The organism is Brevibacterium sp. NPDC056726 (genome assembly GCF_042790515.1).
GTDB lineage: Bacteria > Actinomycetota > Actinomycetes > Actinomycetales > Brevibacteriaceae > Brevibacterium > Brevibacterium sanguinis.
Genome location: NZ_JBHTYZ010000007.1, coordinates 1 through 225,113 on the forward strand (window position 1 = coordinate 1; position 225,113 = coordinate 225,113).

At 68.9% G+C, this 225,113-nt stretch carries 213 protein-coding genes and 5 tRNA genes (1 of these 218 running past the window's edge); 79 read left to right on the forward strand and 139 right to left on the reverse strand.

Going from position 1 to position 225,113, the window contains the following annotated elements:
* Positions 1-530 precede the first annotated feature (530 nt).
* Together ACFQ91_RS14930 and ACFQ91_RS14935 are read right to left on the reverse strand one after the other, a co-directional pair.
* On the reverse strand, positions 531-1,340 hold the full coding sequence (locus tag ACFQ91_RS14930; protein ID WP_344258279.1) for a TSUP family transporter: 810 nt from the start codon (positions 1,338-1,340) through the stop codon (positions 531-533).
* Positions 1,341-1,350: 10 nt separating this feature from the next.
* Positions 1,351-3,261 carry a proline--tRNA ligase gene (locus ACFQ91_RS14935; protein ID WP_344258276.1) on the reverse strand — a complete coding sequence of 637 codons (1,911 nt, stop codon included), beginning with the start codon at positions 3,259-3,261 and terminating at the stop codon, positions 1,351-1,353.
* 307 nt (positions 3,262-3,568) lie between these two features.
* Between ACFQ91_RS14935 and ACFQ91_RS14940 the strand changes: the two genes are divergently transcribed.
* Positions 3,569-4,414 carry an NUDIX domain-containing protein gene (locus tag ACFQ91_RS14940; RefSeq protein WP_344258274.1) on the forward strand — a complete coding sequence of 282 codons (846 nt, stop codon included), beginning with the start codon at positions 3,569-3,571 and terminating at the stop codon, positions 4,412-4,414.
* Complete coding sequence (locus ACFQ91_RS14945; RefSeq protein WP_198499135.1) at positions 4,404-4,796, forward strand: RNA-binding S4 domain-containing protein; 393 nt, start codon at positions 4,404-4,406, stop codon at positions 4,794-4,796. Before ACFQ91_RS14940 ends, ACFQ91_RS14945 begins: the two co-directional genes overlap by 11 nt.
* A 14-nt stretch (positions 4,797-4,810) precedes the next feature.
* On the opposite strand, the gene ACFQ91_RS14950 is transcribed toward ACFQ91_RS14945, so the two are convergent.
* Positions 4,811-5,689: a DUF4081 domain-containing GNAT family N-acetyltransferase gene (locus ACFQ91_RS14950; protein ID WP_249121045.1), complete on the reverse strand. Its 879-nt coding sequence runs from the start codon at positions 5,687-5,689 to the stop codon at positions 4,811-4,813.
* Positions 5,690-5,699: 10 nt separating this feature from the next.
* Positions 5,700-6,848: a flavodoxin-dependent (E)-4-hydroxy-3-methylbut-2-enyl-diphosphate synthase gene (ispG, locus tag ACFQ91_RS14955; protein WP_198499137.1), complete on the reverse strand. Its 1,149-nt coding sequence runs from the start codon at positions 6,846-6,848 to the stop codon at positions 5,700-5,702.
* A gap of 312 nt (positions 6,849-7,160) precedes the next feature.
* On the opposite strand from ispG, the gene ACFQ91_RS14960 reads away from it, so the two are divergent.
* On the forward strand, positions 7,161-8,567 hold the full coding sequence (locus tag ACFQ91_RS14960) for an APC family permease (protein WP_376871959.1): 1,407 nt from the start codon (positions 7,161-7,163) through the stop codon (positions 8,565-8,567).
* Positions 8,564-10,012, forward strand: coding sequence for a serine hydrolase domain-containing protein (locus tag ACFQ91_RS14965; RefSeq protein ID WP_376917356.1), 1,449 nt, complete (start codon positions 8,564-8,566; stop codon positions 10,010-10,012). Before ACFQ91_RS14960 ends, ACFQ91_RS14965 begins: the two co-directional genes overlap by 4 nt.
* A gap of 37 nt (positions 10,013-10,049) precedes the next feature.
* Here the strand turns inward: ACFQ91_RS14965 and ACFQ91_RS14970 are convergent, their stop codons facing one another.
* Both ACFQ91_RS14970 and dxr read right to left on the reverse strand, forming a co-directional pair.
* Positions 10,050-11,594, reverse strand: a complete 1,545-nt coding sequence (locus tag ACFQ91_RS14970; RefSeq protein WP_376871953.1) for a M50 family metallopeptidase — start codon at positions 11,592-11,594, stop codon at positions 10,050-10,052.
* A gap of 1 nt (position 11,595) precedes the next feature.
* Positions 11,596-12,885 carry a 1-deoxy-D-xylulose-5-phosphate reductoisomerase gene (gene dxr / locus ACFQ91_RS14975; protein ID WP_376871950.1) on the reverse strand — a complete coding sequence of 430 codons (1,290 nt, stop codon included), beginning with the start codon at positions 12,883-12,885 and terminating at the stop codon, positions 11,596-11,598.
* Positions 12,886-12,981: 96 nt separating this feature from the next.
* Here dxr and ACFQ91_RS14980 point away from each other — a divergent pair, with 96 nt between their 5' ends.
* Complete coding sequence (locus tag ACFQ91_RS14980; protein WP_376904108.1) at positions 12,982-14,181, forward strand: acyl-CoA dehydrogenase family protein; 1,200 nt, start codon at positions 12,982-12,984, stop codon at positions 14,179-14,181.
* A gap of 254 nt (positions 14,182-14,435) precedes the next feature.
* Here ACFQ91_RS14980 and ACFQ91_RS14985 read toward each other — a convergent pair whose 3' ends face one another.
* The 8 genes from ACFQ91_RS14985 to rpsB all read right to left on the reverse strand — a co-directional run bounded on the left by ACFQ91_RS14985 (position 14,436) and on the right by rpsB (position 21,646).
* Positions 14,436-15,119, reverse strand: a complete 684-nt coding sequence (locus ACFQ91_RS14985) for a hypothetical protein (protein ID WP_376871944.1) — start codon at positions 15,117-15,119, stop codon at positions 14,436-14,438.
* On the reverse strand, positions 15,112-15,672 hold the full coding sequence (locus tag ACFQ91_RS14990) for a DivIVA domain-containing protein (RefSeq protein ID WP_376871941.1): 561 nt from the start codon (positions 15,670-15,672) through the stop codon (positions 15,112-15,114). The genes ACFQ91_RS14985 and ACFQ91_RS14990 overlap by 8 nt, the downstream gene beginning before the upstream one ends.
* Before the next feature lie 105 nt (positions 15,673-15,777).
* The gene (rlmN, locus tag ACFQ91_RS14995) at positions 15,778-17,016 is read right to left on the reverse strand and encodes a 23S rRNA (adenine(2503)-C(2))-methyltransferase RlmN (protein WP_376871966.1); all 1,239 of its coding nucleotides are present in this window, start codon (positions 17,014-17,016) and stop codon (positions 15,778-15,780) included.
* 175 nt (positions 17,017-17,191) lie between these two features.
* Positions 17,192-18,178: a phosphatidate cytidylyltransferase gene (locus ACFQ91_RS15000; RefSeq protein ID WP_376871938.1), complete on the reverse strand. Its 987-nt coding sequence runs from the start codon at positions 18,176-18,178 to the stop codon at positions 17,192-17,194.
* The gene (frr, locus tag ACFQ91_RS15005) at positions 18,178-18,735 is read right to left on the reverse strand and encodes a ribosome recycling factor (protein WP_137826030.1); all 558 of its coding nucleotides are present in this window, start codon (positions 18,733-18,735) and stop codon (positions 18,178-18,180) included. The genes ACFQ91_RS15000 and frr overlap by 1 nt, the downstream gene beginning before the upstream one ends.
* A 167-nt stretch (positions 18,736-18,902) precedes the next feature.
* On the reverse strand, positions 18,903-19,655 hold the full coding sequence (pyrH, locus tag ACFQ91_RS15010; RefSeq protein WP_137826029.1) for a UMP kinase: 753 nt from the start codon (positions 19,653-19,655) through the stop codon (positions 18,903-18,905).
* A gap of 164 nt (positions 19,656-19,819) precedes the next feature.
* On the reverse strand, positions 19,820-20,647 hold the full coding sequence (tsf, locus tag ACFQ91_RS15015) for a translation elongation factor Ts (RefSeq protein ID WP_137826028.1): 828 nt from the start codon (positions 20,645-20,647) through the stop codon (positions 19,820-19,822).
* A 33-nt stretch (positions 20,648-20,680) separates the two neighbouring features.
* Positions 20,681-21,646, reverse strand: a complete 966-nt coding sequence (gene rpsB / locus ACFQ91_RS15020; RefSeq protein WP_344251703.1) for a 30S ribosomal protein S2 — start codon at positions 21,644-21,646, stop codon at positions 20,681-20,683.
* 656 nt (positions 21,647-22,302) lie between these two features.
* On the opposite strand from rpsB, the gene ACFQ91_RS15025 reads away from it, so the two are divergent.
* A complete protein-coding gene (locus tag ACFQ91_RS15025; protein ID WP_344251702.1) occupies positions 22,303-23,325 on the forward strand; it encodes a peptidoglycan DD-metalloendopeptidase family protein in 1,023 nt (340 codons plus the stop codon).
* Between the two features lie 12 nt (positions 23,326-23,337).
* Here the strand turns inward: ACFQ91_RS15025 and ACFQ91_RS15030 are convergent, their stop codons facing one another.
* The 18 genes from ACFQ91_RS15030 to smc form a co-directional block, all read right to left on the reverse strand.
* A complete protein-coding gene (locus ACFQ91_RS15030) occupies positions 23,338-24,273 on the reverse strand; it encodes a tyrosine recombinase XerC (protein ID WP_344251701.1) in 936 nt (311 codons plus the stop codon).
* 74 nt (positions 24,274-24,347) lie between these two features.
* Entirely contained in the window at positions 24,348-25,592 is a 1,245-nt protein-coding gene (dprA, locus tag ACFQ91_RS15035) for a DNA-processing protein DprA (protein WP_344251700.1), read from the reverse strand.
* Positions 25,589-27,253: a YifB family Mg chelatase-like AAA ATPase gene (locus tag ACFQ91_RS15040; protein ID WP_344251699.1), complete on the reverse strand. Its 1,665-nt coding sequence runs from the start codon at positions 27,251-27,253 to the stop codon at positions 25,589-25,591. The genes dprA and ACFQ91_RS15040 overlap by 4 nt, the downstream gene beginning before the upstream one ends.
* Entirely contained in the window at positions 27,250-27,636 is a 387-nt protein-coding gene (locus ACFQ91_RS15045; protein ID WP_198499147.1) for a YraN family protein, read from the reverse strand. The genes ACFQ91_RS15040 and ACFQ91_RS15045 overlap by 4 nt, the downstream gene beginning before the upstream one ends.
* A gap of 192 nt (positions 27,637-27,828) precedes the next feature.
* Positions 27,829-28,146: a DUF2469 domain-containing protein gene (locus ACFQ91_RS15050; protein ID WP_137826023.1), complete on the reverse strand. Its 318-nt coding sequence runs from the start codon at positions 28,144-28,146 to the stop codon at positions 27,829-27,831.
* A gap of 30 nt (positions 28,147-28,176) precedes the next feature.
* Positions 28,177-28,944, reverse strand: a complete 768-nt coding sequence (locus ACFQ91_RS15055; RefSeq protein ID WP_344251697.1) for a ribonuclease HII — start codon at positions 28,942-28,944, stop codon at positions 28,177-28,179.
* The gene (gene lepB / locus ACFQ91_RS15060) at positions 28,944-29,645 is read right to left on the reverse strand and encodes a signal peptidase I (RefSeq protein WP_344251696.1); all 702 of its coding nucleotides are present in this window, start codon (positions 29,643-29,645) and stop codon (positions 28,944-28,946) included. The genes ACFQ91_RS15055 and lepB (ACFQ91_RS15060) overlap by 1 nt, the downstream gene beginning before the upstream one ends.
* Positions 29,646-29,699: 54 nt before the next feature.
* Positions 29,700-30,266 (reverse strand): signal peptidase I, encoded by a 567-nt coding sequence (gene lepB, locus ACFQ91_RS15065; protein ID WP_376904111.1) that lies wholly within the window; start codon positions 30,264-30,266, stop codon positions 29,700-29,702.
* 85 nt (positions 30,267-30,351) lie between these two features.
* The gene (gene rplS / locus ACFQ91_RS15070) at positions 30,352-30,693 is read right to left on the reverse strand and encodes a 50S ribosomal protein L19 (RefSeq protein WP_137825202.1); all 342 of its coding nucleotides are present in this window, start codon (positions 30,691-30,693) and stop codon (positions 30,352-30,354) included.
* A gap of 172 nt (positions 30,694-30,865) precedes the next feature.
* The gene (trmD, locus tag ACFQ91_RS15075) at positions 30,866-31,669 is read right to left on the reverse strand and encodes a tRNA (guanosine(37)-N1)-methyltransferase TrmD (RefSeq protein ID WP_344251694.1); all 804 of its coding nucleotides are present in this window, start codon (positions 31,667-31,669) and stop codon (positions 30,866-30,868) included.
* 8 nt (positions 31,670-31,677) lie between these two features.
* Entirely contained in the window at positions 31,678-32,178 is a 501-nt protein-coding gene (gene rimM / locus ACFQ91_RS15080) for a ribosome maturation factor RimM (RefSeq protein ID WP_344251693.1), read from the reverse strand.
* A 139-nt stretch (positions 32,179-32,317) separates the two neighbouring features.
* Complete coding sequence (locus tag ACFQ91_RS15085; RefSeq protein ID WP_009378338.1) at positions 32,318-32,548, reverse strand: RNA-binding protein; 231 nt, start codon at positions 32,546-32,548, stop codon at positions 32,318-32,320.
* Between the two features lies 1 nt (position 32,549).
* Entirely contained in the window at positions 32,550-33,014 is a 465-nt protein-coding gene (gene rpsP, locus ACFQ91_RS15090) for a 30S ribosomal protein S16 (protein ID WP_198499153.1), read from the reverse strand.
* A gap of 155 nt (positions 33,015-33,169) precedes the next feature.
* Positions 33,170-34,774: a signal recognition particle protein gene (gene ffh, locus ACFQ91_RS15095; protein ID WP_198499154.1), complete on the reverse strand. Its 1,605-nt coding sequence runs from the start codon at positions 34,772-34,774 to the stop codon at positions 33,170-33,172.
* A gap of 207 nt (positions 34,775-34,981) precedes the next feature.
* Positions 34,982-36,202 carry an ammonium transporter gene (locus ACFQ91_RS15100; protein ID WP_376871918.1) on the reverse strand — a complete coding sequence of 407 codons (1,221 nt, stop codon included), beginning with the start codon at positions 36,200-36,202 and terminating at the stop codon, positions 34,982-34,984.
* 228 nt (positions 36,203-36,430) lie between these two features.
* Positions 36,431-37,573 (reverse strand): signal recognition particle-docking protein FtsY, encoded by a 1,143-nt coding sequence (ftsY, locus tag ACFQ91_RS15105; protein ID WP_376904113.1) that lies wholly within the window; start codon positions 37,571-37,573, stop codon positions 36,431-36,433.
* Positions 37,574-37,669: 96 nt separating this feature from the next.
* Positions 37,670-38,071: a hypothetical protein gene (locus ACFQ91_RS15110; protein WP_198499157.1), complete on the reverse strand. Its 402-nt coding sequence runs from the start codon at positions 38,069-38,071 to the stop codon at positions 37,670-37,672.
* A gap of 165 nt (positions 38,072-38,236) precedes the next feature.
* On the reverse strand, positions 38,237-41,800 hold the full coding sequence (gene smc, locus ACFQ91_RS15115) for a chromosome segregation protein SMC (RefSeq protein ID WP_376904115.1): 3,564 nt from the start codon (positions 41,798-41,800) through the stop codon (positions 38,237-38,239).
* Positions 41,801-42,060: 260 nt separating this feature from the next.
* Here smc and ACFQ91_RS15120 point away from each other — a divergent pair, with 260 nt between their 5' ends.
* A complete protein-coding gene (locus ACFQ91_RS15120; protein ID WP_344251686.1) occupies positions 42,061-44,022 on the forward strand; it encodes a BCCT family transporter in 1,962 nt (653 codons plus the stop codon).
* Between the two features lie 66 nt (positions 44,023-44,088).
* Positions 44,089-45,141, forward strand: a complete 1,053-nt coding sequence (locus ACFQ91_RS15125; protein ID WP_344251685.1) for a DUF6892 domain-containing protein — start codon at positions 44,089-44,091, stop codon at positions 45,139-45,141.
* A gap of 12 nt (positions 45,142-45,153) precedes the next feature.
* Here ACFQ91_RS15125 and mutM read toward each other — a convergent pair whose 3' ends face one another.
* From mutM to ACFQ91_RS15145, 4 genes are read right to left on the reverse strand one after another with little or no spacing between them, the layout of a single operon-like run.
* A complete protein-coding gene (gene mutM, locus ACFQ91_RS15130; RefSeq protein ID WP_344251684.1) occupies positions 45,154-46,074 on the reverse strand; it encodes a bifunctional DNA-formamidopyrimidine glycosylase/DNA-(apurinic or apyrimidinic site) lyase in 921 nt (306 codons plus the stop codon).
* 15 nt (positions 46,075-46,089) lie between these two features.
* Complete coding sequence (rnc, locus tag ACFQ91_RS15135; RefSeq protein WP_344251683.1) at positions 46,090-46,794, reverse strand: ribonuclease III; 705 nt, start codon at positions 46,792-46,794, stop codon at positions 46,090-46,092.
* A gap of 3 nt (positions 46,795-46,797) precedes the next feature.
* Complete coding sequence (gene rpmF, locus ACFQ91_RS15140) at positions 46,798-47,001, reverse strand: 50S ribosomal protein L32 (protein WP_063249041.1); 204 nt, start codon at positions 46,999-47,001, stop codon at positions 46,798-46,800.
* Positions 47,002-47,003: 2 nt separating this feature from the next.
* Complete coding sequence (locus tag ACFQ91_RS15145; protein ID WP_198499164.1) at positions 47,004-47,522, reverse strand: DUF177 domain-containing protein; 519 nt, start codon at positions 47,520-47,522, stop codon at positions 47,004-47,006.
* A 190-nt stretch (positions 47,523-47,712) separates the two neighbouring features.
* On the opposite strand from ACFQ91_RS15145, the gene ACFQ91_RS15150 reads away from it, so the two are divergent.
* Positions 47,713-48,201, forward strand: coding sequence for a hypothetical protein (locus ACFQ91_RS15150; RefSeq protein WP_344251682.1), 489 nt, complete (start codon positions 47,713-47,715; stop codon positions 48,199-48,201).
* A gap of 18 nt (positions 48,202-48,219) precedes the next feature.
* Here the strand turns inward: ACFQ91_RS15150 and ACFQ91_RS15155 are convergent, their stop codons facing one another.
* From ACFQ91_RS15155 to ACFQ91_RS15170, 4 genes are read right to left on the reverse strand one after another with little or no spacing between them, the layout of a single operon-like run.
* On the reverse strand, positions 48,220-49,407 hold the full coding sequence (locus ACFQ91_RS15155) for an MFS transporter (RefSeq protein WP_344251681.1): 1,188 nt from the start codon (positions 49,405-49,407) through the stop codon (positions 48,220-48,222).
* A gap of 3 nt (positions 49,408-49,410) precedes the next feature.
* On the reverse strand, positions 49,411-49,899 hold the full coding sequence (gene coaD / locus ACFQ91_RS15160) for a pantetheine-phosphate adenylyltransferase (protein WP_198499167.1): 489 nt from the start codon (positions 49,897-49,899) through the stop codon (positions 49,411-49,413).
* A gap of 36 nt (positions 49,900-49,935) precedes the next feature.
* Entirely contained in the window at positions 49,936-50,397 is a 462-nt protein-coding gene (locus ACFQ91_RS15165) for a hypothetical protein (RefSeq protein WP_344251680.1), read from the reverse strand.
* Complete coding sequence (locus ACFQ91_RS15170) at positions 50,394-51,152, reverse strand: GntR family transcriptional regulator (RefSeq protein ID WP_344251679.1); 759 nt, start codon at positions 51,150-51,152, stop codon at positions 50,394-50,396. The genes ACFQ91_RS15165 and ACFQ91_RS15170 overlap by 4 nt, the downstream gene beginning before the upstream one ends.
* A 102-nt stretch (positions 51,153-51,254) precedes the next feature.
* Here ACFQ91_RS15170 and ACFQ91_RS15175 point away from each other — a divergent pair, with 102 nt between their 5' ends.
* From ACFQ91_RS15175 to ehuA, 4 genes are read left to right on the forward strand one after another with little or no spacing between them, the layout of a single operon-like run.
* Positions 51,255-52,136 carry a transporter substrate-binding domain-containing protein gene (locus ACFQ91_RS15175; RefSeq protein WP_344251678.1) on the forward strand — a complete coding sequence of 294 codons (882 nt, stop codon included), beginning with the start codon at positions 51,255-51,257 and terminating at the stop codon, positions 52,134-52,136.
* A gap of 15 nt (positions 52,137-52,151) precedes the next feature.
* Positions 52,152-52,943: an ectoine/hydroxyectoine ABC transporter permease subunit EhuC gene (gene ehuC, locus ACFQ91_RS15180; protein WP_344251677.1), complete on the forward strand. Its 792-nt coding sequence runs from the start codon at positions 52,152-52,154 to the stop codon at positions 52,941-52,943.
* Positions 52,940-53,599, forward strand: a complete 660-nt coding sequence (gene ehuD / locus ACFQ91_RS15185) for an ectoine/hydroxyectoine ABC transporter permease subunit EhuD (protein ID WP_198499172.1) — start codon at positions 52,940-52,942, stop codon at positions 53,597-53,599. The genes ehuC and ehuD overlap by 4 nt, the downstream gene beginning before the upstream one ends.
* A complete protein-coding gene (gene ehuA, locus ACFQ91_RS15190) occupies positions 53,586-54,398 on the forward strand; it encodes an ectoine/hydroxyectoine ABC transporter ATP-binding protein EhuA (RefSeq protein WP_198499173.1) in 813 nt (270 codons plus the stop codon). Before ehuD ends, ehuA begins: the two co-directional genes overlap by 14 nt.
* 86 nt (positions 54,399-54,484) lie before the next feature.
* Here the strand turns inward: ehuA and rsmD are convergent, their stop codons facing one another.
* From rsmD to thiL, 4 genes are all read right to left on the reverse strand, one after another.
* A complete protein-coding gene (gene rsmD / locus ACFQ91_RS15195; RefSeq protein WP_198499174.1) occupies positions 54,485-55,069 on the reverse strand; it encodes a 16S rRNA (guanine(966)-N(2))-methyltransferase RsmD in 585 nt (194 codons plus the stop codon).
* 72 nt (positions 55,070-55,141) lie between these two features.
* Complete coding sequence (locus tag ACFQ91_RS15200) at positions 55,142-57,289, reverse strand: ATP-dependent DNA helicase RecG (RefSeq protein ID WP_198499175.1); 2,148 nt, start codon at positions 57,287-57,289, stop codon at positions 55,142-55,144.
* Positions 57,286-58,917 carry a DAK2 domain-containing protein gene (locus ACFQ91_RS15205; protein ID WP_198499176.1) on the reverse strand — a complete coding sequence of 544 codons (1,632 nt, stop codon included), beginning with the start codon at positions 58,915-58,917 and terminating at the stop codon, positions 57,286-57,288. Before ACFQ91_RS15205 ends, ACFQ91_RS15200 begins: the two co-directional genes overlap by 4 nt.
* Before the next feature lie 6 nt (positions 58,918-58,923).
* Positions 58,924-59,976, reverse strand: coding sequence for a thiamine-phosphate kinase (thiL, locus tag ACFQ91_RS15210; RefSeq protein ID WP_198499177.1), 1,053 nt, complete (start codon positions 59,974-59,976; stop codon positions 58,924-58,926).
* 34 nt (positions 59,977-60,010) lie between these two features.
* Here thiL and ACFQ91_RS15215 point away from each other — a divergent pair, with 34 nt between their 5' ends.
* Positions 60,011-60,604, forward strand: coding sequence for a DUF3515 domain-containing protein (locus ACFQ91_RS15215; RefSeq protein WP_198499178.1), 594 nt, complete (start codon positions 60,011-60,013; stop codon positions 60,602-60,604).
* Positions 60,605-60,648: 44 nt separating this feature from the next.
* Here ACFQ91_RS15215 and ACFQ91_RS15220 read toward each other — a convergent pair whose 3' ends face one another.
* From ACFQ91_RS15220 to leuC, 7 genes are all read right to left on the reverse strand, one after another.
* Complete coding sequence (locus tag ACFQ91_RS15220; protein ID WP_198499179.1) at positions 60,649-61,770, reverse strand: D-alanine--D-alanine ligase family protein; 1,122 nt, start codon at positions 61,768-61,770, stop codon at positions 60,649-60,651.
* 72 nt (positions 61,771-61,842) lie between these two features.
* On the reverse strand, positions 61,843-62,376 hold the full coding sequence (locus ACFQ91_RS15225; RefSeq protein ID WP_198499180.1) for a YbhB/YbcL family Raf kinase inhibitor-like protein: 534 nt from the start codon (positions 62,374-62,376) through the stop codon (positions 61,843-61,845).
* A 46-nt stretch (positions 62,377-62,422) separates the two neighbouring features.
* Positions 62,423-63,436, reverse strand: a complete 1,014-nt coding sequence (locus tag ACFQ91_RS15230; protein WP_198499181.1) for an NAD(P)H-dependent glycerol-3-phosphate dehydrogenase — start codon at positions 63,434-63,436, stop codon at positions 62,423-62,425.
* On the reverse strand, positions 63,433-64,194 hold the full coding sequence (locus ACFQ91_RS15235; RefSeq protein WP_198499182.1) for a 1-acyl-sn-glycerol-3-phosphate acyltransferase: 762 nt from the start codon (positions 64,192-64,194) through the stop codon (positions 63,433-63,435). The genes ACFQ91_RS15230 and ACFQ91_RS15235 overlap by 4 nt, the downstream gene beginning before the upstream one ends.
* Complete coding sequence (gene murA / locus ACFQ91_RS15240) at positions 64,191-65,507, reverse strand: UDP-N-acetylglucosamine 1-carboxyvinyltransferase (RefSeq protein ID WP_198499183.1); 1,317 nt, start codon at positions 65,505-65,507, stop codon at positions 64,191-64,193. The genes ACFQ91_RS15235 and murA overlap by 4 nt, the downstream gene beginning before the upstream one ends.
* A gap of 110 nt (positions 65,508-65,617) precedes the next feature.
* Positions 65,618-66,217 carry a 3-isopropylmalate dehydratase small subunit gene (gene leuD / locus ACFQ91_RS15245; RefSeq protein WP_198499184.1) on the reverse strand — a complete coding sequence of 200 codons (600 nt, stop codon included), beginning with the start codon at positions 66,215-66,217 and terminating at the stop codon, positions 65,618-65,620.
* 9 nt (positions 66,218-66,226) lie between these two features.
* A complete protein-coding gene (gene leuC, locus ACFQ91_RS15250; protein ID WP_198499185.1) occupies positions 66,227-67,708 on the reverse strand; it encodes a 3-isopropylmalate dehydratase large subunit in 1,482 nt (493 codons plus the stop codon).
* Positions 67,709-67,896: 188 nt separating this feature from the next.
* Between leuC and ACFQ91_RS15255 the strand changes: the two genes are divergently transcribed.
* From ACFQ91_RS15255 to ACFQ91_RS15265, 3 genes are all read left to right on the forward strand, one after another.
* A complete protein-coding gene (locus ACFQ91_RS15255) occupies positions 67,897-68,613 on the forward strand; it encodes an IclR family transcriptional regulator (RefSeq protein WP_009378215.1) in 717 nt (238 codons plus the stop codon).
* A gap of 7 nt (positions 68,614-68,620) precedes the next feature.
* On the forward strand, positions 68,621-69,424 hold the full coding sequence (locus ACFQ91_RS15260) for a hypothetical protein (protein WP_198499186.1): 804 nt from the start codon (positions 68,621-68,623) through the stop codon (positions 69,422-69,424).
* Between the two features lie 152 nt (positions 69,425-69,576).
* Entirely contained in the window at positions 69,577-70,602 is a 1,026-nt protein-coding gene (locus ACFQ91_RS15265; protein ID WP_198499187.1) for a DUF4282 domain-containing protein, read from the forward strand.
* Between the two features lie 68 nt (positions 70,603-70,670).
* Here ACFQ91_RS15265 and ACFQ91_RS15270 read toward each other — a convergent pair.
* The 5 genes from ACFQ91_RS15270 to ACFQ91_RS15290 form a co-directional block, all read right to left on the reverse strand.
* Positions 70,671-70,743 (reverse strand) — tRNA-Glu (locus ACFQ91_RS15270).
* 41 nt (positions 70,744-70,784) lie between these two features.
* Positions 70,785-70,856 (reverse strand) — tRNA-Gln (locus ACFQ91_RS15275).
* Between the two features lie 125 nt (positions 70,857-70,981).
* Complete coding sequence (locus tag ACFQ91_RS15280) at positions 70,982-72,244, reverse strand: alpha/beta fold hydrolase (protein WP_198499188.1); 1,263 nt, start codon at positions 72,242-72,244, stop codon at positions 70,982-70,984.
* 41 nt (positions 72,245-72,285) lie between these two features.
* Positions 72,286-73,752: a glutamate--tRNA ligase gene (gltX, locus tag ACFQ91_RS15285; protein WP_198499189.1), complete on the reverse strand. Its 1,467-nt coding sequence runs from the start codon at positions 73,750-73,752 to the stop codon at positions 72,286-72,288.
* A gap of 69 nt (positions 73,753-73,821) precedes the next feature.
* Complete coding sequence (locus ACFQ91_RS15290; protein ID WP_198499190.1) at positions 73,822-74,628, reverse strand: fumarylacetoacetate hydrolase family protein; 807 nt, start codon at positions 74,626-74,628, stop codon at positions 73,822-73,824.
* Positions 74,629-74,678: 50 nt separating this feature from the next.
* Between ACFQ91_RS15290 and ACFQ91_RS15295 the strand changes: the two genes are divergently transcribed.
* From ACFQ91_RS15295 to ACFQ91_RS15310, 4 genes are read left to right on the forward strand one after another with little or no spacing between them, the layout of a single operon-like run.
* The gene (locus ACFQ91_RS15295; protein WP_198499191.1) at positions 74,679-75,731 is read left to right on the forward strand and encodes an FAD-dependent monooxygenase; all 1,053 of its coding nucleotides are present in this window, start codon (positions 74,679-74,681) and stop codon (positions 75,729-75,731) included.
* Between the two features lie 50 nt (positions 75,732-75,781).
* Positions 75,782-78,508, forward strand: coding sequence for an ATP-dependent helicase HrpB (hrpB, locus tag ACFQ91_RS15300; protein ID WP_211978992.1), 2,727 nt, complete (start codon positions 75,782-75,784; stop codon positions 78,506-78,508).
* Positions 78,509-78,552: 44 nt separating this feature from the next.
* Positions 78,553-79,446: a 3-methyladenine DNA glycosylase gene (locus ACFQ91_RS15305; protein ID WP_376872146.1), complete on the forward strand. Its 894-nt coding sequence runs from the start codon at positions 78,553-78,555 to the stop codon at positions 79,444-79,446.
* 5 nt (positions 79,447-79,451) lie between these two features.
* Entirely contained in the window at positions 79,452-80,516 is a 1,065-nt protein-coding gene (locus ACFQ91_RS15310; protein WP_198499193.1) for a zinc-binding dehydrogenase, read from the forward strand.
* Between the two features lie 31 nt (positions 80,517-80,547).
* Here the strand turns inward: ACFQ91_RS15310 and ACFQ91_RS15315 are convergent, their stop codons facing one another.
* The 11 genes from ACFQ91_RS15315 to ACFQ91_RS15365 all read right to left on the reverse strand — a co-directional run bounded on the left by ACFQ91_RS15315 (position 80,548) and on the right by ACFQ91_RS15365 (position 93,361).
* A complete protein-coding gene (locus ACFQ91_RS15315) occupies positions 80,548-81,126 on the reverse strand; it encodes a hypothetical protein (RefSeq protein ID WP_198499194.1) in 579 nt (192 codons plus the stop codon).
* Positions 81,127-81,164: 38 nt separating this feature from the next.
* A complete protein-coding gene (gene thyX, locus ACFQ91_RS15320) occupies positions 81,165-81,950 on the reverse strand; it encodes an FAD-dependent thymidylate synthase (RefSeq protein WP_198499195.1) in 786 nt (261 codons plus the stop codon).
* Between the two features lie 47 nt (positions 81,951-81,997).
* A complete protein-coding gene (locus tag ACFQ91_RS15325; RefSeq protein WP_198499196.1) occupies positions 81,998-82,432 on the reverse strand; it encodes a hypothetical protein in 435 nt (144 codons plus the stop codon).
* Positions 82,429-83,169, reverse strand: a complete 741-nt coding sequence (locus ACFQ91_RS15330) for a peptidase E (protein WP_198499197.1) — start codon at positions 83,167-83,169, stop codon at positions 82,429-82,431. Before ACFQ91_RS15330 ends, ACFQ91_RS15325 begins: the two co-directional genes overlap by 4 nt.
* Positions 83,148-84,227, reverse strand: a complete 1,080-nt coding sequence (locus tag ACFQ91_RS15335; RefSeq protein WP_198499198.1) for a biotin/lipoate A/B protein ligase family protein — start codon at positions 84,225-84,227, stop codon at positions 83,148-83,150. The genes ACFQ91_RS15330 and ACFQ91_RS15335 overlap by 22 nt, the downstream gene beginning before the upstream one ends.
* 49 nt (positions 84,228-84,276) lie before the next feature.
* Positions 84,277-86,517 (reverse strand): prolyl oligopeptidase family protein, encoded by a 2,241-nt coding sequence (locus ACFQ91_RS15340; protein ID WP_198499199.1) that lies wholly within the window; start codon positions 86,515-86,517, stop codon positions 84,277-84,279.
* Between the two features lie 80 nt (positions 86,518-86,597).
* The gene (locus tag ACFQ91_RS15345) at positions 86,598-87,242 is read right to left on the reverse strand and encodes a GNAT family N-acetyltransferase (protein ID WP_198499200.1); all 645 of its coding nucleotides are present in this window, start codon (positions 87,240-87,242) and stop codon (positions 86,598-86,600) included.
* Between the two features lie 181 nt (positions 87,243-87,423).
* On the reverse strand, positions 87,424-89,040 hold the full coding sequence (locus ACFQ91_RS15350) for an HNH endonuclease signature motif containing protein (RefSeq protein WP_198499201.1): 1,617 nt from the start codon (positions 89,038-89,040) through the stop codon (positions 87,424-87,426).
* A gap of 209 nt (positions 89,041-89,249) precedes the next feature.
* Positions 89,250-90,836 carry an MFS transporter gene (locus ACFQ91_RS15355; protein ID WP_198499202.1) on the reverse strand — a complete coding sequence of 529 codons (1,587 nt, stop codon included), beginning with the start codon at positions 90,834-90,836 and terminating at the stop codon, positions 89,250-89,252.
* A 193-nt stretch (positions 90,837-91,029) separates the two neighbouring features.
* Positions 91,030-92,121 (reverse strand): branched-chain amino acid aminotransferase, encoded by a 1,092-nt coding sequence (locus ACFQ91_RS15360; RefSeq protein ID WP_198499203.1) that lies wholly within the window; start codon positions 92,119-92,121, stop codon positions 91,030-91,032.
* Positions 92,122-92,320: 199 nt separating this feature from the next.
* Positions 92,321-93,361 (reverse strand): 3-isopropylmalate dehydrogenase, encoded by a 1,041-nt coding sequence (locus tag ACFQ91_RS15365; RefSeq protein ID WP_198499204.1) that lies wholly within the window; start codon positions 93,359-93,361, stop codon positions 92,321-92,323.
* A 233-nt stretch (positions 93,362-93,594) separates the two neighbouring features.
* On the opposite strand from ACFQ91_RS15365, the gene ACFQ91_RS15370 reads away from it, so the two are divergent.
* Positions 93,595-94,446: a CoA ester lyase gene (locus tag ACFQ91_RS15370; RefSeq protein WP_198499205.1), complete on the forward strand. Its 852-nt coding sequence runs from the start codon at positions 93,595-93,597 to the stop codon at positions 94,444-94,446.
* A 116-nt stretch (positions 94,447-94,562) separates the two neighbouring features.
* Positions 94,563-95,186 (forward strand): phosphatase PAP2 family protein, encoded by a 624-nt coding sequence (locus tag ACFQ91_RS15375; protein ID WP_198499206.1) that lies wholly within the window; start codon positions 94,563-94,565, stop codon positions 95,184-95,186.
* 10 nt (positions 95,187-95,196) lie between these two features.
* Here ACFQ91_RS15375 and ACFQ91_RS15380 read toward each other — a convergent pair whose 3' ends face one another.
* Complete coding sequence (locus ACFQ91_RS15380; RefSeq protein ID WP_198499207.1) at positions 95,197-95,799, reverse strand: TetR/AcrR family transcriptional regulator; 603 nt, start codon at positions 95,797-95,799, stop codon at positions 95,197-95,199.
* 62 nt (positions 95,800-95,861) lie between these two features.
* On the opposite strand from ACFQ91_RS15380, the gene ACFQ91_RS15385 reads away from it, so the two are divergent.
* Positions 95,862-96,320: a nuclear transport factor 2 family protein gene (locus tag ACFQ91_RS15385; protein WP_198499208.1), complete on the forward strand. Its 459-nt coding sequence runs from the start codon at positions 95,862-95,864 to the stop codon at positions 96,318-96,320.
* Between the two features lie 14 nt (positions 96,321-96,334).
* Here the strand turns inward: ACFQ91_RS15385 and ACFQ91_RS15390 are convergent, their stop codons facing one another.
* The 3 genes from ACFQ91_RS15390 to ACFQ91_RS15400 all read right to left on the reverse strand — a co-directional run bounded on the left by ACFQ91_RS15390 (position 96,335) and on the right by ACFQ91_RS15400 (position 100,142).
* Positions 96,335-96,940 carry a DUF805 domain-containing protein gene (locus tag ACFQ91_RS15390; protein WP_198499209.1) on the reverse strand — a complete coding sequence of 202 codons (606 nt, stop codon included), beginning with the start codon at positions 96,938-96,940 and terminating at the stop codon, positions 96,335-96,337.
* A gap of 178 nt (positions 96,941-97,118) precedes the next feature.
* Positions 97,119-98,711, reverse strand: coding sequence for a phosphoglycerate dehydrogenase (gene serA, locus ACFQ91_RS15395; protein ID WP_376917359.1), 1,593 nt, complete (start codon positions 98,709-98,711; stop codon positions 97,119-97,121).
* A 138-nt stretch (positions 98,712-98,849) separates the two neighbouring features.
* Complete coding sequence (locus ACFQ91_RS15400; RefSeq protein ID WP_198499211.1) at positions 98,850-100,142, reverse strand: GNAT family N-acetyltransferase; 1,293 nt, start codon at positions 100,140-100,142, stop codon at positions 98,850-98,852.
* A 207-nt stretch (positions 100,143-100,349) separates the two neighbouring features.
* Here ACFQ91_RS15400 and ACFQ91_RS15405 point away from each other — a divergent pair, with 207 nt between their 5' ends.
* The 4 genes from ACFQ91_RS15405 to ACFQ91_RS15420 all read left to right on the forward strand — a co-directional run bounded on the left by ACFQ91_RS15405 (position 100,350) and on the right by ACFQ91_RS15420 (position 105,813).
* On the forward strand, positions 100,350-101,354 hold the full coding sequence (locus ACFQ91_RS15405; RefSeq protein ID WP_198499212.1) for an ABC transporter permease: 1,005 nt from the start codon (positions 100,350-100,352) through the stop codon (positions 101,352-101,354).
* Entirely contained in the window at positions 101,351-102,349 is a 999-nt protein-coding gene (locus ACFQ91_RS15410) for an ABC transporter permease (protein WP_198499213.1), read from the forward strand. Before ACFQ91_RS15405 ends, ACFQ91_RS15410 begins: the two co-directional genes overlap by 4 nt.
* A gap of 67 nt (positions 102,350-102,416) precedes the next feature.
* The gene (locus ACFQ91_RS15415; RefSeq protein ID WP_198499214.1) at positions 102,417-104,087 is read left to right on the forward strand and encodes an ABC transporter substrate-binding protein; all 1,671 of its coding nucleotides are present in this window, start codon (positions 102,417-102,419) and stop codon (positions 104,085-104,087) included.
* A gap of 4 nt (positions 104,088-104,091) precedes the next feature.
* On the forward strand, positions 104,092-105,813 hold the full coding sequence (locus ACFQ91_RS15420; RefSeq protein WP_198499215.1) for an ABC transporter ATP-binding protein: 1,722 nt from the start codon (positions 104,092-104,094) through the stop codon (positions 105,811-105,813).
* A gap of 66 nt (positions 105,814-105,879) precedes the next feature.
* Here the strand turns inward: ACFQ91_RS15420 and ilvC are convergent, their stop codons facing one another.
* The 3 genes from ilvC to ACFQ91_RS15435 all read right to left on the reverse strand — a co-directional run bounded on the left by ilvC (position 105,880) and on the right by ACFQ91_RS15435 (position 109,480).
* Positions 105,880-106,911 carry a ketol-acid reductoisomerase gene (ilvC, locus tag ACFQ91_RS15425; protein ID WP_137826545.1) on the reverse strand — a complete coding sequence of 344 codons (1,032 nt, stop codon included), beginning with the start codon at positions 106,909-106,911 and terminating at the stop codon, positions 105,880-105,882.
* 122 nt (positions 106,912-107,033) lie between these two features.
* Positions 107,034-107,546: an acetolactate synthase small subunit gene (gene ilvN, locus ACFQ91_RS15430; protein WP_137826546.1), complete on the reverse strand. Its 513-nt coding sequence runs from the start codon at positions 107,544-107,546 to the stop codon at positions 107,034-107,036.
* Complete coding sequence (locus ACFQ91_RS15435) at positions 107,543-109,480, reverse strand: acetolactate synthase large subunit (protein WP_198499216.1); 1,938 nt, start codon at positions 109,478-109,480, stop codon at positions 107,543-107,545. Before ACFQ91_RS15435 ends, ilvN begins: the two co-directional genes overlap by 4 nt.
* 341 nt (positions 109,481-109,821) lie before the next feature.
* Between ACFQ91_RS15435 and ACFQ91_RS15440 the strand changes: the two genes are divergently transcribed.
* Together ACFQ91_RS15440 and ACFQ91_RS15445 are read left to right on the forward strand one after the other, a co-directional pair.
* Positions 109,822-111,633 (forward strand): ABC transporter ATP-binding protein, encoded by a 1,812-nt coding sequence (locus ACFQ91_RS15440; protein ID WP_198501002.1) that lies wholly within the window; start codon positions 109,822-109,824, stop codon positions 111,631-111,633.
* Positions 111,630-113,501, forward strand: coding sequence for an ABC transporter ATP-binding protein (locus ACFQ91_RS15445; protein ID WP_198499217.1), 1,872 nt, complete (start codon positions 111,630-111,632; stop codon positions 113,499-113,501). The genes ACFQ91_RS15440 and ACFQ91_RS15445 overlap by 4 nt, the downstream gene beginning before the upstream one ends.
* A gap of 185 nt (positions 113,502-113,686) precedes the next feature.
* Here the strand turns inward: ACFQ91_RS15445 and ACFQ91_RS15450 are convergent, their stop codons facing one another.
* Positions 113,687-114,493, reverse strand: coding sequence for a hypothetical protein (locus ACFQ91_RS15450; RefSeq protein ID WP_198499218.1), 807 nt, complete (start codon positions 114,491-114,493; stop codon positions 113,687-113,689).
* Positions 114,494-114,948: 455 nt separating this feature from the next.
* Positions 114,949-115,539 (reverse strand): protein-L-isoaspartate O-methyltransferase, encoded by a 591-nt coding sequence (locus ACFQ91_RS15455; protein WP_376872561.1) that lies wholly within the window; start codon positions 115,537-115,539, stop codon positions 114,949-114,951.
* Positions 115,540-115,601: 62 nt separating this feature from the next.
* Here ACFQ91_RS15455 and ACFQ91_RS15460 point away from each other — a divergent pair, with 62 nt between their 5' ends.
* Both ACFQ91_RS15460 and ACFQ91_RS15465 read left to right on the forward strand, forming a co-directional pair.
* Positions 115,602-116,120 (forward strand): adenine phosphoribosyltransferase, encoded by a 519-nt coding sequence (locus ACFQ91_RS15460; protein WP_376872564.1) that lies wholly within the window; start codon positions 115,602-115,604, stop codon positions 116,118-116,120.
* Positions 116,121-116,365: 245 nt separating this feature from the next.
* Positions 116,366-117,187: an aldo/keto reductase gene (locus tag ACFQ91_RS15465; protein WP_376904118.1), complete on the forward strand. Its 822-nt coding sequence runs from the start codon at positions 116,366-116,368 to the stop codon at positions 117,185-117,187.
* Between the two features lie 137 nt (positions 117,188-117,324).
* Here ACFQ91_RS15465 and ACFQ91_RS15470 read toward each other — a convergent pair whose 3' ends face one another.
* From ACFQ91_RS15470 to ACFQ91_RS15505, 8 genes are all read right to left on the reverse strand, one after another.
* Complete coding sequence (locus tag ACFQ91_RS15470) at positions 117,325-117,867, reverse strand: MerR family transcriptional regulator (RefSeq protein WP_376871466.1); 543 nt, start codon at positions 117,865-117,867, stop codon at positions 117,325-117,327.
* A gap of 2 nt (positions 117,868-117,869) precedes the next feature.
* Positions 117,870-118,805 (reverse strand): SDR family NAD(P)-dependent oxidoreductase, encoded by a 936-nt coding sequence (locus ACFQ91_RS15475; protein ID WP_198499225.1) that lies wholly within the window; start codon positions 118,803-118,805, stop codon positions 117,870-117,872.
* A 92-nt stretch (positions 118,806-118,897) separates the two neighbouring features.
* Entirely contained in the window at positions 118,898-119,839 is a 942-nt protein-coding gene (locus tag ACFQ91_RS15480; protein WP_198499226.1) for a D-2-hydroxyacid dehydrogenase family protein, read from the reverse strand.
* Positions 119,839-121,551, reverse strand: a complete 1,713-nt coding sequence (gene ilvD, locus ACFQ91_RS15485; RefSeq protein WP_198499227.1) for a dihydroxy-acid dehydratase — start codon at positions 121,549-121,551, stop codon at positions 119,839-119,841. The genes ACFQ91_RS15480 and ilvD overlap by 1 nt, the downstream gene beginning before the upstream one ends.
* A gap of 99 nt (positions 121,552-121,650) precedes the next feature.
* Positions 121,651-122,598 carry a 2-hydroxyacid dehydrogenase gene (locus ACFQ91_RS15490; protein WP_198499228.1) on the reverse strand — a complete coding sequence of 316 codons (948 nt, stop codon included), beginning with the start codon at positions 122,596-122,598 and terminating at the stop codon, positions 121,651-121,653.
* A gap of 136 nt (positions 122,599-122,734) precedes the next feature.
* Positions 122,735-123,214 (reverse strand): MarR family winged helix-turn-helix transcriptional regulator, encoded by a 480-nt coding sequence (locus ACFQ91_RS15495; protein ID WP_198499229.1) that lies wholly within the window; start codon positions 123,212-123,214, stop codon positions 122,735-122,737.
* Between the two features lie 2 nt (positions 123,215-123,216).
* On the reverse strand, positions 123,217-123,924 hold the full coding sequence (locus ACFQ91_RS15500) for a CE1759 family FMN reductase (protein WP_198499230.1): 708 nt from the start codon (positions 123,922-123,924) through the stop codon (positions 123,217-123,219).
* Complete coding sequence (locus ACFQ91_RS15505; RefSeq protein ID WP_198499231.1) at positions 123,921-125,150, reverse strand: LLM class flavin-dependent oxidoreductase; 1,230 nt, start codon at positions 125,148-125,150, stop codon at positions 123,921-123,923. The genes ACFQ91_RS15500 and ACFQ91_RS15505 overlap by 4 nt, the downstream gene beginning before the upstream one ends.
* Before the next feature lie 320 nt (positions 125,151-125,470).
* On the opposite strand from ACFQ91_RS15505, the gene ACFQ91_RS15510 reads away from it, so the two are divergent.
* Complete coding sequence (locus ACFQ91_RS15510; protein WP_198499232.1) at positions 125,471-126,826, forward strand: MFS transporter; 1,356 nt, start codon at positions 125,471-125,473, stop codon at positions 126,824-126,826.
* A 7-nt stretch (positions 126,827-126,833) separates the two neighbouring features.
* On the opposite strand, the gene epsC is transcribed toward ACFQ91_RS15510, so the two are convergent.
* Positions 126,834-127,499: a serine O-acetyltransferase EpsC gene (gene epsC, locus ACFQ91_RS15515; protein ID WP_198499233.1), complete on the reverse strand. Its 666-nt coding sequence runs from the start codon at positions 127,497-127,499 to the stop codon at positions 126,834-126,836.
* Between the two features lie 101 nt (positions 127,500-127,600).
* Complete coding sequence (cysK, locus tag ACFQ91_RS15520) at positions 127,601-128,530, reverse strand: cysteine synthase A (protein ID WP_198499234.1); 930 nt, start codon at positions 128,528-128,530, stop codon at positions 127,601-127,603.
* Between the two features lie 423 nt (positions 128,531-128,953).
* Between cysK and def the strand changes: the two genes are divergently transcribed.
* The gene (gene def, locus ACFQ91_RS15525) at positions 128,954-129,526 is read left to right on the forward strand and encodes a peptide deformylase (RefSeq protein WP_198499235.1); all 573 of its coding nucleotides are present in this window, start codon (positions 128,954-128,956) and stop codon (positions 129,524-129,526) included.
* 41 nt (positions 129,527-129,567) lie between these two features.
* Here def and ACFQ91_RS15530 read toward each other — a convergent pair whose 3' ends face one another.
* From ACFQ91_RS15530 to ACFQ91_RS15580, 11 genes are all read right to left on the reverse strand, one after another.
* Positions 129,568-130,626 carry a hypothetical protein gene (locus ACFQ91_RS15530; protein ID WP_232623643.1) on the reverse strand — a complete coding sequence of 353 codons (1,059 nt, stop codon included), beginning with the start codon at positions 130,624-130,626 and terminating at the stop codon, positions 129,568-129,570.
* Positions 130,627-130,785: 159 nt separating this feature from the next.
* Positions 130,786-132,267, reverse strand: a complete 1,482-nt coding sequence (gatB, locus tag ACFQ91_RS15535) for an Asp-tRNA(Asn)/Glu-tRNA(Gln) amidotransferase subunit GatB (protein ID WP_198499236.1) — start codon at positions 132,265-132,267, stop codon at positions 130,786-130,788.
* Positions 132,264-133,763 (reverse strand): Asp-tRNA(Asn)/Glu-tRNA(Gln) amidotransferase subunit GatA, encoded by a 1,500-nt coding sequence (gatA, locus tag ACFQ91_RS15540; RefSeq protein ID WP_198501004.1) that lies wholly within the window; start codon positions 133,761-133,763, stop codon positions 132,264-132,266. The genes gatB and gatA overlap by 4 nt, the downstream gene beginning before the upstream one ends.
* Positions 133,763-134,068 (reverse strand): Asp-tRNA(Asn)/Glu-tRNA(Gln) amidotransferase subunit GatC, encoded by a 306-nt coding sequence (gene gatC, locus ACFQ91_RS15545; protein WP_137826078.1) that lies wholly within the window; start codon positions 134,066-134,068, stop codon positions 133,763-133,765. The genes gatA and gatC overlap by 1 nt, the downstream gene beginning before the upstream one ends.
* Before the next feature lie 106 nt (positions 134,069-134,174).
* Complete coding sequence (locus tag ACFQ91_RS15550; RefSeq protein WP_198499237.1) at positions 134,175-136,508, reverse strand: molybdopterin-dependent oxidoreductase; 2,334 nt, start codon at positions 136,506-136,508, stop codon at positions 134,175-134,177.
* A gap of 13 nt (positions 136,509-136,521) precedes the next feature.
* On the reverse strand, positions 136,522-136,995 hold the full coding sequence (locus ACFQ91_RS15555) for a hypothetical protein (protein WP_198499238.1): 474 nt from the start codon (positions 136,993-136,995) through the stop codon (positions 136,522-136,524).
* Between the two features lie 62 nt (positions 136,996-137,057).
* Complete coding sequence (gene ligA, locus ACFQ91_RS15560; RefSeq protein ID WP_198499239.1) at positions 137,058-139,220, reverse strand: NAD-dependent DNA ligase LigA; 2,163 nt, start codon at positions 139,218-139,220, stop codon at positions 137,058-137,060.
* Positions 139,221-139,253: 33 nt separating this feature from the next.
* Positions 139,254-140,393, reverse strand: a complete 1,140-nt coding sequence (locus tag ACFQ91_RS15565; protein ID WP_198499240.1) for a hypothetical protein — start codon at positions 140,391-140,393, stop codon at positions 139,254-139,256.
* On the reverse strand, positions 140,350-142,359 hold the full coding sequence (locus ACFQ91_RS15570; protein ID WP_198499241.1) for a prolyl oligopeptidase family serine peptidase: 2,010 nt from the start codon (positions 142,357-142,359) through the stop codon (positions 140,350-140,352). Before ACFQ91_RS15570 ends, ACFQ91_RS15565 begins: the two co-directional genes overlap by 44 nt.
* Before the next feature lie 43 nt (positions 142,360-142,402).
* Entirely contained in the window at positions 142,403-143,578 is a 1,176-nt protein-coding gene (mnmA, locus tag ACFQ91_RS15575) for a tRNA 2-thiouridine(34) synthase MnmA (RefSeq protein WP_198499242.1), read from the reverse strand.
* Positions 143,575-144,804: a cysteine desulfurase family protein gene (locus tag ACFQ91_RS15580; RefSeq protein WP_198499243.1), complete on the reverse strand. Its 1,230-nt coding sequence runs from the start codon at positions 144,802-144,804 to the stop codon at positions 143,575-143,577. Before ACFQ91_RS15580 ends, mnmA begins: the two co-directional genes overlap by 4 nt.
* A gap of 116 nt (positions 144,805-144,920) precedes the next feature.
* Here ACFQ91_RS15580 and ACFQ91_RS15585 point away from each other — a divergent pair, with 116 nt between their 5' ends.
* Both ACFQ91_RS15585 and ACFQ91_RS15590 read left to right on the forward strand, forming a co-directional pair.
* Positions 144,921-145,271 (forward strand): hypothetical protein, encoded by a 351-nt coding sequence (locus ACFQ91_RS15585; RefSeq protein WP_137826071.1) that lies wholly within the window; start codon positions 144,921-144,923, stop codon positions 145,269-145,271.
* Positions 145,268-145,720 (forward strand): hypothetical protein, encoded by a 453-nt coding sequence (locus ACFQ91_RS15590; protein WP_198501005.1) that lies wholly within the window; start codon positions 145,268-145,270, stop codon positions 145,718-145,720. Before ACFQ91_RS15585 ends, ACFQ91_RS15590 begins: the two co-directional genes overlap by 4 nt.
* 5 nt (positions 145,721-145,725) lie before the next feature.
* Here ACFQ91_RS15590 and ACFQ91_RS15595 read toward each other — a convergent pair whose 3' ends face one another.
* Genes ACFQ91_RS15595 through ACFQ91_RS15605 form a run of 3 tightly spaced genes read right to left on the reverse strand, consistent with a single transcriptional unit; the run spans position 145,726 to position 150,057 of the window.
* The gene (locus ACFQ91_RS15595) at positions 145,726-147,450 is read right to left on the reverse strand and encodes a hypothetical protein (protein ID WP_232623644.1); all 1,725 of its coding nucleotides are present in this window, start codon (positions 147,448-147,450) and stop codon (positions 145,726-145,728) included.
* Between the two features lie 47 nt (positions 147,451-147,497).
* A complete protein-coding gene (locus ACFQ91_RS15600) occupies positions 147,498-148,442 on the reverse strand; it encodes a tetratricopeptide repeat protein (protein ID WP_232623645.1) in 945 nt (314 codons plus the stop codon).
* A 22-nt stretch (positions 148,443-148,464) separates the two neighbouring features.
* Positions 148,465-150,057: a hypothetical protein gene (locus tag ACFQ91_RS15605; protein WP_198501008.1), complete on the reverse strand. Its 1,593-nt coding sequence runs from the start codon at positions 150,055-150,057 to the stop codon at positions 148,465-148,467.
* Positions 150,058-150,293: 236 nt separating this feature from the next.
* Between ACFQ91_RS15605 and orn the strand changes: the two genes are divergently transcribed.
* Positions 150,294-150,920 carry an oligoribonuclease gene (orn, locus tag ACFQ91_RS15610; protein WP_232623916.1) on the forward strand — a complete coding sequence of 209 codons (627 nt, stop codon included), beginning with the start codon at positions 150,294-150,296 and terminating at the stop codon, positions 150,918-150,920.
* Here orn and ACFQ91_RS15615 read toward each other — a convergent pair.
* Positions 150,917-151,837 (reverse strand): hypothetical protein, encoded by a 921-nt coding sequence (locus tag ACFQ91_RS15615; RefSeq protein WP_198499244.1) that lies wholly within the window; start codon positions 151,835-151,837, stop codon positions 150,917-150,919. The genes orn and ACFQ91_RS15615 overlap by 4 nt on opposite strands.
* Before the next feature lie 116 nt (positions 151,838-151,953).
* Between ACFQ91_RS15615 and ACFQ91_RS15620 the strand changes: the two genes are divergently transcribed.
* The gene (locus ACFQ91_RS15620; RefSeq protein ID WP_198499245.1) at positions 151,954-152,670 is read left to right on the forward strand and encodes a DUF2993 domain-containing protein; all 717 of its coding nucleotides are present in this window, start codon (positions 151,954-151,956) and stop codon (positions 152,668-152,670) included.
* A gap of 1 nt (position 152,671) precedes the next feature.
* Here ACFQ91_RS15620 and ACFQ91_RS15625 read toward each other — a convergent pair whose 3' ends face one another.
* Both ACFQ91_RS15625 and ACFQ91_RS15630 read right to left on the reverse strand, forming a co-directional pair.
* Positions 152,672-152,944: a hypothetical protein gene (locus tag ACFQ91_RS15625; RefSeq protein ID WP_198499246.1), complete on the reverse strand. Its 273-nt coding sequence runs from the start codon at positions 152,942-152,944 to the stop codon at positions 152,672-152,674.
* A gap of 8 nt (positions 152,945-152,952) precedes the next feature.
* Complete coding sequence (locus tag ACFQ91_RS15630) at positions 152,953-154,164, reverse strand: MFS transporter (RefSeq protein ID WP_198499247.1); 1,212 nt, start codon at positions 154,162-154,164, stop codon at positions 152,953-152,955.
* 109 nt (positions 154,165-154,273) lie between these two features.
* Here ACFQ91_RS15630 and ACFQ91_RS15635 point away from each other — a divergent pair, with 109 nt between their 5' ends.
* The 5 genes from ACFQ91_RS15635 (at position 154,274) to ACFQ91_RS15655 (ending at position 159,050) form a co-directional block, all read left to right on the forward strand.
* Positions 154,274-155,533, forward strand: coding sequence for a sensor histidine kinase (locus tag ACFQ91_RS15635; protein WP_198499248.1), 1,260 nt, complete (start codon positions 154,274-154,276; stop codon positions 155,531-155,533).
* A complete protein-coding gene (locus ACFQ91_RS15640) occupies positions 155,530-156,192 on the forward strand; it encodes a response regulator (protein ID WP_376871490.1) in 663 nt (220 codons plus the stop codon). The genes ACFQ91_RS15635 and ACFQ91_RS15640 overlap by 4 nt, the downstream gene beginning before the upstream one ends.
* Positions 156,193-156,293: 101 nt before the next feature.
* On the forward strand, positions 156,294-156,656 hold the full coding sequence (locus ACFQ91_RS15645; RefSeq protein WP_198499250.1) for an antitoxin: 363 nt from the start codon (positions 156,294-156,296) through the stop codon (positions 156,654-156,656).
* A gap of 154 nt (positions 156,657-156,810) precedes the next feature.
* Entirely contained in the window at positions 156,811-158,145 is a 1,335-nt protein-coding gene (locus ACFQ91_RS15650) for a glutaminase (RefSeq protein ID WP_376871493.1), read from the forward strand.
* A gap of 92 nt (positions 158,146-158,237) precedes the next feature.
* Positions 158,238-159,050 carry a siderophore-interacting protein gene (locus ACFQ91_RS15655; RefSeq protein ID WP_376871496.1) on the forward strand — a complete coding sequence of 271 codons (813 nt, stop codon included), beginning with the start codon at positions 158,238-158,240 and terminating at the stop codon, positions 159,048-159,050.
* 38 nt (positions 159,051-159,088) lie between these two features.
* Here ACFQ91_RS15655 and ACFQ91_RS15660 read toward each other — a convergent pair whose 3' ends face one another.
* From ACFQ91_RS15660 to ACFQ91_RS15680, 5 genes are all read right to left on the reverse strand, one after another.
* Positions 159,089-159,532, reverse strand: coding sequence for a MarR family winged helix-turn-helix transcriptional regulator (locus ACFQ91_RS15660; RefSeq protein WP_376871499.1), 444 nt, complete (start codon positions 159,530-159,532; stop codon positions 159,089-159,091).
* The gene (locus ACFQ91_RS15665) at positions 159,522-159,923 is read right to left on the reverse strand and encodes a transporter suffix domain-containing protein (RefSeq protein ID WP_211978964.1); all 402 of its coding nucleotides are present in this window, start codon (positions 159,921-159,923) and stop codon (positions 159,522-159,524) included. Before ACFQ91_RS15665 ends, ACFQ91_RS15660 begins: the two co-directional genes overlap by 11 nt.
* A gap of 42 nt (positions 159,924-159,965) precedes the next feature.
* A complete protein-coding gene (locus ACFQ91_RS15670; protein ID WP_198499253.1) occupies positions 159,966-162,134 on the reverse strand; it encodes a choice-of-anchor I family protein in 2,169 nt (722 codons plus the stop codon).
* A gap of 220 nt (positions 162,135-162,354) precedes the next feature.
* Positions 162,355-163,263, reverse strand: coding sequence for a dihydrodipicolinate synthase family protein (locus tag ACFQ91_RS15675; protein ID WP_198499254.1), 909 nt, complete (start codon positions 163,261-163,263; stop codon positions 162,355-162,357).
* Positions 163,260-164,144, reverse strand: a complete 885-nt coding sequence (locus ACFQ91_RS15680) for a ribokinase (protein WP_198499255.1) — start codon at positions 164,142-164,144, stop codon at positions 163,260-163,262. Before ACFQ91_RS15680 ends, ACFQ91_RS15675 begins: the two co-directional genes overlap by 4 nt.
* 135 nt (positions 164,145-164,279) lie before the next feature.
* On the opposite strand from ACFQ91_RS15680, the gene ACFQ91_RS15685 reads away from it, so the two are divergent.
* Complete coding sequence (locus ACFQ91_RS15685; protein WP_198499256.1) at positions 164,280-164,951, forward strand: DUF1345 domain-containing protein; 672 nt, start codon at positions 164,280-164,282, stop codon at positions 164,949-164,951.
* Positions 164,952-164,963: 12 nt separating this feature from the next.
* On the opposite strand, the gene ACFQ91_RS15690 is transcribed toward ACFQ91_RS15685, so the two are convergent.
* From ACFQ91_RS15690 to ACFQ91_RS15700, 3 genes are all read right to left on the reverse strand, one after another.
* Complete coding sequence (locus ACFQ91_RS15690) at positions 164,964-165,377, reverse strand: VOC family protein (protein WP_198499257.1); 414 nt, start codon at positions 165,375-165,377, stop codon at positions 164,964-164,966.
* Between the two features lie 41 nt (positions 165,378-165,418).
* Complete coding sequence (locus tag ACFQ91_RS15695) at positions 165,419-166,057, reverse strand: hypothetical protein (protein WP_198499258.1); 639 nt, start codon at positions 166,055-166,057, stop codon at positions 165,419-165,421.
* A 264-nt stretch (positions 166,058-166,321) separates the two neighbouring features.
* Positions 166,322-166,394, reverse strand: a tRNA-His gene (locus ACFQ91_RS15700).
* A 225-nt stretch (positions 166,395-166,619) separates the two neighbouring features.
* On the opposite strand from ACFQ91_RS15700, the gene ACFQ91_RS15705 reads away from it, so the two are divergent.
* The 5 genes from ACFQ91_RS15705 (at position 166,620) to ACFQ91_RS15725 (ending at position 171,115) form a co-directional block, all read left to right on the forward strand.
* Positions 166,620-168,428 (forward strand): hypothetical protein, encoded by a 1,809-nt coding sequence (locus tag ACFQ91_RS15705; protein WP_198499259.1) that lies wholly within the window; start codon positions 166,620-166,622, stop codon positions 168,426-168,428.
* Positions 168,429-168,537: 109 nt separating this feature from the next.
* The gene (locus ACFQ91_RS15710) at positions 168,538-170,154 is read left to right on the forward strand and encodes a hypothetical protein (RefSeq protein WP_198499260.1); all 1,617 of its coding nucleotides are present in this window, start codon (positions 168,538-168,540) and stop codon (positions 170,152-170,154) included.
* A gap of 185 nt (positions 170,155-170,339) precedes the next feature.
* A complete protein-coding gene (locus ACFQ91_RS15715; protein WP_137826388.1) occupies positions 170,340-170,627 on the forward strand; it encodes a DUF3618 domain-containing protein in 288 nt (95 codons plus the stop codon).
* Positions 170,620-170,940 (forward strand): co-chaperone GroES, encoded by a 321-nt coding sequence (locus ACFQ91_RS15720; RefSeq protein WP_140954658.1) that lies wholly within the window; start codon positions 170,620-170,622, stop codon positions 170,938-170,940. Before ACFQ91_RS15715 ends, ACFQ91_RS15720 begins: the two co-directional genes overlap by 8 nt.
* 102 nt (positions 170,941-171,042) lie before the next feature.
* Positions 171,043-171,115 (forward strand) — tRNA-Lys (locus ACFQ91_RS15725).
* Between the two features lie 533 nt (positions 171,116-171,648).
* On the opposite strand, the gene ACFQ91_RS15730 is transcribed toward ACFQ91_RS15725, so the two are convergent.
* From ACFQ91_RS15730 to ACFQ91_RS15760, 7 genes are all read right to left on the reverse strand, one after another.
* Positions 171,649-172,335, reverse strand: a complete 687-nt coding sequence (locus tag ACFQ91_RS15730) for a hypothetical protein (RefSeq protein ID WP_198499261.1) — start codon at positions 172,333-172,335, stop codon at positions 171,649-171,651.
* A 56-nt stretch (positions 172,336-172,391) separates the two neighbouring features.
* Positions 172,392-172,850 (reverse strand): hypothetical protein, encoded by a 459-nt coding sequence (locus ACFQ91_RS15735; protein ID WP_198499262.1) that lies wholly within the window; start codon positions 172,848-172,850, stop codon positions 172,392-172,394.
* Positions 172,851-173,067: 217 nt separating this feature from the next.
* Positions 173,068-173,760, reverse strand: coding sequence for a FadR/GntR family transcriptional regulator (locus ACFQ91_RS15740; protein WP_198499263.1), 693 nt, complete (start codon positions 173,758-173,760; stop codon positions 173,068-173,070).
* 112 nt (positions 173,761-173,872) lie between these two features.
* A complete protein-coding gene (locus ACFQ91_RS15745; protein WP_198499264.1) occupies positions 173,873-174,694 on the reverse strand; it encodes a fumarylacetoacetate hydrolase family protein in 822 nt (273 codons plus the stop codon).
* A gap of 88 nt (positions 174,695-174,782) precedes the next feature.
* The gene (locus ACFQ91_RS15750; RefSeq protein WP_198499265.1) at positions 174,783-175,322 is read right to left on the reverse strand and encodes a DoxX family protein; all 540 of its coding nucleotides are present in this window, start codon (positions 175,320-175,322) and stop codon (positions 174,783-174,785) included.
* A gap of 22 nt (positions 175,323-175,344) precedes the next feature.
* Positions 175,345-176,259 carry a hypothetical protein gene (locus ACFQ91_RS15755; RefSeq protein WP_198499266.1) on the reverse strand — a complete coding sequence of 305 codons (915 nt, stop codon included), beginning with the start codon at positions 176,257-176,259 and terminating at the stop codon, positions 175,345-175,347.
* 424 nt (positions 176,260-176,683) lie between these two features.
* Positions 176,684-177,322: a GntR family transcriptional regulator gene (locus tag ACFQ91_RS15760; RefSeq protein ID WP_198499267.1), complete on the reverse strand. Its 639-nt coding sequence runs from the start codon at positions 177,320-177,322 to the stop codon at positions 176,684-176,686.
* Between the two features lie 375 nt (positions 177,323-177,697).
* Between ACFQ91_RS15760 and ACFQ91_RS15765 the strand changes: the two genes are divergently transcribed.
* The 7 genes from ACFQ91_RS15765 to ACFQ91_RS15795 all read left to right on the forward strand — a co-directional run bounded on the left by ACFQ91_RS15765 (position 177,698) and on the right by ACFQ91_RS15795 (position 184,650).
* Positions 177,698-178,870: an NRAMP family divalent metal transporter gene (locus ACFQ91_RS15765; RefSeq protein WP_376871323.1), complete on the forward strand. Its 1,173-nt coding sequence runs from the start codon at positions 177,698-177,700 to the stop codon at positions 178,868-178,870.
* Between the two features lies 1 nt (position 178,871).
* Positions 178,872-179,642, forward strand: a complete 771-nt coding sequence (locus ACFQ91_RS15770; RefSeq protein ID WP_198499269.1) for a LamB/YcsF family protein — start codon at positions 178,872-178,874, stop codon at positions 179,640-179,642.
* Positions 179,639-180,475: a putative hydro-lyase gene (locus tag ACFQ91_RS15775; protein WP_198499270.1), complete on the forward strand. Its 837-nt coding sequence runs from the start codon at positions 179,639-179,641 to the stop codon at positions 180,473-180,475. The genes ACFQ91_RS15770 and ACFQ91_RS15775 overlap by 4 nt, the downstream gene beginning before the upstream one ends.
* Positions 180,472-182,142, forward strand: coding sequence for an urea amidolyase family protein (locus ACFQ91_RS15780; protein ID WP_198499271.1), 1,671 nt, complete (start codon positions 180,472-180,474; stop codon positions 182,140-182,142). Before ACFQ91_RS15775 ends, ACFQ91_RS15780 begins: the two co-directional genes overlap by 4 nt.
* Before the next feature lie 3 nt (positions 182,143-182,145).
* The gene (locus ACFQ91_RS15785; protein WP_198499272.1) at positions 182,146-183,900 is read left to right on the forward strand and encodes a biotin carboxylase N-terminal domain-containing protein; all 1,755 of its coding nucleotides are present in this window, start codon (positions 182,146-182,148) and stop codon (positions 183,898-183,900) included.
* Between the two features lie 142 nt (positions 183,901-184,042).
* The gene (bcp, locus tag ACFQ91_RS15790) at positions 184,043-184,519 is read left to right on the forward strand and encodes a thioredoxin-dependent thiol peroxidase (protein WP_198499273.1); all 477 of its coding nucleotides are present in this window, start codon (positions 184,043-184,045) and stop codon (positions 184,517-184,519) included.
* A 49-nt stretch (positions 184,520-184,568) separates the two neighbouring features.
* Positions 184,569-184,650 (forward strand) — tRNA-Leu (locus ACFQ91_RS15795).
* A 70-nt stretch (positions 184,651-184,720) separates the two neighbouring features.
* Here the strand turns inward: ACFQ91_RS15795 and ACFQ91_RS15800 are convergent.
* A complete protein-coding gene (locus tag ACFQ91_RS15800; protein ID WP_198499274.1) occupies positions 184,721-185,419 on the reverse strand; it encodes a YafY family protein in 699 nt (232 codons plus the stop codon).
* A gap of 49 nt (positions 185,420-185,468) precedes the next feature.
* Here ACFQ91_RS15800 and ACFQ91_RS15805 point away from each other — a divergent pair, with 49 nt between their 5' ends.
* From ACFQ91_RS15805 to ACFQ91_RS15825, 5 genes are all read left to right on the forward strand, one after another.
* Positions 185,469-186,170, forward strand: coding sequence for an alpha/beta fold hydrolase (locus ACFQ91_RS15805; protein WP_198499275.1), 702 nt, complete (start codon positions 185,469-185,471; stop codon positions 186,168-186,170).
* 196 nt (positions 186,171-186,366) lie between these two features.
* The gene (locus ACFQ91_RS15810; protein ID WP_198499276.1) at positions 186,367-186,702 is read left to right on the forward strand and encodes a helix-turn-helix transcriptional regulator; all 336 of its coding nucleotides are present in this window, start codon (positions 186,367-186,369) and stop codon (positions 186,700-186,702) included.
* Positions 186,695-187,129, forward strand: a complete 435-nt coding sequence (locus ACFQ91_RS15815) for an SRPBCC domain-containing protein (protein ID WP_198499277.1) — start codon at positions 186,695-186,697, stop codon at positions 187,127-187,129. The genes ACFQ91_RS15810 and ACFQ91_RS15815 overlap by 8 nt, the downstream gene beginning before the upstream one ends.
* An 87-nt stretch (positions 187,130-187,216) precedes the next feature.
* On the forward strand, positions 187,217-187,573 hold the full coding sequence (locus tag ACFQ91_RS15820; RefSeq protein WP_198499278.1) for a nuclear transport factor 2 family protein: 357 nt from the start codon (positions 187,217-187,219) through the stop codon (positions 187,571-187,573).
* Positions 187,574-187,589: 16 nt separating this feature from the next.
* Positions 187,590-187,967, forward strand: a complete 378-nt coding sequence (locus tag ACFQ91_RS15825; protein WP_232623647.1) for a TfoX/Sxy family protein — start codon at positions 187,590-187,592, stop codon at positions 187,965-187,967.
* On the opposite strand, the gene ACFQ91_RS15830 is transcribed toward ACFQ91_RS15825, so the two are convergent.
* Positions 187,948-188,937 carry an SRPBCC domain-containing protein gene (locus ACFQ91_RS15830; protein WP_198499279.1) on the reverse strand — a complete coding sequence of 330 codons (990 nt, stop codon included), beginning with the start codon at positions 188,935-188,937 and terminating at the stop codon, positions 187,948-187,950. The two genes, ACFQ91_RS15825 and ACFQ91_RS15830, sit on opposite strands and share 20 nt — an antisense overlap.
* Positions 188,934-189,179: a hypothetical protein gene (locus ACFQ91_RS15835; RefSeq protein ID WP_009379447.1), complete on the reverse strand. Its 246-nt coding sequence runs from the start codon at positions 189,177-189,179 to the stop codon at positions 188,934-188,936. Before ACFQ91_RS15835 ends, ACFQ91_RS15830 begins: the two co-directional genes overlap by 4 nt.
* A 97-nt stretch (positions 189,180-189,276) precedes the next feature.
* On the opposite strand from ACFQ91_RS15835, the gene ACFQ91_RS15840 reads away from it, so the two are divergent.
* Both ACFQ91_RS15840 and ACFQ91_RS15845 read left to right on the forward strand, forming a co-directional pair.
* The gene (locus tag ACFQ91_RS15840) at positions 189,277-189,741 is read left to right on the forward strand and encodes a GNAT family N-acetyltransferase (RefSeq protein WP_198499280.1); all 465 of its coding nucleotides are present in this window, start codon (positions 189,277-189,279) and stop codon (positions 189,739-189,741) included.
* A complete protein-coding gene (locus tag ACFQ91_RS15845) occupies positions 189,738-190,052 on the forward strand; it encodes a hypothetical protein (RefSeq protein ID WP_198499281.1) in 315 nt (104 codons plus the stop codon). The genes ACFQ91_RS15840 and ACFQ91_RS15845 overlap by 4 nt, the downstream gene beginning before the upstream one ends.
* Before the next feature lie 7 nt (positions 190,053-190,059).
* On the opposite strand, the gene ACFQ91_RS15850 is transcribed toward ACFQ91_RS15845, so the two are convergent.
* Positions 190,060-190,515: an ASCH domain-containing protein gene (locus ACFQ91_RS15850; RefSeq protein WP_198499282.1), complete on the reverse strand. Its 456-nt coding sequence runs from the start codon at positions 190,513-190,515 to the stop codon at positions 190,060-190,062.
* Positions 190,516-190,546: 31 nt separating this feature from the next.
* On the opposite strand from ACFQ91_RS15850, the gene ACFQ91_RS15855 reads away from it, so the two are divergent.
* Entirely contained in the window at positions 190,547-191,251 is a 705-nt protein-coding gene (locus ACFQ91_RS15855) for a hypothetical protein (protein ID WP_198499283.1), read from the forward strand.
* Between the two features lie 106 nt (positions 191,252-191,357).
* On the opposite strand, the gene ACFQ91_RS15860 is transcribed toward ACFQ91_RS15855, so the two are convergent.
* Complete coding sequence (locus tag ACFQ91_RS15860) at positions 191,358-192,014, reverse strand: TetR/AcrR family transcriptional regulator (RefSeq protein WP_198501011.1); 657 nt, start codon at positions 192,012-192,014, stop codon at positions 191,358-191,360.
* A 106-nt stretch (positions 192,015-192,120) separates the two neighbouring features.
* On the opposite strand from ACFQ91_RS15860, the gene ACFQ91_RS15865 reads away from it, so the two are divergent.
* Both ACFQ91_RS15865 and ACFQ91_RS15870 read left to right on the forward strand, forming a co-directional pair.
* Entirely contained in the window at positions 192,121-193,794 is a 1,674-nt protein-coding gene (locus tag ACFQ91_RS15865; RefSeq protein WP_198499284.1) for an amidohydrolase, read from the forward strand.
* 51 nt (positions 193,795-193,845) lie between these two features.
* On the forward strand, positions 193,846-195,234 hold the full coding sequence (locus ACFQ91_RS15870; protein WP_232623918.1) for an APC family permease: 1,389 nt from the start codon (positions 193,846-193,848) through the stop codon (positions 195,232-195,234).
* Positions 195,235-195,303: 69 nt separating this feature from the next.
* Here ACFQ91_RS15870 and ACFQ91_RS15875 read toward each other — a convergent pair whose 3' ends face one another.
* Together ACFQ91_RS15875 and ACFQ91_RS15880 are read right to left on the reverse strand one after the other, a co-directional pair.
* Positions 195,304-195,888, reverse strand: coding sequence for a hypothetical protein (locus ACFQ91_RS15875; protein ID WP_198499285.1), 585 nt, complete (start codon positions 195,886-195,888; stop codon positions 195,304-195,306).
* 70 nt (positions 195,889-195,958) lie between these two features.
* Complete coding sequence (locus ACFQ91_RS15880; RefSeq protein ID WP_198499286.1) at positions 195,959-197,212, reverse strand: class I SAM-dependent methyltransferase; 1,254 nt, start codon at positions 197,210-197,212, stop codon at positions 195,959-195,961.
* Positions 197,213-197,323: 111 nt separating this feature from the next.
* On the opposite strand from ACFQ91_RS15880, the gene ACFQ91_RS15885 reads away from it, so the two are divergent.
* Positions 197,324-197,722, forward strand: a complete 399-nt coding sequence (locus ACFQ91_RS15885) for a universal stress protein (protein WP_198499287.1) — start codon at positions 197,324-197,326, stop codon at positions 197,720-197,722.
* A gap of 73 nt (positions 197,723-197,795) precedes the next feature.
* Here ACFQ91_RS15885 and ACFQ91_RS15890 read toward each other — a convergent pair whose 3' ends face one another.
* Together ACFQ91_RS15890 and ACFQ91_RS15895 are read right to left on the reverse strand one after the other, a co-directional pair.
* The gene (locus ACFQ91_RS15890) at positions 197,796-198,623 is read right to left on the reverse strand and encodes a 5'-nucleotidase, lipoprotein e(P4) family (RefSeq protein ID WP_198499288.1); all 828 of its coding nucleotides are present in this window, start codon (positions 198,621-198,623) and stop codon (positions 197,796-197,798) included.
* 194 nt (positions 198,624-198,817) lie between these two features.
* Complete coding sequence (locus ACFQ91_RS15895) at positions 198,818-199,789, reverse strand: GlxA family transcriptional regulator (protein ID WP_198499289.1); 972 nt, start codon at positions 199,787-199,789, stop codon at positions 198,818-198,820.
* An 81-nt stretch (positions 199,790-199,870) separates the two neighbouring features.
* Here ACFQ91_RS15895 and ACFQ91_RS15900 point away from each other — a divergent pair, with 81 nt between their 5' ends.
* Positions 199,871-201,190, forward strand: a complete 1,320-nt coding sequence (locus ACFQ91_RS15900; protein WP_198499290.1) for an APC family permease — start codon at positions 199,871-199,873, stop codon at positions 201,188-201,190.
* Here ACFQ91_RS15900 and ACFQ91_RS15905 read toward each other — a convergent pair.
* From ACFQ91_RS15905 to sucC, 4 genes are all read right to left on the reverse strand, one after another.
* The gene (locus tag ACFQ91_RS15905) at positions 201,170-202,336 is read right to left on the reverse strand and encodes a threonine aldolase family protein (RefSeq protein ID WP_376871300.1); all 1,167 of its coding nucleotides are present in this window, start codon (positions 202,334-202,336) and stop codon (positions 201,170-201,172) included. The two genes, ACFQ91_RS15900 and ACFQ91_RS15905, sit on opposite strands and share 21 nt — an antisense overlap.
* 94 nt (positions 202,337-202,430) lie before the next feature.
* Complete coding sequence (locus ACFQ91_RS15910; protein WP_198499291.1) at positions 202,431-203,786, reverse strand: collagen binding domain-containing protein; 1,356 nt, start codon at positions 203,784-203,786, stop codon at positions 202,431-202,433.
* A gap of 601 nt (positions 203,787-204,387) precedes the next feature.
* On the reverse strand, positions 204,388-205,290 hold the full coding sequence (sucD, locus tag ACFQ91_RS15915) for a succinate--CoA ligase subunit alpha (RefSeq protein WP_198499292.1): 903 nt from the start codon (positions 205,288-205,290) through the stop codon (positions 204,388-204,390).
* 19 nt (positions 205,291-205,309) lie between these two features.
* Entirely contained in the window at positions 205,310-206,479 is a 1,170-nt protein-coding gene (sucC, locus tag ACFQ91_RS15920) for an ADP-forming succinate--CoA ligase subunit beta (protein ID WP_198499293.1), read from the reverse strand.
* A 214-nt stretch (positions 206,480-206,693) separates the two neighbouring features.
* Here sucC and ACFQ91_RS15925 point away from each other — a divergent pair, with 214 nt between their 5' ends.
* The 3 genes from ACFQ91_RS15925 (at position 206,694) to ACFQ91_RS15935 (ending at position 208,793) form a co-directional block, all read left to right on the forward strand.
* A complete protein-coding gene (locus ACFQ91_RS15925; protein WP_137827097.1) occupies positions 206,694-207,188 on the forward strand; it encodes a MarR family winged helix-turn-helix transcriptional regulator in 495 nt (164 codons plus the stop codon).
* 5 nt (positions 207,189-207,193) lie between these two features.
* A complete protein-coding gene (locus ACFQ91_RS15930; RefSeq protein WP_198499294.1) occupies positions 207,194-207,907 on the forward strand; it encodes a GNAT family N-acetyltransferase in 714 nt (237 codons plus the stop codon).
* A gap of 175 nt (positions 207,908-208,082) precedes the next feature.
* Entirely contained in the window at positions 208,083-208,793 is a 711-nt protein-coding gene (locus tag ACFQ91_RS15935) for a hypothetical protein (protein WP_198499295.1), read from the forward strand.
* A gap of 7 nt (positions 208,794-208,800) precedes the next feature.
* Here ACFQ91_RS15935 and ACFQ91_RS15940 read toward each other — a convergent pair whose 3' ends face one another.
* From ACFQ91_RS15940 to ACFQ91_RS15960, 5 genes are all read right to left on the reverse strand, one after another.
* A complete protein-coding gene (locus ACFQ91_RS15940; protein WP_376871309.1) occupies positions 208,801-209,238 on the reverse strand; it encodes a hypothetical protein in 438 nt (145 codons plus the stop codon).
* Positions 209,235-210,341 (reverse strand): adenosine deaminase, encoded by a 1,107-nt coding sequence (locus tag ACFQ91_RS15945; RefSeq protein ID WP_376871312.1) that lies wholly within the window; start codon positions 210,339-210,341, stop codon positions 209,235-209,237. The genes ACFQ91_RS15940 and ACFQ91_RS15945 overlap by 4 nt, the downstream gene beginning before the upstream one ends.
* A 41-nt stretch (positions 210,342-210,382) precedes the next feature.
* Positions 210,383-211,528 (reverse strand): BMP family ABC transporter substrate-binding protein, encoded by a 1,146-nt coding sequence (locus ACFQ91_RS15950; RefSeq protein ID WP_198499297.1) that lies wholly within the window; start codon positions 211,526-211,528, stop codon positions 210,383-210,385.
* Positions 211,529-211,638: 110 nt separating this feature from the next.
* On the reverse strand, positions 211,639-212,817 hold the full coding sequence (locus tag ACFQ91_RS15955) for an amidohydrolase (RefSeq protein WP_198501015.1): 1,179 nt from the start codon (positions 212,815-212,817) through the stop codon (positions 211,639-211,641).
* A 738-nt stretch (positions 212,818-213,555) separates the two neighbouring features.
* On the reverse strand, positions 213,556-214,194 hold the full coding sequence (locus ACFQ91_RS15960) for a winged helix-turn-helix transcriptional regulator (protein ID WP_198499298.1): 639 nt from the start codon (positions 214,192-214,194) through the stop codon (positions 213,556-213,558).
* A 371-nt stretch (positions 214,195-214,565) separates the two neighbouring features.
* Here ACFQ91_RS15960 and ACFQ91_RS15965 point away from each other — a divergent pair, with 371 nt between their 5' ends.
* On the forward strand, positions 214,566-215,774 hold the full coding sequence (locus ACFQ91_RS15965; protein WP_198499299.1) for a globin domain-containing protein: 1,209 nt from the start codon (positions 214,566-214,568) through the stop codon (positions 215,772-215,774).
* A 267-nt stretch (positions 215,775-216,041) separates the two neighbouring features.
* On the opposite strand, the gene ACFQ91_RS15970 is transcribed toward ACFQ91_RS15965, so the two are convergent.
* Entirely contained in the window at positions 216,042-217,151 is a 1,110-nt protein-coding gene (locus ACFQ91_RS15970) for a mannose-1-phosphate guanylyltransferase (protein WP_198499300.1), read from the reverse strand.
* 338 nt (positions 217,152-217,489) lie between these two features.
* Here ACFQ91_RS15970 and sdhC point away from each other — a divergent pair, with 338 nt between their 5' ends.
* The 7 genes from sdhC to ACFQ91_RS16005 all read left to right on the forward strand — a co-directional run bounded on the left by sdhC (position 217,490) and on the right by ACFQ91_RS16005 (position 224,279).
* Positions 217,490-217,867 carry a succinate dehydrogenase, cytochrome b556 subunit gene (gene sdhC, locus ACFQ91_RS15975; RefSeq protein WP_137826173.1) on the forward strand — a complete coding sequence of 126 codons (378 nt, stop codon included), beginning with the start codon at positions 217,490-217,492 and terminating at the stop codon, positions 217,865-217,867.
* 1 nt (position 217,868) lies between these two features.
* Positions 217,869-218,318, forward strand: coding sequence for a succinate dehydrogenase hydrophobic membrane anchor subunit (locus ACFQ91_RS15980; protein WP_198499301.1), 450 nt, complete (start codon positions 217,869-217,871; stop codon positions 218,316-218,318).
* Between the two features lie 9 nt (positions 218,319-218,327).
* The gene (sdhA, locus tag ACFQ91_RS15985) at positions 218,328-220,088 is read left to right on the forward strand and encodes a succinate dehydrogenase flavoprotein subunit (RefSeq protein ID WP_198499302.1); all 1,761 of its coding nucleotides are present in this window, start codon (positions 218,328-218,330) and stop codon (positions 220,086-220,088) included.
* Complete coding sequence (locus tag ACFQ91_RS15990) at positions 220,088-220,879, forward strand: succinate dehydrogenase iron-sulfur subunit (protein ID WP_137826170.1); 792 nt, start codon at positions 220,088-220,090, stop codon at positions 220,877-220,879. Before sdhA ends, ACFQ91_RS15990 begins: the two co-directional genes overlap by 1 nt.
* A 145-nt stretch (positions 220,880-221,024) precedes the next feature.
* Positions 221,025-222,215, forward strand: a complete 1,191-nt coding sequence (locus ACFQ91_RS15995; RefSeq protein WP_198499303.1) for a D-alanyl-D-alanine carboxypeptidase family protein — start codon at positions 221,025-221,027, stop codon at positions 222,213-222,215.
* 398 nt (positions 222,216-222,613) lie between these two features.
* Positions 222,614-222,778, forward strand: a complete 165-nt coding sequence (locus ACFQ91_RS16000) for a hypothetical protein (RefSeq protein ID WP_198499304.1) — start codon at positions 222,614-222,616, stop codon at positions 222,776-222,778.
* A 376-nt stretch (positions 222,779-223,154) separates the two neighbouring features.
* Positions 223,155-224,279 (forward strand): aromatic acid exporter family protein, encoded by a 1,125-nt coding sequence (locus ACFQ91_RS16005; RefSeq protein WP_198499305.1) that lies wholly within the window; start codon positions 223,155-223,157, stop codon positions 224,277-224,279.
* A 39-nt stretch (positions 224,280-224,318) separates the two neighbouring features.
* Here the strand turns inward: ACFQ91_RS16005 and ACFQ91_RS16010 are convergent, their stop codons facing one another.
* Positions 224,319-224,522 (reverse strand): hypothetical protein, encoded by a 204-nt coding sequence (locus ACFQ91_RS16010; protein WP_198499306.1) that lies wholly within the window; start codon positions 224,520-224,522, stop codon positions 224,319-224,321.
* Positions 224,523-224,639: 117 nt separating this feature from the next.
* Positions 224,640-225,113 carry the end of a multicopper oxidase family protein gene (locus ACFQ91_RS16015; protein WP_232623919.1) on the reverse strand. The gene runs 1,065 nt beyond the window's last position, so only the last 474 of its 1,539 coding nucleotides appear in the window; its start codon lies off the right edge, out of view — the gene reads right to left on this strand; its stop codon occupies positions 224,640-224,642.

Genomic DNA, 225,113 nt, shown 5'->3' on the forward strand with positions numbered 1-225,113 from the left:
ATTCGATAGATAAGCTTCGTGCCCATCGCGATTCCTCCTTCTCGTGTTCCCTTGCCACTGGGGCCAGGGTGTTGCACTAGAAGTTAGAAACCGCCCGCGGCGGATCGACACTCTGCGACCTGAACTTTCCCGGCACGCGGTCCAGACGGCCCTGGGAATTCTGCGCCACATTCGAGGTGATCACTGGCCCGAAATCGCCATGGAGGAGGCGCTCAAACTCCATTGGAGCGCCGCACATCGTGCCTCCAGCTCCACACACAACCTCCCCCTCCACACACAACCCTCCGCTCCGACTTCAGGACGCAGAATGCCGATATCCGCACGGCGGATCGACACTCCGCGACCTGAAATTTCCCGGCACACGGTCAGAGGCGCTGAACGACCCGCGGTCAGGGGCGCAGGGCGACCCGAGGTCAGGGGCGCAGGGCTACCCGCGGTCAAGGGCACAGGATGGTCCTCGGCCAAGGACACAAGGCTGAGGGCTGAGCGCTGGGGGCTGAGCGCTGCGAGCCGAGAGCCTAGGGCCGGGCTCACCGGATGAGGTCGGCGACGACGTCGTAGCCGAGCTTGAGGACCATCGCGGAGACGACGACGATGAAAACGATGCGCACGAAGCCCGAGCCCTTCGCGATCGCCGTCCGCGCCCCGATGATCCCGCCGGTGACGTTGCCGGCGGCGACGACGAGACCGAGCAGCCACACGACCTGGCCGTCGGGCACGAAGTAGACGAGTGCCCCGAAGTTCGTCGCCCAGTTGACGATCTTTGCCGTCGCCGAGGCCTGGAGGAACGAGAAGCCGATGATCGAGACGAAGGCGATGACGAGGAACGAACCGGTGCCCGGCCCGAGCACTCCGTCGTAGATGCCGATGACGAGGCCGATGAGCCATGACACGGCGTGGTGGCGCTTCGAGGACTCCTCGAAGCGGAGGCGGGCGTCGGTGCCGAGGCTGGGGTTGAGCAGGGTGAAGATGCCGACGGCGATGAGCGCGGCGAGGATGATCGGGGTGAAGAGCTCGGCGGGGACGAGGGTCGCGAGCTTCGCCCCGAGCACCGCCCCGAGGAACGCGGTCGCCGCCGCCGGGATCGTCGCCGACCGGTCAGGGGTGACGCGGCGCAGATAGGTCACCGCCGAGGCGGTCGTCCCCGCGATCGACCCGACCTTGTTCGTCGCGACGGCTTGGACCGGGGTCATCCCCGGCACGAGGAGCAGCGCGGGCAGCTGGATGAGGCCCCCACCGCCGACGACGGCATCGATCCAGCCCGCCAGGGCGCCCGCGGCGAGCAGCCACAGGAGCATGACGAGGGTGACGTCGATGCCGCCGGTGAGGACTTCGCTCATCGTCGGCGGGTCACTCCGTCCGGGCGGACTCGGCTTCGGCAGTGTCGGCTGCGACCTCGGCCGAGTCGACGGCGGCCTCGATCGAGTCCTCGATGACGGCCTCGTCGGCTGCGGCAGCGGCGGCGGCATAGGCGGCACGGACCTTAGCCACGGTCGTGGGGACCACCTCGGCGACGGGAAGCTCCTGCTTCTCACCGGCGAAGACGTCGCGGACCTCGATGACCCCTTCGCTCAGGCCGCGACCGACGACGACGACCGTGGGGATGCCGATGAGCTCGGCATCGGCGAACTTGAACCCGGGCGAGACCTTCGTCCGGTCGTCGAGGAGAACGCTGACGCCGTCGGCCTCGAACTGGGCGGTGAGCTCCTCGGCGGCGGCGTTGATCTCCTCGCCCTTGCCGGCGGCGATGATGTGGACATCGGCGGGAGCGAGGTGCTGGGGCCAGAGCAGACCGCCCTCGGTGTGGTACTCCTCGGCGATGCAGGCCATGACCCGGGTGACGCCGAGGCCGTAGGAGCCCATGGTCACGGTCGTGGCCTTGCCGTTCTGGTCGAGGACGGTGAGGTCGAGGGCTTCGGCGTACTTGCGGCCGAGCTTGAAGATCTGGCCGATCTCGACGCCCCGGGCGAGCTCGAGCGGACCCGAGCCGTCGGGGGCGGGGTCGCCGATGACGACCTCGGCGGCTTCGATCGTGCCGTCAGCGGTGAAGTCACGCCCGGCGACGAGGTCGAAGACGTGCTTGCCGTGTTCGTTCGCGCCGGTGATCCAACGTGTGCCGTCGACGATGCGGGGGTCGAGGAGGTAGCGGATCTTCGTGCTGCCCTCGGTCCCCAGGACCGGGTTGTCGAGGTCGAGGCCCGGGCCGATGTAGCCCTTGACGAGTTCCGGGTGGAGGCTGAGGTCCTCGGCGGTCGCGGCTTCGATGTCGACTTCGCCGTTGCTGAGCATGCCGGTGCCGGCGGCGCGGTCGAGGTCGACCTCGCGGTCTCCGGGCAGGCCGATGACGATGACCTCACGGGTGCCGTCAGGGTGGGTGACGGCGCAGACGACGTTCTTCAGGGTGTCCGCGGCCGTCCACTCGCGGTCGGAGCGGGGGTGATTCGCATTCGCGGCGGCGACGAGCGTCTCGATCGTCGGGGTGTCGGGGGTGTCCTCGACGTGGGCGGCCGGCGAGTTCTCGTACGGGATCGCCTCGGGCACGATCGAGGTGACGGCTTCGACGTTGGCCGCGTAGCCGCCGGGTGAGCGGACGAAGGTGTCCTCGCCGACCTCGGAGGGGTAGATGAACTCCTCGGTGCCGGATCCGCCCATCGCCCCGGGGGTCGCCTTGACGGGCAGGCTCGGGATGCCGAGGCGGGCGAACGCGCGGATGTAGGCCACGCGCATCGCCTCGTAGGAGGCGTCGAGGCCGGCGTCGTCGATGTCGAAGGAGTAGGCATCCTTCATGATGAACTCGCGACCGCGCAGCAGTCCGGCGCGGGGGCGGGCCTCATCGCGGTACTTCGTCTGGATCTGGTAGATCGACAGCGGCAGGTCCTTGTACGAGGAGTAGAGGTCCTTGACGAGCAGGGTGAAGAACTCCTCGTGCGTGGGCGCGAGGATGTAGTCGTTCTTCTTCCGGTCCTGGAGGCTGAAGAGGTCGGGCCCGAAGGCCTCCCAGCGGCCGGACTGCTTGTAGACCTCGGCCGGCAGCAGGGACGGGAAGTGGACTTCCTGCGATCCGGCCCGAGACATCTCGTCGCGGACGATCGCCTCGATCTTGCCGAGCACCGCGAGTCCCAGCGGCAGCCACGTGTAGATGCCCGGGGCCGACCTGCGGATGTAGCCGGCCCGGTGGAGCAGCTTGTGGCTGGCGACCTCGGCGCCGACCGGGTCTTCCTTCTGAGTCCGGACGAACAGCGACGACATGCGCAGGGCCATGGATGTTTCTCCTCGGGCGACGTGGGGGTATCAGTCCGAACATTATCCGCCTGCGTGCGCGCGCGTCCATTCGCCGATCATCGGGGCGCGGCCGACGTCGGTGCGTGTCCTGTCATCGATCCCTCCCTTCGCCGAGGCGGTCCCCCGCAACGCGGTCGCGGGCTCCTTCGCCCGCGGCAGCCATGGAGCGCACCCGCAGCCTGCGCGGTGTGCGTTCGGCGGCCTGCGCGGTGTGCGTTCGGCGGCAGTCGGCGGGCGAACTAGACTGGTCAGCGCTGCCGATTCCGCTGACCCGATCATAAAGAGCATGCCTGACACGACAACCCTCTCGCAGTTCCCCCGACCCTCGGTCGCCGTCGACACTGCCGTCCTCTGCCCCGTGCCCGGTCGTGGGCTGCACGTGCTCCTCACCCGGTCCCGGGATGGTCGGTGGCAGCTGCCCGGGTCGATTCTGCGTCCGCAGGAGCGCCTCGCCGAGGCGGTCGCCCGGTGTCTGCGCGAGAAGGCGCAGCTCGTCGACCGTTCCCCCGTCCAGCTCCACGTCTTCGACCAGCCCGACCGCGATGACCGCGGATGGGTGATCTCGGTCGCCCACCTCGACGTCCTCTCGGCCGCCGATGTCGGCCTCGCCGACGGCGACACCGGCACCGCGAACGGCGATGACGAGGTATCCGACCAGCCTCTCGCCGAGGCGGATGCGCGCGGGTCCGAGCACGCGGCCGACTCCCCTGCGACCGGGGCTGCCGAAGCGGGTGCCATTGTCGGCTCCCCCGGCACCACAGAGACCGCAGGCCCCACTGCCGAGTCCGGTCGGCGGAAGCTCGTCCCCGTCCACACGGTCCACGAGCTCAGCGAGGAGCATCAGGAGATCGTCCGCGTCGCCGTCCACCGCCTCCGCGCTCTCCACGAGCGGACCCCGGACCCCTTCGGCCTGCTCCCTGCGGAGTTCTCCCTCCGGCAGCTGCGGGCCCTCCACGAGGTCGTCGCCGGTGAGGAGATGCAGGCCGACACCTTCCGACGGACGATGCTGCCGCTGCTCGACGCGACGGGGCGCGCGGTGACGCAGGGACGCGGGCGGCCGGCGCAGACGTTCACGCGACGCTCGGAGATCGCGCTGCGACAGGATGCCAGGGGCGGTCTCGATGGAGATTGACCGGACGCCCGGGGCGGCGGTGCGCATCGACGTGTGGCTGTGGACGGCGCGGATGTTCAAGACCCGCAATCTCGCCACGCAGGCGTGCCGCGGCGGACATGTCCAAGTCGACGGGCAGCGGGTCAAGGCCGCGCAGAAGGTGACGATCGGTCAGGAGGTCCGCGTCCGCAAGGCCGGCACCGAGTTCATCTGGAAGATCACGGGCATCCTCCCCACACGGCCGGGTGCCGCGATCGCCGTCGGCGCCTACGAGGATCTCACTCCCGCCCCCGACCCCGCGCTGCGGGGTTTCGTCCCGAAGCGCGACAAGGGGCTGGGGCGGCCGACGAAGAAGGATCGCCGCGACCTCGACCGGCTCCGCGGCCGCGACTCTCAGCGGTAGCGAGGCCGCGCGCCTCAGTACATCACGGTGGCGAAGGTGCCGACCTGATCGAAGCCGACGCGCTTGTACATCCGCAGAGCCGCCTCGTTGTAGTCGTTGGCGTAGAGGCTGACCGTGGGATGTCCGGCCGCCCGCGTCTGCGTGACGACGGCGGCCATCCCTGCGGCACCGAGCCCGTGGTTGCGCGTGTCGGGGTGGACCCACACACCCTGCACCTGGACGATGCGCGGCGAGCGGATGCCGATGTCGGCCTTGAAGAGGACCTGTTCGGCACGGTCGGTGGCGGGCCACCTCGGTGCCGGACTGCCGCTGGGCAGGGTCGGGGAGATCCGGACGAAGCAGTTGCCGCCGCGGATGATGCCGCGCACGCGCGCGAGGTAGCTCGACTCCCCGCCTTCGATGGGCGAGAAGCCGACCTCCTTCGTGAACATGTCGACGCTGGCGGGGAAGACCGTCGGCAGCTGTTCGAGGGTCGCCAGTCGCACCTCGGGGTCGGGTTCGACGTCAGGGTCCGAGCTGATCGCGAGCAGCGGCTGGCGTTCGCGCACGCCGCGCGGCCGGCCCCAGCTCAGGCGGCTGTCGAGGTCCATGATGATCTCGCGCCGCCCGATGAGCGAACACGACGACCGGCCGTCGGCGTTGAGCTTCGCGGCGAGCACCGCGTTCGTCTCGGGACTCGCGTTGACGGGGATGATGTTGCCGCCCACCCAGTAGGCGGCGACGGGCCGGTCGCCGTCGAAGACGCCGTAGATGGTGCCGCCCGGGGAGTTCGTCGCCGCGGTGCCGGTGACGTCGAGGAGGGCGAGGAGGTAGACGTTCTCGCAGGGATTGAGGGCGAGCAGGCTGGTCAGCCATGCCGTGTGCCGGTGCCCGAGGGGAGCTAGTCTCAACACATCGGCTCGATCAGCCGACGACGACTTCCGGCGGCCCGGACGGGATGTCCGACTCTTCGGCGATGCGCATGGCCTCTTCGATGAGGGTCTCGACGATCTGCGACTCCGGCACGGTCTTGATGACCTCGCCCTTGACGAAGATCTGGCCCTTGCCGTTGCCGCTGGCCACGCCGAGGTCGGCTTCGCGCGCCTCACCGGGACCGTTGACGACGCAGCCCATGACGGCCACGCGCAGCGGAACCTCCATGCCCTCGAGGCCCGAGGTCACCTTCTCCGCGAGCGTGTAGACATCGACCTGAGCGCGACCGCACGACGGGCACGAGACGATCTCGAGCTTGCGCGGCTTGAGGTTGAGGCTCTCGAGGATCTGATTGCCGACCTTGACCTCCTCGACGGGGGGCGCCGACAGGGACACGCGGATCGTGTCGCCGATGCCCTTCGACAGCAGCGCCCCGAACGCGGTGGCGGACTTGATCGTGCCCTGGAACGCCGGTCCCGCCTCGGTGACGCCGAGGTGGAGCGGCCAGTCGCCGCGTTCGGCGAGCATCTCGTACGCCCGGACCATGATGACCGGGTCGTGGTGCTTGACGGAGATCTTGAAGTCGTGGAAGTCGTGCTCCTCGAACAGGGAGGCCTCCCACACCGCGGATTCGACGAGCGCCTCGGGGGTGGCCTTGCCGAACTTCTCCATGATCCGCTTGTCGAGCGAACCGGCGTTGACGCCGATCCGGATCGAGGTGCCGGCGTCCTTCGCGGCGGCGGCGATCTCCTTGACCTGGTCGTCGAACTTGCGGATGTTGCCGGGGTTGACGCGCACGGCCGCGCAGCCGGCGTCGATCGCCGCGTAGACGTACTTCGGCTGGAAGTGGATGTCGGCGATGACGGGGATCTGCGACTTCTGGGCGATCGCGGGAAGGGCGGCGGCGTCGTCGGCGGACGGGCAGGCGACGCGGACGATGTCGCAGCCGGAGGCCGTGAGCTCGGCGATCTGCTGGAGGGTGGCGTTGATGTCCGTCGTCGGCGTCGTCGTCATCGATTGGACGCTGATGGGGTAGTCGGATCCGACTCCCACCTTGCCGACGTGGATCTGCCGGGTCTTCCGCCGAGGTGCGAGAACGGGAGGCGGAGGAGCTGGCATGCCGAGGTTGACCGATGTCACGAAGACGATCCCTTCATTGGGGCTGTGCGGCTGGATCGGCAGCCGTGACAGCCCGATAGTACGAGTCCTTCTCATTGTAGGACGACAACCATCGTCCCGGTCGGCCGGCTCCGGTGTGATCGCTCACGACCTGGAGGTTCCCTGTCAGCGCCGAGGTGGGGCGACGTCACCGGAGCGCGCTCGGTGGCCGCGGGAGGGGTTTGTACAGCGGTGACCGCGGGAGGCAGTGCGCAGCGCAGTGTCGGGCAGCCGCGTCAGGGGCGTTCGGTAATGTGCGGTGACAAGAACAGACAGCCTGAGGATGGAGGTCCCATGACGGACTTGAGGCGGAGTCTCGGCACCGTCCAGCTGCTCGCCTTCGGAGTCGCCGGCGTCGTCGGAGCGAGTTGGATCTACACGAACTCGACGTTCTTCGATGCCTACGGGGCCGGGGGCGTCATCCTCGGCCTCTGCCTCGGTGTGGCGCTGGCGGCCTGTGTCGCGCTGGCCTACGCCCGCCTCGCGCAGGCGTTTCCGCGCGCCGGCGGTGAGGTCGTGTTCTCCTTCGCCGCGCTCGGGCGCGGCGCGTCGTTTCTCACCGGATGGATGCTGCTCGGTGCCTACGTCTCCTCGCTGGCCTTCTACGTCACGGCGTTCGGCTACCTGCTCGGCCGCTTCGTTCCCGGCCTCAACACGATTCCCCTCTACACGATCAACGACGAGACCGTGTACCTGCCCGGCCTGGCGATCGGGATCGGGCTGACCTTCGCGTTCTTCGCCCTCAACTGGTACGGGATCAGTGTGGGTGCGCAGGTGCAGATCCTCATGTTCGGCCTCATCATCGCCGGTGGCCTCGCCCTCATCGTCACCGGGTTCACCGCCGGCAGCCCGGGCAACTTCTTCCCCGCCTTCGCCCCCGAAGCGACTCCGGTGACGGACACGCTGCGCTTCGTCGTGCCGGGCATGACGTTCCTCTCCGGGTTCGGACTCGTCGCCGTCCTCGCCGAGGATGCCAAGATCTCCCCGCGCAGGATCGGTCGCACAGTGGTGTGGACGGTCATCATCGCCGGCAGCTTCTACGTTCTCGTCCTTCTCGCGACGGCATGGGTCCATCCCTGGGAGGAGGTCGCCGGCATGGAGCTCGGCACCGTCGACGCGTTCCGGGCCGCCGGGTTCCCAGCCCTCGGCGGCGTCGCCTACGCGATCGCGGTGCTCGGGCTGCTCACCAGCTTCCTCGGTCTCTTCGTCGCCTCGTCCCGGATCCTCGTCGCCATGGGCCGCGCCGATCTCCTCCCGCGCCGCCTCGCCGCCGTCGACGCGCGCTCGGGAACACCGCGCACCGCGCTGATCTTCACCCTCGTCATCACCCTGGGCCTGGGCTGGCTGGGCCCGGGGGCAGTGACGTGGTTCCTCGACACCGGCGGTATCTATCTGGGTGTCGTGTGGATCATGGTCGTCATCGCCAACCTCCGGCTGCCTGCCTCGCGCGCCCCGAGGTCGGCGCTCGCCACGGGATTCTCGCTCCTCGGCGCGATCGGCGCTCTCGGCGTCATCGCTCTCGCGCTCTGGCCGGGAACCGGATCCTCACTGGTCTGGCCGCACGAGTACATCATCCTCCTCGTCTGGATCATCCTCGGAGTCGTGCTCTTCGCCCTGTCGCGACGCACCGACCCGCGCGACTCCCTCGCGACCCTGCTCGGTCACGACGGCAGCGAGACCGAATCTTCGGTGGAACGATGATGACCGCCCCGGTCGCGCCCGACATCGATGTCGTCCTGCGACGCCTCCTCCGTGCCTCCGACGAGCTGTCGGCGCTCGGCGGGGAGTTGGCGTACGGCGTCCTCGAGCGGCATGGCGTCCAGAACGCCGAGGCGAAGCTGACCAATGCCCACCGGCCCTACCGCATCGCGTCGATGACGAAGTCGTTCACCGCTGCGATGATCGGGTCGCTCGAGGCCTCGGGCCTCAACCTCGACTATCCGATGTACTTCCTCGTGCCGGATCTCAAGGGCACGGCGGTCGGTGAGCTCACCAGCCGCGAGTGCCTGACGATGGGCACGGGGTTCGGCAAGGACGATCCGTGGGCGGACCGGATGGAGTCGATGAGCACCTTCGACTTCCTCACATACCTCCAGGGACCGCTCGTGCCGATCGCCGAACCCGGCACCGGCTTCGAGTACTGCAACCTCGGGTACGCGTTGCTCGGTCTCGCCGCGGAGTCCGTCACCGGTCGCACGCTGCCGGAGATGGTGGCCACCGAGGTGACCGTTCCCCTGCAGATGACCCGCACCGGCTTCGATGTCGCCGACTTCCCCGATCTCGTCCCAGGCCTGCGCATCGACAGGCGCGGACGCGCCCACGTCCTCGAACCGACGAGGCCTGGCGCATTCTCCGCGATCGGCGGCATGGTCTCGACCGCCGCCGATGTCTGCAATTGGATGAACGTCCACCTCGACTCCCTCGACGCCGAAGCGAGCAGCGCTCCCGGAGCCTGGTCCACGGTGCTCACCGCGGGCCAGCGGCCGCACCGCCCCATAGCCGTCGAGACGAGCCGCCTGCACACCGAGGACGTCGCCTACGGCTACGGGCTCATCCACCGTGAGGACTCCCGGTTCGGACCGGTGCTCGGCCATTCGGGCGGCTACCCGGGCTTCGGCTCCCATATGCGGTGGTTCCCCGGGCTGAACCTCGGGATCGTCGTCCTCGGCAACACCACGTACTACCCGGCCGAACGCATCGTCCGCGACGCCGTCGACGCCGGCTGGCTCGCCGCGATCGGGCGCGCCGACGAGATCCCGGAGGTGCCGGCGGACGTCCCGCTGACCTCGGCCCCGCCGGTCCTCCCGCGCGAGAGCACGCCCGCGCCGACCCACCCGCTGCCGGCGGGACCGCGCACCGGCCGGACCGTCCTCGGGGCCGCCGCTGCGGTGCTCGACTGGGATGAGGCCTTCGCCGACGCCGGCTTCGCCGTGAACATGGACCTCGACGAGCCGCGCGAGGAGAGGAGGGAACGCCATGTCGCCTGGTGCCGCGACCACGGCGTCGCCCCGACCACACCGGTGACCGTCGACGACCTGACGATGGAGAACCGCCTGCTGGGAACCGTGGCGATCACGGACACGGCGTCAATCACGGTCCGGCTCGACCACCTCGGCGATGTCCAGGCGATCACCCTGAGCGACTGAAAGTCGCCCGGCACAAAGGCCGCCGAAACGACCGCCCCTAGCGGGCCGAGTTGAAGATCGCGTCGAGGGTGATCGGTTTGACGAGGTCGACGTAGACGAGGAGCGCGGTCATGCAGAGCATGAGGCCGATGACGACGTACGTCAGCGGCAGCAGCTTCGCCGTGTCGAAGGGTCCGATCTTCCCGCGCCCGCGCCACCGGTTGATCCGGCGCCTCGCGCCTTCGTAGAGCGCGACGGCGATGTGGCCGCCGTCGAGCGGCAGCAGCGGGATCATGTTGAACGCGAAGAGGAAGATGTTGAGCGAGCCGAGCACGCCGAGGCCCAGCTGCGCCTTCTCAACGACCTGCAGGTCATCGGTCGAGACGATCTCACCGGCGACGCGACCGACGCCGACCATGCCGACGAGGCCCTCGGGGTCGCGCTCCTTCGCACCCGTGGCGACCTGAGCGATGTCGACGAGTTTGACGGGCAGTGTGACGATGGCCGTGAACACGCCGGTGACCTGGTCCCACACCGCTCCGGGGAATTCGCTGAGCGGCAGCGGCTGCCGCTCCTGGACGGGGCCGATGCCGAGGAAGCCCTCCGTCACCGTCTGCGGGGTGCCGTCGGGGTTCGTCATGAGGTTGCCGCGGTCGTCGACGCGGGGGCGCTCGTGGGCGATGATCGGCACGCTCACCGTCTGCGCGGCACCGTCGCGGACGAAGTCGACCTCGACGCTCTCCCCCGCATGGTCCTTGATGACCGAGGACAGCTCGTCCCAGTTCTCCGTCTCCACACCGGCCACCGAGGTGATCCGATCGCCGGGTTCGAAACCGGCCTCCCACGCGGGGGTGAGCTGGTCACCGGGCAGGCACGCGTTGCGGTCCGCGGCCGGTCGCTCGGCGGCCTCGGTGGCGGGGACCGCACATTCGACGACGGTCTGCACCGTCGTCGTCGGGGTCATCACGCCGATGCCGAGCAGCGAGATCGCCATGATGACGATGCCGAGGACGAGGTTGACAAAGGGGCCGGCGAACATGACGACGAGCCGTTTGGGCACGCTGAGGGCGTAGAACGTCCGGTGCTCCTCCCCCGGCTCGATCTCGTCGTTCGACATCTCCCGGGCGTCGGCCATCGTGTTCTCGAACAGCCGTCCCTTCCGCTTCGTCCGCGGTCGCAGGGTCGCCTCATCGCCGTCGCCGAGGTGGTCGCCGGGTGCGGTGGCGTCGTGCGGGGTGGCCCCGTCGACGGGAGCGGCAGCGGTGGCGCCGCCGAGGTCGGCGGTCGACTGCTCCTGAGTGGCCGACTGCCCGGCGGTGCCCGTCTGCACGGCGGGTGCCTCGGCGCGCTGCTTCGTCGCATCGAGCGGCGGGTACATGCCCGGCATCGCGATGAAGCCGCCGAGCGGCAGCGCCTTGATCCCGTACTCGGTCTCACCGCGCTTGAACGAGAAGAGCGTCGGCCCGAATCCGACCATGTAATGGGTGACCTTGACCCCGAACCGCTTCGCCGGGGTGAGGTGGCCGAGTTCGTGGAGGGCGATCGAGATCGAGATGCCGAGGAGGAAGAGGATGATCCCGACGATGAAGAGGACGACGGTCATCTCACTCCCCGCCGGTGCTCACGCCGACGCCGGCCGGCTGCGAACCGGAGGCCGCCGAGGCGGTGCGGACCGCATCGCCCTCCGCTGCCTGGGCCGCCACGTGCTCGCGCGCGAAGTCCCGCGCCCAGGCGTCGGCGGCGAGCACGGTCTCCACCGTGTGCTCGGGTGCCGGCTCGTGCGCCGCGAGTGCCTTCTCGAGACCGGAGTCGATGCCCGTGAACGGAATGTCCCCGGCGATGAAGGCCGAGACGAGCACCTCGTTGGCGGCGTTGAACACCGCCGGGTAGCTGCGGGCGCGCTTTCCGGCTTCGATGGCGAGCCCGAGCGCGGGGAACGCGACATGGTTGACCGGCTCGAACGACCAGTGCATGGGCTGGCCCCAGTTGTTCGGGACCGCACCGGAGGTCACCCGACGCGTGCTCCCGTCGTCCTGGGTGCCGAGGGCGTAGGCGATGGGCAGGCGCATGTCCGGTGGGGAGATCTGCGCGATCGTCGAGGCATCGGTGAACTCGACCATCGAGTGGATCTGGCTCTGCGGGTGGACGACGACCTCGATGCGGTCGAAGTCGATGTCGAAGAGGAGGTGGGCTTCGATGACCTCGAGGCCTTTGTTGACCAGGGTCGCCGAATTGATTGTGATCATCGAGCCCATCGACCAGGTCGGGTGCTTGAGCGCCTGGGCGGGCGTGACCCGGCGCAGGGCGTCGCGGGTCATGCCGCGGAACGGCCCGCCCGAGGCGGTGATGACGAGCCTGCTCACCTCGCCGTGCGTGCCCGAGCGCAGAGCCTGGGCGATCGCGGAGTGCTCGCTGTCGACGGGGATGAGTCGGGCCCCGGTCCGCTTCGCGGCGTCGAGAACGAGGGAGCCGCCGATGATGAGGGACTCCTTGTTCGCCAGGGCGACATCGGTGCCGGTCGCCAGCGCCGCGAGCGTCGCCCCGAGCCCGGCGGCTCCGGTCACCGCGTTGAGGACGATGTCGGCCGGTCGGCCGGCGACCGCCTCGGCGGCATCGTCTCCGAGATGGATTTCACGAACGGGAACACTGATTCCGCGCTCAGCGGCGAGTTCGGACAACCGGTTCCGCACCTCGTCCTCGCCTCCTGCCGGAGGCGTCGTCAGCCCGATGACGGGGACGGAGAAGTCGAGGGCCTGTCCCAGGAGGAGGTCCATCTGGGACCCTCCGGCAAGCCCGACGACTGCGAAATCGGTTGCGTTCTCAGCCAGGACGTCGAGGGCCTGCGTACCGACCGATCCGGTCGACCCGACTACAATGATCTTACGTTCGCTCACGCCTACCGATGATGCCAAAGTTCTCTGGGAAATGACTCGACAGCGGCTTTCTCGGCGTGGGCGATGCACATGCGATCAATGGCGAGAGAGGTATAGATGAGTGCAACGATGAGCCCCGACGAGATCCTGGGACTGGATTCGGTCTTCGACGCCGATGACCTCGAATTCGCGCACGTCGTCCGCAAGTGGCTCGATGAGAACGTGCGGGAGAAGATCGGCGGCTACTTCCTCGATGCGACCATTCCCGCCCGTGAACTCGCCGAAGGCCTCGGAGAGCTCGGCGTCCTCGGCATGCACCTCGACGGCTACGGCTGCGGTGGGTCGACGGCCACGCAGTACGGGCTCGCCTGCCGGGAGCTCGAGGCCATCGACTCCGGTCTGCGCTCGCTCGTGTCTGTGCAGGGTTCGCTCGCGATGTTCGCCATCCACCGCTACGGCTCCGAGGAGCAGAAGCACGAATGGCTGCCGAAGATGGCCGCCGGCAAGGCTCTGGGCTGCTTCGGCCTCACCGAACCCGATGTCGGCTCCGACCCCTCGGGCATGAAGACGACGGCGCGCAGGGACGGGTCCGACTGGATCCTCAACGGCGCGAAGATGTGGATCACGAACTCGCCGGTCTCCGATGTCATGGTCGTGTGGGCCAAGACCGAGGACACCGATGAGAAGGGCCGCCCGGTCATCCGCGGCTTCGTCGTCCCCACGAACACCGAGGGGGTGCAGACCCCGGAGATCCACCGCAAGATCTCCCTGCGCGCCTCGATCACCGGTGAGATCGTCCTCGACAACGTCCGCCTCCCCGAGGATGCGATGCTGCCGGAGGCGAAGGGCCTCAAGGCGCCGCTGTCGTGCCTGTCCGAGGCGCGCTTCGGCATCGTCTTCGGCGTCACCGGCGCCGCCCGCGACGCTCTGCTCTCGGCGATCGAGTACACGGGCACCCGCATCCAGTTCGACCGCCCGATCTCCTCGTTCCAGATCTCGCAGCAGAAGCTCGCGAAGGCCTTCGGCCAGTACTCGCAGATCACGCTGCTCGCAGCCCACCTCGGCGAGCTCAAGGACTCGGAGAAGGGCGTGCGTCCCGAGCAGATCAGCCTCGGCAAGATGGTCAACGTCGACACCGCGATGAACGTCTGCCGCGACCTGCGGGCGCTCTTCGGCGGTTCGGGCATCACGAGCGAGTACCCGCCGCTGCGCCACGCGGTCAACCTCGAGACCGTCCTCACCTACGAGGGCACCCACGAGGTTCACCAGCTCACGATCGGTCGCGCGCTGACGGGCATCAACGCCTTCGCGAACTGACGCGCCGCTGCGGCCTGCGACTATCGGCCAGAAATGCGAATGCGGGAGACCAGTTCCCCGCATTCGCACTTCTGGCCGACATTTCTGTTTGTCCGCGCACTTCTCGCAGGCAGGACGACTTCTGGCTGGCAATCCCACTTTCGGCGAACACACCTGCGGCGAGCACTGAGCACACCTTCGGCGGGTTCAGAGACATTCGGCACGCAGAACGACTTCTGGCGCCCAGCAACGGCGCCCGAGAGCCAGCGCCGGCATCACTGCTCGTCGAGGACGGTCTCCTGCAGCCACTCCACTCCGTCGGCGGCCGCAACGGCGCCAGCGTCGGTGAGGGCGATCGTGCGCTTCGCCTCGAGGGGGACGACGACGGCGGATTCGACGCGGGAATCGCGCATCGCCTGATCGAGGTTCGCCGTCTGCCCGTCAACGGTGATGCCCACGCCTTCGAAGCGCGAACGGATCACCTTGACGACGGCCCGCCCGGGTGCGATCGCGTCCGCGTCGATCGGGTGGATGCGCACGACGGTCACATCATCCGCACGATCGTCACCGACACTCTCGCCGCTGCGGGCGTCGACGACCATCCCGATGCGCAGCGCCGCGAGCGTGCTCAGGGCGCGTGCCGCCGCGGGCACCTCGGCGTCGATGCGCACCTGAGTCCGCTCAGGATCGACTCCCATGGCGCGCAGGATGCCGCCGAGCTTCGCACTGCGGTCGAGCACCTCGGCGCGATCAAGCTCGACGGGCTTGGACAGGGCGCTGATGAGCCGCGGATCCGTGACCTCACGCCCGTCGATGAGCGGCGCTTCGGGCGTGTCTCCGGTGATGACGATGTCATCGGCGCCCCCCATGGCGATCGGATGGTCGAGGACGTCGTAGACCGGGTTGAGGGTCCCGGCGTTGTCGCCGGCGGGCTTGCTGAACCAGTGGATGTCAGTCAACGGAGGCCATCACCTCGACGACGCGGTCGATGAACGCGTCGACCTGGTCCTCGTCGTAGGCCTTGTTGCCCTTCGCCGTCTTGAACAGGACACGGCGCACCTGGTCGACGCTCATCGCCACTCCCTGCGTGAAGTAGGAGTTGACCTTCTCGCACATGTCGTCGACCTGGGCGATGTCGTAGCCGATGACCCCGGGGGCCGGGTTGTCGAACCGCTCCCTCGCGTCGCGGACGAGCCGGCCGCGCAGGGACGCGGCGACGCGGGTGAGCTCCTGCACCCAGGCGTCCTGTCCGGACTGGGCGATGAGACGGTCGCGGGCCTGCTTGGCGAAGGCGTCCTCGAGGCGGTCGAGGGCGGCGTCGACGACGGCGACATGGTAGCCCTTGCGGACGAGGTCGAAGCCGACGGTGCGCACGGCACGCGAGTCGAGGTCACCGGGCTGCGGGGTCGGCCGTTCGAACGATTCCCGAGCCCGTTTGAAGAAGCTGTCGACCTGTTTGGGGTCGTAGCCGTTCTTCCAACCCGACATTCGAGGGAACGTCGTGTCCGCCATGATTCCTCCAGAAGCGAATCGCACAATAAGTCGTTTCCACCATGATAGATGGAGTGTCCGGCCGATGCCGTGTCAGCGGCGGGCCCGTGGGCCGCCTGCCAGCGTTCAGTCAGCGGCGGCGAGCTGTCCGCATGCTCCGTCGATGTCGGAGCCGCGGGTGTCGCGGATCGTCGTGGGCACGCCGGCGTCGACGAGGCGGCGGACGAATTCGTTCGCGACCTCCGGTTCCGAGGCCGTCCACACCGATCCCGGCGTCGGGTTGAGCGGGATCGGGTTGACGTGGACCCAGCCGCGGCCGCGCGCGTTGAGCTTCTTCGCGAGCAGGTCGGCGCGCCAGGCATGGTCGTTCATGTCCTTGATGAGCGCGTATTCGATGCTCACCCGCCGGCCGGTGACCTTGTAGTAGTTGTAGGCGGCGTCGATCGCCTCGTCGGCATTCCAGCGCGTGTTGACGGGGATCATCTCATTGCGCAGCTCATCGTCGGGCGCGTGGAGGCTGAGGGCGAAGGTGACGGGGATATCCTCGGCGGCGAGCTTGTTGATGCCGGGCACGAGCCCGACCGTCGAGACCGTGATCCGCCGGGCCGACATGCCCAGGCCCTCGGGTGCCGGGGCGACGAAGTGCCGCACCGCGTTCATCACGCGCTTGTAGTTGGCCAGGGGTTCGCCCATGCCCATGAAGACGATGTTCGTCACCCGTTCGGGCCCGTTCGCCGAGGCGGCCCCCGCCTGACCTGCGGCCGCCCCGGTGGCACCGTCCGGAGTCTCCCCCTGCTCTTCGTCGGCTTCAGCGCCGAGGGCGACCTCATCGTCGGCGACCGCACCCGACGTCAGGGGTGCGAGCTCACCGGCGGCGATCGCCTGGTTGGCGCGGATGACCTGTTCGACGATCTCGGCCGTCGACATGTTCCGGGTCAGCCCCTGCTGGCCGGTCGCGCAGAACGGGCAGTTCATGCCGCAGCCGCACTGACTCGACACGCACAGGGTGATGCGGTTGCGGTAGCGCATGAGCACCGATTCGACGAGAGCACCGTCGAAGAGCCGCCAGAGGAACTTGATCGTGTCGCCGTTCTCCGTGGTCAGGCGGCGCACCTCGGTGAGCAGGGGCGGGAAGAAGCGCTCTGCCAGGGGTCCGCGCAGGTCCTTGGGCAGATCGGTCATCGACTCGACGTCGGTGTGGTACCGGGTGAAGTAGTGGTTGGACAGCTGCTTCGCGCGGAAGGCGGGCAGCCCCATCTCCTCGACGGCGGCGATGCGCTCGTCCATCGTCATGTCCGCGAGGTGCTGCTGCGGCTGCGCGACGCGCGGTGACTTGAAGTTGAGCAGCGGACGACCGTCGCGCATCGGGGTCGTCGACGTCGTGCCGTCGGCATGCTCGACGACGGGTCTGACTTGTCTGCTTCCACCTGATGCACTCACCCGCCCATTGTCTCATGGTCTGTGGACAGGCGGGTTGTGGTCGGGACCACCCGGAGCCGGCCGCGACCGCCTCGGCGGCCACCGGCTCAGCGGGTGGGGCTCAGAGGAATCCGGGAAGGACGGAGAACATCACGAGCGCGACGGGAGCGGTCGGGAGGATCGAGTCGAGACGGTCCATCACCCCTCCGTGTCCGGGCAGCAGGGTGCCCATGTCCTTGAGGTCGAGATCGCGTTTGATCATCGATTCGCTGAAGTCGCCGAGGGTGGCGAAGGCGGGAATGACGACGCCGATGATCAGACCTGCCCAGAAGGGGGCGCCGAGGAGGGTGACCGCGAGCGTCGTCGCGACGGCGGCGGTGAAGACGACGGATCCGGCGTAGCCCTCCCACGACTTCTTCGGCGAGATCCGCGGGGCGATCGGGTGCCTGCCCCAGAGGACGCCGAAGACGTAGCCGCCGATGTCGGAGGCGACGACGCTGGCGAGGAAGATGATGACGTAGAGGTTGCCGTCGGGCAGGGTGAGGAGATAGACGACGAAGCACGCCATGAGGCCCACGTAGGTGAGCGCGAAGAGGGAGAGGGAGACGTCCTTGACGGCGTTCTTCCGGCGCTCGACCATCGTGAAGAGCATGACGGCGCCGGCGCTGGCGGCGAAGGTCACCCACAGGGCTTCGCGACCGCCGAAGTACGTGGCGACGACCATGCAGGCCGCCGAGATCATCACGGGAATCCGGGAGACGAGGGAGCCCGAGCGGGAGAGCGCGTTCGCCAGCTCCCACATCGCCGCGACGATGGCGATGAGGATGACGAAGATGAAGGACTCGGGGAAGAAGATGAGGGAGACGAGGACGACTCCGCCGATGAGCAGTCCGATGCCGATCGCGGCGGGAAGGTTGCGACCCGCCCGCCCGTAGTCCTTCGGCGCCGGAGCGACCTCGACCTCCACCTCGGCGGCGGAGTAGACCGTGTCGGTGCCGCGCAGGTCACGCCTCTTCGGGAACGGGGCCTGCGCAGACGCGCCCCGATCCGACCCCTCTGCCGGGGTCGGATCGGATGCGGGAGTCTCAGGTGTCGACAACGCGATCATCAGACCTCGAGGAGCTCAGCTTCCTTCTGATCGAGGAGCTTGTCGATCGAATCGACCTTCTTCTTCGTGATGTCGTCGAGTTCGGAGATCGACCGGGTGACCTCGTCCTCGCCGGCTTCGCCGTCCTTCTTGATTCGCTCGAGGGTCTCCTTGGCGTGGCGGCGGATGTTGCGGATCGAGACCTTGCCGTCCTCGGCCTTGCCCTTGACGATCTTCACGTACTCCTTGCGGCGCTCCTCGGTGAGTTCGGGGAGGACGACGCGGATGACGTTGCCGTCGTTGGCGGGGTTGGCGCCGATGTCGGAGTTGCGCAGCGCGTTCTCGATGTCGCCGAGGGTGCCCCTGTCGTAGGGAGTGATGAGGATCGTGCGGGCTTCCGGCGTCTGGAACGAGGCGAGCTGCTGGAGCGGCGTCGGCGCTCCGTAGTATTCGATCTCGATGTTCGCGAAGAGCGCGGGGTTGGCCCGGCCGGTGCGGATCGACGCAAAGTCCTCTTGCGTGAATTCCACGGCTTTGTCCATCTTCTCCCTGGCCTCTGCCAGTGTTTCTTCAATCACGAGACACTCTTTTCAGTCGATTGGAGCTGTGTGAACATTCTATGTGTCCGAGCTCGCGTTTGGCGCACTCGGACCACGGCGGATTCGCGTCCGCCGGTGTGTCGGCTGCGGGTGCCTGACCAGCGGATCCTGGTCGGCGAGCCCCCGGGATGACCCCGCCGCGCAGGCTACTTGACGACGGTGCCGATCTTCTCGCCGGAGATCGCCTTGCGCAGGTTGCCCTCCCCTTCCATGCCGAAGACATGCATCGGAAGCCGGTTGTCCATGCAGAGGGAGAACGCGGTCGCGTCGACGACCTTGAGGCCCTTCTGCAGAGCCTCCTGGTAGCTGATCTCGTCGATCTTCACGGCGTTGGGGTCGAGCTTCGGGTCGGCGGTGTAGACCCCGTCGACGCCGTTCTTCGCGATGAGCACCTCGTCGGCGTGGATCTCGAGCGCACGCTGCGCCGCCACCGTGTCGGTGGAGAAGTAGGGCAGACCGGCACCGGCGCCGAAGATGACGACGCGGTTCTTCTCCATGTGCCGCATCGCGCGGCGCGGGATGTAGGACTCGGCGACCTGGGACATCGGGATCGCGGTCTGCACGCGCGTGTCGACGCCGAGCTGCTCGAGGAAGTCCTGGAGTGCGAGGCAGTTCATCACGGTGCCGAGCATGCCCATGTAGTCGGCGCGGGTGCGGTCCATGCCGCGCTGGGAGAGTTCGGCGCCGCGGAAGAAGTTTCCGCCGCCGACGACGATGCTCACCTCGACGTCGTCGACGGTGGGGGCGACTTCCCGGGCGACGGCAGCGACGACGTCGGGATCGACGCCGATGCTGCCTCCGCCGAAGACCTCGCCTGAGAGCTTGAGCAGCACCCGCCGACGGTGGGTGCGCAGGGGTCGGCTGGCATGGCTCGATTCGTGTACCGGGGTCGATGTCATTGAGGTCCTTCTTCCATGCGGGCGGCGCCGCCTTGTGGGCAGCGCCGTTCCGGGGTGGTTCGTCTGGGTCAGTCTAGCGAAGACGGGGCCGGACCGAATCGGTCCGACCCCGTCATCGGATCACGCGGGGATCATGGTGATCCCGTCAGCGATCGTGCTGCGGTTCAGGCTCCCACGCGGAAGCGGAGGAAACCGGTGGCCTTGAGGCCGGCAGCTTCGAGGACCTTGCCCACGGACTGCTTGGGATCCTTGGCGAATCCCTGGTCGAGCAGGCAGTTCTCCTTGAAGAAGCCGTTGACGCGGCCTTCGATGATCTTCGGCAGTGCCTGTTCGGGCTTGCCTTCGTTCTTCGCGGTGTCCTCGGCGATGCGACGCTCGTTCTCGACGAGCTCGGCGGGGACGTCCTCACGGGAGAAGTACTTCGGAGCCATCGCGGCGATGTGCACGGCGACATCGTGGGCCACGGTCTGGTCGTCGCCTTCGTAGCCGAAGAGAACGCCGACCTGCGGGGGCAGGTCCTTGTTCGTCCGGTGGAGGTAGGACTCGACCTTCTGGCTCTCGAGGCGACCCACGCGGCGCAGGTCGACCTTCTCGCCGAGGGCGGCGCCGGACTCGGTGATGAACTGGGCGACAGTCTTGCCGTCGGCCTCGACCGAGAGGAGGGACTCCGCCGACTCGGACTTGTTCGACACCGCGAGGGCGAGGACTTCGTCGGCGAGGTCGATGAAGCGCTGCGACTTCGCGACGAAGTCGGTCTCCGAGTCGAGCTCGATCATGGTGCCGACTCCGCCGTCGACGAAGCTGGCCACGAGTCCGTCGGAGGTGGCGCGGCCTTCGCGCTTGGTGGCGCCCTTGAGGCCCTTCACGCGGAGGAGCTCAACGGCCTTCGCCTGATCGCCGTCGGCCTCGTCGAGGGCCTTCTTGACGTCCATCATTCCCGCGCCGGTCTTCTCGCGCAGTTCCTTGATGTCAGCGGCAGTGTAGTTTGCCATTCTTTCTCCTAGTGGTGGTGGAGGTGAGTGAGATCAGGACTCGGTGGAGTCAGCGTTCGCGTCGGCATTGGCCTCGGCGTCGGCTTCAGCGGTGGCGGCGTCGGCCTTGGCCGTCTCGGCCTCGGCGTCGGCAGCGGAGGTGTCACCGGCAGCGGCGTCAGCGGTGGCTGCGTCCGCGGCGACCTTGGCCTCGGCCTCGGCGGTGTTGGCTTCGCCCTCAGCGGCGTTGCCTTCGAGGAGCTCGCGCTCCCACTCGGGCATCGGCTCGACGGCGGAGACGTTCTTCTCACCGGACTCGTCGTCGCCGGAGTGGCGGGCGATGAGGCCCTCGGCCACGGCGTCGGCGATCACGCGGGTGAGCAGGGACACCGAGCGGATGGCGTCGTCGTTGCCCGGGATCGGGTAGGTGACGTCGTCGGGGTCGCAGTTCGTGTCGAGGATCGCGATGACCGGGATGCCCAGCTTCTTCGCCTCGTCGACGGCGAGGTGCTCCTTCTTCGTGTCGACGATCCACACGGCCGACGGGGTCCGCTGCATGTCGCGGATGCCGCCGAGGGTCTTCTCGAGCTTGTCCTTCTCACGACGGAGGATGAGGAGTTCCTTCTTCGTGTGCGAGGAGCCGGCAACGTCGTCGAAGTCGATCTCTTCGAGTTCCTTGAGGCGGCGCAGACGCAGGGAGATGGTCTGGAAGTTCGTGAGCATGCCGCCCAGCCAGCGCTGGTTGACGTAGGGCTGGCCCACGCGCTTGGCCTGCTCGGCGATGGATTCCTGAGCCTGCTTCTTCGTGCCGACGAAGAGGATCGAGCCACCGTGCGAGACGGTTTCCTTGACGAACTCGAACGCGGTGTCGATGTAGCCCAGCGACTTCTGCAGGTCGATGATGTAGATGCCGTTGCGCTCGGTGAAGATGAAGCGCTTCATCTTCGGGTTCCAACGGCGGGTCTGGTGTCCGAAGTGGACGCCGCTGTCGAGCAGCTGGCGGATGGTGACGACGGCCATGCCGACGCCCTCCTTTCTCGAGCACCCTGCTGCGGGTGCGTTGTGCCACGGTGAGCCGCCGGCTGTGAGCCGACGACGCCTGTGACGGTTTCGGTTGATTCCTGGCATCCGGTTCATCCGCCCCACACGCACTGCAGGCGTGCACCAAGGGATGGAGAAGAAATCGGATGCGCGTAGTCAGAAGACACGCTTCTGCTGGAGCCAGTCTATCGCGGGTGACCAAGCCATTTCCAATCGGTCCCCCGCGCCGAGGCGGCCCTGCGGTCCCGGGTCCCGATCGAGGTGACGCGGGGGCTGGGTCTGCGGGGCGGCCGCGCCGAATCGACTCGAGTGCCAGGACCTGTGGATGGTCGAGCCGGTGGTCCCCGCGGGGACGCGGCACTGCCCCTTGACCAGGTGACGGTGCGTCCCCGTCGCCGAGGTGGTTCGCGGTTCGCCACGCGTCGTGGCGAACGGGTCGCGGCGGGCGGTGCCGCCGCGCCGCGGCCGGCGCGCATCATCCCATCCGGCGCCACTGGGCTCGGCCGCACTCGCGTGCGGCGATCTGTGGATGCCTGTGTGACTCGTGTGCACCTGAACTGTGGAGGCTGAGAGGCCGTCCACAGGCGGTTGCGGCGGCCGTGACAGGCGCATCGGTACGGGGTGAGATGGACGGCATGCCGAATCCTCCCCGACCGCTCACTCCTCGCCAGCGCATCCCATCTCGGAGTCGCTCCGGAGCGACTGCGTTCGCGACGCTCGCCGTCACCGTACTCGTCGTCGTCGCCTTCGGTCTGCCTGCCAACGCCAGAGCGGACCAGACCGGTCCGGAGGCGACGACGTGGGTCTCCCCCGTGCCCGTCATGGAGATCGTCACCGCCTTCGATCCACCGCAGGAGACCTGGCTGGCAGGGCATCGGGGCATCGACATCCGCGCCCTGCCGGGTGAACCGCTGCGGGCTCCGACGAGCGGAGCGGTGCGCTTCCGCGGTTCGGTCGCGGGCACCGACACGGTGAGCATCACCACCGACTCAGGCCGCACCGTCTCGTTCCAGCCGGCGACGACGGACCTCGCCGTCGGTGACGCAATCGCCGCGGGTGAGCAGATCGGCGAGGTCACCGACGGGGCGCACTGTGACGAGGACTGTCTCCACGTCGGGGTGTGGCCGACCGGCAGCGACCGCGCGTACGTCGATCCGGCGCCGTTCTTCGGGCAGGACGCCTCGGTGCTCCTGCCGCTCTCTCGCAAACCCGCCGAGGAGCCGGCCGGTGACGACGGTGACTCCGGGGCCGGGTCCTGGGGCGGGCACCGGAACGGCCGGATCCCCGCCTCGGCGATGTGTGAGCTCAAGACCGCCCCGGGACAGCTGCTGCGCTGTGACGCGCAGGCGGCGTTCGACCGGCTTTCCTTCGCGTTCGAGGCGCGGTTCGGTCGGCCGATCTCCGTCACCGACGCCTATCGCGACTACGACACGCAGGTCATCCTCAAGAAGCGCAAGGGCCGGATGGCGGCCACACCCGGGACCTCCAACCACGGGTGGGCGCTCGCCGTCGATCTGGGCGGTGGGATCAATGCGTTCGGCAGTGCCGAACACGAGTGGATGCGCGCGAATGCGCCGACCTTCGGCTGGGTGCACCCGTCGTGGGCGAGACAGTCGGGTTCCCTGCCCGAACCGTGGCACTGGGAGTTCCGGAAGTGAGGGACGGGGAGGCTACGCCCGGGGGTGCGCCTGCCGGTAGGTCTCCTGCAGTCGCTGCATCGACACGTGGGTGTAGATCTGTGTGCTGCTCAGCGTCGCGTGCCCGAGGAGTTCCTGGATCTGGCGGAGGTCGGCGCCGTTGTCGAGCATGTGCGTGGCTGCGGAATGACGGAGTCCGTGCGGCCCGATGTCCGGGGCCTCCGGGTTGAGGGCGCCGTACCGGTGGACGAGGTCGCGGACCTGACGCGCCCCGATCCGTCCTCCGCGCCGGCCGAGGAAGAGGGCGTCTCCGCTCTTGTCAGTGGCGATCCTCTCCCGCATCCGCAGCCATGTCTTGAGGGCCTGGGCGGCGGGTGTCCCGAACGGGACACGGCGCTCCTTGTTGCCCTTGCCGAGGACGGTGATCATCGAGCGGTGGTCATCGACGTCGGCGCGGTCGAGTCCGCAGAGCTCGGAGACGCGGACCGCGGTCGCGTAGAGCATCTCGAGGATCGCAGTATCCCGGGCCTGCATGGCCTCATCGGCCTCGTCCTCGGGCGGCGCGTCGTCTCCCGGGTCCGCTCCGGCGGTCTGGCCCGCTGCGATGAGGTTCGCCGCCTGCTTCGGTTTGAGCACGGTCGGGAGGCGGGAGTCCTTCTTCGGGGTGCGCAGGCGGGCCGCGGGGTTGGTCGCCAGTCCCAGGGAGTTCACGCAGTAGCCGAAGAACGATCTGAGGGCGGCGATCTTGCGCGCCACCGTCGACTTCGCGGCACCCGCATCATCGAGGGCGATGAGCCACGACCGCAGCTCGCCGAGGCCGATGTCGGCGACGTCGGTGGTGCGGACGTGGTCGAAGAAGTCCGTGATGTCGGCGACGTAGGCGCGGCGCGTGTGGTCGGAGACATCACGGGAGCGCAGGTGGTCGGCGTAGGCGTCGACCACCGTGGGGAAGCGGTGTGCGTTGGTCACAGTCCCCAGACTACGCGGTTGCGCAACCGCGACGGCGGAGGCCGGCGGAGTGAGGGACTCGCAGCCGGCTGCGGTCAGCCGCCTCGGACTTTCATCCAGCCGGAGCCGTGCCTCTTGCCGAGCCCTGCGAGTTCGAGGAGGGCGAGCGCGGAGAGGGTGTCCTGGACGGTCAGTCCGGCTCGTGCGGCGAGCGTCCCGACGTCGAGTTCCTTCGTCGCCGACAGCGAGGTCAGGCAGATCTTCTCCCGCTCGCTGAGGTCCTCGAGCCGATCATCGCCGCGTGAGCCGCCGTCCGGGTCGGGTCCGAGATCGAGCGGCAGTTCGTCGTCGTCGAGGAGGTCGAGGACGTCGGCGGCCGTCGTGACGAGTTCGGCCTCGTGATGGCGGATGAGCCGATGCGTTCCCGCCGATGACGCCGAGTACACCGACCCCGGATAGGCGGCGACGGCGCGGGAGAGCTCGAGCGCATGCCGGGCGGTGTTGAGCGCCCCGCTGCGCCACCCGGCTTCGACGATGACGGTGACGAGGGCGGACGCGGCGATGAGCCGGTTGCGCAGGAGGAAGCGGTGCCGCATCGGCGTCATCCCGGGCGCGGTCTCCGAGACGATCGCTCCCCCATTGAGCACCTGGGTGAAGAGATCGGCGTTCGCCGCCGGATAGAACCGGTCGACGCCTCCGGCCATGAAGGCGATCGTCGGGGCGTCCCGGGCGATCGCCGCCCGGTGGGCGGCCGCGTCGATGCCGAACGCACCGCCGGAGACGACGGTGAACCCCTCGGCGCCGAGATCCCACGCGAGGTCGGACGCGCACTTCGTCCCGTACCCGCTCGCCGCCCGCGCCCCGACGACGGCGACGGCCCGGCGCAGCGTCGCATCGAGTCCGGCCTGTCCCCGCACCCACAGTGCCAGGGGCGCCGCCGGCCCGAGGTCGTCAAGACACCGCGGCCACTCGTCGTCACCCGGGATGACGAGTCGCCCGCCGAGGCGCAGCATTCCCTCGAGGTCGTGGTCGCCGTCGGCATCGGCGGAGCGCACCGCCCACCGGGCGAGCGCCTCGGCGAGCTGACTGCCGGCGGCCGGTTCCCCGACTTCGGCGCTCAGGTGGGCCGCGGCATCCCCGGTGCTCACGGGTTCGGCAGCGACGGCGCGGATGATCTCGAGGGCCGCGATCGGGCCGACAGCGATCACGACGGCTCTGAGCAGCCCGTCACCGGGTTCGCCGATCCGCAGTAGGGCGGCGAGCGCGCTGCGCTGCCGCGACTCGCTGGCCGTGCCCTCGATCCGTTCGTCGTCCATGACCTCGTCCTCCGTCTCGCTCACGTCTCCTGCGTCCGCAGCGCCAGAGCCACGGCGATCCTGTCGGCATCGGGAGTCTCGGCACCGGCGAGGTCCGTCAGCGTCGTCGCGACGCGCAGCACCCTGTCGTAGCCGCGCATCGTGATCCGGCCGGTCTCGAGCGCCCGATCGAGACCGCGCAGCACCTCGGGCCGCATGCCGAAGTGGTCGCGCAGCCACGAACCGGGCGCATTCGCGTTGAGCGACCAAGCACAGTCGGCATAGCGCGCCTCCTGGGCGTGCCTGGCCGCGTGCACGCGGTCGGCCACGACAGCGCTCGCCTCCTGGTCCCCGCCGAGGCGGAGGTCGGCAGGCGAGACGGGGAAGAGTTCGAGCTGCAGATCGACGCGGTCGAGGAGCGGACCCGACAGCCGGTTGCGGTAGCGGCGCTTGTCCATCGGCGTGCACTGGCATGCGCCCTGGCCGCCGGCCGGCATCCCGGCGCCGCACGGACACGGGTTGGCGGCCATGACGAGTTGGAACGCGGCCGGGAGCACCATCGACCCCCACGCCCGGTGGATGTGGACCTGCCGGGCCTCGAGCGGCTGGCGCAGCGCTTCGAGCACGTCCCGGGAGAACTCCGGCGCCTCGTCCATGAAGAGCACTCCCCGGTGGGCTCGGCTGAGGATCCCGACGGTTCCCGGTCGGCGTCCGCCGACGAGCGCCGAGGCGGTGCTCCGGTGGTGGGGCGCCTCGAACGGGGGACGGTGGTCGAGTTCGTCACCGGCGGTGAGTTCCCCGCGCAGCGACCGGATCGCGGCGACCTCGAGGGCCTCGGCGTCGGACAGCGACGGGAGGATTCCCGGCAGACATTGGGCGAGCAGGGTCTTGCCCGCTCCCGGCGTGCCCCGCATGAGCAGGTTGTGGCCCCCGGCCGCGGCGACTTCGAGGCCGAAGCGCGCTTCCTCCTGGCCCTGCACCTCGGCGAGGTCGTGGAGGTCGGGACTGTGGGCCGCGGGACCGGCGGCGTCGATGACCGGCGGCAGCGCGGGCACGGTGAGTGCACCGCCGTAGAGGTTGACGAGTTCGGCGAGCGAGGAGACCGGGATGACCTCGATGCCGCTGATGAGGCCGGCTTCGCTCGCGTTGCCGGCGGGCACGACGAAGCGGTCGAACCCGGCGAGCAGACCGCTGTGGAGGGTCGGCAGCACTCCGCTGACCGGGCGGATCCGACCGTCGAGTCCGAGCTCGCCGCAGTGGATGACCCGCTCCGTATCGGGTGAGGTGATCGTTCTGCGCGCCCGGAGCACGGCCACGGCGATGCCGAGGTCGAATCCGGTGCCGATCTTCGGGACGCTACCGGGAGTGAGGTTGACCGTCAGGTGCTCGGTGGCCACCGGGGTGCCGAGGAAGGCCAGCGCCGCTCGCAGCCGCTTCCGGGATTCGCTCACCGAGGTGTCCGGCAGTCCGACGATGTCGATGCCGGGCAGGCCGGCACTCACGCTGGCCTCGATCGAGACGATCTTGCCGGTCAGTCCCCACAGGGCCACGGCCGAGGCCCGCCCGACGATGGTCGTCTCCGGGGTCGCCACCACGAGCGGGGGCGCAGGGCCGACCTCCTCGGCGGCATCGAGCCAGGGGTCGGCCTCGGCAGGGAGTTCCGGGTCGAAGTCGTCGTCGCCGGTCACCGGCAGCGGCTCGCTCATGAGTCGACCTGCACGTTCTTCAGGTGGGAGAGGACGACGCGCGGCTCCATGACGATGCCGATCGCATCGATCCGGGCGGCTGGGAAGAATTCGGTCTGGGCGCGCAGCCACAGTCCCGAGAGCATCCGGATCTTCCGCAGCTTCACGGGCGTGATCGCCTCGAGTGGCGACCCCTGCCTCATCGTGCGGCGGGTCTTGACCTCGACGAAGACGACGGCGGCCCCGTCCCTGGCGATGATGTCGATCTCACCGCGGGCACAGCGGACGTTGCGGGCGAGGATGACCATGCCCTCGGCTTCGAGGCGCGCCACGGCGAGGTCCTCCCCGGCACGGCCCAGGGCGATCTGCCTCTCGCCTCGCGTTGTCCCTCTCGTTCCCGACATGCCCACCACGGCACCACGTTCGATCGTGCCGAGGGAAGAGCAGAGAATCGGCCTGTGGACGACGCGTGGGCGTCCACAGGCCCAGGGCACATGAGTGAGCGGGTGTCCACACCTCGACCGCACGCTAGTCGGAGACGACTCACCTCACTGCTGCAGGCTCACCTCACCGCCGCTGGCTCACCCCGCGCGGGGTCACCGCCCGATCGAGGTCGGGGGTTCGAGGTCGGACTTCGCGATCTCCTCGATGTTGACGTCCTTGAACGTGAGCACGTGGACCATCTTGATGAAGCGGGCCGACCGGTAGCTGTCCCACACCCAGGCGTCGCGCAGGGTCAGCTCGAAGTAGACGTCGCCGGCGTCGTTGTGGGCCTTGAGGTCGACGTGGTTGGCGAGGTAGAAGCGCCTCTCCGTCTCGACGACGTAGGCGAACAGGCCGACGACGTCGCGGTACTCCTTGTAGAGCTGGAGTTCGAGCTGGGCCTCGTAGTCATCGAGATCGTCTGCGCTCACGGGGTTCCTCTCTTCGTCTCGGGGACAGGGTCAGGACTCGGGGACAGGGTCAGTATCAGGGGCAACCCGCCCGGCACCGGCCGGTGGCACGGCGTGCAGGCGGAAGCTTCGGCGGTGGTGGACGCTCGGTCCGTGGTCGACGATCGCCTGCCGGTGGGCGGCGGTGCCGTAGCCGACGTTGGACTCCCAACCATACTGCGGGTGCGCCTCGGCGAGGCCGATCATCGTTTCGTCGCGCTCCACCTTCGCCACGATACTCGCCGCCGCGATGACCGGAACGCTGCCGTCGCCCTTGATGATCGTGCGCACCGGCGGCAGATCCATGTCGGCGCAGGCGCCGAATATCCCCAGGCAGTCGAGCGTGAGTGGGGCCGAGAGCCAGTCGTGCTTGCCGTCGAGGAGGACCATCGTCCGCCCCTGCCCGTCGATCAGCCCCTGCCCATCGACAAGCCCCGGCACCTGTGCGAGGGCCCGCCTGGCGGCGAGTCCGAGGGAGAGCGTCATCCCGAGTGCGTCGATCTCCGCAGGCAGCGTCGACCCGACCGCACTCGCCTGCGCCCAGTCCTGGACCCGCGCGGTGGCGGCAGCACGGGAGACGGCATCGAGCTGCTTCGAATCGTGGATGCCCTCGGGCACCGGACTCCCGCACACCTCGGTCAGCGAGAACACGGCGACCCCCACGCTCACGGGACCGGCCAGCGCCCCGCGCCCCACCTCGTCGACGCCGATGACGGTGTCGAATCCCTCGGCGAGCAGCGCCCTCTCCACCGAGACGTCGTGCAGTCCGCGTGCTGCCATCAGTTGACGGTGATTCCCTGCGGCGCCGGGACGTCGGCGAAGACGTCCGTGGGGTTGGACACCCAAGCGAAGCTGCTCAGCGGCCAGTTGATGAGGAAGACGGTGCCGACGACGTTGTCGGCAGGCACGAACGGCTGTCCGTCGAGGTGGTACCGGGAGTCTGCGGAATTGCCGCGGTTGTCGCCCATCACCCAGTAGCTGCCTTCGGGCACGGTGACGGAGAACTCCATCTCCGAGGGCTGCGTGCCCGGTGCCAGGTAGGTCTCGTCGATCGGTGACCCGTTGACGAGGATCCGCCCCTCGGCATCGCAGCATTCGACGGTGTCCCCGCCGACGCCGATGACGCGTTTGATGAGCTGGTTGCCTGCGTCCGAGGGTGCGAGGCCGATGAACTCGAGGAACGGGTTGGGTGCGTACCCGGAGGATTCGGAGCCCGAGAGCCAGTCGTCGGGGTCGTCGAAGACGATGATGTCGCCGCGGTCGGCGGGACCGAACTTCGGCGCCAGCTGGTTGACGAGGACCCGGTCGTCGATCTGGAGGGTCTCCATCATCGATCCGGAGGGAATGTAGAAGGACCGAACCACCCAGGTCTTGAGCGCCGTGGAGATGAGGAGGGCGATGACGATGATCACCAGGGTCTCGAGGAGTCCGCGGAGGAGCTTTTTGGACGCACGTGGGGAGGGCTGTGGTTCGGAGGTCATTCGTTCGCTTTCGCATCGGTGCGCGACCTGCGCGGGCTGGCTGGAACGAGCGTATCAGTCGATCGTCGAGCCGTGCCCGATGACGGGGCCGATGACCCGGTCGAGGGGGATGAAGCCGCCGCCGGGGCGTCCGAGCAGCGCGCGCGAGTCCGTGGAGTCGTCGCGGTTGTCGCCCATCACCCACATCGTGTCGGCCGGCACGGCGATGGAGAACGGCACCTGTGAGGCGGGCAGCGGGGCGTAGTCCTCGGTGAGGGGTTCGCCGTTGAGGAGGAGCCGGCCCTCGGCGTCGCAGCACTCGAGGGTGTCCCCGCCGAGGGCGATGACGCGTTTGACATAGTAGACGTCGCGACTGCCGACACCCACCCAGGAACCGATCTTCTGCAGCGGGGTCGGCAGCGGATCGTCGATGAAGGAGCCGCGGCCGTCGAAGACGACGATGTCGCCGCGCTCGATCGTGCCGGTCAGCGCGTCCGGGCGCCACACGGTGATCGTGTCGCCGACGGTCAGGGTCGGCTGCATCGATTCGCTGGGGATGGTGAAGCGCTGGACGACGAATCCGCGCACCGCGGCGCCGAGGATGACGATGACGACGGCGATGATGCCGACGATCCTCCACATCCGGCCAGAGACGCGAAAACGCGACCCGGAGGTCGCGTTCTCGTCAGCGTTCTTCACGTTCGCCGGTGCCAGGCAGCTGGGGCGCTCAGGCCTTTTCGCGGATGCGAGCGGCCTTGCCGCGCAGGTTGCGCAGGTAGTACAGCTTCGCGCGGCGGACGTCGCCGCGGGAGAGGACCTCGATCTGCTCGACGATGGGCGAGTGCACCGGGAAGGTGCGCTCGACGCCGACGCCGAAGCTGATCTTGCGGGCGGTGAAGGTCTCGCGGACGCCGTCGCCCTGACGGCGGATGACGACACCCTTGAAGACCTGGATGCGCGAGCGGTTGCCCTCGACCACGCGGACGTGGACGTTGAGGGTGTCACCGGCGCGGAAATCGGGGACGTCGGTCTTCAGCGAGGCTGCATCGACAACATCGAGCTTCTGCATTGTGCTTCTCCTGTGGCCTCTGCTCCAGGTCGAGGACACGCATGTAGGACCGGTGAGAACCGGTATTCGGATCGTCTGTCGGGATCGCTCCCCAGGTGTCGGCCGAGGATTCCGGCCGGCGGCGCGGACATCCGACCCCCTGAAGCAGGCGGATGCCAACAAACGCGACGATCTATTCTGTCACGGCGGGGTCGGAAGACTCAAACCGGTCGAGGACCTCGCGGTCGCGGGCGTTCAGATCGTCACGGTCGTCGAGCAGGTCGGGCCTGACCTCGGCGGTGCGTTCGAGACGTCGGTCACGTCGCCACCGGGCGATCGCCGCATGGTTGCCGCTGAGCAGGATGTCCGGCACCGCGTGACCGCGCCAGACCGCCGGCTTCGTGTAGATCGGGTACTCGAGGAGACCGCCCTCGTGGCTCTCCTCGGCCAGGGACTCGGGGTTGCCGATGACGCCGGGGATGAGGCGGCTGACGGCTTCGATCATCACCATCGATGCGACCTCGCCCCCGTTGAGGACGTAGTCGCCGATGCTCATCGGCCGCACCTCGAAGTCCTCCCGCGCCCAGTCGAGCACGCGCTGATCGATGCCCTCATAGCGTCCGCACGCGAAGACGAGGTGCTCAGCTGCACTGAGCTCTTCGGCGATCCGCTGATCGAAGACCTCCCCCGCGGGGCTCGGGACGATGAGGATCGGCTTCGCCGGGCCCGCGCCGAGGCTGCCCGACGTGTCCGCAGGCGCGGGCTCTCCGGCCTGCCGGATGTGGTCGAGGGCGAGTGCCCACGGTTCGGCCTTCATCACCATGCCGGCCCCTCCCCCGTACGGGGAGTCGTCGACGGTGTTGTGGCGGTCGAAGGTGAAGTCGCGCAGGTCGTGGACGCTCAGGCCGAGCAGTCCCTGCTCGATCGCCTTGCCGATGAGGGAGAGCCGCAGTCCGGCCAGGTAGTCGGGGAAGATCGAGACGACGTCGATGCGCATGCGCAGGCTCACTCCGCGTCGAGGAGACCGGCGGGCGGGGTGAGCATGATGCGCCCGGCCTCGATGTCGATGTCGGGGACGATCGCTGCGACGAAGGGCACGAGCACCTCGTGTCCGTCGACGTGCCTGATGTGGAGGAGGTCCTGTGCGGTGCCGTTCGTGACGTCGACGACCTCGCCGACCTGCGTCTCGCCGACGAACGCGGCCAGTCCGATGAGGTCATCGAGGTACCACGCCTCGGCGTCGTCGTCCTCGTCGTCCTGGGGGCTGAGGATGAGCGTGTTGCGGATCTCCTCGGCGCGGGTGCGGTCGGCCACCTCGTCGAAGGTGAGGAGGAGACGGTCACGGTGCCAGCGCGCGGACTTGAGCGTGAGTTCGCCGATGTCGGGGTCGGTGGCGAACGTCATCCCGGGCACGAGCCGTTCCTCGGGGCGGTCGGTGCGCACCTCGACGGTGAATTCGCCTCTGATCCCGTGCGGCTTGCCCAGCCGGGCGATCACCGTGTCCATGCGTGCTCCTCGTGGTCGGGGGAATGCGTTCTCATCAGCATTCAGTGTAGTTCGCCGCAGTCGTGGGCTCCGCGGCCGCGGATGAATGCCCGAGGGGGACGTCGGCTGCCCGCCGACGTCCCCCTCGTGTGTGGAAGATCTACGCTTCGATGAGGTCCACCCGCACCGACTCACGGCCGGCGAGGGAGTTGATCACGGTGCGCAGGGCCTTCGCGGTGCGACCCGCGCGGCCGATGACCCGTCCGAGGTCGTCGGGGTGGACCCGGACCTCGAGCGTCGTCCCGCGCTGGGACGACCGGGATCGAACTGCGACGTCGTCGGGATGATCGACGATGCCGCGAACCAGATGTTCGAGCGAATCTGCCAACATGTCAGGCGTTGTCCTCCGCGGCGACGGCCTCGGCTTCGTACTCCGCCTCGGTCGCCTTGGCGGCGTCGTCGGCGGCCTCGTCCTCGGTCTCGACCTCAGCCTTGTCGGAGCCCTTCTTCGTGATGGCTTCCTTGATCACCGAGTCGGCGTTGGGAGCCACGTAGGCTTCCTTCTCCGGCTGCGGCTGGACGGTGTTGACGGCTTCGCCCTCACCGGTGAACTTCTGCCAGTCGCCGGTGAGCTTGAGCAGGTTGCGGACCTGGTCGGTCGGCTGGGCGCCGACGGAGAGCCAGTACTGCGCACGATCCGAATCGATCTCGATGACCGAGGGATTGCGGGTCGGCTGGTAGATGCCGATCTGCTCGATCGCGCGGCCGTCGCGACGGGTGCGCGAGTCGGCGACGACGACACGGTAGAAGGGTGCACGGATCTTGCCCATGCGGGTCAGACGAATCTTGACTGCCACTGTAGTGGTGTCTCCTTTTGTGTTCTGTTTGCACAGAGGCACCGCACAGTCGTGGGGTTGACGTGACGGAGTCTGCGACCTGGACTATCGACTCGAGGCAGAAGAGAGGGCCCGCGCCGAGGCGAAAGTACAAGAGATCATTGTGCCAGAAAGGCCTACTTCTTGCCACCTGGGAACATGCCGCCGAATCCCTTCGGCAGCTTCGCGAGATCGAGGTCCTCGTCCCCGCCGAGGTCGACGCCGCCGAACGCGGAGCCGACCGGGTCCTTGGTCTTCCCCGACTTCCGGTCGAGGGCGGCCTGCGCCTGCTCGGCGCGCTTGGCCGGGTTGCCCGACTGGCCGCCCTTGCGGCCCTTCTTCTTCCCCGCCGCCTTCTTCTTGCCCTTGCCGGCGCCGCCACCGGGCATTCCGCCCATTCCGGGCATGCCTCCCATTCCGGGCATCCCCGGCATGCCGCCGCCGCGACCCATGCCGCGCATGAGCTTCTGCGCCTGCGTGAACCGCTCCATGAGCTGGTTGACCGCGGTCACCGTCGTCCCGGCGCCGCGGGCGATGCGGGCCCGCCGGGAACCGTTGAGGATCTTCGGGTTGCTGCGCTCGTACGGTGTCATCGATCTCACGATCGCCTCGACCCGGTCGACCTCGCGCTCGTCGAAGTTCTCGATCTGGTCCTTGTACTGGCTCATGCCCGGCATCATGCCGAGCATCTTCTTCATCGACCCCATCTTCTTCAGGCCCGACATCTGCGTGAGGAAGTCGTTGAGGTCGAAGTCCTCACCGGACTCGAACTTCTTCTGGAGCTTCTCCGTCTCCTTCTCGTCGAAGTTCTTCTCGGCCTGCTCGATGAGCGTGAGGATGTCGCCCATGTCGAGGATGCGGTCGGCCATTCGGTCGGGATGGAACTGCTCGAAGTCCGTCATCGACTCACCGGTCGAGGCGAACATGATCGGCTTGCCGGTCACCTCGGCGACCGAGAGCGCGGCACCGCCGCGGGAGTCGCCGTCGAGCTTCGAGAGGACGACACCGGTGAAGTCGACGCCGTCGGCGAACGCCTCGGCGGTCTTCACGGCGTCCTGACCGATCATCGCATCGATGACGAAGAGGACCTCGTCGGGGTTGACGGCCGCGCGGATGTCGGCGGCCTGCTGCATGAGCTCTTCGTCGATGCCGAGGCGACCGGCGGTGTCGACGATGACGACGTCGTGGAGCTTCGACTTCGCGACGTCGATCGCATCGGTGGCGACCTTGACCGGGTCGCCGACGCCGTTGCCGGGTTCCGGCGCGTAGACGACGGCACCGGCGCGCTCACCGACGATCTGCAGCTGATTCACGGCGTTGGGCCGCTGCAGGTCGGCGGCGACGAGCATCGGTCGGTGGCCTTCGGACTTCAGCCAGTGGGCGAGCTTGCCCGCCAGCGTCGTCTTGCCGGCGCCCTGGAGGCCGGCGAGCATGATGACCGTGGGCGGGCGCTTGGCGAAGGTCAGCCGCCGGGTCTGCCCGCCGAGGATGCCGACGAGTTCCTCGTTGACGATCTTGACGACCTGCTGGCCGGGGTTGAGCGCCCCCGAGACCTCGGCCGACAGGGCCCTGTCGCGGATGCGACCGGTGAAAGCGCGGACGACGGGCAGGGCCACGTCGGCATCGAGGAGGGCACGACGGATCTCGCGGATGGTGGCATCGACGTCGGCTTCGGAGAGCCGACCTTTGCCGCGCAGATTCTTGAATGTCGCGGTGAGCCGATCGGAGAGAGAGTTGAACACGTGCAGGCCTTCTTCGTCAGTGTTGGTCGACTCTCTAGACTAACAACTCCCCCTGGGCGGGGCCGAATCCCTTTCAGATGCCAGAACACCCCACCCACGATGTCTGCTGGGACCGTGGGTGGGGTGAGCTGTGAGCACTCCGGCGTACTCCCCCGCGCCGGGCGGCCGGCGAGACCGACCGGCTTCCCCGCGCGGGAGCCTGGGGCGTCAGCGGAACGAGTAGGCGCGTTCCGCGTGTTCGAAGTTGTCGATGCCGCCGAGCTCGTCGCGGGGATCGATGCGCAGGCCCATCGTCGTGCGCAGCACGAGGGCGATGACGAGCGTGACGAGTCCGGCGTAGACGAGCGCCACGAGGCATGCGACGATCTGCGCGGTGAGGAGTCCGAGGCCTCCGCCGTAGAAGAGTCCGGCGGCCGTCTCCTCGCTCGGCACGGCGAAGAAGCCGATGAGCACGGTGCCGATGATGCCGGCGACGAGGTGGACGGCGACGACGTCGAGCGCATCGTCGTACCGCAGGCGGTTCTTCGCGATGACCGCGAAGTAGGCTCCGGCTCCGGCGGCGACGCCGATGAGGATCGCGGCGTAGGGTTCGACGTCGGCACAGGCGGGGGTGATCGCGACGAGGCCGGCGATGAGTCCCGAGACGCTGCCGATGCTCGTCGGCCGCGAGGCCCGCAGGCGCTCGATGGTGATCCACGTGATCATGCCCGCGGCGGGTGCGACGAGGGTGTTGATCCAGATGAGACCGGCCTGTTCGATCGTCGAGGCGGCGCCGCCGTTGAACCCGAACCAGCCGAACCACAGCAGCGCGGCACCGAGCACGGTGATGGGGATGTTGTGCGGCTTGTGCGGCGTCGAGTAGCGGGCGCGGCGGCCCATGACGACGACGAGGACGAGGGCGGAGATGCCGGCGTTGATGTGGACGACCGTGCCGCCGGCGAAGTCGATGGCCTCACCGAAGATGCTGCCGATCGCTCCGTCGGCGCTGAGCAGACCGTCGCCCCAGACCATGAACGCGAGCGGGCAGTAGACGAGGGTGACCCAGGCGGCGGAGAAGACGAGCCAGGTGGAGAACTTCGCGCGGTCGGCGACGGCTCCGGCGATGAGGGCGATCGCGATCATCGCGAACGTCGATCCGTAGCCGATCGAGATGAGCGTCGTCGGGTCGGTCTCGACCGCTCCGGTCAGTCCGAGTTCGCTCAGCGGGTTGCCGACGATGCCGCCGATCGAGTCCCCCGAGCTCAGCCCGTATCCGAAGAGCACCCAGACGAGCGCCGCGACGGCCATGGCCGAGAAGACCATCATCATCATGTTGATGCTCGAGCTGATTCGAGTCATCCCTCCGTAGAAGAAGGCCACACCGGGGGTCATCAGCAGCACCAACCCCGCAGCGACCATCATCCACACATTCACTGCATCGAGTTCCATTGTCGTCTCTCATTCGTCTCCGTCGGTCCCGGTTCGAACCGAACGGAATCAGTCTTCATGACTGAGGTCACGGGAATGATTCGCCGATGTTTCAGGAATGTGACGGGAGCCTCGGAGAAAGCGAAGCACCTGGTGAGAGGCAGTGAAAAGCCCGCCGAGGCGGTTGAGGGAACCGTCTCAACGGGCGAACACGACCGCAACCGATTTCGTTGCGGACCGGCTGGATCCTCAGTCGAGGAGCGCGTCGACGAAGCCCTCGGCCGTGAAGGGGGCGAGGTCGTCGGCGCCTTCGCCGAGGCCGATGAGCTTGACGGGGACGCCGAGCTCGCGCTGGACGGCGATGACGATGCCGCCCTTCGCCGTCCCGTCGAGCTTCGTCAGCACGATGCCGGTGATGTCGACCGCCTCGGCGAAGACCTTGGCCTGCTGCATGCCGTTCTGACCGGTCGTCGCATCGAGGACGAGGAGGACCTCGTCGATGTCGTGGCCCTCGGACAGCGGGCGGGTGGCCACGCGCTTGACCTTGCGCAGCTCGTCCATGAGCCCGACCTTGTTCTGGAGGCGGCCGGCGGTGTCGATGAGGACGACGTCGGCGTCCTCGGCCTTGCCGCGTTCGACGGCGGAGAAGGCCACCGAGGCGGGGTCGGCGCCCTCGTCGCTGCGGACGGTGTCGACGCCGACGCGTGAGCCCCACGTCGTCAGCTGTTCGGCGGCGGCGGCGCGGAAGGTGTCGGCGGCGCCGAGGAGGACGGACTTGTCCTCGGCGACGAGGACGCGGGCGATCTTGCCAACGGTCGTCGTCTTCCCGGCGCCGTTGACGCCGACGACGAGCATGACGGCCGGGTCCCCGGAGGCGCCGTCGGTGGCGAGCTCGCGGTTCATCGTCGGGTCGACGAGTCTGACGAGTTCCTCGCGCAGCAGGCCCCTGACCTCATCGGGGTCGCGGGTGCCGAGGACCTTGACGCGTTCGCGCAGGGTGTCGACGAGTTCGCTCGTCGGTTCGACGCCGACGTCGGCGAGGATGAGGGTGTCCTCGATCTCCTCCCACGTCGCCTCGTCGAGGGTGTCGCGGGAGAGGAGGTTGAGCAGGCCGCGGCCGAGGCCCGAGTTCGACTTCGCGAGGCGTTCGCGCAGCCGCACGAGACGGCTGGCGGGTTCGGTCGGGACCTCCGAGCCCTTCGCCGCCTCCCGCTCCTTGGTGACGGCTTCGGAGATCTCATCGATCGTCAGCTCACCGGTGAAGTCGGCGTCGATCGTCTGGGAGTCGTCGAGCCCCTTGCGGCGGGCGTTGATGCGCAGGCTGATGCCCACGGCGACGATGAGAATGAAGACGATGGCTGCGACGATGAGCAGGATAACCGGCTGGTCCATGAGTGGACGTCCTCCTTGGTCTGCTGTCGGTGTGCCGTGTTCGTCTCACGGCGGTGTCAGTGCTGTGTCGGTCTCACGGCGTCGGGCGCGCGGGCCTCAGGTGCCGCGTGAGCCGAAGAGCAGTCCCGCGGTCGTGCGCCAGCCGGTTCCGGAGTCCGGGATCTTCCAGTGGCGGGTGCGCGGCCTGACGGTGAGCAGCGACGGCGCCGCGTGTCTGCGCGGCTGGGGTCGGAGCACATAGGAGTGGTCGCGGATCGCGGTGACGGCTGCCTGTTCGCGGGTGGCCAGGTGGGACGTGCCGTCGTCATGGCCGAAGAACTCGTGGACCTCGTCGTCGTATCCCGTCCACTGTCCGGGCAGCCGGAAGCGCTGCACATCGGAGGAGTAGCGCAGCCGCCCTTCGGCCTTGAGGCCGGGCAGGGCGACGAGGAGGACGACGACGAGAGCGAGAGCGAAGGAGATGGCGAGGCCGACGATGACGACGAGAACTGCATTCATGCCCGGCAGTCACCCCGTGCTTCAGCCGACTCGGCCATGGACGTCCCGCTCCTCAAAGATTTTCGACAATGCTGCTTCAACGGCCCAGTCTATCGCCCCAGACCACGTCGGGAGTGATCCGGGGTCGCGTGGCTCGTGGAGAATTCCCTGGGACTCCGCTGTGCGTCACTGCTCCGGCTGGGCGGGGATGCGCTGCGAGATCACCTTCGAGACGCCGTCGCCGTGCATCGTCACGCCGTAGAGGGCGTCGGCGATCTCCATCGTCCGCTTCTGGTGGGTGATGACGATGAGCTGGCTCGAATCCTGCAGCTCCCTGAACACCGTGAGCAGGCGCGAGAGGTTGAGGTCGTCGAGGGCGGCCTCGACCTCGTCCATGACGTAGAAGGGACTCGGCCGGGCCTTGAAGATCGCGACGAGCATCGCCACGGCCACGAGCGAACGCTCCCCGCCGGAGAGCAGGGAGAGGCGCTTGACCTTCTTGCCGGCGGGTCGGGCGTGGACGTCGACGCCGGTGGTGAGCATGTCGTCGGGGTCGGTGAGGCTGAGACTGCCCTCACCGCCGGGGAAGAGACGGGAGAAGATGTCCTCGAACTCCCGCGCCGTGTCCGCATACGCCTCGGCGAAGACGCGTTCGACGTGCCGGTCGACCTCCTCGACGAGCTGCATGAGGTCCTTCCGGGAGGATTCGATGTCGGCGATCTGCTTCTCGAGGAACTGGTGGCGCTCCTTGAGCGCTTCGTACTCCTCGAGCGCGAGGGGGTTGACGGTGCCGATCCGGTTGAGCTGCTTCGTCGCCTCCCTGTGCCGCTTCTCGACGTCGGCGCGGACGTAGGGCCGCTCCTCCTCCCCCTCCTCGAACCCGGGCACGGGGGTGTCGGGCCCGAACTGGGCGATGAGGCGTTCGAGTCCGAGCCCCGTCTCCTGTTCGGCCCGGTGCTCGACCTCTTCGAGCTTGAGACGGTACCGCTCCTTCGCGAGCTCCGCTTCCGCGGCGGCGTCCTTGAGCCTGCCGAGCTCCGTGCGGGTCGACCCGATCTCCTCGCCGAGGCGGTTCTTCTCCTCCCGCAGGCCCCCTCTCTCGGTGACGAGGACGGTGATGGTCTCGCCGAGTTCGGCGACCGTGTCCGTTGCCAGGGTGGCGGCCTCCTCGGCGATCTCGGCGATGATGCCCGCCGAGGCGGCCGCTGCCGTCTTCCGCGCGATCGCCCGCTGGGCCTGTTCCCGGGCGGCCTCCTCGGCGCCGGCCTGGCGGAGCAGGGAGTCGACGCGGTCGCGGAGGAACCGCGCGCGGTCGGTTGCCGCCTTGTGGGCGATGCGGGTCTCGATGACGTCCTCGGAGGTCGCGGAGACCGCGCGGCTGAGCTCGTCGCGCTGGGAGGTGTCGACGACTTCGTCGACGTCGTCGGCCCCGGCCAGCGCCGCCTCGGCGGCTTCGGCCTCCTGCTGGGAGGCCGTGAGACGGCGGTGGAGTTCGGCGTCGTTGTCCTGGGCGCGGGCCAGCCGGGTGCGGGCGGCGTCGATCTCTCCGGCGATCCGGGACACCTCCTCGCCGGCGGCCATGATCGCGGCGTCCGAGGAGTGGAGGGCCTCGAGGGCGGCAGCGGTGACGGGTTTCGCCTCCTCCAGCTGCGCGTCGGTCTCGGCGATGGCGGCGTCGAGGCCGGCGACGGTCTGCTCGAGCCCGGCGATGGTCTCTTGAGTCTCCGTCAGCGCCGTCTGGGAGGCCAGCCGGGTGCCCGAGGCGGTGCGGGCGCGGCTGACGCGCGTCGAGGTGATGACCTCGCCGTCGACGGTGACGGCGGTGAGCTGCGGGTGCGCGTCGACGAGGGCGAGCGCCGTGGGGGCGTCGGGGGCGCAGACGACGGCGGCGAGCGCGGTCTTGACGAGCGTGTCGAGCGCGGGATCCTCGGCCCGGACGAAGTCGGCGAGTCGGGTCGTCTCCGTGTCCCCGCCCTTGCCTCCGGAGCGCAGCGCCGCCGCGGCGGGGTCCGGGTCGGGGTGGGTCGGGGCGAGCGTGCCGGTGGGGATCGTCAGGGAGACGTTCGTGTCCTCGCCGAGGTGGTCGAGGACGCCGAGGGCGGCCCGTCCGGAGTCGACGAGGACGCCGCTCACGGTCGTCGACAGGGCGGCGGCGACGGCCATCTCGTAGCCGGTGGTCACGGTGAGCTTCTCCGTCACGGCGGTGTCGACGCCGGGCAGGCCCGCGGTGATGATGTCGTCGAGGTCGGCCTCGAGGGCGGTGCCGAGCGCGAGCGCTTCGGCCCGGGCCCGGGCAGAGGCCAGTTCCGAGGCCGCCTCGGCGCGGGCGGTCCGCTGGTCGCGCAGTCGCTCTTCGAGGGCGGTCTGGGCCGCGGTCGCCGCTTCGTACGTCTCGTCGAGCGTGCTCTCGCCCTCTTCGACGTTCTCGACGGCGGACTCGGCGCTGGCCAGTGCCGTCTCTCGGTCGCGGATCTTCGCCTCGAGGGCGGCGATCTCCGCCTGCCCGGTGTCGATGCGCGCCTGCAGGTCGCTGATGCGCGACTGTGCCTGCTCGTGCCGCGCGTGGAGGCTCGAGCGGTTCTTCACCGCCTCGGTGATCGCGATCTGCGCGGCCTTGACCGCGGCTTCGGCGTCCTTCAGCTCACCGGCGAGCTCGTCCTTGCGGGAGTTCGCGGCGTCGAGGGCGGCAGCGGATTCGCTCACCGCCTCATCGGCGGCGGCGAGTTCGGTCCGGATGCCCTCGGCCTGGGAGCGCAGCTCGTCCGGTGAGCGGCCCTCGCGCCGGCCGAGGCTCGCGATCTCGGACAGGAGGTGGGAGCGTTTGTCCCCGGCCCGGCTGGCGAGCCCGGCGGCGCGCACGGACTGGGTCTGGGTACGGGATTCTGCGGTGCGCATCGCCTCGAGTTCGGTCTCGACTGCGGTCAGTCGGGTCTCGATCTCGGCCAGGCGCGCCTCGGTGCGGGCGCGGCGGCTCTCGAGGTCGGCGATGCGCTCGGTGTGGTCGCCGCCGCCGTCGGAGGCGGCGAAGAGGGAGGCCTGGAGGCGCACGGCGTCGTCGGCGAGCAGCCTCGCCGTGGCATCGCGCAGCGTCGCCTGGACGGTGGCGGCGCGGGCGGCGGCCTGGGCCTGACGGCCGAGCGGGCCGAGCTGGCGGTTGAGTTCGGTGCGCAGGTCGGAGAGGCGGTCGAGGTTCGTCTGCAGGCCGGTGAGCTTGCGGACGGCCTTGTCCTTGCGGCGGCGGTGTTTGAGGACGCCGGCGGCCTCCTCGATGAAGCTGCGGCGTTCGATCGGGTCGGCGTGGAGGATCGCGTCGAGGCGGCCCTGGCCGACGATGACGTGCATCTCCTTGCCGAGGCCGGAGTCGTTGAGGAGCTCCTGGATGTCGAGGAGGCGGGCCGGTGCCCCGTTGACGGCGTATTCGCTGCCGCCGGTGCGGAAGAGGGTCCGGGAGATCGTCACCTCGGTGTAGTCGACGGGGATGGCTCCGTCGGTGTTGTCGATCGTCAGGGTCACCTCGGCGCGTCCGAGGGCCTGGCGCTTCGAGGTGCCGGCGAAGATGACGTCGTCCATCTTCCCGCCGCGCAGGTTCTTCGCCCCCTGCTCCCCCATCACCCAGGAGAGGGCGTCGACGACATTGGACTTGCCTGAGCCGTTGGGGCCGACGACGCACGTGATGCCCGGCTCGAACTTCAGGGTCGTGGCCGAGGCGAAGGATTTGAATCCGCGCAGGGTCAGGCTTTTCAGATGCATCGTGTCCCCAAGCATAGCGGGGCGGGCCCTGCCGGGCCGGGCGCAGACGCCCTCTTGTCAAAGACCCGCATTTTGGTAGTGTTTCGTCTCACGTGCTGCACGTCGCCGTTCGGGCGCCGCACGGTCGACAGCGACGTCGACCGGTGTGGGGACGAACGACGGTTCCACCCGACCCGTCGGCGACGGCGGTCGGGCCTTCCACCGCCGTCGACAACAAGGAAGGAACGCCGCACCAGGGCGTGGTTGCGGCAACCGGACCCATGAGCGATTCACCGAACACCTCCGGCGCACCGAGCAGTCCCGGCAGCGAGGGGCAGGCGGACACCCCGACCACACCGCTGGACAGGACCCGCGAGCTCATCACGCATCTGCAGAACCCGCCGACGAAGAAGCGGTACCTGCGGCGCATCGGCCTCGACAAGACGGTGTTCTTCACCGCCGGCATCCTCGCCGTCGCGTTCGTCATCTGGGGCTTCGTCTCCCCGGAGAGCCTCGGCGTCGTCGCCGGGGCCGCCCTGACCGGGGTGATGGACAACTTCGGGTGGCTCTTCGTCATCGCGGCCACGGTCTTCACGATCTTCGTCATCGTCGTCGCCGTCAGCCGGTTCGGCCGGATCCCGCTCGGCAAGGACGGGGAGACCCCGGAGTTCCGGACGTCGTCGTGGATCGCGATGATGTTCGCGACCGGCATGGGCATCGGCCTCGTCTTCTCCGGTGTCGGGGAGCCGCTGTTCTTCTACATGTCCCCGCCGCCGGCGACCGTCGACGGCTCGACATCGGAGGCGATGGGTACGGCGATGGGCACGACGCTCTTCCACTGGACCCTCTACCCGTGGGCGATGTATGCGATCGTCGGGCTCGGCGTCGCGTACGGGTCGTTCCGGCTCGGCCGCTCCCAGCTGTTCTCCTCGATGTTCACCTCGCTCTTCGGCGAACGCGTCGTCAACGGGATCGGCGGGAAGATCATCAACATCCTCGCGATCCTCGCCACGCTCTTCGGCTCGGCCTGTTCGCTGGGCCTCGGGGCGATCCAGATCGGCGGCGGCATCGAGACCGCGGGGATTCTTCCCGATGTCTCCTCCCCCGTCCTCGTCATCATCATCGCGATCCTCACTGCGGCGTTCGTCGCCTCGGCGGTCTCCGGTGTCGAGAAGGGCATCCAGTGGCTGTCGAACATCAACATGGTGCTCGCCGTCATCGTCGCGGCCATCGTCTTCATCGGCGGTCCGACGCTCTTCATCCTCAATGTCGTGCCCTCGGCGGTCGGTTCCTTCATCCAGGATCTGCCGCAGATGGCGTCGCGGACGGCGGCCAGCGGTGAGGGCGTCAACGAATGGCTGTCGTCGTGGACGGTCTTCTACTGGGCCTGGTGGATCTCGTGGTCGCCCTTCGTCGGTCTCTTCATCGCCCGCATCTCCCGCGGGCGGACCGTGCGCCAGTTCGTCACCGGCGTCCTCATCGTCCCCTCGGTCGTCTCGACGCTCTGGTTCGCGATCTTCGGCGGTGGCGCCATCGGCATCCAGGAGCGCGCCGAACGCGGCGAGGGCACCGTGCAGGCGCTGGCGAACATCGTCGACGGGGAGCCGGACATCAACATGGACACGATCCTCTTCGACCTCCTCGGTGCCCTGCCCCTGCCGAACCTCATCGCGATCATCCTCATGATCGTCACGGTCATCCTCATCGCGATCTTCTTCGTCACCGGCGCCGACTCCGCGTCGATCGTCATGGGCACGCTCTCGGCCAACGGCGCACTCGAACCGGGCAAGCGCCTCGTCATCTTCTGGGGTGTCGCCACCGGTGCGGTGGCCGCGGTCATGCTCCTGGCCGGGGGCAGTGATCCCGCCGAGGCGCTCGACGGGCTGAAGAACATCACGATCGTGTCCGCGCTGCCGTTCGTCGTCGTCATGCTCCTTCTCTGCGTGGCGCTGTGGAAGGACCTGTGCCAGGATCCGCTCGTCATCCAGCGCGAACTCGCCACGCACCTGCTCGACCAGTCCGTCGCCACCGGGGTGAGCGAATACGACGGTCACGCCTTCGGTCTGGCGACCTCGGAGCTGCGGCAGGTCCCGACCGACGGCGCCGAGGCGGGTGTGTCGGATACAGGCGGCACCGAGGCGACTCGGACGCACGCGGGTGTCGGCAAGGGCGGGAACGCACCACCGGCGGGTGAGAGCGATCCACCGGATGACACCGGCGCCGAGGCGGATCCGAAGGGCTGACTGCCCGATCATCTGTCCTCGCTCGCACCGGTGCGAATATGCCTCGGCCGTGACAGAATCCGTGGCATGACCCACACGATCGATGTCACAGCAGATGGCCTCGTCATCGACGGCGCTCTCGTCGCTCAGCTCGAACGCGGTGTCCTCACGGAGATCTTCGGCGAACCTCGCATCGTCGAACCCGGCGACCCCAGTGCCGACCCCGACAGACAGCTGGCCCGCAGCTGGATGGTCTGGGATGAGAAGGGTGTGGCGGCAGGACTCTCGCGTTCGGGTGAACCGGGTGATCTGTGGGTCAGGCTCGCCGAGGATCCGCAGCGCGAGGGCCACGATCCGCGAGCGCGGACTCGCATCGTCCCCGAGACCGTCTTCGCCGGCACGGTCACCGTGTCAGGGGCGCAGCCAGTCGACGCGGTGCCGATCGAGAAGCTCCGGAATGCCCAGACCGGCGTCATGGCGGAGGCCGGCGAATGGGAGGTCCTCTGCTATCTCAACCACACGGAGCTTGCAGGCGTCATGGGATCGGCTCTCAACGGCACGGTCGACGAGCAGGGTGCTGACGGTGTCGCCGACGCGCTCAGAGCAATCGCCAACCCGTTCCGCGAACTGGCCATCGGCAGCTTCACGCCGGGTCGAAGGAGAAAGCCGACCACGAAGCCCTCGGGGAAATGGAAACAGTCCCCACCCACGGTCCCGGTCGTGAAGCTTCCCACGTTTGCTTGGCGGGCAGCGATCATTCAGGAGCTCATGTACGAACAGGGTGTGCTCGAGCCGCGGTTCGACGTCGACGACTTCGCCCGGGACCGCGGACCGCATTCCTTCGATCCCCAGGACTACATGGGAGAGATGATCCCCTCTGTGCGCACCTGGTTCCGGAAGCTGCCCGTCCCCGCGGCCCTGGCGGAGAACATCGAGCACCTCGTTCTTGACGGCGGCAATGACATCTACCTCCAGCTCATCCCGCAATGGGACGGAGAGGACGAGTCCTTCGACATCAGGAGCCTCAAAGACGACGATGTTGCGCCATTCGCCAAACTGCGGTCGGTCGACGACGTCGGTGGCTTCCTCGGTCCGCGTGCCCGGAAGACGCTCGAGGATCGCGGCATCACCGTGAGATGAGCGGAGAGCACATCACCGGTACCGCGGCATCCGCTGGCAGGTCGGGCAGAAATGGCTGCCGCGGCCGCCGACGGTGAGTTTGGCGATCTCGGTTCCGCACCGCACGCACTCCTGCCCGTCGCGGCCGTAGGCGAGCAGCGCGCGGTCGAAGTACCCGGATTCGCCGTTGACGTTGACGTAGAGCGCGTCGAAGCTCGTCCCGCCCACGGCCAGGGCGTCGCCCATCACCGAGGCGGCGGATTCGACGACGGCGACCAGACGGGACCGCCGGGTGCGGGAGGCGATGGCCAGCGGGTGGACCCCGGCGCGGAAGAGCGCCTCATCGGCGTAGATGTTGCCGATCCCGCTGACCACGGTCTGGTCGAGCAGGGCGGCCTTGAGCGGGGTGCGCTTGCGCGCGAGCGCGTCGACGACGGCATCGAGATCGAAGGAGTCCTCGAGCGGGTCGGGGGCGATGTGGATCGCCGAGGCGGGGACGAGCCGGCCGTGGGCCAGCGCGAGCGGCTGGACGCTGAGATGCCCGAAGATCCGCTGGTCGATGAAGCGCAGATCATAGCGCTCCGGTGCGCTCGCCTCGGAAGATTCCGCAGCGAAATCCCCGCCCTTCTCGAGCCGGAACACGGCACGGGTGTGGCGGTGCACCTCGGCGTGAGAGGGATGGACGCGCATCTGTCCGCTCATTCCGAGATGGACGAGCAGGCCCGACTCCCCGCCGACGGTCAGCCACATGAACTTGCCGCGGCGCTCGGCGCCGGTGATCCGCTCGCCGACGATCCGGTCGGTGAAGTCGGCGGCCAGACCGGGATCGATCCGCCGCGCCGAGGTGGTGCCGAGGATCCGGTGGTCGATCACCTCGGCGCCGGTGATGAGCGCCCCGGTCGTCCACTCCGCGAGCCCGCGGCGGACGCTTTCGACCTCGGGCAGCTCAGGCATCGGAGACTGAGCGCCTCAGCGCCGGTAGTCGGGGTAGAGCGTGCGGATCGCCTTGACCGCGACTTCGGCGGCGGCGGCCTCGGCGGCCTTCTTCGAGGAGCCGTCCCCGGAACCCCAGCCGTTCTCGCCGAGGCGGGCGGTGGCGGTGAAGACCATCGCATGGTCGGGACCGGTCGAGGTGATCTCGTAGCTCACGGCGCCGAGCCCCAGGTCAGCGGCGGCTTCCTGAAGCGTCGTCTTGAAGTCCATGCCCGCGCCGAGGTTGACGGCGTCGGCGAGCATCCCGTCGATGAGGCGGTGGACGAAGGCGAACGCGGCCTCGCGGCCGCGGGAGACGAAGGTCGCTCCGATGAGGGCTTCGACGGTGTCGGCGAGGATCGAATCCTTCTCACGACCCCCGGTGAGCTCTTCGCCCTTGCCGAGGAGGATGTGGCGGCCGATGCCGTAGCGGCGAGCGATCGCCGCGAGCGCCCGCGTGTTGACGACGGCTGAGCGCATCTTCGCCAGCTGACCCTCGGGCAGGTCCGGGTTGTCGTAGTAGAGCGATTCGGTGGCGACGAGGCCGAGGACGGAGTCGCCGAGGAACTCGAGGCGCTCGTTCGTCGGGATGCCGCCGGCTTCGAATGCGAAGGACCGGTGGGTCAGGGCAAGACGAAAAGTCTCGGGATCGATGTCGATCCCGAGACTCTCCTTCAGTTCTGCTGTGGTGTCAGTCTCCACAGGTCAGGCGTCAGCGACCTTGCGTCCCTTGTACTCAAGGAACAGCGGGGTGCCGGCTGCGTCTTCGACGACCTTGGCCTGGTGGGGGCGCGAGTACACAACGCGACCGTTCTCCACAGTCTTGACCAGGTTCGGAGCCTGAGCCTTCCACTGCGAACGACGGTGGCGGGTGTTGCTGCGCGACATCTTACGCTTGGGAACAGCCACGTCTAGCTCTCTTTCTTCTCATCCAACAAGTTCTGCAGCTGTGCGAACGGCGAATCGGATTCGCTGTCGCCGTCCTCGATGTCCTCACCGAGGGTGTAGCTGAACTCTTCGCTTCCGTCCTTGACCGGACTGAAGGGCAGAGCCATCACGACTGCGTCTCTGATCGCGGGTTCGAGATCGAGCTGATCACGGTCGATGACGTAGGAGTCCTCGTCGCCCTCGATCTGCTCATAGACGTACATCTCGTTGATGTCGACATCCATGGGCAGCTCGATCTCGTCGAGCGTCCTCGCGTCTTCGCCGTGGGCGACGGTCGAAACCGTGCCCGTGACGTAGATCCCCTCGGAAACGCTCTCGAACATCAGCTCGAGGGTCATAGGCGTTCCTTCGGCGACCCCGATCACTTCGATCCTGAGGTCCGCTGGAGCCGGCACTGTGGCGTTGACACGTTCCCATTCCCCCGGATGACCGAGCAATCCCATTGACCGGAGATCGTAAACGAACTCTGACCGCTTCTTCATGCTCTCTCCTCCGTATGCGAATGAGAAGTGCGCTCCTGCGTTCACACGCGACTCACCATTCTAATCAACACCGGCGACCATTGCCAATCGCAGGCCCGGCGTCGCCGAGGTGTTCCTGGTCACCTCAGCCTACGCGCGGTTGCCGGCCTCGGAGGTCCGGATGGGGGACGAATCTCGCTACAGTGTCCTCGTGCCCTCGAGACTGACCGTCAATATCGCCCACGCCGCCTGGATCGCCGTCGGCGTGCTGATCTTCGCCGTCGCCACGCTCCTGGCCGCCATCGGTATCGCCGATGTCAGCAGCGTCTTCGCCGGAGACGGCAGGCCCGGGCGGTTCGAGGCGATCACCCGCGACTGCGGTCAGCCCAAGAGCGGGGACCTCCTGTGCTCGTGGCGGGGAACGTACACCGCCGCCGACGGGACGACCGTGGAGGACGCCCTCCTCGACGTGGACCTCTCTGCCGCCGACGCGGCGCAGACCCAGCAGGTCCTGTGGAACGGCGACACCGAGACCCCGGTCGTCTACCTCGATGAGCCGCGCGGAATGTGGAAGACCATCGCCGTCATCGTCGGCATCTGGTCCGTCGTCACCAGCTTCTGCGCGTACATCGTCCTGCGCAGTCGGAGCCGGCGCCGCAGGAAGCTCGCCGAGGCGACCGGGACCGAACGACGCCGCTGACGTCCCTGAGCCGGACCTTCACCACTTCTCGTGGCTGTTGCGCCAGGTCACCGCCCCGGCGAGGACGAGGAGCGCCCCGGAGATGCCGAAGACGATCCCCGATCCCGCGACGATCGTCAGCACCGAGGCGACCGAGGGGATCGCCACCTGGCTGAGCCGATTCCCGGCCAGTCTGATCGAGAGCACCGCGGCTCGGTTCGCCGGATCCGCGAGCGTCGAGACCCACGTCATCGTCAGCGGCTGCGTGAGCCCGAAGCAGAAGCCGGCGACCGCGAGCAGAATCGCCAGCGTCCACGTCTGGCTGAGCACGGGGATGAGGATGACGCAGATGCCCGCCGTCACCGAGGCCGTCCACAGCAGCGACAGACTCCCCCACCGGCGGGCGAGCACGCCGATGATCATCCGGGAGATCACCGAGGCGAACGTCCGCAGTGCGAGCAGCCACGTCACCGTCGTCACGCTCAGCCCGTTCTCCTGCCCGATGAGCGGCAGGTACGCGGTCATGAGGTCGACGGCGGCGAGCGTCGCCATCGAGGCGAGGATCGCCGGCTTCATCCCCCGGATCCCCAGGAGAGCCCACGGGGTGCGCACACCCTGGGCCGCCTCGGCGCGGGAGACGTGCGGGGTCCGCCCGCGGAGCATGACGACGACGGCGGCGATGAGCATGAGCGAGGAGAGCCCGGTCATGAACCACAGGGCGCCGACGATGTGCGGGGACCCGCCGGTGGCGTCGGCGATCATGCCCGCCAGGGGCAGGCCGATCGTCTGCCCGATCGACACCCCCAGGGTGAGGTGGCCGAACTTCGCGGTGAGCCGGGAGGCGGGGAAGGACTGCGGGATGAGCGCCTGGGAGGCCACGGTCGTCAGCAGCTGCCCGAACCCGAGGCTCATCGTCGCGATGAGCAGCACGCCGAGGTTGGGGGCGAGGGCCGCGAGCGCGACCGGGGCGATCGACAGGACGGTGCCGACCCAGAGGACCGCGGTCGCGTACCCGCGGTCGACGAGGCGACCGACGAAGAGCGCGGTGAGCAGCGGGACGAGGGAGTAGCACGCGGTCATGAGGCCGAGCACGACCCCGGAGCCGCCGAGTTCGAGGGTGCGGTAGGAGATGAGGACGCGCACGCCGTTGTAGGTGGCGTGCGCGATGACCGTGTGGAGGACGAGGCCGGTGAACCAGGCCCGAGAGGAGTGTGCCGCTGCCCCCATGCCTCAGGCGTCGGCGTTCAGCGCGTCGAGCACCGGGGCCGGCACGAGTCCGGTGATGTCGCCGCCGTTCCTGTGGACCTCTTTGATGAGGGAGGACGAGACGTGTTCGAACTCGGGGTTGCCGGGCACGAAGATCGTCTCGAGGTCCGTCAGGTGCCGGTTCATCAGGGCCATCGGCAGCTCGTAGGCGAAGTCCGTGCCCGAGCGCAGGCCCTTGACGACGGCGGGTGCGCCGATCTGCAGGCAGTAGTCGACGAGGAGGCCGCCGGGGACGAGATCGATCGTGATGTTCTCGGCGTCCCGGGTGCGCTCGTCGGCGGCGAGGGAGGCGCGGATGAGGTCGGCGCGGACCTCGGGGGCGAAGCGCCCAGTCTTCGACGGATTGTGGACGACGGCGACGACGACCTCGTCGAAGAGCTTCGCGGCACGGGCGATGATGTCGAGATGACCCATGGTGATCGGGTCATAGGAACCGGGGCAGACGACCTTCATGGCCTCATCGTATCCCGCCGCCTCGTCGCGGCGCGGTCAGTCCGCATGCCGTCCGAACGGCAGTCCGCGCTCGCGCTGGATGAGCCACGCGTGCCACACGGCGCCGGTGACGAGCATGGCCCCGCAGAAGATGAGGGAATGCACGGCCTGGAACTTCACCGCCAGCTGCGGTGACCCGTCCCCCGCCGAGGTGGCCAGCACGCTCATCGTGAGCACCGAGAGCAGGGCGGCGCTGAGTCCGACGAGACCCAGCCAGCCCAGGCGCATGACGGTCGTCAGCGGCAGGGCGGTGCGGGCGATGACGACCCCCAGGCCGAGCGAGGCCGCCACCGCGCTCGTGCCGAAGAGGAGACCGAACCACGCGACGATGACCGTCGATGACCCGACGGACGGGCGGACGAGGACGATGACGACGGCGATGGCGATGAGGAGGACGACAATGGCTTCGCCGACGAGCACCCGGAAGCGGGCGGGAAACGAGGTCGGCGAGGCGGTCATGGCCTCATCGTATCCCGCAGGCTCGACCACTGGTCATCGCCGGCGGCGGAGCCCTCCCCGCGGACGACGACGGGCTCGGGGTCGGACTTCTCATGGTGGAGGCGGGCGACGGCTTCGGCGGAGATCCTGCCGATGAGCTCGACGGCTGCGCCTTCGTCGCCAGCGGCGATCGCCTCGGCAAGCCTGCGGTGGACGTCGACGAGGTCGCAGCGGACCTCGTAGCCGTCAGGGGCCGACAGTGAGAGCAGGCGGGTGTGGACCATCGATGCCTGCATGAGGGAGCCCAGCCTCGGCGAGCCCGAGCACGCGACGATCGCGTGATGGAAGTCGAGGTCGGCGTCGCCGATGGCGCGCGCGACATTGCCGTCGATGGCCGCCTCGAGATCGGCGAGCGCGTCGTCGATGAGCGCCGTCCGTCGGTTCCCGCGGATGATGAGGCGGGCCGCCTGGACTTCGATCGCCTCCCGCACGGCATAGACGTCGTCGATGTCGGCGGCCTCCATCCGCTTGACCCAGGCTCCGCGCCCCGGCGCATGACTGACGCTGCCTTCGCTGACGAGGCGCTGCAGCGCTTCGCGCAGGGAGGGGCGGGAGACGCCGAGGAGCTCCGCGGTGCGCACCTCGCTGATCGACTGCCCCGGCAGCAGACTGCCGCGGTAGATCGCGTTGCGGATCTCCTCGGCGACGAGATCGATCGTCGATGAACGCACGACTCTGCGCAGCACGGGCAGCTCGGACGTGCGCGGGTGGCTCATGTCACAAGGATATAACTTTGTCAGACAGTGTGACATCCGGACAGACACGGGATTGAATGGACGCTGAGATGCACGTCACAACGTTCTGAGAAAGGACCTGTCATGACCGTCATGAAAGGACTCGCCGCAGCGACATCGATCCTTGCACTCACCCTGACCCTGGGCGCGTGCGGCGGAAGCGACTCGGACAAGAGCACGCTCCAGCAGGCCATCGACGACGGCGAGATCACCGTGGGCTTCGCCGGTGAGGCCCCGTACAGCTTCGAAGAGGGCGGGGAACTCCAAGGGGCGAGCGTCGCGCTCGCCCGCGAGGTCTTCTCCAACCTCGGCGTCGAGAACCTCGACGGCGTCAACACGGAGTTCGGTTCCCTCATCCCCGGGCTCAACGCCGACCGCTTCAATGCGATCTCCGCGGGCATGTCGATCCTCCCCGATCGCTGCGAGCAGGCCGCCTTCGGCAACCCCGAGTTCATGTACACGACAGCTCTGATGACGAAGAAGGGCGCCGGCGAGGGCCTGACCAACCTCGACGACGTCAAGGCCAAGGGCCTCAAGCTCGCGACGATGACCGGCGCCATCGAGTCCGACTACGCCAAGCAGCTCGGCATCGAGGCCCAGCAGGTCGGCACCCCGCAGGACGGCATGGACGCCGTGACGACGGGCCGGGCCGATGTCTTCGCCCTCACCGGGATCTCGCTCAACTGGATGGCCCAGAACTCACCTGACGCCGACGTCGAGGTCAGCGAGTCCTTCGTCCAGGAGATCGACGGCGTGCCCCAGATCGGCGCCGGTGCCACGGTCTTCCGCTCCGACGACACCGAGCTGCGCGATGCGTGGAACGAGGAGCTCGACAAGATCGTCGGCGACGAGCAGGCGTACCTCGACATCGTCGGCCAGTACGGTTTCACCGCGGCGGAGCGCCCCGACGGTTCGATCACCACCGATCAGCTGTGCAAGGGCGAACTGCCGACTGCGAGCTCCTGACCCCGACCGCACCTCATGACCGACAAGTTCACAGCACTCCTCGACTTCCTCCCGCAGGTGTGGGAGGGAATCCAGGTCACACTCATCCTCACGGTCGCCGGAGCCGCCGGCGCCCTGGTCATCGCGATCGTCCTCGGACTCGCGATGACCTCGGCGCACGGCTGGCTGCGGATCCCGGCCCAGATCATCGTCGAGTTCTTCCGCGGCACGTCCCTGCTCGTGCAGCTCTTCTGGCTCTTCTACGTCCTCCCGCTCTTCGACGTCCAACTCGACCCGATGCTCTGCGGCATCGGCGCGCTGGCGCTCAACTACGGTGCCTATTCCGCCGAGGTGGTCCGGTCGTCGATCGCGACCGTGCCCAGGGGCCAATGGGAGGCGGCGATCGCGCTCAGCCTCTCCCCGGCCAGGCGGATGCTGCGGGTGATCTTCCCGCAGGCGTGGGCGCTGATGATCCCCTCCCTCGCGACCCTGCTCATCCAGCTCCTCAAGGGCACCGCGGTCGTCTCCTTCATCACGCTCTCGGACCTCAATGACAAGATCGGCCAGCTGCGGATGTCGACGAACGACACGTTCTTCGCGTACTCCGTCGGCCTCCTGATCTACTTCGTCATCGCCTGGCTGCTCCAGGAGTTCATGAACTTCCTCGAACGCCGGGCCGTCAAGCGCCTCGGCAGGCGGCGCCCGAATTCGCGCACCGACCGCCGGGCCGCCCGACGGGAGGCCCGCGTCGGCGCCACCCAGGTGGGCGGCCCGCAGACCGCCGCCGGGCAGAGCGCGGGCACCGTCAGATCCGGAGGGCCGCTGTGAACTGGAACTGGGAGTTCGCCGCCGAGGCTCTGCCGATCCTCCTGCGCGGCTTCGTCAACACGCTCATCGCCACCGTCGTCGGCACGATCATCGCCGTCATCCTCGGCCTCATCCTCGCCGTGGCGATCCGCTCCCTGCCGCGCTGGATCAATTGGGTCGTGCGTCTGTTCGTCGCGTTCGTCCGCAACACCCCGCTCGTCGTCCAGCTCGTCTTCGTCTACACCGGGTTCGCCGAGATCCCGGCGCTCGCGAGCATTCCGGCGCTCGCGATCGGCTCCGCGGTCATCGGCATCCACTATGCGACGTACATGTCGGAGAGCTACCGGGCCGGCATCGACGCGGTCCCACCCGGCCAGCGGGAGGCAGCCATCGCCCTCTCCCTGCCCCCGGTGCGCACCTTCACCGCGGTCATCCTTCCGCAGGCGCTGCGGGCGACGATCCCGTCGCTCGGCAACTACGCGGTCGCGATGTTCAAGGACACCCCGTTCCTCTTCGCGCTCTCCGTCGTCGAACTCGTCACCTCGGCGCAGCAGTTCGGCGCCTCGAAGTTCGCGTACACGGAAGCCTTCACCCTGGCCGGCCTCATCTTCCTCGCCGCCAGTTACCCGACCTCCCTCCTCATCCAACGATTGGAGCGGCGCCTTGCCACCTACTGACACCACCCCGTCCCCGCACATCGACACCACCGCCGGGGCACCGGCGATCGAGTTCCGGGATGTGGAGAAGCGGTTCGGAACGACGACGGTGCTCAAGGATCTCAACTTCACCGTCGCCCCAGGAGAGCGCGTCACCCTCATCGGCCCCAGCGGGTCGGGCAAGACGACGATCCTCCGCCTCGTCATGACCCTCGAGGAGCTCACCGGCGGGTACATCTACATCGACGGTCAGCCGCTGACCTTCGCCGAGCGCGACGGCAAACGGGTCGAGCTGCCGAAGAAGACGACGCGGCAGATGACGACGCGCATCGGCATGGTCTTCCAGCAGTTCAACCTCTTCCCCAACATGACGGTCATCGAGAACATCATCGAAGCCCCCGTCCATGTGCTCGGGAAGTCGAAGGAGGAGGCCGTCGCCGAGGCGAAGTCGCTGCTCGAGCGGGTCGGGCTCTCGGAGAAGGCCGATGAGCATCCGAGCCGCCTCTCCGGCGGGCAGCAGCAGCGCGTCGCGATCGCCCGCGCGCTGGCGATGAGCCCGGAGATCCTCCTCCTCGACGAGGTGACCTCGGCCCTCGACCCGGAACTCGTCGGCGACGTCCTCGCCGTGCTCCGCGACATCGCCGAGACCACGGACATCACGATGCTCCTCGTCACCCACGAGATGCAGTTCGCCCGTGAGGTCTCGGACCGGGTGATGATGTTCGACGGCGGACTCGTCCTCGAGGAGGGTCCGCCCGACCTCATCTTCAACGACCCGAGCCACGAGCGGACGAAATCGTTCCTCTCGAGCGTGCTCTGAGCCGCCCCACTCTCTCCGACGCGGTGAACCGGCAAATACGCGGTTAGCTAACGGCGTATTTGTCGGTTGAGGGCGTAATTCGCCGGTCAGGCGCCGGCGTCGACTTCGAGCTGGGCGAAATGCAGCGCCGTCTCGCCGAAGGTCTTCGAGCGGAAGACCTCGAGGCCCTCGGGCATCGTCGGCTCCGGTGCCCGGGACGAGCGTTCGATGACGACGATCGACTCCTCGTCGAGGTGGCTGCGCAGCCGACTGAGCACCTGCGTCACCGCGTCCTCCCCGAGCGGGTAGGGCGGGTCCATGAAGACGAGGTCGAAGACCCGGGCCTCGGGATGGGCCGGATCGGGCAGGGTGCCGAGGAACTGGACGACATCGGCGCTGCTCACCGCCGTCGAATGTCCGATGCCGAGCTTGTCCGCGTTCGCCTCGAGCGCCCGGATCGAGGCGAGGGACGAATCGACGAAGACGACCTGCGCCGCGCCCCGCGACATCGCCTCGAACCCGAGCCCGCCGGAGCCCGCGAAGAGGTCGAGGACGTTGGCGGCCTGAAGCACCCCGTAGCCTTCGAGCATCGAGAACAGCGACTCCTTGACCCGGTCGGAGGTCGGTCGCGTGGCGTTGCCGCCCGGGGTGACGAGCCGCGATCCCTTGTGCGCTCCCGCGATGATCCTCATAGCGCCCTCCTCAATCGGTCCGGAAACTGTCGGTCCGGATGGTGACAGTCCGGATGCGGACAGTTCAGATACTCAGTTTGCCTCAATGAAATGTGCGGAGTCCGCAGGCAGCACCCGCTGGCGGAACGCCCGCAGCGCCGGCATGTCCTCGAGGAACGGGTCGAAGTCGACGATCCTCTCCGCCTCGGCGCGGGCGGCGGTGAGGATATGGGTGTCGCGGAGCACCGAGAGATGGTGCAGCGACGACCCGCCCCACTGCGAAGCCCCGAGCACGTCGCCCTCACCGCGCAGATCGAGATCGTACTCGGCGAGCGCGAACCCGTCGAGGGTTCCGGCGACCGTGCGCAGCCGGTCGAAGCTCTCATCGGCCTCCGACAGGTCGGTGAGCAGGAAGCACATCGCCTCCGATCCGTCACGCCCGACCCGGCCCCGGAGCTGGTGGAGCTGGGCGATGCCGAAGCGGTCCGCCTCGGCGACGACCATCATCGTCGCCCGCGGCACGTCGACGCCGACCTCGATGACGGTCGTCGAGACGAGGATGTCGATCCGGCCGGTCGCGAAAGCGTGCATGACCTCGTCCTTCTCCGCCGTCGACATCCGCCCGTGGAGGAGACCGAAGCGCTGACCGGCGAGTTCGGGAGCGGCCTTGAGGGTCTCGAGGAACTCCTCGATGCCCGGGCGGACCCCTGTCACCTCCCCGGTCTCCGCGTTCTCGATGTCACTCGGTTCGATGCGGGGGAAGACGACGAACGTGCCCTTGTCCGCGTCGGCGGCCTGCCGGACGAGTTCGAGGATCCGCGACATCCAGTGCGGATGATCGCTCAGTGACACCGCATGCGTGGTGATGTGTTTGATGCCGGCCGGCATCTCCTCGAGCGTCGAGACGTCGAGGTCGGCGAAGACCGTCATCGCCACGGTCCGCGGGATCGGGGTCGCGGACATGACGAGGGTGTGCGGCACCGTCATCCCGCCCTTGGCCCGCAGCGCCTCCCGCTGCTCGACGCCGAAGCGGTGCTGCTCGTCGACGACGATAAGGCCGAGGCTGTCGAACATCGTCGAGTCCGACAGCAGCGCATGCGTGCCGACGACGATGTCGATCTGGCCCGTCGCCAGATCGAGGGCGAGCTGCTTGCGCTCCCTGGCCGGCATCGACCCGGTGAGCAGGGCGACCCGCACCTGGTCATCGCCGGAGAGCAGCGGGGACAGCGCCATCTGCTCGCCGAGGAGCTTCTCGATCGACGCGAAGTGCTGGGAGGCCAACACCTCGGTGGGGGCGAGCATCGCCGCCTGCGCCCCCGAGTCGACGGCCATGAGCATCGCCCGCAGCGCCACGACCGTCTTGCCCGAGCCGACATCGCCGTGGAGGAGGCGGTGCATCGCCGTCGTCTGCGCGAGGTCCCCGGCGATCTCCTGTCCGACCCGCTCCTGGGAGGCCGTGAGCGCGAACGGCAGGTCGTCGTCGAAGCGCCGGGATCGTTCGCCGACCCGCAGCAGCGGGGTCGCCTCGAACTGCTCGTAGGCCACCCGCCGGGAGACGAGCTCGGTCTGCAGGGCGAGCGCCTCCTCCCACTTCCACCGCAGGTTCGCCCGTTCGGTCGCCGCCGTCGTCGTCGGCCGGTGCATGTCGTTCAATGCAGTGCGCAGATCCGGCAGCCCGTACGTCTCCCGCAGGGCCCGGGGCAGCGGATCCTCGAACTCCTCGGGCCCGGCGACGTCGAGGAGGACCTTGATCGCCTTCCACAGCCGCGTCTGCGCGATCCCCTTGACCCGGGGGTAGATGGGGAACGGCGAGTTGAGGTCCTCAGGCGTCCACTTCGTGTCGTGCTCGTCCCGATTGAGCCACACCGGAGAGCCGAGGGTGAGCTGCCCCCGGTACTCCTCGACCTTGCCCGCGAAGACGACGACGAGGCCGGGGGTCAGCTGCGCGTCGAGCCACTGCTGGTTGAAGAACGCGATCTTCATCGACCGCTTCCCGTCGTGGACGATGACGTCGGTGATCGTCCCCCGCCGCTGCCGCATCCGCCGGGTGTCGACGGAGAGCACCTCGGCCTGGATGATCGCGGTCTCCCCCAGCGGCAGCTCGCCGAGCGGCGTCTTCTCCCCGGGCACGAGGAATCGCCTGGGGAAGAACCGGAGGAGATCCGTCACCGAGGTGACCCCCCGCTTCTTCAGGCCCGTGAGGTCCCGTTTGGAGAAGTAGTCCGCAAGCCGTGCGCTCATTCGACTCCCATGATGAGCAGGGTCGCCCGGTCCCGGGAGTCGATCTCCTGGAGGCGGACGTGGTCATGTGATTTCCGCAGCCATTCTCGCAGGTGGGAGAGCACCTCGGTGGAGCATCCGGGTCCGTGGACGACGGTGAGCAGCTCCCCTCCGGCGCCGAGGAGGCGGTCGGCGAGCTTGACGACGAGCGTGGAGAGCTCCGTGCTCTGCGACTTCGCCTTCCCGTCGATGACGACGCGGTAGAACTGCGAGGGATGCGCCCCCGCGGAGTCCTCGTCGACGACGTTGAGGGCGCCGGTGACGGCATGGATCTCGAGCTGTTCGGCGGAGACGATCGTGCCCATCCGGGTGCCCGCCGCCGCATCGGTCATGTCGGCGAAGATCTCCCCGACCGGGGCGAACGGGTCGTAGACGGCGAGCGCCGAGAGCAGGGTGGCGACGTTGCGGGAGCGGACGAGGTGCGCGCTGCCGCGCAGCCCCGCCAGTGCCGAGAGCGCCCCGGACGAGCTGGGGATGACGATGACGTCGCGCTCCTCGCTTGCGACGACCTCGGCCACGGCGGTCGCAAGCAGGTTCGGCCCGGTCCCCCGGCCCATGCCGGGCACGGCCTCGGGATCGACGACAGTCGGGTCGAGGACCGTGGCGCCGTTGAGGGCACAGTGGAGTTGGAGACCGGTGCCGCGGACGAGCGCGATGAGCGCCGTCTCCCCCGCCTCCTCGTGGAGTCGCAGATCCTCCATGTCGAGGCGGGCGATGCCGTCCTCGCCGAGGAGGTCGAGGACGGCCGCGGCCGCGGTCTCGTCGGCGACGTGGACGTGGACCTTGACCCCGTTGATGACGATCGACGTGCCGCCGAGCCCCTCGAGCGCCTCGGCGAGGTCGCCTGAAGGGGTGCGTCCGAGGACCGCGACGATCTCGAGCTCCTCGGCACGGGCCTCGTGGACGATGCGGGGCGCCTTCGCGACCTCCCCGATCATCGACCCCTGGCTCGTGCGGCCGGAGACGGTCGCGTAGAGGAGGTCGAAGAGTTCGACGATGCCCGTCGATCCCGCGTCGACGACCTCGGCCTCGCGGAGCACGGAGAGCTGACCGGTCGTCTCGCGCAGGGCGTCGCGGGAGCGCATGCGCACGGCGGAGATGAGGTCGACGAGGGCGGCTCCGTCGTCGGCCTGTTCGCGGGCTTCGGTCGCCATCGCGTCGAGGACCGTGAGCATCGTTCCGTCGACGGGCCGGGCCACGGCCTGTCGGGCCCTGTGGGAGGCGAGTTCGAGGGCGAAGGCGAGCGCTTCGGGCGTCGCGACGGTCACCCCGTCGAGGGCGTCGGCGACTCCCTGGAGGGCGACGGAGAGGATGAGGCCGGAGTTGCCGCGGGCACCGCGTTCGGCCCCGGCGGCCATCGCCTTGACGACCTCGGGCAGGGTGACCGGTCCGGTCAGCTCCTCGACGGCCCGGTAGGCCGCACGCAGGGTCTGGTACATGTTCGTCCCCGTGTCGCCGTCGGGGACGGGGAAGACGTTGAGTTCGTCGATCTCGGCGCGCTCACGGCGCAGCCGGTCGACGGCGCGCCGCGCCCACCTGGCGGCGAGGCGTCCGTTGAGCCCGATGGCCGGATTGGGTCCCACGTCCATCGTCCGTCACTTCCCGAAATGGCTGAAGCCGCTCGTCGGCACGGGTGCGCCGTCGAGGCTGACCCCGCTGCCTGCCTGCATCTCACCGATCCTCCGCCAGCCTACCGGGTCAGGACCGGGGTCGGCCGCCGACGCGACGAAGCCGTGGTCCTCCCCGCCGTCGAGGACCCAGTGGAGGGCCAGCGCCTCGGCGTCGGACCAGGACTGTGCGCTCTCCGCCTCCCCGTTTGCCGCCTGTGCGGCGATGACGTACTCCGCGGCCGGCAGCAGCGGGGCGAGGAGCGGGTCGAGGGCGGCCCGGTCGAGGTCGGCGTGCACCCCGGAGGCCTTCGCGATCCGACCGAGGTCGGTGCTCAGACCGTCGGAGGCGTCGATCATCGCCGAGGCGACCGGGCCCCCCGCACGCCCGGCGGCGATGAGCGCGGCGATCGCCGCGTAGTCCGGCTGCGGGGCGAGCTGAGTCTCGATGAGGGCGGTCAGCTCGCCGGGCAGCTCGCCCGGGCGGGCCCCGGCGAAGAGCAGGTCGAGGCCGGCGGCGGCGCGACCGAGGGTGCCGGCGAGCCAGATGCCGTCACCGGGCCTGGCCCCGGCCCGGGTGATCGCGTGACCGGCCTCGGCGGACCCGAGCGCGGTGATCGCGACGACGATGAGACCCGAGGACGAGAGGTCGCCGCCGATGACGGGCACCGCGGTCCGAAGCGCCTGCCCGGCCCGGTCGGCTTCGGCGACGATGCCCTGGAAGAGCGCTTCGAGGTCGGCCACCTCGGTGGTGTCGGGGACGGCGAGGGAGACGAGGAGTCCGTGCGGGAGGGCCCCCATCGCGCACACGTCGGCGAGGTTCTGGGCGGCGGCTTTGACGCCGAGGGCGTGCCAGTCCAGCCACGTGCGCGTGAAGTCCTCGTTCTCGACGAGCATGTCGGCAGTCGAGACGAGCCGGCCCGTGAGATTCGTCACGGCGGCATCGTCGCCTGGGCCGACGATCTCGACGGCACCTGCGCGTCTGTGGGCGAGAAGGCGGTCGAGCACGTCCGCTTCGCCGAGTTCGGACAGTTGTGGCATACATCCAACCCTATAGGGACGATACGGTAGTTCCATGCGTTCGTTCCTTCGCCGGTCGCCCGGCTCGCAGGCTCAGTCCAGCTCGCCCGTGCTGCGCTCCGCGGCCGCCGTGACCCTCGCCCTTCCCGTGCTCGGCATCGCCCTGTCCGGCTGCGCCCGCACGGTCGTCGTCGAACCCGCGGCGGATGCGGCGAACCCGCAGTGCGCGGACATCATGCTCCGCCTGCCCGACGAACTCGACGGCCAGCAGGTGCGCGACACCTCCTCGCAGGGCACGAAGGCGTGGGGCGATCCCAACGTCGCCGTCGTCCGCTGCGGCGTCACCCCGCCCGGTCCGACGACGGACCAGTGCGTGAGCGTCAGCGGCGTCGACTGGATCTCCAAGGGCGGGGAGGACGACGACACGTGGGTGTTCACGAGCTACGGACGGACCCCCGCCGTCGAGGTCCTCGTCAACCGCAAGCTCGCGTCGGGCTCCGATGTGCTCGCCACCGTCTCGCCGGCCATGCAGGTCTTCGAGGCCCAGGACCAGTGCGTCGGCGCCGAGGATGTCGGTGAGATCCCCGGTCAGCCGAGCACCCCGCCCGGTGACTCCGGCGTCGAGGTCTCCCCCGGCCCGACCCCCTGAGCGTCGGTTCCCCCGACCCCGGCGAGGGTCAGACCACCTGAGCGTCAGTCCCGCGTGCGGCGGGCGTGGTCGATGAGGGCGATGCTGATGAGTTCGCTCACCAGGCTCGGGTAGTCGATCCCGGAGTTCGCCCACATGAACGGGTACGCCGAGGTGGGGGTGAACCCGGGCAGCGTGTTGAGTTCGTTGATGATGACCTCACCGGAGTCCGTGACGAACGTGTCGACGCGGGCGAGCCCCGTGCAGTCGAAGAGCCGGAACACCGCGGCCGAGAGCTCCCGGATGCGTGCCGTCGTCGCCTCGTCGACCCGGGCCGGGCAGCTCAGCTGCGCATCGGCGAGGTCGAGGTACTTCGCGTTGAAGTCGTAGAAGTCGTGGTCGCCGGAGACTTCGATCTCCCCGGGGTAGGAGGTGCGCACCTCGGCGTCGAAGAGGGAGCCGAGCACCGCGCATTCGATCTCCCGGCCGATGACCTGCGGTTCGACGATGACCTTCGTGTCATGGGCGAACGCCTCGAGCAGAGCCGCCTCGAGGCCGTCGGGACCGGCGACGCGGCTGACGCCCATCGAGGAGCCGGCGCGGGCGGGCTTGACGAAGACGGGGAAGGTCAGGGCCGCCACCCGGGATTCGACATCGGCCCGGTCGGTCTGCCACATCGTCTCGGTGACGAGCTCCCACGGGCAGGTGGGGATGCCGGCGTGGGCGAGCAGGGTCTTCGTGTAGTGCTTGTCCATGCTCGCGGCCGAGGAGAAGACCCCGGAGCCGACGAACGCGGTGTCGCTGAGCTCGAAGAGCCCCTGCAGGGTCCCGTCCTCGCCGTACTGGCCGTGGAGGACGGGGAAGAAGACGTCGACGGTCTCGAGTTCGGTGACCGTGCCGTCGGCGTCGCGCTGGAGTAGCGGGGCCCCGACCGCGGAGACGCGGGGAATGATCTCTGTGCCGTTGTCGGTGACCTCGGGCATGTTCTCCGGGTCGAAGTGCATCTCGGCCCAGTCGTCGACGATGCGCCACACCCCCGACTTCGTGATGCCGATCGGCAGGACCCGGTAGGCCTCGTCGTCGATGGCGCTGATCACCCCTGCCGCCGTGACGCAGCTGACGGAGTGTTCACTCGAGCGTCCTCCGAAGAGAACTGCGACGAGCGGCCGGTGATCGGTGTCTGACATATCGGTCCTTGATCGGGGATGGAACTCATCGTCCCCGCACGCCCGAGCGTGCGGGGACTGGGAAACTCTAGCTCAGTCGGCCTCGTATGTGCATTCGAGCCACGCGCGGCCGATGCCCTTGAAGTACATGTTGAAGCCGGCGAACGCCGGCGTCGAGGAGGCGTCGATGCCGAGCGGCTCGGAGAGTGCAGTGACGATGAAGTAGTAGCGGTGGGGTCCGTGTCCCTCGGGCGGGGCGGCGCCGACGAAACGGGGCTGACCGGCGTCGTTGGGCAGGGTCACGGCGCCGGCGGGCAGGAGGTCGGCCTCCGGGTTGCCGGCGTCGGTGGGCAGGGAGGTCACCGAGGCGTCGAGGTCGATGACGGCCCAGTGCCAGAATCCGGAGCCGGTCGGGGCGTCGGGGTCGTAGCAGGTCACGGCGAACGCCTTCGTCTCCGCGGGGAAGCCCGACCACGACAGCTGCGGGGACTTGTCCTCACCGCCGGGCACGCCCATGATGCCGGAGGCCTGCGGGGCCGGGAGGGCCGCCCCGTTCTCGATGTCGGTGCTCGTGATCTCGAAGGTCGGAAGCTCGGGAAGGTTGAAGAACGGTGAGTTGACGCTCATGGGTGCTCCTTGGGCTCGTGGGGATCGATCGGCAGCCGTGACGGCCTCAGGCCGGCGGGCCTTCGTGCTTACGCTTCCGAGACAACAGCAAAGCGGCGAGTTCGTCAACCCGCAGACGCCCGGCGAGAACCGCGCTGACCGCCTCGGTGATCGGCAGGTCGACACCGTAGCGGCGACCGAGGGCGAGCACCGCGGGAGAGGACTTCACGCCTTCTGCGGTCTGCTCGGTGTGCGCGATCGTCTCCTCGAGGCTCATCCCCTCGCCGAGGTGGCGGCCGAAGGTGCGATTGCGCGAGAGCGGGGACGCGCAGGTGGCGACGAGGTCGCCGAGTCCGGCGAGTCCGGACAGGGTGTGCGCCTCGGCGCCCATCGCCGCGGCCAGTCGGGAGGTCTCGGCGAGTCCGCGGGTGATGATCGAGGCCTTCGAGTTGTCGCCGAGGCGCTGCCCGTCGGCGATGCCCACGGCCAGGGCGATGACGTTCTTCACGGCCCCGCCCATCTCGACGCCGACGACGTCGGTGTTCGTGTACGGACGGAAGTACGCGTTCGCGCTGATCTCGGCGACCGCCTCGGCGGTGGCGATGTCCGAGGCGGCGACGACGGTCGCGGTCGGCTGTCGGTCGGCGATCTCCTTCGCGAGGTTGGGTCCGGACACGACGGCGATCCGACCCTCGGCGATGCCGGTCACTTCGGCGATGACCTCCGACATCCGCTTGCCCGTCTCGACCTCGATGCCCTTCATGAGGCTGACGAGGATCGCCCCATCGCTCAGGTGGTCCCTCCACCGGCTGAGGTTGTCGCGCAGGGTCTGCGCGGGCACGGCGAGGATGACGATGTCCGCCCCGGTGACGGCCGCGATGTCGTCGGTCGTCGCGGTGATGAGCTCGGGCAGCACCCGGTCGCCGAGGTACCGGGCGTTCGTGTGGGCGGTGGTGATCTCCTCGGCGGTCTCGGCGCGACGAGCCCAGAGGGTGACGGGGAACCCGGCATCGGCGATGACGGCGGCGTACGTCGTCCCCCACGATCCGGCGCCGAGCACGGCGATCTTGGGCGCGCTCACGAATCGGCCTCCTCGGTGCGGAAGCGGGCTGGCAGCTCACGGCCGGAGAGGTCGGCGACCATGCCCGCGATGGTGTCGGTCAATCGCTTCGTCAGCGCTGTCATCGAACTCTTCTCTTCCCTGTGCTCCCAGAGATCCTGGTAGTCGATCGGCGGCCCGAACCGCACCACGGAGGTGTGGGTGAGCGGGCGGAAGCGCGGTCTCAGCGTGCCGCGCGGTTTGACGTCCTCGAGCCCCCAGTGGGCGGCCGGGATGATGGGGGCACCCGTCTCGAGGGCCAGCCGGGCGGTCCCGGACTTGAAGTGCTGGGGCCAGAAGTGCTCGTCCTTCGTCAGCGTGCCCTCGGGGTAGATGACGACGATCTCCCCCTTCGCCAGCGCGTCCTTCGCGTACTCGAGGGAGTCGCCGGCCTGCGCCGAGGCGCGCAGCACGGGGATCTGACCGAGTCCCTTGAGGACGATGCCCAGGGGGCCGGAGAACAGCGTCGACTTCGCGAGGAAGTGCGGCAGCTTGCCGCTGCGCCACAGGCCGAGGCCGACGAGGATGGGGTCGAGGTGGTTGGCGTGGTAAGCCGCGACGATGGCCCCGGTCTTCTCCGGCAGGTATCCGGGGTTCTCGATGCGGATCTTCGAGGTCAGGCGGAAGAGCCCGTACGCGGCGGAGGCGACGACGAAGGCGACCCGCCGCTGGGAGCGGACGTCGCCGGGTGCGAAGGAGACGATGTGGCCGCCGGGTGCATCCCCGCCGGTCGCGCTCATGCGGAGACCTCGGCGCCGAGTCCGAGCAGCTTGTCGAGGAAGTTCTCGTACCCGCGGTTGATGAGCTCGATCCCGTGGACCTCGCTGCGCCCCTGTGCGGCCAGTGCCGCGATGAGGTGGCTGAAGCCCCCGCGCAGGTCGGGGACGTCGATGCGGGTGCCCTTGAGGTCGACGGGCCCGGAGACGACGGCCGAATGCGCGTAGTTGCGGCGCCCGAACCGGCATGGGGTGCCGCCGAGGCATTCGCGGTAGAGCTGGATCCTCGCCCCCATCTCGACGAGGGCGTGGGTGAAGCCGAAGCGGTTCTCGTAGACGGTCTCGTGGATGATCGACAGGCCCTCGGCCTGGGTCATCGCGACGACGAGCGGCTGCTGCCAGTCGGTCATGAAGCCGGGGTGGACGTCGGTCTCGAGGGCGAACGAGGCGAGCCTGCCGCCGGGATGCCGGAAGCGGATGCCGGACTCGTCGACCTCGAACTCGCCGCCGATCTTGCGGAAGATGTTGAGGAACGTGATCATCTCCGGCTGCGAGGCGCCCTCGACGAAGATGTCCCCGCCGGTCGCCAGGGCCGCGGAGGCCCACGAGGCGGTCTCGTTGCGGTCCGGCAGCGCCCGGTGGATGAAGCCGTGGAGGGTGTCGACGCCCTCGATGCGCACGACCCGGTCGGTGTCGACGGTGATGATCGCGCCCATCTTCTGCAGCAGTGCGATGAGGTCCATGATCTCGGGTTCGATCGCGGCGTTGCGCAGCTCGGTCACGCCCTCGGCGCGCACCGCCGTGAGCAGCACCTGCTCGGTCGCCCCGACCGACGGGTACGGGAGTTCGACCTTCGTGCCCTGGAGGCGGCGCTTCGTCGTGAGCATGATGCCGCCGGCCGTCTTGTCCACCTCGGCGCCGAACTGCCGGAGCACATCGAGGTGGAAGTTGATGGGACGGTCCCCGATGTGGCAGCCGCCGAGGTCGGGGATGAACGCCTGCCCGAGGCTGTGGAGGAGGGGTCCGCAGAAGAGGATCGGTATCCGCGAGGAGCCGGCGTGGGCGTCGATGTCGACGATCGAGCCCTGCGCGACCTGGGAGGGGTCGAGGCGCAGCTCGCCGTCGGCGTGCGCGCCGTCCGGTCCCGGGGTGACACTGACTCCGTGGAGCTCGAGGAGTCCCGTGACGATCTCGACGTCGCGGATCTGCGGGACGCCGCGGAGCACGGACGGGGTCTCCCCGAGGAGGGAGGCGACCATGGCCTTCGGCACGAGGTTCTTCGCGCCCCTGACCCGCACGGTTCCCCCGAGCGGATTTCCGCCGCGGACTTCGAGCATGTTCCTCCCCTGGTCGCTTTCCGGACTCGTCCGCGGACTCCAGCGACGGTTCTCCGCCGGCTGTCCTCGGACTCGTCCAAGACTAGCGCAGACGACCGTGCGACCCGGCCTCAGACCTTCGCGGGCAGGGTGCGCGGCTTGTGGACGGGACGCCTGGCCTCGAATGCCGCGATCTCGTCCTCCTTGGCCAGGGTGAGGCTGATGTCGTCGTGGCCCTCGAGCAGCCGCCAGCGCGTGTAGTCGTCGATCTGGAACGGGACGGTGACCGTGTCGCAGGTGACGGTCTTCTCACGCAGGTCGACGCTGATCGGGGTGCCCGGATGGTTCTCGATGATCTTCCAGATGATCTCGATGTCGGCCTGCTCGAGCTGTGCGGCGAGGAGACCCTCCTTGCCGGAGTTGCCGCGGAAGATGTCGCCGAAGCGAGAGGAGAGGACGACCCGGAACCCGTAGTCCTTGAGCGCCCACACGGCGTGTTCGCGCGAGGATCCGGTGCCAAAGTCGGGGCCGGCGACGAGGACGGACCCGGAGGCGTAGTCGGGGTCGTTGAGGACGAAGTCCTCGGCCGTGCGCCACCGGGAGAAGAGGGCGTCCTCGAATCCCGTGCGGGTCACCCGCTTGAGGAACTTCGCGGGGATGATCTGGTCGGTGTCGACGTTCGAGCGGCGCAGGGGCACGCCGACGCCGGTGTGGGTCGTGAAGGCTTCCATGGCTGCTCCTTACGCGGTCGCCGAGGTGGGGGTCAGGGTGAGGGTGGGACGGTCGTCCCAGGGCACGGGCTCGGCATCGCGGGGCAGGTCCTCGACGTCGGCGGGCGAGGACAGCGTGCCGCGCACCGCGGTGGCCGCGGCGACGAGCGGGGACACGAGGTGCGTGCGCCCGCCCTTGCCCTGCCGGCCCTCGAAGTTGCGGTTCGACGTCGAGGCGCAGCGCTCCCCTTCGGCGAGCTGGTCGGGGTTCATGCCCAGGCACATCGAGCAGCCGGCGAAGCGCCATTCGGCGCCGAAGTCCTTGAAGATCCGGTCGAGGCCCTCGGCTTCGGCTTCGAGACGCACCTTGGCGGAGCCGGGGACGACCATGAAGCGCACGGAATCGGCCTTCTTCCGGCCGCGCACCACCTCGGCGGCGGCCCGGAGATCCTCGATGCGGGAGTTCGTGCACGAGCCGAGGAAGACGGTGTCGACGGCGATGTCGCGCAGCGGCGTGCCCGGGGTCAGGCCCATGTAGGCCAGGGCGTTGGCGGCGGCGATCTTGTCGTTCTCGTCGGCGAAGTCCTCGGGCGCGGGCACGTTCGCCGACAGCGGCAGGCCCTGACCGGGGTTCGTCCCCCACGTGACGAAGGGCTCGATGTCGGCGGCCTCGAGGACCACCTCGGCGTCGAAGGTCGCGTCCTCATCGGTGTAGAGGGTCTTCCAGTACGCGACCGCCTCATCCCATTCCACGCCCTCAGGGGCGTGCGGACGGCCCTTGACGTACTCGAAGGTCGTCTCGTCGGGGGCGACCATGCCCGCCCTGGCCCCGGCCTCGATCGACATGTTGCAGATCGTCATCCGGGCCTCCATCGACAGGGACCGGACCGCCTCGCCGCGGTATTCGAGGACGTAGCCCTGACCGCCGCCGGTGCCGATCTTCGCGATGATCGCGAGGATGATGTCCTTGGCCGTCGAGCCCGGCGGCAGCTGGCCGTCGACGGTGATCGACATCGTCTTGAACGGCTTGAGGCTGAGCGTCTGCGTCGCGAGGACGTGCTCGACCTCGGAGGTGCCGATGCCGAAGGCGAGCGCCCCGAACGCGCCGTGGGTCGAGGTGTGCGAGTCGCCGCAGACGACGGTCGTGCCCGGCTGCGTGAGGCCGAGCTGCGGTCCGACGACGTGGACGATGCCCTGATCGGCGTCGCCGAGGCTGTGGAGGCGGATGCCGAACTCCTCCGCGTTCTTCCGCAGGGTCTCGATCTGCGTGCGCGAGGTCGGTTCGGCGATCGGCTTGTCGATGTCCCACGTCGGCGTGTTGTGGTCCTCGGTGGCGATCGTGAGGTCGGGGCGGCGCACGGGGCGCCCGGCGAGTCGGAGTCCGTCGAACGCCTGCGGACTCGTCACCTCGTGGACGAGGTGGAGGTCGATGTAGATGAGGTCGGGTGCGCCGTCCTGACCTGGGGAGACGACGTGATCGGCCCAGACCTTCTCGGCCAATGTGCGTGGCATGGTTCCTCCCGCCGGAGCGGAGATCCTCCGCCCGGGTAGTGCTCTGGGGCGGCGGCCGGAGTGCGACCGCCTGAGGCGACCGCGGTCGCGGTGCGCCCCGCCTCGTTCGAGGTGTGGAGTGAAATCTACTCGCCCGTATCGCATTTCGAACTTGCATCTCGCTCATTGAGACGCGCACAATGGTCTCTATGACAAGCAATGGTAGCGGCGTCGGCGTCATCGACAAGGCCGCAATGGTTCTCTCCGCCCTTGAGGCCGGACCCGCGTCTCTCGCTGAGCTCGTCTCGCTCACCGGACTCGCGCGACCGACCGCTCACCGTCTCGCCGTCGCCCTTGAGTTCCACCGCATCGTCGGCCGCGATCTGCAGGGCCGGTTCGTCCTCGGACCGCGTCTGGCCGAACTGTCCTCGGCCGCCGGCGAGGACCGGCTGCTCGCCGCGGCCGGGCCCGTGCTCGGGCAGCTGCGCGATCAGACGGGTGAGTCGGCTCAGCTCTTCCGCCGCCAGGGCGATCTGCGTCTGTGTGTGGCCGCGGCCGAACGGCCCGTCGGCCTGCGCGACTCGGTGCCGATCGGGGCGACCCTGAGCATGCGCGCGGGCTCGGCCGCCCAGGTCCTCCTCGCGTGGGAGGAGCCGGACCGGCTCCACACCGGTCTGCGCGGGGCCCGCTTCTCCGCGACGATGCTCTCCGGCGTCCGGCGCCGCGGCTGGGCCCAGTCGATCGCCGAACGCGAGCGCGGAGTCGCCTCGGTGTCGGCGCCCGTCCGCGGACCGAGCAATCGCGTCGTCGCGGCCGTGTCGATCTCCGGCCCCGTCGACCGCCTCACCCGGCAGCCGGGCCGCCTCCACGCGAAGGCCGTCGTCGACGCGGCACGTGCGCTCACCGAGGCGCTCGTCCGCGGGTGACCCGACCGTGGCTGACCCGTCCGTCACCGACCCGGCGCGGCACCAGCCCGATCACGTCGACCTCGAGCACGGTGTCACCCGTGCCGTCGTCACGCGGGCGGGCGCCGGACTCCGGTCGCTGACGGTCGACGGCCGTCCCGTCGTCGTCTCCCCTTCGGCGGCCGGGCCGGTGACCGCGGCGGCGGCCGGGGCGGTGCGGATCGGGGAGTTCTCCGATGCCGCGTGGACCGTCGCCGCGCGGTCTGCGTCGACTCTCACTCTCAGTGCCACCGGCGATCACGGTCAGGTGGCCGCCTCGGTGAGATTCGCACTCACCGACGACGGTCTCGAAGCCGCTCTCCACGTCCGTTCCCCGTCCGCCCTCGACATCAGTGTCCGTGCCTGGTTCGACCCCGGCGGCGCAGCCGTCGATGAGGCCGCCCTGCGCCTCGACTCCGCGGGATGGCTCGGCGGGACCGCGGTCGCGCCTGAGCGCCTCGACCGCGCGGCGGCAGCGTTCGACACGGGCTCGTGGGTTCCGCGCGACCATGCCGCCGCGGTCGACGCGTGCGTCCTGTGTCGGGACTTCCGCGCTCTGCGCAGTCTCGACGGGGTCGTCCTCGACGATCTGTTCACCATGGCACCGGGGACCCGGTCGCAGTGTCGGATCAGGCGCGCCGACGGGGCCTCCACCCTGTTCTCCGCGAGTTCGGGCTTCGATGTGTGGCACGTGAGCACCGGGGACGGACTCACGCCGTCGCGAGCGGCGCTCGCTGTGGCCGCACGCTCGACCGCCGCCTCGGCGCTCGAGTGGTCCGTGCGCCTGGCCTGAGGGAGAACCGGCCACCTTCGGCGTCGGCTCACAGCACCGTGTGAAACGCATCGGAACTCGCGTGATCTCGCCCTGATAGATTGCGAATACGCAGGTGGGCGGCGTCACACCGCCCCGTGATCCTGAAACCGACCGCGAAAGAGGATGCGACGATGTCGACATCGCACGACCCGGAGAAGAGCAGCTCCGAGACTCCCCACCACTCCCCCAGCGCCGACAGCGCCGTCCCGCGAGGCGCTGCGCCACGAGGCGAGACCGCACCGACCGACTCCGCGCCTCCCCTCCACGCCGACGAAACAGCATCGAGGGCCGGCGAGACCGCACGCAGCGCCGCCGACGAGTCAGCGCCCAGCGCAACCGCCGACCGTGCCGCCGACAACGGTGCCTCTGACCCTGTTGCCACTGACCCTGATGCTGCTGACCAGCACTCGACGCTGCAGTACCAGCCGGGGCATGCCGACGGCGACCAGCGCGCCGCTGATCTCTACGGACACAGCCAGCACAGCGCCGGCCAGCACAGCGCCGGTCAGCAGCCCGGCTCGCCGCAGACACCCGGCCACTACTCCGGCGGCCACTACTCCAACGGTCAGGTCGCCGCTGATCAGCCGGCGGGATCGCAGCAGCCCGGAGCTCATCAGTACGGCTCTCAGCCCGGGGCCGCTGCGCCCGGCTCTCAGCCCGGAGCCCACCCGTACGGCTCTCAGCCCGGCAGTTACGGCCAGCAGGCAGAGTACGGCCAGCAGGCAGAGTACGGCCAGCAGGCGGTCTACGCCCAGCCGACCGGATATGGTCAGCCGACCGGATACGGCCAGCCCAGCACTGCCACGCCTGCGGACCAGCGCGGCTTCTTCAAGTCGCTCTTCGACTTCCGCTTCAACACGTTCGTCGCCACACGCTGGGCGGGGATCATCTACATCCTCGCGATCGTCGTCGCCGTCTTCGCCTGGATCGCGACGATCATCAGCGGCATCGCGGCCGGATCGGCGTCGCGGGTCGCGATGAGCTACTGGGAGCCGGAGCCGTCGTTTAGTCCGTGGCCGCTGCTCTTCGCGATCCTCTTCGGCTGGATCGTCCCGTCGCTGTGGGTGATCTTCGTCCGCCTCGCCCTCGAGCTCATCGTCGCCAGCGTCAAGACCGCCGAGCACACGAAGCGCCTCGCCGACTCGATCGGCCGCTGACCGGTCGCACATCCGACAATGGAAATAGAGTGAGCCCCGCACCGAGAATTCGATGCGGGGCTCAACCGTACCCCCGAGCAGATTCGAACTGCCGTTACCGCCTTGAGAGGGCGGCGTCCTAGGCCACTAGACGACGGGGGCCGAAGACACGTCCGAGAAGGTGACTCCTGCGAACGGATCCGCTGGGCTACCAGGACTCGAACCTAGACTAAGTGAACCAGAATCACTCGTGCTGCCAATTACACCATAGCCCATCGTTTTCCAAGGCTGATTTCCTTGGGCAACGAGTCATAACTCTACACAACCCCGCGCCTGGGAGCCAAATCCTCAGCGCCCGTTTTCGTGTGACCTTCTTAACACCGCCGAGGCGGTCGGCCGATCACTCCCGAGCGAGCGTGATGAGCCGGTCGAGCACCCGGTAGCCGTCAGCGCGCAGACCGTTGTGCTCGTACTCGTTCGTCACCCACGGACGCACCCCGGAGAGCAGCTCGGCGGTCGCCAGCGAGTACTCACACGGCACGTACGCATCCTCGAAGTAGACGGCTGCCGCTCCCCTGACCTGGGACGACCTCAAGGCCTCGACGTCGTAGAGCGCCGGCCACCGGCGGGCGGCGATGAGCTCGGCGACCTCGGCGAACGGGGCGAGCTCGGGATCCTCGACGAAGGACTCCGGACCCGCGTGCTCTCCGGCGAGCAGCGTCGGATCCGCACTCACCGAATCGGGCATCGCCCGCCTCGCCGCCCAGTTCGTCACGGTGCCGTCGGCCCAGCACGATTCGTGGACGACCGCGTAGAGCGGGTTGCGTCCCGAGAACGGCAGGGCACCGGCGAGATCGTGCCGCAGTCCCGCCGAGGCGGGGTCGAGATCGAGGAGGTAGTGGAGGGCCTCGGGCCCGTCGGAGGCGCCGAGGTAGTGCCCGAGAAGTCGGAGCCGCTCCGTCGTCGCCCGTGCCCCACCGGGCAGGGCCAGACCGTCCTCGGCCGCGGCGAGGGAAGCCAGGGACGCGATCCGCTCCCGGTCGCCGGGGAAGTCACGGTAGTGCTCCTCGGATTTGCGGATCATCGTCGCCCACGTCGTGCGGTAGACGTCGACGGGGTCGACGCCGATCGCCGGCAGCCCGCCGGTGAAGTACACCTCGGTGAGCGACTCGGAGTGCGCGGAGACGTAGCGCAGCGCGGTGAATCCGCCGAACGACTGCCCGAGCAGCGACCACGTCTCGACGCCGAGCGCGGTGCGCAGGATTTCCGCATCCTCGACGATCGAGTCCGCGCGATAGCAGCTGAGCACCTCGGCGATCGCCTCCGGCTCAGCGCCGCTGAGCATGTCGAGGCCGGTGATCGCGCCGTCGACCGAGCCGATCGGGCTCGACTTCCCCGTCCCTCGCTGGTCGAGCATGACGACCTGGAAGTCCTCGAGCGCCCTGGCCAGCCACGATCCCCCGCCCACCGGGGTCGTCGGACGGGGTGCCTCGAAACCGGGCCCACCCTGGAGGAAGACGAGATAGGGCTTCGTGCTCTCGGCCTCGTCGGCGACGATCCGCGCGAACACCTCGATCTCCGCCGAGGCGACCCCCGGGTGACCGGCCAATGCCGGTGCGTCCGTCAGCCGGGAGAAGTGGTCGAGCGGGACGGTGATCGTCACATCGCGGAAGTGCAGTCCCCCGCGGTGCCTCTCCTCGACGTTCACAGCTGCGCCGCCAGAGCCCGCAGGCGCGCGAGCGAGGAGTCCTTGCCGAGGATCTCCATCGACTCGAAGAGCGGCGGGGAGACGCGGCGGCCGGAGACGGCGACCCGCAGCGGACCGTAGGCCAAGCGCGGCTTGATCTCCATCTCCGTGACGAGCTTGGCCTCGAGCACCGCCTGCAGGTTCTCCGTCGTCCAGTCGTCGACACCCTCGAGGACCTCGAGCGCGGCGGCGAGCACCTCCGGCGCGGAGTCCTTGAGGGTCTTCAGGCCGTCCTCGGTGATGACGAGTTCGTCGTCGGGGGTGAAGAGGAAGGCGAGCAGGTCAGGCGCCTCGCCGAGGAGGTTCATCCGGGTCTGCACGAGCGGCGCCGCCTCGTCGAGGATCGCCAGCTGAGCGTCCGTCGGCTCCTCGGCAAGCACCTCGGCGGCCTGGAGGTACGGAATGAGACGATCACGGAAGTCGGCGGGGGCGAGCATCCGGATGTGATCGGCGTTGATCGCCGTGGCCTTCTTGATGTCGAAGCGCGCCGGATTGGGCAGGACGTCGTGGACGTCGAAAGCCTGCGTGAACTCCTCGACGGTGAAGACGTCGCGGTCGGGTCCGATCGACCAGCCGAGCAGCCCGAGGTAGTTGATGAGCCCTTCGGGGATGAACCCGTTCTCGCGGTGGAGGAAGAGGTTCGACTCGGGGTCGCGCTTCGACAGCTTCTTGTTCCCCTCCCCCATGACGTAGGGCAGGTGACCGAACTGCGGGGTCGCCTCGGCGATGCCGATGGCCTTGAGCGCTTCGTAGAGGACGATCTGGCGCGGCGTCGACGAGAGCAGATCCTCACCGCGCAGCACGTGCGTGATGCCCATGAGGGCATCGTCGACGGGGTTGACGAGCGTGTAGAGCGGCTGCCCGTTCGCACGGACGACGACGAAGTCGGGGATCGTGCCGGCCTTGAACGTGATGTCGCCGCGGACGAGGTCGGTGAACGTGATGTCGTTATCGGGCATCCGCACCCGCCACACGGGCTCGCGGCCCTCCGCGCGGAATGCGGCGATCTGGTCGGCCGTGAGGTCGCGGTCGAAGCCGTCGTAGCCGAGCTTGGGATCCCGTCCGGCCGCCCGGTGCCGGGCCTCGACCTCCTCGTTCGTCGAGTACGACTCGTAGATGAGACGTGCGGCCTTGAGCTTCTCGATGACGTCTGCGTAGATGTCACCGCGCTGCGACTGGCGGTAGGGGGCGTCGGGTCCGCCGACCTCGATGCCCTCGTCCCAGTCGAGGCCGAGCCACTTCATCGCCTCGACGACCTGGCCGAAGCTCTCCTCCGAGTCGCGGGCGGCGTCGGTGTCCTCGATGCGGAAGACGAACGTGCCGCCGGTGTGCTTGGCGTACGCCCAGTTGAACAGCGCGGTGCGAACCATGCCGACGTGCGGGGTTCCGGTGGGTGATGGGCAGAAGCGGACTTTGACGGTCACGGGCGATCCTTCGGTGGTGTGATGGTGCTGGTCAGGTGTGATGGTGGGGCCGCCGAGGCGGTGGTGTGCTCAGGCGTCCATGACGGGGTTGGTGAGCACGCCGAGTCCGTCGATCGCGATGTCGACGCGGTCCCCGGCGACGATCCGCCCGACTCCGGCGGGGGTGCCGGTGAGGATGACGTCGCCCGGCAGCAGGGTCATCGTCTCCGAGATGTGCTCGATGAGCGTGGGGATGTCGAAGATGAAGTCCGCGGTCGTGCCGTCCTGCTTGAGCTCGCCGTTGACCCACGAGCGGATGGTCGCGTCGTCGACGTCGAGCTGGGTCTCGATCCACGGGCCGAGCGGGCACGAGGTGTCGAAGCCCTTCGCGCGGGTCCACTGGGTGTCGGACTTCTGGAGATCGCGCAGGGTGACGTCGTTGGCGGCGGTGAAGCCGAGGACGTGGTCCATCGCGTCCTCCGCCCGGACGCCCTTGGCGACCCGGCCGATGATGACGGCGAGTTCGCCTTCGTAGGAGACGTATTCGCTGATCGCGGGCAGGCGGATGGGGTCGCCGGGGCCGATGACCGAGGTGTTCGGCTTGATGAACGTCACCGGTGTGGTGGGCACGTCGTTGCCGAGCTCGGCGGCATGGTCGGCGAAGTTGCGGCCGACGCCGATGACCTTCGACCGCGGCAGGATCGGCGAGACGAGGCGGACGTCGTCGAACTTCAGCCGCTCACCCGTCGACTGGGCCGGGGAGAAGAACGGGTCGGAGTCGAGGACGGCGAGGCTGAGGCCCGAGGTGTCCCATGTCCCGTCCTCGATCGGCGGAACGTCGCCTTCGACGACTCCGTAGGCGGGTTCGTCCTTGTGCACAAATCTCGCAATACGCATGGCCCCCAGTCTAATCGCCGAGGCGGCGATGGTCGCGCTACCCTGAAGCCATGACGACGGTGCGGATCATCGGCGGCGGGATCGCAGGCGCGACGCTCGCCGCGACCCTCGACCGACCCGACTGGTCGGTCACCGTCCACGAACGCGACCCGGCCGCCTCCGTCCTCGATACGGCGTTCGCGCTGTTCCCGCAGGCGATGGCCGCGCTGCGGTCCGCCGGTCTCGGACCGGCGATCGAGGCCGCCGGCATCAGGGTCGATGCGGCGCGGATCCTCACCGCCGACGGCCGTCCACTGGCCCGGGTCCCCCGCCTCAGCGCGGTGATGATCGGTCGCGCGCAGCTCCATGCCGTGCTCACCGCCGCCCGACCGGCGACGACCCGGCTCTCCCCCGCCGAGGCGGTCGCTCCCGAGGCCCTGGACGCCGATGTCCTCGTCGGGGCCGACGGTGCCCGGAGCACGGTCCGAACTGCTGTGTGGGGTGCGCGCTCGGGTCCGCGGAAGCCTGCGCTCACCGTCATCCGCGGGGTCGTCGACGCGGATCTCTCCGGAAGTGGAGTCACCGAATACTGGGGCGAGCGCATGCTCGTCGGGATCACCCCGCTGCCGGGTGTAGAGGCGTCTTCGGGGCGGCGGACGAACTGGTTCGCCGCGTTCCCCGAGCAGCGGTTCTCCTCGGTCGCCGACGGACTCGACCGCCTCCGCGCTGCGGCGCGCTCCTTCCCGGCCCCGGTCGCCGAGGTGCTCGCGGCGGCGACGCCCGACCAGACGGTCATCAGCGGCATCCACGTGTCTCGGCCGCTGACGTCGTTCGTCCGCGGGCGCACCGTGCTCATCGGGGACGCCGCGCATGCGATGCAGCCGAACCTCGGACGCGGGGCCTGCGAATCGATCTGCGACGCCGTTGCCCTCGCTGGCCTCCTCAACACCCATCCGCCGGACGCGGCGCTCGGGCTCTATGCGCGCCGACGCCGCATCGCCCCGCAGGTCATCCAGCGGGTCGCGAGTCTGGCCTCCGCGCTCGCGCTGGCCGGTGGTCGTCCCGCGCGGGTGCGCGACCGCGCGCTCACCGCCCTCGCACGGATCGGGCCGGCTGGGTCCTGAGAGGTCTGTTGAGTCCTGAGAGACCGGCTGCGTCCTGAGAGACTGGGGGCATGCACTCCTTCGACCTCGAGACGATCGGCGCCGGACTGCCCGCCTCTGCACTCCTCGGGCAGCTGCCGCCGGCCGAGGCGTATCCGCGACTCGTCGTCGAGGCCCCTCCCGGAACCGGCAAGACGACACTCGTGCCCCCGCTCATCGCCGAACACCTGCGTGCGTCGCTGAGCCGGACCGGGGACCTGGGCCGGACGGCCGGTCGCGTCATCGTCACCCAGCCGCGACGGATGGCCGCCCGTGCCGCGGCGCGCCGGCTCGCCCAGCTGACGGGGACCCGCCTCGGCGAGGATGTCGGTTTCACGGTCCGCGGCGAGTCGGCGGTGTCGGCCGGCACGCAGATCGAGTTCGTCACGACGGGCGTGCTGCTGCGCCGCCTGCTGTCCCATCCCGAACTCTCCGGGGTCTCCGCCGTCATCCTCGACGAGGTCCACGAGCGCCAGCTCGACACGGATCTCACGTTCGCGATGTGCCGGGAGCTCATCGACCTGCGCGAGGACCTCGGTCTCGTCGTCATGTCGGCGACCCTCGATGCGGCACAGTGGGCGCAGCGGCTCGGCACGTCCGCCGACCCTGCGCCCGTGCTGTCCGTGGAGGCGCAGCCGCATCCCCTCGACATCGTCTGGGCCCCGCCGCCGGAGCGGGCGCTCGATGCCCGCGGGGTGAGCCGCGGCTTCCTCGACCATGTCGCGCGGACGACGGTGGAGGCGCTCGACGCCGCCGGTGGATCCGACCGTGCCGGTGGATCGACGGAGGCGGGCGACGTCCTCGTCTTCGTCCCGGGCGCTCGAGAGGTCACCGAGGCAGCGGCCCGGATCACCGCGCTCCTCGACCGGTCGGAGGCCGTGACCGTCCACACCCTCACCGGACAGACACCGGCGAAGGAGCAGGACGCGATCCTCCGACCGCGCAGTGCCAGCACCGCCGGCAGCACTGAACACAGCGCCGCGGCCGAGCGCCGGATCATCGTCACCACCTCGGTGGCGGAGTCGGCGCTCACCGTCCCCGGGGTGAGCATCGTCGTCGATTCGGGACTCGCCCGCGGACCCCTGCTCGACACGAAGCGTCAGATGTCCGGCCTCGTCACCACGCGGGAGTCGAAGGCCTCAGGTCGGCAGCGTGCGGGCCGTGCGGCACGGCTCGGTCCCGGCGTCGCCTATCGCTGCCTGTCCGAGGCCGAGTGGGCGGCGCTGCCCGACCACACTGCACCGGAGATCGCGACCTCGGACCTCACCGGGGCCGTCCTCGACCTCGCGGTGTGGGGCGGTGACCTCGACCTGCTTCCCGACCCGCTCCCGGCGACGGCGCTGCGGCGGGCGGTGGGCAGCCTCGTCGGACTCGGGGCGGTCGAGGTCAACGGTTCGACGGCCGGCTCAGACCTCTCCGTCGCTGACCTCTCCGTGACGGAGCTCGGGCGGGCGATCGCGCGGATCCCCGCCTCGGTGTGGGCGGCTCGCGGACTGCTCGACGGTGCCGCGATGCTCGGACCCCGCGCGGCCGCCGAAGCCATCGCCGTCATCGAATCCGATCGCCGCGCGCCCGGAGCCGACCTCACGGCGCTGCTGCGCGATCTCCGATCGGATCGGCGCTTCCGCAGCGAGACCGACCGGTTCTCCCGGCTCGCCGCACACTTCGGGACCGCCGACTCTGCCGACGACGACTCTGCCGCCGGTTCTCCGGCGCGCGAGGGCAGCGGCGCGGGCCGAGGCTCCCTGCGGACCGCTGACCTCGGCCTCGTCGTTGCCCTGGCCTTCCCGCATCAGATCGCGCGACTCCGCAGCGCCGCCCATGCCGATTACCTCCTCGCTTCGGGCACGGCCGCGAGCCTGCCCCGTGACTCCTCGCTGACCGGCAGCGAGTGGGTGGCGATCGCCGAGGTCGGCCTTGCCGGCGGTCGCCCCATCATCCGGGCCGCAGTGCCCATCGACGCCGACACCGCGGAACTCGCCGGGGCGGGTCTGCTGACGACGACGGAGACCGCGTCCTTCGATGAGGGGCGGGTGCGTGCGGTCCGGCAGGCCCGCCTCGGCGCGATCGAGCTGACGTCGACCCCGATTCCGGCGAGCCTCGAGCTCGCACGAGAGGCGATCGCCGCCTCCGTCGAGGAGCGCGGGGCACGCGAGGTGCTGCGGCCGAGTGCGACGTTCGAGCAGCTGCGGGGTCGCCTCGGTCTGCTCCGTGGAGTCCTCGGACTACCGTGGCCCGATGTCCGGTGGTCGCACCTGGCGCAGAACCTCCCGCAGTGGTGTCCGGCCGCGCTCGACCGGATGGCTCGGGGTGCCGATCCGTCCCAGGTCGACCTCATCGGCGCGCTGCGGACCCTGCTGCCGTGGCCGGAGGCGGCCCGCCTCGACGAGCTCGTGCCCACCGCGCTCGAGGTGCCGAGCGGCTCCCGGATCACCCTCGCCTATCCCGACCCGGACGAGGCCGATGACGGAGACGACCATCCATCGGGGCCGGTCCTCGCCGTCAAACTCCAGGAGGTCTTCGGGTGGACCGCGGTCCCCCGGGTGGTCGAGGGGCGGATTCCCGTCGTCCTCCACCTGCTCTCACCGGCCGGGCGGCCGCTCGCGGTGACGAGCGACCTCGCCTCGTTCTGGGCGAACGCCTACCCGCACGTGCGCGCCGAGAACCGCGGCCGCTACCCCAAGCACCCATGGCCGGAGGATCCGCTGACGGCGCCTGCGATGCGCGGGACCAAGCGGTCTGGGACAATGGGACGGTGACTTCGACCCTGCCCGCGACCGCCGACCCGGCCCTGCCCGGAAGGATCCTGCCCGGCACCGAGCTGCCCGCCTCGGTGTGGCGGACCCTGCGTACCGAGCACGAGGCCGCGGTCGCCTCCCGCACCGACGCCCACACGGCGCGGCGGCTGAGCGGGGAGAAGCACCCGGTCGAGGACTTCCTCTTCACCTACTACCCGTTCAAGCCCGGCCAGGTGGCGAAGTGGAACCCGGGGGTCAGCGTCCGACTCGCCCTCGACACCCCTGCGGACCGCGAGTGCTTCGACCGCCGGTGGTACCGCACCGATCCCACCGGCTCCTGCGCCGAGGTCGACCTCGAGTCCTGGCGAGCCGACCGCGGCGACGGGGCGAGGTTCATCGCCTCACTCCTCGACTCGACCCTCCACCGGGAGGCGAACTTCGGGTGCTTCGGTCTCCACGAATGGGCGATGGTCTACCGCCTCAGCGACGAGGAGCGCCGCCACCAGCAGGTGCCGCTGCGGCTCAGCCCCGCCGAGACCGACGCCGTCGTCGAAGGACACCGCATCCGCTGCACCCACCACGATGCGTTCCGCTTCTTCACCCCGGCCGCCGTACCGCTCAACACGCTGCAGCCGACCCGGGCGGGCATGGTCACGACCGAACAGCCGGGGTGCCTCCACGCCGGTATGGACCTCTACAAGTGGGCGATGAAGATCGGACCGATCGCCCCCTCGCCCCTCGTCCTCGACTGCTTCGACCTCGCGCTCGACATCCGCACCCTCGACATGGAGGCCTCCCCCTACGATCTGCGCGGCTGGGGCTACGGCGTCGTCGCGATCGAGACCGCCGCCGGCAAGGCCGAGTACATGAACCGGCAGCAGGAGTTCTCCCACCGGGCCCAGGCGCTGCGGCGCCGCCTCCTCGATGCCCTCGCGACCGCCGACATCCACCCCCGCTGACCGATATGCGCGCCGTCGTCATCGAGGAGTTCTCCACGCCACCCGTGGTCCGCGACCTCCCCGCGCCCGTGGCCCCGGAGCACGGCGTCGTCCTCGACGTCGAAGCCACCGGAGTCTGCCGAAGCGATCATCACGCCTGGTCAGGTCATGATTCGACGGTGAGTCTGCCCCATGTGCCCGGGCATGAGCTCGTCGGTCGGGTCGCCTCGGCGGGACCGGAGGTCGCGGGATTCCCCATCGGTCAGCGGGTCACGGTGCCCTTCGTCTGCGGGTGCGGGACCTGCCGGTGGTGCCGCTCGGGCCAGGCGCAGGTCTGCCCCGATCAGACGCAGCCGGGCTTCACGCATTTCGGATCGTGGGCCGATCAGGTCGTCATCCACCACGCCGACGCCAACCTCGTCGCCGTGCCCGAGGAGCTGCCGGCCGCCGCGGTCGTCGGCCTCGGCTGCCGCTTCGCCACGGCCTTCCACGGCCTCCGCGTCCGCGCGGAGCTCACCGCAGGCGAGACCGTCGCGGTGTTCGGCTGCGGCGGGGTGGGGCTCTCGGCGATCATGATCGCCCGTGCGGTCGGAGCGCAGGTCATCGCCGTCGATGTCAGTCAGCCTGCGCTCGCGCGGGCGCGGGAGCTCGGGGCGAGCCGGACGGTGGATGCCCGCGATCTCGGCCCGCATGAGCTTGCCGCCGAGGTGGTCGCGCAGTTCGCCGACGACTGCCCGGACGGGGTCGCGGTGACCGTCGATGCCCTGGGACGGCAGGACACGATCACCTCGGCGATCGCCTCCCTGGCACCGCTGGGCAGGCATGTGCAGATCGGGCTGCTCGACGGCGAGCCCGTCGTCGATGTCCCCCGCGTCATCGCCCGCGAACTCAGCATCCTCGGGTCCCACGGCATGGCCGCCGCCGAATATCCCGAGCTCGTCGACCTCGTGACCGCAGGCGATCTGCGGCCGCAGGACCTCGTCGCCGACGTCATCGGCCTCGACGAGGCACCCCAGGCGATGCTCGACATGGATGATCCGAGCCGGCAGAGCGCCGGGATGACGATCATCGACCTCAGGCGCTGCCGCTGAGCGGACCCGAGGTCAGCCGGCCCGGTTCAGCTCACTCCATGACCGCGAGGACGACCGAGTGCTCCTGACCCGGCCAGCGGCCGAGGAGGAGGCCGGACTCGGTGCCTTCGAGCGGTGAGTCGAGGGTGAGTTCGGTGAGGAGATCGACGTCGCCGGCGCCGACGAGCGGGCCGGTGCCGTGGACATGGGCCACCTCGGTGATCTCCTCGACGCGGTTGCCCTCGTCGTCGACGAGGTACTGCTTGGCTCCGGTGCCCGCGGTGGCGATCGTCGCATCGAGCCGCCGCCGGAACAGGGGGTCGCCCATGCCCGCGTAGACCCAGCGGGTGCCGAGCACGGAGTGGTCCATCGTCGTGATGAGGGCCTCCTCGGCGCCGTCGAGAGGCGCCCCGCGATACGTCAGCGGCACCTGGAACGTGCGCGCGCCGCTGGAGACGATGTGGACCTCGAGCCCGACCTCACCGGCGGGGTCGTCGAGGCGGTAGGAGGTCACCTGCTCCAGCGGCTGCCGCTCGAGATCGAGGTCGGCCGCCCAGTCCTGCCCGGCCACCCAGGTCGTGATGACCTCGAGCTTGCCGGGGCTGAGTTCGGCGTTGAAGATGTCAGCCATAACGGTGCCTCTCCTCGGTGGCGGTGGGTGCGGGGTTCTCAGGCCTTGCGGGTCCCGGGGATCCATTCCCCGTCGACGATCTCGTAGTCGGCGAAGATCGCGGGGGCCTCGGCCTGCATGATCTCACCGATCTTGTTGAAGACGAGGCGGATCTCCTCCTCGGCGCCCTTCGCGGTGCGCATCTCGATGACGTGGCGCAGGGAGCGGAGGTTCGCGGTGTAGACGATGCCGGTGGCCAGGCCCTCGGGCGCGAAGCGGCGCATGAACGACGTCATGTGCTTCTTGTGCGCGAACTTCGTGCCCTCCTCGTCGAGGCCGAAGTGCTCGGCCATCCACTTCTGGTGCTCCTCGAGGGTGTCGAGCACCTGGAGGGAGCGCTCCATGAGCTCGGGGTCCTCACGCGCCCAGTCGGGGAACCAGAACGGAATGTCGGCGAGGCGGACGTAGCGCAGCGACTCCTGCGAGAACGCGGATCCGGCGCGGTGGCGGATGAGCTCGTGGGTGAGCACGCGCGAGACGTTGTGGAGGACGAACGTGAAGTTCGCGTGCTCGAGGACCGATCCGTGCTGGGAGGAGATGACGTTGCCGAGGTACGAGGCCGAATCCGTGCGCACCCGCGAGACGTTGGGGTTGAGTCCCGGCTCCCACGAGCGGTAGCACATGCGGCCGGAGAACTCGAGGAGATCCTCGGCGTCCGGGGACTCGGCGGCTTCGACCCGATCCGCCCATGAGGAGCCGCCGACGTCGTCGAGGTAGGTCCTCATCGCCTCCCAATCGATGCTGGGCTTGGCGAGCAGTTCAACGGACGGTTCGACCTGGCGCATGGTGCTCCTTGGAGGTTGAGGACGACGTTCGCCACAATCCTACAGAGTCACCGAGGCGGTGATGCGTTCGGTCCGGAGCGGTTCCGCCAGGCGAGGACGGCCAGCAGGATGCCGCCCCCGCCGAAGAACACGACGCCGACCGCGGCGATAAGCGCGAGGGTTCGCTGGGAGAGGTACGCGGAATCGAACGGCACTCCGGTCAGGGCGAGGATGAGGATCCCGGCGCACGCGGCCGCGAAGCCGAAGCACCCGAGAATGCAGGCCAGCAGAGCGGTGCGCGCACTCACCCGCGGCAGGCGCATGATGCCGGCGAGCAGGCAGCCGGAGAAGAAGAGGATGACGAGGATCGCGACGACCTCGCCGGTCAGGGCCAGGATTCCGCCGAAGAGGACGAAGACTCCCGAAACGACGATGAGGGCGATCGCCTCCCGCCGCTGGCTGCGCTCCCAGCGCTCTTCGGGTGAGAGCTTCCGCCGGATCATGTCGGCCCGCCCAGCCGGGTCGTCGCCACGGGGGTTTCGGAGGCGCGGTCGATGAGGAGGGCTCCGGCGCCCGGTTCCTCGGTGAGCGCCGAGGTGAGCGTTCCGTCCTCGAAGACGAGTGCCGTGCCGTCGTCGATGCCGTACCCCGGCCCCGGCAGTGCACCTTCGCCGATCCAGGTGCGGAAGGAGTCGGCGCGGCCCTCCTCTCCGTGGAAGTGCGGGCAGGCGCTGCCGGCGAGGAACCCGAGGCCGTCGCGCAGCGGGGCGAGCGGACCGAACGAGTCCGTCGAGGAGCCCTCGAACCAGCAGTTCGCGCCCGCACTGATGCCGGCGAGGATCGTACCGTCGGCCGCGGCTCTGCGCAGCACGGTGTCGACGCCGTGGCGCCGCCACAGGGCGAGCAGGTTGACCGTCGATCCCCCGCCGACGTAGACGAGATCCATGTCGAGCAGCATCTCCGGGTGCGCGTAGTCCCATGGGTTCTGCCCGAACAGGGAGAGCACGCGGGTGCGCGCCCGGCCTGCGAAGGCCGCCTCGAAGCGCTCACAGTAGTCACGGCTGTCGCCGGCGGCGGTGGGGATGAAGCAGACGGCGGGCAGGCGGCCTGGCCGGTTCGCCCCGGCCCGCGCGAGCAGCCAGTCGTCGATCGCCGATTCCCCGGTCTCGGACATCGAGAACCCGCCCCCGCCGAGGGCGACGATCGTGCCGGGCATGCTCACGGGACCCGGTGCGTCCATGCCTCGGTGCCGAACTTCTCGGTGACGAGCTCGCGCGCGCGGGTCAGCTCCGCCTCGGTGTACGTGTCCTCGGTGGCGCCGTAGCGGTCGATGAAGGTCCGGGCCATCGTGTCGATGATGGCCTCGCGGGACTCCCCCGTCTGGCTGCGCAGCGGGTCGACGCGCTTCTTCGCACTCGCCACGCCCTTGTCCGAGAGCTTCGCCTCGCCGATGCGCAGGATCTCGACCATCTTGTCCGCGTCGATGTCGTAGCTCATCGTCGCGTGGTGGAGCAGCGTGCCGTCGCGCAGGCGCTTCTGCGCGGCACCGCCGATCTTCCCGGCCGTCGAGGAGATGTCGTTGATGGGCTTGTAGAACGCGTCGACGCCGAGACCCTGCAGGGCCGCGAGCACCCACTGGTCGAGGAAGACGTAGGACTCCTGGTAGTCGAGACCGGCGACGAGCGAGGGCGGCACGAACATCGAGTAGGTGATGCAGTTGCCGCCTTCCATGAACATCGCCCCGCCGCCGGAGATCCGGCGCACGACCTCGACACCGTACTTCTCGACGCCTGCCGGCCGGATCTCGTTGGCGTAGGACTGGAAGGCGCCGATGACGGTGGCGGTGTCGTCCCATTCCCAGAACCGCAGGGTCGGCGCCCGGCGACCGGCGGAGACCTCTTCGAGGAGGACCTGGTCGAGGGCGACGTTGACTCGCGTGGGCAGGACGTCGCCGCGGATGAGCTGCCAGTCGAAGTCGGTGAAGTTCGCGGCCGAGCCGAGGGCGCGGCGCACGACGGTGGCGACATCGGCGGTGGAGAAGCCGTGCATCGCGAGTTCGGACCCGTACGCAGCCAGGGCCGCGTCGAGGCGGTCGCGCAGCTGCGTGTTGTCGGCGGTGACGCTTGCCCCGATGAGCGCGGGAGCGAGATCGAAGTAGGCGTCCTCGGGTTCGAGGAAGAAGTCGCCGGAGATCTGCAGGCCGGTGATGACCTGCCCGTCGGTCTCGACGTCGGCGACGACGAGTTTGCCGCCGATCACCTTGTATTCGGCGTGGAACTGCTGGGTCTCATTCGTCATGGTTCCACGCTACGCCGCCCCACGTGAGGCGGCCAGTCCGGTCACTCGGTCACTGTCCGGTCAGGGACCTCCAGAGGAAGCGGTAGCTCAGCGCCCGGACGAACGCCGCCTGCTTGTTGTCCGAGGCCGCCGCATGCCCGCCCTCGGTGTCCTCGAAGAACCAGACGTCGGGGATGTCCATCGCCTGCATGCGGGCGGCCATCTTCCGCGCCTGGACGGGTCCGACCCGGTCATCCGAGGTGGCCGTCCAGAAGAGGACCGGCGGATAGTCGACGTCGGCGGCGAGGAGGTGGTACGGCGAGAAGGTGCGGATGAACTCCCAGTCCTCCGGCACGTCGGGGTCACCGTATTCGGCCTTCCACGAGTAGCCGGCGCTCAGCTTCGTGTAGCGGCGCATGTCGAGCAGCGGCACGCCGCAGGAGACGGCGCCGAAGAGCTCCGGGTACTGCGTGAGCATGTTCCCGACGAGGAGGCCGCCGTTCGATCCCCCGGCGCAGCCGAGGTTCGCCGGGCGGGTGACGCCGCGGTCGATGAGGTCGCGGGCGACGGCGGAGAAGTCCTCGTAGGCGCGCATCCGGTTCTCCCGCATCGCCGAGGTGTGCCACACCGGACCGTACTCTCCGCCGCCGCGGATGTTGGCCAGCACGTAGACGCCCTTCCTGCCCGCCGGCAGCGACGAGTCGCCCGTCGTCTCCCGCGACAGCCAGCCGAGGCCGACGATCGGCGAGTAGACGGGGGTGCGGCTGACTTCGAATCCGCCGTAGCCGTCGAGGAGGGTCGGGTTGGCGCCGTCGAGGGTGAGTCCCTCCTCGGCGATCTGGAAGTACGGGATCCGGGTCCCGTCGGCGCTCGTCGCGAAGTGCTGTTCGACGCTGAATCCGGTGGCGGGGAAGAGCGCGGGCGAGGATTTGATGACGGCGGTGTCCGCGCCGTCGGTGCCTGCCGCGTCGCGGTCGGTGCCTGCCGGGTCAGGGTTGGTGCTTGCCGCGTCGCGGGCGCCGCCGAGGCTGCCGTAGGACAGGGTCGACGGGGTGAGGAACCCGGTGCTGACGAGCCAGAAGTCGTTGGCCGTCGCGTCGTCGTCGGGGTCGACGGGGCTGAGGCTGACCATGTGGTTCGCGGGCACTCCCGGCAGCGGCGTCGACGCGAAGTCGGCGGCGGGGTCGAGGACGAGGAGTTCGGACTGGACGTCGCGGAGGAGTTCGAGGACGAGGAAGTCACGGGTCTTCGCCCAGGATCCCAGGGCGGTGTGGTCGTCGGGCGCGAAGATGACGCGAGGTCGGATCGTGCCCGCCTTGACCTCGGCGGTGGGGGCGACGGCGAGGCCGCCGGCGGGAACGACGACGTCCCCGGCATCCCAGGCCGTCTGCGGCCGGAAGAGCACGTGGTCGTCGTCGACGCCGACGGAGACGTCGGTCGGAACGTCGACGCTGATCCAGGCGTCCTCCCACGCCGAGGCGGTCGCCGGCAGGCTGCCGCCGTCGGCCCTGATGTCGTCGAGGTCGATGAAGCTGGCCGTCGAGTTGAAGAAGTCGATGGCGTCGATGACGACGGCGCGGTCGCGGGTCCGCTGCTGCGGGGCGCCGACGTCGCTGCCGACGAAGATCGCGACGTGGTCGCGGGGCACTTCGGCGACGATGGGGGCCTCGGCGATCGCCTGCCCGCGGCGCAGGGCGCGAGCCTGGCGGGGGTAGGACGAGGTGGTCAGCGAGTCGGGTCCGGTGTCCGTGGCCACGAGGATCGTGTCGGCGTCGAGCCACGCGAAACGGGTCTTCGCGGCGGGGATGTCGAAGCCGTCGGCGACGAAGGTCTTCGTCACGAGGTCGAACTCGCGCACCCGGTGGGCGTCGCCGCCGTCGGGCGAGAGCGACACGAGGGCCCGAGTGTGGTCGGGGCGCAGCACCGAGGCACCGGCCCAGACCCATGGAGTGTCTTCGGTGCGGGCGAGTTCGTCGACGTCGAGGAGGACGTCCCACTCCGGGTCCTCGGAGGCATAGCTGTCCCAGGTGGTGCGGCGCCAGATGCCCTTCGGGTGGTCCTTGTCGCGCCAGAAGTTGACGTAGTGGTCGCCGCGTTTGGTGACCATGGGGATTCGGTCGTCGGAGTCGAGAGCCGTGAGGATCTCGTCGGACATCTGGTCGAAGAGTCCGTCGCGGAAGTGTTCGAGGGTGGCAGCGTTCTGGTCGCGGACCCAGGCGAGCTGTTCATCGCCGTCGATGGCCTCGAGCCAGAGGTTCTCATCGTCGGGTTCGGGAGACTGGACACTGGATTCCGGCGAAGCACTGTTCATGCTTCCATCCTGCCAGCTCAGCCGAGTGACTTTCGACTCAGATCGCGTCTCTCGAAGTGGTATGGGTCACAGCGGCGGGGTCACAGCGGTGGGCGGTGCAAGACGAGGCCGGGGCGACCGTTGGGGGCCTGGGGTCCGTGCCCGAGCGCGGTGAAGCCGAGACTTTCGTAGAGGCGGCGCGCGGGGCTGTCGATGTCATCGGTCTGCAGCCAGCAGCCGTAGCCGGCGATCGCGCTCAGCCAGGTCACGAGGGTGATGCGCCCGAGGCCGGAGGCCCGCAGGCGAGGGTCGCGGGCGAGGAGGTTGAGTGCGAATGTCCATTCGAGCGTCGGGGCGGCGTCGCCGAGGCGGTCGCGGAGTTCGTAGGCCCATTCGTAGTTCTGCTCCTGCCATGCCCAGAAGTGGCCGTAGGCGATCGCGCGGAGTCTGCCGTCGCCGGCCGAGCGAACGAGGGCGGTGAGGACCTGGCCCTTGCGCACCGAGGCGTCGTAGACCTTCGCGAAGTGCGCCGCGTACTTCGGATCCTCGTTGAGCGGCGGTTCTGCGGCGGCGGCGCCGTAGAGTTCGCCGACTTCGTCCGGGGGCGGAAGCACACCGTGCACGCCGGCGGCCGATGCCACCGGCTCCCACGTGTCGCCGAGGCCGCCGGGAAGCCCCCACACGAGTTCGACAGGCAGTGTTGCGTCCGCGGCCGTCGGTGCCCCGGTCCCGGGAAGGTCGTTCATACTACAACCTTAACGACTTGAGTAGTCATTGCACTGAACACCAGGCAAACTGATGTCGCAGTCTGGCGAGAGAATCGTCAGGGAGCTGCGATTCGACTTCGGGTTGCCGGTTGACATCGGGCTGCCGGTCGACATCGGGCTGCCGGTCGACATCGGGCTGCCGGTCGACAGCCGCGCGTCATCAGGCACCTGTCCGTGCCTCGACCTCTCTGGCCAGCCGAGACTCGACCGTGCTCTCCCCCGGCCGCCGACTCGCTCGCGGCGCTCTCCGCCGTCGCCGACCCGACGTCCCGCATTGACCACCCGGTGACTGTTCTCGATCGTGCGGAGTCACGACAGACCGGTCCCCTCGAGTCAGTGCCGCGGTGAACTCGCCGGTGATGCGCCATCTGGACTCCGGCGACACCGGAAATGCTTCGATGATCTGCCAGATGACATGTGAGTTCGCCTCTTCCGAGACCTCTGACGTGACGAGTTCACTCCCACGCGCTTCTGCCTCGCCTGCTTCTCTCTCGCCGCCCGGGTCGCGGGCATTCGGTTGTCGTCCGACGCTCGATCTTCGACCGTCGATCGGGCGGGTTCTCACTGTGTATCGGTGGCCGGTCGGCGTCGTGACGATGAGTTCGTCGGCGGTGGCTCGGTGCCTCCACCCCGCGAGCTCCTTCGTGTAATTGCAGGCGGCGCACAATCCTGAAGCGTTGTCCCAGGTGGTGGCTCCGCCATCAGCGACAGGCGTGGCATGGTCGGCATGTTTGATCAGGGCGTCGCACCACGGAGTCCGGCACACGTCATCGCGGACGAGGACCATCTGGCGCAGCAGGCCCCCGAACTCCCGGCGCTTCGAATCCATGGCGACCAGCTGACCATCGGCGGGCCGAGTGTAGAGCCTGCGCAGGAACACGCCCGCGTCGTTCTCGGCGATGAGCGACCGTGCCGCACCGGCCGGAATCGGGCCGAATCCCGGCAGCCACGCCGGGTCGTCGCCGGCGTCGAACATCGTCTCGTCGTTCATCACGACGAGCACGTCGAGCGGGACCGCATCGGCGCTCTCCTGCCCGGTCACGCGCTCGACGAGCAGGTCCGCCATCGTCTGGCTCTGCGTGCTGCCACCGGATGCACCGGTTCCCACTCGCGCTGCCGCCGATGTCGAGAGATTCGCGAATGCGGCGACAGCCTGCTGCATCGGCAGGAATGCGGTGAGGTAGGCCATGTTGCCCGGAGCCGGTCGGACGGTGACGCGGCGTTCGGTCGTGCAGTGATCGAGGTGGTCGACGGCCGCGACCTGGTCGAGCTTCTGTGCCAGCATCCGCACTTCGCTGCTGAGGCGCCCCACCCCCACCTCGGCGAGACGATCGGCCATCTGCTCATCGAGCTCCTGCTTCTTCTCCCGTGGCAGCCAGGAGGACTCCCGCGCGACGGCTTGAGCCTTCTCCTCCGAGATCTCTCCCTGCGACAGGGCCGCGTACGTGTGCGGCAGGTCCATGAGCAGGGTGCGAGCGAATCCGATGAGTTTGCTGCCGCGCGCACGCGACACCTTGCGGGCGAGACCGATCTCCGCGCCCACTCCCCTGCCCTGCCGTGCGCTGGGCACACCGTCCTCGGCCTCCCGGTTGCGGCGGTGCATGTCGAAGGTGAGGGCCTCGCGTGCCTGAGCGGCAGCGGCGGCCGAGGTCAGCTCCTCGAGCGCGGTGATCCGCTCGATCGCCTCACGCTCGGTCGTCGCCGGAGGCAGGGCGGACAGCGCTTCGCGCCAGCGGACGATGTCCGCGATGACGTCTGAAACGGTCTCCGACTCCATGACACAACCCTAGAGGTCGGTCCTGACACGACCCCGTCGAACACTGTCACCGCAGGTCAGTCCGCTGACGACGGAGTGGGCGACAGGGCGTCGGACGCCCGGCACCCCTCTCACCCGAGTCGCCGCGGCACCGACAGTCGCGGTCGCGTCGCAGCATCAGCAATCAAGGGCGCGCCGGAGCAACCGCAGAATCGGCAGTCACGCCCGGCTCAGACGAGCTTCTCCCCCGTCGTCTCCCGCGCGAGGAACCCCATGAGCACAACGGCGGCGACAACGAGCACCCCGGTGAGGGCGAACGTCGTGACGAGACCGAGCACAGGCCACATGAACGCTCCGAAGACCAGAGGGGCGATGCCGGTGGCGATCCGCGACGCCGCTGACGCCCAGCCGAAGCCGGAGCCGCGCAGCCGGGTCGGATAGAGCTCGGAGACGTAAGTGTAGAGCGTCGGGATGGCGATCTGGATGACGAATCCGAAGCCGATGATGCTCGCCTTCGCCGCGAAGCTCAGCTCCGATCCGGAGGCCTCGATGAAGACGGCCACGCACACGAGGAGACCTGCCGAGACGATCGCCGTCACCCCGAGCACCAGTTTGCGCCCGAGCCGCTCGACGACGAGCGCAGAGACGACGACACCGAGGATGCCGACAGCGGTCATCGCACCGGTGACGAGGAAGGCCGCCTGGTCGCCGAGTCCCTGCTTCTTGAGGATCCCCGGCAGCCATGTCAGTGCCGCGTAGTAGACAAGGAGGACGGAGACGAAGAGCGCCCACGACACCAGCGTCGTCTTCGCCGAGTACTGCCACAGCTGAACGAGCTGACCGCTGGCAGCCCGCAGCTGACCACTGACGGAGGTGATGAGACCCGCGGAGTTCCCTTCCATGCCCGAGGAGTCACCCGGGGTGACCGCAGGATCCCCCTGCCTGCCCGCGGAGTTGCCCTGCGTGATCGCCGCGTCCTCCCGCAGAACGGCAGCGTCAGTCCGGGTGTGGTCAGTCCGGGTGCGATCAGCTTGGGTGCGGTGCCCGGTCCCCTCGCCGAGGCTGTCGTGGCCGTCGCGGGCGGAGACCGCGGCTGGCACGTCGTGCGTCCAGGTCGTGACGTTCGCTCCCGTGCGCTCGACGAGCCTGGCGATGATGGCGTCGGCCTCGGCTGTGCGCCCGACTGAGGCGAGATAGAGAGGTGATTCGGGGATTCCGAACCGCACGGCGACCGTGAGCAGGGCGGGAATGATCATGACGAGCATGATGAGCCGCCAATCGCCCATGGTCAGCAGCCACGCGGAGACGAACGCGCACAGTGAGGCGCCGATCGGCCACCAGCCGTCCATCGCGGTGAGGACGCGTCCGCGGTGCCTGCTCGGAGTGAACTCGCCGACGAGTGCGTAGTCGACGGGGATGCATCCGCCGAGCCCGAACCCGGCGAGGAACCGGAACGCGATGAACCACCCGAACTCGGGCGCGAATGCTCCGGCGACGGTGAAGATCGAGAAGACGAGGAGCGTGAGCGTGAATGCCTTCTTGCGGCCGATGACATCGGCGATGCCGCCCCAGACGAAGGCACCGAGGGCCATGCCGATGAGGTTGGCCGTGGCGATCCATGCCGCCTCGCCGACGCTCAGGTCCCAATGCTCGCTGAGCAGGGGGATGAGGAATCCGTTGAGGGCGACGTCCCAGGCGTCGAACATGAAGCCGAGACCGCCGATGAGGAAGATCGCGCCCTGCGTGTTCCATTTCCACGGCAGGTTCGCGATGACGTCAGAGGCGGTGGGCGTCGAGGTCGAGGCTGCGGCTGTCACGAGGACACAGTACAACGTTTAACGCACAGATGCGCAAAACATGCGCCGGCGGCGGGATATGCGCCAGGGCGATACCCCGCTCGACGCGTGCCGGACCCAATCCCACCTGATATGCACAGAGGCGGATCCCGCTCGCGACCACGATGGTCATCGAGCCGGATCCGCCCCCGGAGAGCAGGTGGCGCTCAGCTCCTCACGCGAGCCGCACGAGCCAGTTGTTCTTGTCCTCGGCGCGACCGTACTGGATGTCGAGCAGCGCCTTGCGCAGCGCCATCGTCTTCTCCCCGGGCTCGTCGCCGTGGTCGATCGTGAACTCGTCGGAGACGAGCTTGCCGATCGGCGTGATGACGGCGGCGGTGCCGCACGCGAATGCCTCGACGATGTCGCCGTTCTCCGCTCCCTCACGCCACTCCTCGATGGTGATCGGCCGCTCGACGGGCTCGAGGCCGAGGTCGGGGGCGAGGTCGAGCAGGGACCGCCGGGTCACACCGTCGAGGATCGTGTCGCTGAGCTCGGGGGTGAGCAGCTTGCCGTCCTTCGTCACGAGCATGAGGTTCATGCCGCCGAGCTCGTCGATGTACTTGTGCTCCTCGGCATCGGTGAAGAGCACCTGCTGGCAGCCGTTGTCCGCCGCCTCCTGCTGGGCGAGGAGGGACGAGGCGTAGTTGCCGCCGCACTTCGCGAAGCCCGTGCCGCCGGAGCCGGCGCGGTTGAGCTTCTTCGACAGCCAGATCGACACCGGCTTGATGCCGCCGGCGAAGTAGGGGCCGGCAGGCGAGGCGATGACGTAGTAGTCGACCTCGTGGCTCGCCCGGACACCGAGGAACCGCTCGGAGGCGATCATGAACGGACGCAGGTAGAGGCTCGACTCGTCACCGTCGGTGCCCGGCGTCGGCACCCACGCCTCATCCGTCGACACGAGCGCCTTGAGCGAGTTGATGAAGTCCTCTTCGCTCAGCTGCGGCAGCGCGAGGCGCTCGGCGGAGCGGTTGATGCGCACGGCATTGCGATCCGGGCGGAACGTCCACACCGAGCCGTCCGCGTGACGGTAGGCCTTGAGGCCCTCGAAGATCTCCTGCGCGTAGTGGAAGACCGCGGCCGCCGGGTCGAGGACGATCGGACCGTAGGGTTCGACCTGGTGGGCCTGCCACCCGTCCTCGTTCGTGTACCGGATGTGGGCCATGTGGTCGGTGAAGTACTGCCCGAACCCGGGATCCTTCTTGATGTCCTCGCGCACCAGCTCAGGCTGCGGCTGGATGTTCTTGAGGACGGCGAATTCAGTCATCAGAGCTTCTTTCCCAGTTGTGAGGCGTAACACGTCTCAGGGTAGTCCATCCGACGACCCGGTCATCCATCGGGGGTCGACTCCCACCGCGCCGAGGCGGGGCGTCCCTCCGCGACGAGGTGACCTGTGTCCCCGGCGGGCGCCCGGGGCCCGTCCCGGCGGGCCCGAACGATCCATCCCGCGGGCCCGGCCGCCCGGTTCACCCCAGTCGGGCGGCGATCGCGTCACCCACCTCGGCGGTGGTCCGCGGGGTGCCGTCGCGCTCGGCGAGATCGGCTTCGACGGCCGTCTCGATCGCGGCGGCCACGGAGTCGAGTCCGAGGTGGGAGGCCATGAGCGCACCCGAGAGGATCGACGCGGTGGGGTCGGCGATCTGCTTGCCGGCGATGTCCGGCGCCGAACCGTGGATCGGTTCGAAGAGGCTCGGCGCGGTGCCCTCGACGTTGAGGTTGCCCGAGGCGGCCAGGCCGATGCCCCCGGTCACCGCGGCGGCGAGGTCGGTGAGGATGTCACCGAAGAGGTTGTCGGTGACGATGACGTCGTAGCGCTCGGGGTCGGTGACCATGTAGATCGTGCACGCGTCGGTGTGCTCGTAGTTGACGGCCACCTCGGGGAACTCCTCGCCGACCTTCTCGACGACACGGCGCCACAGGTGCCCGGCATGGACCATGACGTTGTGCTTGTGGACGTAGGTGAGCTTCTTCCGCCGGGCCTGCGCCCGCTCGAAGGCATCGCGCACGGCCCGCTCGACGCCGTACCACGTGTTGACCGACACCTCGGTCGCGACCTCGTGCGGGGTGTCCGTGCGCACGGAGCCGCCCATGCCGGTGTACGAGCCCTCCGTGCCCTCGCGGACGACGACGAAGTCGATCGCGGGACGGGCGGCGAGGGGACTCTCGACGCCGGCGAAGAGCTTCGCGGGACGGAGGTTGACGGCGTGGCCGAGCCCGAAGCGCATCTTGAGGATGACCCCGCGCTCGAGGACTCCCGAGGGCACGCTCGGGTCGCCGCACGCGCCGAAGAAGATCGCATCGTGGTTGCGCAGGGCCGCGAGTTCGTCATCGGTGAGCGTCTCGCCCGTCTCGTGCCAGCGCTTGGCCCCGACCTCGTAGTCGGTGAGCTCGAGGGCGACCGGCTCCCCGGAGAGCTCGATCGCGCGCTGGAGGACCTTGAGCCCTTCCGGCACGACCTCGGTGCCGATTCCGTCGCCGGGCATGACCGCTATGGAGTACGTCTTCATGCCCGCCAGACTAGAGCCCATCTCATCATGCAACCAGCCCATATCACTATGTGAACAGATCGCCTCGGCGCCTCCCGATCCTCCCACAGGTCCGAACGTGGACAATTTCACGTCTCAATCTTCGTCTGCGGCTACAAAATCCTTGGTCGACCGACGAAAATGGTGGTCAGCCGTCGCGACTCGACCGCGGCCGCAGACTCGCCGACTCACCGCTTCCGAGAGAAAGTCGATCCTTGACAGAAACGATCCGCAATCGTCGCGCCGCCTCCCTCCCCGCCAAGCTGTCCCGCTCGTGGCTGCTCGTCAATGCGGCGAAGGAGGCTCTGTTCGCACCCGCGCAGGCGTCCGAGGCCGATTCTGTCATCTTCGACCTCGAGGCCTCGGTGGCCGAGGACAAGAAGCTCGAGGCCCGCGACAACGTCGTCCGCGCCCTCGAGTCCGGCATGTCGGCGTGGGTGCGGATCAACAAGATGGAGTCGGAGTTCTGGGACGACGACCTCGCGGCCGTCGCCATGCTGCCCGGTCTGCGCGGGGTCATGCTGCCGGAGACCGAGCGCCCCGAGCAGGTCTCCTACACCGCGATGCGCGCGAAGGCCGGCCTGCCCGTGCTCGCGCTCCTCGAATCCGCCCGCGGCGTCGAGAACGCGACGAAGATCGCCGAGGCGCCCGGCACCTTCCGCCTCGCCTTCGGCACGAACGACTTCCGCAAGGACACCGGATTCTCCGGTGATCCGATGGCCCTCGCGTACGCCCGGTCGCGCCTGACCATCGCCTCGCGCATGGGCGGGCTGCCCGGCGCGATCGACGGCCCCTCGGCCGCCGACGCCAGCGATGAGCAGGTGCGTGAGGACGCCGACGTCACCCACAACATGGGCATGACGGGCAAGCTCGTCCTCAACATCGACCAGGTCAACGCCCTCAACGAGGCGATGAGCCCGAGCGAGGACGAGCGCACGTGGGCCCGCCAGATGCTCGCGGCGGCCGAAGGCGGCACGGAGATCACCGACGGCTCGTACCTGCCGCGTCTGGCGCGCGCGAAGAAGATCGCGTCGCTCGCCGACACCTACGGTCTCTGGAACGCCTGATCAGCGCCGATGCGCCCGGGGCCGGGCAACCGGCCCCGAACCCCCGTCTGCCCTCCCAGGCACCGTCCGCAGTCGCCCCCACACCGCGGTGGGCGCTGTGGTCGGTGCTGCCGGCCATGCTCCTCGTCGGCGCGTTCGGCCTCTGGCTGCGCCTGACCCACACCGGGCCGACCCCGCTCGATGTGTGGTGGGCCCACCTCGTCAAGGTGCCGCTCGATTCGGTGCCGTACTGGGTCGCGGTCACCCTCGCCGAGGTGGGCGGCGGCAACGGGGCGATGATGTGCACCGCGCTGGCTGCCGCGATCTTCATCCTGCTGCGCCGGTTCCGTGCCGCTGTCGTCATCGTCACGACGATGCTGCTCGGCGTCGGCCTCTCCGAGCTCATCAAGCTGCTCGTCGAACGGGCCCGCCCGGGCGATCAGCTCTACTCGTCGCTGGGCTACTCCTATCCGTCCGGTCACTCGATGGGCGCGGCGGCGCTGGCCTTCGGGCTCGCGCTCATCGTCACGCGGGCGGCGACGAGCACCCGTGCCGATCCCCTGCGGCTCCGCTTCCACTGGTCGCTGCTGCTCGCGGCAGGCTGGGTGCTCGCGATGATGTGGTCGCGCACCGCACTCCAGGTCCACTGGCTCACCGACACGATCGCCGGCGTCCTCGTCGGGCTCACCGCCGCGATCCTCGCCGATGCCCTGTGGACGTGGATCGGTCTGCGCACCCGCTCACCGCTGCTGCTCCGTTAGGCCCTCTCCGCTAGCCCCTCTCCGTCCGCCCCGCCCCGGCAGCGCCGAGCACGTCGAGGGCGGCGCTGACCGTCTGCGCGACGAGGCGGTCGTCGATCGGCGGCAGGCCCGGGAGGACCAAGCGCATGAGGAGCGGCCCGGTGAGGAGATCGGCGAGCCAGTCGGGGTCGGCACCGGGGGCGATCTCTCCGCGGTCGACGGCCCGGGCGAGGATGACTCGCGTGAATTGCCGCCTCGGTGAGAGGTAGGAGTCGAAGAACGCCGCCGCGCCGGACACATCGCCGGCGATGTCAGCGGCCCATCCGGCGAAGCCGCGGGTGACGACGGGGTCGGTGAAGAGCCGCTGCTGCCGAGCCTGCACCTCCGTGAGGTCGCCTGCGAGGCTGCCGGTGTCGATGTCGGTGTCCGTGCCGTGGCGGGCGGCGAGCACGAGCGGCACCACCTCGGCGAGATTGCGGAACCGGCGATAGAAGGCGGGCTTGTTCGTGCCCGCCCGCTCGACGACGAGATCGACGGTGACGGACGCGTAGCCGCGTTCGATGACGAGATCGGTGAGGGCGCTGACGATCTCGGATTCCGTTGCGCTCTTGCGCGGGCGACCGGTTCGGCTCATAGTGTAACCAATAGTAACGTTAATCGATGCGGACGACCCCTGGTCGCCGGTGAGGGGTTCCCATGTACAAGCGCATCGTCAGGGCCCGCATCCGCGCGGTCTTCGACCAGATCAGCCGCGGTCAGGTCATGCCCATGGTCGACAGCCTCGCCCCGCGCTTCGTCGACGTCTTCCACGGCGACCATGCGCTCGGCGGTCGGCGCACCACCCGGGAGGCGATGATCCGCTGGTGGGAGCGGGTGACGAGCATCCTGCCCGACGCCCGGTTCGCCGTCGACGACGTCATCGTCGACGGCGGACCGTGGCACACGCGGATCGCCGTGCGCACCCGCGTCTCGGGCTCACTGCCCGGCGGCGGCCGCTACGAGAACACGATGTTCCAGTTCCTCACCCTGCGGTGGGGGCGGATCATCGCGGTCGAGACGCTCGAGGACCTGCAGGTCCTCCAGCGCGCGCTCGCCGAGGTGGCCGCCGCGGGCAATCCGGACGCTGCGGCCGCGCCGATCACGGACTCGCCCTGACCGGCGAGTCGGCCTCAGTGCGCGCCGACGGCGTCGAAGCGCGCGCCTTCGGGCTTGGCCTCGAGCAGCATGAAGACGAGGACGATGAGCGGCCCGGCGAACGGGACGAGCGCGATGAAGAGGAGCGCTCCGGGCATGTTGACGTCGTGGAGACGGCGGACCATGAGCGCGAGCATCGGCACGATGACGGCGAGGAAGACGACGACGAGGAGCGCGAGACCGAGCCAGATGAGTGTCGCAGCCGGCGCGTGGTTCATGATGCCCGGGGACTGTTCGAGGGTGATCGCCTCACCGGTGGTCTGATCGACCCCGAACTCGGTGATCTTGGGGTTCGCGGCCGCCCACGCGAGGCCGATCGACATGCCGATGATGATGAGCGCATACGGGATCGCCATGGCGATGGCGACGAACAGGTAGACCCACCAGAACTCGCTGCGGGAGGCACGGCCGGAGAACACGGAGTACTTCTTGAGGAAGCGGGAGACCGCCTGCTTCGGACGGGCACCGCGCAGCGGCAGCGCGAGATCGCCGAGGCTGCCGGCAGCGGCCGTGCCGGCCACCGGGGCCTGGTGGGTGTCCTGCCCGGGAGCGGGCAGAGGGGACTGGGGGGAGTTGGTCATCGGGTTCCTTCATGGGAGTGGAACCGGCCCGACGCAGGCCACCCGAGGACGACCAGCGCGGGACCGGCGATGGTCGATGCAGTCACCGAGGGTTTCGATGTGCGCTGACCATCATAGCGGTGCCCCGCACCCGCCTGCGCGGATACGGGGCACCGAGTGTGGTCTGCGTCGGGTCCGCTCAGTCCTCGTCGAGCGAGACCGCGGAGAACGCCGAGGCGTTGACTGCGCCGGCGACGGCCCGCACGACCTCCTCGGGCACCGCCGAATCGACGGCCATGACCGAGAGCGCCTCGTTGTCCTCCGACGACGGTGAGACCTGCATGCCGGCGATGTTGATCTCGTTGGCGCCGAGCGCGAGCCCGAGCTGACCGATGATGCCCGGACGATCCTCGTAGCGGAAGATGAGGAGGTTGTCGGTGAGCTCGATCTCGAGATCGAAGCCGTCGACCTCGGTGAGCTTCTGCACGAGCTTCGGACCCGTCACGGTGCCGGCGACGGTGATCCGCTGTCCGTCCCCGGTCGTCGCGGTCAGGCGGGTGATGTTGCGGAACGATTCGCAGTACGGATCGGTCGTCAGCTCGACCCCGATCCCCCGCTCCTCGGCAAGCAGCGGGGCGTTGACGTAGGAGACCTGGTCGGAGACGACGTCCTTGAACAGGCCCTTGAGCGCCGAGAGCTTGAGGACGGAGACGTCCTTGTCGGCGATCTCGCCGTTGACCTCGACCTTGAAGTGCGTGACCGAGGATTCGGCGAGGGCGTTGACGACCCGGCCGAGGCGCTCGGCGAGCGGGATCCCGGGACAGACGTCCTCGTGGATCGCCCCGCCTGCGACGTTGACGGCGTCGGGGACGAGCTCACCGGCGAGCGCCTTGCGCACGGACTTCGCGACCGCGACCCCGGCCTTCTCCTGGGCCTCGACCGTCGACGCGCCGAGGTGGGGCGTGACGTTGACGGCGTCGAGGTCCATGAGCGCGGACGGCTCGGGCGGTTCGACGTTCCACACGTCGATGCCGGCGCCTCCCACGGTGCCCGCGGCGACCGCCTCGGCGAGCGCCTCCTCATCGATGATGCCGCCGCGGGCGACGTTGACGAAGCGGGCGCCCGGCTTCGCGAGCGCGAACTGCTCGGTGCTGATCATCCCGATCGTCTCGGGCGTCTTGGGCATGTGGACGGTGACGAAGTCGGAGACCGCGAGCAGCCCCGGCAGGTCGACGACCTCGACGCCCATCTGCGCGGCGCGCGCCTGCGTGATGTAGGGGTCGTAGCCGACGAGGCGCATCCCGAAGGCCTTCGCGCGTTCGGCGACGAGACCGCCGATGCGGCCGAGGCCGATGATGCCGAGCGTCTTCTCGTAGAGTTCGACGCCGGTGAACTTCGAGCGCTTCCACTCCCCCGCCTTGAGCGAGGTGTTGCCGGCGCCGAAGTACCGGGCCGAGGCGAGGATGTGGGCCATCGTCAGCTCGGCGGCGGAGATGATGTTCGACGTCGGGGCGTTGACGACCATGACACCCGCCGAGGTGGCGGCCGGGACGTCGACATTGTCGAGGCCGACGCCGGCGCGGGCGATGACCTTGAGGTGCGCGGCCGCGGCGATCGCCTCGGCGTCGACCTGGGTGGCCGAGCGGACGAGAATCGCATCGGCGTCGACGATGTCGGTGAGCAGGCGGGAGCGGTCAGCGCCGTCGGTGTGACGGATCTCGAAGTCGCCTCCGAGTGCGTCGATGGTGGCCGGTGACAGGTTTTCGGCGATGAGCACGATGGGCTTGGGCACTGAGTTACTCCTTCAGGGAACCGGGACGGGCTCATCATATGAGACTGCGTGAATACCTTCACAAAGTCTCAGGATCTGGGAACACCGTCCGCGCCCCGAGCACCCTGGACACCTGGAGCACCTCGAGGCGCCTCAGCGTCAGAATCCGTTCGGCGAGTACGGCATCCGCTCGAGACCGAACATCGACTTCGCCTGGACGGCGGCTCCCGGCACGTTCTCCTCGATGCGACCGGCGCGGACGAGGATGACCGGGTCCGCCCCGCCGAAGTAGAGGGAGCCGAGTTCGGCGATGCCGAGGCTGAGGTCGGCCGGCGTCGCCTCCGAGACCGGTTCGACGACGGCGCTCTGCCCGTCGGAGGTGACGCGGAAGCGTCCCCCGGTGAGCTCCTGCGGATCGTCGATGTCGAGGACGAGAGTGCCGGGCACGAACCATGCGCGGGCCTCGAGGGCGGCCCTGACGTCGAGGATCCGGATCCAGATGTTGTCCTCCGTCGACGTCGTCTTCACGCGGCGGGAGTCCGTGAGCAGCCACGGCAGCGGCGAGTCCTCGGCGGATTCGCCGAACTTCACCCGCGTCGAGAGGTCAATCGCGGCGAGGAAGGACCACAGGGAGGCGTACGCGGCGTCGGTGACGGCGACGAAGTCGATGAGCTCGATCGTCGGCGGGGTCGTCGACCAGCCCGCGAACTTGTAGGAGACGTAGCCGTCGGGTTCGCCGTCCTCCCCGAAGTGCAGGGCGGCGCGGACTCCGCGATCGGCCTCTCCGGTCTCGGTGTTGAGCGCGCCGGTGGCCCGTTCGACGTAGGTCTGCTGCCGCTCCATCGCCCCCGGCGAGGTCTTCATGAACTCGCCGTAGATCTTCGGCGCGAGTTCGCGCAGCACGCTCGGCAGACACATCTCCACCCGCCGGTCGGGTTCGCGGATCATCTGGAAGCCCGGCGAGGTGTCGACCTCGATCGCATGCGACCACGTCGCCACGCCGAAGCCGTAGCGGGAGTAGATCCCGCCCTCGGTCGCGGTCAGCGCCGCGAACGGGTAGCCGGCGGCCTTCGCCTCGGCGAGGTCGGTGGTGATCATCGACCGGAGCAGGCCCCGGCGGCGATGGGTGGGCCGCACGGTCACCCACGTGATGAGGTGCGCAGGCACGAGCCGCCCGGCACCGACGTTGACGAGCTTCTCGAACCACGCGAAGGTCGCGACGGGGATGTCGGCGTCGAGCGCATAGTCGTATTCGTTATCGGCGTAGACCGCGGTGAGACGACGATCGTCGTCGATCGCCCGCTGCACACGGGCCTTGAGCGCCGCATCGGTCGACCGGGAGTCGTGGAACCCCACGCTCGTCGACGCGAAGTAGCCCTTCGTCCTGGCATCCGGCTCCCCCGTGGACTCGTCGAAGGCGGGAGTGAAGCTCTCGAATCGGTAGTTCGTCACGGTGTCGTCTTCCTCGAGTCGGCCAGGGTTCCCTGCCTGCGACTCTAGCACCGGGGCCCCTGGTGACGAACGGAGGAAACTGCGCTACTGTCACGGAACTTCATGAGTTTGCTCAGACGACGATCAGGCGCATAATTGTTGAGCAGTTCGGCGATCCCGGACGCGACCGAGCCCACCGTCCGACCGACCACGAATCGAAGGACCACGATGACAGCAGCCCCGCCCGAGCGGCCGGGACGCGCGCCCCGCACAGACACCGTCTGGGCGCGACTGAAGCGCTCCCGACCAGCGATGATCGGCCTCGGGCTCGTCGTGTTCTTCGTCCTCCTCGCCGTCCTCGCCCCGGTGTTCGCGGCCCTGACCGGCAACAGCCCCTACGCCTACAACCCCGAGCTGCTCGCCCCCGACACCGCCCCGGCCGGGCCGCTGGGCGGGATGAGTGCTCAGCACTGGTTCGGCGTCGAGCCCCGCACCGGACGCGATCTCTTCGCGATCGTCTCCTACGGCGCGCAGGTCTCCCTGCTCATCGGACTCGCCGCGACGCTCGTCTCCGTCATCGTCGGCGTGGCGATCGGACTCATCGCCGGCTTCTACGGGCACCTCGCCGACCGGCTGCTCTCCCGGTTCACCGACATCGTCTTCGGCTTCCCGTTCCTCATCTTCGCCATCGCGCTCTCGGCGACCGTGCCCGCAAGCTTCCCGCGCCCGCTCCTGCTCATCCTCGTCATCGGCTTCTTCGGCTGGCCGCCGGTCGCCCGCGTCGTCCGCAGCGAGACGCTCTCGCTCAAGGAGCGCGGGTTCGTCCGCGCCGCCGCCGCGCAGGGCACGAGCAGCGCGCGCATCCTCGTCCGCGAGATCCTCCCGAACCTCGCCGCGACGATCATCGTCTTCACGACCGTGTCGATTCCCGGCAAGATCGGCGCCGAGGCGGCCCTGTCCTTCCTCGGCGTCGGCGTCAACCCGCCCACCCCGTCGTGGGGCCGGTCGATCTCCGATGCGATCTCCTGGGTCCAGGTCGACCCGATGTACCTCATCTTCCCCGGCATGGCGCTCTTCCTCGTCACGCTCGGGTTCAACATGTTCGGCGACGGACTCCGCGACGCCCTCGACCCCACCGCCGAACAGGGCCCCGAGCGCAGTGCCGACCGCACCCCTGACCGCGGCCCCGACACCCCGAGGATCGACCCGATGAGCGCAGGAGGCCAGCCGTGAACCGCGTGAAGTTCGCCGCGTCCCGGATCCTCGGGGCCGTCGTCGTCCTCATCATCATCGCCGCCGCGTGCTTCGCGATCTTCTACCTCATGCCGACCAATCCCGCTCAGCTCTCGTGCGGCAAACCCTGCTCCCCCGAGCGCCTCGCCGAGGTCGAGGCCTACCTCGGCGTCGACCAGGCGTGGTGGAAGCAGCTCTTCGACTTCCTCGCCGGCATCATCGGCGGGCGGACCTTCGGCGAGGGAGCGGCGGCGATCCACTGCAATGCCCCGTGCTTCGGGTACTCGTTCCGGCTGCGGGACTCGGTGACGAACCTCATCCTCCAGCGGCTGCCGATCACCGTCTCCCTCACCCTCGGTGCCGCGGTGCTCTGGGCGATCGGCGGGATCGCGGCAGGACTCATCGCCGCACTCCGGCGCGGCCGGTTCACCGACTCCGCGGTCATGGGGGCGGCGATCACGGGAATCTCCGCACCGACGTACCTGCTCGGCCTCCTCGGCGTCCTCCTCTTCGGGTTCACCCTCAACGTCCTCCCGATCGGCGGCTACGTCCCGCTCACGGAGAACCCCCTAATGTGGGCCTTCCACCTCATCCTGCCGTGGATCGTGCTCGCGATCGCCAACGGCGCGATCTACGCGCGGCTCACCCGCGGGCAGATGCTCGACGTGCTCAGTCAGGACTACATCCGCACGGCCCGCGCGAAGGGCCTGAGCGAGACCGTCGTCGTCGGCAAGCACGGCCTGCGCAACCTCGTCGTGCCGCTGACGACGCTGTTCGCCATCGACATCGGCGGCCTGCTGGGCGGAGCGGTGATCACGGAGAAGGTCTTCGCCCTCGGCGGGGTCGGCACCCTGCTGCTCGAGTCGGTGTCGAGCCTCGACATCCAGGTCATCGTCGGCGTCACCCTCTTCGCCGCCGCCGTCGTCATCATCGCGAACCTGCTCGCCGACCTCAGCTACTCGATCCTCGACCCGCGGATCGGAGCACGCGCATGATCCCGCACTGTCGCCGCCCACGGCTCCTCCTCACCCCCTCTCCGCTCATCTCACGCAAAGGACCATCATGAAGCGCTTCGGCCTCCTCGCCGCCACCCTCGCCCTGGGGCTCGTCCTCACCGGGTGCAACGCGAATCCCGAACTCAACGACGACTCGCAGGGCAACACGCTCGGCGAGACGCAGAAGGGCGGGACCCTCAACATCTTCTCCGAGGACCCCGACATCGACTTCGACCCCGGCAAGAGCCAGGGGCTCGCGATCACCTCGCTCTCCCTCGTCCACCGCCGGCTCACGACGTGGGACATCCAGCCCGACCAGCCGGGCGAGGTCGTGCCCGACCTCGCCACGGACACGGGCACGGTCAGCGACGACGGCAGGACGTGGACGTTCACCCTCAAGGACGGGCTGAAGTTCGAGAACGGCGACCCGATCACGACCGCCGACATCAAGTACGGCATCGAGCGGTCGTTCTCGACCGAGCTCTCAGGCGGCCTGAGCTACCACAAGGGCCTCATCGAGGGCGGCGACGACTACGCCGGCCCGTTCACCGGGGACGACCTCGCCTCGATCGAGACACCGGATGAGAAGACGATCGTCTTCCGCCTCAACTCGACGTTCGGCGACTTCCCGTGGATCGTCTCGATGCCCGCCTTCTCCCCCGTGCCCGAGGGCAGCGACGACCCCGGCACGTACGGCCTCGATCCCGTCGCCTCGGGTCCGTACAAGGTCGAGTCGAACCAGTCCGGCGCCGAGGCGGTGCTCACTCGCAACGACCAGTGGAATGAGGAGACCGATCCGGTCCGCACGGCCGGCCCCGACCAGGTCGTGTTCAAGCTCGGCCAGGACGCCTCGGTGACCTCGCAGGCGCTCATCTCCGACTCCGGGGACGCGAAGAACGGGTTCTCCGCGAGCTTCGTCCCCGCCTCGCAGCTCGCGCAGGTCCAGAACGACCCGAACGCGCAGTCGAGGCTCGTCACCTCGGGGCCCGGCGCCCTGTCCTACCTCGCGATGAACACCGAGCGGGAAGGGCTCAAGGACCTCAAGGTGCGGCAGGCGATCAACTACGCCGTCGACAAGAACACGTACCGGATCGCCGGCGGCGGTGAGATCTCCGGTGACTATGCGACGACGCTCATCACCCCCGGCATTCCCGGTCGCGTCGACTACGACCTCTACCCTGCCGGTCCCGAGGGTGACGTCGAGAAGGCGAAGTCCCTCCTCGCCGAGTCCGGTGCCGACCTCGGCCCGCTGACGCTGCTGACGAAGAACTCCGCCACCGACGTCGCCCAGGCCGAGGCGATCCAGCAGGCACTGGCCCGGGTCGACATCACCGTCGAGATCAGGTCCGTCGACACGAACACCTTCTCCGCCGATGCGACGAACGACGAGGGCGACTACGACCTCGCACTGACCTCATGGCAGCCGGACTACCCGTCGCCGTTCGGCAACATCCAGCCGCTCTTCGACTCCTCGCAGATCGGCGGCGGCAACTACAACATCTCCCGCTACTCGAACCCCGAGGTCGACGACCTCATCCAGCAGGCCACCGGGACTGTCGATGCGGCCGCGGCCGAGAAGATCTGGGCCGAAGCCGACAAGCGGATCATGGAGGACGCGCCGATCGTGCCGCTGACGTACAACCGGAACTCGTTCCTCCACGGCTCGAACGTCGAGAACTTCATCATCGGCGAGTTCCCGGCCTACCCCGTGTACTTCAAGGCCTCGCTGAAGGGCTGACCCGATGAGCGCGACCACCCCCGCCCTGAGCTACCGCGACTACTCGGTGTCCTTCGGTGCCCGCACCGTCACCCGGGACGTGTCCTTCGACCTCGTCCCCGGGTCGATCCTCGCCCTCGTCGGCGAATCGGGGTCGGGCAAGTCGGTCACCGCGCTCGCTCCGCTCGGCCTCGTGCCCGGCGCGAGCCAGGCCGGATCCGTGGTGCTCTGGGATCCCGCCGGCCCGGCCGGAGGCGGGGTGGGGCTGACCGGGGCGATCGAGCTCGTCGGTCTCGACTCCGCGGAGCTGCGTCCGATCCGGGGCGAGCGGGTCGGCGTCGTCTTCCAGGAGCCGATGAGCGCGTTCAATCCGATGTTCCGGGTCGGCCATCAGATCGCCGAGGCGGTCCGGGCCCACGCCGGCAGCGACGGTGCGGGCGGGGCCGGGCGCGGGGACATCGGGCAGCGTGTGCTCGCGCAGCTGAGCGCGGTCGGCCTGCCCGATCCCGAGACGGTCGCCGAGGCCTACCCGCATGAGCTCTCCGGCGGTCAGCTGCAGCGGGCGATGATCGCGCTCGCGACGATCAACTCCCCGCAGGTCCTCATCGCCGACGAACCGACGACGGCCCTCGACGTCACCGTGCAGACGGGCATCCTCGACCTCCTCGTCGCCCAGGCCCAGGCCGGTCAGGCCGTGCTCCTCATCACCCATGACATGGGCGTCGTCGCCGACATCGCCGACCGGGTGGCCGTGATGAAGGACGGGCGGATCGTCGAGACCGGGTCCGTCGAGGACATCTTCGACCGTCCCGCCTCGGACTACACGAAGCAGCTGCTCGCCGCCGTGCCGAGGCTGAGCGCGGTCGTCGATGCGCAGACACCGTCCGCCGCGCGCCCGGACGACCCCGAGCCCGCCGCGGACGCCGTTCCCGCCGGCACCGTTCCCGCCGCCGAACTTCGCGACGCCACCGTCGTCCATCGTTCGTCCGGCCGCCAGGTCACCGCGCTCGACGACGTCAGCCTCGTCATCCCGGCGGGTCAGATCACCGGTCTCGTCGGGGAGTCGGGGTCGGGCAAGTCGACGATCGCGAACGTCCTCACCGGTGGTCAGGCGCTGACCTCGGGCGAGGCGTTCGTCGCCGGTGAGCGCGTGTCCACCCGCCCGAACCGCCGCCAGCGCCGGCTGCGCGCCGAGGTCGGCGTCGTCTTCCAGGACCCGCGGGGCTCGCTCAATCCGCGACGCTCGGTCGGGTCGCAGATCGCCGAACCCCTGAGGGTGCACACGGATCTCAGCGGCCGTGACATCGACGCCCGGGTCGATGCGCTGCTCGCCGACGTCCAGCTGCCGACCGACTTCGCCGCCCGTTTCCCGCACGAGCTCTCCGGCGGACAGCGGCAGCGCGTGGCGATCGCCCGTGCCCTCGCGCTGCGCCCGAAGCTGCTCATCGCCGACGAACCGACCTCGGCGCTCGACGTCTCCGTGCAGCGCGGGGTGCTCGCCCTCCTCGGTGAGCTCCATGCGTCGCTGGACTTCGCGTGCCTGTTCATCAGCCACGATCTCGCCGTCGTCGAACAGCTCGCCAGTCACGTCGTCGTCCTCAAGGACGGTCGCATCGTCGAGCAGGGCCCGAGCCTTCAGGTGCTCACGGATCCGGGCGAGGCCTACACGCGCCGCCTCATCGAATCCGCGCCCGTGCCCGATCCGCGCATCCAGGCGGCCAGGCGCGCCGCCCGCCTCGCCGCGTAGAACCCGCCACGACGACGAAGGCGCCGCCGGAATCCCTCCGGCGGCGCCTTCTCGCACTCGTCACTCTCAGCGAGCGGCAGTGCCCTCGGTGTAGTCGTCGTCGGTGTCCTTGAGCCAGGCGAACATCTTCCGCAGCTCCCGGCCGGTGGCCTCGATCGGGTGCTTCTCCTCCTTGGCGCGCAGCGACTTGAACTCCTCGCCGCCGTTCTTCTGGTCGGTCATGAAGCGCTCGGCGAAGGTGCCGTTCTGGATGTCGACGAGGACGCTCTCCATGTTCTCCTTGACCTCGGGCGTGATGACCCGGGGACCGGAGACGTAGTCGCCGTACTCGGCGGTGTCGGAGATCGACCAGCGCTGCTTGGCGATGCCGCCCTCGACCATGAGGTCGACGATGAGCTTGAGCTCGTGGAGGACCTCGAAGTACGCGATCTCCGGCTGGTAGCCGGCCTCGGTGAGGACCTCGAAGCCGTACTGGACGAGGTGGGAGACGCCGCCGCAGAGCACGGTCTGCTCGCCGAAGAGGTCCGTCTCGGTCTCCTCGGTGAACGTCGTCTTGATGCCGCCGGCGCGCAGACCGCCGATCGCCTTCGCGTAGGAGAGGGCGAGCTCCCAGGCGTGTCCGGTCGCGTCGACCTCGACGGCGACGAGCACGGGCACGCCGCGGCCGTCGACGTACTCGCGGCGGACCACGTGGCCCGGGCCCTTGGGCGCGATCATGACGACGTCGACGCCCTCGGGGGCCTTGATGTAGCCGAAGCGGATGTTGAAGCCGTGGATGAAGACGAGCGTCTTGCCCGGGGCGAGCTGGTCCTTGATCTCCTTCTCGAAGATCTCCGCCTGCACCTGGTCGGGGGCGGCGATGGTGATGACATCGGCCCAGGCGGCCACCTCGGCGGGGGTGCCCACTTCGAGCCCTTCGGCAGCGGCCTTGTCCCGGCTCGACGAGCCTTCCTTGAGTCCGACGCGGACCTGCGCGCCGGAGTCGCGCAGGCTCAGTGCGTGGGCGTGGCCCTGACTTCCGTAGCCGATGATGGCGACCTTCTTGCCCTGGATGACGGACAGGTCGGCATCGTCGTCGTAAAAGCGTTCTGCTGCCATTGTTGCTGCTCCTTAGAGTTTCGGGGTGCTCACCCCATTGTTTCACAGTTCGGTACAGTTGCTCACCCATTGAGACGGTCGGTGTTCCACGGCGTGGAACGTCGGCCACCCTCAGAGCGAGGTCAGTTGCGCAGGGCGCGGTCGGTGATCGACTTCGGTCCGCGTCCCACGGCGACGACGCCGGACTGGACGATCTCCTTGATCCCGAAGGGCTCGAGGACCTCGCGCAGGGCTTCGACCTTGTCGAGCTCACCGGTGGCCTCGACGCTCACCGAGTCGGTGGAGACATCGACGATCGAGGCGCGGAACATCTCCACGGCGGCAGCGACCTGCGGCCTGGTCGCCGCATTGGCCTTGACCTTGTAGATGACGTGGGCCCGGCGCACCGACGCCGCCGGTTCGAGCTCGACGATCTTGATGACGTTGACGAGCTTGTTCAGCTGCTTCGTCACCTGTTCGAGGGCGACGTCGCGGACGTCGACGACGACGGTGATGCGCGAGAGCTCATCGTGTTCGGTCACGCCGACGGCGAGGCTGTGGATGTTGAAGCCGCGGCGGGCGATGAGCCCGGTGAGACGCGCGAGCACACCGGGCTTGTTCTCGACGAGGACTGAGAGCGTGTGCCGGTTGTTCATTCCAGGCCTCCTTCGATCTGCGCCACGGAGCGCATGGTTCCGTCTTCACCGGCGGCCGCCTCGGCGATCGCCGCTTCCGCCTGCTCCTCCCCCTCGTCCTCGAAGTCCGGGCGGATGCCGTTGGCGTACTGGATCTCGTCGTTGGAGACTCCGGCGGCGACCATCGGCCAGACCATGGCATCGGGCGGGACGGTGAAGTCGAGGACGACGGGCCGGTCGTTGATCTCGAGAGCCTTCTCGATCGCCGCGTCGACCTCGTCGTTGCTGTCGACGCGCAGCGCGAAGCAGCCGTAGGCCTCGGCGAGCTTGACGAAGTCGGGGATCCGAATCGTCTCGTGCCCGGTGTTGAGGTCAGTGTTCGAGTAGCGGCCGTCGTAGAAGAGCGTCTGCCACTGCCGCACCATGCCGAGGGAGGAGTTGTTGATGATCGCGACCTTGATGGGGATGTCGTTGAGCGCGCAGGTCGCGAGCTCCTGGTTCGTCATCTGGAAGCAGCCGTCCCCGTCGATCGCCCAGACGACGCGGTCGGGTTCGGCGGCCTTCGCGCCCATCGCGGCGGGCACGGAGTAGCCCATCGTGCCGAGGCCGCCGGAGTTGAGCCACGAGCGGGGGCGTTCGAAGTCGACGAACTGGGCCGCCCACATCTGGTGCTGGCCCACGCCTGCCGCGTACACCGCCTCGGGGCCGGTGAGGGCGGAGATGCGGGAGATGACGTACTGCGGATCGCAGAGCTCGCCGTGGGAGGAGTACCCGCGCGGGTACGTCTGCTTGAGGCGCCGGAGGAACCGCCACCACGGCTCGCGCTGGCGCTCGAGGGCTTCGGGGAACTTGCCGCGCAGCTCGGTGAGGATCTCCGAGAGCACTTCGCGGGCGTCGCCGACGATCGCGACCTCGACCGCGCGGTTCTTCCCGATCTCGGCGGGGTCGATGTCGGCGTGGATGACCTGGGCGTCGGGGGCGAACGAATCGAGGTTGCCGGTCACCCGGTCATCGAAGCGGGCGCCGATGGCGATGAGCAGGTCGGCCTTCTGGAAGGCCGCGACGGCCGGCACGCTGCCGTGCATGCCCGGCATTCCGAGGTGGAGCGGGTGCGAGTCGGGGAAGGCGCCGCGGGCCATGAGCGTGGTGACGACGGGGATGTTCGTCGCCTCGGCGAGTTTGAGCAGCTCCTTCTCCGCCTCGGAGCGGATGACGCCGCCGCCGATGTAGAACACGGGACGCTGCGCCTCGCCGATGAGCCGCGCGGCCTCGCGGATCTGCTTGGCGTGGGGTTTGAGGATGGGCCGGTAGCCGGGCAGCTGCGGCTCCTCGGGCCAGACGAAGGGGGCCTCACCGGTCTGCGCGTCCTTCGTGATGTCGACGAGGACGGGTCCGGGGCGACCGGTCGTGGCGATGTGCGCGGCGTTGAGGATCGCGGAGGGGATGTCCTCGGCCTTCGTGACGAGGAAGCTGTGCTTCGTCACCGGCATCGTCATCCCGACGATGTCGGCCTCCTGGAAGGCGTCGGTGCCGAGCAGCTTCGAGCTCTGCTGGCCGGTGATGGCGAGCAGCGGCACGGAGTCCATGTGGGCGTCGGCGAGCGCGGTGATGAGGTTCGTCGCCCCCGGTCCCGAGGTCGCGATGCACACGCCGAGGCGACCCGAGGCCGCCGCGTACCCTTCGGCGGCGTGGCCGGCGCCCTGTTCGTGGCGGACGAGGATGTGGCGGATCTTGTCGGTCTCGAGCAGCGGGTCGTAGGTCGGAAGGATGGTGCCGCCGGGAAGCCCGAAGACGGTGTCGACGCCGAGGCGCTCAAGGCTGCGGACGATCGCCTGCGCGCCGGTGAGGACCTCCGGCGCCGAGGATCGCCGGATGCTGGTCGGGGTCGCGGTCACCGGGGGTGCGCTCTGCGCAGTCCCGGCGGCCGCCTTCTGAGCCGAGGGCGTGGCTGCCATCGTGTCGTATCCTTCCTGGGTTGACCCGCTCGCGTTTCGTCCCTGCATGAAAAAAGCCCCTCCGGTTTCGGTAGGGGCGCGCGGAACGTGTCGTACTGACAGGCTACGGATGATCCGCGCGCTGGCTAATGACGACGACGAGAAGGTGAGTCATGCCTCAATGGTTCACCGCCCCACCGGGAGTGTCAAACGGCAGAAACGATCGTCTCGCAATTCGGGATCAACGATGCTTGATGGATGAGATCGACCGCCTCGGCGAGGCAAGGACCGTTCTCCCCGCCGATCGGCGAAACTCCACTTCAGAGCACCATGGACGCGGGAGTAACCGCGGACTAGGCTTGATGTTCGTGCGCCCCCTTCTACGCTTCTGGCCCGATCTGCGCGCGCGGATCGGCATCTACATCGTCGTTCTCGTCCTCACCCTGCTCGCGAACGGCATCCAGCTCATCGTCCCGGTCATCACCGGGTACATCATCGACGGCCCCATCACCTCGGGTGATCTCTCAGGCCTGTGGCTGCCCGTGCTCGGGGTCCTCGGCATCGGCATCGCCGAGGCGGTCGCCCTGTGGGCGCGGCGGATGATCGTCGCACCGGTGGTCTCGGCGTGGGAGATCCGCTGGCGTGCGCGCCTCTTCGACCGGCTCCAGTACACCTCGGTGGCGATCCACGACTCGTGGGAGTCGGGACAGCTGCTCTCGCGCGCGACGAACGACCTCTCGCAGCTGCGGCGGTTCTTCGCCTTCGGACTGCCGTTCCTCCTGGCAACTCCGATCGTCATCATCGTCGGCACGATCATGCTCACCGTCCTCCAACCGGTCTTCGGCCTCATCATGCTCGTCATGGCGGTGCCGACGATCATCGCCGTGGCGATGTTCGAACGGCGGTATCGGGAGACTTCGCGGCAGTCCCAGGACGCCGTCGGCGAGATCACGACCGATGTCGAGGAGTCGATCCAGGGCATCCGGATCCTCAAGTCCTTCGGCCGCTCCCCGTGGGCCGCCGAGCGCTTCTCCGTCCTGGCGCGGAAGTTCCAGGGCCTCGAGGTGCGCAAGGCGAAGCTCGACTCGTGGTTCTGGAGCGTCCTCATCCTCCTGCCCACCCTCGCCCAGGCCGCGATCGTCGGCATCGGGACCTTCGGCGTCGTCCAAGGCTGGACGACGATCGGCACCGTCGTCGCCGGGGTGACGATCTCCATGGTCCTGCGGATGCCGATCGAGATGCTCGGGTTCCTCCTCGCCGATGCCATCATGTCGATCACCGCGGCCGGCCGCTACTGGGAGGTCATCGACATCCGCCACGACATCACCGATGCCGCAGGCGGCATCGACGACGACCCCGCTGTCGGCCGCCACCGCGGGGAGCTCGTCTTCGACGACGTCGACTTCCACTTCTCCGACACGGACCGTCTCACGCTCTCGGGCCTCGACCTCACGATCGAGCCCGGGCAGACGCTCGCCCTCGTCGGCACGACGGGCTCGGGCAAGACGACGCTCGCCTCGCTCGTGCCCCGGCTCCAGGACGTCACCGGCGGGGCCGTGCGCATCGACGGCGTCGACATCCGCGACCTGCCGGTCAACGAGCTGCGCCATCTCGTCTCCGTCTCCTTCGAGGACCCGATCCTCTTCTCCGCGAGCGTCCGCGACAACGTCGTCATGGGCGCCCCGGGCTCCGACGACGATGCCGTGTGGCAGGCGCTGGAGATCACCGCGGCGGACGACTTCGTCTCCCGTCTGCCCGAGGGCCTCGACACGCAGGTCGGCGAGCAGGGACTCTCCCTCTCCGGGGGACAGCGGCAGCGCCTGGCCCTGGCCCGGGCGGTCATCGGCAGGCCGCGCATCCTCGTCCTCGACGACCCGCTCTCGGCCGTCGACGTCGACACCGAGGACCGCGTGCAGCTGAAGCTGCGGGAGATCCTGCCCGATTCGACGACGCTCATCATCGCCCACCGGCCGTCGACGGCCGCACTCGCCGATGTCGTCGCCGTCCTCGACGAGGGCCGCATCGTCGCGCGGGGCACGCATGAGGAGCTCCTCGAGACCTCCCCGCTCTATCGCGAACTCATGGGAGCGGGCATGCAGGCGACCGCCTCGGCGCGCGGTGAGGGAGCGACCGCCTCGGCGGGGAACCGGCCGACGGAAGGGGGCCTGGCATGAGTGCGCCGCGCCTGGCAGAGGACGACGGGGTCGAGGAGCTGCCGCCGGACATCGCGGCCAAAGCGCGGGCGCTGCTGTTCTCGCTCGTGCGCCCGCACCTGCCGATGGCCGTGCTTCTCCTCGTCATCGTCGTCCTCACCTCGGCCACCCTCGTCATCGGGCCGCTCTTCATCGCCGACGCCCTCGACACCGGCATCCCGCAGGCCGTCGCCGGCGACCCGGCGGCGCTGACGCGGGCGATCACGCTCTTCGTCGCCTCCGCCGTCGCCTCGGCGGTGCTCGCGTTCACGGCGACCCGCCTTGTCGGCATCACCGCGCAGAAGATCATCTTCACCCTGCGCCAGCGCGTGTTCACCCATGTTCAGCGCCTTGACCTGGGGTATCACGAGAAGTCGACGTCGGGCCGCCTCGTGTCCCGGCAGACCTCGGACATGGAGTCGGTCCAGCAGTTCCTCTCGTACTCGCTGTTCGAGACTGCGCTCGCGCTGCTCCAGATGGTGTTCATCGCGATCACGCTCATCGTCCTCGATGTGCCGCTGGCGATCGTCGTCTTCGCCGGGTTCATCCCGCTGTTCTTCATCACGAAGGCCGCGCACCGGACCCAGCGCGGGGCGTACCGGCGCACCCGGACGTCGATCGCGAAGGTCATCGTCCACTTCGTCGAGACGATGGGCGGCATCCGCGCCGTCCAGGCCTACCGGCGCCAGCCCGACCGTCGCGGCACTCTGCGCGAGCAGGACACGGCGTACCGGGACGCCAACACCGATGCGCTGCGGGGCGTCGCGTGGTTCGCCGGGTGGACGCGGCTCGTCGGCAACGTCACGCAGACGGTCATCATCGTCGTCGGCGCGTGGCTCGTCATCGAGGGATGGACGCAGATCGGCGTGCTCGCCGCGTTCATCCTCTACCTGCGCCGGTTCTACGGTCCGCTCGACGAGCTCGTGCAGTCGTTCAACCTCTACCAGTCGGCGTCGGCGGCGCTCGAGAAGATCGCCGCCGTCCTCGACACGGATCCCGGCGTCCCGGCACCGGCCCAGCCCACACCCCTGCCCGCGCACACGGAGACCGGGGCGGCTGAGTCGGCGGGGGCGGCCGGGGCGGCTGAGTCGAATGGGTCATCCACCTCGGCGACGGGACGGTCGATCGACCTCACGGACGTCCGCTTCGCCTACGCCGACGGACCCGATGTCCTCCCCCGCTTCGACCTGACGATCCCGGCGGGGCAGATCGTTGCGCTCGTCGGCGCCACGGGTGCCGGCAAGTCGACGCTCGTCAAGCTCGTCACCCGGTTCTACGATCCTTCGGAGGGCACGGTCAGTCTCGACGGGGTCGACCTGCGCGACCTCGATGACGCACAGCTGCGCTCGAGCGTCGTCATGGTCACGCAGGAGTCGTTCCTCTTCGCCGGCACGATCGCCGACAACATCCGGATCGGCAATCCGGAGGCCACCGACGCCGAGGTGGTCGCCGCCGCCCGGGCGGTCGGGCTCGACCCCTACATCCGCCGCCTGCCCGACGGCTACGACACCGACGTGAAGAAGCGCGGCGGCCGGCTGAGCTCGGGCCAGCGGCAGCTCGTGTCGTTCGCCCGGGTGTTCCTCGCCGATCCCGATGTCGTCGTCCTCGATGAGGCGACCGCTCACCTCGACATCCCGTCGGAGAGGCTCGTGCAGAAGGCGCTCGCGACGGTGCTCGAGGGCAGGACGGCGATCATCATCGCCCACCGGCTCTCGACCGTCGAGATCGCCGACCGCGTGCTCGTCATGGACGCCGGGCGCATCGTCGAGGACGGCACGCCCGAGGAGCTCATCGCCGGCACCGGTCGCTTCGCCCAGCTCCACCGCGCCTGGCGCGACACCCTCGTGTGAGGGGCCCGGCGGCGTTCGCGGCGTCCGCTGGCGATCGACGCCCCGAACCGACAAATACGCCCCGAGCCGACGTCCGCCCGTCTTCGACGCCCTCAACCGACAAATACGCCCTGCGCTAACGGCGTATTTGTCGGTTCACCGCGTCGATACTGCCGCGTGCGGAGTGTGACCGCGTATTTGTCGGTTCACCGCGTCGGTGCCGCCGGTGTACGGGCGCTGACGAGCCGTGCCAGATCGGTGAACGGGCGCCGGCGCCACAGGTCCTTCCAGAAGATGCGGACGACGGTGTAGCCGAGAGCCCTCAGCTGCCGCTCGCGTTCGCGCTCCCTGTCGAACGCGTGACGGGGGTCCGTGTCGTCGATCGTGTATTTGATCCGGCCGTCGAACTCGAGGATCGTCTTCGATGCGGCGTGGAGGAAGTCGACCCGAGCGACGAAGCGACCGTGGGCGTCGGCGATCTCCACCTGCGGCTCGAACCCGGTGAGGCCGACCTCGTGGAGCCTCACCGCGCTGATCGACTCTCCGGGTGACTCGCGACGCGGATCGGCGAGGTCGAGAGCCGCCGCGACGCGGAATCGGCCGCGAGTCTCGCGGCACTTCGCGGCGGCGTCGCGCAGTCCGTCCGGCGTCACCACGTGCCGACGCAGTGCGTCGTCGAGCATGGGCACGCTGATGTCGAGGTCGCAGTCGCGGGCGACATCGATGAGCGTGCGCTCCCGTGTCGTCAGGGCGACATCGCCAAGGCGGTCGATCTGTCCTGGAGGAACGTCGCGCCGTCGTATGAACAGGTGGGCGTGCCGCTTGTTCGTGGAGGTTCGGATGACTTCGACGAACGGCTTGTCCATCTTCACGATGGTGAAGTCCCACAGCAGAGCGGCCGACAGATGGGAGAAGACCTCCACGTCGTGGCGACCCGACTCCCCCGACCGACCGTTGACGACATCGGCACGGGTGCGGATGAGGACCTTGGCCCGAGCGAGCACGTCGCGCACGTCTCCCACTTCCTCGAACAACTCGGCCTCGCCGAGCGTGACCGCGTCCGCGATCCTGGCGTGCCTGGGATTGTCACACAGGCGCTTGACCGCGAACCGCCCCCGAGCGACTCGCTCCAGGCAGCAGTCGGCTGCCACGCTCACGTCGCGGTCGGAGCAGCCGAGACGTCTCAGGTCGGCGGTCGTGAACACCTGATACATGACATCATTCTGCGCCTATCGATACCAAACGTCAATATAGCTGAGCAAATGCGTCACAGTGCACTCACACTGTGCTTCGACGTGAGTAGCGCGGACAGGCCTGAGCAGCCAGCGCGCGACACATTCCGCTGCGACGCCCCGAACCGACAAATACGCCCTGCGCTAACCGCGTATTTGTCGGTTCACCGCGTCGGTGCCGCCGCGTGCGCAGTGTGACCGCGTAACTGTCGGCTCGGGGCGTCGGTGTCGCCGCCTCACTCCGTGATGAGAGGGACGAAGCGGTAGCGGCCGTGCCGGGTGATCGTCACCGCGCCGGCGGCCTCGCCCGTGCGTTCGACGCGGAGCATCACCTCGGCGACCGGGAGGACCATGACTCCCCCGACGGACAGCTGCGCGACGAGGCTCTCGGGCAGTTCATCAGCACCTGCGGACACGAGGATGCGATCGAACGGCGCACGCTCGGGTCGACCGAGCACCCCGGGCGTCGCCTCGGCGAATTCGAGGCAGTCGATGCCGAGCCCGGCGACGGCGGAGATAGAACGATCGAGGAGCTCCCGGTGACGCTCGACGCCGATGACACGGCCACCAGGTCCGACGAGCGCGCCCAGGAGGGCGGTCGTCCATCCAGAACCGGACCCGAGATCGAGGACCGTCTCCCCCGGTTCGACGCCGAGCAACGCGAGCATGTCGGCGACCGTGCTCGGCTGCGAGTTCGTCTGCCCGCACCCGATCTCAAGCGGCACATTGCTGTCCGACCAGCCCTGCTGATCAGCGGGCAGGAAACGGTGCCGCGGCACCTGCGCGAACGCCTCGGCGAGCGTGACCGGTTCTGAGCGAGCGCTCATGGCACGAGGATACGCTCGCGCGATGCCGTCGAGAAGCGAGCGGCCGCGAGTACAGTTGACCCGTGACGAATGCAGAGCTCGACCGCGCGCGGACCCTCATCACCTCGATCCCCGACTACCCGGAGCCCGGGGTGAACTTCCGCGACATCTCCCCGCTGCTCGCCGACGGCGCCGCGTTCAACGCCGTCACCGATGCGCTCATCGCCCCGTTCGTCGGCCACTTCGACTTCGTCGGCGGACTCGAGGCGCGCGGATTCCTCTTCGCCGGGGCGATCTCGGCGAAGACCGGGGCGGGCATCCTCCCCATCCGCAAAGCCGGCAAACTGCCCAAACCCGCCGCGGCCGTGTCCTACACCCTCGAGTACGGCACCGCGACGATCGAAGCCCCCGACGTCCTGCGCCCAGGCGATCGGGTCCTCCTCGTCGACGACATCCTCGCCACCGGCGGGACGCTCACCGCGGCGCAGGCTCTCGTCACCGAACTCGGCGCCGAGGTGGTCGGCTCAGCCGTCGTCCTCGAGCTCACCGACCTCGGCGGTCGTGCCCATACCGGCGACGTCCACACCGTGTTCGCGGACTGACATCGTGGTCGCGGACTGATCCGACTACCGCGCTGACGCGGCAATGCAACCTGCCTGCACCACAACCTCGGCGCCGGAGAATTCACGCTCAGCGCAATCGGAGAAATCATGCAGACTTCGGGAATGATTCGGGCGGTGAGTGTCGTTGTACGCTCTGTTGTGTGCCGGATACCGGCGCGCGACTTCGGGTCGAGGCGTCCCACCGGGCGCCGACCAGACCATCATCCGTGACGAAAGGCGACACCATGTCGGTACCAGATCTCACCCTCAATGACGGCTTGACCATCCCGCAGCTCGGCTTCGGCGTCTTCAAGGTCGACCCCCAGGAGACCGAGCGCATCGTCACCGATGCCCTCGAAGTCGGCTACCGTCACATCGACACCGCCGCTGTCTACGGCAACGAAGAGGGCGTCGGACGCGCCCTCGCCGCTTCGGGCATCCCCCGCGACGAGCTCTTCATCACCACCAAGCTGTGGAACGACCGCCACGGCGCCGCCGAGTCGCGCCGCGCGCTCGAGGAGAGTCTGACGAAGCTCGGACTCGACTACGTCAACCTCTACCTCATCCACTGGCCGACCCCGGCGCAGAAGAACGCCGTCGAGACCTGGGAGGCGTTCCCCGGCTACCGCGACGAGGGCCTCACCCGCTCGATCGGCGTGTCGAACTTCGACTACCGCTACCTGCCGGAGATCCTCGACACCGGCATCATCCCGGCCGTCGACCAGATCGAGCTGCACCCGCAGTTCCAGCAGATCGACACCCGCCCCCTGCTGGCCGAGAACGACATCAAGATCGAAGCCTGGGGACCGCTGGGTCAGGGCAATGTCGACTACGCGTCGACCGTGATCGGCGAGATCGCCGAGGCACACGGCAAGTCGTGGGCCCAGGTCATCATCCGCTGGCACCTGCAGCGCGGCCACATCCTCTTCCCCAAGTCGAACAACCGCGAGCGCATGGCGCAGAACTTCGACGTCTTCGACTTCACCCTCACCGACGCCGAGATGGCCTCTATCGACGCGCTCGAGAACGGCGGTCGCGTCTCGGCCGATCCCGCCGACGTGAACTGACGTACGGAAGCGAGCTGACCTCGCCGAGGTTGTGCGGACTGACGTGGTCCGCTGAGGTCCGCACCGGCTGAGTCCGGTGCCACAACACCATGAGAACGCGGGCGAAATTGTTTCGCCCGCGTTCTGCGTTGGCGGGATCAGCTCGGATCAGCGGCAGGGGGTTTGCCGTCGCCGCCGTCACCGTCGGGGTGATCCCCGCCGAGCACGTCACCGGTGCGACCGCCGTAAGCGGCGATCTTGTATTCGGTGGCGGCCAGCGACAGGGTGAGCTCGCGGATACGGCGACGGATCGTGTCGCGGTGCTCGATGAGCAGGTCGAGCCTCTCCGGCACGGTCGTCTCCCCCGCCTCGACGAGTTCGACGTAGTGGGCGAGGTCGCGCATGGGCATCCCGGACAGCCGCATCCGGGTGAGGAACACCAACCGCCGCTGAGCCTCGGCGCCGTAGACACGATGCCCGGCTGTGTCCCGGTCCACCGCGACGAGCCCCTTGCTCTCGTAGTAGCGCAGGGTGTGGGGTGAGAGGCCGAGCAGCTCGGAGATCTCCGCGATCGACAGCGAAGCGGCCTCGTCACCGCTGTTGACCATCCGGTGGATGATCTCGACCGGCAGCGTCCCGTCGACCTCGGCGAAGTCGCCCAGGTCCGCGAGGATCCGGCTCATGAGATCGTCGGTCGCCATGCTCACACCGCCCGCTGTGAAGGTCGCATGCCGGGAAAGTCAGCGCTCTCCGCCACGGCGGCCAGGCGCTCGACCTCGGCCGCACCTCCACTGTACGCCGCCCGCAGACGTCGCACCGCCTCGGCGCCGAGAGGCAGACGCAAGGGCAGCTCACCACTGCCTTCAAGGCTCGCCTCGACCAGATCGACGATGATCGCCGCCGCACGGACTGGGTCTCCCTCCTGCCGGCCGTCGACCTCGGCGAGATCCGTGCGGGCTGGTCCGACGATCGCCGCATAGACGTCCGTTCCCGCGGTCACCCCCAGCGAATGCGCGGTATTGAACCCGGTCCGGAACCGTGAGGGCTCCACGAGCATCACGCCGATGCCCAGCGGACCCACCTCGGCGGCCAGTGCCTCCGACCAGCCTTCGAGCGCGAACTTGCTCGCCGAGTAGGCCCCCGCCGCGGGAAACGACACTCGCCCTCCCTGACTGCTCATCTGGACGATCGCACCACGGCCCCGCGCCCGCATGAGCGGCAGGATGGCGCGGGTGAGAGCGGCGGCCGCGAAGAAGTTGAGCTCGAGCTGCTCCCTGAGCGCGCTGAGGCCGATCTCCTCGACAGCCCCGACGATCGCCCGCCCCGCATTGTTGATGAGGACATCGACGTCGAGGTCGGTCAGTGCCTCCCCCACTTCGGCGACGGCGGTCTCATCACGGAGATCCGCGGTGAGGACGGTGAGGCGCTCCCCGACGTCCGCCTTGAGCTTCTGCAGGGACTCCGGGTCGCGGACCACGACGACGGCATCGTGCCCGCGCGCCAGCACCTCCTCGGTCAGTGCCCGCCCGAACCCCTGCGAGGCACCGGTGATCGCCCAGCGCCGCCGGTGCTCGGACGGCTCGCGTACCTCTGTCGTCGTTGTCGTCGCTGCTGTGTTGGTCTCGATGTGTGAGTTCATGACAGCGACGCTACAAGTTCGAGCGCACTCGAACGCAAGGCCGAGCGCCGAAGAAGTTCGCTGCCCTGGTGGCTCGCGCCTCTCCGCGTCCCTTACGTCAGCACACGGATCGGCTCACCGGCGATCCACGCCGCGATGTCCTCGACCGCCTGCGGGTAGAAGATCCGATACGTGCCCTCGGTGACATAGCCGAGGTGCGGGGTGAGCACGGTCCGCGGGCTCGTGCGCAGCGGATGGTCGGCGGGCAGCGGCTCGGTGTCGTAGACGTCGAGGCCCGCCCCGCGGATCGCTCCGGAGTCGAGCGCGTCGGTCAGCGCCGCGGTGTCGATGAGCCCGGCCCGCGAGGTGTTGACGAGGATCGCGCTCTGCCTCATCAGCGCGAGCTCGTTCGCCCCGATGAGCCCGCGACTGCGGTCGCTGAGCTTGTAGTGGATCGTCACGACGTCGGAGGTCTCCAGCAGCTCTTCCTTGCCCACGGCGCGCACCCCCACCTCGGCGGCGCGTTCGGGCGTGAGATTCGCACTCCACGCGACGACGTCCATCCCGAAGGCCTGCCCGATGCGGGCCACGCGCGATCCCAGGCGACCCAGACCGATGACGCCGAGGCGGGACCCGGCCAGGTCTGCTCCGATCGTCTCCTGCCATCCTCCGGCCCTCATCCGCGCATCCTCGGCGGGGATGCTGCGGGCCACGGCGAGGATGAGCCCCCACGTCAGCTCCGGTGTCGCCGTCCGCGGCGCGTCGGTGCCGCAGACCGTGATCCCGTGCGCACGGGCGGCGTCGAGGTCGATCGACGCGTTCGCCGCCCCCGTGGTCACGAGCAGCCGCAGGTCGGGAAGCGCCGCCAGACGCTGCGCATCGAAGACGGTGCGCTCACGCATCGCGACGACCACCTCGGCGCCGGAGAGCAGCGCTGTCAGGTCAGCGGTGCCGGTGACCGGACGCGTGACGACGGTGAAGTCGGCCGGCAGCGTCGCCCAGTCCGCGTAGGACCGGGCGACGTCCTGGTAGTCGTCGAGGACGACGATGCGCATCAGCCGCAGACGGCCCCGGTCGACGCCGACTGGACGAGCTTCGCGTACTTTCCGAGCACCCCGGTGAGCCGGTGGTTCTCCGGGATCGTCCACGCCTTGCGCCGCTCGGCGAGCACCTCCTCGTCGACGTGGAGCTCGATCGAGCGCGCCGCGATGTCGACGGTGATCCGGTCCCCGTCCTCGACGAGGGCGATCGGGCCGCCGTCGACAGCCTCGGGGGCGACGTGACCGATGCACAGCCCGGTCGAGCCGCCTGAGAAGCGACCATCGGTGATGAGGAGGACGTCCTTGCCGATGCCCGCGCCCTTGATGGCCCCGGTGATCGCGAGCATCTCGCGCATCCCCGGCCCGCCCTTTGGCCCTTCGTAGCGGATGACGACGACGTCGCCCTTCTTCAGCTCGCCGCCGAGCACCGCGTCCATCGCCGGCTGCTCCTGGTCGAAGACGCGCGCGGTGCCCTCGAAGACGTCGGCGTCGAAGCCCGCGGACTTCACAACCGCGCCCTCGGGCGCGAGCGACCCGCGCAGCACCGTGAGGCCGCCGGTCGCGTGGATCGGGTTGTTGAGCGCCCGGAGGATCTTCCCGTCGGGGTCCGGCGGATTGATCGCGGCGAGGTTCTCCGCCACCGTCTTGCCGGTCACCGTCATGCAGTCGCCGTTGAGCAGACCCGCATCGAGGAGGGCCTTCATGATGACGGGCACCCCGCCGATCTTGAACACGTCGTTCATCACGTACTCGCCGAAGGGCTTGACGTTGCCGAGGTGCGGCACCTTGTCGCCGATCCGGTTGAAGTCGTCGAGTTCGAGCTCGACGCCGGCCTCGTGGGCGATCGCCAGCAGGTGGAGAACGGCGTTCGTCGAACCGCCGAAGGCCATGACGACGGCGATCGCGTTGTGCAGCGACTCCTTCGTGATGATGTCCTTCGTCGTGATCCCGCGGCGCAGGAGTTCGACGACGGCCTCACCGGACTGGCGGGCGAAGATCATCCGGTTGCGGTGGATCGCCGGGGGCGCGGCCGATCCGGGCAGGGACATCCCCATCGCCTCGGCGGCCGAGGCCATCGTGTTCGCGGTGTACATGCCGCCGCAGGCACCTTCACCAGGGCAGACGGCACGTTCGATGGCGTCGACGTCCTCGCGGGTGATCGTGCCGGCCCGGCACGCGCCGACGGCCTCGAACGCATCGATGAGCGTGACTTCCTTCTCCGTGCCGTCGGAGAGCTTCGCGGTGCCCGGCATGATCGAGCCGTTGTAGAGGAAGACGCTCGAGAGTCCGAGTCGGGCGGCGCCCATGAGCATCCCGGGGATCGACTTGTCGCAGCCGGCCATGAGGACGGAGCCGTCGAGGCGCTCGGCGCTCATCACGGTCTCGACGGAGTCGGTGATGACCTCGCGCGAGACGAGCGAGTAGTGCATCCCCTCATGGCCCATCGAGATGCCGTCGGAGACGGAGATCGTCCCGAACTCGAGCGGGTAGCCGCCCGCGGCGTGGACGCCTTCCTTCGCGGCTCCGGCGAAGCGCTGGAGGGAGAGGTTGCACGGGGTGATCTCGTTCCACGACGAAGCGACGGCGATCTGCGGCTTCGACCAGTCCTCGTCACCCATGCCGACGGCGCGGAGCATGCCGCGGGAGGCGGTGCTCTCGAGCCCGTCCGTGACATCGCGGGAACGCGGTTTGATGTCCGGTGCTGAAGTGGGGGTATCAATGCTCATGGGGGCACTCTACGCTTCCGTCCGGCATACGTCGGCGCGGTTCTCGCATGGTGGAACTATCGTTTCGGTCCGCGCGAGACCTCGCCCTCCCCCGCAACTTCAGTCGAGATCGACGACGTTGAGCAGCTTCTCCCCGTCGTTGATCCGGCGCACCTGTTCGGCGAGGATCTTCACCACACGCGGTTCGAACGCCGAGGTGTCGCCGCCGACGTGCGGGGTGATGAGCGTGTTCGGGGTCCCCCACAGCGGATGGTTCTCCGGCAGCGGCTCGGGATCCATGACGTCGAGGGCGGCATGGAGGCGGCCCGTATTCAGCTCCGCGACGAGGGCGTCGGTGTCGACGACCTTGCCCCGAGCGACGTTGACGATGAGCGCGTTGTCCGGCAGGGCCTTGAGGAACTCGGCATCGACGAGGTGGTGCGTCGAATCCGTCAGCGGCGTGATGAGGACGACGACGTCGGTGTGCGGGAGCAGGTCGGGCAGCTCGTCGACCCCGTGGACGACCCCGTGGTCGTCTTCGCGGGCGGTCGTGCCCACGCGGGTGAGCTCGACCTCGAACGGGGCGAAGCGGTCGGCGATCGCCCTCCCGATCTCACCGACTCCGACGACCATGACGCGCCGGTCCTGGAGCGACCGGTAGCGCTGGTGATTCCATGTCCGCGACACCTGGTTGCGCACCGCATCGTCGATCCCGCGCAGGCTCGCCAGGGTCAGCGCGAGCGCGAGCTCGGCCGTGCCGCCGGTGTGGACGCCCGACGCCGTGGCCACCTCGATGCCCTGTTCGGGCAGGTGGGCGACGGGATCGTACCCGGTCGTCTGCGTGATGACGAGGCGAAGATTGGGCAGCTCGCCGAGGAGGTCGATCGTTCCCGCCGAATCCATGTACGGCAGGACGACGACGTCGACATCGTCCTTGCTCAGCTTCGCCGACTTCTCCTTGTCGGAGTAGACGACCAGGTCGACGTTGGCCCGCTGGTGGGCGGGGATGCGCGCGATGACGCGGTTGCGGAGTTCGGAATCGGGGAACGCGATGGTCGTGATCGTCATACGGCCATTGTGACACGGGCCTCACGGCCGCAGGCAAGACCGATTGCCGGTCGGATGCGGACGTGCACGCACCCAACGCGAACGCGCGGTCGGACAGTGCTGTCCGACCGCGCGATGACGCAGTGGGGGCTTTTCCTCAGTCGAGGCCGGCGGCGATCCGGGAGAACACCGTGCCGATGATCTCCAGCTCCTCGTCGCTGACCTGCGAGAGGACCACCTCGTCGATGGCCCGCCGATGCAACCGGGCGGCGTCGAGGAACCGCCGGGCCCCCACCTCGGTGAGGCGGACGTTGTGGGACCGGCGGTCGTCGGCACACGTCGTCTTCTCGACGAGACCGGCGTCCTCGAGGACCTTGATCCGGTAGTTGAGCCGCGACGGGGAGAACACGAGCCCCTTGGCCAGCGCCCCCATCGTCAGCGTCCGATCCGGCGCCTCCCACAGCAGCAGGAGGGCGTTGTAGTCGCTGACCGTCAGCCCCGCCTGCTCCTTGAGGCGATCGTCGAGCTCCTGCCGGATGCGCTGGGACGTCTCGAAGTACGTCCGCCACGCCCACTGCGCGCGCTCTTCGCGGCCGCGCCCGAAGCGGATGACCGGGGCGGCTGTCGTCTCACTCATCGTCAGCCCTCGAGCAGCTGCGCGAACGGGGTGATGCGGTTCGGGTCGAACTCGTCGTCGACGCCGCGCTTCTCCCCGCGCCCGATCGTGATCCGATGCGGGGCGAGGCTGTCGGGACCTTCGTTCCCGTCGACCTCGCCACCTTCGCCGCCCTCGCCACCGGTCAGACCCCGGATCGACGCGGTCAGCGCCACGAGTTCCTGCCCGGCCTGCCTGACCCGCGAGTTGAGTGCGCGTCCGCCCTCGGCGCTGCCCCAGTCGTCCGTGGCGGCGAAGACCGTCGTCGGCACGACGATGCCCTTGAGGTAGGACAGCATCGGCCGCATCGCCGTCTCACCGGCGAGCGAGTGCCGCGAGGTGCCGCCCGTCGAGGCGATGAGCACGGGCGTGCCCGCCAGTGCCTTCTCGTCGATGAGCTGCCAGAAGAGCGTGTGCAGCCCGACGGGGGCGACCTTGTAGACCGGGGTGACGGTGACGATGGCGTCCGCCTCGGCGACCTTGAGGTAGGCCTCCTCGAGCTCCTCGGAGCGGAATCCGGTGAGCGCCATGTCCGTGAGCGCGGTGCTCAGGCTGCGGACGTTGATGTGGTCCGTCTCGACCGTCAGCCCTGCTGCCCTGCCCGCCGAGGCGGCCGCATCGACGATCCGATCGCTGAGCTTCTGCGTCGTCGAGTCCTCGCTCAGCGAGGTCGTGACTGCGAGGATCTTCATTCGGTCTGCGCTCCTGTCTCCGCTTCGGACTTCTTCTCGGCGTCGGCCTTCGCGGCTTCCTGGCGAGCCTGCTCGGCTTCGGCCGCGCGGGCTTCGCGATCCTTGTACGCCTGCGATCCGGGTCCGCCGCCGGGGATCGGATCCCGGCCCTCCTTGTGCCGCAGCACGAGCGACTCGTGAGTCGGGGCGTCGGGCACGTCTGCGGGACGGTTCTTCGCGAACTCCTTGCGCAGGACCGGCACGACTTCCTCGCCGAGGAGGTCGAGTTGTTCGAGCACGGTCTTGTGCGGCAGCCCCGCGTGGTCGATGAGGAACATCTGACGCTGGTAGTCGCCAGCCCAGTCGCGGAAGCTCAGGGTCCGTTCGATGACCTCCTGCGGGGATCCCACGGTCAGCGGCGTCTGCTTCGCGAAGTCCTCGAGGCTGGGGCCGTGGCCGTAGACCGGGGCGTTGTCGAAGTAGGGGCGGAACTCCTTGACCGCGTCCTGCGAGTTCTTCCGCATGAACACCTGCCCGCCGAGTCCGACGATCGCCTGGTCGGCACGACCGTGACCGTAGTACTCGTAGCGCTGACGGTAGAGCTGGACCATCCGCGCAGTGTGCGAGGTCGGCCAGAAGATGTTGTTGTGGAAGAAGCCGTCGCCGTAGTACGCGGCCTGTTCGGCGATCTCGGGGCTGCGGATCGAGCCGTGCCACACGAACGGCGGAACGTCGTCGAGCGGCCACGGGGTGACGGTGAACCCGTTGAGCGGAGTGCGGAACTTGCCCTCCCAGTCGAGGTTCTTCTCCCGCCACAGGCGGTAGAGGAGGTTGTAGTTCTCGACGGCCAGCGGGATGCCCGCGCGGATGTCCTTGCCGAACCACGGGTAGACGGGACCGGTGTTCCCGCGGCCCATGATGAGGTCGAGGCGTCCGTCCGCGAGATGTTGGGCGTACGAGTAGTCCTCGGCGATGCGGACGGGATCCGTCGTCGTGATGAGCGTCGTCGCTGTCGAGAGCTGGAGCTTCTCGGTCTGCGCGGCGATGTTGGCGAGCAGCACGGGCGGATTCGCGGGAGCGACGAACGGCGGGTTGTGGTGCTGACCCGTCGCGAAGACGTCGAGGCCGACCTCTTCGGCCTTCTTCGCAAGCTCGACCGTGTTCTTGATCCGCTGGTGCTCGGAGATGGTGGTGCCGTCGGTCGGGTCAGTCGTGACGTCGCCGATGGTGAAGATACCGAATTCCATGACTGCTCCTCGTCTCTGTGACCGGCCGTTGGGGCCAGCCTACAGTGGTTGAAACTTCAGTTTTGAAACAACTTGTTGAAATCTTAACAGTCAAGGTTCCGGATGTATTCCCGACAGGGTGAGCAGGTCGTCATCACTCTCAAACATCCCATGTTCAATGGATATTCATCATCGACCCCTCTTCCTGATCAGCGCCCCACAAGGACAGATCTCATCACTCACGCCCAAACCTCCGGCTTGATTTCCTCTAAACATAGGATGTTTAATCGTCGAAGGGTGCAGAGTTGCACCGTCATCGCCGACGACAAGGGAGTGCAGGCATGTCACGAGCCGTCCACGCGAACGAGAGCTCGACCCAGACCGCGGACCAGAAGCGCAATCTGCGCCGGACCGCGTGGGCTGGCGTCATCGGCAGCGTCATCGAGTACTACGACTTCACGCTCTTCGGTCTCGCGGCCGCCGTCGTCTTCGGCCCCCTCTTCTTCCCCGAGGCCGACCCCGCAACTCAGGCGATCAGCTCTCTGCTCACCTTCGCCATCGGCTACCTCGGCCGCCCGCTGGGCGGGATCCTCTTCAGCCACTTCGGCGATCGCCTCGGCCGCAAGCCGATGCTCGTCATGACCCTGCTCCTCATGGGAGCGGCGACCCTGGCGATCGGCATGCTGCCGACCTACGCGCAGATCGGCGTGCTGGCCCCGATCCTCCTGGCGACCTGCCGCATCCTGCAGGGTATGGGAGCGGGCGCCGAATACGTCGGATCTCTCGTCATGATGGCCGAATCGGGACAGCGCAGCCGCTTCGGGCTGCGCGTCGCGCTGCCGGGCATGGGAGTCTTCGGTGGCATCGTCATCGCCACCGGCGTCTTCGCTCTCATCGCGCTCCTTCCCGAGCCCGCCCTCATGTCATGGGGGTGGCGGGTGCCGTTCTTCGCCAGCGTCGTCACGCTCGTCGTCGGCCTGTGGATCCGCACCGGCATCCACGAGACCGAGAAGTTCCAGGAGATCCGCTCGAGCGGACGCGTCGTCCGCTTCCCACTCATCGAGGCCGTGCGCGAGCAGTGGCGCGAGATCCTCATCGGCTTCGGCATCAACGGACCCTACCTCGCGTTCTCCTCCCTCACTCAGGTCTACCTGCTCACCTACCTCACGCAGACGCTCGGGTACCCCTCCTGGTTCGGGCTCACCGCCAACCTCGTCTCCTCGACGCTCGCGATCGGCATGGTCCCCTTGGCGGGCTACCTCGGCGATCGCCTCGGCAGGCGGCGGATCTGGCTGTTCGGGTCGGGCGTCTTCGCGGTCTTCGGCATCGTCGTCTTCCCGATGTTCGCCACGGCGAACGAACTGATCATCATCATCGCCATGGTCTTCGGGATCTCGATCGGACTTGCGTCGATGTACGCCACTCAGGGGGCGATCCTCACGGCGCTGTTCGATCCGCAGCACCGGCTCTCTGCCATCGTCCTCGTCCGGGAGCCGACCGCCGCCCTCATCGGCGGCCCCATCCCTGCGCTCGCGGCGTGGCTCGTCGTCCGCGCTGGAGGGGCCTCGTGGCCGGTCGCCGCGCTCTTCGTCATCGCAGCGGTCATCGCCGCCGGCACGGTCATCGCGGCCTATGATCGTCTGGCCAGGGTCGAATCCGAAGACCCACGCCGAGGTGGGGCGCAGACCCAGCAGTGACCCTCGGTCAGATCCAGATGGCGGGGTCGAAGAGCTCGAAGTCGGCGTCCGCCGTCTCCTGCGGCTCCGGTGCCGGAGCGGCACCGGTGCGCTTGGGGCGCACCGTGGCGGGGATGCCGACCGCGCTCGACTCGGCGGGGACGTCCTTGACGACGACGGCGTTCGCCCCGACCGAGGAGTTGTCGCCGACGACGACGGGTCCGAGGATCTTCGCACCGGCGCCGACGAGGACGTGGTTGCCGATCGTGGGGTGCCGCTTCGTCTTCTCCATCGACGTGCCGCCGAGGGTGACCTGGTGGTAGAGCATGACGTCGTCGCCGATGTCCGAGGTCTCGCCGATGACGACACCGTTGGCGTGGTCGATGAAGAAGCGCCTGCCGATCGTCGCACCGGGATGGATCTCGACCCCGGTGAGGGTGCGCACGACCTGGGAGAGGAGCCGAGCGGGGACTTTGAGCTCATCGTGCTGCCACATCCGGTGCAGCCCCCTGTGCGCCCAGATCGCGTGGAGGCCCGGGTAGGAGAGCATCGAGACGACATCGCTCGAGGCCGCCGGGTCACGGCGCTTGACGGTGTCGAGGTCCTCCCGCAGCGCGGCCCGAACTCCCGGCCTCGTCAGACCGTATGCCGCCGCACCCGCCGCTGCGGCTGCCGCCGCCCACAGTGCCTTCATGTCCTCATCTCCTCATCCCGCGTGCTGCTCATCCCCTCGAGGAGTGCTCAAGGGGCGCCGGTGACCGACGCCCCTTGAGCGATCCCGTGCTGCCGGTTCCCTCAGTCGTCGAGGTACTGGGAGAAGAGCGGCGTCGAGAGGTAGCGCTCTCCGAAGTCGGGAAGGATGACGACGATGCGCTTGCCGGCGAACTCCGGCCGCGAGGCGACCTGTTCGGCGGCGACGAGCGCGGCGCCGGAGGAGATGCCGACGAGCAGGCCCTCCTCCTTCGCGAGTTCACGGGCCCGATCGAAGGCGGCATCGTTGTCGATGTCGATGACCTCGTCGTAGATCTCGGTGTCGAGGATCGCCGGGACGAAGTTCGCGCCGATGCCCTGGATCGTGTGCGGACCGGCCTTGCCCTCGGTGAGCAGCGGCGACGCCGAGGGCTCGACGGCGACGATGCGGATGTCGGGCTTCGCCTCGCGCAGGGCGGCTCCCGCACCGGAGATCGTGCCGCCGGTGCCGATGCCGGAGACGAAGACGTCGATGTCGCCATCGGTGTCGGCGAGGATCTCAGGTCCGGTCGTCGCCTTGTGGATGGCGGCATTCGCCTCGTTCTCGAACTGACGCACGAGCACCGCGCCGTCCGCGGCGATCTCCTCGGCCTTCTCGACCGCGCCCTTCATACCCAGGGCCTTGTCGGTGAGGACGAGTTCGGCGCCGAAGGCACGCAGCAGGGCGCGGCGCTCCTTCGACATCGACTCGGGCATCGTGAGGACGACCTTGTAGCCGCGGGAGGCCCCGACCATGGCCAGGGCGATGCCGGTGTTGCCCGAGGTCGCTTCGACGATCGTGCCGCCGGGCTGGAGCTGACCGGACGCCTCGGCGGCGTCGATCATCGCCACGCCGATGCGGTCCTTGACCGAGTTCGCCGGATTGTAGGATTCGAGCTTCGCGATGATCTCGGCCCCGGTGCGCTCGCTGGCCTTGTTGAGGCGGATGAGCGGGGTGCGACCGACGAGTTCGGAGACGTTGCTGTAGATGGTCAAGTCATGTCCTTCCAGATGTCCGTGGGCAGTCGAGCCTCGGCTGCGGCTGTCATCTCGTGGAACGAGACGTCACACGCCCATCTTAACCACGCGGCCCTGGCGATCGCCTCCTCACAGGTTGCTCAACAATCAGTGTTCGCTGGGGGCGAAATCCTGCGTCACATTCCGACGCACGGGATGAATACCCTGGCACCGCGCGAGGGCGAACGGGTCCGGGTGTACCAGAACCCGGAGTCGCGCCGATAACCGCTGAGCAATTACAGGCGCAGTGGGCTCGCGCGGGCCTCTCGCCCGCCGACCGAGCGCTGCCGCGCGCAGACGACCTCAGCGCGAATTCTGAGACAACTCAGGGAGTCTGCGGATGACGAAGCTCTCGTGCTCGGCACCCCGCTGACGCCGGCCGCACTCGATACGATGGAGACCATGACCGTTCATCCCATCGTCATCTACGGCGAACCCGTGCTCCACCGCCCTGCCGACCCCGTCACGGAGTTCGATGACGCCCTCCGGACACTCGTCGCCGACATGCACGAGACCCTCGATGCGAGCAACGGAGTCGGTCTCGCCGCACCGCAGATCGGCGTGGGCCTGCGGATCTTCGTCTACCACGCCGAGGATGACGCCGGGGTGCGTCGTCGCGGCACCTTCGTCAACCCCCGACTCGTCGCCTCCCGGGTGCCCGACGGTCGCCCCGATCCTGCCGAGGACACCGAAGGTTGCCTGTCGGTGCCGAGCCTCGACTACCCGCTCAAGCGCGCCGACCGGGTCACGGTCACCGGAGTCGACGAGGCGGGCGAGCCCGTCTCGCTGGGCGCCGAGGGCTGGCTCGCCCGCGTCATGCAGCACGAGTTCGACCACCTCCAGGGCACGCTCTACGTCGACAGGCTCGACAAGCGCTGGGCGAAGAAGTGGAAGAAGGAGCAGGCCGCCGCCGGGTACGACGAACCGGGACGCTCATGGATGCCGGGCGTCGACCCGGATCCGTTCGGCCACTGAGCCATCAGGTCAGCGAGGCACCAGGCCACTGAGCAGCCTGCTCACTGTGCGGGCGCGCCGTCTCCGGTCTCGAGCGACTTCTGCGCCGCGGCCAGGCGGGTGTCGAAGTCGTCGAAGGTGTCGGCGGTCTCCTCGAGTTCGGTGAGGAGACCGGAGATGACCTCGGCCTGGGAGTCCGCGTCGATGCGCAGCTCCCGGAACTGCCAGTCGGCGGAATCGTCGGCGGCGGTGCGGGAGAGGACGTCGAGGACCCGGTCGCCGAGCTCCCGCGAGCGCTCGGAGTTGTGGAGCAGCACGAGCTGCTGGTCGAGCTCGAGCAGTCGCAGATAGTAGTCGTGCATCGACACGACGCGATTGGCCATCGAGGTGAACGCGACCGCGAGCTTCGTCAGGTACGCATCGACGGTCTTCGCCGTGCCCGAGTCCTTGATGCTCTCGATCTCCTCGCGGAGGCGGACGAGTTCGCGCAGCCGCACGCCGATCGACGCCACGGCATGGTCGAGGTCGACGCGGGAGACGTGATCGGTGAGGATCGGATGCGTCCAGGCGCGGGTGCGCACGATCTTGCGGGCGATGGTGACGGCGAGATGGAAGAGACGCTGCTCATCGGTGTCGCGTCCCTCCTTCCGGCCGGGCTGGAAGCCGAGGCTCGCCGGCGTCAGCCACTCGGCGTGGGCCGCGCGCTGCCGATTGCGGCGATTGAGGCGACGGGGATCGCGCAGGTACTTCGGTCCCGTCACGGCGGCGAAGACGCCGGTGCCCACGGCCGTGGCCCCACCGAGGACGCCGAAGGTCAGGGCGGCATCGAGGTACCCGGCGAGCAGCGCAATGCCGCCTGGAGCGGCGAAGCCCGTGGTCACAGCCGCACCGGTGGCGGTCCCGCCCTTGAACACCGCAGAGGTGCGGAAGAAGTTGCGGCGCATCGCACCGGTGAGCATGATCGCGCTCGGGGCGCCGGCCGTGTACCGGTAGCCGCGGGCCTTCCACGCGGCGAGGATCTCCTCATTCACGCTGTCGGGCACGAGCACCCGGTAGATCGGCACGGTTCTGCCGCATTCGTCCTTCCACAGCGACTTCCACGCATGTGCCACTGCGTCCACCTCCACGCTCAGCAGGGGCGAGCCGGCTCGGCCGCCGACGCGCGCTCCGGGGAGAATGCGAACAGCCACACCCTCCGACTCTCTGCGGGAACCCCGGGGGTCCCCATTGCTCAGAAGTCTAGAGGGTGTGGCTGGATCAACGCTGAGTCCGGCTCGGCGTCAGCCGTTGATCTTCGCGAGGATGAGCTCCTTGGCCTTGCCGGCGTCGGCCTGACCGCGGGTGGCCTTCATGATCGGCCCCATGAGCGCGCCGATGGCCTGCATCTTCCCGCCCCTGATCTTCTCGACGACGTCGGGGTTGCCGGCGATCGCCTCGTCGACGGCGGCCTCGAGTGCACCGGTGTCCTCGACGATCTCGAGACCGCGGGCGGACATCACCTCGGCGGGGTCGCCCTCTCCATCGGCGACTCCTGAGAGGACCTCCTTCGCCAGCCGGTCGTTGAGCTTGCCGTCGGCGAGCAGAGCCGTGAGCCCGGCGACCTGGGCCGGGGTGACGAGCTCCGTCGGGTGGATCTCACGCTGGTTGGCGAGTCTCGCGACCTCACCGGTCCACCATTTCCGGGCGGCAGCAGAAGGCGCCCCGGCGGTGACGGTGTCCTCGATGGCCTCGAGGAGACCGGCGTTGACGATGTCGCGCATCTCGAGGTCGGAGAAGCCCCATTCGGCGGTCAGCCGGCGGCGCTTCTGGGCGGGCAGCTCGGGCAGCGACTCCTTGATCTCGGCGACCCAGTCGCGGGAGGGCACGAGCGGGACGAGGTCCGGCTCCGGGAAGTACCGGTAGTCGTCGGCGTCGGACTTCAGGCGCCCCGAGGTCGTCTCACCGGTGTCCTCATGGAAGTGGCGGGTCTCCTGGACGACCTTCTCACCGGAGTCGAGGACCGTGGCCTGGCGGGCGATCTCGAAGCGCACGGCGCGTTCGATCGAGCGGAACGAGTTGACGTTCTTCGTCTCCGTGCGGGTGCCCAGCGGTGCCTCGGGGCTCTCCCGCAGGGAGACGTTGACGTCGGCGCGGACGTTGCCCTGCTCCATCCGCGCCTCGGAGACGCCGAGGGCGCGGAAGATGTCGCGCAGGGTCCGGACATAGGCGGCGGCCACCTCGGCGGCCCGTTCCCCCGTGCCCGTGATCGGGTGGGTGACGATCTCGACGAGCGGCACCCCGGCCCGGTTGTAGTCGACGAGCGAGTGGTCGGCTCCGTGGATGCGGCCGGTCGCCCCGCCCACGTGCGTGTTCTTGCCCGCGTCCTCCTCCATGTGGGCGCGTTCGACGGGGATCGTGAATTGGGTGCCGTCCTCGAGTTCGACCTCGACCTGGCCCTCGGAGGCGATGGGCTCATCGGACTGGCTCGTCTGGAAGTCCTTGGGCACGTCCGGGTAGAAGTAGTTCTTCCGGGCGAAGCGGCAGGATTCGGCGATCTCGCAGCCGAGCGCCAGACCGATCCTGATCGCGTACTCGACGCCCTTGGCGTTGACGACGGGCAAGGAGCCGGGCAGACCGAGCGAGGTCGGGGTGATGTTCGAGTTCGGTCCGCCGCCGAAGGTGTTCGGGGCCGCGTCGAACATCTTCGTCGCGGTGCCGAGCTCGACGTGGACCTCGATGCCGATGACCGGATCGTACTTGGTGATCGCCTCTTCGTACTTCACTTGGTCAGTCCTTCCGCAAGGGTGTCGAGGACACGGGATCCGGCGGCTTCGAGAGCGGCCTCGAGAGGGCCGGCGACGGCGTACATCCGCCGGTCCTCACGCGCCGGGGCGAGCACCTGGAAGCCGACGGGCAGACCGTCGGCGAGGCCGGCGGGCAGGGAGAGGCCCGGGATGCCGGCGAGGTTCGCCGGCAGGGTCGCGACGTCGCCGAGGTAGAGGGCCATCGGGTCGGAGGCGGACTCCGCCCCGAACTTCAGGGCCGCCGTCGGGGCCGTCGGGGAGACGAGGACGTCGACGGATGCGAAGGCCTTCGCGAAGTCCCGCTGGACGAGGGTGCGGATCTTCTGCGCCGACCCGTAGTAGGCGTCGTAGTATCCGGCCGAGAGCGCGTACGTGCCGAGGATGATGCGGCGCTTGACCTCCGCGCCGAAGCCGGCGGCGCGGGTCGCGGCCATCACGGTCTCCGCGGTCACCGGTCCCTCGGTCGGTTCGACGCGCAGCCCGTAGCGCATGCCGTCGTAGCGGGCGAGGTTCGAGGACACCTCGGAGGGCATGATGAGGTAGTACGCGTCGAGGGCGTAGGAGATCGAGGGCACGTCGACCTCGATGATCTCCGCACCTGCGGCCGTGGCGACGTCGAGGGCTGCGGTGAACGCGTCGCGGACCCCGGCGTCGTAGCCCTCGCCGATGAGCTGCTTGATGACGCCGAGCTTCTTGCCCTTGAGCGTTCCGTTCTGCGCGAGCGCGACGAAGTCGTCGACCGGGTCGGGCAGCGAGGTCGAGTCGAGCGGGTCGTGTCCGGCCAGCAGCATGTGCAGGGCCGCGGCATCGGCGACGCTGCGGCCCATCGGGCCGACCTGGTCGAGGCTCGAGGCCATCGCGATGATGCCGTAGCGCGAGATCGACCCGTAGGTGGGCTTGACGCCGACCGTGCCGGTGAAGGCGGCGGGCTGGCGCACCGAACCGCCGGTGTCGGTGCCCACCGACAGCGGGGCCTGGAAGCCGGCGAGTGCCGCGGCCGCACCGCCGGAGGAGCCGCCGGGGACGTGCTCGAGGTTCCACGGGTTGCGGGTCGTGCCGAAGGCCGAGTGCTCGGTCGTCGATCCCATCGCGAACTCGTCGAGGTTCGTCTTGCCGAGGACCGGCAGGCCCGCGTCCTTGACCTTGAGGTGGACGGTCGATTCGTACGGGGGCACCCAGTTCTCGAGGATCTTCGAGGCCGCGGTCGTGCGCACGCCCTCGGTGACGACGAGGTCCTTGAGGGCGACGGGCACACCGGCGAGTGCGTGGAGGTCCTCACCGCGGCTGCGCCGATCGTCGACGTCCTTGGCCGTGGCCAGGGCGAGGTCGTCGGTGACGGTGATGAAGGAGCCGAAGTCCTCCTCGGTGTCGCGGATGCGGTCGAGGTGGGCCCGGGTGACCTCAACGGAGGAGAACTCGCCGGATGTCAGTCCTGCGGCGAGTTCGAGGGCGCTCTTGGCGATGAGTTCGCTCATCATTCCTCCCCGAGGATCTGGGGGACGAGGAACTTGTCGTCGGCTGCGGCCGGAGCGGCGGCGAGCGCCTGCTCGCTCGTCAGGGTCGCACCGACCTCGTCGGGACGGAGCACGTTCGACAGGGCGATCGGGTGGCTCGTGGCCGGAACGTCGTCACCGACGACCTCGTTGACCCGCGCGACGTTCTCGAGGATCGTCGAGAGATCGCCGGCGAGTGCGGCCAGTTCGTCTTCGCTCATGGCGATCCGCGACAGCGACGCCAAGTGCGCCACCTGTTCGGGGGTGATTGCGGAGGACTCCGTCATTCCCTGCCTTTCATCGTCGTTCAACACTGCGCTCCAGTCTAATGTCTCAGCCCGCGCCCACCGGCATGCTGTGACCGTGACCCGTCCCTCGCCGAGGCGGCTGTGCTCACTCCGCGAAGACCGGGGGTCGACTCGTCACCGTCACCGCCGGCAGCCCTGCGGCATCGACCGGTTCGACGCGCACGAGCGTCGACAGCGCCGCGGGCCCCTGCGCGAGGCGGGACGTCCCGTGGTCGGCGGTGAGGACATTGGGGTTGCCGTGAATCTCGAGCGAGGCAGGGTCGGTCGGGTCCGCGGCCTCGTACCAGGCCCCGGCGGAGAGCTGGATGACGCCGGGGCTGATGTCATCGCTCAGTTCGACCCCGGCCAGGCATGCGCCCCGGGAGTTGACGATGCGGACGACGTCGCCGTCGGCGATGCCGCGGGCCGCGGCGTCGGCGGGGTTGAGGCGGCAGGGTTCGCGTCCGGCGATCTTCGCCGCCTGGCTCGTCCCACCCGTGTCGAGCTGACTGTGGAGGCGCTGCCCCGGCTGGTTGGACACGAGGTGCAGCGACCCGGCCGGGGCGTCGGGGGCACCGAGCCATTCGGTCGGCGGCAGCCACGCGGGGTGCCCGGGGCAGTCGTCGTAGCCGAAGGCGTCGATGGTCTCGGAGAAGAGCTCGATCCGTCCCGACGGGGTCGACAGCGGGTGGCCTGCCGGGTCGGCGCGGAAGTCCGCGAGCAGCACCGTGCTGCCCTGCGGGACGTCGACTCCCCCGTCGGCCCAGAACGTGGCGAAGTCGGGCAGCGCGATGTCGTAGTCGGCCGCGGCCTGCCGGGTGCGCGTGTAGAGGTGTTCGATCCACTCCATCTCGGTCCGGCCCGCGGTGAAGGACTCGTGCGTGCCGACCCGGGCCGCGAGTGCTGAGAAGATGTCCCAGTCGGCGCGGGCGGCGTGGCGAGGGTTGAGCGCCCGGTGCATGGCGACGATGCGCTTGTCCCCCGAGGCGGCGCCGAGGTCGTTGCGCTCAAGGGTCGTCGTCGCGGGCAGGACGATGTCGGCCTGGCGGGCCGTGGCCGTCCAGAAGGGTTCGTGGACGACGATCGTCTCCGGCCGCTGCCATCCGCGGCGCAGCCGGTTGAGGTCCTGATGGTGGTGGAAGGGGTTTCCGCCCGCCCAGTAGACGAGGCGGGTGTCGGGATACGTCCGCCGCTCGCCGTTGAACTCGTAGTCCTCACCGGGGTGGAGGAGCATGTCGGCGATCCGGGCGGCCGGGATCGGCGCGGTCACCGGGTTCTCCCCGACGGGCAGGCGCGGCGCGGGGAACGGGTACTGCCAGTTGCCCATCGTCCCTGCGGCCCCGTACCCGAATCCGAATCCCGCTCCGGGCAGGCCGATCTGTCCGAGCATCGCCGCGAGCGCGAGCGCCGCCCAGTACGGCTGCTCGCCGTGGTCGGCGCGCTGCAGCGACCAGGTGACGGAGATCATCGTCGTCGTGCCCGCCATCTCACGGGCCAGGTCGCGGATCGTCTCCGCGCGGATCCGGGTGATCTCGGCCGCCCAGTCCGCGTCCTTGGCGATGCCGTCGTCGTCGCCGAGGAGGTAGGGGCCGAAGCGCTCCCACCCGACGCAGCGGGTGGTGAGGAACTCCTCGTCGTGGAGGTTCTCGGCCAGCAGCGTGTGGGCGAGTCCGAGCATGAGCGCGGTGTCCGTGTTCGGTCGCACCGGCAGCCACTGCGGATCGAGGAAATCGGGGGCGTCGTCCCTGAGCGGGGAGACGGAGACGAACCGGCAGCCGTTGTCGCGGGTGGCCCGCAGCCGGTCGGGGATCGGGTGGTCGGAGAGTCCTCCGGATTCGAGCTGCGTGTTCTTCAGCGCGATCCCGCCGAACATCACCCACAGCCGGGTGTGCTCGGAGACGACGTCCCAGCTGCTGAGCCGACCGTTGGCGAACTGGGCGGGCCCGAGGACGTGCGGGAGGATCATCGCCGCCGCCCCGAAGCTGTAGTTGCCGACCTGCGAGGTGTGTCCGCCGAAGGCGTTGAGGAATCGGTGGAGCTGGGTGCGCGCGTGGTGGAATCGTCCGGCGCTCGCCCAGCCGTAGGAGCCGCCGAAGATCGCCGCGTTCCCGTGGTCGCTGCGCACCCGCTCGAGTTCCCCGGCGACGAGGTCGAGGGCCTCATCCCAGTCGATCTCGACGAAGGGCTCGGCACCGCGCAGATCGGTGCGGCGGGTGCCGGGTGCCGCCTCACCCTGGCGCTCGGCGCGCACCGCGGTGAGCCACGAGCGTCGCACGGCGGGTCTGCGCACCCGCAGGTCGGAGTCGACGGAGTCGGCGAAGTCGTGGATGAGCCGGCTCGGGCGGGCATCGGTGTCGGGTGGAACCACCTCGACGAGGGTGTCGTCGTCGACGACTGCTGTGAAGGACCCCCAGTGCGAACTGTGCGGAACAGTGCTCATGGGGTCCTCTCTATCACACGCTCACGCGCTCGGGCCAGGTTCTCTCACCGCGGATGTAGCCGGCCATGTCGCCGAGGACGCGGTCGGCGTCGGCCTGGGTGAACTCGCCGGCGCGCACCCCTGCCTGGAGGTCAGCGGCGAGTTCGGTGATCCGCGCTTCGACCGATTCTCCTCCCGTCCCGGCGGCCAGCGTGAGGTTCGGTGACGTCGCGGCCGTGACGGCGGCGTCGGCGGTGCGCGGGGCGAGCGCGAGCGGTTCGGGTCTCTCGAGTCCCTCACCGCGCTCGGCGCTGCCGGGCAGTCCCCCGCCCCACGGTTCGCCCTGCTCCTGCGGAGAATCGGGCGCCGCGGTCGGCGCCGTGCTGCGCTTGGTGTGGTGGTCAGGGCTGAGGACGAAGTCGGCGAGACCCGCTCCCAGAGGTGCCGCGGTGAGAACTGCTGCCAGAGCGACCGCGGTGCCGGCGATCAAGCGGGGGAATGCCTTCATGGCTCCCACTCTGCCAAACCATTCTGTCCCCATTCTCCGCTCCGCCTGAGACGTTCCTGGTCTCAGGCAAGGGACCCGGTCGCCAGCAGCGTCCGGAAGCCGTCTTCGTCGAGCACGGGCACGCCGAGCGATTCGGCCTTCTCGAGCTTCGAGCCGGCGTTCTCCCCGGCGACGACGTAGTCGGTCTTCTTCGACACGGAGCTCGCTGCCTTGCCGCCGGCGGCGAGGATCGCCTCCTTGATGCCGTCGCGGGTGAACGTGCTCAGCGACCCGGTGGCGACGATCGTCAGCCCGGCCAGGGTCTGCGGCGCGGTCTCACCGACCTCGTCCTCCATCCGGACTCCGGCGGCGCGCCACCGGTCGATGATCTCGCGGTGCCAGTCGACGGTGAACCAGTCGCGGATGCTCGCCGCGATCGTCTCCCCGATCCCGTCGACGGCGGAGAGCTCTTCGAGGCTCGCCTCGCGGATGGCGTCGAGGGAGTGGAAGCGGGCGGCCAGCGTCCGCGCGGCGGTCGGTCCGACGTGGCGGATCGAGAGCGCCACGAGCACCCGCCACAGGTCCTGGTCGCGGGCCTTGTCGAGTTCGGCGAAGAGCTTCTTCGTGTTCTGGCTCGGGGCACTCGGCTTCTTCGCCGTCCCCCGGGTGAAGAAGTACGGGACGAGCTCCCGCTCCCCCGTCTCGACGCCCTTGACGCGCTTGTTCCGCCAGATCTTCACGTCCGCGAGGTCGTCGGGGGTGAGGTCGAAGAGTCCGGCCTCCGAGGACAGCGGCGGGGTCTCGGGTTCGGCGGGCGCGGTGAGCGCGAGGGCGGCCTCCTCGCCGAGGGCTTCGATATCGAAGGCGGCCCGGGAGGCGAGGTAGAAGATCCGGTTCGTCACCTGCGCGGGGCACGACCGCGCGTTCGGGCAGCGGACGTCCTTGTCGCCTTCCTTCTGCTCGCCGAGGAGGGTCCCGCACGACGGGCAGTGGGTGGGCATGACGAATTCGCGTTCGGAGCCGTCGCGGGCGGCGACGACGGGGCCGAGCACCTCGGGGATGACGTCTCCGGCCTTGCGCAGGGTGACGGTGTCGCCGATGAGCACGCCCTTGCGCTTGACCTCGTAGCCGTTGTGCAGCGTCGCGCGTTCGACGGTGGAGCCGGCGACGGTGACGGGTTCCATCACCGCGAACGGGGTGACGCGGCCGGTGCGTCCCACCTGCACCTGGATGTCGAGGAGCTTCGTCGTCACCTCCTCGGGCGGGTACTTGAACGCCGTCGCCCAGCGCGGGGCCCGTGAGGTGTAGCCGAGGGCCTCCTGGACGGCGAAGTCGTCGATCTTGACGACGATGCCGTCGATCTCGTGGGAGACGTCGTGGCGGTGGTCACCGTAGTAGGTGATGAACTCCTCGATCTCCTCGACGGTCTCGAGGACCTTGTAGTACTCGCTGATCGGCAGCCCCCACGAGCGGAACTGCTCGTAGACCTCGGACTGCTCCTTCGGCTCCGGGTGCGAGGCGTCGGCGGGCGTCCATGCGGCGATGCCGTGGACGAGCATGTGCAGCGGACGGCTCGCTGTGACCGCCGGGTCCTTCTGCCGCAGCGATCCGGCGGCGGAGTTGCGGGGGTTGGCGAACGGGGGCTTGCCCTCGGCGACGAGCTGCGCGTTGAGTTCGGCGAAGGCCTCGACGGGGAAGAACACCTCCCCGCGGATCTCCACCTCGGCGGGCGGGAACTCCGTGTCGAGGTGCTGCGGGATGTCGGAGATCGTCCGGACGTTCGCGGTGATGTCCTCGCCGATGCGCCCGTCGCCGCGGGTCGCGGCGCGGACGAGTTCGCCGTTCCGGTAGAGGAGGTTGACGGCGAGTCCGTCGATCTTGAGTTCGCAGAGGAACTTCGACTCAGCGCTCACCGCGCCGCTGACCCGGCCGTACCACTCGCGCAGCTCGGCGAAGTCGAAGACGTTGTCGAGGCTGTACATGCGCCCGATGTGCGTGACCGGGGAGAACGTCGTCGTGTCGACGGATCCGCCGACGGTCTGCGTGGGCGAGGAGTCGGTGACGAGCTCCGGGTACTTCTCCTCGAGCGCTTCGAGCCGGCGGGAGAGCTCGTCGTATTCGGCGTCGGAGACGAGCGGCGAGTCGTCCTTGTAGTAGGCGGCGCGATGCGACTCGATCTGCTCGGCGAGTGCGGCGTGGGCCTTCGCCCGGGCAGCGGCGTCCTGCAGGTCCAAGGTGTCGTCCATGGTCGTGTCTCCGTCTCGCTGTGTCTGGCTCATCTATCCCTCCGTCAGGGCTCGCCGCAGTCCCGCCGCCAGCCGCATCGCCGGCTCATCGGCGCGGTCCGGCGTCGCCGCCGGAGCGAGCAGCGGCGGGTGCCCCAGCGGCAGCTCCTCTCCCGTGAGCACGCCGAAGTCCGCGAGGCTCGCGGCACCCATGCCGACCCGCTGCCACGGTTCGGCGATGCGGTCGAGCCACTGCCGCACGTCACCGGGTCGGGAACCGGCGTCGGCGGGCAGGCGGATCCATGTGCCGACTCCCGCCTCGGCGAGGATCGCCAGCTGCTCCCACCCTGCTGCCCTCAGACTAGCCAACGGCACGGACACGGCGCCGGCACCGGTGGAGCGGACCACCTCGGCCGCGGGGATCTCCTTGCCGCGCAGCCGCAGGGGCGCGAGGTCGGGCAGGCTGAGCAGGGACGGCGGCAGGTGCCCGAAGGTCGAGGTCAGCGCTGCGTGGACCTGGGTCTCGCTGATCGCGGGCAGGCTCGCGAAGCCGGAGACGGTGGGCCAGGTGCCGGTGAGGACGGGGTCGAGGCGCATCTCGGCGAAGCGGATGACGGTGCGCAGCCCGAGCCTGCGCAGCCGTTCGGTGAGGCCGGCGATGCCGAAGGCGTAGGCCTGGACGACATCGCGCCGAGCTCCGGCGTCGCCGAGGACGCGGGCGCCAGAGGGCAGACTGAGCGCGGTGACGAGCGTCCACGGTCCCGGCAGGGACACCTGCACGGCACCGGGGAAGCCCTCGCCGTATTCGGCGACGGCGTCGAGGGCTTCGCCGAGCCCGGAGGACTCGAGGCGCTCGTCCCGTCCCGCCGCGGCCGTCAGCCGCCACCCGTAGGAGGCGCGGTCGACGTGGAGGTCGGTGAGCAGGCCGACGGCGCGGCCGATCGCGTCGGCGCCCCACCGGTCCCCGGAGCGGTGGGCGATGAGCGGGACGGGAGGCAGGCCCGCGGCGAGGACGTCGAAGCCCGCCGAGGCGGCCCGCCGGGAGTCGTCACCGGGACGGGGCGCGGCGGCCGGGTCGGAGCCGTCGGGGCTGTTCCCACCGGGAATCCACACCGACGTCGTCGTCGCCGACGGGGTGAGTGACTGCGTCTCAGCGGTGCCTGCGGCTGCGGGGGATTCCGAAGACGTCGACATAGAATCCGAACTCGCTTTCCAGGGAATCGATGATGGTCTCGGTGCGGACGAAGCCGTGGGATTCGCCCTTGTACAGACGGTAAATGTACTCCACTCCGGCCAATCGGAGCATGTCGACGAACTCCTGCGCCTGATTGGGCGGGACGATCGGGTCGCGGTCGCCCTGCATGATCGCCACGGGCACTCTGATGTCGCTTGTGCGGTGGATCGGCGAGCGGGTGAAGAGCGCGTCCTGCGCCTCGGGCCAGGGGCCGACGAGGCCGTCGACGTAGTGCCGCTCGAAGTCGTGGGTGTCGACGACGAACCGCATGAGGTCGGTGACCCCGAAGTACGAGGTGCCGCACGCGAAGACGTCGGAGCTGATGAGCGACGACAGCGCCGTCCAGCCCCCCGCCGAGCCGCCGGAGATCGCGATCCGCAGCGGGTCGGCCAGTCCCGCATCGATGAGTCCCTCGACGGCTGCGACGATGTCGGCGACGTCGACGATCCCCCACTGTCCGCGCAGGCGCTCGCGCCAGGCGCGGCCGAAGCCCGTCGACCCTCCGTAGTTGACCTCCATGACGCCGATGCCGCGGGAGGCGAAGAAGCTCATCCGCGCCGACATGTCCGCCGTCGCCTGCCCGGTCGGTCCGCCGTGGGCGATGACGACGTAGGGCGGGCGCTCCCGGTCGAGGGCGATGAAGCGGGGATTGTGGGGCTCATGGAGGACGACGGGGACGCCGCCGAGGACCGTCGTGCGCGGGTGCGCGTAGTAGTCGTCGTGGGCGTCGAGCCGCTCCGTCGCGATCTCCGTGAACGCCCCGGTCACCCGGTCGACGGCGATGAGCGCGCCCGCGCAGTCCGGTGACTTCGCGGTGAGCAGGACGTGGGTGCGACCGAGATCGTGGAGTTCGATGCTGCCCAGGGTCGCGATCTCCTCGACGACCCGCGCCGAGGCGGCGGTGGCCTCCCCGGCGGGCGTGGCGGTGGCAGCGTCCCCGCCGCTGGTGCGCAGTCGCACGAGGGCGGCCATGTCCGACTGCGCATGCGCCCACACCTCGGCGCCGTCACCGAGGTGCCACAGCGCCCCGAGCTGCCACAGCGGTCCGCCGATCTCGGTTCCGGTGTCGAGAGCGGGACTGAGGTCGGTCACGGTCAGGTCGACCGCCTCGGCGGCAGACGACGCAGAACCGGCCCCAGACCCCGCCACACCGCTGAGGTCGAGTTCGTAGAGGGCCCAGTGCCCCTGATGGTCCGAGCACAGCCGCAGCGTCGCCGGTCCGCTGAACTCCGGCTGGAGGAGGGCGACCGCATCGCCGTGGAGGACGGCGGCGACGGTCGGATCGCCCCCGGCGCCGAGGTCGACCACCCACAGGCTCGTCTCATCCCACGGCATGTGCGGGTGCTCCCACCCGATGAAGGTGAGGAGTCGGCCGTCGGCCGAGATCCGCGGCCACGCCATGAAGTGCGCCTGCGTCGCGAGTTCCCGCATCGTCCCGAAGCGGGTGATGAGCACGATCGAGCGCCGCCGCACCGTCGACCGGCAGTCCTCGCGCACGCAGAGCAGCCCCCACGGGGTCATGTGGAGGTCGCCGTAGCGGATGAGACCCGAGGTCTCAGGGGTGAGCGCGTGCGGCGACCGGCCGGGGATGAGCTGCCAGACGCGCTGGTCGGCGGCGTTGACGAAGTAGACGATGTCGCTGTCGGGGTCGAGCGCCCACGCCCCGCCGCCGTATTCGTGGACGGCGGAGCGGATGTTGAACGGCTCCGGCAGGATCCGCTCCCCCGGCCCCGGATGCGACAGGGAGGTGCGGACGAGTCCCGTCCGGGAGTTCTCGGCGGCGAACTTCGCCGAATAGTAGACGTGCTCGCCGCGGAAAGCGGCCTCGAAGATCGGGGCTGCCCCGGTGGCGACCTCCGCTGCGCTCAGCGGCGAGGACCACGTGCCGTACGGCGCGGTGACGACGTCCTGGGGCGATTCCTTCATTCCCCCAGGCTACCGCCCATACCGGGCCCGTCACCGGTGCGCATCACCGTGCGCCGAGGCGGTCCCTGGCGGTGACGTCGATCGTGGCCTGACCGAGGACGCGGGTGCCGCGGTAGACGACCATCGTCTGTCCCGGGGCGACACCGGAGAGCTCTTCGGCGACGTCGACGTGGAGGAGCTGGCCGGCGGGCCGGGCCGCCGGCACCGCGGCCTCGTGGGCAGGCACCTCGGTGACGACGTCCCCGAGCCACGCGCGGGCGGGCACCGGATCGGAATGGGCGCGGATCTGGACCTCGCAGTCGATCCCCGTCTCCGGTGTGGTGCCGATGTCGGCGGGGGCGTGCCCGGCCCACGAGGTGCGGATGCCGGTGAGATGGGAGACGCCGAGGTCGGCGCGGGAGCCGACGGTCACGGTGTTCGAGGCGGGGTCGAGACCGGTGACGAAGCGCGGCTTGCCGTCGGCGGCCGGCTTCTCGATGCCGAGCCCCTTGCGCTGGCCGATGGTGAAGGTCATCGCACCGTCGTGCTCCCCGAGGACCTCGCCCTCGGCATCCTTGATGAGGCCCGGGCGCATCGGGATCTTGTCGGCCAGCCAGGCCTTCGTGTCGCCGTCGGGGATGAAGCAGATGTCGTAGGAGTCGGGCTTGTTCGCCACCGAGAAGCCGCGCTCGGCCGCCTCGGCGCGGACCTCGGCCTTCGAGGCGGTCGCTCCGATCGGGAAGTAGCAGTGCTCGAGCTGCTCACCGGTGAGGATGCCGAGGACGTAGGACTGGTCCTTCGCGAGGTCCTCGCCGCGGTGGAGCTCGGGGCGGCCGGCGGCGTCGCGGACCACCTCGGCGTAGTGCCCGGTCGCGATCTGATCGAAGCCGAGGGCGAGCGCCCGGTCGAGGAGGGCGGCGAACTTGATGCGCTCGTTGCAGCGCATGCACGGGTTCGGGGTGCGGCCGGCGGCGTACTCGGCGATGAAGTCATCGACGATGTCCTCCTTGAACCGCTCGGAGAAGTCCCACACGTAGAAGGGGATGCCGAGCATGCCCGCCACCCGGTGGGCGTCGCGGGAGTCCTCGATCGTGCAGCAGCCCCGCGACCCGGTGCGCAGCGTGCCGGGCATCCGGGACAGGGCGAGGTGGACGCCGACGACCTCGTGGCCGGCGTCGACGGCACGGGCGGCGGCGACGGCGGAGTCGACTCCGCCGGACATCGCGACGAGGACCTTCATGCGCTTTCCTGACTCTCGTGGGCCGTCTGCCGCCAGCGCGGCGTCGCCGAGACCATGCCGGCCCGGCGGGCCTGGTCGACGACGGCGGGCAGCACCTCGAGAAGCGCGTCGATGTCGGAGGCGGCGGTGTCGTGGCCGACGGTGAAGCGCTGCGCGGAGCGGGCGACGTCCTCGCTCATGCCCGCGGCGAGGAGGACATGGGAGGGGCGGGAGACGCCGGCCGAGCACGCCGATCCCGTCGACGTCGCGATCCCGCGGGCGTCGAGGCCGAAGAGCAGGGAGTCGCCCTCGCAGCCGGCGAACGTGAAGTGGGCGTTGCCGGGCAGACGGCCGGTCCCGCGGGGGCCCGACAGTCTCGCGCCCTCGATCGTCGCCTCGACACCGGAGATGAGGCGGTCGCGGAGGTCGGAGAACTTCGCGGCCCGCGAATCGAGGTCGGAGGTCGCGAGGTCGACGGCCGCGGCGAAGGCGACCGCGCCGGCGACGTCGAGGGTGCCCGAGCGCACGCTGCGCTCCTGACCGCCGCCGTGGAGGATCGGGGTGGGCGCGGCGGCGCGGTCGAGGAGGAGCGCGCCGATGCCGACGGGACCGCCGATCTTGTGCGCGGTGATCGTCATCGCCGTGGCTTCCAAGGCGGCGAAGTCGAGCCGGATCTGCCCGAGCGCCTGGACGGCGTCGATGTGGAACGGGATGCCGAGGTCCCGGGCGAGGCGACCGAGTTCGGCCAGCGGCTGGATCGTGCCGATCTCGTTGTTCGCGGCCATGACCGACAGCAGCGCGGTCCGGTCGGGGTCGCGGCGCAGCGCCGCCTCGGCGGCGGGCAGGTCGATCCGGCCGGTCTCGTCGACGTCGAGGAGGACGACCTCCGCACCCTGGGACTCGAGCCATTCGACGGAGTCGAGGATCGCGTGGTGCTCGATCGCCGAGGTGAGGACGAGGGGTCGGGCGGGCTCGGCGAAGCTGCCGTTGTTGCGGGAGAGGTAGAGGCCCTTGACGGCGAGGTTGTCGGCCTCCGTGCCGCCGGAGGTGAAGACGACCTCGGAGGAGCTCGTCGCCCCGAGCGCCCGGGCGATATCGTCACGGGCCGTCTCCAGCCGCATCCGCCCGGCCTGACCGACCGCGTGCAGCGACGACGGATTGGCCCGGCGGCTCAGCTCGGTCGTGTAGACGTCGAGCACCGCCTGGGGCATCGGCGAGGTCGCGGCATGGTCAAGATAGATCGGCACGTCGAGTATTTTAGGCGCTCGGGCCCGGCCCCGGCCAGGTTCCGTGCCCGATCTCACCCGGTTCCGCCGCTCGGAGCGGTCTTCGCCGCGGGGCCCTGCGGACTAAACTTGTCCGGGTGTTCACCGTTTTCACGCTCGTGCTCTATGCCGTCGCCGCCGTGCTCACCGTGTGGGCGATCGTCGAGACGATCCGCAACCGACCTGCGGGACCGCTGCTGCTGGGCTGCTCCGCACTCCTGCTGCTCCTCCTCATCGTCGAGCTCGTCATCTCGATCGCGACCTTCGGAGGCACCGACGGCGTCGACCCGCTCCTCTACTTCGGCTATGTCATCACCGCGATCCTCGTCATCGCGCTCGCCGGGTTCTGGGCCTTCGCGGAGCTGAGCAGGTGGGGTCCCGGCGTGCTCGCCGCCGCCGGACTGACGGTGATCATCATGATCGAGAGAATGGACCAGATTTGGCTGTGAACAGACGCACCCGCCCGGCACCGCGCTCACCGTACTCGGCGATGCATTCGGGCCCCGGTCGGGCCCTGACCGCGGTCTACGGGATCTTCGCGCTGTCGGCGACCGCGCGGGCCGGCTACCAGGTCATCCGCGAATTCGACGTCGCCCCGGTCGCCTACACGCTCTCGGTCATCGCCGCCGCCATCTACATCCTCGCGACGGTGTGCTTCGTCATCGGCAACCGGGTCACGCACCGCATCGCGATCGCCGCGTGCCTCATCGAGTTCGCCGGCGTCATCATCGTCGGCATCCTCAGCTTCACGCATCCCGAGGACTTCGCGAAGCCCTCGGTGTGGTCGAACTTCGGCTCCGGCTACGGCTTCATCCCGCTCGTGCTTCCCCTCATCGGCCTGTGGTGGCTGCTGCGGGTGGGCCGGCGGGTGCGCGAGGAGCAGACGGAGCTTGCGTGATCTCCTCACTCGATCCGTGAGGAGAGGATGTCCCAGTCGGTGTTGAGTGCCGTGATCGTCTCCCCGTCCTTGAGCAGGACGTAGGGCTGGGCGGTGTCGACCTTGACGGTGTTGCCGTCCTTGTCGTTCGTCTTCACGGCCTCGATCGTGTCACCGAGGTCGACCGAGTAGTCCTCGGGCACCTTGATCGTCAGGGTGCAGCGGATCTCGCCCATGCCGAGCGCCCCGTTCTCCGTCGTCAGCGTCATCGACCCGAAGTCGAAGTCCTGGTACGGGGTGCATTCGACGGTGACGTCGTCGAAGCCGGAGTCCTCGTTGCGCAGGCCGCCGACGTAGTCCTGGAAGGACTTGAAGCCGCCCTGGTCGAGTCCGGAGACGATGCCGCCGTCGACCTTGCCGTCCTTGAGGAACGTCGAGATCTGGTCGGCTGAGGTCGCCATCTCCTCGGTGAACGCCTGCGGGGCAGGCTCGACCGCTCCGCTGCCGTCGGCGAGCAGGGTCGGGGCCTGGTCGGCGGGGATGAAGACCGCGGTGCGCACGAGCGGCTGCACCGAGGCGGATTCCCGGGTGGCCAGCTGCACCTGCGTGAGCTTCTCGTCTCCGCCCGTCGTACCGAGGGCGTAGAACCACATCGGATAGTCGGTGAAGGCGGGTCCGCCGGCGACGACCTCGGTGAAGTTCGGGGCGCGCAGGTTCTGCTTCGTCTTGTCCGCGATCTGGATCTGCGCACGGGTCCGGTCGATGAGCGGGGCGCCCTGGATCGCTTCGAGTCCCTCGCCCTTGTCGGCGAGGATCTTGTCGAGCGACTCCGTGTACGAGGTCATGAACTCCCCGGCCTCCCCCGGGCGCACAGCGGTGCGCTCATAGGGGGTGACCTGCGGGGTGTCGGGCTGGGCGATGGGCAGCGCACCGCAGCCGGACAGTGCCAGTCCTGAGGCCAGCGTGATGCCGGCGGCCGCGCGCACTCGCATGTTCCGGCGCCGAGGCGGGGCCGCAGCTTTCGCCGGCTCCGCGGTCGGACTCCCGGCCGGGTCCCCGTTGCCGGTCGGCGCGGTGTCCGCGGACTCCTTCCCGGTCGCCGAGGCGGACTTCCGGGACTTCCGGCGGGGCGCCTCGGTGCTGGGGCGGCGCTCCTTGAGCTTGCCGGACTGCTTGCGCGGACGGATCCGCCCGTTCCACCAGCGGAGGAAGAAGTACGCGGCGAAGCCGAAGGCGATGATCGCGGCGGCGAGGCCGATGAGGCTGAGCGCGAGCACACCGGCCACGCGCATCTTCAGCTGCACGGTCGTCCCGTCGAGGTTCTCCCCCGCCGTCGCCGGCGCGATGACGAGGACCTGCGGGTCGGCATCGAGGTCGAAGGTCTTCGACACGGTCGCCCCGGTCTCCACCGATGTCCACCAGTCCCTGCCGGCGATGTCCGCGGCGGGCGCCGGGTCTCCGGGGATCGAGCGATGGGTCGCCTCGTTGGGGAAGTCGACGTCGCTGATCTGGACCTGGGAGACCCCGTCGAGGTAGCTCGCGGTGTCGACGCCGTTCGCGGTGCCGAGGAAGAGCTCCTTGCCGTCGGCGTTCGTCGCCTCGATGGTGACGTTCGTGCCGGAGAACGGCACGATCGCCTCGTCGAGGACGACGGCGTACGACCCGTCGGAGACCTCGAAGGCCGGGGTCTCGGTGACTTCGTCGGTGCCGACGACGGACATGGCGGAGGCCACCAGCACGGTCAGGATCACGCCGGTGATCGTGAACAGGATGGCGGTGGTGAGGCGGACTATCTGGTTCAGAACAATGCCCTCATCAGTTTGGTGCGTGCTTTGGCGACGGCCGGGTCATCGGGTCCGACGATCTCGAAGAGGTCGAGCACGCGCAGGCGCAGCGCCTCCTTCTCCGGTCCCGTGGACGTGCGGATGAGCGAGATCAGGCGGTCGAACGCCCCGGCCGGGTTGCCGCTGACGACCTCGGCGTCGGCGGCGGCCTTCGCGGCCTCGACATCTGCGGGGTCGGCGTCGGCGGCGGCGATGAGCTCTTCGGGGTCGGCGTCGATGAGGCGGCGGCCGAGGCCGGCGCGGGCGAGGCCGAACTTCGCCTCGTCATCGGCCGGTGAGGCGGCCAGTGCCGCCTTGAAGAGGGATTCGGCGGTGTCGAAGTCCCCGTTGGCCAGGGCCTCCTCGGCCTCGGGATGCTTGGGGCCGGCCGGTTCGGGTTCGGCTCCCCCGACGACCGCGTGACCGCTCACGCCGTTCTCCGCGGCGAGGGTGAGGAGCTCGTCGAAGTAGGCCGCGATCTGCGGTTCGGGCAGCGTGCTCTGGAACAGCGGCACCGGCTGGCCCTTGATGATCGCGACGACGGTCGGGGTCGACTGGACGCCGAAGGCCTGGGCGACCCGCGGGTTCTGGTCGACGTCGACCTTCGCGAGCACGAGCCTGCCGCCGTAGGACGGGATGAGGCGCGCGAGGACGGCGGAGACCTCACGGCTCGCGTCACTGGCACTCGAGGCGAGGTCGATGACGACGGGCACGCGCTCGGAGAGCGCGACGATGTCGTTGAAGACCGCTTCGTCGACGTCGAGGACGAGCGAGGGCAGCGGCACCGCGGTGGGATCCGCGGCCGGCGCACCCGCCTCGTCGACGGGCATGTTCTTCGTGCGGACCGCGGAGAGGTCGAGCCCCTGCTGAGGGGCGCTGCCCGACTGCGGGCCGGGACCCTGGTTCGGATCGAAAGACACGGGATCTCCTTTGCTGGGTGCGTCAGCCGAGCTTGGCTCCGCTGAGGGTTTCGAGGCCGCCGATGAGGCGGGGCTTGCCGTCCTGCGGCACGAGGAAGGTGAGCACCTGGTACGTCGTCGTCGTCACCGGCTGCTGCGTGCTGCTCTCCCCGGTGAGCTCCTTCTGCGGGGTGCTCAGGGTCAGCGTGCCCGTGCGGCCGCCCGTCGACTGCGGGGTGATCGTCGATTCGGCGGTGATGACGCCGGTGACGACCGCGGAATCGCCCGCCGTCTCCTGGGCGACGATCTGCTGGCCGGGCTCGTACGTGTACTTGACGCTGGCCTGGCCCTCTTCCGCGCTCTTCTTCTGCTCGTCCTGGTTCGCCCAGATCGACTTCGAGAAGTCGTCGGGCTCATAGAGCTTCGCCTCCTTCGACGAGGCGCCGGCGCCGAGGGCCTTCGCGTAGTCGGCGACGGCGGCCTGCGGGGTCATCGCGAAGCCCTCCGCGCTCGCGTCGAGCGGCTGCGAGCCCTGGCGGGCGTCGGCGATCTCCGGCAGCTCGGTGCCGGGGACGAGCACGGTCTGCGACCACAGCTTGTAGTCGGCCCGGGCGTCGTCCTGGGTGAGGACGAGCAGCTGCGTCTGGTCCCCGGCCGACGTGATGAGGCTCGTCATCCGCGGCCACGTGTCGGTCGCTGAGGTGAAGTTGACGACGATGTCCTCGGCGGCGATCGCCGGCGGCATCGTCTGGTCCTTGACCTTGTCCTTGACCGTGTAGAGGGCGGTGCGCTGTTCGAGTGCGGGCCCGGTGGCGCGGGCCTCGAGCTTCTTCGCGTCGGTCTCCTTGTCCGCGGCGGAGATGTCGGCGGCGACGGCGCCGAGGATGCGCTCGGCCTGGCCGCTGCTCACCCCGGCCATCGGGGTCGTCGGGGCCGGTGAGGCTTCGGGGGTCGGCAGCTCGGCGGGGCCGCAGGCGCTGAGCGCGAGGACCGGGACGATGGCGAAGGCGGTGCCGTATTCGGCGAGCTTGCGCCGGCGGTCCTGCCGGGCCTGACGGCGGTTGGCTTCGCGCTTCGCGGTGCGGCGGCCGAGGAAGAGGAGGATGAGACCGATGACGAAGATCGCACCGCCTGCGATCATCAGCGGAATCGCCCAGGGGGTGTCGGCGCGGTTGGGCCAGGACAGGGACACCGAGGTGACGTCGCCGGGGGCGCCGGAACCGGCGATGAGGAACCCGGTGCGGTTGGCGTCGGAGTCCCAGTCGAGGCTCACGGTGTCGGTGCCGGTGACTTCGGCCTCCCAGAGGTCGGAGCCGACCGGGTTCGGCAGCTCCGCCTCGCCCTCCTTCGGCTCCACGGTGAGACCGTTCTCTGCGGCGAGGCCGGTGATCCGGGCGGCCGGGGAATCGCCGACCCAGGCGTCGATGCTCTCGATCGGGGCCTGCGCGATCGTGAGATCACCGGTGCCCTGTGCGGTCAGCGTCGCGGGCGTGTCGTAGAGGTTGAGCATGCCCGGATCGACGATGACGGCCGGGGCCGACCCGTCGATCTGCGTCGTGGCGGTGATCGTGTCGGAGGGTGCCCACAGGGTCTTCTGGAGCAGCCCGAGCCCTGAGACAACGACACCCACCACCATGAGAATCACAGCAAGTGTGTAACGCACGCGAAAAACCTTCTCCTCGAGTCGGCACGATTCCTCCCACCCTGTCCGGGCAGAGGTCAGTACAAGTTTAGGTCACCGACGGCCGCGCTGTTCTGCGGATGCACTCAGCGTGTGTCAGCGGACACACAGGCCCACTCGACTTGTCCCGACCCGCACACCGTTAAGCTGGCAGCGTGAGCAACGACAGAATTGTGTGGATCGACTGCGAAATGACCGGCCTCGACGAGGCGCGTGACGAACTCATCGAGATCGCCGCGATCGTCACCGACTTCGAGCTCCGACCGCTCGATGAGGGCATCGACATCGTCATCCGGCCCTCGGCGGCGGCCCGGGCGAACATGAACGACTTCGTCACGAAGATGCACACCGATTCCGGGCTGATCACCGAACTCGACGCCGGCACGACCGTCGCCGAGGCGCAGACCCAGGTCCTCGACTATGTGAAGACGCACGTCAAGGAGGCCGGCAAGGCCCCGCTGGGCGGGAACTCGGTGGGCACCGACAAGGTGTTCCTCAACAAGCAGATGCCCGACCTCGTCGCCTACCTCCACTACCGCATCATCGACGTCTCCTCGATCAAGGAGCTGTCCAAGCAGTGGTTCCCCCGCGCCTACTACCAGGCACCGGCGAAGCTCGGCGGTCATCGCGCCCTCGGCGACATCCGGGATTCGATCGTCGAACTCGAGTACTACCGCCGGGCCGTGTTCTCCGCGGAGGGGCCGACCTCGGATGATGCCAAGCGCATCGCCGCCGAGGTGGTCGCCCGGTACTCCGCGGACGCGGAGCAGCCGGCGGGCGACGCTGCTGAGACCCCCGCCGACGCGACGCCGAACTAGCTCGACTTCCTCTCCGGCTGCGCGAAGACGGCGGACGGGAACGCCCCCGACTGGACGAGCACCTTGACGAGCGTGCGGCTCGGGGCGATGAGCGAGGCGATCTGCTCGTCGCTGAGCACCGACCAGGCGGCGGCCACGGTGCCGTCGGTGAGGATCTCGACCTCCTCCTTGAGCTGACGTCCCGCGTCGGTGATCTGCGGCAGCGGATACCCGCGGTCGTCGGTGCCCACGGTGATCAGCCCCGCCTCGGCGAGTCCGTCCTGGGCTCTCTGCCATTCCTCATCGGTGTAGCCGCGGGTCTTCTGCGCGGCCCGCGGCTTGAACGACGCGCCGGTGGCGACGTCGAGCATGAGGGCGTCGATGCCGGCGACTCCGGCGGTGACGAGGGACGCGACGTGCCCGTCGCCGCGGAACTCGCGCGCCACGGTGGCGAGATCCCAGAGGGCCTCGAAGGCCGTGGCCGGGGAGTGGGCGGCGACGGCGTCGGCGGTCGAGCCGGCCAGGGAGCGCCCGGTGAAGTCCATCGCCTCGCGCACGGGGGTGAGCGTCTCCGTGAGCTGGACGGCCGCCTCGGTGAGGAGGGCGATGTCGTCACGGTCGCCGAAGAGTCCGTCGAGGTAGAGGGACACGGCGTCGAAGCGCGCGGAGACCATGACGTCCGGGGAGACGGTGTCCCAGATCCGCGGGATGATCGTCGCGATGAACGACGGTGAGTAGTTGTAGAAGGTGCCGGCGACGACGCCGGCGTTGACGCGGCCCATCGGCGCCGAGCGGGCGGCCATGTTCGCCGGGATCCCGGGTTCGAGGCCGAGTTCGGCGAACGAGGCGCCGACGACCTCGGAGAAGTAGATCGACGAGTGGAACGAGTTGAGGCGACCGGAGAGCGTCCTGATGTTCTGCGTGCGAGTCGAGTCCATGGCCCCATCCTAGGCGGGGTGCGTCCCCGGCCGACAGAGCAGGCGATTGTCGGACCGGCACATCCGACAGCCAGGTCGCACGCATCCTGGGCAGGGACAATGGGAGAATGAGCGTCATGACGACTGGAGCAACCCGAGCCCATCCGAGCCGCCGGTCCCGCCGCCGTCCCCTCATCGTCTCCGCGATCATCGTCGTCGTCACCCTCGTCGTCGGGGTCATCGCCGCCGACCGGATCGTCGATTTCACCACCGAGCGCCGGATCGCCGAGGGGCTGGAGAACTACGGCGACGCGCAGGTCGACGTCCGGGGCTTCCCGATCCTCAACCAGTTGGCTGCGGGCAGGCTCGACGCCGTCGACGTCACGGCGACGCGGGCGACGTACGAGGATCTCGAGGTCACCGACGTCGACCTCAGCCTCTTCGACGTGCCCACCGATTCCTCGCGGCCGATCGGCACCGTCGACGGGGAGGCGACGATACCGCTGTCGACGATCGATCGGCTCGCCGGGCAGAACGCCTCCCTGCCCGACGGGATGACGTTCACGACGACCGACGGGACGCTCTACCTCACCGGTTCCCTGCTCGGACAGGATGTGCGCATCGGGATCGATGCGCAGCCCGACGGGCGGCAGATCCTCGTCTCGGCGACGACGCTCACCCTCGGTGCGGCCGAGGTCGACCTCTCGACGATGCCGTCGTTCCTCACCTCGGAGATCTCCGACATCGTCATCGATCTGGGCGACATGCCCGAAGGCCTCGAGGTCACCGGCATCGACGCCGTCGACGACGGCATGCGGGTGAGCGTCCACGGCAACGGGGTGATGCTCGAGTAGGTCAGTCCGTCGAGGACTGGGGTGACTTCGGCACGATCATCCGATAACCGGACCAGAGGATGTCGATGAGGACGACGATCGTCCAGATCCGAGAGATCGAGCCGATCCACCTCTGCATGTCCGTTCCCCCGGCGTTCCAGCTCAGCAGGGTCGTCACCGAGGTCCCGCCCGTGATCACCTCCCACGGCCAGCTGGCGGCGACTAGGGCGAAGATCACCTGCGCGATCACGTAGATGCCGACATGGATGGCCAGGGTCGCTGCTGTTCTCTTCATGGCTGGACTCAGCCCCTTTCTCTCTGTGGTGGTGCCGCTTCGGCGGGGAAGCGGCGCAGACCCCGCCACCCGGTGAGCGCGGCGATGACGAGGACGACCGCGGCGGCGATCGTCGCGACATGCCAGGCGCCGGCGCCGAAGAGCGCTCCGGCCGCGAGCGTCCCGGCAGCGGTCCCGATGAGCTCTGCGCTCTGGGCGTACCCGAACCCGGCTCCCGCCCGGTGGCCGGAGACGACGGCGATGAGCCTGTCGAGCAGCGGTTCGAGCAGCGAGAAGCACAGGGCGGAGAGGACCCAGAGCACAGCGAGCGCGACCGGGCCGGGGCGGGTGACCATCGCCGCGGCGAACCCCGCGGAGCACGTGAGGCCGAGGAGGAGGATCCACCGCGGCTCGATGCGGCGGACGAGACGGTGGAGAGGACGCGGGGCGATGCTGAGCACGATCGCCCCCGGCAGGTAGACGAGAGCGATCTCTCCGAGCTCCAGCCCGAGCTCGACGGCGAGGTGGAGGATGAGGAGGAGTGAGATGATGCCCTCGGCGAAGGCGAGGACGACGACGAGCGCGAGGATGCCGCGCAGGGATCGCAGCAGATGCGCGGAGTCGGACGTCGGGCTCTGCTGAGGCTCTCCCTGTGCAGGACTGTGCGCCCCGATCCGCGCGAGCAGGACCCCCGCGACGAGGCAGGCGGCCGCGCACGCCAGGAAGACGGCCTGCGGTCCGGCGACCTGGAAGAGCGGGATGCCGATGATGAACGCGATCCAGGCGCCGGAGGACTCGTTCTCCATGAGCACGGCGAAGCGGTCATCGCCGACTCCGCTGCCCTCGTCGCGCTCGGCGATGAGGGCGCGCACTGCGACCCAGAAGAGCGCACCGGCGATGCCGCCGAGTGCGGCAGCGGCGAACGCCGGCGGCAACGTCGTCGAGGCGGCGAAGACGAGGAAGGAGAGTACCCCGACGCCCGAGCCCGCCGCCGCGATCATCGCTGAGCTGCCCGGCGATCCGCACCGGTCGACGAGCCTGCCGGCCAGGGGCCGGATGAGGAGCGAGACGAGGAGCTGGACGGCGACGAGCGCTCCGGTCTCGGCCCCGCTCGCCCCGAGCTGCTGCGCGGCGACGACGGGGAGGACGAAGGCGAGGAGTTCAGCGGGTCCGCTGAAGAAGCCCGACGCCGTCGATGCCTGTGCCCGGCTGGTCCTCCGGGTCGCCTCGGTGCTGTTCATGCCGCCACGCTATGCCGGAGAGCGGAGTCCCGTCGTCGGGAGGAAGTCGCACGTCGACATCCGACTTTGGGATGATTCCCACCGACGGTGTCGTCACTAGACTCGGATCATGTCCGATAAACGGCACCTGAACGTGCCGGGCCTGCCCGCATTCACCCTCGAGGATCTCCTCACCGCGCTCGTGCTCAGCGCGATCGGCGTCCTCTTCATCGTCCTCGGCCCCCAGAATCAGTGGTTCGACACCGACGTCGTCCCCGACCAGGTCGCTCAGCCCGTGCTCATCACCTGCGGATTCATCGGCACGCTCTACGCCCCGCGGGTGGCGATCTCGACGACGAGCTTCCTCATCGGCCTCGGTGCCGACGTCCTCGCCGGCGGCCACGACTTCGCTCTCTGGCTCGTGTTCCAGCTCGTCTTCGCCCTCGTCGGACACGCATCCCCGCGCGTGTCGACGGTCGTGTTCACCCTCGCAGGCGTCTCGACGATCGTCGCGGGCGTCGCCTCGTTCGCCTCCGGATTCGATCTGTCGACGTCGTTCCAGTTCTCGGTGCTCGCCGTCATCATCCTCTTCCTCCCGGCCCTGTGGGCGAGCAGCGTCCGCGAGCACCGCAACACCGCCGCCGCCGAACACGAACGGGCCGAGGCCGAGCGCGCCCGCGCGGACGCTCAGGAGCAGGCGGCGCGTCTGGCTGCCGAGAACGCCGCGGTGAGCGCCCGGCTCGCCGAGCAGAAGGTGCGAACTGCCGCCGCCGAGGACCTCCACGACCTCGTCGCCGGGCACATCTCCGCGATCGCCCTCCATTCCCAGGCGGCGCTGGCCGCCCACGATGAGAGGATCCGCACCGAGGTGCTCACCACCGTCCACGCCGCCGCCGACCGGGCGCTGAGCGAGATGCGCCGCATGATCGATGTCCTCCGCTCCGACGTCGAGGCCGATCCTCCCGTCGCGGCGTCAGCGGCCGAGGCGATCGCCCTGGCCAGGAGCCTCGGGGTCACCGTCACCGGGGCGGAGGCGCTCACCGCGCTGCCCGACCGGCAGGAGGCGGCGCTGCGTCCGGTCATCGCCGAACTCATCTCCAACGTCGTCAAGCACGCCAGCGCACCGGAGCTGACGATCACCGTCACCGAGGCGGGCGCGATCGCCGCGTCCAACCCGGTCGCGCTCTCCCCCACCGCGGGGGCGACCGACCGGGCGGGGCACGGACTCGACAACATCGCCCACCGGCTCGAGCGCCTCGGCGGGGGTGCCGCATTCACCCGGACGACGGACACGTTCACCGCCACACTCACCCTGCCGGGAGGCAGGACGGCCGCACCCGAGTCGCACGTCGCGCCGGAGACGCCGAAACCGAAGGGACCCCCGCAGTGACCACCGTCCTCATCGTCGACGATCACGGAGCCGTGCGCGCCGGCATCCGCCTGCTCCTCGACACCGCCGACGGCATCTCCGTGGTCGGCGAGGCCGCGGACGGGCGCACGGCGGTGAGCATGGCAGAAGCGCTGCGCCCGGACATCGTCCTCATGGATGTGCGGATGCCCGTCCTCGACGGAGTCGCAGCGACCCGGCAGCTGCGGTCGGCCCCGGGCGGCCCGACGGTTCTCATCCTCACGTCGTTCGGACTCGACGACGTCATCCTCGCCGCCCTCCGCGCGGGGGCCGCGGGCTTCCTCCTCAAGAGCGCCTCGGCCGAGGAGCTCATCGGCGCCGTGCACCGCGCAGCCGCCGGGGACACCGTGCTCTCTCCCGAGGTCACCGCGAGCGTCGTCACCATGCTCTCGGCACTTCCCGAGGATCCGGCACCCGCCGCGGCGCTGCCCGACGATCTCACCGACCGGGAGCGCGAGGTCCTCGCGGGGATCGCCGCAGGCCGGAACAATCGCGCCCTGGCCAATGAGCTCGGCATCACCGAGGCCACGGTGAAGACGCACGTCTCCCGAGTGCTCGTCAAGCTCGGCGTCGAATCGCGGGTGCAGGCAGCGCTCGCCTACACTGCCGCGACCGGCCCTGCCGCGGACAAGTCGGGTTGAGGCGGGGCGGAGGCGGCCCACAGGACCGACTCAGCCTCGCGGACTAGGATCGGTGGCGACCATCACATCTGTGAAGCACACCTGTGAAGAAGGGCAGTCCCATGGGATTCGACAAGTTCATCAACAAGGCGAAGAACCTCGCCAACGACCCCAAGGTCCGTGAGAAGCTCAACAACCCCAAGGTGGAGAAGTTCAGCGATCAGGTCCTCGACAAGGCTGCCGGTGCCGCCGATTCGCTGACGAAGGGCAAGTACAGCGACAAGATCAAGAGCGCCCGCGACGCTGCGGACCGCGCGATCGGCCACGACGACCAGCGCCCCGGTGACGCCCGTCCCGGTGACCCGCGCACCGGCGATGTCCGCCCCGGTGACGCCCGGCCTGGTGATCCGCGTCCGGGTGAGCAGAACCCGGTCGACTTCCGTGATCGCCGCGACCCCGAGGACCCGCAGAGCCCTCGGCGCTGAGCCGACTCGGCACCACCGACGATGCCCCGCACGGCTGCAGCCGTGCGGGGCATCGCGTGTCTCGGGTGGCCGATCCGGCGGCCTCGTATGTGAGAATGGCAGTCGGCCCGCGCTCGTGCGGCCGACAGCCGACACTGCCCCCGAAGGAGGTGCTGTGCGATCCCCCATTCCCGACTTCCTCGATGAGACGCTCGAGCGTCATCGCCACGACCGCAGCGGTGCGATGGCCGACTACATCCCCGACCTCGCGGCCGCGGATCCGAACAAGCTCGCGATCAGCATCTCGACGCTCGACGGCGTCCTCTACGACTCCGGGGACTCCGATTTCGAGTTCTCGATCCAGTCGATGTCGAAGCCCTTCATCTACGGCATCGCCCTCGAGGCCCTCGGCATCCCCGCCGTCCTCGACAAGGTCGGCGTCGAACCCACCGGTGAGGCGTTCAACGAGCTCTCTCTCGACAAGACCTCGGGCAAACCGCTCAACCCGATGATCAACGCCGGGGCCATCACCATCCACTCCCTCCTCGGCGGGGAGAACGCGACGCTGGCCGAGCGCACGGAGATCGTCCGCGCCGGACTCTCCCGGTTCGCCGGCCGGCAGCTGCGCGTCGATGAGCACATCGCCGCCGGGGAATGGCAGCAGGCCTACCGCAACATCGCGATCGCCAACATGCTCCGGTCCTACGACGTCATCACCGACGATCCCGACGAGGTCGTCCAGGGCTACATCAACCAGTGCTCGGTCCTCGTCAGCGTCCGGGACCTCGCGATGATGGCCGCCACCCTCGCCGGCGGCGGGGTCAACCCGATCACCGGCGAACGGGTGCTCTCCCCCAGGGTCAACCGGCAGGTGCTCGGAGTGATGATGACGTGCGGCATGTACGACGCCGCCGGTGACTGGATGACCGAGGTCGGGGTGCCCGCCAAGAGCGGCGTGTCCGGCGGCCTCTTCGGTGTCCTGCCCGGTCAGGTGGGCATCGCGACGTATTCGCCGAAGCTCGACAAGCACGGCACGAGCGTGCGCGGAGCGAAGATCTTCCGCTCGCTGTCGGCCGACCTCGGCCTCCACATCATGAACGCACCGGAGCCCGCCCGCTCGATCATCCGCCGCGACCGGCGCTTCGTCGATGCGAAGGGCGACATGGTCCGCATCGTCAGCCTCCAGGGGCTCATCCAGTGGAGCGGCGCGGAGAACGTCATGCGCGAGATCGCCTCCCCCGACGACGCCATCGACGTCTTCGCCCTCGACCTGCGCCGGGTGTACTCGATCAACGAGGTGGCCCGCCGGATGATCGTCGAGGCGCTGCGGCGACTCGGCGAAGAGGGCAAGCAGGTCGTCCTCCTCGACCCGGAGAACTCGATGGGCTGCAGCGGACCGGCCTCGGCGCTGCCCGGGGTCGAGATCCTCGAGTCGCCGAAGCAGCTGCGCAATCTCGACCTGCGCGGGTTGCGGCGGGTGCGCGACGACTTCGCCGATCAGGTGTCCTGACCGACTCGCCGGCCTGCGGGGCGATGCCGGCGACCACCTCGGCGAGGTTTGCTAAGGTGAACCTAACTCCACCCCCAGCGAAAGGCCCCCGCATGTCGACTCCCGCCCCCGCCCGCACGAAGCGCCCGGATCGCCCGCAGGCCATCCTCTCCGTCATCAGCACGGAGACGGTGAGCCCGCACCTCGTCCGGATCGTCGCCGGCGGCGAGGGGTTCGACGCGATCAGGAACAACGACTCGACGGACAAGTACGTCAAGATCATGTTCGCCGATCCCGCGCACGGCCTCACCCCTCCCTACGACCTCGCCGCCCTGCGGGAGACGGCACCGGAGACCCTGCCCCGCAACCGCACGTACACGGTCCGGGAGATGGATGTCGCGGCCAAGCGGGTGACGATCGACTTCGTCGTCCACGGCGACGAGGGCATCGCGGGCCCGTGGGCGAGGGCCGCGCAGCCCGGGGACACGCTCGTCCTCATGGGTGCCGGCGGAGCCTACCGCCCCGATCCGGCATCGCCGTGGCATCTGCTCATCGGCGACCACACGGCGCTGCCCGCGGTGAGCTCGGCGATCGAGGCGATGGGCGCCGAGGCGACCGGCCACGTCCTCCTCGCCGTCGCGCACTCCGCCGACCGCCTCCTCCCCGCGGTCCCGGCAGGACTGACCGTGACCTGGGTCGACTCCGATGAGGACCTCATCGCCGCGGTGAGCGACCTGCCCTGGGCGGCGGGGACGCCGCAGGTCTTCGCTCACGGTGAGCGGGAGACGATCAAGGCGATCCGGCGGATCCTCAAAGCGCGGGAGGTGCCCCGGGAGGCGCTGTCGATCTCCGCGTACTGGGCGCGCGGACGGGCCGAGGACCAGTTCCAGGCCGAGAAGCGCGAACCCATCGGCCAGATCGAGTGATCGACCCGGCCGATGGGCGGGATGGGGTTCTCAGCGCGTCAGTCGGATGTGAACGCGCCCTTGAGTTTTGACAGGGCCGCGGCGATCTCGGTGAGATCCTCAGCAGTGAGCCGCTCGAGGTAGCGGTCGACGAGGAAGTCCTCGTAGCTGACCAGCGCGTCGCGGTACTTCCTGCCGCGGTCCTGCAGCTCGAGGACCTGCACGCGCCCGTCGCGCTCGCTGCGGCGGCGGGCGATGTAGCCGCCCGCCTCGAGGACGCCGAGATGCTGGCTGATCGCCCCCTTCGTCACTCCGAGGTCGGCCGCGAGCTCCCCCGAGGTGATCTCGGGGTTGTTCGCGATCCGCTCGAGGACCGTGTGCTGCTGAGCGGTGAGCTCGAAGTCGTCGTACTGCGGACCCTCCCCTTCGGAGACGCGCCACAGTTCGACCAGGAGCGTATTGATCCGCGCGGCGGCCGCGCGGGCCTCGGCCTCATCCGGCATGACGCGCCTGCCTCACGGCACCGACCACGGCGGGCTTCGCCGCCGGGGCGTCGGTCGCCGTGTCGCTCGACGTGTCGGTCACCGTCTCGGCCGTCGTCTCACTCACCTCAGTCGCGGGCTTCTTCTTCCGGCGGAGGATCTTCGCCTTGATCGCCTGGAACGCCTCCTTGCCGACGCACGCGATGGCGAGCAGCAGGACGCCTTCCCCGGCGGCGAGGACGCCGGCCACGAGTCCGACCTTGCTGCCGGCGTCGATGGGCAGGAACGGAGCGATCGGGATGATGAGGAAGAAGAGCGGATAGAGGATGAGCAGGGCGATTCCGAACTTGAAGCGGAGTGGTTTCTTCGCTCCCTTTGCGGGAGCCTTGCGGGTGCGGGGTTTCGTTGTCATGTCATTTAGTTTAGTTGACTAAACTAAATGAGTCAACTCGGGTCAGCGCTTCCTTCGGGTCACGACGAATGCGGTGACGCCGATGGCGATGAGTCCGACCGCAAGTGCCCCCATGAGCAGGTACTGCCCGAGGTCGGCACCGGTGCGCGGCAGCGAGCCCGCGTTCTCGTCGCCGTCGTCGGCAGAGTCAGCACTCGCGCCCGCATCGGTGCCCGCTGCTGCCGAGGCCGATGAGCCGCTCGTGTCCGCTTCGGCGCCCTGTGCGTCCGCGGCGGTCCCCTTCGCATCCGAGCCGTCGGCGTCCTGGCTGCCTGCGGTCGACCCGGTCGCCGCGGTGGTGCCCTCAGCGCCGGCGTCTGCCTCGGTGCCTGCGGTCTCGTCTGCGCCGGACGCATCCGCGTCGGACCCGGCGGTGCTGTCAGCCCCGGCGTTGTCGCCGGCCCCGGCATCCGCCTCGGCGCCGGCATTGTCATCGGCACCGGCGTCCGAGCCGCCACCGCCGTTGCTCAGGTCGGCGATCGAGTAGATGCTCGTCGTGCCGGACACCTCACTGCCGACGACGAGGGCGGCCTCCCCGGACGGCGATTCGTCGGGGCTGAGGAACGTGATGCCCTCCGGGCCGAGGTCACCGGCGCTGGCGAGCAGGGCCGTCGGATCCTCGGCGGTCTCGATCTCGTCCTCGACGGAGACGGAGAAGTCGCGGTTGTTGAAGTAGGTCGCGAACTTCGGCTGCGTGGGATCCGTGAGGTCGTAGGCGGCGATGCCGCCGACGCGTTCGAAGCCGATGAACGCATACGTCGTTCCGGCGACCTCGCCGATCGTCAGCGCCTCGGGCTCCGGGCCCTTGTCGTCGCTGCGTCCCTCGAGGTTCGACTCGGAGTGGTTGGAGTTGAAGAAGTCGGGATTCGCCTCGGCGGTGAGCCGCTCGAACTCGTCACCGGAGTCGGCGACGAGCTCACCGTCGGTCGTCCACACCGCGAACGAGCGGGCGCCGAAGGAGTAGAGCTCCTCGTAGCAGCTGCCGTCCTCGCTCAGGCCGAGGTCGGTGATGACGTTGAGGCGTCCGAGCTCGTCATCGCCGAGGCGGTCGGCCAGCGGCGAGGATTCGCAGACCGGCGCAAGGCCGTCGTCGCCGAGGTCCTTGGCGCGGGCGGCATCGCTGAAGTCACCCCATTCGCGGGAATCGCCCTCATTGGCGGTGACGAGGTAGTCGGTGCCGCCTGCGGAGAACGTCGAGATCGTGTCGGGCATGTAGGTGCCCTTGAGTCCCGGGTATTCGGCGATGTTGATCGTCGGGGCGTCCTCGGGATCGCGGTCGGAGGGATCGAGGCCGTTGCCCGGCTGCCCGTGGTCCTTGAAGCCGAGAGGGAGGATCTCGGTGACCTCGGCGGAGGCGATGTCGACGACGGCGACCGAGTTCGCCTCCTGCAGCGTCGCGTACGCCTTGTCGCCGGCCACGGTGATGTACTCGGGTTCGAGGTTCCGCGACACCGGCAGGTCGCCGTCGGGGTTGGGGCCGAAGACCCGGACGTCGGCGGGCAGGGTCTTCGAGCCGCCCTCCTCGAAGTCGTTGAAGTCCGCGATCCGCACCGCGTCCTGGGACGGGGCGGCCACCTCGGCGGGGAGATCGACGACGCCGATCGACCCTTCGGGGTCCGTCGAGAAGTCGTCGGCGGGTTCGCCTTCGTTCGCCGTCAGCGCCCGGGTGCCGTCGGGGGTGAGGGCGACCATGTCGGGCAGGGAGCCGACGGTGACAGAGCCGAGCACCGTCGCCTCGGGCGAGTTCGCGTCGAAGAACAGCAGCGTTCCCGGCTGGGTCTTGTCTGCGTCCTCGAAGGCGATGACGCCGAGGCCGTCGTCGCGGACCGCGACCGAGTTCGCGACCCCGGTCCCGGTGATCTCACCGGTCTTCGTCGGGTTCGTCGGGTCGGAGGCGTCGATGATGTCGACGGTCGCCGCCTGGGCGTTGACGGTGAAGACGGTGTCGCCGTAGGTCGCGGTGATCTCTGCGGCGGATTCGTCGAACTGGCCGGTCTCATAGGAGCCGAGGAAACCGAGCTCGACAGCGGCGTCCGGGGCTGAGGAACTGATCGGGTCGGGCACTTCCGCCGCGCTCGCCCCGGCACCGCCGGCGACGGTGAGTCCAGTGGTGAGACCGGTGGTGAGGAGAAGTGAGGTGAGGGCGGCGGTGATCGTCTTCGTATGCGTCATCGGGTCTCCGAGTCGTGGCGGCGGCAGGCGGGAACGGCCCGCCCACCTCCATATATGGGCAGGGAGTTGTCTCCGCCCGGAACCTCAGATGGACGGCAGGTGAAGAGCCGGGGTCGGTCTGCGCGCCGGTGACGCCGTCACCGGCAGGCTCAGGCAGGGCCGGTTGCCGGTGCCACCGGTGCCTGCGGGTCGGCTGCCGGCGGGCCGACTGCCGGCAGGCTCAGCGCAGACCGAGGGCGTCGATGACCTCGGCGACTGCGCGCTTGGCCTCGGCGTCGAGTCCGCGCAGGGGTGCGGGCAGGCTGTCGCCGGTGACGAGGCCGAGGTGCTCGGCGATCGCCGCACCCACACGGAGGCTTCCGCCGTGGGCGGCGAAGAGGTCCCACAGCGGCTGGAGTTCGGCGGAGAGCTCGCGGGCGAGGTAGGCGTCCCCGGACTGTGCGGCGCGGGTGATCGCGAGCATCGGCTCGGGCAGGGTGCCCCCGATCGCGGAGAACCACCCATCGCAGCCGGCGAGGAGGCCATCGGCGCCGTACGCGTCGACGGAGACGCCGATCGCCGTGCCCTCCGCGGTCGCCTCCCGGATGTCGGCGACCCGCTGCGTCCACTCCCCCGCGGACAGGGGCAGGCCGGGGATCTTGATCGCGGCAACGCCGTCGAGCTCGCTCAGCCGTCCGTAGAGGTCGGTCGTGAACGTGAAGTGCGTCGTCCCCGGATTGTCGTAGACGATGACGGGCAGGTCCGTCGCCGAGGTGACGGCGCGGAAGAGCTCGACGACCTCGTCCGCGGTGAGCGGGTGGTAGCTGACCGGGGCGAGGAGGAGTGCGGCGGCCCCGGCCTCCTCGGCCGCGGCGGCGTTGGCGAGCACATCGCGTTGATTGAGTGCTCCGATCCCGACGATGACGGGGATGCCCTGGGCGCGCTCCACGGCGGCGCGGGCGACGAAGGCGCGGGTGCCGACGCTGAGGTAGGGGCCCACGCCGGTCGACCCGAGCGGGGCGATCGAATCGACGCCGGCGGTCACGAGGCGGTCGATGAGCCCGTCGAAGGCGGCCTCGTCGAGGCTGCCGTCGCGGATGGGTGTGAGCGGGAAGGCGCTGAGGCCGGTGAGGGCGGCAGGTGCGGTCATGACGATGTCCGTTCTCTCGTCGTCGATGGGTCTCCGTCGAGGGTGGCGATGAGGTGTTCGAGCGGCGGGAAGGGCGGGCGCGCATCGGGACTGGCCACGGCGATCGCCCCGACGGTGTTAGCGACCCGCAGGGCGTCGGCGGCGGGGATGCCGGAGCGCAGGGCGATGGTCAGGGCCGCGCAGAAGGCGTCGCCGGCCCCGACGGTGCTCACCGGGGTGAGTGCCTCGGCGGGTGCGAACGCGATCTGCTCACCGTTCTCGAGCAGGGCCGACCCCTGCGCCCCGTAGGTCACGGCCACCCGGCGAGCCGCGGCCAGCTGCGGCAGCGCGGCGTACTCGGACTCGTTGACGATGATGAGATCGGCACGGTCGACCACCTCGGCGGGCAGAGGAATCGCAGGGGCGGCGTTGATGACGAACCAGCCCCGCACGGCGCGGGCGAGGTCGCTGATGACCTCGAGCGGGATCTCGAGCTGCGTGAGCACGGTGTCCGTCTCGTCGAAGCTCAGTCCGGCGGCGCTGACGTGGGCGTTCGCCCCTTCGCACACGGCGATCGTGTTCTCGCCGCGGGCGTCGACGGTGATGAGCGCGGTCCCGGTCTCGGCGTCCACCTCGGCGATGGCACTGACGTCGACGCCGGCCTCGCGCAGGGCAGCGGTCATCTCCCGTCCCGTCGGATCCGTGCCGACGGCCCCGACCATCCGGGTCACGGCGCCGAGGCGGGCCGCCGCGGCCGCCTGGTTCGCGCCCTTCCCTCCGGGGCTGCGTGACAGGGTGCCCCCGCCGACGGTCTCGCCGGGGCCGGGCAGGCGGTCGGTGACCGCGGTGATGTCGGCGTTGATGCTGCCGACGACGGTGAGCGGGAGGGCGAATGCGGACACACCTCACTCTAACCCCCGCATCGGACACGGGAGGTGACGCGGACACGGGAGGCGTCCCGACGCAGGGAGGCGTCCCGGCGCAGGGAGGTGTCCCGGTGCCGAGGCCGGGGTCGTGGGATGCCGTATATTCGGGCCATGGCCGATGACTCGACGGAAGCGCGCCCGACGGTTCGGCGCTACGGGGCGGGACAGTGGATCAGCGGTGCGGCGCAGACGCTCATCGTCCTCACGTGCGTCCTCTATCTCGTCACCAACACCCTGTGGGCGCTGCTGCTGTGGGAGGCGGTGACGGTCGTCTACCTCGGCGTCGGGCTCATCGTCGTGTGGAACGGCAGCCGACAGCCCGAGGCCGGCGATCGCACGGAAGCCCGAGCGGTCGTCAAGTGGCTGTGGATTCCGCCGCTGCTCGCCGCGGTCGTCGGGGCGAATGCGGCGATCACCGCGATGGTCACCCAGGACTCCGCGGACGGCGGCGCCGACCAGACGACGATCCTGTTCGCGGCGAGCGCGGGCATCATCCTCTCGTGGCTCATGCTCCACATCGCGTTCGCCGAGATCTATGAGGTCACCGAGGCGGCCAATGACGAACGGGAGCTGCGCTTCCCGACGGCCGACCTCCCGACGACCCTCGACTACCTCTACTTCTCCTACACGATCGGCACATCGTTCGCGACCTCGGACGTCGAGGTGTGCGGGATCGCCGCCCGGCGCATCGTCCTGCTCCAGAGCATCATCGCGTTCTTCTACAACGCGCTTGTCGTCGCCGTCGCCTTCCAGGTGCTCCAGAAGCTCGTGACGATGGCCTGAGGAACACGATCCTCAGGCGACGAACACGCAGAAGGGGTGGCCGGCTGGATCGGCGAGGACGTAGAGAAGCTCGTCAGGGTCGTCCGCGCGGTCGAGGAGCTGGCGCGCCCCGAGGTCGAGGGCCCGGGCGCGGTGGGTCTCGAGCGCTGCGGTGTCGGGCACCGTGAAGTCGAGGTGGAGCTGCATGGGCACGGCCGGATCGGGCCAGGTCGTCGGGGTGAGCTCGTCGGTCTGCTGGATCGCGAGCGTGCGCCGACCCTCGGCGTCGACGAGGACGAGCCAGTCGGCGTCATCGGGTCCGCCGTCGACGGGCGGGTCGTCGCCGCTGCGGTAGCGCAGTCCGAGGAACTGCCGGTAGAACTCGGCGAGGGACCGCGGGTCCTCGGCGTCGAGGACGGTGTGGAGCAGGCGCGGGAAATCGCTCATGTCTGAGCCTAACCCGGGAGGCCTCGTTCATGAGGTGATGCTCAGGAGGCGGGAACCTCGAAGTCTCCGCGGAACTCGGGGATCGTCTGATCCTCGCCGAGGACCTTCGCCTCGGGTCGGACGTACGCGCCCTTGAGCGTGTCGGCAGTCTGGCTCACGTAGACGGGGATGAAGCCCGTGTGCTCACCGTCGCGGCGCGGCGCGCGTTCGAAGTAGGTGAAGCCGGCGGCCGTGAGCTCGTCATCGGCCGTCGAGGCGTAGTTGACCTCCTCGCCGGCACTGTCGAGGTAGAAGTCCGAGGCGCTGATCGTACCGCCGTAGTCCTCACCGGGAACGACCTTGACCTCGAGGTAGACCATCTCACCGTCGGGGTTGTCGGAGGCTTCGTAGTACTCGGTGGGATTGTTGCGGACCGCGGAGACGATGGTGATGACATCGCCGGTCTCACTGTCGGTGAGCTCCTGGCCGATCTCGACCTTCGTACCCTCACCGGCCGGGGCAGCCGCCTCGGTGGACGAGACTTCGGGGACGGCTTCAGTGGTCTCTTCGACGGCGACGTCACCGGTTTCGGAACCGGCCGACTCCTCCGCCTCTCCGGCGGCACCGCAGGCCGAGAGCGTGAACAGGGCAGCGGCGGCGAGCGCGGCGGAGCGGGCGACGAGTCTGGTGGGGCGGTTCATGATGTCCCTTTCACGGAATGGTCGTCACCGGCTCTCGGCAGGCGACTGATCGAACGAGATCGACGTTAGCCGCGCACACCTGCTCACAGGTGCTCGTCAGGGCACAGACGGTGACAGGACTGGAACATCGGACGCCCGAGGCGACCACCTCGGTGCGGGACCACCTGGGTGTGGGCACGCTTCGGCACGGGGCCGCCTCGGTGCGGGCATGCGAAAAGCCCCGTGGATCCTGATTCCTCAGGATCCACGGGGCTTTCCCATCGGGGTGAGTAACGGGACTTGAACCCGCGACATCCGCGACCACAACGCGGCGCTCTACCAGCTGAGCTATACCCACCACACAGCCCGCACAGAGGTGCAGACAGCAAGATATAGCTTAACCGCCCAGGCCGTTGCCGGGCAAACCAGCAGGCACGGACGGGAATAATGAGACGCAGATCTCCTGACGTGCAACGATTCCGTAGAGATGTATAACGGTTTCGGAAACTCGGTGGGAGGTGCACGACTCATTCACTAGGATTGTCACCGCCCTGCCGTCGACCTGCTCAAGGACCCCTATTACATGCCACGTGCGCTGATCTCTGTCTCCCAGGACGGGTATGCCTACCTGTCCCTCGATGGGGCGACGAGTCGCTACACCGACACCGGTCAGGCCATGGCGTACCTCGGCGACTATGCGCGCGCCACGGAGACTCCGGTGACCGTGACGATCGGCGACGGCGCCCAGGGAGTCGACGTCGAGATCGACGTGACCGGCAGGATCGTCCCGGCGCAGACCACGGAGACCGAACTCGGCGCGACGAGAAGCGCCGCGCCCGAGCCGACCCTGGGGGCCACCTCGGCGCGGGCCGCCGACGACACCCAGCCGATCACCGTCCCCGCCAGGATCGACTCCGAGGTCGACTCCCCTGGTCAGGGGTCCACGCCGGACGCTGCCCCCGCACCTGCCGAGTCCTCGCGTGCTGCCCAGTCCCCGACGTCCGCACAGTCCCCCGCCGAGGCGGACGCCGTCCACCGCACCACCGATAGCCACGACCGCGCCGCCGACGGCCCCGGGCCGGCGACGACCGATGCGGGCTCGATCGCGGATGAGTATCCGCTCGGCACCCCGTACTCGGGTCCGGCCGCGCAGGCGCCTGCGGCACCGAAGCAGAAGCCGGCGCGCAAGCAGCCCCCGCGCACACGCGTGCCGCGGTCGGGGAAGACCCGACTGGGCAGGCTCACGGTTCCCGGCCTCGTCCTCATCGGCATGGCCATCCTCATGATCGGCGCGTTCGTCGTGCCCAACATCGTGCCGACGAACGCCACGGACTCCCCGCAGACCATCGCCTCCGACCAGCAGCTCAACCCCGCCTCCGACATCTCGGTGGAGAAGACCGACGACATCGTCCCGAGCTTCGCGAACACCCCGACGTGGCAGGCGAAGATCCCGGGCACCGCCTCGGTGACGGCCTCCGATCGCGGTGTCCTCGTCGTCGACGGCGGCAACCTCGAGGTCCTCGACGCCGCCAACGGCACGGTCCGCTACTCCGGTCAGACCGATGAGGCACCGACCTTCGCCGTCGACACCCGCATCGACGGCCGCGCCGCCCTCCTGTGGCAGGTCGGCGACTCCGCGCAGGCGCTCTTCGACGGCGAGAGCACCCCGAAGACCTACCAGCTGCCGACGAACGCGCGGATCTCCTCCGCGGGCACGAGCGTGCTCGTCAAGTCCGGCAACAAGCTCGCGACCTTCGGCCAGGACGGCCTCATCGACATTCCCACCCCCGACAGCGGGTCGACCCCGATGGCCGTGGAGAACGGCGAGCTCTACAGCGCCGACTACGACGGGCCCGTCGTGGCGACGAACATCACCAGCGGCGACGAGCGCAGCATCGGGCTCGAATCCCCGGCCGACGGGCTGCGCATCATCAAATGGATCTCCGCCGGCCACGGCAAGGTCATCGCGCTGTGGGGCGAGCAGGGCGCGTCGACGAACAGCGGCCACCGGATCCAGCTCGTCGTCCACTCCCTCGAGGACGGCTCGATCCTCTCGACGGTGACGACGACGACCGACATCGTCGGCGAGATGTCGTGGGTCCGCGGTCAGGGCGGGCAGCGCGCCTACATCGGCCCGTACCTCTTCGACCTCGAAACGGGTCTGCTCCTCGTCGACACCTCCGGCCGCGACATCAACCTCTCCGAGCCCAAGGGCACGATCGTTCCCTGCACGATCGACAGCGAAGCGGCATGCCTCCTTGCCGGACAGGCGGCGTATCGGTCCGACACGCGGCTGCTCGCCGTCACCGACGCGGGCAATCTCGCCATCGTCGACGGCCCCGACTCGACGATCCGGGCCTACCCGAAGAAGCCCGCGACCCCCGGCGGCTGACCGCACGCTTTTACAGCGTTCGCTCAGCCACTATGATGGTGGCCGGCGCGCCTTCGCGTCATGCCACCCTGAAGGGACGTTGACCGGAATCTCCACCCGAAGGACCACAGTGTCGATCACCACTCGAGAGCTCAGCCGCACCGTGGCCGCTTTCGGCACTGCTCTTACCCTCGTGGCGCTGCCGTTGACGCTCGCTCCCACCCCTGTTCATGCAGCTCCGGCCGTCGCCGAGGCGGATGCCGGGTCAGCGGCGACCGCTGACTCCGATGCGGGTGCGGATGGGGCGAGCGCGGATTCCGGCGCCGAGGCCGATGCCGGCTCCGATTCCGGCTCCGGAACCGACGGCACCGCTGCTTCGGGCGGGTCGGCCGACGGCACCACCGCGGCGGACGGATCGACCGCGAGCGCCGATGGCACAAGCGAATCCGACGGCGTCATCCCCGGCCCCGATGCGGACAGTGACGGCGCTGCCGACGGCGGCGGGACCGATGACCCCAGGTGCGAGGACCCGACCACCGCGCCGGACGGCGAGCCCTGCGCGGCGAAGACCGTTCCGCTGCGCGCCGGTTGGGACACTGACACGAAGCAGCTCAAGCTGCCCGACGGTGACGCCGGCATGCCCGAGAGCTGGGTCGGTGCACAGTTCTCCGGTCCCCCGTCGCGGGCTCGTGTGCCGGCGCAGTCGACCGAGGCGCCGGCCGATTCCGGTGGAGAGTCGGATCCCGGTGCTGCCGGCGATTCCCCGGACACCGACACCGGCGCCGACACCGGCGCCGAGGCGAACGGTGAGACCGATGACAGCGGCAACCCCATCGATGCCCGCGCCCCCGCCTCGGTGCCGACGACGTTCTCGCTCAACGCGGCCGGTGAGGTCATCGACCCGGCGACGGACCGCCCGGTGACCTTCACGAACTTCACGAGCGACCCGGAATGGGACTTCGAGGTCAGGGACGTCAACGGCACGAACACGATCACCGTCACCGGGACGCCCTACCCTGATTCCGACGGCGGATCGACGGGGTCGAACGACGGTTCCTCGACCGCCGGGGGCGGCGGCACCTCGAGTGGCGGTTCCGACGGCGGCCGCTCCGACGGCGGCGATTCCTCGACGTCGTCCGACGCGAACTCACCGGGCGACGACAGCGGCGCGGGATCGGAAGGATCCTCGGGCTCGGACGGATCCGGGTCCCGCGGGGATTCGTCGGCGACTGCGGACGGACGCACCGAGGCGGGGGCATCGGCTGAGGGATCAGCGAACTCCGCCGCGAACGGCGGTGACGAGCGCCCGAGCCCGACACCGAGCACCGGAGCCGACGGAGCCGACGCGAATGCCTCGTCCGGTGCCGACGGTGGCACGGGCGCCGGCGACGAGGAGAACACCGAAGCGCCGTCGACGGGCAACGGGCAGGGCACCGATCGCGATGTCATCCCCGGCGATGCGGGCGACAGCTGGGTGCCCGGCGGCGGAAGCGCACCGCACCCGGACTATTCGGACCCGGTCCCCCGCAACCCCGATGTCCCGACTCCCGAGGACGACACCGACCTCATCACCGGCGGCGATCAGACGGCACCGCGCGGCAACAATCAGCCGGCGAGCTCCTTCGGCGAGTCGCTCATCTCGACGATCGTGAGCTCGTGGCCGGTCCTCGTCCTCGCCGCGTTCGGCATGGCCGCTGTCGGCTTCATCCTCTTCCTCGTCGGCCGCCGCAACAAGCAGCAGGACTGAGCGCCTGCCTTTCGCACCAGTCTGCGCGGGCACTATCGCGATGCCGCAGTCGACGTCGTGAGATTCCGGCACTCCGAGCCGCGCATCTGACACCGGGAGAAGTCAACGGCTAAGCTGGACGGCAAGGTCCTGTGACGCCCAGTCACAGGTGAACAATGCATTCGCGACTCGGAGGATTCGACCCGATGACTGACAACGTCTACACCTCAGATGTGACCGTCGACAACGCCACCCAAGCCCAGCTGGCCGAATCGATCCGGCTGCGCGAGGAGCGGCTGACCGGCAACATCGACGAACTGGTGGGACGCCTGCACCCGAAAGCCCTGCTCAACCGCGCCGTCGACAAGGCGAAGTCGACCGTCATCAACGAAGACGGCTCCCCCAAGACCGAGGCCATCGCCCTCGGCGCCGGTGCTGTGCTCGGCGTCGCCGCCCTCATCGTCGGGTTCTCCGGTCGGGACGAGCGTGCCTGACACTGCTCTGCCGATCCGCATGCTCCACGACCGGATCCTCGTCGATCCGGGTGAGGAGGCCGGTGAGCGCAAGTCGGCGGCCGGCATCGTCATCCCCGCCACGGCCACGATGGGTAGGCGGCTGGTCTGGGGCGAAGTCGTCGCCGCCGGTCCGCACGTGCGGCAGGCCAACCTCGGCGACACCGTGCTCTACGATCCCGAAGACCGCGCCGAGGTGGAGCTCGAAGGTCAGGCATACGTGCTGCTGCGGGAGCGCGACGTCCATGCGATCTCCGAGCCGGCCGAGCAGTCGAGCGCGGGAATGTACCTCTGACCTGCGACCTCGGTCACAAAACCGGAAAATCCCCGGATTCGGTTTGCACGCGAGGCGGGCTCCTGAGTAGTATTAATTCTCGTTGCGCAACGTGCGCGGCACGCGCCTCTAGCTCAATTGGCAGAGCAACTGACTCTTAATCAGTGGGTTCCGGGTTCAAGTCCCGGGGGGCGCACAGCACACAGGAACCGCCGTTCGGATCATCCGAACGGCGGTTCTTCGCATTGTGAGGGTTAATGATCAAATTGTGTGTATAGCCAGGGCGTGTCGACACTGCTCCTTTCCGGGATCTGCGGCTTGTAGGCCATCAAGTGGGCTTACAGGCCAAAAAGTGTGTCTGTGCCGGGTGCGTCACCTACGTCGTCCGCCCCATCCTGACTGGATACCGATCCCGTCTTCCCACGAGAACCCCGTGTCATAGACGGCGGGGACCTCTAGCTCCTCGACCGGCTCCTTCAGAGGCGTAGTCGCTATCGTGTTCGGTTGGGCCTTCGCCAAGCTCCATATGTCACTGTAGGCCTGGGTTCTGTCCCTATGAGTACCAATCCATGGCTCATCGACCGCGACCCTCGAACGGTCCGCAGTTGTTACTAGTGAGATGCAGGATGCCGACGTTGTTCCCACCTTCTGACGCGTTCGTCTGGGTCAAACAAACTTCCAGCAGTCCGATACTCACTTGCGTATAGGATGTGCCGTTCCCATGAGTAGTCAGAAGCCCATCTCGCTCAGGGTCATCCATTTGGGAGCTTCAATAGTGTGCCTATGCTGCCAGGCGGGATGTTCGGGGTCGGAGCTAGTGTTCCACGCCTCCCATCTGTGAACCTCCATCCACCCTCCATTGCCAAATTGACTGGCGTAATAGAGTCGAACTCGGTTGTCTTGTTCATCCAAGTTTGACGCCACTCCCAGCTGGACGGTTGCTGACGTACTCGCATCTCCGCTGTAACTCACGTGCTCACCTATCAGGCCCTTCTCCGGGTTTGGATCACCCAGTAGACGGTCGATCCAAGCTTCATGAGGCATGCCATCTTGAGTGTTCCAATTGACTCGAACCCGCGGAGCGACGAACGCGGACAAGTTCGAGATGGAAAGGTACACAGTTTCATTCGGCTGCAAGTAAGCACGTTGTTTCATCATCGGAAGCATTTGAAGCGATAGCTGCGGTCGGGTCGCGGCAGCCAAAGCCTCATTCGCTTTCTGCGATTGCGCCCGGTTCTCTTTAGCAGTGCTCAATGCGAGAGCCGCAGCACCCAGCGTTCCCGCAGCTGCGAGCAACTGCGCCCATGAGCCGATCCGAACACTGAGCCCATTGCTTGAGTTGTGAACGATCAGCATCCATGTCACGACACTGCCGAATACGACGACAAGTGCCCAAACAAGCCAGGAGAGTTTCATACCGCAATGGTAGTCACCAGTCAGCAGAAGATCGCGGCCTATATCGGAGTGAGCGTCTAGCGTGACAGTTTCGCGGCTCGCTTGGCGGATAGCGCATTTTGCGAATTGCGATACTCGCGAGTGACTCTGCTCATCGGGCCACGAAACAACATGCCGGGGAACAGCTGCGGTTCAGTCCGTGGCTGAAAGGTGACTGCACTGATCAAAGCGGTACACGCTGCTTGCAGTTCAGTTGTAGCTCCGGTGCAAGAGGCGAGCTGGTCAAGTCGAGCACTCACCTGCATCTGCTTATCAATGTCACGCGCATTTGCGAACGATTCAATGAACTTGTCGAATGCCTCCCTCAGCTCGTCAGACTGCCGATCGATAGCGGCCACCCCGTGACTCTCACGAGCGATCAGCTGAGACGAATTCGCAGCCCGACCTGCCGCACGGTAAGCGACAATCGCTCCCGTGATGCTCGCCAAAGCTGCGATAACGGCGACAATGATCGTCACGAATGCTCCGACACTCATGCCTTCTCCCTTCGATCAACTACGTCTGTGTAGTTTATGACAGGCTCAGCCCCCCCACCTTCACCCAGTTAGAACAATGAGTACCCAGAGAAACCCACGAGATCGATGAGCCCAATTCAGTGGGTTCCGGGTTCAAGTCCCGGGAGGCGCACAGCACACAGGAACCGCCGTTCGGATCATCCGAACGGCGGTTCTTCGCATTGGCGACCGGACGGCCTCAGCGGTGCGCCTCCTCGTGGAGTTCCATCGCCTCGGCGACCGCGTCCGGGTCGCCGGACTCGATCGCCTCGAGCAGCGCACGATGACCCTCGACACGCGTCCGCTTCTGTGCCGGAGTCTTCGGCAGGATCGCCTCGGCGTGGCCGGCGATGTGGTCGAGCAGGCCACGGCAGATCGAGGCGAGGACCTCGTTGTCCGCGGCGGCATAGACCGCCCGGTGGAAATCCCAGATCGCGTGCGCGAGACCGAGGTCCTCATCGACCTTCGCCTCGATGACCCGCATGCGCTCGCGGAGCAGCGCAAGGTCCTCTTCGGTCCGGTTGAGCGCGGCATCGAGCACGACCTCCGGCTCGAGCGCATTCCTCACCACGGCGGACTGGGCCACCGACCGCGCATCGTCGCGAACGCGGATCATCGCCTGGCCGATGTGGACGAAGGGATCGGGCTCGGCGGAGAACACCCCGCCGCCGGGCCCGGTGCGCATCGTGATGAGACCCTGCGCCTCGAGCATCCGCAGCGACTCGTTGAGGGTGCCCGGTGCCACCCCGATCTCTTTGCACAGGCTCTGCTTCGTCCCCAGATGCGTATTGGGGTCGGCCTTCTGGGACCGCTGTGCAAGGAGGTCGGCCACCTCGACGGCCCGTGACCGTCCGCTGCCCGCACTCACCTGCACATTCATCTCCCGCGCCATGCGCCCTCCATCAACGTCTCCGCACGCACCGCCATGGCACGTGCCGCCCTTGCATTGTACGGAAGCGGGGTCGCAACGCCGCCGACGGCGACGCCGCAACCCGCTCGCGGCCTCAGGAGTGCTCGACGATCTCGTTGCGCAGCTTCCCGATCGATTCGACCTCGACCTCGACGACGTCACCGGGTCCGAGGTACCTCGGCGGGGTGAGGCCGAGCCCCACTCCCCCGGGCGTCCCGGTCGCCACGACATCGCCGGGCCGCATCGTCACGGTATCGGTGATGTAGGCGATGAGATCCTCGATCTTGAAGATGAGGTCGCGCGTATTGCCGTTCTGCATCACCTCGCCGTTGACGGTCGTCGTCACGGTGAGATTGTCGACGTCGCCGATCTCGTCGGGCCGGTAGAGCTCAGGACCGATCGGACCCGAGCGGTCGGCATTCTTGCCGAGCGTGAACTGCGTCGTCGCGAGCTGCTTCTTTCGCGCACTGATGTCGTTGAACGCGGTGTAGCCGAGCACGTGGCTGCGGGCGGTCTCCTTGTCGGCCATCCACACCGTGTCCTTCATGACGAAGGCGAGTTCGACCTCCCAGTCGAGCCCCTCGTTCGCCGGAACCGGCACCGTCGTGCCATCGGTGACGAGCGTCGACTCCCACCGGCCGAAGATCATCGGGAACTTCGGCAGATCCTGCCCGGCGCCGCGCTTCGATTCCTCGGCATGGCTGTGATAGTTGATGCCCACGCAGAAGACCCGTGAGGTCTCCGGCACGAACGGGGCTTCGGTGAGTTCGGCGCGCGCGATCGGTGCGGCATCCTCGGCGGGGGCATCGACCTCCCCCGCGTAGAACGCCTCGACGGTGCCGATGGGGTAGACGTCGTCCCCGCGGACCTCGCCGATGTGGCGGACCCCGTTGTCGAGATATCCGATGAGTGGCATTGTCAGTCTCCTTCGTGTCTTCGGTGTCGCTGTCTGCTGGTTCGTGTCTGTGCCGGTCCCACTGTGCGGGCCGCCGATCTGCGGTTGTCTATGACTCTGCCCCCGCCTCGGCGTCGCGGACCGCACGTCTCGTGCGGATGACCATGGGAATCGCACCGAGGATGCCGACGACGATCGCCCCCGGCAGAACGACCGGATAGAGCGCAGCGATCTGCGGCATGAGCACCGCATCAAGCGAAAGGGCACCCTGTCCTGTGATCCCGAGCATAGCGACGACCGCGGCGATGAAGAAGGGGTATTCGCCCCCGCCCAGCGCGTTCCAGAATTTGCCGCTCACTGCGCTGAGCGCGGATCCGGCGACGATCATCGTCGCGACCGCCAGTCCCAGCCCGATCGGAGTGAGCAGGCCGAGCAGCAGGCTGATCGCGGCGATGAGCTCGAACACCGAGGCGACGCGGACCATGACGTGGCCCGGCCGCTGCCCGAGCTTCTCGAAGAGTCCGGCCGTCGCGACGGGTCCCGATCCCGAGAACCAGCCGCACAGCTTCTGCGTCGAGTGGGCGAAGAGGATGAACGCGAGGATTACCCGCAGTCCGGCGATGCCCCAGTCCATGCTCGTGACTTCCATGTCGATCACGGTCCTTCCGGGCTCAGGCCGGGAAACTCGATTCGGGGGCGAGTGCGGTGTTCTGCTCGACCCACTCGATCGGCGGCCGTGATCCCCAGAGGTCGACGAGCTTCCAGTTCGAGAGGTTCTCGCCGGGGTCGACGACCCGCGGCTCCGCGTAGATGTCGTCGATGACCTCCATCTCCGCGATGCATTCGATGAGGAAGTCCGAGGAGTTCGTGAAGTACATGAAGAGGTTGTCCCCGGCCCCGTGACGACCCGGACCCCACGTGAGGCGCCGTTCGTCGGGAATGAGCGAATCGGCGATCCCGCGGAAGTCCTGGAAGCTGTTGAACTCCCAGCTCGTGTGGTGGAGGCCGCCGACATCGCTGGCGACGATCGCCACCGTGTGGTGCCGTCCGTCGGCCCCGCGCAGCCACGCGATCTCATGCCCGGTGCTGCGCTCACTGAGGAGGAAGCCGCACGAGACGTTCATCTCGTGCGTCCAGCGCTCGGGGTCGGCGGCGGTGAAGTTGACGTGGTCGAGGCCCTTGGGGCGCATGCCCGGTCCCTTGTACCGCAGCGCCCGATCATGGCGCATCGGCGTGTGGACTTCGAAGACGTGGCCCTCGGAGGTCACGAAGGTCACCGACTTCTCGATCGCCTCCGATGACGGCGTCGTCGTCAACACCTCGAGCCCGCCTTCCTCGCAGCGGCGCCTGACCTCGTCGATCGCATCGGCGCTGACGGCTTCGAGACCGCACTGCGCGTGCCGGTTCCCGTCGGCCTGCTTGATGATGTACTCGGCATGGCGCTGATTGGAGGACATGAGGATCGTTCCGTCCTCGGCCCTCTCCACGACGCGCGCGCCGATCTTGTCGGCGGTGTCCTGCGCGAGCCCCTCAGGGTCCGCTGACTCCACCGTGACGTATCCCAGTCGCTGCACCAATGGTCTCATCGGGCCGCTCCTCTCTCCGGTCGGCACCCGGCTTCAGCTGCGAACCACGGGGCCGATCACTTCGCTGTGATCCCTGACACCTTAATTAGTAGTATTCAATATACTCAATGTCAAGGGGTGGGGCGGCGACCGGGATGTCGGGGGTGCCTGTGCGCGGCCGCGGGGTGGCGGCGAAAGGTGCCGGTGTCGGCAAATGCGAGGTGTTCGCGGAAAGTGCGGTTGTCAGCGAAAGGTGGAGGTGCCGGCGAGAAGTTCATGAGCACCCGAAACTGCTGGCGAAAAATCGAAATGCCGGCGATTAGTCGAACGCATATCGACTTCTGGCCGACAGGGAGCCGGGCTCGTCGCCCGCGTCGCCTCAGCAGCCGGAGCTCACCCCAGCCGGGGCAGCTCGCCACAGCGGCCTCTGCTCACCAGCTTCGGCTCACCCCTGGCCGGCGCGGGCGTAGGCGCCGAGGACCTGACGCTCGGAATCGCCGAGGTAGGTGCCGAGCAGCGCAGCCGCCTGGGCCGGGCTGTCGTTGACGTAGGCATCGTAGACCTCCTCGTTGCGCTCGACGAACGGCGCGTGGAGGAAGTCGAGGAGTTCGACCTTGAGGAAGGCCAGCCGCAGCTCGGCGAGGACATTGCCGAACGAGCGCATCAGCCGCACGCTGTCCGAGAGCGCGACGACGCCGTTGTGGAACTCCATGTTCGACGTTCCCACCTGCAGCCAGTCGCCGGCCTCGGCCGCGGCCTTCGCCTCCTCGATCGCCCGGAGCATGCGCGCCCCGGCCGGGTGCGCGCGGGGCGCATGAGCGAGCACGGTGCATTCGACCGCGCGGCGGACGCGGTAGATGTCGATGACATCAGCGGTGCTCGGCGACGCGACGGAGACCCCGCGGTTGGGGACATGGTCGATGAGCCCCTGTTCGCCGAGGACCCGGAAGGCCTCGCGCAGCGTGTTGCGCGAGACATCGAACTCCTTGGCCAGCGCCGCTTCGGACAGGCGCGTCCCGGGTCGGAGCGAGCCTGCGATGAGGCGATCGGTGAGGCGATTGACCAGGGACGATTCGTGATTCACACCACCATCGTAGTCACTCACCCCACCGCACAGCCACACAGGCGCGGCCGCGTGCACGACAACCTCGGCGCCCGATTTGTGACGCACGTCTATTCTTGTTGAACAATCAGTGCTACATTGTTTACCAATATTCGGTGAGCCTGTGGGGCACGACACAGCAGTCGGCTTCTGCGCGCGATCCGGAACCGCCTTCGAACTCACCGTGGAGAACGCATGTCACAGTCATCAGGGTCCCCGTCGCCGGATCCCGGTTCCGGGTCGACGCCGCACAGCGACGGATCAGCCCACCTGCTCACGACCGCACAGACGGACTCGGCCGCTGCGGCGACGAAGTCCGCGATCAGCCGCAGCGCGATCGTCGGGGCGATCTTCCTCATGGCCACCTCGGCGATCGGGCCGGGCTTCATCACCCAGACCGCGACGTTCACCGCGCAGATGGGAGCGGCGTTCGCGTTCGCGATCCTCGTCTCGATCCTCATCGACATCGCCATCCAGCTCAATATCTGGCGGATGATCACCTCGTCGGGCAAGCGCGCCGCGCAGCTCGCCTCCTCCGCGGTGCCCGGCTCCGGCATCGTCCTCTCGATCCTCATCGTCGTCGGCGGGCTCGCCTTCAACATCGGCAACATCGCCGGCGGCGGGCTTGGCCTCAACGCGCTGCTCGGGATCGACCCGAAGCTCGGCGGGCTGCTCACCGGCGTGCTCGCGATCGGCATCTTCCTCTTCAAACGCGCCGGCAAGGTCGTCGACGCCGTCGTCCTCGTCCTCGGGATCGGGATGATCGTCCTCACCGTCATCGTCGCCATCGTCTCCCAGCCGCCCGTCGGCGAGGCCCTGCGCCAGAGCGTCCTGCCCGACTCGATCAACTTCGCGACCGTGACGACGATCGTCGGCGGCACCGTGGGCGGCTACATCACGTACTCCGGGGCCCACCGCTACCTCGACTCGGGCAAGACCGGACCGGAGAACGCGCCGTCGGTGATGCGCTCGGCGCTCTCGGGCATCGTCGTCACCGGCATCATGCGCTACGTCCTCTTCCTCGCAATCCTCGGCGTCGTCGCCTCCGGGGTCGTCCTCGACATCGAGAGCCAGGTCGCCAACCCTGCCGGTCAGGCCTTCGCCGCGGTCCTCGGCGATGCCGGGATCCGGATCTTCGGGGCGATCTTCTGGGCCGCGGCACTGAGCTCGGTCATCGGGGCGGCCTACACCTCGGCGACGTTCCTCTCCGCGTTCTCGAAGCGCCTCGGCGGCGGCTGGCCGCTGCAGCTGGCGACCGTGGCCTTCATCGTCGTCTCCCTCGTCGTCTACCTCATCGTCGGCACGGCACCGGCGACCCTGCTCGTCTTCGTCGGCGGCTTCAACGGCCTCATCCTCCCGATCGGTCTGACGATCTTCATGTACATCGGCTGGTTCCGCCCGCAGCTGCTGCGCACGGATTCCTACCCCAAGTGGCTGCTCGTCATCGGCACGGCGGCGACCCTGCTCACCTGGTACATGGCCGTTCAGTCGATCGGCCCCATCTTCGCCATGATCGGAATAGGAGCCTGATATGACGACCATCGACCTCAACTCCGACCTCGGGGAGAACGTCCCCGACCGGATCGTCAGCGACGACGATGCGATGCTCGGCATCGTCACCAGCGCGAACGTCTCGTGCGGGTTCCATGCGGGCAGTCCCGAGGGGATCAAGCACACCGTCGCCGAGGCGACCGACCGCGGCGTCGTCATCGGCGCCCATCCCGGCTACGACGACTACGAGGGTTTCGGCAGGCGCCCCATGGACGTGCCCGCGGCGACCCTGCAGGCTCAGGTCGAGTACCAGATCGGTGCCCTCATCGGCCTGACCACGGCGGTCGGCGGCCGTGTCCGCTACGTCAAACCCCACGGCGGTCTCTACAACACGATCGTCCACGACGAAGCCCAGGCCAAGGTCGTCGCCGCCGCCGTCAGGGCCGTCGATCCGAGCCTCGTCCTCCTCGGCCTCGCCGGCAGCGTCGCCAACCGGATCGCCGCCGAGGCGGGACTGACCGTGGCCGCCGAGGCCTTCGCCGACCGCGCCTACAATCCCGACGGCTCGCTCGTCTCCCGCACCGAGTCAGGGGCCGTCCTCGACGATCCGGCGCTCGTCGCCGCCCGCGTGCTGCGCCTCGTCGAGACCGGGGAGATCGAAGCGATCGACGGGTCGACGATCATCGTCGACGCGCAGTCGATCTGCTTCCACGGGGATTCCCGCGGCTCGATCGAGATGGCCCAGGCCTCCCGCGACATCCTCACCGACGCCGGGGTGAGCATCGCCCCGTTCGTCGGAGCACAGCCGTGACACCGGCAGAGACGTCGGCCGGGGCGGCGGCCGGGGCGACACCCACGACACCGGCAGAGTCGTCGGCGGGTGCCGAGGCCCGCGCCCGCATCCGTGCCGGCTTCACCGGTCCCACCTCGGGGATGGCACCCGGACTCGTCCAGGCCAACCTCATCGCCGTGCCCGCCGACTGGGCCTTCGACGTCCTCCTCTTCGCCCAGCGCAACCCGAAGCCGTGCCCGGTCATCGACGTCCTCGAGCCCGGCCGGGTCGAATCGGCGCTGGCTGCCGGCAGCGATCTGCGCACGGACCTTCCCCGCTACCGGGTGTGGGAGGACGGGCAGCTGACTGCCGAGGTCGACGACGCCTCGTCCGTCTTCGCCGACCATCCCGATCTCGTGTCATTCCTCATCGGCTGCAGCTTCACGTTCGAGGCCGATCTCGCACGGGCCCGCATCCCAATCCGCCACCAGGAGGCCGGGCGCAACGTGCCGATGTACCGCACGTCGACCGCGTGCCGTCCCGCCGGGCGGATCTCCGGGGACATGGTCGTCTCGCTCCGGCCGATCCCCGCCGCACAGGTCGCCGAGGCGGTCCGCATCACCGACCGCTTCCCCGCCGTCCACGGCGCTCCCGTCCACATCGGCGACCCGGCGGCCCTCGGGATCCGCGATCTCGACGCCCCCGACTTCGGCGACTCGCCCGTCATCGAATCCGGCGACGTGCCCGTGTTCTGGGCGTGCGGGGTGACCCCGCAGGTCGCGATCGCCGAATCCGCCCCGCCGTTCGCCCTCACCCACTCCCCCGGGCGGATGTTCATCACCGACGCCCCCGAAAGCGACTACCGCCAGTGACCGTCTTCCGCACCGCCTCACGCCGGCATCTCCTCGTCGAATCCGCCGACCTCGCCGCATCGATGCAGCTCAACCACGCCCTCGAGGCCGCGGCGCTGCCCGGCGTCGTCGAACTCGTGCCCGCCGCGCGGACCGTGCTCATCCGCTTCGACCCGGCCCGCACCTCGGCGCCGGCCCTCGAGGAGGCCATCAGCGGACTCGACGTCACCGACTCCGCAACCGGGTCCGGGCGCACCGTGACCATCGACGTCCGCTACGACGGTGAGGACCTCGCCGAGGTGGCCGACCTCCTCGGCGTCTCCCCCGCCGAGGTGGTCGCCCGCCACCAGCGTGCCCGCTGGGAGGTCGCGTTCTCCGGGTTCGCCCCCGGGTTCGGGTACCTCGCCGGCGACGACCCGCTCTTCGACGTGCCCCGCCGGTCGACCCCGCGCACCCGCGTGCCGGTCGGGGCGGTCGGCCTCGCCGGGGAGTTCACCGGGGTCTACCCCCGGGCCTCCCCCGGCGGATGGCAGCTCATCGGGCACACCGATGCGGTCCTCTGGGACCTCGACCGGCAGCCCCCGGCGCTCTTCGTGCCCGGGACCATCGTGACGTTCGTCGACGCAGGGATGGCGAGCGCGCGAGCGGCGGAGACGCATGCGTCGGCGGAGTCGGCCGCGGCGTCGTTGGCGGACGGGACGCCGTCCGCGGCGGAGGCGCCATCCTCGGCGGGGGCGTCCTCGGCGGAGTCCTCCGCGTCCCACTCCCTCACCGTCATCGAGCCGGGCCTCCAACTCCTCATCGAAGACCTCGGGCGCCCCGGGTTCGCGTCGATGGGAGTGTCGAGCGCGGGAGCCGCCGACCGTTCCGCCCTCGTCGATGCCAACTGTCTCGTCGGCAACGCCGAGTCCGCCGCGGTCCTCGAGAGCTTCGGCGGCGGGGTCAGCCTGTGCGTCACCGGTGACGGGGTCGCCGCGGTCACCGGCGCCGGCGGCCCGATCACCGTGACCGCCGCTGACGGAACGGTGTTCGGCCACCGCCTCGGCGAGGCGTTCTCCCTCGTCGACGGGGACAAACTCGAGCTCGGGCCGACCGAGACGGGCGTACGTCGGTACCTGGCAGTCCGCGGCGGGATCATCGCGGACACGGCGCTCGGCAGCGCCTCGGCGGACACGCTCGCCCACCTCGGGCCCGCTGCACTCACGACCGGGGACACGATCGACCTGGGCGAACCGATGACGGCCCCGCACCTCGTCGATCCCGGGCCCCGCCTCGGCGCGGATCGGGTCCTGCCGGCACCGGGCGGCCTCGTCGAGCTCACGGTCACCCTCGGTCCGCGGGACGACTGGTTCACGTCTGCCGGCATCGACACCCTGCTCACGCAGGAGTGGACGGTCACGCACGAATCGGATCGGGTCGGTCTGCGTCTGGCTGGGGAGGTGCCGCTCGAGCGGGCGCGGACCGGTGAGCTGCCGAGCGAGGGCGCGGTGACCGGTGCCCTGCAGGTCCCGCCGAACGGCCAGCCGGTGCTCTTCGGGCCCGACCATCCGCTCACCGGGGGCTATCCGATCATCGCCAGCGTCGACGACACCGACCTCGCCGCGCAGCTGCCTCCAGGGGTGCGCATCCGCTTCCGTACGGCAGCAGCCGCCGATTCCACCTCCTCTGACCCCTCCGACGAAAGCTGAGCCATGTCGACCATCCTCATCGCCAACCGCGGCGAGATCGCCGTCCGCATCATCCGTGCGTGCGCCGAGAACGGGCACACCTCCGTCGCCGTCTACGCTGATCAGGACGCCACGGCCCTGCACGCACAGCTCGCCGATGTCGCCATCGGACTGCCCGGCACGACTGCCGCGGAGACCTACCTCAACATCCCGGCCCTCATCTCCGCGGCCCAGGCCGCCGGGGCCGAGGCCGTCCACCCCGGCTACGGGTTCCTCTCCGAGAACGCCGAGTTCGCCGCCGCTGTCGAAGACGCGGGGCTGATCTGGATCGGGCCGAGTCCGGAGGCGATCACCGCGCTCGGGGACAAGGTCACCGCCCGGCAGCTCGCGCAGAAGGTCGGAGCACCGCTGGCCCCGGGCATCGACCGGCCGCTAACCGGCGCCGCCGAGGTCGAGGACTTCGCCCGCGAGGCCGGTCTGCCGATCATCATCAAGGCCGCACACGGCGGAGGCGGGCGCGGAATGAAGATCGTCCGCGACTTCGCCGAGGTGGTCGAGGCCTTCGAATCGGCGACCCGTGAGGCCGTCGAGGCGTTCGGCCGTCCCGAGTGCTTCGTCGAGAAGTTCCTCGAGCATCCGCGCCATGTCGAGGTCCAGGTCGTCGGCGACGGGAAGGGCACCGTCGTCGCTGTCGGGGACCGTGACTGCTCGGCGCAGCGGCGCAATCAGAAGCTCGTCGAGGAGGCACCGGCCCCGAATCTCACGGCCGAGCAGCGGGACCGTCTGCAACGATCGGCGGAGGCGATCTGCGCCGAGGTCGACTATCGGGGCGCGGGCACCGTCGAGTTCCTCCTCGCCGCCGACGGCACGATGACGTTCCTCGAGGTCAACACCCGTCTCCAGGTCGAACATCCCGTCACCGAGGCGGTCACCGGAGTCGATCTCGTCACCGAGCAGTTCCGCATCGCCTTCGGTCAGGGACTGTCGCTGACGGAGACGCCGGAGGTGCGGGGACATGCGATCGAGCTGCGTCTCAACGCCGAGGATCCCGGTCGCGGATTCCTTCCCACGCCGGGCCGCATCGAGGCGCTCACCGTGCCCGGCGGGCCGGGAGTGCGCTGGGATGCGGGAGTGCGCGCCGGTGACACCGTGCAGCCGGCCTTCGATTCGCTCTTCGCCAAGCTCATCGTCCACGGCCCCGACCGGGCGACGGCGATCGCCCGGACGATCACTGCCGCGCGCGAGCTCACCGTCACCGGGCCCGCAACGGTGCTGCAGGCATCGCTCGCGATCCTCCGCCATCCTGCGTTCGCCGGTGACGTCATCGGCATCGACACCCAGTGGATCGAATCGGAGCTGCTGCCCGAGTTCGCCCCGCAGGACCGGCCGGCGCCGCTCGCCGGCGAGGGGCTGAGACGGATGGACATCGAGATCGACGGGAGGATGACGACGATCGGGCTGCCGGGCGCTCTGCTTGCCGTCCTCGGGTCGGTCGGAGGATCTGCATCGGCGGGCGCGGATGCCGGGTCAGCTGCTGATTCCATGGGGAATGCGGACTCCGATGACGGGTCGGCCGTGGTCACGGCGCCGGTGCCGGGCAGCCTCGTCGACTTCCTCGTCGCCGACGGCGCCGACGTGGCCGAAGGCGACGAGGTCGCCGTGCTCTCGGCGATGAAGATGGAGACCCGCGTGACCGCGCCGGCAGCGGGGACGCTGACTCACCTCGCGTCGGTCGGTGACACCGTCGCCGTCGGGGAGACGATCGCCAGGGTCCGGTGACGGGCTCTCGATAGGGCCGGATCGGTGGGCTGGGACGGTGCACCGCCTCGGCGATGGTCGTGTCCGGCCGCGTGAGGGTCGTGTCCGGCGTCGCGGCTAGAGTGGAGGGGCAGCAACGATCGGATGCAACAGAGGAGATTCCATGCCACGTCTGTCAGTCGGCGACACCGCCCCGGATTTCACGCTCGTCGATCAGAACGGGAAGTCGGTGAGCCTGTCCGACTTCAGGGGTCAGCGGGTCGTCGTCTACTTCTACCCCGCTGCGATGACGCCCGGCTGCACGACCGAGGCGTGTGACTTCCGGGATTCGCTCTCGGCGCTCAAGTCTGCCGGTCTCGTCGTCCTCGGCGTCTCCCCCGATTCGCCGGAGAAGCTCAAGAAGTTCGAGGAGAAGGAAGGGCTCACCTATGAGCTGCTCTCCGACCCGGACAAGGCGATGATGGACGAGTGGGGTGCCTTCGGCGAGAAGAAGAACTACGGCAAGGTCGTCCAGGGCGTCATCCGCTCGACCGTCGTCGTCGATGCCGAGGGCAAGGTCGAACTCGCCCAGTACAACGTCAAGGCGACCGGGCACGTCGCGCGGCTGCGCAAGGCGCTCGGCATCGACGCCGCCGCCTGATTCCCGTTCCGCCGCGCGCCCGTGCCCTGCTAGGCTTGGTGCGGTCTGCGCGCGAGTGGCGGAATTGGCAGACGCGCTGGATTTAGGTTCCAGTGTCTTCGGACGTAGGGGTTCAAGTCCCCTCTCGCGCACGTGAGGTGAACGGCTCCCGACCACGGTCGGGGGCCGTTCGGCGTCTCGACCCGCCCGGTGACTGCCCGGTCAGCGCTCGCCGGTCACTGCCCGTGCCGTCGGCGGCGGAGTTCCGACCGAGGCGACGGGGACGTCGGTCGCCGTCTCGGCTGTGAGGTGCGCAGTGACGATCCGGTCGAGAACGAACCACCGGATGGCCTCACGCTCCCGGCAGTGCGCGACGAGAAACCACTGACCCTGCGTGTGCGCGAGGAACACCGGATCGACCCGACGCACCGACTCGCGCCCGTTCCGGTCGCGGTAGCGCAGTGACAGCACCCGCCGCTGCTCAAGCGACTGTTCGACGGCCCTTCTCACCTGCGGTGATCCAGGGTCATCGGCGTGATCGATCCAGATCCGCTCACCGAGGCGGTCCGATCTCTCCCGTGTACGTGAGTCCATCACCGCCTGGACCTTCGCCAGCGCCGCCCGCGCATCCCCGTCGAAGGGCTGGCCCCGGTGGGCGGCGACGGCGGCCGCGAGCCCCGACGCCTCGGCCTCGGTGAAGTTGACCGGAGGCAAAGTCGCGGCAGCGTCGATGACGTACCCACCGCCTGGACCCGGCTGCGCCCAGACCGGGACACCGCCCTGCTGCAGGCTCGAGATGTCACGTTTGATCGTGCGCACACTCACCTCGAAGATCTCCGACAGCCGCTGCGCCGTCCGCCCCACCGAGCCCGCATGGCGCAGCTCCTCGCGCAGCGCGTAGAGACGATCGATGCGATTCATGGATAAATAGTGACATACGGGTGACACTACGCGTGGTCATGATGGTCCCATGAATACGAACTCGCAGTCGCTTCTCCTCCTCTCCGGCGCCGGACTCCCCTCCTGGATCTGGGATCAGACCCGCGACCGCCTCGGCGAAGCGATGGAGACCGTCGTCGCACCGCGCCCCACCTCGGAAACTGCCCGTCTGCGCGACTACGCCGAGGCGGCCATCGCCGCGATGCCGAGCGAGCAGGTCGTCCTCGTCGGCCATTCGGCCGGCGGCATCGTCGCCTCGGAGATCGCCCGCCTCGCTCCCGAACGGGTCGCAGGCCTCCTCGCCGTCAGCGCGATCGTGCCGCCGGTCGGCGGATCGTTCGTCTCCGCGATGCCCGTGCCCAACCGGTGGGCGCTCAATGCGGCGATGAGGTTCGCCGGGACCAAGCCGCCCGAATCGGCGATCCGGAAGAATCTCGCGAGCGGCCTCGACGGTGAGATCGTCGACCGTCTCATCAGCGACTTCACCTCCGAACCACAGGCCTACTATCGCGATCACCTCAGCCAGGGCACGTGGAGCGCACCCCGTGGATACGTCATGTCGACGGCCGACCGGGAACTGCCGCCGGCACTGCAGAAGCGCTTCGCCGCGAACCTCGGCGGCGACTGGAGACTCGAGCTGACCACCGGACACCTCTCCATGCTCGAGGATCCCACAGGGCTCGCCGATGCCATCACCACCTTCATCAGCGACCTGCCGCGACAAGCCCACTGAATCTGCGGCCGCGCATCCGCGCCTCACGCTCCGCAGAGTGATCCCACCCCTCCCCAACGCATCCCCATTCCCTCGCACTCGGCCCCACCTCACCGGCGGCTCTGCGCCCCACTCAATATTCACTCATGCCCATAAGTACAAATAGATATTTGTGTTATGGTGAGGGTGTCAGCGCATCCGATCACCGAGGACGGACATGAGTGCCGAAGCCGAACCAGATCTCGACCGGGCGCTGCGTGCGCTCGCCGACGGGAACCGCCGGGCGATTCTGCGCGCGGTCCGCTCGGCACCGAAGCCGGTGGGAACGATCGCCGAAGAGGTCGGGCTCTCCCAGCAGACGACGTCGCACCACCTCGGCGTGCTGGCGAAGGCGGGACTGACCACCGGCACCCGGGAGGGCACGCGCCACCTCTTCGCCGTCGACACCGACGGACTGGCGGCGGTGCGGTCGTATCTCGACGATTTCTGGCCGACGAAGCTCGCCGCACTCAAGACCGCCGTCGAGAGTCGGGAGAGGGGCGGCAATGGCTGAGTTCACGGACTCCGTCGACATCGCCGCCGCGCCGGAGACGGTGTTCTCCTACCTGACGACGAACGAGGGCATGACGGCGTGGATGGGCGAGTTCGCCGACCTCGATCCTCGCCGAGGCGGTCGGTTCGCTGTCGACATCGCCGGCCATCCGGTGCGCGGCGAGTTCATCGACATCGACCCGCCCCACCGTGTCGTCGTCTCCTGGGGCTTCCCCGGGAGTGCGGACCTGCCGGTCGGTGCCTCGACCGTCGAGTTCCGGCTCACGGCAACCGACTCGGGCACCCGCGTCGATCTCATCCATTCGGACCTGCCCGACGCCGAGGTGCCCGGCCACGCCCACGGCTGGGCGCACTTCCTGCCGCGGCTCGTCGTCGCCGGCGCCGGCGGCGTCAACGACCCCGACGATTGGCGACCCCTGCCGGACTGATGATCACACGGTTCGCCCGCCGCACCACTCACGCTCCATCGCACAGGATCCACCACTCAGGTTCCACCACTCGAAGAGGAGAGAACAATGGCAGAGAACACCGCAGCGGACGTCGTGCAGCAGTACCACGACGCATGGACGAACAACCGGATCGACGAGGCGATGGCCCTCGTCGCCGACGACATCGTCTGTCGGGCGCCTGGCCAGGACATCACCGGCATCGAGGCCTACACCGAGTTCATCGGCGGCTTCGCTCCGATGCTCACCGGCATCGAGGAGATCGGCGAATTCTCCGACGGGGACCGCATCGTCCGTCTCTACTATCCGCAGACCACGGAGACCGGCACGACTCCGGCGGCCGAGCTCTTCACCGTGCGCGACGGCAAGATCACGGAGACCGTGCTCATGTTCGACCGCCTCTCCTACGGCCCTCCCCCGCAGTGATGCTGCGCCGGAGATCGTGGCCGTCATCGCCGGGTGCGAGCCGATGATGACCCCGGAGCAGACGCGCCTCGTCGACCGTGTGCGCACCGCACTCGCCGAGGAATCCGTCGTGCGCGAGGTCTCGATGTTCGGCGGACGCTCGTTCATGGTCCGCGAGAAGCTCGCCGTGTGTGCGCTGAAGTCAGGTGCCCTGCTCGTCCGCGTCGATGCCGATCGGCACGCCGAGCTGCTTGACCGCCCCGGCGCCGCGCAGGCCGAGATGGGTGCCAGACGGACGATGGGGCCGGGCTGGATCGAGGTCGCAGCCGCCGCACTCGACAGCGAGACCGATTTCGCCAGGTGGGTCGGTCTGGAGCTCGAGCACAACCGGGCGGTCACCGGAACACGCGGCTGATTCCGGCGCGGAGCTGCGCCAGGTGTATCCAGAGAAGATAGCGATTGACGGGACGGAAGAAGAAGCCTCGAATGCGGCGCCACGAACTGGTCGAGTGCCGTACCCAGGCGAAGCCGATTTGGAGTTGCGTGCCTTCGGCTGCCGGCTCCATGCTGATCGAGACATACCGTGAGTTGGCCCCTGGGGCATCGGGCAATGTGAGTTCCCATTCGACGAGGTGAGCATGATCTAATGCGGCGACTTGCACCTTCTGATTGACGTATTGCCGCTTGACCTTGATCGATGTCCCGTCGGGTCGAGTCGAACGCGCACGAGTGGACCATACCTGACCGACACGTGTGGCAACGTCGCCGTTCTCAACTGAGCCGATCATCGGATCCCAGTCGGGCAGCCGCGAGGCGTCCGAGAGCAGACGCCACACCTCATCGATCGGCGCCGGGATGAAGGCCTCGACGGCTCCCGAGAGGGCGTCACCGCGTTTTCGGATACCGCGCTGAGTCGCAAGACCCTCGACTCTGTCGAGCTCAGCACGAACAGCATCGGGCGAGCTGCCCAAACGGCGAAGAATCGACTCGATCATGCCGCTCGGTTCACCGACGAGGTCCCGCAGCACCGCAGCCGCGTCTCCTCGCTTGCCGGAGCTGTTCGCCTCCTGGATGATCTTCACCGCCCGTTCGCCCCACTCGTAACCTTCGGTCTCATGGAAGACGATGCGGCCGGGTCCAGGGACATCTGCCTGGATTCCGAGCCCCGCCAGCTGTTCGGCGTGCAGGGCGGCAACGGCGTCCCGAGCAGCATCGATCGAGATGCCGAGGCCGCGCAGCACCTGACCGGCGGTCTGCTCACTGACGGCGATCGCAAGGAACAGGTGGTCGATGTCGGCCTCGCGCTGACCGACACGCGAGGCCTCCTCCATTGCCGTGATCGACAACGAGTACGACGTCGACAGAGATTGGCTGAACTTGCTCATCGGGCCCTCCTGGGAACGGGGATGGTCGGGTCGATCCTCTTCGCATACTTCTTGTGCACCGCTTGGCGGGAGACGCCGAGCGCGTCGGCAACGTCCTGCCAACTCATTCCGGCCCGAAGTCCGGCTTCGACCTGAGCGAGTTCGAGGCGTTCAGTGAGCGCGCGCAGGGACGACACAGCCCGCAGTCCTGCGCGAGGGTCACTGGTGTCGGCCGCGACGTCGGCGATCTGTGTCGATTCCATGGCTGTCAATTTACGTTGCTAACCCGCCGCGTGTCAACCAAAGTTGCTCAACGCGCCCAAGCTTCCCACCGAGTCAGGGGAGATCTACAGTGACCTCATGAGTGCGAATGCAGAGGTGACCGTCCGCCCGGTCGAATCAGCCGATGAGGCCCGCTGGCGCGAGCTCTTCCGCGCCTACCGCGAGTTCTACCACCTGCCCGAATCCGAGGACGTCGTCGCTCGGGTCTGGGGCTGGGTGAGCGATCCGTCCCATGAGAGCGAGAGTCTTGTCGCCGAGGCGGATGGTCAGATCGTCGCAATCGCCGATTACCGTCGCTTCGCCCGGCCGTCGACTGGCACGACCGGAATCTGGCTCGACGATCTCTTCACCGCACCTGAAGCCCGCGGCACCGGGGCCGGGCGCGCTCTCATCGCCCGACTCCAGGACATCGCCGCCGCCGAAGGGCGGTCCGTCGTCCGCTGGATCACCGCCGACGACAACACTCAGGCCCAGGCTCTCTACGACAAGGTCGCAACGAAGACTCACTGGCTCACCTACGACGCAGCTCCCACCGCATCATGACCGGCGCTGCCTCGGCAGAGATCCTGCTCTGCTGCCTGATCTGGGCACGCGAGGGCCTGGCCGATGACATGCATGCCTACGAATCCGACGTCCTGACGCTCATCCCCGAGCACGGCGGCGAAGTCCTCTCCCGAGCACTCTGCGACGGTGCGGACGGCCACCCCGACGAGGTGCAGTTCTACCGATTCGCCTCGCAGGACGCCCTTGACTCCTACCTCGCCGATCCCCGCCGCGGCGCGCAGGCAGCTGAACGCGAACGCGTCGTCGCCCGAACGGAGCTCTTTCCCGTCCGGTTCACGACCAGCGTCTGAGGCTCGCCTAGTCAGCGGCGAACACGAGCCGGAACCGTTCGCACACGACCGGCATGTCGGGCCGAAACCCTGCTGGACGGACAACACGCCAGAACTCCTCGTGCACGGCTCTCCAGTGGGCCAACGATCGATCGCCCTCGCCTTCGGCCCACGCATGCTCCGCGGTCACCTCGGCGAAGGGAAGGATCTCCACCGCCGAGGTCACGATGACCGCCCGCGGTCGGTCCCAGCCGTCGAGGACGATGCTCGCATCGCCCGCCCGGGGAACGGGCTCTCCGTCGACGTCATAGTCATCCAACGCCGAGGCGGTTGCCGTCTTGACACCGGCGAGGACGAGCGCGAGGAGATCGTCGGCCTGCGCGGGACCCGCACCGAAGGCCCACGCCGCGGGAACGGCAAGGGGCAGAGCCGGCTCGGCTGCCCGCGCCGACGCCCAGAAATCGGCAAGCCTCGTGTCGTTCATGGAGCGACCCTACCCCGGTAATGTTGCTCCCATGCTTGAGACAGACCTCCTGCGATTCGTCGGCGCCGCCGTCAGCCTCATCGGGCTCGGCCTCGTCATGGGCATCAGCCCGACGACGATCGCCGAGTCCCTGCGCGTCCTCACCGACGTCCCGCGGGCGAAGCGTGCGATGGGCTTCATGCTCCTCGGTCTCGTCATCGGAGCCACCGTCATCCTCCTCGCCCTCCAGGTCATCGACCCGCACACGCTCGAGACCCTCGTCAGCCGCGACGTCGAGAAGGTGCTCGTGCGCCGCGGCGTCGACCTCGCCGCGGGCGTGCTCTTCCTCATCGCCGGCCTCATCATGGCCCTCCGGCTGCGCCGTCCGCCGAAGCCGAAGAAACCGCATAAGAAGCCCACCGGCAAACCGTGGGCGATGATCGTCATCGGCGTCTCGAACACCGTCATCAGCTTCAGCGACTTCGCGACGATGTACATCGTCGCCCGCATCGTCCGTGCCGTCAGCGAGGACATCGCCGTCCGCGGCGTCACCTTCCTCGTCTTCATCGCCGCGATGATCGCGCCGTACGTGCTCCTCACCTGGGCGTGGAACCGCTTCCCCCGGATCTCCGACCGCATCTCCGGGTTCTTCGCCCGCCTCGCCGAGGCGGACCTGCGACCGTGGGCCACGGGCTTCACGCTGCTGGCCGGTCTCGTCTTCCTCGCCATGGGCATCTGGGGCGAACCGAAGCTCTGAGGGGCCGTTCGTGGTCGCAGAACCGAGCCCGCGTCACCAATTCGGCCGTTCCGCCTCGGTGTCGTGACCGCAAACCGTGCGTGGAGAGAGCCAGACGGCGTCCCACTCAGGCAGCTGCCGCCAGCCGCAACCGTAGGCCGTCGATGAGTGCCGCCAGACCGAGCTCGAACGACGGCGCCGCCCCGTAGGAGTCGGCATTGTGGGCGGCGAGCGCGGAGTGGACCGCCGGGAACTCCGCGTCCGCGGCCTCCTGCGCCAGCAGATCGCCCGGCGCGACGATGTCGAGGGCCGATCCGAGCACATGCGCCTCGACGGTGCGCACGACGGCGATGACCTCGGATTCCGGCCAGCCGCCGCGACGCAGCCCGGCGACGACGACGTCGTACATCGCATACGTCGACCGATCCCGGATCGACGTCGTCGCCAGCAGGCGGATGAGGTTCGGGTGCGCGGCGAAGGCCCGCAGATACGAGCGCGCCCAGCGTTCGAGGGCGACGTCCCAGCTGACGCCGCCGTCCGCGCTCCCCGCCGAGGTGGAGGTCCCTGCGCTGTCGACGGAGCGGAAGGCGCTGACGTCGATGCCGGCGACGATCCGCGCGCGCATCGCCTCGATGAGGTCGTCACGGCCGCTGATGTGGTTGTAGAGCGACGAGACCTGTCGGTCGACCCGGTCGGCGAGCACCCGCATCGACAGCGCCTCGGCGCCGTCGGAGTCGACGAGGTCGAGGGCGGCGTCGACGAGCCTGTCCCGATTGAGCCGCATGATCACATCCCGATTCGCACTTCCCCTGGGTCGTGGTTGAGTGTATCGTGCTGAAGGTCACAAATACGAACAGTGTTCGTAAACACGGCTTTGGAAGGACTCCACGGTGGCGACCACGCTCTTCTCCGGCGGCACGATCTGGTGCGGCGCCGACCGCGAACCCAGCGACGCCCTCCTTGTTCGCGACGGCATCATCGCCGCCGTCGGCGCGACCGCCTGTGCGGACGCCCTCGGCCTCGGCACCGAGGCCGACCTCGCGGCGCCGGAGGGTGCCCGGCACGTCGACCTCGCCGGCGGATTCCTCATGCCCTCCTTCGGCGACGGTCACGCCCACCCCCTATTCGGCGGGCTCGAAGCCGCAGGCCCCCAGGTGAGAGCGTGCACGAGCGTTGAGGAGATCATCGCCGAGGTGGCCCGCTTCGCCGCCGCCCACCCGGAAGCGGAGTGGATCGTCGGCGCGTCCTACGACGGCAGCCTCGTCGAGGGCGGGCTCTTCGATGCCCGCTGGCTCGATGCCGCCGTCAGCGACCGTCCCGTCGTCCTCCGCGCCTGGGACTATCACACGGTGTGGGTCAACTCCCGCGCCCTCGACCTCGCCGGCATCACCGCCGAGACCCCGGATCCGGTCCTCGGGGAGATCCCCCGCCGGCCCGACGGGACGCCGCTGGGCACTCTGCGCGAATGGGGTGCCGTCGACCTCATCGCCGCCGTCCAACCGCCCCAGACTGGTGACGAACGCCTCCGCGCCCTCGAGCGCGCCGCCGCCTACTATCTCGAACACGGAGTCACGTGGGTCCAGGACGCCTGGGTCGAACCCGCCGACGTCGACACCTACCTCACCGCGGCACGCCAGGACCGCCTCGGGATCCGCTTCAATCTTGCGCTCTACGCCGATCCGCGGCGCTTCAGCGCCCAGCTGCCGGAGATGATCGAGTCGCGCAGGCGCGTCCGGGACGCCGCCTCACCCCTGCTCACCGCCGAGACCGTGAAGTTCTTCGCCGACGGCGTCGTCGAGAACGAGACCGGGGCACTCCTCGAACCGTACTGCTCGTCCCTGCACAACCACGGGATGCGGGTGTGGGAGGGAGACACGCTGGCCGAGGCGGTCACCGCAGTCGACGCGGCGGGCTTCCAGATCCACATCCACGCGATCGGCGATGCCGCCGTCCGCCAGGCCCTCGATGCGATCGAGTCCGCGATCACCGCGAACGGTCCGCGCGACCGGCGCCCGGTCATCGCCCACGCTCAGCTCGTCGCCGCGGCCGATCTCGATCGCTTCGCCGAACTCGGGATCATCGCCACCATGCAGCCGCTGTGGGCGCAGCTCGATGCGCTCATGACCGTGCTCACGGTGCCCCGCCTCGGCGAGGAGAGAGCCGACGATCAGTATCGGATGCGCACGATCCTCGAGACGGGGGCCACCCTCGCCTTCGGATCCGATTGGCCGGTGTCCTCAGGTGCCCCGCTCGAGGGCCTCGCCATCGCGACGAGTCGGCAGACGAGCGAGGGCCGACCGGTGGGCGGGTGGACTCCCGACGAGATCGTCGACCCCGCCCGTGCCCTCGACGCATACTCGGCGAGCGTGGCCCACCAGGCCTTCGCCGATGCCGCCCCGGCGCCCTGGGGTGCGATCCGCCCCGGAGCGAGCGCCGACCTCGTCATTCTCGGCACCGACCCGCGCACACTGGGCCCAGCGGACCTCGCGGCCCTGCCCGTGCGCGCCACGTACCTGCGCGGTGCCCTCCTCCACTCCTCCGACGCCGCCTCGGCACGAGCCTGATAAGCCCGTCACGGGCCCGATAACCCGGAATCGATCACGCAAAGGACGATGATGTCCCGACACCCCGACCCTCAGTCACAGCCGACCCCCGCACCATCAGCGGGCGCGACCTCGGCATCCACAGGCCACCTGCGCCGCGCCCTCGGCGTGCCCTCGCTCGTCTTCTTCGGTCTCGTCTACATGGTGCCGCTCACCGTGTTCACCACCTACGGCATCGTCACCGAGATCACCGGCGGGCGCGTTCCGCTCGCCTACGTCATCACGCTCGTCGCCATGGTCTTCACCGCCCGCTCGTACGCGAAGATGGCCGCAGCGCTGCCCTTCGCAGGATCGGCGTACACGTACACGCAGAAGACGTTCGGAGCCGGAGTCGGATTCGCCGCCGGGTGGGCGCTGCTGCTCGACTACCTCTTCCTCCCGATGATCAACTACCTCGTCATCGGCCTCTACCTCTCCGCCGCTCTGCCGATGATCCCCGCCTGGGTCTTCGTGCTCACGGCGATCGTCCTCGTCACCGTCCTCAACATCATCGGCATCGTGTCCGTGGCCCGGGCGAACATCGTCATCATCGCCGCGCAGGGCATCTTCATCGTCACCTTCGCGATCCTCGCCGTCGTCACGCTCTCGGGCACCGGGACCGTCGACCTCGCAGCTCCCTTCACCGGTGACGGCTCGGTCGACGGATTCGGCGCGGTGATGGCCGGGGCGGCAATCCTCTGCCTGTCGTTCCTCGGCTTCGACGCGGTCTCGACGCTGTCGGAGGAGGCGAAGGATCCGACGACCTCGGTGCCCAGGGCGATCGTCATCGCCACCGTCACCGGCGGACTCATCTACATCGTGCTCTCGCTCATCGCGCAGCTCGTCTACCCGTCGAACGCCTTCGCCGATCCCGAATCCGGCTCCCTCGACGTCATGGCCGCGGCCGGCGGTCAGTTCCTCACGATCTTCTTCACCGCCGCCTACGTCGCAGGAGCCTGCGGGTCGGCCCTGACCTCTCAGGCCTCGGTGTCGCGGATCCTCTACGCCATGGGCCGCGACGGCGTGGTGCCCCGAGGCTTCTTCGGCCGACTGTCGCAGCGCTTCCGCACCCCGGTCTGGGCGACGATCACCGTCGGCGTCGTCTCCCTCCTCGCCCTCGTCGTCGATCTCACGTTCATCTCCGAGATGGTCAGCTTCGGGGCGCTCATGGCGTTCTCCGCCGTCAATCTCGCCGTCATCAAGCACTACTTCGTCGATGGCGGGCGCCGAGGCGGTCGGGCGGTCCTCAGCTTCATCGTCCTGCCCGGCATCGGCTTCGGCCTGACCGTGTGGCTGTGGACGAGCCTGTCCCCGCGCACCCTGCTCCTCGGGTTGGTGTGGCTGGCCATCGGCATCGCCTACCTCGCCGTCGTCACCCGCGGGTTCCGGCGGCCCACGCCCTCACTCGACCTCGGCGAGTAGGCCGGCGTCGTCCGACTGTGCAGCGGCGTCGGACGGTCGGCTGCGGCGGTACAGGGCGGCCGCCACCGCTCACTCGAAGATGCTGAGGTCTCCGCGCCAGCGCGGGTAGTCGGCGGGCAGTCCCTCACCGGAGAACTCGATGCTCAGGGCGGTCTCGATGTCGGTCTCGCTGAGCACGTTGATCGTCGGGAGGTCGAGGAGGAAGGCGGCGTTCGCGGCCTCGAGCGCGGTCGCCGCCTCGGCGGTGTCGAAGGCCGAGCGGAAGGCCTCGTCGTCGAGGTCCTCCTCGATCGCACGGACGACGAGGTCGAGGTGCTCACGGGCGCCGATGAGCTTGAGTCCCTGCAGCGCGAGTTCCCTGGCGGTGCGGGGCACGCGGTCGCGGTACCAGGCCCACCCGCGCTCGGTCACCGCGGCCCGGTAGAGGTCGACGTAGCTGCTGCGGACGGAGTCTCGGGAGAGATCCTCGATCGTCCCCGCACGGTCGAGCGAGCGGGCGACGAGTTCGCGATTGCAGTCGACGACCTCGGCCGGCGTCCCGTCCAGCGCCGCCTTCGTCAGCAGCACAGGATGCGAGGTGTCGGTCGTGCACTCGAGGATGTCGTCGACCGCGGTGTATTCGATGCGGTCGTAGACCACGCTGTCGTCATTCATGCCCCGACGGTAGAGCCGCCACATGAACAACAGGTGACTTGGGACACGGCCGCGTGCTGCCCGGTCCGCTTCAGTCGGCCGCCCGGCTGATGACGACCGTGAACTTCGCGGTGCGCGCCAGCTGCTCGCTCGGACCGATGAGCGACTCGAGCCGGTCACGGTAGCGCAGATGCGAGTTGAAGACCGTGACCACCCGTCCGCCGGGCCGCAGGTGGGCGGCTGCGGTGCGGATGAGCTCGCCGGCCGTGTCCGTCTCGACGGCCGTGCCGTGGTGGAACGGCGGGTTGAGGAGGATGAGGTCGAACTCCCCGGTGAGAGCGTCGGCGTCGGTGGCATCGGCGAGGATCATCGCGATGTCGGATCCGTTGGCCGCCGCCGTCTCCTGCGCCGAGGCGACCGCCGCCCGGGAGATGTCGACGCCGACTCCCGTACCCGCCCCCGTCACGCGCAGTGCGGCTGTGAGCAGCCACCCGTTGCCGACGCCGAGGTCGAGAACGGAGGCCGGGTGGGTCAGGGCGGCAGGCGCGTCCGGGGCGGCGCCCGCCTCGGCGAGGGCGGTGAGCAGCAGCGTCGACCCCTCGTCGGCCTTCGTCCCGGAGAAGCACGCCCCGTGGGCGCTGACCTCGAGCGGGCCGGTCGCGGTCGTCTCGATCGTGCCGCGGCGCGGGAAGGTCGTCAGCGACGGCGTCGACAGCGGGCGGCTGCCGATGATGAGGCGGTGCTTCCCGACGCCCGGGGAGACGTCGACCCGCCCGAACCCGCGCGCGAGCTCCTTGTTCACCGCCCGGCTCATGACGTCGCTGCGGCCGATGACGATGAGCGTCGACACGAGCGGCTGGAGCACGGCGACGACCTCGGCGAGTGCGCTCGTCGCCTTCGGCGCGTTGACGACCGCCCATACCTCAGGCTCCTCGTCGGCCTCGGACGAGCGCGCGGCTTCCATCTCGACGCGCCGTGCGGACACGTATCCTCCCAGGTCGGCGACCACCTCGGCGCTGGGAGCCGCAGCAGCTACGGCTCCCGCCTCATCGAGACGGTCGTTGAAGGTCGCGACGGGAGAGAACTCGGAGAGCACGCGCGCCTGCAGTCCGTGCGGGTCGTCGACGACGATGATCCGGGCAGGGGCGTCGGCGGGCGAGACGTGCGTGCCGTCGGTCGTCCGACCGGAGACGTCGAGGGACCCGCCGCGGCGACCGATGACGTAGTCGGCGAGCAGCCTGGCCTGCGGCAGACCGGGGGTCTGCGCGGTCAGCGGCAGACGGGCGAGGATCTCGTCGCGGGTGCGCAGAGCCTGGGAATCGGGGGCGAGGAGGGAGCCGGGCATCCGCTCAGTCTAGTGCGGCGAGGTCACGGCCGCGCTGACGCCGCCGCTGCCAGGGTGAGATGTGCTACTAATTGAGGGAGCTCGAGTCCCCACACGCATCCAGGAGTGAACATGACCATCCTCGTCGGCTATTCCCCCTCGCCCGAAGGCAAGGCCGCGGTCGCATTCGGCATCGAACAGGCACGGGCGTTCGACGACACGGTCATCGTGCTCAACGCCGGCATCGGTGAGACTCCCGATGAGCGGGGCGTGGCGACGAACGCCGACATGGATGAGCTCAAGACGACCCTGCGCGACTCGGAGGTCTCCCATGAGATCCTCCAGTTCCTCCGCGGCAACGACCCCGTCGAAGAGCTCCTGGCGCTGGCCGAGGCGACCGACGACACACGCATGATCGTTATCGGCTCCCGCCGCCGCTCCCCCGTCGGCAAGCTCATCATGGGCTCGACGGCGCAGCGGATCATCCTCGAAGCCGAGGTGCCCGTCGTCTCCGTCAAGGCGGGCAAGTGAGCGAGCTGACCTGAGCCCACGCGTGGGCTAAGGGAGACCGCGGTCCGCGAGCGGACCACAGCCTCCCCCGCACTCATTTGTCGGTGCTCAGCGGGGCGTCCCATTCCTCAAGGTCCGCTTCGGCCCAATTCCCGTAGGTGGGGTTGGGCAGCACGACCCATTCTGTGCCGAACTTGTCCGCATTCTCCTCCACGAGGCGCTCCTGCTCGTCGAGTGAGGCATCGGCAAAGGCCCCATCGAAGTCCTGGAGGGTGTCCCCGAGCTGCATGACCAGGGTGTGATCGGATTCGACGATCGCCCGCCTCTCGGCCTTCGGGGGACCGAGGAGCAGGACGTTGTCCGCTCCCACCTGCGGCAGCTTGAGCTGTTCGAGAGTGGCAAGGGTGTCGGACTTGTTCTCCTCTGTGCGGTCGGAGACGTAGAAGATGTCGACTCCGAGGCTGTCAGCATAGGAGAAGAAGTCGAGGGCACCGGGAATCAGCCCGGGCTCGCCGTTCTGCTCCCAGTCGCCCCACGTGTCCCAGGTGCTGTAGTCGTGACACTGAGCGAGGTCGCGGGCCAGCAGTTCGGAATTGTCGATCGTCGTCTCATCGAGGTCGGTCATGATCGCCAGGTCCTCACCGTCGGGCGCTTGGGCGACCGCGTCGTCGAGCGCCTTCGCCGCGAACTCGTAGGTCTGACCCTGCAGAGCCTGCGCCTCGGCGCCCTGCTGCCAGCGCAGACCCATGGCGTATTCGGCGACTGCGCACTCGCTGGCGGTCGCGGCTTCGTCGCCTGGAGCATCGGCCGCCTCAGGGTTCGCATCGGCACCGCTCCGGGAGTCCGAATTGAGAAAGTACACGGCGGAACCGATGATGACCACCAGTAGAATGGCGAGGACTGGCACCATTGCCTTCTTCATCACATTCTCCTCTTGGAATCGGGGGTCGCCACACTCCCGGGTTGACACAGGCAGTGTGACGGAGGGCACAGGGAGTCTACCAATCGCCCGCCCCTGAATCCGCCTCGCCTGCCGGATTCGCTCACATGCTGAGCTCGCGGGCCGGAGCACGCGCATCTCCCGCACTCACGGGGACCCGATTGACCTGCGGCAATTCACTGCGCCGATCCGGTGCCTTCGAGCTGAGAGAACGACTCCCGATATTGAGACGGGCTCGTACCCACCGCGCGCCGGAAGTGCTCGCGCAGCTGGGTGGCCGAGGCATAGCCGACCTTCCGTCCGATCGCGTCGACCGAGAGGTCGCTGACCTCGAGGAGCTCCTGCGCGGCCCGGATCCGTTCCTGCGTGAGCCATTGCAGCGGAGTCGACCCGATCTCCTGCTGGAAACGACGCCCCAGGTGACGAACCGACAGATTTGCGTGGCGCGCCAGCGCGGCCGCATCGATGTCCTCACCGAGGTGGTTCGCCGCCCACTCGAGCGTGGCCGACAGTCCTGAGTCCGGAGTCGGCGGCAGCGGGCGGGCGACGAACTGGAGCTGGTTGCCGTGACGGGTGGGCGCGACGACCATCCGACGGGCGATCGCAGCCGCCGTGCCCGCTCCGAGCTCGCGCCGCACGACGTGCAGGCAAGTGTCGATCGCTGCGGCGGTTCCGGCCGCAGTGACGATCTGACCGACATCGGTGAAGAGATTCGCCTCGACGACGTCGACCCGTGGGAAATCCCTGGCCAGCTGCTCTGTGAACAGCCAGTGCGTGCTCGCACGGTGCCCGTCGAGGAGCCCCGCGCCGGCCAGCAGGAACGCCCCACTGCAGAGAGAGACGATGAGGGATCCGGCGGCGTGTGCTCGGCGAAGCGCTCGACGCTCCGCCTCGGTGCCGGTGTGGGGCAGAGTCGCGCTGACGATGACGACATCCGCCCCGATGAGACCGTCGAGACCATGGGTGGATTCGACTCGGACCGCCGACACGTGCTTCGTCCGCAGCCACCCCGGCCCGCCCTCTGAGCACACCCGATAGTCGATCGGCGGCACGCCGGCAGCGGCCCGGTCGATACCGAAGACCTCGGCCGTGACACCGAATTCGAAGAGGGAGAGTCCGTCTCTGACGAGAACCGCTGCAGTCCACATCGTTCCAGTATGACCGAAATCCGGCGGTCCATGTCGTTTCGGCCACTCGTCGCCACAGAGCCGCGGCGGTTGAGTGGAGTCATGACATCTCACCAGCAGCCAGCGACCACTCATCAGTCATCGACACCGTCGTCCCGCGAACGCGCCTCCGGGTGGGCGCGGATCGCAGCTCTGAGTGCAGGCGTGGCCGCGGGACTCGCCTCCGTCGTCGGGGCCGGGCTCATCGCGGTGCCCGCCGCTGTGCTCCACGAGACGGGCAGCGGTGCCGTCCTCACCTGGCTGGTCGCAGCTTTGGCGTGCCTGCCCATGATCATGCTCTTCCGCGACACCGTCGTCGGGTCCGCCCGCAGCGCGGATCCGCTGCGCGCGACGATCCGCGCCGGACTCGGACCTCGCGCCGCGGCCATGGTGCCGCTGATGTTCGCGATGGTCGTGGTCGTCGGACTGCCCTCGGGCGCGGTCATGGCCGCGCGCAATCTCACGGCGATCATGCAGGTGCCCGTGTCTGAGATCGCACTCGCCGCTCTCCTCCTCGGCGTTGCCGTCGCGATCAATCTGCGCGGTCGGACGCTCGGCAGCGCAATCGAGCGCAGCGGCGCAGTGGTGCTCGTCGCAGCTCTCATCGGCGTCGTCACGTGGTCGCTGCTCCACCCGACGCGCTCGCCCGACGTCCTCCCCGACGGTCCGGCGCTCGCGCTCGTGCCTGCTGGTGCGCTCATCGCGTTCTGGGCGTTCATCGGGTTCGAGAACCTCACCTTCCTCGCCCGCGAACTGCCCGATCCTCGTCGCGACTTCGCTCCGGTGGCGATGACGACCCTGGCGCTGCTCCTCGCGCTCGTCCTCGCCCTGACACTGGCCGTCGTCGTCCAGACCGCTCAGGCGGATCCGGTCACCGGAGTCGTCGATGCCGTGCGGTCCACGCCGTGGGGCGGGGTGGTCGCCGGAGTGCTCGCCGCCTCGGGGCTGCTGGGCATGGCGCTCAACGCGGTGGCCTGGACACGGGGCGTGGGCGCAGTCATCTCCGCAGCCGCCGCCGACGGAATCCTGCCTCGGACATTCGCCGCTGCCCCCGATGCGACCCCGCGTCGCGCCGTCCTGCTGCTGAGCGCCGGCTTCACGGTATCGCTGACGATTCTCCTCGTGCGACCCGACCTCGTCGTCGACATGCTCGGTGCGGCCAGCGGTGTCTTCGTGCTCATCTACATCATGTGCATCGTCGCCTACGTCCGCACAGCCGGACTGCGGGTATGGAGCGTGGCGAACCTTCTGCTCGTGCCCCTCATGGCCTGGACACTGATCTCCTCGGGGAGCCGGGCGATCTTCCCCGTCGCCGTGCTCCTCGTCGCCGCCGTCATCGCCGTCATCCGGACGAAGACCGGCTCACTCCCCGACGATCGCTGAGACGAGGGCGTCCACGTCCTCAGGCGTCGTGTCGAAGGCGCACATGAGGCGGACGACGTTCGGCTGCAGCGGCCAGTCGGCGAAGGCGAAGCGCTGTCGGGTGCGGGCGGCCACCTCGGCGGGCATGCGAACGAACACGACGTTCGCCTCCACCGCTTGGACGACGGAGAGCCCCGGCACACGGTTGTCGGCGGCCACCTCGGCGAGTCGATCGGCGAGGTGCACGGCCATGTCGTTGGCGTGGTTCGCCGAGGTGCGCCACAGCTCACCGTCGTAGAGAGCGTTGAGCTGGGCGGAGAGGAAACGCATCTTCGACGACAGCTGCAGGTTCATCTTCCGCAGGAACCGCATCCCCTGCCCGATCTCCGGGTTGAGGACGACGACCGCCTCGGCGCCGAGGAGGCCGTTCTTCGTCCCGCCCAGGCTGAGGATGTCGACGCCGACGTCCGTGGTGAGCTCGCCGAGGCCGGTGCCGAGGAACGCTGCCGCATTGCCGAGGCGGGAGCCGTCGATGTGAAGGATCATGCCCTGGTCGTGGGCCGCCTCGGCGATCGCGCGGATCTCCTCGGGCGTGTACGTCGTGCCCCATTCCGTCGACTGCGCGATGCTCACGGCCAAGGGCTGGGCGTTGTGCTCGCTGCCGCGGCCGATCACGGCGTCGGCGATGATGTCCGGGGTGAGCTTGCCGTCGACGGTCGGGGCGCCGATGATCTTCAGTCCGCCGACCTTCTCGGGGGCACCCGTCTCGTCGTAGTTGATGTGGGCGCTGACCGCGGTGATGACGGCCGCCCACCGCGGCAGCGCGGACTGCAGGGCGAGCACGTTGGCGCCGGTGCCGTTGAACACGGGGAACGCCTGCGCGTCGGGACCGAAGTGCCCGCGCATGACCTCGTGGAAGTGCGCCGTCCACGGATCACCGCCGTAGGCCGGGGTGTGGCCGACGTTCGCCTCGACCAACGCCGCCATCACCTCGGGATGGGCGCCGGCCCAGTTGTCGGACCCGAAGTTGCGCGGGTGATCGGCGGGATCGGAGCTGACGACGGGCGCGGTGATGGAGGTGGGCGCGGCGTGGGTCGGTGCGGCGGCGTTCGCGGATGAGGTGGTGGCGTCAGCGGTCGCGGATGAGGTCGTGGCGTCATTGTTCACCCGCTCAGCGTATCGCTGACTGCACTCAGACAGCGAAGAGGGAGCGACCGCGGTCGCTCCCTCTTCATTCCCCCTCAGGTGGTGCTCGGCTGGATCAGCTGTCTGCGCTGATCTTCCGACGCCGGACGAGTGCCATCGTCACGAGACCGGCCACGAGCAGGGCGGCGCCTGCGGCCAGAGTGCCGATGCTGTCGACACCGGTCCGGGGCAGGTCGCCACCGGGGCCGGGAGCCGTCGGCTTGTCGGTCGGGGTGTCGCCCGGTCCGGGAGCCGTCGGAGTCTCGGTCGGGGTGCCCGTCGGGGTCTCGGTCGGGGTCTCCGTCGGAGTTTCCGTGGGAGTCTCGGTCGGAGTTTCCGTCGGGGTCTCCGTCGGAGTTTCCGTGGGAGTCTCAGTCGGGGTCTCGGTCGGAGTTTCCGTCGGAGTTTCCGTCGGGGTCTCCGTCGGAGTTTCCGTGGGAGTCTCAGTCGGGGTCTCCGTCGGGGTGGGCTGCTCTTCGTCACCGTCGCCGGTGCCGCCGCCGCCCTGACGCACGACCTTGCCCTTCTTGATCACGGTCTCTTCGCCCTCGATCTCGAATCGCGCCGAGTTCGTGTACGAGTCGGACTTGCCGCCGTCGGTGACGGTCGTGCGGTAGATGACGGCGTAGACCCAGCCCTCTTCCGAGGTGAAGTTCACGGTCGCGCCATCGTCAGAGACGGTGTAGAAGTCCTGGGGCTTCGGTCCCCAGCCCACGGGCTGGCCGTTCTCGTTGAACGTGTTCGTGCCCGACAGACGGGTCTCGCCCGGAATCAGCTCGATGTTCTCGCCGCCGAGGTCGGTGACGGTGACCTTCTGGCCGCCCTTCATGCCGCCGGCAGGCGACTTGATGTTGACGTGCCACTGGATGTAGTTCTCGTCGTAGTTGTAGTTGCCCCACTTGTACGAGTCCTGACCCTTCCACTCGCAGTCGCCGACGCACGGGCCATCGGGCGGAGTGACGGTCACGGTGTCCGAGACGTCGCCGAAGTCGTAGGTGACTTCCTTGGTCTCGGTGGTCTCGGTCTGCACCGAAACCCAGAAGTAGAAGGTGCCCTGGATGTTGAGCGGGTTCGCGTTGAGGTAGTCCGAGTCGAGATCGCAGTAGAGCTGCGTCTCGGTCACGGTGCACTGTCCCATGGTCACGCCATCGGGATCCTTGAGTTCGAAGGAATCAGTGCGTCCCTGGAGCTCGTCGGGAAGATCGACGACGAAGCCGGCGGGCGTCTGAGGATTGTCGGGAAGGCTCCATGTGCCGTCGATGCGAGCAGTCGACCCGCTCTTGATCGACTCCTCGTGGAACTTCAGCGAATCGATGTTCGCGTTCGTCTGGTATGGCGGTGCTGCCACAGCGGGGATCGCAATCAGCGCGGTTGCCACGAGGGCAAGCATCGCGAGGATTGCGGCAGCTGCGCGAGATGTCGCAGTTGTCATGTGATTCCTTTGTGTTGGTCGACGCAGACCGGCACCGATGGTGCAATCCGGGAGGGGACCGGGGTCAGCGTCGAACGGGGACTGAGCTTCCAAGGTAACAACTTGGATACGATCTCCACAAATCATGCGAGTTTCCCGGGTGTGGCGGATCGCGATGCTCGCGCGCGCCCGAAGTCGACCCCGACGTGGAGCTGCACAGACAACCCGTGCACACGGTGGATTCGGAGCTCCGGGTGCCTCTCGGTGAGCCACGGGTTGTGCGTGACGCTGCGGGTGCGGAATGACGCTGAGGGTTGTGCGGGGCGCCGGGCGCGCACGGGACCGTCGACCGCCTCGGCGACGGATGCGCACAAGACTCGGCGACCGCCTCGGCGCAGCGTGCGCACGGAACCGGCGATTACGTCGGTGCAGAGTGCGCACGGGACCGGCGACCGCCTCGGCGAGGGTCGGCCCGGACAGCACGAAGCCCGCCTCCGGGTCAGCGGAGGCGGGCTTCGGACTGATCACCGCGGTGCGCACTGAGCGCACGCAGTGCGCACGTGGTGCACCGCGGCAGCGCCTGATGCCGCGGACGAACGGTCAGCGCATCAGGCGCGCAGGCTCACTTGGCGTTGAGGAGTTCGCGCATGAGCTCGGCGGTCTCGGTCGGGGTCTTGCCGACCTTGACGCCTGCGGCTTCGAGCGCTTCCTTCTTCGCCTGGGCGGTGCCCGAGGAGCCGGAGACGATGGCGCCGGCGTGGCCCATGGTCTTGCCCTCGGGAGCGGTGAAGCCGGCGACGTAGCCGACGACCGGCTTCGTCACGTTCTCCTTGATGTAGGCTGCGGCCCGCTCCTCGGCGTCGCCGCCGATCTCGCCGATCATGACGATCGCCTCGGTCTCCGGATCGGCCTCGAACGCCTCGAGGGCGTCGATGTGCGTGGTGCCGATGACGGGGTCACCGCCGATGCCGATCGCGGTCGAGAAGCCGAGGTCGCGCAGTTCGTACATCATCTGGTAGGTCAGCGTGCCGGACTTCGAGACGAGTCCGAGCTTGCCCTTCTTCGTGATGTTCGCCGGGATGATGCCGGCCAGGGACTGCTCGGGCGAGATGATGCCCGGGCAGTTGGGGCCGATGATCCGGGTCGCGTTGCCGGCCTTCTGGGCGCGGGCCCAGACCTCGGCGGAATCCTGGACCGGGATGCCCTCGGTGATGATGACGAGCAGGCCGATGCCGGCGTCGATCGCCTCGATCGCCGCGTCCTTCGAGAAGGCGGGCGGGACGAAGGCCACGGACACGTCGGCGCCGGTCTTCTCCATCGCCTCGGCGACGGAGGCGAAGACGGGAAGCTCGATGTCGTCGCCGTTCTTGTCGACGTGCTTGACGGTGGTGCCGGCCTTGCGGGCGTTGACGCCGCCGACGACGTTCGACCCGGCTGCGAGCATGCGGGCGGTGTGCTTCGTGCCCTCGCCGCCGGTGATGCCCTGGACGATGATCTTCGAATCGGAATTCAGGAAGATAGACATGGGTGTGAGAGACCTTTCCTTACTTGGCGGCTGCCAGTTCGGCGGCCTTGTCGGCTCCACCGTCCATGGTGTCGACCTGGGTGACGAGCGGGTGAGCGGCCTCGGCGAGGATCGCCCGGCCCTCTTCGACGTTGTTGCCGTCGAGGCGGACGACGAGCGGCTTGGTCGCCTGATCGCCGAGGATCTCCAGGGCCTTGACGATGCCGCGGGCCACCTCGTCACAGGCGGTGATGCCGCCGAAGACGTTGACGAACACGGCCTTGACCTGGTCGTCGCCGAGGATGACGTCGAGTCCGTTGGCCATGACCTCGGCCGAGGCGCCGCCGCCGATGTCGAGGAAGTTCGCGGGCTTGACCTTGTCGTGCTTCTCACCGGCGTAGGCGACGACGTCGAGCGTCGACATCACGAGGCCTGCGCCGTTGCCGATGATTCCGACCTCACCGTCGAGCTTGACGTAGTTGAGGTCGAGTTCCTTGGCCTTGAGCTCGAGCGGGTCCTCGGCGTCGATGTCGCGCAGCTCTTCGTGGTCGGGGTGACGGAAGTCCGCGTTCTCGTCGAGCGAGACCTTGCCGTCGAGGGCGAGGATGTCGCCGGCACCGGTCTTGACGAGCGGGTTGACCTCGACGAGCGTGGCGTCCTCCTTCTCGAAGACGGTCCACAGGGAGGTGAGCACGGGGGCGACCTTCGCCGCGGTCTCGGCGTCGAAGCCGGCCGCCTCGGCGATCTCCTTGGCCTTGGCATCGTCGATGCCGTCGATGGCGTTGACGGGGATCTTCGCAAGCGCTTCGGGGCGTTCGACCGCGAGCTGCTCGATCTCCATGCCGCCTTCCTTCGAGCACATGGCGAGGTAGGTGCGGTTGGAGCGATCGAGGAGAACGGAGAAGTAGTACTCTTCGGCGATGTCCGCACCTTCGGCGATCATCACCTTCTTCGTGATGTGGCCCTTGATGTCGAGACCGAGGATCTCTTTCGCACGTGCTTCGGCCTCGTCCGGATTCTTCGCGACCTTGACGCCGCCGGCCTTGCCGCGGCCGCCGATCTTCACCTGCGACTTGACGACGACCACGCCGCCGCCGAGCTCTTCAGCTGCCTTCTTCGCTTCTTCTGGTGTCGTGGCGACCTGAGCCTTGAGCACGGGCACTCCGTGCTTCTCGAACAGGTCACGCGCTTGATACTCGAAAAGATCCACGTGTCTTCCTTCGTTTCGTCTGCAGGGATTTTCCACCCAGCATTCGTACGGGGTCGTTTGGCCCCGCAAGAGCGTTGACGGATGCAACAACCACGCACCACTTTATTCCCAACAGCACCCGAGCATCCAAACACGCAGGCCGCGAACGTAACGAATATCTCGTCAAAAAGTATCTTGGTCGTCAAGATTCTTGATCTGGACGTAAAATCGGATCATGGATGAGGTGGATCGGATCGTCGCCGCGTGGCGACACGAACGTCCTGACCTCGATGTCTCCCCCATGGAGATCCTCTCCCGCGTGAGCCGGCTGTCGCGCCAGCTCGACCGCGCACGGAAGTCGAGCTTCTCCGACTACGGCATCGAGAGCTGGGCCTTCGACGTGCTCTCGGCCCTGCGCCGCTCCGGCGAGCCCTACCAGCTCTCCCCCTCGACGCTCCTGCAGGAGACGCTCGTGACGAGCGGGACCATGACCAACCGCATCGACCGCCTCGTCACCGCCGGCTGGGTCGAGCGCCTGCCCGATCCCGACGATCGCCGCGGGGTGCTCGTGCGCCTCACCGAGGCGGGGCGGGCGACCGTCGACTCCGCCCTCGCCGATCTCCTCGTCAAGGAGCGCGACATCCTCGCCGGGCTCACCCCGGCCGGCCGGCGCAAACTCGCCTCCCTGCTCCGGGAGCTCTCGACCGGCTTCGACGGCGACGAGGACTGAGAACGATGACCGATCCCTCTTCTGACGCCGAGGCGACCGCCGCCTCCCTGCAGAACTGGACTCCAGTCGCGCCGCCTCGGCGGGAGACGATCGTCGGGACGTCCGTCGATCTCGTGCCGCTCGATCCCGCCCGGCACGGCGACGCCCTCTTCGCGGCGGCGATCGCCCCCGGCGCCGAGGAGCGCTTCGCCTACCTGCCCGAGCATCCGCCGCGCGATCGGGCGGAATTCGGCGCCTGGCTCGACACGGCTGCCGCCTCGGCCGATCCCCTATTCTTCGCCGTCGTCGACCGCGCGACCGGCCGTGCCGAGGGTCGTCAGGCCCTCATGCGCGTCGACACCGCCAACGGCGTCATCGAGATCGGCAACATCCTCTGGGGTCCGGCGATCGCCCGCACCCGTGCGGCCACCGAGGCGTTCTTCCTCACCGCCGATGCCGTGTTCGCGGCCGGGTACCGCCGGTTCGAATGGAAGTGCAACAACGCCAACGCACCGTCGAAGCGGGCGGCCGCCCGGTTCGGCTTCACCTTCGAGGGCGTCTTCCGCCAGCACCTCATCGTCAAGGGACGCAACCGCGACACCGCATGGTTCTCGATCCTCGACTCCGAGTGGCCCCAATTGCGCGAGGCGTTCGTCGCCTGGCTGGCTCCCGACAATTTCGATGAGACGGGCACTCAGCGTCGCCGGCTCGAGGATGTCAGGTCCGGCCGGCAGCGCTGATCGTCGATGACGGCCCTCCCAGCGCGTCCTGCCCCGGTGTGAGCCGACCGCCGATTACGCTGGAGGGCGGGGTCGGTCCTCGGCGCGGAACCGCAACGGATGCCGCGCCGTCCCCCGATGCCTCCCACCGGTCCCATCCGACCGCGTCCGCTTCCCACGACCCGCACGAGGAACCATGCGCTTTCGCTCTCTCGCCGTCCTGACCACCGCCGCCGTTCTCGCCACCTCCGCGTGCGTGCCCACGTCGAACGAGACCCGGCCGCAGCCGCGACCGTCGGTGAGCGAGGAGGAGGTCACCCCGATCGCCACGCCCGACGACGCCCCGGCCGTCACCGTCGTCGATTCCTCCCCCGGCGGCGCGAAGGACGCCGACCCGCTGTGGCAGGGACTCTCGACCGCCGCGGCGGACCAGACGCCTGCCTACCTCAAGGTCTGGGTGCGCACCGCGAACCCCGATCTCCCCGAGTCCGGCGAGGTCACCGTCACCTCGGACACGCCCAACAGCGTGAGCGTCACCGTCGACGGCGCGAACGTCAACCGCGACCGGTCGCCGTTCCTCCAGATCCACGGCCTCTTCGACGTCGAGGAGATCGGCGAGTCCGCGTACACGCTGACGACCGTCAACTCCGACGACATCCCCGAGCTCGACCCGCAAGGACCGAACGACGAGGCGCGCTGCACGGCCGATGACGCGCAGGATCGGATCTCCCTGGCCGCCGAGGACCTGTCGGCTGACCCGAGCAGGCGCGAGGAGTTCCGCCAGCAGTGGGGCGCCTCCCCGATGGTGTGGTGGGGCATCCAGAAGACCGCCCAGAGCCTCGGCGAAGAGGGCGGCGTCGCCGGCGACTTCCTCACCGAGGCGTGCGGGGAGTACCTCGGTCAGTGACGTCCGCTCAGTCGGCGAGCGCGCGGTTGTAGGCGTCGACGACCGGCGGGGTGAAGTAGCCGAGGATGACGGCGATGGCCGTGATGAGGCACGCGAGGCCGAACCACAGGGAACCGCCGATCGTGCTGAAGCCGAAGACGATGACGAGGAGCTCGAACGCGATCGCCGCGGGCCGCGCCCAGCGGTGCAGGCGCCACGACCCGCGGGCGGCGGCGAGCAGGCCGGCGGTGAAGATGAGGAACATGACGGCGAGCCCGATGAGGGAGGTCGCCAGCGATCCCGCGGAGAACGCCGTGACGATGAACGACACCGCGGTGCCCGCGAGGACGAGGGCCTGAAGAAGCAGGACGATGACCGGGATGAGCATCGCCCGCGGCGTGGGAACACCGTGTCCGGCGGGTTCGACTTCCCCGCCGGATCCGGCGTCGGTGCTCCCCGGTCTCACACCGTCACCCGGGCGAATCCGGGGATGAGGATCTCGTCGAGCATGCGCTCGCGCACGTCGAGGGGAAGGAACGCCGCGGTCACGGCGTTGACGGTGGCCCACTCGAGGTCGGTCTGCGTCCAGCCGGCCTCGTCGACGAGCAGCCGCATCTCACGGGTCATCGAGGTCCCGGACATCAGGCGGTTGTCGGGGTTGATCGTCACGGCGAAGCCGAGGTCCTTGAGCCCGGTGATCGGGTGGCTGGCGATCGTCCCGCCGATGTCGGTCTGGAGGTTCGAGCTCGGGCACAGCTCGAGCGGGATCTGCTGGTCGAGGACCCAGGCGGCGAGGCTGCCGAGCTGTCCCTCCCCGTCGACGATGTCCATGTCCTCGACGATCCTCGCCCCGTGCCCGATGCGCTGCGTGTGGCAGACGGTGACCGCCTCGTGGATCGACTCCTTGCCGGCGGCCTCGCCGGCGTGGATGGTGAGCGGAACGTAGGCCTGGTGGAGGGCGTTGAACGCCGAGAGGTGCGCCGACGGCGGGAAGCCGTTCTCCGGTCCGGCGATGTCGAAGCCGACGACGCCGCTGTCCCCGCCCTTCTCCCTGTGCCGGATCGCGAGTTCGGCGATGGCCATCGAGTTGTCGGCCTGGCGCATCGCGGTGAGGATCTGTCCGACGGTGATGAGCTTGCCCTCAGCGGCCGCCTCGGCGACTCCGGCCTCGAGGCCCTCCTGCACCGCTTCGACGACCTCGTCGAGGTCGAGTCCCCCGGCGAGGTGCTGTTCGGGGGCCCACCGGGCCTCGGCGTAGAAGACGCCGTCGGCGACCTGGTCGAGCACCCATTCCCGCGCGACGCGGATGAGGCCCTCCCGCGTCTGCATGACCGCGGTCGTGTGGGCGAACGTCTCGAGGTAGCGGACGAGGTCACCGGAGTTCGCGGAATCGGTGAACCACTGGGCCAGGGCAGCGGGCTCCGTGGCGGGCAGCTCGTGGCCGATCTGCGCGGCGAGTTCGATGATCGTCGCCGGCCGCAGACCGCCGTCGAGGTGATCGTGGAGGGAGACTTTGGGCAGCTGCAGGATCGGATCGTCGTGGGCGACGCCGGCGGGAGTATTCAACACGAGCCAAGTCTATCCGTCATCACCGCCGCGTCAGGTCGTTCTCAATCCTGCGTCGGGTCGATGTCGCCGCTCTTGATCCGCTCGCGCAGGTCGGTGATGCTGCGCCCGGCGTCGGAGACCCGGCTGAGGAAGCCGTCCTCGGCCGAGATCCCGATCCCGCCGTTGTCGATCGTGCCCTCGTACCGGCGTTCGGCGACGAGGATCCCGTTCATCTCCTCGGGGTCGACATCGCCGGGTTCGACGTTCTCGTCGGGGTTCTTGCTCTGCGGCCAGTCGGGGAACATCGTGCGCAGGCCGCGGCGGATGTTCGGTTCGATCGTCGCGACGACGGCATCGCTGAAGCCCCCGGAGGCGCCGTACCAGATGAGCTTCGGCAGCACCGGCGGTTCGCCGTCGCCGGCGGGGTCCGGGGTGGCGGTGGCTGCGGCCGCCCGCGTCTCGTCGGCGGCGCCGAGGACGCCCATCGCAGCGGCCGATCCGAAGGGCACGATGACGTCGGCGTCGGCCCGGGACGCGGAGTCGAAGAACTCCCGTCCGCCCTCCTCGGTGTCGTCGACCGTGCGCGCGGCGATCCGCGAGTCGCGGAACGAGGTGACATCCGCGGTCTCCTCGTCGGCCTCCTCGTTGTAGAGGGCGACTCCCGCGTCGAAGGCGGAGAGGATCTCCTCGGCCTGGGGGAAGCCGCGGGAGACGAACGCCGCGACCTCACCGGACTCGCTCGCCGTCGCCGCGATGTAGCCGGCGATGAAGGCCGGGGGCACGAGGTCGAAGTCGATGCTGAGCACATTGTCGGGCAGGTTCTCCCGCCCGCTCGCGACTCCGAGGAAGAGCGCCTCCGGGTTCTCCCGCGCGTAGGAGTCGAGTTCCTTCGCCCCGCCCGGTCCGACGACGGTCGTGAGCGTGCACTCCTCCCCCGGTGTGCGGGCGAGTGCCGCCGAGGTGGCCGAGACATCCGAGACCCGCTGGCTCGAGGTGGCGGTGAAGACCCCGGCCGAGCGGGCGAGCTCGGTCTCGGCGAGGGTGAGCGCCCCGGCCGAGTGGTCCTCGAATCCGGCGGGTGCGGAGATCATGCAGGCCGTCGTCGGGTCCGGGGCCGCGGCGGGGGTCGTCACCGAGCACGCACTGGCGCCGAGGAGGCTGAGCACGCCGAGGCAGGCGCCCACCCTGGTCACGAGCTTGGTTCTCATGACAGACAGGGTATCCGGCTGGGCTGAGTGCCGTCCGTCAGGCCGGTCGCGGGCGGGGAGACTGGTGGTGGGCGGGCTGACGCTGCCCAGCGGACTGGAGCTGCCCTGCGCTACCCAGCGAGCTGGAGCGCCTCGCGCCGGCCGTCGAGGACCTTGAGCGCGGTGGCGGTGAAGATCCGTGCGGCGATCGGCACGCTTCCCTCGTCGATGAGGAGGTCGCCCTGGTGGATGTCGTACGTGATGCCGCCGGGGGTGCGGGTGCCCATGCGCACGAGCGCGCCGGGGCAGTGCGTGAGGTACCACGCGAAGTCCTCGCCGCCCATCGACTGCGGGGTCAGCTGCACGGAGTTCTCGCCGAGCTCTGTCCGCACGGCCGACTCGATGAGGGCCACCTGGTCCTCGGTGTTGACCACCGGGGGGACTCCGCGGCGGTGCTCGAGGTCGACCTTGACCCCGTACGGGCCGGCGATGCGCTCGACGAGCTCGGGGAGCACCTCGGCGACCTGATTCCATCCGTCGACGTCGAGGCACCGCAGCGTCCCGCGGAGGATCCCCTCCGAGGGCACGACGTTCGCGGCGTGACCGGCGCTGATCTCGCCCCACACGAGCGAGATCGCGTGGCGGGGGTCGATGAGGCGTCCGAGGGTCGAGGGCAGGTCGGTCGCGAGCTTGCCGAGGGCGTAGACGAGGTCCTCGGTGAGATGGGGCCTCGAGGTGTGGCCGCCGTGGCCGGTGAGCCGGATGATGACGGTGTCGCCGGCCGCGGTGATCGCGCCGATGCGCGAGCCGATCCGGCCGACGTCGACGTTGGGGTCGCAGTGGACGGCGTAGATCTCCGGCACGTCGTCGAGGGCGCCCTGGGAGATGACGCGCAGCGCCCCGCCCGGGGTGACCTCCTCGCCGGGTTGGAAGATCAGGCGCACCCGTCCGCCGAGCCCGCCCGGTGTCGTCTCGTGCGCCCGCTGCAGGGCGATGCCCGCACCGAGGAGGCCCGTGAGGTGGACGTCGTGACCGCACGCGTGGGCGACTCCGGGCACGGTGGAGGCGAAGTCCTCGGCGATGAGGTCGTCGATGGGCAGGGCGTCGATGTCGGCGCGCAGGGCGAGCGCGATCGGTCCCTCGCCGACATCACAGACGAGTCCCGAGCCCTCGAGGCGCCGCGGAGTGAGCCCCGCGGCCTCGAGCCGGGCGGCGAGCTTGTCCGTCGTCGCGAACTCCTGGAAGGACAGTTCCGGGTGCGCGTGGATGTCGCGGCGGAAATCGATGAGCTCGGGCGTGAGCTCGGCGATCGCGGCTGCGGTGGTGGCGTCGGGGGCGGCCGCCTCGGTGCTTGCCGCGTCGGTGCGGGCGGCGTCGGGGCTGCCGGTGGCGGAGGTGCGCGCCGCATCAGCACGGGGCGCGTCAGCATTCACCGCTTTCGTGCGAGCGGCGTCGCTGCCGGTCGCGTCGATCCCGTCCTCGTTCGGGCGCGCGGCATCGGAGCCGGCCGCACTCGGGCGCATGGCGTCGTTGCCAACCGCCTCGGTGCCGGCCGCATTCGGGCGAGTGGCGTTGGGGCGGGCGGCGTCGGCGTGAGCCGCCTCGGTGTGCGGTGCGCCGTCCGCGGTGCGGGGATCGGGGTTGAGTGACATTGAGGCCATGCTAGACACTCGGACGCGGGTGTGGGCCCCGGGTGACCAAATTCGACACGATCGGTGACGTCGAGTGACCGCCGGTGATCGACGGTGACCACCGGTGATCGCCGGTTTGCGCCAGTTGAGTCTGAGATGGCCAAGGCGGCCTTGGCCATCTCAGACTCAACTGGCGCAAACTCAACTGGTGCAAACTCGCGCAGCCCATCGGGGTCGTTCAATGCATCGATGTCGCACAGCCCGCCGGGGTCGTTCAGTTCGTCGGTACCGCGCACAGTCGGGATCGCGCAGCCCATCGGCGTCGACAGCCAGACGGGATCTCACACCCCGCCGGGATAGGACGGCCCGTCGGGAGCGCGCGGGTCGACGGGACCACGCGGCCTGGGCCCCTGTCGCTCAGGCCGGTTGCGCCTGATGGCCGGTCGCCTGCAGGCGGAGTTCGCAGGTGGTCGCGGTGAGGAACGGCTTGACCTCGGCGACCCGCAGCGGCCCCGGCACCTGCGCGAGGACGTCGTGGAGCAGGCGCGCATGCACGGCACACGCCATCGTCCGCTCGTCCCCGACGAGCTCGAGGTGCGGACAGGCGGCCAGCGCGATGCCCAGACCGGTGTCATCGGCGACGGGCTCGAGCCCCGAGTCGTCGAGATGATCGACGAGCGCGTCGAACTGCTCCCCCGCCCCGTCGCCGAGCCTCCGCACGGACTCGGGCACACACGAGTAGCCGACCCGCGCGAGCACCGGTCCGAGCGCCTTCGCCCGCTCGATCCGACTCTTCGCCGCCGGGTTCATCTCCGCATCGTCGACCGCACGGTAGACCGTCGGCGGCCTCCCCCGCGTCCCCGACGGTCGCGGCCGCGCGCTGACGAGCCCTTCGTCGATGAGGACGCCGAGGTGGTCCCTGACCGTGTTGATGTGGAGGCCGACCGCCTCGGCGAGGTCCTTGAGCGTGCGGTCAGGTCCCTGCTGGACGGCTCCGAGCAGGCGGACGCGACTGAGTTCGGTGAGACCGCGGTAATCGGTCGTTCTGCGCGGCATGGGGACATCCTCGGAGTCGGAGAGTCGTGCACTGCACCTGTGATTCTATGCCGTGTAGAAGACGGTGGCCAGCCTCGCAGGTGACGCTGCCCGCGCACTCCGCACCGTCACGTGCGGACGACGAATCACCGTCACGTGCGGACGAATGAACACCGGCACGTGCGGACGAATAAACACGGTCGAAACCTGCGCGGGCCGCCTCGGCGCACCGGCACTCTGGAACCACCGGAGCGACCGACCCCGGCGGAACCGTCTGCCGCGGCCGCTCCCGGGAGCCCCGGCACCCCACGCCTCCGCTCCCGTCGATCAGCATCTCCCCACGTCACCCGGGCGCCCACCCGACGCCACCGCACTGACCGAGAAGGATGACCATGGAACTCAGCCCCCGCTCCCACGAGGTCGTCGTTGCGACCGCCGGCGTCGTCGCCGAGCACGCCGACGAGATCACCTCGGTGTTCTATCCGACGATGTTCGAGGCGCACCCGGAGCTGCTCGGCATCTTCAACCTCGCCAATCAGGCGATCGGCGAGCAGCCGAAGGCGCTGGCCTCCTCGGTGGTCGCGTTCGCCGTCCAGCTCATCGATCCCGACGCCCCGGACTTCACGCCCGTCCTGCGGCGGATCGCGCACAAGCACGTATCCCTCGGCGTTCGCGCCTCCGAGTACCTCATCGTCGGCCACTACCTCCTCGGCGCGGTGAGAACCGTCCTCGGCGATGCCGTCACCGAGGAGGTCGCCGCCGCCTGGGACGAGGTCTACTGGCTGTTCGCGACCGCGCTCATCGCCGAGGAGGCCCGGCTCTACGCCCTCGGCGGCACCGAGCCCGAGCACCCGTGGCGGAACTTCCGGGTCGTCGAGCGCTTCGACGAGTCCGACGAGGTCTTCTCCCTCCTCCTCGCCCCCGTGTCCGGCGCGGTCCCGGCCCACCTCACCGGGCAGTATGTGGCGATCCTCGTCGAACTGCCCGACGGATCGACGCAGCCGCGCCAGTACACGATCTCCTCCGGCCCGCGCGGCGACACGCTGCGGGTGACGATCAAGCGGGTGCGCGGCGTCGGCGGTGCCCCGGACGGCGTCGTCTCGGGGTGGCTGTTCGACAACGCGCAGCCGGGCAGCGTGCTCAAGGTCTCCCAGCCCGCCGGCGACGTCGTCCTCGAGGAGTCGGACGCCCCGCTCGTCCTCGTCTCCGCCGGCATCGGGATCACCCCAATCGCCGCGATCATGGAGGACCTCTCCCGGCGGCAGCCGCACCGGACCGTCCGCCTCTACCACGCCGATCGGTCGCATGCCCATCATGCGCTCTACGCCGGCCTGCGCCGGCAGGTGCTCGCGATGGCCGACGCGCAGGCGATCAACTGGTACGAGGAGGGCGCGACCGAGGCTCCGACCCTCCATCCGGCCCGCAGCGGTTTCATGGATCTCAGCGGACTCGCCGTGCCCGCCGAGGCGGAGGTGTTCATGTGCGGTCCGCTGCCGTTCATGCAGGCCGCCCGCGCCGAGTTCATCGCCAAGGGCGTGCCCGCCGAGCGGATCCACTACGAGGTCTTCGGCCCCGACCTCTGGACCCAGAGCCCGGCGTAGGGGCCACGCGGCGCCGCGTATGGGGAGGTTGCCCCTCCTGAGAGTCCTGCGAGTGCCTTCCGGCTCACCTTGTTTTCGAGGGCTCTGTTTCTGACCAGAGCTCTCGATAACAGGGTGAGCCGGACCGCGCATGCCTGGCTGCGAGGCGCCCTTTCGGCGCAAATGAGGCTCCTCAGACCGCCCGAGACTCCTCAGACCGGCCGCGACTGCGCTGACCACCAGAGACCCGGCTGACTGCCCGAGACCCCTCCGACCGACACCCCCTCCTCAGAGCAGGTCGTCGAGTCCCCGCTCGCCGGCCAGGGAGACGGCCTTCTTGACGTCCTGCGCGTGGGAGCGGGAGGTGATGAGGAGGACGTCCTCGGTGTCGACGACGACGAGGTCCTCGAGGCCGACGATCGCGACCGTGCGGGGCTGCTCGGAGAAGACGACCCCCGAGGCGTCGACCTCGAGGAGGTCGCACGAGCCGCCGATCGAGATGACCCCGCGCGGCTCCCCGGGCACGGGCTGGCGGAGCCGGGCTACGGAGTCGAAGTCCCCGACGTCGTCCCACCCGAAGTCGCCGGGGATGACGATGACCCGACCGGCCTCGGCGGCGGGTTCGGCGACGACGTAGTCGATCGCGCGCTTCTCGAGCCCCGGCCACACCTCGGCGAGGACGGACTCCTGGGCATCGGTCCCCCACGCCTCGGCGATCCGGGACAGGCCGGCGAAGAGCGTGGGATCCTCCTCGGCGAGGATCTCGAGGAGTGCTGAGGCCTTGGCGATGAACATCCCGGCGTTCCACCGGTAGCGGCCCGAGTCGACGTAGCGGCGGGCCGTGCTCGCCGCCGGCTTCTCCGCGAACGCAAGGGCGCGGCGGGCGGTCGGGGCACCGGCGATGCCGAGGAGGCTGCCGGTCTTGATGTAGCCGTATGCGGTCGCGGGGTTGCGCGGCATGATGCCGACGGTGACGATGTCGCCGGATTCCGCGGCGACGCACGCCTGTTCGATGACGGAACGGAATTCGTCGACGTTCGTGATCGAGTGGTCGGCGGAGAAGGACCCGACGATCGCCTCGGGGTCGGTTCTGTGGATGAGGAGGGTCGCGAGACCGATCGCGGCGGCCGAGTCCTTCGGGGAGGGCTCTGCGACGATGCGGCTCGGGCACAGCTGGGGAAGCTGCTCGGCGACCTGCTCGGCGTGGCTCTCACCGGTGACCACCCAGACCTTGTCGTCGCCGACGAGCGGGGCCACTCGGTCCCAGGTCGACTGGAGGAGGCTGCGACCGGTGCCGAGGACATCATGGAGGAATTTCGGGGACGCCTTGCGGGAGAGCGGCCAGAGTCGGGTGCCCGATCCGCCCGCGGGGATGATGGCGTGGAAGTGCGTGTTCACCCCCTCAGTGTCTCAAAGTTCGGGCATGACATCACCGATGTTGTCCGCCGTGTCGGGGTGAGGAGAACCAGAACACATCGTCAACGGAACACCCGCGTCAGACCGGGTCACCGCCTCGGCGACAACGGATTTCGCACCCCCGGTCCGCGCCCGCGATTTACCGCACACGTTTGTGCGGTAATTGTTCGCCGTGAGACGCGGTGTGACCGATTGTGAGAGAACTGCCAGGGTGACAATGTGATCCAGCCCGCTCAATGGGGAGCCGACTGGCAACTGGGCGGTCTTCGGCGTACTTTCATGATGTACATCGTCGATTCATCCAAGATGGAGGATGCTCCGTGGCCCAAGCGTCTACGAGCACTCTGTACCGAGGTGGAGAAGGAATGTGGTCCTGGGTCGCGCATCGCGTGACAGGGGTCGGGATCTTCTTCTTCCTGTTGGTTCACGTGCTTGACACTGCACTCGTTCGCGTTTCCCCCGAGGCGTACAACGCCGTCATCGGAACCTACAAGACTCCGGTCATGGCCTTCGGGGAGATCGCACTCGTCGCCGCGATCGCCTTCCATGCGTTCAATGGCCTGCGGGTCATCCTGATCGACTTCTCCAAGGGCGGCCCGAAGAACCAGCGGAAGCTGTTCTGGGGTGTCATGATCCTCTGGCTGATCATCATGATCGCGTTCGTCCCTCGCCAGCTGATGCACACGTTCGGAGGCTGACATGAGCACAACATCGATTCCGGCTCCGCGCACCGGGTACTCGCGCAACAAGTCCACGAGCTCGAAGTTCGAGATGTTCGCGTGGCTGTTCATGCGCATCTCGGGCGTCATCCTCGTCGTCCTCATCTTCGGTCACCTCTTCGTCAACCTGTGGGCCGGCGAAGGCGTCCAGCAGATCGACTTCGGCTTCGTCGCCGGCAAGTGGGCCAGCCCGTTCTGGCAGATCTGGGACCTCCTCATGCTGTGGCTGGCGATGCTGCACGGCACCAACGGCCTGCGCACGATCATCATGGACTACGCCGAGAAGCCGCGCACGAGCATGGCGCTCCAGCTCATCCTCTACATCGCCTCGGCCGTCGTCCTCGTGCTCGGCACGCTCGTCATCTTCACCTTCGATCCCTGCCCGGCCGGAGCCGACCCCGCTCTGCTCGCGTCGTTCTGCCAGGCCTAAAGGAGAAACATGCAGGTTCATCACTACGACGTCGTCATCGTCGGCGCCGGTGGCGCTGGCATGCGCGCCGCCATCGAGTCGGGCCAGCGGGCACGCACCGCGGTCCTGACCAAGCTCTACCCCACGCGTTCCCACACCGGCGCCGCCCAGGGCGGCATGTGCGCGGCACTGGCCAATGTGGAAGAGGACAACTGGGAATGGCACACCTTCGACACCGTCAAGGGCGGTGACTACCTCGTCGACCAGGATGCCGCCGAGGTGATGGCGAAGGAAGCCATCGACGCCGTCCTCGATCTCGAGAAGATGGGGCTGCCGTTCAACCGCACGCCCGAGGGCAAGATCGACCAGCGCCGCTTCGGCGGTCACACCCGCGACCACGGCAAGGCGCCGGTGCGCCGCTCGTGCTACGCGGCCGACCGCACCGGCCACATGATCCTCCAGACCCTCTACCAGAACTGCGTCAAGCACGGCGTCGAGTTCTACAACGAGTTCTACGTCCTCGACCTCGTCATGACCGAGGTCGACGGTGAGCGCCGCCCCGCCGGCGTCGTCGCCTACGAACTCGCCACCGGCGAGATCCACGTCTTCCAGGCGAAGTCGGTCGTCTTCGCGACCGGCGGCGTCGGCAAGGTCTTCAAGACCACGTCGAACGCCCACACCCTGACCGGCGACGGTATGGCCGTGACGTACAACCGCGGCATCCCGCTCGAGGACATGGAGTTCTTCCAGTTCCATCCCACGGGCCTCGCCGGACTCGGCATCCTCCTCTCCGAGGCGGCCCGCGGCGAGGGCGCGATCCTGCGCAACTCCGAGGGTGAGCGCTTCATGGAGCGCTACGCCCCGACGATCAAGGACCTCGCCCCGCGTGACATCGTCGCCCGGTCGATGGCCAACGAGGTCCGCGAAGGCCGCGGTGCGGGACCGAACAAGGACTACGTCCTCCTCGATCTCACCCACCTCGAGCCCAAGCACATCGACGAGAAGCTGCCCGACATCACCGAGTTCGCCCGCACCTACCTCGGTGTCGAGCCCTACACGGAGCCGGTGCCGGTGTTCCCGACCGCGCACTACGCGATGGGCGGCATCCCGACGAACATCGAGTCCGAGGTGCTCGCCGACAACGACACCGTCATCCCCGGCCTCTTCGCGGCCGGTGAGTGCGCGTGCGTGTCCGTCCACGGCTCGAACCGCCTCGGCACGAACTCGCTGCTCGACATCAACGTCTTCGGCAAGCGCGCGGGCATCGCCGCCGCCGAATACGCCAACCGCGCCGAGGTCATCGAGCTGCCCGAGGACTCGCAGGCCGACACGGTCGCCGTCCTCGAGCGCCTGCGCAACTCCGACGGGCCCGAGCGCATCGGCGCGATCCGCAAGGACCTGCAGGAGATCATGGACGCCAACGTTCAGGTGTTCCGCACCGACGAGACGCTGCGTGCGGCTCTCGCGGAGATCGAGAAGCTGCGTGAGCGCTACGACAACGTCGGCATCCAGGACCGCGGCAAGCGCTACAACCTCGACCTCCTCGAGGCCGTCGAGCTCGGCTTCCTGCTCGAACTCGCCGAGGTCATCACCGTCGCGGCCATCCACCGCAAGGAGTCCCGCGGCGGACACTTCCGCGAGGACTTCCCGAACCGCGACGACGAGGGCTTCATGCACCACACGATGACCTACCTCGACCCGGATTCGGAGGCCGAGGGAGTCCCGGGCATGCGCCTGGAGACCAAGCCCGTCGTCGTCACCCGTTACCAGCCGATGGAGCGTAAGTACTGATGAGCACCGATACCGAAACCCCGGAGCCGGCATCGAAGGTCGACCTGCCCTCGCACCTGAGCGGTGAGGGCGGGGAGATCCCGTCCTTCGACTGCACCTTCCGCATCGCGCGCTTCGACCCGGAGACGGACGAGGCACCGCACTGGGAGGAGTACAACGTCACGATGTACGGCACGGACCGCGTGCTCGATGCCCTCCACAAGATCAAGTGGGACATCGACGGTTCGCTGACCTTCCGTCGCTCGTGCGCCCACGGCGTCTGCGGCTCCGATGCGATGCGCATCAACGGCCGCAACCGCCTGGCCTGCAAGACCCTGCTCAAGGACCTCGACACGTCCAAGCCGATCACCGTCGAGGCGATCAAGGGCCTGCCGCTGGAGAAGGACCTCATCGTCGACATGGAGCCCTTCTTCCAGTCGTACCGGGAGATCATGCCGTTCCTCATCACGAGCGGACACGAGCCCACCCGTGAGCGCCTGCAGTCCTCCGAACAGCGCGAGGCCTTCGACGACACGACGAAGTGCATCCTCTGCGCCTCGTGCACCTCGTCGTGCCCCGTGTTCTGGACCGACGGGCAGTACTTCGGTCCCGCGGCCATCGTCAACGCGCACCGCTTCATCTTCGACTCGCGTGACGAGGGCGGGGACATGCGGCTTGAGATCCTCAACGACAAGGAAGGCGTGTGGCGCTGCCGCACGACGTTCAACTGCACCGATGCCTGCCCCCGCGGCATCGAGATCACCAAGGCGATCGCCGAGGTCAAGCAGGCGATCCTCCAGCGCGCATTCTGAGTCCGCGCTGAGGTCGACCTGACCCCAGCAGCGCCGAGGCGGCCGTGCACTTCACCGTGTGCGGCCGCCTTCGTCGTCCCGGAGTTCTCCTCCCGGTCACGGAGTCTGAGGATCCGCGACGCCCGGGATCCGTACACTGGTGCGCATGCGTTCTCCGTCCTCGTCTCCTTCCTCGGCGCTGGCTCACCTGCGCACCGCGGCCGCGGCCGCACTCGCGCTCCTCCTCGTCGTCGCCTCGCTCGTCCTCTTCCCCGGCACTGCCCAGGCCGCACCCGAGCCGACCGAGAAGATCTACGTGAGCCCGGACAACCTCGGCGATGGCGCGCAGCCGCCCCAGCCGATCGGCACATCATGGCTCGTCGGCGACCTCGACACCGGTGAGCTCCAGGTCGCGGAGAACATCGACGTCAAGCACGCGCCGGCCTCGACGATCAAGCTGCTCACCGCGCTCGCGCTCATCGACGTCCTCGATGACCCCGAGCAGAAGGTCGAAGCGGAGTTCGAGGACATGGAGATCGACGGGACGAAGGTCGGTCTCATGCAGAAGAACGACTACACCGTCGACACGCTCTTCCACGCGATGCTCATGTCGAGCGCCAACGATGCCGCGAACGCCCTCGGCCGTGCCGCTGGGGGCCAGGAGAAGGCCGTCGCCCTGATGAACGCGAAGGCGAAGTCGCTCGGCATGACGAACACGAATGCGATGAACACCTCCGGCCTCGACGACCCGAACCAGTACACGACCGTCGCCGACATGGCGAAGCTCGCGTACGCGGTGACGGAGAATCCGACGCTCATGGAGATCATCGGGACGACGACGTACTCGTTCCCGGGAGGCACGAACCCGGAGACGAAGGAGAAGTTCAAGGGCTACGAGATCCAGAACCACACGCAGATCGTCGGCAACGTCGAGGGCGGGCTCGGGCTGAAGAACGGGTACACGACGACGGCGAAGGGCTCCTACATCGCCGTCGCCGAACGCGACGGCAAGCGCGTCGTCTCAGCACTCCTCGGAGCGGAGAACAATTCGCGTCAGGCCGCCGTCGACCTCCTCGAATGGGACTTCGCGCAGACGTCTCCGGAGACCGTGGCGACGGTTCCCGTCGGCGCCGCTGCCGCCCCGACGCCGACGGCCACCGCCTCGGGCAGCGGCAGCGATGCGGGAGACAGCTCCGACAGCCAGGCGGACGACGCCGGCGCGGCGAGCGATTCCTCGGCCTCGGCGACCGGGGGCGTCGACCTGCTGCCGCTCGGCCTCCTCGGCGGGGGCGTCATCATCCTCGGGCTCGCGGGCCTGCTCTGGTTCCGGCTGCGCAAGCGCCACCGCACGCAGTGATGGGAGCGGTCGTGCGGGCTCCACGGGCGCCCGTTCTGCCGCCGCTTCGGCCCGGCGCCGCCGCCGTTTTGACTTCGCCGCCCGCGCCGCGTTATGGTTATCTCTTGCGCTGACGTCATCGGCCCAGTTCATCGGAGTGCATCGACCGATCGGGCAGCGACGGCAGGCCGCTCAAGACGGCCGCCGGATCCGCTCCAGCCGACTGACATCGTGTCTTGTCTCAGCGCATCTCCCCCACCGTGAGGGACTGACCCAGATCACGGCGACCTCCCACAGGCCACTTCGTCGTCGACGTCCTGTGAGGTCAGGCGACTCCCCCGTCGCCACCGCAGACCACCTGGCGAAACGGCATGCGTCGACGCATGTCCGTTCGCCGACGAGAGAAAGGAATGGAACCCATGACTGAGTTCCCACAGTGGGTGCAGCGTGCCGTCGAGCACGCCGGCCTCATCGACCCGGAGATCAGCACCGCGGACGGAGAGGTCACGATCAGTGACTCGACCGGTCGCACCGTGCTCTTCACGGGGTCGTCGCTGCGTGAGACCACGCCGCTGGCCGCCTGAGAGATGTCCCCGGTGAGCCCGCGACAGGGTCTGTGCTGCCGGGTTTGACGCAGCACTGACCCGACGGGCTTCACCTGAGCGCCCGGCTTGCACTCCTCCCAGCGAGGGGTGCAAGCCGGGCGCTTCTGTCTGCTTGCGTTCCCGATTATAAGTAAGTTACCTTGTTTTCGGCGCATCCTCACGGCGGGCTTTCGCACGGTGCCGGAAGCCCGCCGAGGTGGACCGCAGCCGGCCCCGGCCCGTACCGCTGACCGCGGTGCTGACCGTGCAGCAGACCGCGGTGCTGACCGTGCAGCAGACCGCGGTGCTGACCAGCAGTGCTGGCCTGCGCTGCGCCGACCCCGAACACTGCGCGAAAGCGAGGCGGCCTCCGTTTATGACCTCACCTCCCAGCGGCATCATCGAGTTCTTCCGTCGGCCCGAGGTCGTCACCGATATGCTCCAGATCGCCAAGACGGTGATCGCTGCGACCCTCGGCTGGTGGCTGTCGGTGTGGGTGCTCGACTCGCAGATGCCGTTCCTCGCCCCGTGGGCGGCTCTGCTCACCGTCCATGCCACGATCCATCGGACACTCGCCCGTGGGGCGCAGACCATGGTCGCCTCCGTCGCCGGTGTCGCCCTGTCCTTCGTCGTCGGCCACTTCCTCGGCGTGAGCCTCTGGACCTTCGGCTTCGCAATGCTCGCCGGGGTCGTCCTCGCCCGCGTCCCGTGGATCAGGGATGAGGGCATCGCGATTGCGACGACGGCGATCTTCGTCCTCGGCAGCGGGTTCGGCAGTCAGCAGCCGTTCCTCGACGAACGCCTCATCGAGCTTGCACTGGGCGTCGGGGTGGGCGTGGCCGTCAATCTACTCATCGTCCCACCGCTGCGCGATGAGCAGGCGGCTATCCACATCGACGGCATCAACCGCCGGATCGGCGAGGTGCTGACGAACATGAGCGACGAGTTCTCGACCTCGTGGGACACCGACCGCGCGCACGTCTGGTTCGTCGAGACCGAAGCGATGAGCAGAGATCTCGACGCAGCGTGGCAGACGGTCAACCTGGCCAACGAGAGTCGCCAGGCCAACCCGCGTCCGCGGCTGCGATCCCTGCGCCGTGCGGTGCTCCGCAGTCGCGACGCAGACGCCGTCGAGGAGGAGCTCAGTCCCGAGAACATCCTCCGGCGCCTCGACGAAGGCGTCTCCCACCTGCGCCACCTCACCCGCACCTTGGAGGCGGCCACCTATGACGACAGCAGATGGGATGATCGGTTCCGCACCGAATGGGCGGACATCGTCCGTGCGGCCGGCACCGCGATCGCCGACCCGGACATCGGCGTGGACTCGATCCATGATCGCCTCGACGCGCTGTCGGTCGGGATCGCCGATGGCGACGACCTGCCGAAGACAGCGTGGCCGCTCTACGGCGCACTCATCACGAGCGTGCGCCACATCGCCGTCATCGTCGACGATGTCGCCACTGCGCGCGAGGTCCGCAGCACAGCCCGCCGAGGCGGGTGACCGCAGGCAGATGCGCGCCACCTGCCTGCGGTCAGCAGCTCAGGACTGCGGGTGGTCCTCGTCGTCGAAGCCGACGTCGATCGACTGCTCGGCCACATCGGCGATATCGGCCTCGACGACAGCAGGTGCCGACCCCGTCGGTTCGGCATCCTCACCGGTGAGGACCTCGGTGGACTCGATGTCCTCGGACTGCTCCTCCCGATCGGCTTCGGGCACTTCGCTCAGCGACGGATCCGTACTCACGATCTCCTCCTCGGTGCGGGGCCACGGCCGCGCCGCCGCAGAACGCAGCGACGGCGGGTACTCGTGATGGTAATCGTGTGGGTGCGCATGTCAAGGACGACCGCCCCCACTCAGCACTCACTCCTCGTAGGCGATGACGCTCATCATCCCGGCCTCACCGTGGTAGATGTTGTGGCAGTGCGTGAGCCACCGGCCCGGATTGTTCGCATCGAACTCCACGGTCAGCGTCTTTCCCGGCAGGACGATCGCCGTGTCCTTGCGCGGTCCCCCGCCGGTGAGCTGGAACGTGTGCCCGTGGAGGTGGAGGGGATGCCACATGTCCGTCTCGTTGACGAAGGAGAGGCGCACCCGCTCCCCCTCGGCGACCGCCTGCGCAGTGTCCATCGGCTTCTCGTGGTCATACGGCGTCTCGTCGAACGCCCAGTCGTAGGCGGCCATCGACCCGGTCAGCCGTAGGGTGAGCTCCCGGTCGGCGGACTTGGCCGGCAGGGCGACATCGCTGCGGGCTTTCAGCGCCTCGGCGGACAGAGGTGCGGCCGCAAGTTCCGCGACGTTCCCGTCGGTCGGCGGCGCCTCGCCGGACCCCGTGCG

What these genes read in the sequence shown, in the direction of transcription:
- ACFQ91_RS14930 (WP_344258279.1), bottom strand. Translation starts at nt 1,340, where the DNA reads ATGAGCGAAGTCCTCACCGGCGGCATCGACGTCACCCTCGTCATGCTC.
- ACFQ91_RS14935 (WP_344258276.1), bottom strand. Translation starts at nt 3,261, where the DNA reads ATGGCCCTGCGCATGTCGTCGCTGTTCGTCCGGACTCAGAAGGAAGAC.
- ACFQ91_RS14940 (WP_344258274.1), top strand. Translation starts at nt 3,569, where the DNA reads ATGCCTGACACGACAACCCTCTCGCAGTTCCCCCGACCCTCGGTCGCC.
- ACFQ91_RS14945 (WP_198499135.1), top strand. Translation starts at nt 4,404, where the DNA reads ATGGAGATTGACCGGACGCCCGGGGCGGCGGTGCGCATCGACGTGTGG.
- ACFQ91_RS14960 (WP_376871959.1), top strand. Translation starts at nt 7,161, where the DNA reads ATGACGGACTTGAGGCGGAGTCTCGGCACCGTCCAGCTGCTCGCCTTC.
- ACFQ91_RS14965 (WP_376917356.1), top strand. Translation starts at nt 8,564, where the DNA reads ATGATGACCGCCCCGGTCGCGCCCGACATCGATGTCGTCCTGCGACGC.
- ACFQ91_RS14970 (WP_376871953.1), bottom strand. Translation starts at nt 11,594, where the DNA reads ATGACCGTCGTCCTCTTCATCGTCGGGATCATCCTCTTCCTCCTCGGC.
- ACFQ91_RS14980 (WP_376904108.1), top strand. Translation starts at nt 12,982, where the DNA reads ATGAGTGCAACGATGAGCCCCGACGAGATCCTGGGACTGGATTCGGTC.
- ACFQ91_RS14990 (WP_376871941.1), bottom strand. Translation starts at nt 15,672, where the DNA reads ATGGCGGACACGACGTTCCCTCGAATGTCGGGTTGGAAGAACGGCTAC.
- rlmN (WP_376871966.1), bottom strand. Translation starts at nt 17,016, where the DNA reads ATGCGCGACGGTCGTCCGCTGCTCAACTTCAAGTCACCGCGCGTCGCG.
- ACFQ91_RS15000 (WP_376871938.1), bottom strand. Translation starts at nt 18,178, where the DNA reads ATGATCGCGTTGTCGACACCTGAGACTCCCGCATCCGATCCGACCCCG.
- pyrH (WP_137826029.1), bottom strand. Translation starts at nt 19,655, where the DNA reads ATGACATCGACCCCGGTACACGAATCGAGCCATGCCAGCCGACCCCTG.
- tsf (WP_137826028.1), bottom strand. Translation starts at nt 20,647, where the DNA reads ATGGCAAACTACACTGCCGCTGACATCAAGGAACTGCGCGAGAAGACC.
- rpsB (WP_344251703.1), bottom strand. Translation starts at nt 21,646, where the DNA reads ATGGCCGTCGTCACCATCCGCCAGCTGCTCGACAGCGGCGTCCACTTC.
- ACFQ91_RS15025 (WP_344251702.1), top strand. Translation starts at nt 22,303, where the DNA reads ATGCCGAATCCTCCCCGACCGCTCACTCCTCGCCAGCGCATCCCATCT.
- ACFQ91_RS15040 (WP_344251699.1), bottom strand. Translation starts at nt 27,253, where the DNA reads ATGAGCGAGCCGCTGCCGGTGACCGGCGACGACGACTTCGACCCGGAA.
- ACFQ91_RS15045 (WP_198499147.1), bottom strand. Translation starts at nt 27,636, where the DNA reads ATGTCGGGAACGAGAGGGACAACGCGAGGCGAGAGGCAGATCGCCCTG.
- ACFQ91_RS15055 (WP_344251697.1), bottom strand. Translation starts at nt 28,944, where the DNA reads ATGGCAGCACGCGGACTGCACGACGTCTCGGTGGAGAGGGCGCTGCTC.
- lepB (WP_344251696.1), bottom strand. Translation starts at nt 29,645, where the DNA reads ATGACCTCCGAACCACAGCCCTCCCCACGTGCGTCCAAAAAGCTCCTC.
- lepB (WP_376904111.1), bottom strand. Translation starts at nt 30,266, where the DNA reads ATGTGGAGGATCGTCGGCATCATCGCCGTCGTCATCGTCATCCTCGGC.
- rplS (WP_137825202.1), bottom strand. Translation starts at nt 30,693, where the DNA reads ATGCAGAAGCTCGATGTTGTCGATGCAGCCTCGCTGAAGACCGACGTC.
- trmD (WP_344251694.1), bottom strand. Translation starts at nt 31,669, where the DNA reads ATGCGCATCGACGTCGTCTCGATCTTCCCCGACTACCTGGCCGGACTG.
- rimM (WP_344251693.1), bottom strand. Translation starts at nt 32,178, where the DNA reads ATGGACACGGTGATCGCCCGGCTGGGCAAGCCGCACGGGATCAGAGGC.
- ACFQ91_RS15085 (WP_009378338.1), bottom strand. Translation starts at nt 32,548, where the DNA reads ATGTTGGCAGATTCGCTCGAACATCTGGTTCGCGGCATCGTCGATCAT.
- ACFQ91_RS15100 (WP_376871918.1), bottom strand. Translation starts at nt 36,202, where the DNA reads ATGGAACTCGATGCAGTGAATGTGTGGATGATGGTCGCTGCGGGGTTG.
- ftsY (WP_376904113.1), bottom strand. Translation starts at nt 37,573, where the DNA reads ATGGACCAGCCGGTTATCCTGCTCATCGTCGCAGCCATCGTCTTCATT.
- ACFQ91_RS15110 (WP_198499157.1), bottom strand. Translation starts at nt 38,071, where the DNA reads ATGAATGCAGTTCTCGTCGTCATCGTCGGCCTCGCCATCTCCTTCGCT.
- smc (WP_376904115.1), bottom strand. Translation starts at nt 41,800, where the DNA reads ATGCATCTGAAAAGCCTGACCCTGCGCGGATTCAAATCCTTCGCCTCG.
- ACFQ91_RS15120 (WP_344251686.1), top strand. Translation starts at nt 42,061, where the DNA reads ATGAGCGATTCACCGAACACCTCCGGCGCACCGAGCAGTCCCGGCAGC.
- ACFQ91_RS15125 (WP_344251685.1), top strand. Translation starts at nt 44,089, where the DNA reads ATGACCCACACGATCGATGTCACAGCAGATGGCCTCGTCATCGACGGC.
- mutM (WP_344251684.1), bottom strand. Translation starts at nt 46,074, where the DNA reads ATGCCTGAGCTGCCCGAGGTCGAAAGCGTCCGCCGCGGGCTCGCGGAG.
- ACFQ91_RS15145 (WP_198499164.1), bottom strand. Translation starts at nt 47,522, where the DNA reads ATGAAGAAGCGGTCAGAGTTCGTTTACGATCTCCGGTCAATGGGATTG.
- ACFQ91_RS15155 (WP_344251681.1), bottom strand. Translation starts at nt 49,407, where the DNA reads ATGGGGGCAGCGGCACACTCCTCTCGGGCCTGGTTCACCGGCCTCGTC.
- coaD (WP_198499167.1), bottom strand. Translation starts at nt 49,899, where the DNA reads ATGAAGGTCGTCTGCCCCGGTTCCTATGACCCGATCACCATGGGTCAT.
- ACFQ91_RS15165 (WP_344251680.1), bottom strand. Translation starts at nt 50,397, where the DNA reads ATGACCGCCTCGCCGACCTCGTTTCCCGCCCGCTTCCGGGTGCTCGTC.
- ACFQ91_RS15170 (WP_344251679.1), bottom strand. Translation starts at nt 51,152, where the DNA reads ATGAGCCACCCGCGCACGTCCGAGCTGCCCGTGCTGCGCAGAGTCGTG.
- ACFQ91_RS15175 (WP_344251678.1), top strand. Translation starts at nt 51,255, where the DNA reads ATGACCGTCATGAAAGGACTCGCCGCAGCGACATCGATCCTTGCACTC.
- ehuC (WP_344251677.1), top strand. Translation starts at nt 52,152, where the DNA reads ATGACCGACAAGTTCACAGCACTCCTCGACTTCCTCCCGCAGGTGTGG.
- rsmD (WP_198499174.1), bottom strand. Translation starts at nt 55,069, where the DNA reads ATGAGGATCATCGCGGGAGCGCACAAGGGATCGCGGCTCGTCACCCCG.
- ACFQ91_RS15200 (WP_198499175.1), bottom strand. Translation starts at nt 57,289, where the DNA reads ATGAGCGCACGGCTTGCGGACTACTTCTCCAAACGGGACCTCACGGGC.
- ACFQ91_RS15205 (WP_198499176.1), bottom strand. Translation starts at nt 58,917, where the DNA reads ATGGACGTGGGACCCAATCCGGCCATCGGGCTCAACGGACGCCTCGCC.
- thiL (WP_198499177.1), bottom strand. Translation starts at nt 59,976, where the DNA reads ATGCCACAACTGTCCGAACTCGGCGAAGCGGACGTGCTCGACCGCCTT.
- ACFQ91_RS15215 (WP_198499178.1), top strand. Translation starts at nt 60,011, where the DNA reads ATGCGTTCGTTCCTTCGCCGGTCGCCCGGCTCGCAGGCTCAGTCCAGC.
- ACFQ91_RS15220 (WP_198499179.1), bottom strand. Translation starts at nt 61,770, where the DNA reads ATGTCAGACACCGATCACCGGCCGCTCGTCGCAGTTCTCTTCGGAGGA.
- ACFQ91_RS15225 (WP_198499180.1), bottom strand. Translation starts at nt 62,376, where the DNA reads ATGAGCGTCAACTCACCGTTCTTCAACCTTCCCGAGCTTCCGACCTTC.
- ACFQ91_RS15235 (WP_198499182.1), bottom strand. Translation starts at nt 64,194, where the DNA reads ATGAGCGCGACCGGCGGGGATGCACCCGGCGGCCACATCGTCTCCTTC.
- murA (WP_198499183.1), bottom strand. Translation starts at nt 65,507, where the DNA reads ATGCTCGAAGTCCGCGGCGGAAATCCGCTCGGGGGAACCGTGCGGGTC.
- leuD (WP_198499184.1), bottom strand. Translation starts at nt 66,217, where the DNA reads ATGGAAGCCTTCACGACCCACACCGGCGTCGGCGTGCCCCTGCGCCGC.
- leuC (WP_198499185.1), bottom strand. Translation starts at nt 67,708, where the DNA reads ATGCCACGCACATTGGCCGAGAAGGTCTGGGCCGATCACGTCGTCTCC.
- ACFQ91_RS15255 (WP_009378215.1), top strand. Translation starts at nt 67,897, where the DNA reads ATGACAAGCAATGGTAGCGGCGTCGGCGTCATCGACAAGGCCGCAATG.
- ACFQ91_RS15265 (WP_198499187.1), top strand. Translation starts at nt 69,577, where the DNA reads ATGTCGACATCGCACGACCCGGAGAAGAGCAGCTCCGAGACTCCCCAC.
- ACFQ91_RS15290 (WP_198499190.1), bottom strand. Translation starts at nt 74,628, where the DNA reads ATGCGTATTGCGAGATTTGTGCACAAGGACGAACCCGCCTACGGAGTC.
- ACFQ91_RS15295 (WP_198499191.1), top strand. Translation starts at nt 74,679, where the DNA reads ATGACGACGGTGCGGATCATCGGCGGCGGGATCGCAGGCGCGACGCTC.
- hrpB (WP_211978992.1), top strand. Translation starts at nt 75,782, where the DNA reads ATGCACTCCTTCGACCTCGAGACGATCGGCGCCGGACTGCCCGCCTCT.
- ACFQ91_RS15310 (WP_198499193.1), top strand. Translation starts at nt 79,452, where the DNA reads ATGCGCGCCGTCGTCATCGAGGAGTTCTCCACGCCACCCGTGGTCCGC.
- ACFQ91_RS15315 (WP_198499194.1), bottom strand. Translation starts at nt 81,126, where the DNA reads ATGGCTGACATCTTCAACGCCGAACTCAGCCCCGGCAAGCTCGAGGTC.
- thyX (WP_198499195.1), bottom strand. Translation starts at nt 81,950, where the DNA reads ATGCGCCAGGTCGAACCGTCCGTTGAACTGCTCGCCAAGCCCAGCATC.
- ACFQ91_RS15325 (WP_198499196.1), bottom strand. Translation starts at nt 82,432, where the DNA reads ATGATCCGGCGGAAGCTCTCACCCGAAGAGCGCTGGGAGCGCAGCCAG.
- ACFQ91_RS15330 (WP_198499197.1), bottom strand. Translation starts at nt 83,169, where the DNA reads ATGGACGCACCGGGTCCCGTGAGCATGCCCGGCACGATCGTCGCCCTC.
- ACFQ91_RS15335 (WP_198499198.1), bottom strand. Translation starts at nt 84,227, where the DNA reads ATGACGAATGAGACCCAGCAGTTCCACGCCGAATACAAGGTGATCGGC.
- ACFQ91_RS15340 (WP_198499199.1), bottom strand. Translation starts at nt 86,517, where the DNA reads ATGAACAGTGCTTCGCCGGAATCCAGTGTCCAGTCTCCCGAACCCGAC.
- ACFQ91_RS15345 (WP_198499200.1), bottom strand. Translation starts at nt 87,242, where the DNA reads ATGAACGACCTTCCCGGGACCGGGGCACCGACGGCCGCGGACGCAACA.
- ACFQ91_RS15350 (WP_198499201.1), bottom strand. Translation starts at nt 89,040, where the DNA reads ATGGAGTCGGAGACCGTTTCAGACGTCATCGCGGACATCGTCCGCTGG.
- ACFQ91_RS15360 (WP_198499203.1), bottom strand. Translation starts at nt 92,121, where the DNA reads ATGACTGAATTCGCCGTCCTCAAGAACATCCAGCCGCAGCCTGAGCTG.
- ACFQ91_RS15365 (WP_198499204.1), bottom strand. Translation starts at nt 93,361, where the DNA reads ATGAAGACGTACTCCATAGCGGTCATGCCCGGCGACGGAATCGGCACC.
- ACFQ91_RS15375 (WP_198499206.1), top strand. Translation starts at nt 94,563, where the DNA reads ATGCTCCTCGTCGGCGCGTTCGGCCTCTGGCTGCGCCTGACCCACACC.
- ACFQ91_RS15380 (WP_198499207.1), bottom strand. Translation starts at nt 95,799, where the DNA reads ATGAGCCGAACCGGTCGCCCGCGCAAGAGCGCAACGGAATCCGAGATC.
- ACFQ91_RS15385 (WP_198499208.1), top strand. Translation starts at nt 95,862, where the DNA reads ATGTACAAGCGCATCGTCAGGGCCCGCATCCGCGCGGTCTTCGACCAG.
- ACFQ91_RS15390 (WP_198499209.1), bottom strand. Translation starts at nt 96,940, where the DNA reads ATGACCAACTCCCCCCAGTCCCCTCTGCCCGCTCCCGGGCAGGACACC.
- ACFQ91_RS15405 (WP_198499212.1), top strand. Translation starts at nt 100,350, where the DNA reads ATGACAGCAGCCCCGCCCGAGCGGCCGGGACGCGCGCCCCGCACAGAC.
- ACFQ91_RS15415 (WP_198499214.1), top strand. Translation starts at nt 102,417, where the DNA reads ATGAAGCGCTTCGGCCTCCTCGCCGCCACCCTCGCCCTGGGGCTCGTC.
- ACFQ91_RS15420 (WP_198499215.1), top strand. Translation starts at nt 104,092, where the DNA reads ATGAGCGCGACCACCCCCGCCCTGAGCTACCGCGACTACTCGGTGTCC.
- ilvC (WP_137826545.1), bottom strand. Translation starts at nt 106,911, where the DNA reads ATGGCAGCAGAACGCTTTTACGACGACGATGCCGACCTGTCCGTCATC.
- ilvN (WP_137826546.1), bottom strand. Translation starts at nt 107,546, where the DNA reads ATGAACAACCGGCACACGCTCTCAGTCCTCGTCGAGAACAAGCCCGGT.
- ACFQ91_RS15435 (WP_198499216.1), bottom strand. Translation starts at nt 109,480, where the DNA reads ATGGCAGCCACGCCCTCGGCTCAGAAGGCGGCCGCCGGGACTGCGCAG.
- ACFQ91_RS15440 (WP_198501002.1), top strand. Translation starts at nt 109,822, where the DNA reads ATGTTCGTGCGCCCCCTTCTACGCTTCTGGCCCGATCTGCGCGCGCGG.
- ACFQ91_RS15445 (WP_198499217.1), top strand. Translation starts at nt 111,630, where the DNA reads ATGAGTGCGCCGCGCCTGGCAGAGGACGACGGGGTCGAGGAGCTGCCG.
- ACFQ91_RS15455 (WP_376872561.1), bottom strand. Translation starts at nt 115,539, where the DNA reads ATGAGCGCTCGCTCAGAACCGGTCACGCTCGCCGAGGCGTTCGCGCAG.
- ACFQ91_RS15465 (WP_376904118.1), top strand. Translation starts at nt 116,366, where the DNA reads ATGTCGGTACCAGATCTCACCCTCAATGACGGCTTGACCATCCCGCAG.
- ACFQ91_RS15470 (WP_376871466.1), bottom strand. Translation starts at nt 117,867, where the DNA reads ATGGCGACCGACGATCTCATGAGCCGGATCCTCGCGGACCTGGGCGAC.
- ACFQ91_RS15475 (WP_198499225.1), bottom strand. Translation starts at nt 118,805, where the DNA reads ATGAACTCACACATCGAGACCAACACAGCAGCGACGACAACGACGACA.
- ACFQ91_RS15480 (WP_198499226.1), bottom strand. Translation starts at nt 119,839, where the DNA reads ATGCGCATCGTCGTCCTCGACGACTACCAGGACGTCGCCCGGTCCTAC.
- ilvD (WP_198499227.1), bottom strand. Translation starts at nt 121,551, where the DNA reads ATGAGCATTGATACCCCCACTTCAGCACCGGACATCAAACCGCGTTCC.
- ACFQ91_RS15490 (WP_198499228.1), bottom strand. Translation starts at nt 122,598, where the DNA reads ATGACGATCACGACCATCGCGTTCCCCGATTCCGAACTCCGCAACCGC.
- ACFQ91_RS15495 (WP_198499229.1), bottom strand. Translation starts at nt 123,214, where the DNA reads ATGAGTGAGACGACAGCCGCCCCGGTCATCCGCTTCGGGCGCGGCCGC.
- ACFQ91_RS15500 (WP_198499230.1), bottom strand. Translation starts at nt 123,924, where the DNA reads ATGAAGATCCTCGCAGTCACGACCTCGCTGAGCGAGGACTCGACGACG.
- ACFQ91_RS15505 (WP_198499231.1), bottom strand. Translation starts at nt 125,150, where the DNA reads ATGGAATTCGGTATCTTCACCATCGGCGACGTCACGACTGACCCGACC.
- ACFQ91_RS15510 (WP_198499232.1), top strand. Translation starts at nt 125,471, where the DNA reads ATGTCACGAGCCGTCCACGCGAACGAGAGCTCGACCCAGACCGCGGAC.
- epsC (WP_198499233.1), bottom strand. Translation starts at nt 127,499, where the DNA reads ATGAAGGCACTGTGGGCGGCGGCAGCCGCAGCGGCGGGTGCGGCGGCA.
- def (WP_198499235.1), top strand. Translation starts at nt 128,954, where the DNA reads ATGACCGTTCATCCCATCGTCATCTACGGCGAACCCGTGCTCCACCGC.
- gatA (WP_198501004.1), bottom strand. Translation starts at nt 133,763, where the DNA reads ATGAGCGAACTCATCGCCAAGAGCGCCCTCGAACTCGCCGCAGGACTG.
- gatC (WP_137826078.1), bottom strand. Translation starts at nt 134,068, where the DNA reads ATGACGGAGTCCTCCGCAATCACCCCCGAACAGGTGGCGCACTTGGCG.
- ACFQ91_RS15550 (WP_198499237.1), bottom strand. Translation starts at nt 136,508, where the DNA reads ATGAGCACTGTTCCGCACAGTTCGCACTGGGGGTCCTTCACAGCAGTC.
- ACFQ91_RS15555 (WP_198499238.1), bottom strand. Translation starts at nt 136,995, where the DNA reads ATGAAGGCATTCCCCCGCTTGATCGCCGGCACCGCGGTCGCTCTGGCA.
- ligA (WP_198499239.1), bottom strand. Translation starts at nt 139,220, where the DNA reads ATGGACGACACCTTGGACCTGCAGGACGCCGCTGCCCGGGCGAAGGCC.
- ACFQ91_RS15565 (WP_198499240.1), bottom strand. Translation starts at nt 140,393, where the DNA reads ATGTCGACGTCTTCGGAATCCCCCGCAGCCGCAGGCACCGCTGAGACG.
- ACFQ91_RS15570 (WP_198499241.1), bottom strand. Translation starts at nt 142,359, where the DNA reads ATGAAGGAATCGCCCCAGGACGTCGTCACCGCGCCGTACGGCACGTGG.
- mnmA (WP_198499242.1), bottom strand. Translation starts at nt 143,578, where the DNA reads ATGAAGGTCCTCGTCGCGATGTCCGGCGGAGTCGACTCCGCCGTCGCC.
- ACFQ91_RS15605 (WP_198501008.1), bottom strand. Translation starts at nt 150,057, where the DNA reads ATGGTGGTGGGTGTCGTTGTCTCAGGGCTCGGGCTGCTCCAGAAGACC.
- orn (WP_232623916.1), top strand. Translation starts at nt 150,294, where the DNA reads ATGACCGGCCTCGACGAGGCGCGTGACGAACTCATCGAGATCGCCGCG.
- ACFQ91_RS15615 (WP_198499244.1), bottom strand. Translation starts at nt 151,837, where the DNA reads ATGGACTCGACTCGCACGCAGAACATCAGGACGCTCTCCGGTCGCCTC.
- ACFQ91_RS15620 (WP_198499245.1), top strand. Translation starts at nt 151,954, where the DNA reads ATGACGACTGGAGCAACCCGAGCCCATCCGAGCCGCCGGTCCCGCCGC.
- ACFQ91_RS15625 (WP_198499246.1), bottom strand. Translation starts at nt 152,944, where the DNA reads ATGAAGAGAACAGCAGCGACCCTGGCCATCCATGTCGGCATCTACGTG.
- ACFQ91_RS15630 (WP_198499247.1), bottom strand. Translation starts at nt 154,164, where the DNA reads ATGAACAGCACCGAGGCGACCCGGAGGACCAGCCGGGCACAGGCATCG.
- ACFQ91_RS15635 (WP_198499248.1), top strand. Translation starts at nt 154,274, where the DNA reads ATGTCCGATAAACGGCACCTGAACGTGCCGGGCCTGCCCGCATTCACC.
- ACFQ91_RS15645 (WP_198499250.1), top strand. Translation starts at nt 156,294, where the DNA reads ATGGGATTCGACAAGTTCATCAACAAGGCGAAGAACCTCGCCAACGAC.
- ACFQ91_RS15655 (WP_376871496.1), top strand. Translation starts at nt 158,238, where the DNA reads ATGTCGACTCCCGCCCCCGCCCGCACGAAGCGCCCGGATCGCCCGCAG.
- ACFQ91_RS15660 (WP_376871499.1), bottom strand. Translation starts at nt 159,532, where the DNA reads ATGCCGGATGAGGCCGAGGCCCGCGCGGCCGCCGCGCGGATCAATACG.
- ACFQ91_RS15665 (WP_211978964.1), bottom strand. Translation starts at nt 159,923, where the DNA reads ATGACAACGAAACCCCGCACCCGCAAGGCTCCCGCAAAGGGAGCGAAG.
- ACFQ91_RS15670 (WP_198499253.1), bottom strand. Translation starts at nt 162,134, where the DNA reads ATGACGCATACGAAGACGATCACCGCCGCCCTCACCTCACTTCTCCTC.
- ACFQ91_RS15675 (WP_198499254.1), bottom strand. Translation starts at nt 163,263, where the DNA reads ATGACCGCACCTGCCGCCCTCACCGGCCTCAGCGCCTTCCCGCTCACA.
- ACFQ91_RS15685 (WP_198499256.1), top strand. Translation starts at nt 164,280, where the DNA reads ATGGCCGATGACTCGACGGAAGCGCGCCCGACGGTTCGGCGCTACGGG.
- ACFQ91_RS15690 (WP_198499257.1), bottom strand. Translation starts at nt 165,377, where the DNA reads ATGAGCGATTTCCCGCGCCTGCTCCACACCGTCCTCGACGCCGAGGAC.
- ACFQ91_RS15695 (WP_198499258.1), bottom strand. Translation starts at nt 166,057, where the DNA reads ATGAACCGCCCCACCAGACTCGTCGCCCGCTCCGCCGCGCTCGCCGCC.
- ACFQ91_RS15705 (WP_198499259.1), top strand. Translation starts at nt 166,620, where the DNA reads ATGCCACGTGCGCTGATCTCTGTCTCCCAGGACGGGTATGCCTACCTG.
- ACFQ91_RS15715 (WP_137826388.1), top strand. Translation starts at nt 170,340, where the DNA reads ATGACTGACAACGTCTACACCTCAGATGTGACCGTCGACAACGCCACC.
- ACFQ91_RS15730 (WP_198499261.1), bottom strand. Translation starts at nt 172,335, where the DNA reads ATGAAACTCTCCTGGCTTGTTTGGGCACTTGTCGTCGTATTCGGCAGT.
- ACFQ91_RS15735 (WP_198499262.1), bottom strand. Translation starts at nt 172,850, where the DNA reads ATGAGTGTCGGAGCATTCGTGACGATCATTGTCGCCGTTATCGCAGCT.
- ACFQ91_RS15740 (WP_198499263.1), bottom strand. Translation starts at nt 173,760, where the DNA reads ATGGCGCGGGAGATGAATGTGCAGGTGAGTGCGGGCAGCGGACGGTCA.
- ACFQ91_RS15745 (WP_198499264.1), bottom strand. Translation starts at nt 174,694, where the DNA reads ATGCCACTCATCGGATATCTCGACAACGGGGTCCGCCACATCGGCGAG.
- ACFQ91_RS15750 (WP_198499265.1), bottom strand. Translation starts at nt 175,322, where the DNA reads ATGGAAGTCACGAGCATGGACTGGGGCATCGCCGGACTGCGGGTAATC.
- ACFQ91_RS15755 (WP_198499266.1), bottom strand. Translation starts at nt 176,259, where the DNA reads ATGAGACCATTGGTGCAGCGACTGGGATACGTCACGGTGGAGTCAGCG.
- ACFQ91_RS15765 (WP_376871323.1), top strand. Translation starts at nt 177,698, where the DNA reads ATGGCCACCTCGGCGATCGGGCCGGGCTTCATCACCCAGACCGCGACG.
- ACFQ91_RS15770 (WP_198499269.1), top strand. Translation starts at nt 178,872, where the DNA reads ATGACGACCATCGACCTCAACTCCGACCTCGGGGAGAACGTCCCCGAC.
- ACFQ91_RS15785 (WP_198499272.1), top strand. Translation starts at nt 182,146, where the DNA reads ATGTCGACCATCCTCATCGCCAACCGCGGCGAGATCGCCGTCCGCATC.
- bcp (WP_198499273.1), top strand. Translation starts at nt 184,043, where the DNA reads ATGCCACGTCTGTCAGTCGGCGACACCGCCCCGGATTTCACGCTCGTC.
- ACFQ91_RS15800 (WP_198499274.1), bottom strand. Translation starts at nt 185,419, where the DNA reads ATGAATCGCATCGATCGTCTCTACGCGCTGCGCGAGGAGCTGCGCCAT.
- ACFQ91_RS15805 (WP_198499275.1), top strand. Translation starts at nt 185,469, where the DNA reads ATGAATACGAACTCGCAGTCGCTTCTCCTCCTCTCCGGCGCCGGACTC.
- ACFQ91_RS15810 (WP_198499276.1), top strand. Translation starts at nt 186,367, where the DNA reads ATGAGTGCCGAAGCCGAACCAGATCTCGACCGGGCGCTGCGTGCGCTC.
- ACFQ91_RS15815 (WP_198499277.1), top strand. Translation starts at nt 186,695, where the DNA reads ATGGCTGAGTTCACGGACTCCGTCGACATCGCCGCCGCGCCGGAGACG.
- ACFQ91_RS15820 (WP_198499278.1), top strand. Translation starts at nt 187,217, where the DNA reads ATGGCAGAGAACACCGCAGCGGACGTCGTGCAGCAGTACCACGACGCA.
- ACFQ91_RS15830 (WP_198499279.1), bottom strand. Translation starts at nt 188,937, where the DNA reads ATGAGCAAGTTCAGCCAATCTCTGTCGACGTCGTACTCGTTGTCGATC.
- ACFQ91_RS15835 (WP_009379447.1), bottom strand. Translation starts at nt 189,179, where the DNA reads ATGGAATCGACACAGATCGCCGACGTCGCGGCCGACACCAGTGACCCT.
- ACFQ91_RS15840 (WP_198499280.1), top strand. Translation starts at nt 189,277, where the DNA reads ATGAGTGCGAATGCAGAGGTGACCGTCCGCCCGGTCGAATCAGCCGAT.
- ACFQ91_RS15845 (WP_198499281.1), top strand. Translation starts at nt 189,738, where the DNA reads ATGACCGGCGCTGCCTCGGCAGAGATCCTGCTCTGCTGCCTGATCTGG.
- ACFQ91_RS15850 (WP_198499282.1), bottom strand. Translation starts at nt 190,515, where the DNA reads ATGAACGACACGAGGCTTGCCGATTTCTGGGCGTCGGCGCGGGCAGCC.
- ACFQ91_RS15855 (WP_198499283.1), top strand. Translation starts at nt 190,547, where the DNA reads ATGCTTGAGACAGACCTCCTGCGATTCGTCGGCGCCGCCGTCAGCCTC.
- ACFQ91_RS15860 (WP_198501011.1), bottom strand. Translation starts at nt 192,014, where the DNA reads ATGCGGCTCAATCGGGACAGGCTCGTCGACGCCGCCCTCGACCTCGTC.
- ACFQ91_RS15870 (WP_232623918.1), top strand. Translation starts at nt 193,846, where the DNA reads ATGTCCCGACACCCCGACCCTCAGTCACAGCCGACCCCCGCACCATCA.
- ACFQ91_RS15875 (WP_198499285.1), bottom strand. Translation starts at nt 195,888, where the DNA reads ATGAATGACGACAGCGTGGTCTACGACCGCATCGAATACACCGCGGTC.
- ACFQ91_RS15880 (WP_198499286.1), bottom strand. Translation starts at nt 197,212, where the DNA reads ATGCCCGGCTCCCTCCTCGCCCCCGATTCCCAGGCTCTGCGCACCCGC.
- ACFQ91_RS15885 (WP_198499287.1), top strand. Translation starts at nt 197,324, where the DNA reads ATGACCATCCTCGTCGGCTATTCCCCCTCGCCCGAAGGCAAGGCCGCG.
- ACFQ91_RS15890 (WP_198499288.1), bottom strand. Translation starts at nt 198,623, where the DNA reads ATGAAGAAGGCAATGGTGCCAGTCCTCGCCATTCTACTGGTGGTCATC.
- ACFQ91_RS15895 (WP_198499289.1), bottom strand. Translation starts at nt 199,789, where the DNA reads ATGTGGACTGCAGCGGTTCTCGTCAGAGACGGACTCTCCCTCTTCGAA.
- ACFQ91_RS15900 (WP_198499290.1), top strand. Translation starts at nt 199,871, where the DNA reads ATGACATCTCACCAGCAGCCAGCGACCACTCATCAGTCATCGACACCG.
- ACFQ91_RS15910 (WP_198499291.1), bottom strand. Translation starts at nt 203,786, where the DNA reads ATGACAACTGCGACATCTCGCGCAGCTGCCGCAATCCTCGCGATGCTT.
- sucD (WP_198499292.1), bottom strand. Translation starts at nt 205,290, where the DNA reads ATGTCTATCTTCCTGAATTCCGATTCGAAGATCATCGTCCAGGGCATC.
- ACFQ91_RS15925 (WP_137827097.1), top strand. Translation starts at nt 206,694, where the DNA reads ATGGATGAGGTGGATCGGATCGTCGCCGCGTGGCGACACGAACGTCCT.
- ACFQ91_RS15930 (WP_198499294.1), top strand. Translation starts at nt 207,194, where the DNA reads ATGACCGATCCCTCTTCTGACGCCGAGGCGACCGCCGCCTCCCTGCAG.
- ACFQ91_RS15935 (WP_198499295.1), top strand. Translation starts at nt 208,083, where the DNA reads ATGCGCTTTCGCTCTCTCGCCGTCCTGACCACCGCCGCCGTTCTCGCC.
- ACFQ91_RS15950 (WP_198499297.1), bottom strand. Translation starts at nt 211,528, where the DNA reads ATGAGAACCAAGCTCGTGACCAGGGTGGGCGCCTGCCTCGGCGTGCTC.
- ACFQ91_RS15960 (WP_198499298.1), bottom strand. Translation starts at nt 214,194, where the DNA reads ATGCCGCGCAGAACGACCGATTACCGCGGTCTCACCGAACTCAGTCGC.
- ACFQ91_RS15965 (WP_198499299.1), top strand. Translation starts at nt 214,566, where the DNA reads ATGGAACTCAGCCCCCGCTCCCACGAGGTCGTCGTTGCGACCGCCGGC.
- ACFQ91_RS15980 (WP_198499301.1), top strand. Translation starts at nt 217,869, where the DNA reads ATGAGCACAACATCGATTCCGGCTCCGCGCACCGGGTACTCGCGCAAC.
- sdhA (WP_198499302.1), top strand. Translation starts at nt 218,328, where the DNA reads ATGCAGGTTCATCACTACGACGTCGTCATCGTCGGCGCCGGTGGCGCT.
- ACFQ91_RS15990 (WP_137826170.1), top strand. Translation starts at nt 220,088, where the DNA reads ATGAGCACCGATACCGAAACCCCGGAGCCGGCATCGAAGGTCGACCTG.
- ACFQ91_RS15995 (WP_198499303.1), top strand. Translation starts at nt 221,025, where the DNA reads ATGCGTTCTCCGTCCTCGTCTCCTTCCTCGGCGCTGGCTCACCTGCGC.
- ACFQ91_RS16000 (WP_198499304.1), top strand. Translation starts at nt 222,614, where the DNA reads ATGACTGAGTTCCCACAGTGGGTGCAGCGTGCCGTCGAGCACGCCGGC.
- ACFQ91_RS16005 (WP_198499305.1), top strand. Translation starts at nt 223,155, where the DNA reads ATGACCTCACCTCCCAGCGGCATCATCGAGTTCTTCCGTCGGCCCGAG.